186 protein-coding genes, 1 pseudogene and 1 riboswitch (2 of these 188 only partly in view) are annotated in these 230,686 nt (G+C 61.5%); of the genes and pseudogenes, 98 read left to right on the forward strand and 89 right to left on the reverse strand.

Annotated elements, in window-relative coordinates; all coding sequences use genetic code 11:
• Positions 1 to 177 carry the 5' portion of a hypothetical protein gene (locus NET03_RS07495; RefSeq protein WP_252128289.1) on the reverse strand. 1,014 nt of this gene lie to the left of the window's left edge, so only the first 177 of its 1,191 coding nucleotides appear in the window; it begins with the start codon at positions 175 to 177; the stop codon falls past the left edge of the window.
• Positions 174 to 1,181 (reverse strand): tyrosine-type recombinase/integrase, encoded by a 1,008-nt coding sequence (locus tag NET03_RS07500; RefSeq protein WP_252128290.1) that lies wholly within the window; start codon positions 1,179 to 1,181, stop codon positions 174 to 176. The genes NET03_RS07495 and NET03_RS07500 overlap by 4 nt, the downstream gene beginning before the upstream one ends.
• Before the next feature lie 173 nt (positions 1,182 to 1,354).
• Between NET03_RS07500 and NET03_RS07505 the strand changes: the two genes are divergently transcribed.
• Positions 1,355 to 2,149: a phosphatase PAP2 family protein gene (locus tag NET03_RS07505; protein WP_252128291.1), complete on the forward strand. Its 795-nt coding sequence runs from the start codon at positions 1,355 to 1,357 to the stop codon at positions 2,147 to 2,149.
• Between the two features lie 52 nt (positions 2,150 to 2,201).
• Here NET03_RS07505 and NET03_RS07510 read toward each other — a convergent pair whose 3' ends face one another.
• Positions 2,202 to 2,699, reverse strand: a complete 498-nt coding sequence (locus NET03_RS07510; RefSeq protein ID WP_252128292.1) for a response regulator — start codon at positions 2,697 to 2,699, stop codon at positions 2,202 to 2,204.
• Between the two features lie 645 nt (positions 2,700 to 3,344).
• Positions 3,345 to 3,551 carry a heavy-metal-associated domain-containing protein gene (locus NET03_RS07515; protein ID WP_252128293.1) on the reverse strand — a complete coding sequence of 69 codons (207 nt, stop codon included), beginning with the start codon at positions 3,549 to 3,551 and terminating at the stop codon, positions 3,345 to 3,347.
• A gap of 475 nt (positions 3,552 to 4,026) precedes the next feature.
• Here NET03_RS07515 and NET03_RS07520 point away from each other — a divergent pair, with 475 nt between their 5' ends.
• Entirely contained in the window at positions 4,027 to 5,337 is a 1,311-nt protein-coding gene (locus NET03_RS07520) for an ABC transporter substrate-binding protein (protein WP_252128294.1), read from the forward strand.
• A gap of 1,026 nt (positions 5,338 to 6,363) precedes the next feature.
• The gene (locus NET03_RS07525; RefSeq protein WP_252128295.1) at positions 6,364 to 7,092 is read left to right on the forward strand and encodes a M55 family metallopeptidase; all 729 of its coding nucleotides are present in this window, start codon (positions 6,364 to 6,366) and stop codon (positions 7,090 to 7,092) included.
• 1,850 nt (positions 7,093 to 8,942) lie between these two features.
• Here NET03_RS07525 and NET03_RS07530 read toward each other — a convergent pair.
• Positions 8,943 to 10,337: a DUF2851 family protein gene (locus NET03_RS07530; RefSeq protein WP_252128296.1), complete on the reverse strand. Its 1,395-nt coding sequence runs from the start codon at positions 10,335 to 10,337 to the stop codon at positions 8,943 to 8,945.
• Between the two features lie 43 nt (positions 10,338 to 10,380).
• Between NET03_RS07530 and cofG the strand changes: the two genes are divergently transcribed.
• On the forward strand, positions 10,381 to 11,595 hold the full coding sequence (gene cofG, locus NET03_RS07535) for a 7,8-didemethyl-8-hydroxy-5-deazariboflavin synthase CofG (protein WP_252128297.1): 1,215 nt from the start codon (positions 10,381 to 10,383) through the stop codon (positions 11,593 to 11,595).
• The gene (gene cofH, locus NET03_RS07540) at positions 11,595 to 12,935 is read left to right on the forward strand and encodes a 5-amino-6-(D-ribitylamino)uracil--L-tyrosine 4-hydroxyphenyl transferase CofH (RefSeq protein ID WP_252128298.1); all 1,341 of its coding nucleotides are present in this window, start codon (positions 11,595 to 11,597) and stop codon (positions 12,933 to 12,935) included. Before cofG ends, cofH begins: the two co-directional genes overlap by 1 nt.
• On the opposite strand, the gene NET03_RS07545 is transcribed toward cofH, so the two are convergent.
• Positions 12,922 to 13,779, reverse strand: a complete 858-nt coding sequence (locus NET03_RS07545) for a polysaccharide deacetylase family protein (RefSeq protein ID WP_252128299.1) — start codon at positions 13,777 to 13,779, stop codon at positions 12,922 to 12,924. The two genes, cofH and NET03_RS07545, sit on opposite strands and share 14 nt — an antisense overlap.
• Positions 13,780 to 14,341: 562 nt before the next feature.
• Here NET03_RS07545 and NET03_RS07550 point away from each other — a divergent pair.
• The gene (locus NET03_RS07550) at positions 14,342 to 15,610 is read left to right on the forward strand and encodes an MFS transporter (protein ID WP_252128300.1); all 1,269 of its coding nucleotides are present in this window, start codon (positions 14,342 to 14,344) and stop codon (positions 15,608 to 15,610) included.
• Here the strand turns inward: NET03_RS07550 and NET03_RS07555 are convergent.
• On the reverse strand, positions 15,554 to 16,441 hold the full coding sequence (locus NET03_RS07555) for a hypothetical protein (RefSeq protein WP_252128301.1): 888 nt from the start codon (positions 16,439 to 16,441) through the stop codon (positions 15,554 to 15,556). The genes NET03_RS07550 and NET03_RS07555 overlap by 57 nt on opposite strands.
• A 106-nt stretch (positions 16,442 to 16,547) precedes the next feature.
• On the opposite strand from NET03_RS07555, the gene NET03_RS07560 reads away from it, so the two are divergent.
• The gene (locus NET03_RS07560; protein ID WP_252128302.1) at positions 16,548 to 17,765 is read left to right on the forward strand and encodes an aminotransferase-like domain-containing protein; all 1,218 of its coding nucleotides are present in this window, start codon (positions 16,548 to 16,550) and stop codon (positions 17,763 to 17,765) included.
• Between the two features lie 125 nt (positions 17,766 to 17,890).
• Here the strand turns inward: NET03_RS07560 and NET03_RS07565 are convergent, their stop codons facing one another.
• Positions 17,891 to 18,418 (reverse strand): hypothetical protein, encoded by a 528-nt coding sequence (locus NET03_RS07565; RefSeq protein WP_252128303.1) that lies wholly within the window; start codon positions 18,416 to 18,418, stop codon positions 17,891 to 17,893.
• 121 nt (positions 18,419 to 18,539) lie between these two features.
• On the opposite strand from NET03_RS07565, the gene NET03_RS07570 reads away from it, so the two are divergent.
• From NET03_RS07570 to NET03_RS07580, 3 genes are all read left to right on the forward strand, one after another.
• The gene (locus NET03_RS07570) at positions 18,540 to 19,946 is read left to right on the forward strand and encodes an NAD(P)/FAD-dependent oxidoreductase (protein ID WP_252128304.1); all 1,407 of its coding nucleotides are present in this window, start codon (positions 18,540 to 18,542) and stop codon (positions 19,944 to 19,946) included.
• 465 nt (positions 19,947 to 20,411) lie between these two features.
• Complete coding sequence (locus NET03_RS07575; RefSeq protein WP_252128305.1) at positions 20,412 to 21,032, forward strand: hypothetical protein; 621 nt, start codon at positions 20,412 to 20,414, stop codon at positions 21,030 to 21,032.
• 12 nt (positions 21,033 to 21,044) lie between these two features.
• Positions 21,045 to 22,937 (forward strand): AAA family ATPase, encoded by a 1,893-nt coding sequence (locus tag NET03_RS07580; protein WP_252128306.1) that lies wholly within the window; start codon positions 21,045 to 21,047, stop codon positions 22,935 to 22,937.
• Here the strand turns inward: NET03_RS07580 and NET03_RS07585 are convergent.
• On the reverse strand, positions 22,930 to 24,060 hold the full coding sequence (locus NET03_RS07585) for an alpha/beta hydrolase (RefSeq protein ID WP_252128307.1): 1,131 nt from the start codon (positions 24,058 to 24,060) through the stop codon (positions 22,930 to 22,932). The two genes, NET03_RS07580 and NET03_RS07585, sit on opposite strands and share 8 nt — an antisense overlap.
• Before the next feature lie 818 nt (positions 24,061 to 24,878).
• Between NET03_RS07585 and NET03_RS07590 the strand changes: the two genes are divergently transcribed.
• Genes NET03_RS07590 through NET03_RS07600 form a run of 3 tightly spaced genes read left to right on the forward strand, consistent with a single transcriptional unit; the run spans position 24,879 to position 29,360 of the window.
• Positions 24,879 to 26,816, forward strand: a complete 1,938-nt coding sequence (locus tag NET03_RS07590; protein WP_252128509.1) for a PrkA family serine protein kinase — start codon at positions 24,879 to 24,881, stop codon at positions 26,814 to 26,816.
• A gap of 20 nt (positions 26,817 to 26,836) precedes the next feature.
• Positions 26,837 to 27,997: a sporulation protein YhbH gene (gene yhbH / locus NET03_RS07595; RefSeq protein ID WP_252128308.1), complete on the forward strand. Its 1,161-nt coding sequence runs from the start codon at positions 26,837 to 26,839 to the stop codon at positions 27,995 to 27,997.
• Between the two features lie 4 nt (positions 27,998 to 28,001).
• Positions 28,002 to 29,360 carry a SpoVR family protein gene (locus NET03_RS07600; RefSeq protein WP_286207313.1) on the forward strand — a complete coding sequence of 453 codons (1,359 nt, stop codon included), beginning with the start codon at positions 28,002 to 28,004 and terminating at the stop codon, positions 29,358 to 29,360.
• A gap of 840 nt (positions 29,361 to 30,200) precedes the next feature.
• Here NET03_RS07600 and NET03_RS07605 read toward each other — a convergent pair.
• The 3 genes from NET03_RS07605 to mltG form a co-directional block, all read right to left on the reverse strand.
• Positions 30,201 to 30,929, reverse strand: coding sequence for a prepilin peptidase (locus NET03_RS07605; RefSeq protein WP_252128310.1), 729 nt, complete (start codon positions 30,927 to 30,929; stop codon positions 30,201 to 30,203).
• A gap of 84 nt (positions 30,930 to 31,013) precedes the next feature.
• Positions 31,014 to 31,853: a shikimate dehydrogenase gene (gene aroE, locus NET03_RS07610; protein ID WP_252128311.1), complete on the reverse strand. Its 840-nt coding sequence runs from the start codon at positions 31,851 to 31,853 to the stop codon at positions 31,014 to 31,016.
• Positions 31,850 to 32,902, reverse strand: coding sequence for an endolytic transglycosylase MltG (mltG, locus tag NET03_RS07615; protein WP_252128312.1), 1,053 nt, complete (start codon positions 32,900 to 32,902; stop codon positions 31,850 to 31,852). Before mltG ends, aroE begins: the two co-directional genes overlap by 4 nt.
• A 75-nt stretch (positions 32,903 to 32,977) precedes the next feature.
• Here mltG and miaA point away from each other — a divergent pair, with 75 nt between their 5' ends.
• The 3 genes from miaA to NET03_RS07630 all read left to right on the forward strand — a co-directional run bounded on the left by miaA (position 32,978) and on the right by NET03_RS07630 (position 35,683).
• Positions 32,978 to 33,967, forward strand: a complete 990-nt coding sequence (miaA, locus tag NET03_RS07620; protein ID WP_252128313.1) for a tRNA (adenosine(37)-N6)-dimethylallyltransferase MiaA — start codon at positions 32,978 to 32,980, stop codon at positions 33,965 to 33,967.
• A 336-nt stretch (positions 33,968 to 34,303) separates the two neighbouring features.
• Positions 34,304 to 35,254, forward strand: a complete 951-nt coding sequence (locus NET03_RS07625; protein ID WP_252128314.1) for an iron-sulfur binding domain-containing protein — start codon at positions 34,304 to 34,306, stop codon at positions 35,252 to 35,254.
• Positions 35,255 to 35,488: 234 nt separating this feature from the next.
• Positions 35,489 to 35,683, forward strand: a complete 195-nt coding sequence (locus NET03_RS07630) for a hypothetical protein (RefSeq protein WP_252128315.1) — start codon at positions 35,489 to 35,491, stop codon at positions 35,681 to 35,683.
• 78 nt (positions 35,684 to 35,761) lie between these two features.
• Here NET03_RS07630 and NET03_RS07635 read toward each other — a convergent pair whose 3' ends face one another.
• The gene (locus NET03_RS07635) at positions 35,762 to 36,982 is read right to left on the reverse strand and encodes an argininosuccinate synthase (protein ID WP_252128316.1); all 1,221 of its coding nucleotides are present in this window, start codon (positions 36,980 to 36,982) and stop codon (positions 35,762 to 35,764) included.
• Between the two features lie 649 nt (positions 36,983 to 37,631).
• Between NET03_RS07635 and NET03_RS07640 the strand changes: the two genes are divergently transcribed.
• A complete protein-coding gene (locus NET03_RS07640; RefSeq protein ID WP_252128317.1) occupies positions 37,632 to 38,498 on the forward strand; it encodes an adhesin family cell surface protein in 867 nt (288 codons plus the stop codon).
• A gap of 1,128 nt (positions 38,499 to 39,626) precedes the next feature.
• On the opposite strand, the gene NET03_RS07645 is transcribed toward NET03_RS07640, so the two are convergent.
• From NET03_RS07645 to NET03_RS07655, 3 genes are all read right to left on the reverse strand, one after another.
• Entirely contained in the window at positions 39,627 to 39,932 is a 306-nt protein-coding gene (locus NET03_RS07645; protein WP_252128318.1) for an ABC transporter permease, read from the reverse strand.
• A 90-nt stretch (positions 39,933 to 40,022) separates the two neighbouring features.
• Positions 40,023 to 40,268: a hypothetical protein gene (locus tag NET03_RS07650; protein WP_252128319.1), complete on the reverse strand. Its 246-nt coding sequence runs from the start codon at positions 40,266 to 40,268 to the stop codon at positions 40,023 to 40,025.
• Positions 40,269 to 40,271: 3 nt separating this feature from the next.
• The gene (locus tag NET03_RS07655) at positions 40,272 to 41,195 is read right to left on the reverse strand and encodes an ABC transporter ATP-binding protein (protein WP_252128320.1); all 924 of its coding nucleotides are present in this window, start codon (positions 41,193 to 41,195) and stop codon (positions 40,272 to 40,274) included.
• Between the two features lie 1,271 nt (positions 41,196 to 42,466).
• Between NET03_RS07655 and NET03_RS07660 the strand changes: the two genes are divergently transcribed.
• The 9 genes and pseudogenes from NET03_RS07660 (at position 42,467) to NET03_RS07695 (ending at position 57,386) form a co-directional block, all read left to right on the forward strand.
• Positions 42,467 to 43,393 (forward strand): hypothetical protein, encoded by a 927-nt coding sequence (locus NET03_RS07660; protein ID WP_252128321.1) that lies wholly within the window; start codon positions 42,467 to 42,469, stop codon positions 43,391 to 43,393.
• A gap of 672 nt (positions 43,394 to 44,065) precedes the next feature.
• A complete protein-coding gene (gene mmgD / locus NET03_RS07665; RefSeq protein ID WP_252128322.1) occupies positions 44,066 to 45,187 on the forward strand; it encodes a citrate synthase in 1,122 nt (373 codons plus the stop codon).
• A gap of 59 nt (positions 45,188 to 45,246) precedes the next feature.
• Entirely contained in the window at positions 45,247 to 46,671 is a 1,425-nt protein-coding gene (locus tag NET03_RS07670; protein WP_252128323.1) for a bifunctional 2-methylcitrate dehydratase/aconitate hydratase, read from the forward strand.
• Between the two features lie 4 nt (positions 46,672 to 46,675).
• Positions 46,676 to 47,587, forward strand: a complete 912-nt coding sequence (prpB, locus tag NET03_RS07675; RefSeq protein WP_252128324.1) for a methylisocitrate lyase — start codon at positions 46,676 to 46,678, stop codon at positions 47,585 to 47,587.
• 1,562 nt (positions 47,588 to 49,149) lie between these two features.
• Positions 49,150 to 49,314: pseudogene (locus tag NET03_RS13815) on the forward strand (family 4 glycosyl hydrolase); the annotation flags it as partial.
• A gap of 195 nt (positions 49,315 to 49,509) precedes the next feature.
• Positions 49,510 to 49,671 (forward strand): hypothetical protein, encoded by a 162-nt coding sequence (locus NET03_RS07680; RefSeq protein WP_252128325.1) that lies wholly within the window; start codon positions 49,510 to 49,512, stop codon positions 49,669 to 49,671.
• A 29-nt stretch (positions 49,672 to 49,700) separates the two neighbouring features.
• On the forward strand, positions 49,701 to 50,249 hold the full coding sequence (locus NET03_RS07685; protein ID WP_252128326.1) for a family 4 glycosyl hydrolase: 549 nt from the start codon (positions 49,701 to 49,703) through the stop codon (positions 50,247 to 50,249).
• A gap of 202 nt (positions 50,250 to 50,451) precedes the next feature.
• On the forward strand, positions 50,452 to 52,899 hold the full coding sequence (locus NET03_RS07690; protein WP_252128327.1) for a hypothetical protein: 2,448 nt from the start codon (positions 50,452 to 50,454) through the stop codon (positions 52,897 to 52,899).
• Positions 52,900 to 52,910: 11 nt separating this feature from the next.
• The gene (locus NET03_RS07695; RefSeq protein WP_252128328.1) at positions 52,911 to 57,386 is read left to right on the forward strand and encodes a DEAD/DEAH box helicase; all 4,476 of its coding nucleotides are present in this window, start codon (positions 52,911 to 52,913) and stop codon (positions 57,384 to 57,386) included.
• 66 nt (positions 57,387 to 57,452) lie between these two features.
• Here the strand turns inward: NET03_RS07695 and NET03_RS07700 are convergent, their stop codons facing one another.
• Positions 57,453 to 58,148, reverse strand: coding sequence for a PRC-barrel domain-containing protein (locus tag NET03_RS07700; protein WP_252128329.1), 696 nt, complete (start codon positions 58,146 to 58,148; stop codon positions 57,453 to 57,455).
• A gap of 705 nt (positions 58,149 to 58,853) precedes the next feature.
• Between NET03_RS07700 and NET03_RS07705 the strand changes: the two genes are divergently transcribed.
• From NET03_RS07705 to NET03_RS07725, 5 genes are all read left to right on the forward strand, one after another.
• The gene (locus NET03_RS07705; RefSeq protein ID WP_252128330.1) at positions 58,854 to 59,297 is read left to right on the forward strand and encodes a Fur family transcriptional regulator; all 444 of its coding nucleotides are present in this window, start codon (positions 58,854 to 58,856) and stop codon (positions 59,295 to 59,297) included.
• Positions 59,298 to 59,729: 432 nt separating this feature from the next.
• Complete coding sequence (locus NET03_RS07710) at positions 59,730 to 60,698, forward strand: metal ABC transporter substrate-binding protein (RefSeq protein ID WP_252128331.1); 969 nt, start codon at positions 59,730 to 59,732, stop codon at positions 60,696 to 60,698.
• Complete coding sequence (locus NET03_RS07715; RefSeq protein ID WP_252128332.1) at positions 60,698 to 61,522, forward strand: metal ABC transporter ATP-binding protein; 825 nt, start codon at positions 60,698 to 60,700, stop codon at positions 61,520 to 61,522. Before NET03_RS07710 ends, NET03_RS07715 begins: the two co-directional genes overlap by 1 nt.
• On the forward strand, positions 61,506 to 62,363 hold the full coding sequence (locus tag NET03_RS07720) for a metal ABC transporter permease (RefSeq protein ID WP_252128333.1): 858 nt from the start codon (positions 61,506 to 61,508) through the stop codon (positions 62,361 to 62,363). Before NET03_RS07715 ends, NET03_RS07720 begins: the two co-directional genes overlap by 17 nt.
• 345 nt (positions 62,364 to 62,708) lie before the next feature.
• On the forward strand, positions 62,709 to 63,113 hold the full coding sequence (locus NET03_RS07725; RefSeq protein ID WP_252128334.1) for a SaoD/DsrE family protein: 405 nt from the start codon (positions 62,709 to 62,711) through the stop codon (positions 63,111 to 63,113).
• A 109-nt stretch (positions 63,114 to 63,222) separates the two neighbouring features.
• Here the strand turns inward: NET03_RS07725 and NET03_RS07730 are convergent, their stop codons facing one another.
• The 11 genes from NET03_RS07730 to cofD form a co-directional block, all read right to left on the reverse strand.
• Positions 63,223 to 63,618: a DUF6069 family protein gene (locus tag NET03_RS07730; RefSeq protein WP_252128335.1), complete on the reverse strand. Its 396-nt coding sequence runs from the start codon at positions 63,616 to 63,618 to the stop codon at positions 63,223 to 63,225.
• 619 nt (positions 63,619 to 64,237) lie between these two features.
• Positions 64,238 to 64,696 carry a nitrous oxide reductase accessory protein NosL gene (locus tag NET03_RS07735; protein ID WP_252128336.1) on the reverse strand — a complete coding sequence of 153 codons (459 nt, stop codon included), beginning with the start codon at positions 64,694 to 64,696 and terminating at the stop codon, positions 64,238 to 64,240.
• The gene (locus NET03_RS07740; RefSeq protein WP_252128337.1) at positions 64,693 to 65,520 is read right to left on the reverse strand and encodes an ABC transporter permease; all 828 of its coding nucleotides are present in this window, start codon (positions 65,518 to 65,520) and stop codon (positions 64,693 to 64,695) included. The genes NET03_RS07735 and NET03_RS07740 overlap by 4 nt, the downstream gene beginning before the upstream one ends.
• A complete protein-coding gene (gene nosD / locus NET03_RS07745) occupies positions 65,510 to 67,864 on the reverse strand; it encodes a nitrous oxide reductase family maturation protein NosD (protein ID WP_252128338.1) in 2,355 nt (784 codons plus the stop codon). Before nosD ends, NET03_RS07740 begins: the two co-directional genes overlap by 11 nt.
• A 4-nt stretch (positions 67,865 to 67,868) precedes the next feature.
• Entirely contained in the window at positions 67,869 to 68,504 is a 636-nt protein-coding gene (locus NET03_RS07750; RefSeq protein WP_252128339.1) for a cytochrome C, read from the reverse strand.
• A 91-nt stretch (positions 68,505 to 68,595) separates the two neighbouring features.
• Positions 68,596 to 70,623: a Sec-dependent nitrous-oxide reductase gene (nosZ, locus tag NET03_RS07755; protein WP_252128340.1), complete on the reverse strand. Its 2,028-nt coding sequence runs from the start codon at positions 70,621 to 70,623 to the stop codon at positions 68,596 to 68,598.
• Positions 70,624 to 71,475: 852 nt separating this feature from the next.
• On the reverse strand, positions 71,476 to 72,291 hold the full coding sequence (locus tag NET03_RS07760) for a thermonuclease family protein (protein ID WP_252128341.1): 816 nt from the start codon (positions 72,289 to 72,291) through the stop codon (positions 71,476 to 71,478).
• Positions 72,292 to 72,293: 2 nt separating this feature from the next.
• Positions 72,294 to 72,971, reverse strand: coding sequence for a nitroreductase family protein (locus tag NET03_RS07765; RefSeq protein WP_252128342.1), 678 nt, complete (start codon positions 72,969 to 72,971; stop codon positions 72,294 to 72,296).
• A 10-nt stretch (positions 72,972 to 72,981) separates the two neighbouring features.
• Positions 72,982 to 73,938, reverse strand: coding sequence for a DMT family transporter (locus NET03_RS07770; RefSeq protein WP_252128343.1), 957 nt, complete (start codon positions 73,936 to 73,938; stop codon positions 72,982 to 72,984).
• The gene (gene cofC / locus NET03_RS07775; protein ID WP_252128344.1) at positions 73,914 to 74,543 is read right to left on the reverse strand and encodes a 2-phospho-L-lactate guanylyltransferase; all 630 of its coding nucleotides are present in this window, start codon (positions 74,541 to 74,543) and stop codon (positions 73,914 to 73,916) included. Before cofC ends, NET03_RS07770 begins: the two co-directional genes overlap by 25 nt.
• Positions 74,543 to 75,496, reverse strand: coding sequence for a 2-phospho-L-lactate transferase (gene cofD / locus NET03_RS07780; RefSeq protein ID WP_353655803.1), 954 nt, complete (start codon positions 75,494 to 75,496; stop codon positions 74,543 to 74,545). The genes cofC and cofD overlap by 1 nt, the downstream gene beginning before the upstream one ends.
• 530 nt (positions 75,497 to 76,026) lie before the next feature.
• On the opposite strand from cofD, the gene NET03_RS07785 reads away from it, so the two are divergent.
• Positions 76,027 to 76,284 (forward strand): hypothetical protein, encoded by a 258-nt coding sequence (locus tag NET03_RS07785; protein WP_252128346.1) that lies wholly within the window; start codon positions 76,027 to 76,029, stop codon positions 76,282 to 76,284.
• Here NET03_RS07785 and NET03_RS07790 read toward each other — a convergent pair.
• The 4 genes from NET03_RS07790 to NET03_RS07805 all read right to left on the reverse strand — a co-directional run bounded on the left by NET03_RS07790 (position 76,257) and on the right by NET03_RS07805 (position 81,446).
• Positions 76,257 to 76,928: a hypothetical protein gene (locus NET03_RS07790; RefSeq protein WP_252128347.1), complete on the reverse strand. Its 672-nt coding sequence runs from the start codon at positions 76,926 to 76,928 to the stop codon at positions 76,257 to 76,259. The two genes, NET03_RS07785 and NET03_RS07790, sit on opposite strands and share 28 nt — an antisense overlap.
• 3 nt (positions 76,929 to 76,931) lie before the next feature.
• Positions 76,932 to 79,172, reverse strand: coding sequence for an amylo-alpha-1,6-glucosidase (locus tag NET03_RS07795; protein WP_252128348.1), 2,241 nt, complete (start codon positions 79,170 to 79,172; stop codon positions 76,932 to 76,934).
• A gap of 60 nt (positions 79,173 to 79,232) precedes the next feature.
• Positions 79,233 to 80,582: a glutamine synthetase family protein gene (locus NET03_RS07800; RefSeq protein ID WP_252128349.1), complete on the reverse strand. Its 1,350-nt coding sequence runs from the start codon at positions 80,580 to 80,582 to the stop codon at positions 79,233 to 79,235.
• A 168-nt stretch (positions 80,583 to 80,750) separates the two neighbouring features.
• Positions 80,751 to 81,446, reverse strand: coding sequence for a DedA family protein (locus NET03_RS07805; RefSeq protein ID WP_252128350.1), 696 nt, complete (start codon positions 81,444 to 81,446; stop codon positions 80,751 to 80,753).
• 387 nt (positions 81,447 to 81,833) lie between these two features.
• Here NET03_RS07805 and NET03_RS07810 point away from each other — a divergent pair, with 387 nt between their 5' ends.
• The gene (locus NET03_RS07810) at positions 81,834 to 82,292 is read left to right on the forward strand and encodes a RidA family protein (RefSeq protein WP_252128351.1); all 459 of its coding nucleotides are present in this window, start codon (positions 81,834 to 81,836) and stop codon (positions 82,290 to 82,292) included.
• Between the two features lie 7 nt (positions 82,293 to 82,299).
• Here NET03_RS07810 and NET03_RS07815 read toward each other — a convergent pair whose 3' ends face one another.
• From NET03_RS07815 to NET03_RS07825, 3 genes are read right to left on the reverse strand one after another with little or no spacing between them, the layout of a single operon-like run.
• The gene (locus NET03_RS07815) at positions 82,300 to 82,653 is read right to left on the reverse strand and encodes a hypothetical protein (RefSeq protein WP_252128352.1); all 354 of its coding nucleotides are present in this window, start codon (positions 82,651 to 82,653) and stop codon (positions 82,300 to 82,302) included.
• A 3-nt stretch (positions 82,654 to 82,656) separates the two neighbouring features.
• Entirely contained in the window at positions 82,657 to 84,465 is a 1,809-nt protein-coding gene (locus NET03_RS07820) for an aldehyde ferredoxin oxidoreductase family protein (RefSeq protein WP_252128353.1), read from the reverse strand.
• A gap of 4 nt (positions 84,466 to 84,469) precedes the next feature.
• On the reverse strand, positions 84,470 to 84,757 hold the full coding sequence (locus tag NET03_RS07825) for a MoaD/ThiS family protein (protein ID WP_252128354.1): 288 nt from the start codon (positions 84,755 to 84,757) through the stop codon (positions 84,470 to 84,472).
• Between the two features lie 799 nt (positions 84,758 to 85,556).
• Here NET03_RS07825 and NET03_RS07830 point away from each other — a divergent pair.
• A complete protein-coding gene (locus NET03_RS07830; RefSeq protein ID WP_252128355.1) occupies positions 85,557 to 86,501 on the forward strand; it encodes a DMT family transporter in 945 nt (314 codons plus the stop codon).
• On the opposite strand, the gene NET03_RS07835 is transcribed toward NET03_RS07830, so the two are convergent.
• From NET03_RS07835 to NET03_RS07855, 5 genes are all read right to left on the reverse strand, one after another.
• Positions 86,449 to 86,835, reverse strand: a complete 387-nt coding sequence (locus NET03_RS07835; protein WP_252128356.1) for a flotillin domain-containing protein — start codon at positions 86,833 to 86,835, stop codon at positions 86,449 to 86,451. The two genes, NET03_RS07830 and NET03_RS07835, sit on opposite strands and share 53 nt — an antisense overlap.
• Entirely contained in the window at positions 86,798 to 88,066 is a 1,269-nt protein-coding gene (locus NET03_RS07840; protein WP_252128357.1) for a flotillin family protein, read from the reverse strand. The genes NET03_RS07835 and NET03_RS07840 overlap by 38 nt, the downstream gene beginning before the upstream one ends.
• Positions 88,063 to 88,611: an NfeD family protein gene (locus tag NET03_RS07845; protein WP_252128358.1), complete on the reverse strand. Its 549-nt coding sequence runs from the start codon at positions 88,609 to 88,611 to the stop codon at positions 88,063 to 88,065. The genes NET03_RS07840 and NET03_RS07845 overlap by 4 nt, the downstream gene beginning before the upstream one ends.
• Positions 88,612 to 88,872: 261 nt before the next feature.
• Entirely contained in the window at positions 88,873 to 90,195 is a 1,323-nt protein-coding gene (locus NET03_RS07850) for a PQQ-dependent sugar dehydrogenase (RefSeq protein WP_252128359.1), read from the reverse strand.
• A gap of 16 nt (positions 90,196 to 90,211) precedes the next feature.
• On the reverse strand, positions 90,212 to 91,474 hold the full coding sequence (locus NET03_RS07855; protein WP_252128360.1) for a M20 metallopeptidase family protein: 1,263 nt from the start codon (positions 91,472 to 91,474) through the stop codon (positions 90,212 to 90,214).
• A 723-nt stretch (positions 91,475 to 92,197) separates the two neighbouring features.
• On the opposite strand from NET03_RS07855, the gene NET03_RS07860 reads away from it, so the two are divergent.
• The 16 genes from NET03_RS07860 (at position 92,198) to NET03_RS07940 (ending at position 110,332) form a co-directional block, all read left to right on the forward strand.
• On the forward strand, positions 92,198 to 92,548 hold the full coding sequence (locus tag NET03_RS07860; protein WP_252128361.1) for a hypothetical protein: 351 nt from the start codon (positions 92,198 to 92,200) through the stop codon (positions 92,546 to 92,548).
• Positions 92,549 to 93,734: 1,186 nt separating this feature from the next.
• Positions 93,735 to 94,190 (forward strand): flagellar basal body rod protein FlgC, encoded by a 456-nt coding sequence (gene flgC / locus NET03_RS07865; RefSeq protein ID WP_252128510.1) that lies wholly within the window; start codon positions 93,735 to 93,737, stop codon positions 94,188 to 94,190.
• 31 nt (positions 94,191 to 94,221) lie between these two features.
• Positions 94,222 to 94,527 (forward strand): flagellar hook-basal body complex protein FliE, encoded by a 306-nt coding sequence (gene fliE / locus NET03_RS07870; RefSeq protein ID WP_252128362.1) that lies wholly within the window; start codon positions 94,222 to 94,224, stop codon positions 94,525 to 94,527.
• A 25-nt stretch (positions 94,528 to 94,552) separates the two neighbouring features.
• The gene (gene fliF / locus NET03_RS07875) at positions 94,553 to 96,133 is read left to right on the forward strand and encodes a flagellar basal-body MS-ring/collar protein FliF (RefSeq protein ID WP_252128363.1); all 1,581 of its coding nucleotides are present in this window, start codon (positions 94,553 to 94,555) and stop codon (positions 96,131 to 96,133) included.
• Positions 96,134 to 96,140: 7 nt separating this feature from the next.
• Complete coding sequence (fliG, locus tag NET03_RS07880) at positions 96,141 to 97,175, forward strand: flagellar motor switch protein FliG (RefSeq protein WP_252128364.1); 1,035 nt, start codon at positions 96,141 to 96,143, stop codon at positions 97,173 to 97,175.
• On the forward strand, positions 97,168 to 97,863 hold the full coding sequence (locus NET03_RS07885) for a FliH/SctL family protein (RefSeq protein WP_252128365.1): 696 nt from the start codon (positions 97,168 to 97,170) through the stop codon (positions 97,861 to 97,863). Before fliG ends, NET03_RS07885 begins: the two co-directional genes overlap by 8 nt.
• Positions 97,853 to 99,217 (forward strand): FliI/YscN family ATPase, encoded by a 1,365-nt coding sequence (locus NET03_RS07890; protein WP_252128366.1) that lies wholly within the window; start codon positions 97,853 to 97,855, stop codon positions 99,215 to 99,217. Before NET03_RS07885 ends, NET03_RS07890 begins: the two co-directional genes overlap by 11 nt.
• Before the next feature lie 13 nt (positions 99,218 to 99,230).
• A complete protein-coding gene (fliJ, locus tag NET03_RS07895) occupies positions 99,231 to 99,707 on the forward strand; it encodes a flagellar export protein FliJ (RefSeq protein ID WP_252128367.1) in 477 nt (158 codons plus the stop codon).
• An 8-nt stretch (positions 99,708 to 99,715) separates the two neighbouring features.
• A complete protein-coding gene (locus NET03_RS13585; protein WP_286207277.1) occupies positions 99,716 to 100,699 on the forward strand; it encodes a peptidoglycan DD-metalloendopeptidase family protein in 984 nt (327 codons plus the stop codon).
• Positions 100,700 to 100,709: 10 nt separating this feature from the next.
• The gene (flgB, locus tag NET03_RS07910) at positions 100,710 to 101,126 is read left to right on the forward strand and encodes a flagellar basal body rod protein FlgB (protein WP_252128368.1); all 417 of its coding nucleotides are present in this window, start codon (positions 100,710 to 100,712) and stop codon (positions 101,124 to 101,126) included.
• A 22-nt stretch (positions 101,127 to 101,148) separates the two neighbouring features.
• Positions 101,149 to 102,555: a flagellar hook-length control protein FliK gene (locus tag NET03_RS13820; RefSeq protein ID WP_252128369.1), complete on the forward strand. Its 1,407-nt coding sequence runs from the start codon at positions 101,149 to 101,151 to the stop codon at positions 102,553 to 102,555.
• Between the two features lie 15 nt (positions 102,556 to 102,570).
• A complete protein-coding gene (locus tag NET03_RS07920; protein WP_252128370.1) occupies positions 102,571 to 103,014 on the forward strand; it encodes a flagellar hook capping FlgD N-terminal domain-containing protein in 444 nt (147 codons plus the stop codon).
• 121 nt (positions 103,015 to 103,135) lie between these two features.
• Positions 103,136 to 104,407: a flagellar hook protein FlgE gene (locus NET03_RS07925; protein ID WP_252128371.1), complete on the forward strand. Its 1,272-nt coding sequence runs from the start codon at positions 103,136 to 103,138 to the stop codon at positions 104,405 to 104,407.
• 85 nt (positions 104,408 to 104,492) lie between these two features.
• A complete protein-coding gene (locus NET03_RS07930) occupies positions 104,493 to 107,165 on the forward strand; it encodes a choice-of-anchor Q domain-containing protein (RefSeq protein WP_252128372.1) in 2,673 nt (890 codons plus the stop codon).
• Between the two features lie 18 nt (positions 107,166 to 107,183).
• Positions 107,184 to 107,870 (forward strand): class F sortase, encoded by a 687-nt coding sequence (locus NET03_RS07935; protein ID WP_252128373.1) that lies wholly within the window; start codon positions 107,184 to 107,186, stop codon positions 107,868 to 107,870.
• Positions 107,871 to 109,402: 1,532 nt separating this feature from the next.
• Complete coding sequence (locus tag NET03_RS07940) at positions 109,403 to 110,332, forward strand: NAD(P)-dependent oxidoreductase (protein ID WP_252128374.1); 930 nt, start codon at positions 109,403 to 109,405, stop codon at positions 110,330 to 110,332.
• A gap of 3 nt (positions 110,333 to 110,335) precedes the next feature.
• Here the strand turns inward: NET03_RS07940 and NET03_RS07945 are convergent, their stop codons facing one another.
• From NET03_RS07945 to NET03_RS07965, 5 genes are all read right to left on the reverse strand, one after another.
• Positions 110,336 to 111,049 carry an ABC transporter ATP-binding protein gene (locus tag NET03_RS07945; RefSeq protein WP_252128375.1) on the reverse strand — a complete coding sequence of 238 codons (714 nt, stop codon included), beginning with the start codon at positions 111,047 to 111,049 and terminating at the stop codon, positions 110,336 to 110,338.
• 3 nt (positions 111,050 to 111,052) lie between these two features.
• Positions 111,053 to 111,862, reverse strand: coding sequence for an ABC transporter ATP-binding protein (locus tag NET03_RS07950; RefSeq protein ID WP_252128376.1), 810 nt, complete (start codon positions 111,860 to 111,862; stop codon positions 111,053 to 111,055).
• Between the two features lie 12 nt (positions 111,863 to 111,874).
• Positions 111,875 to 113,548 carry a branched-chain amino acid ABC transporter permease gene (locus NET03_RS07955; RefSeq protein ID WP_252128377.1) on the reverse strand — a complete coding sequence of 558 codons (1,674 nt, stop codon included), beginning with the start codon at positions 113,546 to 113,548 and terminating at the stop codon, positions 111,875 to 111,877.
• Complete coding sequence (locus NET03_RS07960; protein ID WP_252128378.1) at positions 113,545 to 114,615, reverse strand: branched-chain amino acid ABC transporter permease; 1,071 nt, start codon at positions 114,613 to 114,615, stop codon at positions 113,545 to 113,547. The genes NET03_RS07955 and NET03_RS07960 overlap by 4 nt, the downstream gene beginning before the upstream one ends.
• Positions 114,616 to 114,700: 85 nt before the next feature.
• Positions 114,701 to 116,026, reverse strand: coding sequence for a branched-chain amino acid ABC transporter substrate-binding protein (locus NET03_RS07965; protein WP_252128379.1), 1,326 nt, complete (start codon positions 116,024 to 116,026; stop codon positions 114,701 to 114,703).
• Between the two features lie 816 nt (positions 116,027 to 116,842).
• Between NET03_RS07965 and NET03_RS07970 the strand changes: the two genes are divergently transcribed.
• From NET03_RS07970 to NET03_RS07980, 3 genes are read left to right on the forward strand one after another with little or no spacing between them, the layout of a single operon-like run.
• The gene (locus NET03_RS07970; RefSeq protein WP_252128380.1) at positions 116,843 to 117,121 is read left to right on the forward strand and encodes a metal-sensitive transcriptional regulator; all 279 of its coding nucleotides are present in this window, start codon (positions 116,843 to 116,845) and stop codon (positions 117,119 to 117,121) included.
• A gap of 15 nt (positions 117,122 to 117,136) precedes the next feature.
• Positions 117,137 to 118,672: a 4Fe-4S dicluster domain-containing protein gene (locus tag NET03_RS07975; RefSeq protein WP_252128381.1), complete on the forward strand. Its 1,536-nt coding sequence runs from the start codon at positions 117,137 to 117,139 to the stop codon at positions 118,670 to 118,672.
• 12 nt (positions 118,673 to 118,684) lie between these two features.
• Entirely contained in the window at positions 118,685 to 121,609 is a 2,925-nt protein-coding gene (locus NET03_RS07980; protein ID WP_252128382.1) for a molybdopterin dinucleotide binding domain-containing protein, read from the forward strand.
• Here the strand turns inward: NET03_RS07980 and NET03_RS07985 are convergent.
• Positions 121,586 to 123,172, reverse strand: a complete 1,587-nt coding sequence (locus NET03_RS07985) for a DUF7846 domain-containing protein (protein WP_252128383.1) — start codon at positions 123,170 to 123,172, stop codon at positions 121,586 to 121,588. The genes NET03_RS07980 and NET03_RS07985 overlap by 24 nt on opposite strands.
• A gap of 365 nt (positions 123,173 to 123,537) precedes the next feature.
• On the opposite strand from NET03_RS07985, the gene NET03_RS07990 reads away from it, so the two are divergent.
• From NET03_RS07990 to NET03_RS08000, 3 genes are read left to right on the forward strand one after another with little or no spacing between them, the layout of a single operon-like run.
• Positions 123,538 to 123,963 (forward strand): archease, encoded by a 426-nt coding sequence (locus NET03_RS07990; protein WP_252128384.1) that lies wholly within the window; start codon positions 123,538 to 123,540, stop codon positions 123,961 to 123,963.
• Between the two features lie 38 nt (positions 123,964 to 124,001).
• Complete coding sequence (locus NET03_RS07995; RefSeq protein WP_252128385.1) at positions 124,002 to 125,462, forward strand: RtcB family protein; 1,461 nt, start codon at positions 124,002 to 124,004, stop codon at positions 125,460 to 125,462.
• Positions 125,463 to 125,467: 5 nt separating this feature from the next.
• Positions 125,468 to 126,196, forward strand: coding sequence for an HAD family hydrolase (locus tag NET03_RS08000; protein ID WP_252128386.1), 729 nt, complete (start codon positions 125,468 to 125,470; stop codon positions 126,194 to 126,196).
• A gap of 682 nt (positions 126,197 to 126,878) precedes the next feature.
• On the opposite strand, the gene NET03_RS08005 is transcribed toward NET03_RS08000, so the two are convergent.
• Positions 126,879 to 127,256: a hypothetical protein gene (locus NET03_RS08005; RefSeq protein ID WP_252128387.1), complete on the reverse strand. Its 378-nt coding sequence runs from the start codon at positions 127,254 to 127,256 to the stop codon at positions 126,879 to 126,881.
• A gap of 87 nt (positions 127,257 to 127,343) precedes the next feature.
• On the opposite strand from NET03_RS08005, the gene NET03_RS08010 reads away from it, so the two are divergent.
• Positions 127,344 to 128,432: a quinone-dependent dihydroorotate dehydrogenase gene (locus NET03_RS08010; protein WP_252128388.1), complete on the forward strand. Its 1,089-nt coding sequence runs from the start codon at positions 127,344 to 127,346 to the stop codon at positions 128,430 to 128,432.
• A 12-nt stretch (positions 128,433 to 128,444) separates the two neighbouring features.
• Here NET03_RS08010 and NET03_RS08015 read toward each other — a convergent pair whose 3' ends face one another.
• The gene (locus NET03_RS08015) at positions 128,445 to 129,803 is read right to left on the reverse strand and encodes an MFS transporter (RefSeq protein WP_252128389.1); all 1,359 of its coding nucleotides are present in this window, start codon (positions 129,801 to 129,803) and stop codon (positions 128,445 to 128,447) included.
• 545 nt (positions 129,804 to 130,348) lie between these two features.
• On the opposite strand from NET03_RS08015, the gene NET03_RS08020 reads away from it, so the two are divergent.
• Complete coding sequence (locus tag NET03_RS08020; RefSeq protein WP_252128390.1) at positions 130,349 to 130,909, forward strand: O-methyltransferase; 561 nt, start codon at positions 130,349 to 130,351, stop codon at positions 130,907 to 130,909.
• A 16-nt stretch (positions 130,910 to 130,925) separates the two neighbouring features.
• Positions 130,926 to 131,246: a GYD domain-containing protein gene (locus NET03_RS08025; protein ID WP_252128391.1), complete on the forward strand. Its 321-nt coding sequence runs from the start codon at positions 130,926 to 130,928 to the stop codon at positions 131,244 to 131,246.
• 194 nt (positions 131,247 to 131,440) lie between these two features.
• On the opposite strand, the gene NET03_RS08030 is transcribed toward NET03_RS08025, so the two are convergent.
• The 4 genes from NET03_RS08030 to NET03_RS08045 all read right to left on the reverse strand — a co-directional run bounded on the left by NET03_RS08030 (position 131,441) and on the right by NET03_RS08045 (position 135,370).
• Entirely contained in the window at positions 131,441 to 132,772 is a 1,332-nt protein-coding gene (locus tag NET03_RS08030; RefSeq protein WP_252128392.1) for a pilus assembly protein TadG-related protein, read from the reverse strand.
• A gap of 10 nt (positions 132,773 to 132,782) precedes the next feature.
• Complete coding sequence (locus NET03_RS08035) at positions 132,783 to 133,196, reverse strand: TadE family protein (protein ID WP_252128393.1); 414 nt, start codon at positions 133,194 to 133,196, stop codon at positions 132,783 to 132,785.
• Positions 133,193 to 133,627 carry a TadE/TadG family type IV pilus assembly protein gene (locus NET03_RS08040; protein ID WP_252128394.1) on the reverse strand — a complete coding sequence of 145 codons (435 nt, stop codon included), beginning with the start codon at positions 133,625 to 133,627 and terminating at the stop codon, positions 133,193 to 133,195. Before NET03_RS08040 ends, NET03_RS08035 begins: the two co-directional genes overlap by 4 nt.
• Positions 133,628 to 133,738: 111 nt before the next feature.
• On the reverse strand, positions 133,739 to 135,370 hold the full coding sequence (locus NET03_RS08045) for a pilus assembly protein TadG-related protein (RefSeq protein ID WP_252128395.1): 1,632 nt from the start codon (positions 135,368 to 135,370) through the stop codon (positions 133,739 to 133,741).
• A 178-nt stretch (positions 135,371 to 135,548) separates the two neighbouring features.
• Here NET03_RS08045 and NET03_RS08050 point away from each other — a divergent pair, with 178 nt between their 5' ends.
• On the forward strand, positions 135,549 to 136,652 hold the full coding sequence (locus NET03_RS08050) for an aminopeptidase (RefSeq protein ID WP_252128396.1): 1,104 nt from the start codon (positions 135,549 to 135,551) through the stop codon (positions 136,650 to 136,652).
• Here NET03_RS08050 and NET03_RS08055 read toward each other — a convergent pair.
• The 4 genes from NET03_RS08055 to NET03_RS08070 form a co-directional block, all read right to left on the reverse strand.
• Entirely contained in the window at positions 136,649 to 137,404 is a 756-nt protein-coding gene (locus NET03_RS08055; protein ID WP_252128397.1) for an anti-sigma factor, read from the reverse strand. The genes NET03_RS08050 and NET03_RS08055 overlap by 4 nt on opposite strands.
• The gene (locus NET03_RS08060) at positions 137,397 to 138,056 is read right to left on the reverse strand and encodes an RNA polymerase sigma factor (protein WP_252128398.1); all 660 of its coding nucleotides are present in this window, start codon (positions 138,054 to 138,056) and stop codon (positions 137,397 to 137,399) included. The genes NET03_RS08055 and NET03_RS08060 overlap by 8 nt, the downstream gene beginning before the upstream one ends.
• A 44-nt stretch (positions 138,057 to 138,100) precedes the next feature.
• Complete coding sequence (locus NET03_RS08065) at positions 138,101 to 138,982, reverse strand: alpha/beta hydrolase family protein (protein WP_252128399.1); 882 nt, start codon at positions 138,980 to 138,982, stop codon at positions 138,101 to 138,103.
• A 227-nt stretch (positions 138,983 to 139,209) separates the two neighbouring features.
• Positions 139,210 to 139,983, reverse strand: coding sequence for a YceI family protein (locus NET03_RS08070; protein ID WP_252128400.1), 774 nt, complete (start codon positions 139,981 to 139,983; stop codon positions 139,210 to 139,212).
• Between the two features lie 174 nt (positions 139,984 to 140,157).
• Between NET03_RS08070 and NET03_RS08075 the strand changes: the two genes are divergently transcribed.
• The 4 genes from NET03_RS08075 to NET03_RS08090 all read left to right on the forward strand — a co-directional run bounded on the left by NET03_RS08075 (position 140,158) and on the right by NET03_RS08090 (position 144,686).
• Positions 140,158 to 140,835 (forward strand): response regulator transcription factor, encoded by a 678-nt coding sequence (locus NET03_RS08075; protein WP_252128401.1) that lies wholly within the window; start codon positions 140,158 to 140,160, stop codon positions 140,833 to 140,835.
• A gap of 3 nt (positions 140,836 to 140,838) precedes the next feature.
• A complete protein-coding gene (locus tag NET03_RS08080) occupies positions 140,839 to 142,284 on the forward strand; it encodes a sensor histidine kinase (RefSeq protein ID WP_252128402.1) in 1,446 nt (481 codons plus the stop codon).
• A 125-nt stretch (positions 142,285 to 142,409) separates the two neighbouring features.
• A complete protein-coding gene (locus tag NET03_RS08085) occupies positions 142,410 to 143,579 on the forward strand; it encodes a S1C family serine protease (RefSeq protein ID WP_252128403.1) in 1,170 nt (389 codons plus the stop codon).
• A gap of 102 nt (positions 143,580 to 143,681) precedes the next feature.
• Positions 143,682 to 144,686: a sigma-70 family RNA polymerase sigma factor gene (locus NET03_RS08090; protein ID WP_252128404.1), complete on the forward strand. Its 1,005-nt coding sequence runs from the start codon at positions 143,682 to 143,684 to the stop codon at positions 144,684 to 144,686.
• A gap of 63 nt (positions 144,687 to 144,749) precedes the next feature.
• Here the strand turns inward: NET03_RS08090 and NET03_RS08095 are convergent, their stop codons facing one another.
• From NET03_RS08095 to NET03_RS08110, 4 genes are all read right to left on the reverse strand, one after another.
• On the reverse strand, positions 144,750 to 145,574 hold the full coding sequence (locus NET03_RS08095) for an energy-coupling factor ABC transporter ATP-binding protein (protein WP_252128405.1): 825 nt from the start codon (positions 145,572 to 145,574) through the stop codon (positions 144,750 to 144,752).
• Entirely contained in the window at positions 145,571 to 146,392 is an 822-nt protein-coding gene (gene cbiQ, locus NET03_RS08100) for a cobalt ECF transporter T component CbiQ (RefSeq protein ID WP_252128406.1), read from the reverse strand. Before cbiQ ends, NET03_RS08095 begins: the two co-directional genes overlap by 4 nt.
• An 11-nt stretch (positions 146,393 to 146,403) precedes the next feature.
• On the reverse strand, positions 146,404 to 147,444 hold the full coding sequence (cbiM, locus tag NET03_RS08105) for a cobalt transporter CbiM (protein WP_252128407.1): 1,041 nt from the start codon (positions 147,442 to 147,444) through the stop codon (positions 146,404 to 146,406).
• A gap of 279 nt (positions 147,445 to 147,723) precedes the next feature.
• Complete coding sequence (locus NET03_RS08110; RefSeq protein WP_252128408.1) at positions 147,724 to 148,647, reverse strand: proline dehydrogenase family protein; 924 nt, start codon at positions 148,645 to 148,647, stop codon at positions 147,724 to 147,726.
• A gap of 74 nt (positions 148,648 to 148,721) precedes the next feature.
• Here NET03_RS08110 and NET03_RS08115 point away from each other — a divergent pair, with 74 nt between their 5' ends.
• The 5 genes from NET03_RS08115 to NET03_RS08135 all read left to right on the forward strand — a co-directional run bounded on the left by NET03_RS08115 (position 148,722) and on the right by NET03_RS08135 (position 157,772).
• On the forward strand, positions 148,722 to 150,017 hold the full coding sequence (locus NET03_RS08115) for an HD domain-containing protein (protein WP_252128409.1): 1,296 nt from the start codon (positions 148,722 to 148,724) through the stop codon (positions 150,015 to 150,017).
• A gap of 1,364 nt (positions 150,018 to 151,381) precedes the next feature.
• A complete protein-coding gene (locus NET03_RS08120) occupies positions 151,382 to 152,893 on the forward strand; it encodes a hypothetical protein (RefSeq protein ID WP_252128410.1) in 1,512 nt (503 codons plus the stop codon).
• Positions 152,894 to 153,329: 436 nt separating this feature from the next.
• Positions 153,330 to 153,740, forward strand: coding sequence for a hypothetical protein (locus NET03_RS08125; RefSeq protein WP_252128411.1), 411 nt, complete (start codon positions 153,330 to 153,332; stop codon positions 153,738 to 153,740).
• A gap of 297 nt (positions 153,741 to 154,037) precedes the next feature.
• A riboswitch (cyclic di-GMP riboswitch) is annotated at positions 154,038 to 154,123 on the forward strand.
• Between the two features lie 106 nt (positions 154,124 to 154,229).
• A complete protein-coding gene (locus NET03_RS08130; RefSeq protein ID WP_252128412.1) occupies positions 154,230 to 155,582 on the forward strand; it encodes a hypothetical protein in 1,353 nt (450 codons plus the stop codon).
• A 1,275-nt stretch (positions 155,583 to 156,857) separates the two neighbouring features.
• Complete coding sequence (locus NET03_RS08135) at positions 156,858 to 157,772, forward strand: DMT family transporter (protein WP_252128413.1); 915 nt, start codon at positions 156,858 to 156,860, stop codon at positions 157,770 to 157,772.
• Between the two features lie 3 nt (positions 157,773 to 157,775).
• Here the strand turns inward: NET03_RS08135 and map are convergent, their stop codons facing one another.
• Complete coding sequence (map, locus tag NET03_RS08140) at positions 157,776 to 158,525, reverse strand: type I methionyl aminopeptidase (protein ID WP_252128414.1); 750 nt, start codon at positions 158,523 to 158,525, stop codon at positions 157,776 to 157,778.
• Positions 158,526 to 159,184: 659 nt separating this feature from the next.
• On the opposite strand from map, the gene NET03_RS08145 reads away from it, so the two are divergent.
• From NET03_RS08145 to NET03_RS08170, 6 genes are all read left to right on the forward strand, one after another.
• Positions 159,185 to 159,709, forward strand: a complete 525-nt coding sequence (locus NET03_RS08145) for a CHRD domain-containing protein (RefSeq protein ID WP_252128415.1) — start codon at positions 159,185 to 159,187, stop codon at positions 159,707 to 159,709.
• A gap of 11 nt (positions 159,710 to 159,720) precedes the next feature.
• Positions 159,721 to 160,188, forward strand: a complete 468-nt coding sequence (locus NET03_RS08150; RefSeq protein WP_252128416.1) for a cupredoxin domain-containing protein — start codon at positions 159,721 to 159,723, stop codon at positions 160,186 to 160,188.
• Positions 160,189 to 160,339: 151 nt separating this feature from the next.
• Positions 160,340 to 160,906 carry a hypothetical protein gene (locus NET03_RS08155; RefSeq protein ID WP_252128417.1) on the forward strand — a complete coding sequence of 189 codons (567 nt, stop codon included), beginning with the start codon at positions 160,340 to 160,342 and terminating at the stop codon, positions 160,904 to 160,906.
• 32 nt (positions 160,907 to 160,938) lie between these two features.
• Positions 160,939 to 161,316: a nuclear transport factor 2 family protein gene (locus NET03_RS08160; protein ID WP_252128418.1), complete on the forward strand. Its 378-nt coding sequence runs from the start codon at positions 160,939 to 160,941 to the stop codon at positions 161,314 to 161,316.
• A gap of 531 nt (positions 161,317 to 161,847) precedes the next feature.
• Positions 161,848 to 163,818, forward strand: a complete 1,971-nt coding sequence (ftsH, locus tag NET03_RS08165) for an ATP-dependent zinc metalloprotease FtsH (protein ID WP_252128419.1) — start codon at positions 161,848 to 161,850, stop codon at positions 163,816 to 163,818.
• Between the two features lie 731 nt (positions 163,819 to 164,549).
• Positions 164,550 to 165,275, forward strand: a complete 726-nt coding sequence (locus NET03_RS08170) for a queuosine precursor transporter (protein WP_252128420.1) — start codon at positions 164,550 to 164,552, stop codon at positions 165,273 to 165,275.
• A gap of 273 nt (positions 165,276 to 165,548) precedes the next feature.
• Here NET03_RS08170 and NET03_RS08175 read toward each other — a convergent pair whose 3' ends face one another.
• Complete coding sequence (locus NET03_RS08175; protein ID WP_252128421.1) at positions 165,549 to 167,519, reverse strand: PhoX family protein; 1,971 nt, start codon at positions 167,517 to 167,519, stop codon at positions 165,549 to 165,551.
• A 432-nt stretch (positions 167,520 to 167,951) separates the two neighbouring features.
• Here NET03_RS08175 and fabD point away from each other — a divergent pair, with 432 nt between their 5' ends.
• Both fabD and fabF read left to right on the forward strand, forming a co-directional pair.
• On the forward strand, positions 167,952 to 168,902 hold the full coding sequence (fabD, locus tag NET03_RS08180) for an ACP S-malonyltransferase (RefSeq protein WP_286207280.1): 951 nt from the start codon (positions 167,952 to 167,954) through the stop codon (positions 168,900 to 168,902).
• A gap of 22 nt (positions 168,903 to 168,924) precedes the next feature.
• A complete protein-coding gene (gene fabF / locus NET03_RS08185) occupies positions 168,925 to 170,169 on the forward strand; it encodes a beta-ketoacyl-ACP synthase II (RefSeq protein WP_353655804.1) in 1,245 nt (414 codons plus the stop codon).
• A gap of 274 nt (positions 170,170 to 170,443) precedes the next feature.
• Here the strand turns inward: fabF and mutL are convergent, their stop codons facing one another.
• The 3 genes from mutL to NET03_RS08200 form a co-directional block, all read right to left on the reverse strand.
• Positions 170,444 to 172,174 carry a DNA mismatch repair endonuclease MutL gene (mutL, locus tag NET03_RS08190; protein WP_252128424.1) on the reverse strand — a complete coding sequence of 577 codons (1,731 nt, stop codon included), beginning with the start codon at positions 172,172 to 172,174 and terminating at the stop codon, positions 170,444 to 170,446.
• Positions 172,175 to 172,177: 3 nt separating this feature from the next.
• Positions 172,178 to 174,835, reverse strand: a complete 2,658-nt coding sequence (gene mutS / locus NET03_RS08195; protein WP_252128425.1) for a DNA mismatch repair protein MutS — start codon at positions 174,833 to 174,835, stop codon at positions 172,178 to 172,180.
• A 377-nt stretch (positions 174,836 to 175,212) separates the two neighbouring features.
• Positions 175,213 to 175,422 (reverse strand): hypothetical protein, encoded by a 210-nt coding sequence (locus tag NET03_RS08200; RefSeq protein ID WP_252128426.1) that lies wholly within the window; start codon positions 175,420 to 175,422, stop codon positions 175,213 to 175,215.
• 323 nt (positions 175,423 to 175,745) lie between these two features.
• On the opposite strand from NET03_RS08200, the gene NET03_RS08205 reads away from it, so the two are divergent.
• The 6 genes from NET03_RS08205 to NET03_RS08230 all read left to right on the forward strand — a co-directional run bounded on the left by NET03_RS08205 (position 175,746) and on the right by NET03_RS08230 (position 183,163).
• A complete protein-coding gene (locus tag NET03_RS08205; protein WP_286207327.1) occupies positions 175,746 to 176,885 on the forward strand; it encodes a pyridoxal phosphate-dependent aminotransferase in 1,140 nt (379 codons plus the stop codon).
• A gap of 795 nt (positions 176,886 to 177,680) precedes the next feature.
• The gene (locus NET03_RS08210; protein ID WP_252128428.1) at positions 177,681 to 178,202 is read left to right on the forward strand and encodes a cupredoxin domain-containing protein; all 522 of its coding nucleotides are present in this window, start codon (positions 177,681 to 177,683) and stop codon (positions 178,200 to 178,202) included.
• A gap of 17 nt (positions 178,203 to 178,219) precedes the next feature.
• On the forward strand, positions 178,220 to 179,704 hold the full coding sequence (locus NET03_RS08215; RefSeq protein ID WP_252128429.1) for a cbb3-type cytochrome c oxidase subunit I: 1,485 nt from the start codon (positions 178,220 to 178,222) through the stop codon (positions 179,702 to 179,704).
• 353 nt (positions 179,705 to 180,057) lie between these two features.
• A complete protein-coding gene (locus tag NET03_RS08220) occupies positions 180,058 to 180,894 on the forward strand; it encodes a formate/nitrite transporter family protein (protein ID WP_252128430.1) in 837 nt (278 codons plus the stop codon).
• A 43-nt stretch (positions 180,895 to 180,937) separates the two neighbouring features.
• Positions 180,938 to 181,798, forward strand: a complete 861-nt coding sequence (locus NET03_RS08225) for a cytochrome c oxidase assembly protein (protein WP_252128431.1) — start codon at positions 180,938 to 180,940, stop codon at positions 181,796 to 181,798.
• A gap of 45 nt (positions 181,799 to 181,843) precedes the next feature.
• On the forward strand, positions 181,844 to 183,163 hold the full coding sequence (locus tag NET03_RS08230; protein ID WP_252128432.1) for a flavin monoamine oxidase family protein: 1,320 nt from the start codon (positions 181,844 to 181,846) through the stop codon (positions 183,161 to 183,163).
• A 164-nt stretch (positions 183,164 to 183,327) separates the two neighbouring features.
• Here NET03_RS08230 and NET03_RS08235 read toward each other — a convergent pair whose 3' ends face one another.
• Both NET03_RS08235 and NET03_RS08240 read right to left on the reverse strand, forming a co-directional pair.
• On the reverse strand, positions 183,328 to 184,140 hold the full coding sequence (locus tag NET03_RS08235; RefSeq protein WP_252128433.1) for a TIGR01458 family HAD-type hydrolase: 813 nt from the start codon (positions 184,138 to 184,140) through the stop codon (positions 183,328 to 183,330).
• A 226-nt stretch (positions 184,141 to 184,366) separates the two neighbouring features.
• Complete coding sequence (locus NET03_RS08240) at positions 184,367 to 186,454, reverse strand: methyl-accepting chemotaxis protein (RefSeq protein ID WP_252128434.1); 2,088 nt, start codon at positions 186,452 to 186,454, stop codon at positions 184,367 to 184,369.
• A gap of 760 nt (positions 186,455 to 187,214) precedes the next feature.
• On the opposite strand from NET03_RS08240, the gene NET03_RS08245 reads away from it, so the two are divergent.
• The 4 genes from NET03_RS08245 to NET03_RS08260 all read left to right on the forward strand — a co-directional run bounded on the left by NET03_RS08245 (position 187,215) and on the right by NET03_RS08260 (position 190,645).
• Complete coding sequence (locus tag NET03_RS08245) at positions 187,215 to 188,345, forward strand: ABC transporter substrate-binding protein (RefSeq protein ID WP_286207330.1); 1,131 nt, start codon at positions 187,215 to 187,217, stop codon at positions 188,343 to 188,345.
• 242 nt (positions 188,346 to 188,587) lie between these two features.
• Positions 188,588 to 189,235 carry a hypothetical protein gene (locus NET03_RS08250; protein ID WP_252128436.1) on the forward strand — a complete coding sequence of 216 codons (648 nt, stop codon included), beginning with the start codon at positions 188,588 to 188,590 and terminating at the stop codon, positions 189,233 to 189,235.
• Complete coding sequence (locus NET03_RS08255; RefSeq protein ID WP_252128437.1) at positions 189,208 to 189,492, forward strand: hypothetical protein; 285 nt, start codon at positions 189,208 to 189,210, stop codon at positions 189,490 to 189,492. Before NET03_RS08250 ends, NET03_RS08255 begins: the two co-directional genes overlap by 28 nt.
• 274 nt (positions 189,493 to 189,766) lie before the next feature.
• Positions 189,767 to 190,645, forward strand: a complete 879-nt coding sequence (locus NET03_RS08260; RefSeq protein WP_252128438.1) for a 2-hydroxy-3-oxopropionate reductase — start codon at positions 189,767 to 189,769, stop codon at positions 190,643 to 190,645.
• A 354-nt stretch (positions 190,646 to 190,999) separates the two neighbouring features.
• Here the strand turns inward: NET03_RS08260 and NET03_RS08265 are convergent, their stop codons facing one another.
• The 7 genes from NET03_RS08265 to NET03_RS08295 all read right to left on the reverse strand — a co-directional run bounded on the left by NET03_RS08265 (position 191,000) and on the right by NET03_RS08295 (position 201,599).
• Complete coding sequence (locus NET03_RS08265; protein WP_252128439.1) at positions 191,000 to 191,557, reverse strand: hypothetical protein; 558 nt, start codon at positions 191,555 to 191,557, stop codon at positions 191,000 to 191,002.
• A gap of 433 nt (positions 191,558 to 191,990) precedes the next feature.
• Positions 191,991 to 196,820, reverse strand: a complete 4,830-nt coding sequence (locus NET03_RS08270) for an HAD-IC family P-type ATPase (protein WP_252128440.1) — start codon at positions 196,818 to 196,820, stop codon at positions 191,991 to 191,993.
• A gap of 30 nt (positions 196,821 to 196,850) precedes the next feature.
• On the reverse strand, positions 196,851 to 197,285 hold the full coding sequence (locus NET03_RS08275; RefSeq protein ID WP_252128441.1) for a hypothetical protein: 435 nt from the start codon (positions 197,283 to 197,285) through the stop codon (positions 196,851 to 196,853).
• Between the two features lie 31 nt (positions 197,286 to 197,316).
• Positions 197,317 to 197,547, reverse strand: coding sequence for a hypothetical protein (locus NET03_RS08280; RefSeq protein ID WP_252128442.1), 231 nt, complete (start codon positions 197,545 to 197,547; stop codon positions 197,317 to 197,319).
• A 316-nt stretch (positions 197,548 to 197,863) separates the two neighbouring features.
• Positions 197,864 to 198,667 carry an ABC transporter permease gene (locus NET03_RS08285; protein WP_252128443.1) on the reverse strand — a complete coding sequence of 268 codons (804 nt, stop codon included), beginning with the start codon at positions 198,665 to 198,667 and terminating at the stop codon, positions 197,864 to 197,866.
• A gap of 262 nt (positions 198,668 to 198,929) precedes the next feature.
• The gene (locus NET03_RS08290) at positions 198,930 to 200,414 is read right to left on the reverse strand and encodes an amidase (protein WP_252128444.1); all 1,485 of its coding nucleotides are present in this window, start codon (positions 200,412 to 200,414) and stop codon (positions 198,930 to 198,932) included.
• Positions 200,415 to 201,134: 720 nt separating this feature from the next.
• Positions 201,135 to 201,599: a hypothetical protein gene (locus NET03_RS08295; RefSeq protein ID WP_252128445.1), complete on the reverse strand. Its 465-nt coding sequence runs from the start codon at positions 201,597 to 201,599 to the stop codon at positions 201,135 to 201,137.
• A 461-nt stretch (positions 201,600 to 202,060) separates the two neighbouring features.
• Between NET03_RS08295 and NET03_RS08300 the strand changes: the two genes are divergently transcribed.
• The 4 genes from NET03_RS08300 to NET03_RS08315 are packed head-to-tail and all read left to right on the forward strand — an operon-like array spanning position 202,061 to position 206,363.
• Positions 202,061 to 203,428 carry an amidohydrolase family protein gene (locus NET03_RS08300; RefSeq protein ID WP_252128446.1) on the forward strand — a complete coding sequence of 456 codons (1,368 nt, stop codon included), beginning with the start codon at positions 202,061 to 202,063 and terminating at the stop codon, positions 203,426 to 203,428.
• Positions 203,429 to 203,442: 14 nt separating this feature from the next.
• The gene (locus NET03_RS08305; protein WP_252128447.1) at positions 203,443 to 204,480 is read left to right on the forward strand and encodes an alcohol dehydrogenase catalytic domain-containing protein; all 1,038 of its coding nucleotides are present in this window, start codon (positions 203,443 to 203,445) and stop codon (positions 204,478 to 204,480) included.
• Between the two features lie 15 nt (positions 204,481 to 204,495).
• Entirely contained in the window at positions 204,496 to 205,392 is an 897-nt protein-coding gene (locus tag NET03_RS08310) for a VOC family protein (protein ID WP_252128448.1), read from the forward strand.
• 20 nt (positions 205,393 to 205,412) lie between these two features.
• On the forward strand, positions 205,413 to 206,363 hold the full coding sequence (locus tag NET03_RS08315) for a fumarylacetoacetate hydrolase family protein (RefSeq protein WP_252128449.1): 951 nt from the start codon (positions 205,413 to 205,415) through the stop codon (positions 206,361 to 206,363).
• 177 nt (positions 206,364 to 206,540) lie between these two features.
• Here NET03_RS08315 and NET03_RS08320 read toward each other — a convergent pair whose 3' ends face one another.
• The 5 genes from NET03_RS08320 to NET03_RS08340 form a co-directional block, all read right to left on the reverse strand.
• Positions 206,541 to 207,635: a type I phosphomannose isomerase catalytic subunit gene (locus NET03_RS08320; protein WP_252128450.1), complete on the reverse strand. Its 1,095-nt coding sequence runs from the start codon at positions 207,633 to 207,635 to the stop codon at positions 206,541 to 206,543.
• A complete protein-coding gene (locus NET03_RS08325) occupies positions 207,625 to 208,191 on the reverse strand; it encodes a DUF6789 family protein (RefSeq protein WP_353655795.1) in 567 nt (188 codons plus the stop codon). Before NET03_RS08325 ends, NET03_RS08320 begins: the two co-directional genes overlap by 11 nt.
• Entirely contained in the window at positions 208,188 to 209,450 is a 1,263-nt protein-coding gene (locus NET03_RS08330; protein ID WP_252128452.1) for a cation:proton antiporter, read from the reverse strand. Before NET03_RS08330 ends, NET03_RS08325 begins: the two co-directional genes overlap by 4 nt.
• 99 nt (positions 209,451 to 209,549) lie before the next feature.
• On the reverse strand, positions 209,550 to 210,959 hold the full coding sequence (gene lpdA / locus NET03_RS08335) for a dihydrolipoyl dehydrogenase (RefSeq protein ID WP_252128453.1): 1,410 nt from the start codon (positions 210,957 to 210,959) through the stop codon (positions 209,550 to 209,552).
• Positions 210,960 to 211,423: 464 nt separating this feature from the next.
• Entirely contained in the window at positions 211,424 to 211,930 is a 507-nt protein-coding gene (locus NET03_RS08340) for a Uma2 family endonuclease (protein ID WP_353655805.1), read from the reverse strand.
• 380 nt (positions 211,931 to 212,310) lie between these two features.
• Between NET03_RS08340 and NET03_RS08345 the strand changes: the two genes are divergently transcribed.
• Positions 212,311 to 212,619: an SWIM zinc finger family protein gene (locus tag NET03_RS08345; RefSeq protein ID WP_252128455.1), complete on the forward strand. Its 309-nt coding sequence runs from the start codon at positions 212,311 to 212,313 to the stop codon at positions 212,617 to 212,619.
• Positions 212,620 to 212,630: 11 nt separating this feature from the next.
• Here NET03_RS08345 and NET03_RS08350 read toward each other — a convergent pair whose 3' ends face one another.
• From NET03_RS08350 to NET03_RS08375, 7 genes are all read right to left on the reverse strand, one after another.
• Positions 212,631 to 212,948, reverse strand: a complete 318-nt coding sequence (locus NET03_RS08350) for a hypothetical protein (RefSeq protein WP_252128456.1) — start codon at positions 212,946 to 212,948, stop codon at positions 212,631 to 212,633.
• Positions 212,949 to 213,014: 66 nt separating this feature from the next.
• Positions 213,015 to 213,764: an RNA polymerase sigma factor gene (locus NET03_RS13595; protein WP_286207281.1), complete on the reverse strand. Its 750-nt coding sequence runs from the start codon at positions 213,762 to 213,764 to the stop codon at positions 213,015 to 213,017.
• Between the two features lie 34 nt (positions 213,765 to 213,798).
• The gene (locus NET03_RS08360; RefSeq protein WP_252128458.1) at positions 213,799 to 214,386 is read right to left on the reverse strand and encodes a hypothetical protein; all 588 of its coding nucleotides are present in this window, start codon (positions 214,384 to 214,386) and stop codon (positions 213,799 to 213,801) included.
• A 632-nt stretch (positions 214,387 to 215,018) separates the two neighbouring features.
• A complete protein-coding gene (locus NET03_RS08365) occupies positions 215,019 to 216,809 on the reverse strand; it encodes a MauE/DoxX family redox-associated membrane protein (RefSeq protein ID WP_252128459.1) in 1,791 nt (596 codons plus the stop codon).
• Between the two features lie 27 nt (positions 216,810 to 216,836).
• Positions 216,837 to 217,265, reverse strand: a complete 429-nt coding sequence (locus tag NET03_RS13825) for a methylamine dehydrogenase light chain (RefSeq protein WP_353655796.1) — start codon at positions 217,263 to 217,265, stop codon at positions 216,837 to 216,839.
• Positions 217,266 to 217,590: 325 nt separating this feature from the next.
• Positions 217,591 to 218,892 (reverse strand): hypothetical protein, encoded by a 1,302-nt coding sequence (locus NET03_RS08370; RefSeq protein ID WP_252128460.1) that lies wholly within the window; start codon positions 218,890 to 218,892, stop codon positions 217,591 to 217,593.
• Positions 218,893 to 219,911: 1,019 nt separating this feature from the next.
• On the reverse strand, positions 219,912 to 221,132 hold the full coding sequence (locus tag NET03_RS08375) for a hypothetical protein (RefSeq protein ID WP_252128461.1): 1,221 nt from the start codon (positions 221,130 to 221,132) through the stop codon (positions 219,912 to 219,914).
• Between the two features lie 626 nt (positions 221,133 to 221,758).
• On the opposite strand from NET03_RS08375, the gene NET03_RS08380 reads away from it, so the two are divergent.
• The 5 genes from NET03_RS08380 (at position 221,759) to NET03_RS08400 (ending at position 227,866) form a co-directional block, all read left to right on the forward strand.
• Entirely contained in the window at positions 221,759 to 222,871 is a 1,113-nt protein-coding gene (locus NET03_RS08380) for a citrate/2-methylcitrate synthase (protein ID WP_252128462.1), read from the forward strand.
• 150 nt (positions 222,872 to 223,021) lie between these two features.
• Positions 223,022 to 223,930 (forward strand): type II secretion system protein E, encoded by a 909-nt coding sequence (locus NET03_RS08385; protein WP_252128463.1) that lies wholly within the window; start codon positions 223,022 to 223,024, stop codon positions 223,928 to 223,930.
• A 28-nt stretch (positions 223,931 to 223,958) separates the two neighbouring features.
• Positions 223,959 to 225,359 (forward strand): sigma 54-interacting transcriptional regulator, encoded by a 1,401-nt coding sequence (locus NET03_RS08390; RefSeq protein WP_252128464.1) that lies wholly within the window; start codon positions 223,959 to 223,961, stop codon positions 225,357 to 225,359.
• Positions 225,360 to 225,383: 24 nt separating this feature from the next.
• Positions 225,384 to 227,477 (forward strand): vWA domain-containing protein, encoded by a 2,094-nt coding sequence (locus NET03_RS08395; RefSeq protein WP_252128465.1) that lies wholly within the window; start codon positions 225,384 to 225,386, stop codon positions 227,475 to 227,477.
• Between the two features lie 17 nt (positions 227,478 to 227,494).
• Positions 227,495 to 227,866: a hypothetical protein gene (locus NET03_RS08400; RefSeq protein ID WP_252128466.1), complete on the forward strand. Its 372-nt coding sequence runs from the start codon at positions 227,495 to 227,497 to the stop codon at positions 227,864 to 227,866.
• Positions 227,867 to 227,869: 3 nt separating this feature from the next.
• On the opposite strand, the gene NET03_RS08405 is transcribed toward NET03_RS08400, so the two are convergent.
• Entirely contained in the window at positions 227,870 to 228,649 is a 780-nt protein-coding gene (locus NET03_RS08405; RefSeq protein WP_252128467.1) for a lipoate--protein ligase family protein, read from the reverse strand.
• Positions 228,646 to 228,930 (reverse strand): lipoate-protein ligase small subunit, encoded by a 285-nt coding sequence (gene lplB / locus NET03_RS08410; RefSeq protein ID WP_252128468.1) that lies wholly within the window; start codon positions 228,928 to 228,930, stop codon positions 228,646 to 228,648. The genes NET03_RS08405 and lplB overlap by 4 nt, the downstream gene beginning before the upstream one ends.
• Before the next feature lie 184 nt (positions 228,931 to 229,114).
• Here lplB and NET03_RS08415 point away from each other — a divergent pair, with 184 nt between their 5' ends.
• Positions 229,115 to 229,657: a YIP1 family protein gene (locus NET03_RS08415; RefSeq protein ID WP_252128469.1), complete on the forward strand. Its 543-nt coding sequence runs from the start codon at positions 229,115 to 229,117 to the stop codon at positions 229,655 to 229,657.
• Between the two features lie 11 nt (positions 229,658 to 229,668).
• Here NET03_RS08415 and NET03_RS08420 read toward each other — a convergent pair whose 3' ends face one another.
• On the reverse strand, positions 229,669 to 230,686 hold the 3' portion of the coding sequence (locus tag NET03_RS08420; protein ID WP_353655797.1) for an NAD(P)/FAD-dependent oxidoreductase. 206 nt of this gene lie beyond the right edge of the window; 1,018 of the gene's 1,224 nt are visible here — the last part of the coding sequence; its start codon lies beyond the right edge, outside the window — the gene reads right to left on this strand; its stop codon occupies positions 229,669 to 229,671.

A 230,686-nucleotide genomic window follows, 5' to 3' on the forward strand; every position in this document is an offset into this window, starting at 1 on the left:
AACAAGTTGCCCGATAATCGGCTCGGGACGATAGCGGACTTCTCCGATGTCTGGGGTTAACACAACCAGAAGCTGAGGTGTTGGGGTTGGCGAAACTGCTTGTCGTCGTGGTGCTGTTCCGCTGCAACCAATGACGAGAAGACCGATGAGCAAAAGTGGCAGATATCGCACGCTCATCGGTCAACCACCTGTCGAGGCCCGGGACGGCGATACGGCCCAAAAGCCGCTTGATACTCCTCAGCCGCCTCTTGAGCCGTCAAGTGCACATAGATTCGCGTTGTCACCGGCGAAGCGTGCCCCAGGATCGCTTGGACGGTCGATTCGCGCACGCGACGACGCACGAGTTCGGTGGCTAGACCATGTCGAAATGAGTGTGGGGTGACGGCATACTCTACACCTGCCTGCTCACAGAGACGACTGACAAGCGCCTGAACGGTCCGAGGCGAGATCGCTTTCCCGGGCTGGCCCGGACGATCACGCCCACTGAATGCGGGGTATAACCCGACCCCACGCCCACTGTCCCCGCGGGCTCTCCAGTATGCTGCCAGTGCTTCGGCAGTTTCGCTATCGAAGTGCACCGTGCGGCTCTTCCCTCCTTTTGCCCGGTAGATGCGTGCTGTTCCCGTCTCCAAATCGATGTCTTGCCGACGCAAGGCGCAGAGCTCAGAGACGCGTACGCCGGTCCGAAAAAGGAACAAAATCAACGCCCGGATCTTCAGACGACGCAGTTCTTGAGAAGGATCACTCGCTGCCGGCAAGCTCCGAACATGTGCAACAATCCGTTCCAGATCATCTGTCCGTACATCGGGCGGCGGCGGGGTGAACCGCGGGAGCACAGTTGCCGCGCGAACACGCAACTTCTCAGTCGACAAGCCTGGATGCAAGTCAAACGAGACCAAATACCCGAAGAACTTCCGTACTGCTGCAAAGGTGGTCTGTGCAGTCCGCATCTGTGAGACTTCCTCCGGGGTCCGGATGTCCTCCGGCACGAGGTCGCGTAAGAACGCAATCGCATGCTCCTCGCGGAGTTGGTCGATTGGAGCCGTTGGATCAACGCCCTGATTCTCTGTCAGGTGATGCAGGAACTTGCGCAGCGCGATTTTGTACGTTGCACGGCTCCGTGGTGACAGACGAAGATCCTCCAGAAAACGTGTGACCGCCTCTTCGATCGTCGCCTTCACGCTTCTGCCTCCCCGTCACACGGAGAGTATAGCGTACGAACGCGCTATCGTGACGACTCCTGTTCGCGCCGGACTGGACGTCCGGCCCGCGACGATGGTAAGACTAGCCGCGAACCCGTGCCCCGTCCAGTGACCGGGTTCGCGAGTTCTCCGTGAGCGCGAAGGGGGTTGCGATGCACCAGTGGCCCCAAAGCAGGTCGCTGGAAGCCGTGCAGCCTCGAATTCGAGTTGCGCTCTTGGAGTTCGGGCTCATGGCTAGCCTCTTTGGCTTGTACTATGTCACGCGGGGAATCGCCGCCGGTCGAGCCTATGACGCCTTCCAAAACGCCTTCTTGGTGATGCGGATCGAACAAGCGTTCGGCCTCGACGTCGAACAGGCAGTGCAAGCCTTCGTTCTTGCAAATCCCATCGTCACCACAGTGTTGAACACCGTCTACACGTATACGCACCTCTGGACTGTGGTTTTGTTCGGGGTTTGGACATTCTTCTTCGTGCCGGGTCGGTATCGTGAAGTCCGGGCGACGTTTCTTGCTATTCTCGGGGTCGGTCTGCTCTCGTACACATTGTTCCCTCTCGCTCCTCCCCGTTTCTTCCCGTGGCGCGGCTTCGTCGATACCCTTGCTCTCTCCCGGGGGGTCAACTATGACCATCCTGGTATTGCAACGCTCTACAACCCCTTCGCCGCCATGCCAAGTTTGCACGTCGCCTTCTCCGTCTTCGTCTGTGTCGGGCTGTTCCGGCTTTCACAGAGTTGGCTCTTGCGCTTGCTGGGGCTCGGACATGTGGTGCTGATGACCTTCGCGGTCATCGGCACCGGAAATCACTACGTGCTTGACTGCCTCGCCGGAACTGTGCTCGCTGTCTCCGCGTGGTACCTTGTCCCTCGTCTCCTCGCACGTGCTGGGGACAACCGTGTTCCTATACCTCTCCCTGCAGAAGTCCCGTCTCGTCATCGTCTCCTGGGATAGGATGCGGTCGTACTGCTCGTCTTCTCCGCTCTCACGCTCAGCTACTGCGATCCTAGCTCGCGTTCACGGTGCGCCTTGCGCTCCCCAAGAGCTTTCCATTCCCTATGAAGCGCACGGCGTCGCTCGAACCATCCGAACTTCGGCCATTGCCCCACGCTACTGGGGGTTGTGAGGCGTTCCCCGCTTCTGTGAACGCTTCCCGAATGCGTCGCTGGATGAAGAGACCGAGAACGCTCGCGGACCATTCGCGCGGCACATACACAACGGTATCGCTGCGATACGCCGGCGGGAAATCGGCGCGTCGGGAGAGGGAGCAGAAGATGATCCGCTGTCCTTCCCCTGCGATGCGGTAGAGGAGATCGATGCTGTCACCGGCACGGAGTACGGGATCAAGGATGACGGCGTGCGGTTGCCAGCTCGTGAGCAGGTTCCGCGCCGACTCGATGTCTTCAGCCACTCGCACGCTGGCCCAGTGTTCGAGCACACAGGCCATGCTGAACCGAAACGAGTGGTCGTCGTCAATGATGAGGATTCGCCATCGCTTCTCCACGTCGCACCTCGAAAAGACACCGCCCTCGCACGCAGTGACACTTCGGCACGCTTGCCCCTTTCCCGGAGATCCCTTCGTCCCGGTTCTCCTGCGACTCCTATACCTCTTCCCGTCAGGCCCCTCGCCTAGCCAAGGCTAGGATGGGGGTCCTACGACTACTGGGAAGCCCATCGCACCGGAGTTCACCAACTTTTGATGGCGACTGATGCGCAATCGACGTATTCCCAGCCCCACTGCTCGTTGCGAGGCAGCAAGGCGACCACGCTCTCCTGTTGAATCAAGGGCAACCCTGATCAACCGGTCTGATATCCGTATGCCAGACGATGATCGGCTGGAACCGCTTCCTGTCCCCATAGGATGTGTGCGTGCACACGGCTTACGGCATGGGGCCGGGAGAAAGAATCGCGCGGTGTTGGAAAAGGCAACGACGTACCCTGCTCGCTCGGGAATTGGTACGGCGGTGGGGAAAGGAGCAGAAGAGAAGCAGATGCACCACCAGAGATACCTCACAGGCCCAACTGTGACCGACACAGAGGAGTACTCGTCCTGGACGCGGCATCGATGTTGCTGTAACAGCGCCCTGCAAAGCACCTCCTCACACAGCGATCCAGCGTGCCCTGGGCCTTACCGATGCGACGGAAACGGTCACACGGCGACGGAGTAACCCGCCGCCTCAATCTCGCGACGAAGGAGCTCCTCCGGTACTCCGTCCTCGGTCACAACGCGCACTGTCTTGGTGGCGAGATCGACCTCAACCGCTTGTACGCCAGCGATCTTCCGCAACTCCTCGGTGATGGCTCGTACACAGTGTTGGCAGCTTATGTCCGGTACGGTGTAGACCCGCGTCACCATTGTGCCCCTCACTTTCCATTCCTGTAGTGTCCTAATACCCCTTAGGGGTATCCACCGAAGAAGGATACTCCGTCTTGCGGGAGGACGGCAACATCGCGGTTCGGCCCTGGCAGGTCGGTGTGCTCTGTTCGCTTGTGAGTCCGTGTATCGTGCCCATTCGGCGGCTGGCAGTGTTGGGAGTGAAGGCATGCCTGAGGGGATAGTTGACAGCTAAGGGGTATATGATTAAAGTACACGTGACATCGGGTTCGCGCCCTCCCCATCAGGCTAGACGATTCTGGTGGGGCATCGAGGCTAGCGTTCACGCAGTCCCGTTGAGAGTCGCCAGCATCAGACGAGTCTAAAAAGAACAAGAGAATGTAACGCCCCTTGCGAACTCGCTCTCTCGCCGGAGTTGGTAAGAGGTTGTCAAGTGTCTCGCTAGTGTCAGGTCGAGGATGGTCAGTCAAGTCCTTGGAGAAGGGGAGGAGAAGGTATGAATCGTCGCCGGTTCCTCGTCATTTCCGCCTCGGCAGCCGCGAGCGCGCTCTTGGCTGCCTGCGGTGGCGGTGGTGCCACGCCAACGCCGGTGCCCGCACCAACACCGACGTCGGCAGCAGCAACCTCACCAACACCAGCCCCAGCTGCCACGCCGACTCCGCAGGCCGCTGCCACGCCAACGGTTGCTCGGCCAGCAACGCCCTTTAAGATCGGGGTGGTGGTTGCGCAGACTGGCAACCTAGCGGCATCCGGTCGACGGCACATAGAGGGGATGCAACTTGCGCTAGAGGAACTCGCGAAAGGCGTGGCCGGGCGTCAGCTTCAACTCATCCCTGCAGATTCAGCAGGGAATCCGGAACAGGCGCTCACGCACGTCCGTCGTCTCGTGGAGAGTGAGAAGGTTGACGTCGTTACTGGGTTTACCATTACTCCTGAGCTGACGGCTGTCCGTGACTATCTGCACGAGCAGAAGCAGGTCACAATCGTCTCGATCGCTGGTTGGCCACCGCTTACTCGTGATCCCAAGGTCCGTAGCCCCTATATCTTCCGTTCCTCTTTCTGCCAGGGGCAATATGAATTCATCCAAGCTAAGTGGGCATATGAGAAAGGCGGCTATCGGAATGTCGCGCTCTTAGCTCCGGATTATCAGACCGGCCACACGGTTGCGGCTATATTTAAGAATTACTTCCAAAAGTCTGGGGGGCAGATTGCCGCGGAAGTCTATCCTCCACTCGACACACAGGATTTCGGTCCGTATCTCCAGCGAATTCTCCAGAGCGCTGCCAATGCTGACGCGGTCTGGGCGTGGTTTATCGGCGCCGCTGCCATCCGGTTCATGACGCAGTACCAGGAGTTTGGCCTCAAGGATCAGTTCCCGTTGCTGGGTGGCGCCGAGATCGGAGACGATCCCTACCTACCCGAGGTCGGCGAGGCAGCGCTCGGTATCGTGAGCGCTATCAATTATGCTGCCCGCTACGAGCGGCCGCAGAATCGCGAGTTCGTCCGGAAGTTTCAGCAGAAGTTTAATCGACTGCCAGGCCACCTCGAGTATTGGGGCTACATCACGATCATGATTTTGGCTCAGGCACTGGAGGCGGTGAACGGCGATACCTCGAACAAGGAGGCATTCGTCCAGGCCATTAAGAACGTCCGATTCCAAGGCCCGATGAACGAAGTCCGGTTCCATCCCGAGGCCCAGGGTGTCATCACAACAGTTCTGGTTCGACGGGTCGAAAAGCTCCCCGATGGAACGCTCGGCAATGTGGTTCTCGACGAGTATCCGAATATCGACGACCTCTCTTTCTGAGATTCGTTTCTGATAGTGATCGCTCATGTGCCCCGGGTTCTACGCCCGGGGCACATCGTTCTCTGCCTGGACAGCGCCGTTTGCCCGCCTTACTTCGTGAGTATTTACCTCCGCACGGTCGGACGCTCGTCGCGCGTCGAGGCCCTGCCCAAAACGATTTCTGTCCCTTCTGTGGCACCGGGCTCCTTCAAGCGTGCCCACTGCTGCCTTCAGTCGCTGGTTTGCTGTCCTCACTCCGGCTGTGATCCGAGCAGGTCGGCGAAAGGAGCCATCGTACCAGCACCAAATGTTGCGGTAAGTGCTTTGACTTGACATGTCCAGTTGGGCTCCAGATTTGGCACTGCAGCATGCCGGTTCTTGCCTTGCCAGGGTCTGGGTGGAGTCTCCTCGGGGGTGATCGCGACTCGCAACGGGCTCCGAGATGCCCTCTTCCTTGGACGTGGCTTGGAGTTCATCACGCAGTGCACAAATCTCGTCGCGTGTGGAGGTTGCGCGCCCGGGACGGAAAAGTGTGTTGGTACAAGTCGCGTATCTTCTTCAGCGGAAGCGCATGCGGTCACAGTTGGCCGAGTTCGTCCCTGAGGGGGCACGCGAGCACGGCTCCGCCACCTGCCGGTCCCTCGGCTGCTGCGAGTGCTTGGTCCGAGGAGCTGGCCGACCCAACAGGCGTTGTGCTGCTCGTCCTGGTGACGCAGCCGGCAGCGGTTCACGAGTAGCTGGTCGAGCGCATCGCACCGCTGCTACGCCCGTGGGGCCGACCGCTGTCCCTGTTTGGCCGGTGACGGATTGAAGTGACAAAGATTCTGTCTAGTCTCGTGATGACTTGTGAGTGTGCCGCGGCTGTTGCGGTGTTTGGGGGCTCTTGGCACTTGTGACAACTGCGGTAGTTGGTGCTCTATGACAGCCTTCACCGATCGCTGATCGTGTTCCTGGTACAGTACAGGACTTCACGTCTAAGGTCCCTATGCGTGCGGTATTCTTGTTGGGTCGGGGATCCTGGGAAGGTCGGAACACGTGGAGCTCATAGTGGTCGCGGACCTCGAGGGAATGTCGAGTATCTCTCGTTGGGAAATCTGTTTCCCGGCCCACGCAGAGTATTCGCAGGCGCTCGCAGCGTACCGCGCGGAAGTCGACGCTGTGGCGGAAGCAGCCCGAGCATGGGGCGTTGGCGCGGTGCGCATTCTTGATTGGCACCAGCGTCTCCTCCCGTTGGACCTGTTTCCTGAGGTGATGACGCCTGACGAGCTGCTGGCTGAGCAGCGGCCTCGTGTTGCGGTGCTTCTAGGTTTCCATGCCCGCGCAGGACAGCGGGAGGCGTTTGCACCCCGCACGTTGATACCTGGGCTTCAGCTGTTTTGGGAGGATCGTGAAGCAGGAGAGCTGGCGCTGGCGAGTCGCTGGCTCGGCGAACTCGGAATCCCGCTTCTTGTGGTGACGGGAGATCGGGGATTGACCTCAGAGGCCGAGGAGTGGACGGACCAGACGGCGACGGTCACAGTGAAGCGGGCGCTTACACTGGACCAGGCGGAATCACTGCCTCCTGAGCGAGCGCAGCGTGCTATTGCTGATGTACTACAGCGGGTGCTCGCCCGCCGCTCGTGGTGGTGGGTGTATCGTCCATCGTCGCCAATTCACGTACGGCTGGAGTTTCCGGACGGAAGCAGGAGTTTTTGCCAGGCGAATTCAATGCAGGAACTTTTCGGACATTTCTCGGAGATACTTCGCCCATTCGGATCTCCTGGCTTACCACAGTGACTCTGCGTGAATGGGTGTTCCCTGCTACGTGCTGTCAGGAGTGGTGGGGATCGAAGCGATGTTTCGTTGAATTCGCCGCTATGCGGCGTTCATGAACGGGCAGTGGTATCGACGCTGCGAGCGCTTGCAGCTTCCGCGAAGGAGATCGGGGGAAGCCAACCATAGTCATGAATAGCCCACCCAGTGGAGCGATGTTGACGCTCTGAGGAGTAGAGTCTCTCTGTACCCAGCTCGAAGTTCTCTGTATCTCCTCCCTACCGAGAGACAATCTGAGCCTGTTCATGGGTGCAGGTCGGACGCGAGAGTTCGCGTGTGAGGTTTTCCGTCGAACCGTCGAGTTACAAGGAGGGCTGGAAATCGCGGATGGAGTCTCTGGTGCGTGATGACTGCGCACGAGGTCGCGTGCCGAAACCGCGCACCTGGTAACGTGCATCGTGTGGGCGGGTCAACGCCATGGACACGAACTGAAAACGGCTGCCCGGCATCCAGCCTTTTCGCCACTGACTGTTGCACCTGTTGAGCTGACCCCGCTTATGGCACAGCTCCTGGCGGTTGTAGAGAGAAGGATTTGACCTTCTCTTGAGGTACTCAAGGAATTCGCTTGTGCTTCCCGACTCCGTGGGGTTTCTCAAGATTCTCGCAGAGCGTACCAGGTTGGTAGCCTGTAGTGCAGCTTGGCGAACCCGTGGGCACGGCAGTATAGACGTGAGTAGCTCAGACGAGCGTCGCTCCTGTGGACAACAGAGGGCATTCCTGGGAGCTCATCTTTGGCCGATGCTTGTGGTCCGCATTGCTCAAGCTTCGGCAGCAACCATGGTCATGCTTCACCACGCCCGCTGGGGAGCGACAGCGGGCGGAAGGCTCCGCGCTTTGTCCCTGGTTCGGTCGTGCGCCATCGCGTCATTTACCGTGTCACGCGCTGGTGCCATGTGAGCTCCAGTTCTTGAGCGTCGATCTGTCCACCGGGGTGGAGTGTGAGAGTCCGGTGACGGGTGAGGGCCCAGACATCGTTCGCCGTGTTGTCCGTTGCCGTAGGCCACTCCGCCTGCTGCAGGATTCCGGGGAGGTACGTCACGGAATCCGCTTCTGCCGAGCGGCGGGAGTATCTGTCCCCGGACGCTCCCAATCGTTAAAGAAGACTGCTGTGGAGACCCCGGTTCGGACGGCACGGTCCTCCACGCGGTTTACACGTGCAGCGAGGTGGAGGCGTGAGGGTATCGATCTCTCGAGCACCACACGGAGGTCTCCTAGGCAACCATCTTTGGTGGCGAGGCTCGAGATCCTTTCGGTCAGCTGCTAACCGTGGCATCGGTGTGCAGTTTCTGAGAAGAAGACCCCGTACCCGCCTTATGTAATGACTTCTCCGGTTCCAGATCGGTCATTACCGGATGAGTCAACCGAGCCGTGCCTTGCACGTGGAGCGCTTCGTTGGTTGCCGGGAGGCGTACACCGCAACCAGAGAGACAAACCCGCTCTGAAGAGCGGCCCAGTTCGACTTTTCGAGGTGTCGACCGTTCGGATTCCCCATCTGGCTAGGGCGTGGCGTTTCATGGTTCAGCGGCACCCTGCCTGCTCGTCCGGCGAGCTCAACGGCGGGCCTGTTTTGCTCGCGAGAGAGGAAACCGCGGTCGCGCCGTTGTGCCTTGGCCCAATTGTCGCAAGTTTGGTTTGATCGGGAGGGGAAACCGCTACTCCCGCTGTCAAAACCTTCCAGACCACGAGGCCACACAACAGCCTCCCCGGTGGGGAAGGCACAGGAACGTAAGTCTTGGCAGTCTATTGGCCTCGAATCGTGGGCGATGTGGCACGGGTTTGTGCGTTCGACCATTCCCTGGGAGGTGCAGGTCGCCTTAGGCAGAAGGGGAGGAACTCCGAGATAGGACAAGGTGGGCGACAGGGCACTCCCAGCAGCGTCGTTCGCGACAACCCCGATGGTACAGGTGCAAGAGCCCCTGCTCAGCACGCGCACTGCGAAGACGGATCGGTGTTGGCCCGCAGACCTGCTCGAGTGTTGCCCGCACGAGCTGATTGCCACGTCCGGCTGGGAGTTCGAGCCAAAGTTGGGCGGCTGCCTCGCGGATCCTGTCATCGGCGATCCAATCGGCGTAGCCCAGCGAGAAGGGAATGATGACGTTGACAATGATGTCGTGTGCCCGGTCTTGGCCAAGTGGTACAGGACCTGCCCTGAGCCATGCGAAGAGCTGCCGACGGGGTCGTGCCGTGACCAGCCGCTCGAGGACGTCAGCAAGGAGCCCGCTGTCAGTTGTGGCAAGGAGACCAGCGAGGTTCAGTAGGCGTCGTACTGGATGGTTCGTCGGGCGGACACCGCCAAGTCGCCAGAGTGTCCTTGCAGAACCAACTCGCATCTCTCGTGCATTCCAGATGGCCTCGATTTCTTGCCAGAGGCTCGTGGGAAGCTTGACAAGCTCCCGTTCAGCATCGGATAGGGGAAGGAAGCCAGCGGTGCCGAGCAAGAGCGCGGCTGCCATCGGAAAGCGCTTTTCCGGCGCAAGCGCAGAGAGTCGAACCTCCAGATGCATGAGCGGGAGTTCTTCGGCGATGGCACGCATCCCTTGACGGTTCTGGTGGTAGCCGAGGGCATCGGCGAGAAGCCAAAACAGTGTCTGCGCCGGCGACTCACCGCTGAGGCGGGCCTGAATGCGAGCGACCTTCTCGCGCAATCGGCTGTCCCCTGCGTTTTCGAAAAGATGATGGAGGAGCTCCGGATGGGCAGCTGCGATCTCAGGGGCACAGTGGGCAAAGCCGAGGGCACCCAGTGGTCGCAGAGAGACGAATGGGAGTTGGTCAAATCTCGTTGCGAGGAAACGGGCGAGCTCAAGGGTTGGAACCGTTGTACCGTCGCGGCGGCGGACGGTTTTCTGGAGATCATCGTCCCAGACTGCATGGAGCACGACGTGATCGTAGGCCGGGTCCTCGTGATGTGCGTGTGCATACCAGTCGGAGGCTCGAACGTGGAGTTCGACGTCACCTGACACCAGCTCGCCATCCAGATCCAGGAGGGCGTTAGCAAAATCGGGCCCCCGACGATGTGTCCACACACCGCGATAGATCACCCTCAGTCGACGGCCGTCAGTCGTACGGAGATCAGTGGTGAGGGCCTGTTCTTGCCAGAGGTATGCGAGTGTTGTCTCGTTGGGTGTCATCCTTCCCCCAATGACCTGCCGGTAGGATAGCGGGTTCAGAGATGCACGGGGAAGCTGGCGAGGGATGACGATCTGCGCCATACTCAGCTTCGTCCGAGAGGGGACGGAAGGGAGGCGACTCTCGGTGTCGATCGGGTTCCGCACTGCGACAACCGCCGACCCCGGGCTAGTGCGTGAGCTGGCCGATGCCGTGGACACGGGTGCCTTGGATCCGGCGGCAGCTGCGCGTCTCATTCGCGCCGATGGTACGCTCCTGCTCCACTTGCTTGAGGCAGCGAGCCTGGTGCGAGAGCGTCGGTCGGGCCGGACAGTGACCTACTCGCGAAAGGTGTTCATTCCACTCACCAACCTCTGCCGCGATCAGTGTGCGTACTGCACATTTGTGCGTCGGCCGAGCGATCCGCTGGCCCACACGATGACACCAGAAGAGGTGCTGGCGGTCGCTGAGGCCGGGAGTGCTGCCGGCTGCAAGGAGGCACTGTTCAGTCTTGGGGACAAGCCGGAGCTCCGCTATGCCGTATACCGCCGTTGGTTGGCGGAGCGGGGGTATGCGCGGACGATCGAGTACCTTCGTGACATGTGTGCACTTGTGCTGGAACGTACGGGACTGCTGCCCCATGCGAATCCTGGAGTGATGAGTGAGGAGGATATCGCCCTCCTGCGGCCGGTCACGGCGAGTATGGGATTGATGTTGGAGTCATCAAGCGAGCGTCTCCTTGAGCGCGGTGGTGCACATCGGGGTTGCCCGGACAAGGTGCCGGCTGTCCGACTGGCCACGCTGGAGGCGGCCGGGCGACTGCGTGTTCCCTTCACCACAGGGATTCTCATCGGAATCGGGGAAACGCCGGAAGAACGCGTTGATGCCCTCTATGTGATCCGCACACTGCAGGATCGGTACGGACACATCCAAGAGGTGATCGTGCAGAACTTCCGGCGTAAACCGGATATCCGGATGCGTGATTGGCCGGAACCGACGCTCTTGGAGATGTTGCGGACCATTGCGGTCGCTCGCCTCATCCTCGGGACGACGACCGCGGTGCAGGCGCCACCAAACCTCATGCCCGATGGCTATGAGGTCTATCTGCTCGCTGGACTTGACGATTGGGGCGGCATCTCACCGGTGACGCGGGATTTCATTAATCCCGAGCGGGCCTGGCCGCACCTTCGGGAAGTGAAAGAGCGGACCGCACAACTCGGTTTCCAGCTGCGGGAGCGCCTCGCGGTGTATCCGGACTACATCCTGCGTGGTGACGAGTTTCTCGATCCAGCTGTGTTGGCGCGCGTGAGAGTGCTCGTCGACCCAGGTGGATTGGTACCTCCAGAAAAGGAGTTGTGGTAATGGAAGAAGTCGCAGCGCTCCGAGACACGCTTGATCGTGTGCTCGCGCTTGCCTCGCCGGATGTGGCTCGCATCCTCGATCGTGTTCTCGCCGGGCACGAAGTCACGGTCGACGAGGGTGAGCGGTTGTTTGAGACGCACGGTCGGGATCTGTTCCTGGTTACAATCGTCGCGGACGAACTGCGACGGCGTGCCGTCGGTGATGTTGTCACCTACGTGGTAAACCGCAACATTAATTTCACGAACGTCTGCATCAAGCGCTGCGGCTTCTGCGCCTTCTCTCGTGGCCACCGCGAAGAACAGGGATACTTCCTGCCGCTGGAGGAGATCGTCCGTCGCGCCCGAGAAGCCTGGGAGCTTGGCGCAACGGAGGTCTGTATCCAAGCTGGCTTGCCCCCAAAGATGGACCCCGACCTCTATCCGACGATTTGCCGCGCCATCAAGGCGGAACTCCCTGGTATCCACATCCACGGTTTCTCGCCCGAGGAAGTCGTCTATGGTGCCCTGCGGGCTCGCTGCTCGATCGCCGAGTATCTCGAGCGTCTCAGGGAGGCAGGGGTCGGTTCTCTTCCAGGGACGTCAGCAGAGATTCTTGACGACGAGGTGCGGCGACGGATCTCGCCGGGTCGTATCTCGACCGCGCAGTGGATCGAAGTGATTACCACCGCACATCGTCTTGGTATCCCGACGACGGCCACCATCATGTATGGGCATATCGAGACGAACCGTCATCGGGCAGCGCATCTGGCGCTCATTCGGGGTATTCAGAAGGAGACGGGCGGTTTCACCGAGTTCGTCCCACTGAGTCTTGTCCACAGCGAGGCACCAATGTATCGCAAGCGTCTTTTGCCCGACCTCCGGCCTGGTGCTACTGGCGAAGAAGTTGTGAAGATGCATGCCATTGCGCGGATCATGTTGCATCCGTATATCCGGAACATCCAAGTCTCGTGGGTGAAAGAGGGACCGAAGCTGGCGCAGTGGTGCCTCCATGCGGGGGCGAATGATCTCGGTGGAACGTTGATGAACGAAAGTATTTCTACCGCTGCTGGAGCGACATACGGGCAGCTTGTACCACCGCGCGAGCTCCGCCGGTGGATCCGCGATGCTGCTCGTATCCCAGCGGAGCGGACGACGTTGTACGAGCTGCGCACGCCCCTGACCGATGATGATCCACCGCATCCGCTTGACGAGGCGGCTGCGCACCCTGAGCGGTTCGGCTCCTACTTTGAGCTGATCCGGGACGAGCGTTTCTCCTTCCGGAAGCACTATCGGATCGTGTTACAACAGGCGAGCGCAGCGTCGCGCATCGCGGAGGCAAGGCCGAGCTTCAGCGGTGAGTGAGCGGATCGTAGACGAGCCCTTGTCGCCATTCCTCTGGATTGGCGGCAATGTGTGCTGCCCAATAGTCCGCTACCTCAAGACCGGTTGCGATCCAGACGTGGGGGTATGACAGGATGTGCTCGATCAGCCGTTCCAACATGAGGATCCGCCCGGGACGGCCGATCAACTGCGGATGCATGGTCAGGTTGAAGAGCCCCCCGAAACGGTAGATGCCCTGAAACTCCTCGCCCCATGCTTGGAAGGCATGCTGGGCTGGCTGAATTGGCCGGGAGCCAGGGCCGGGCCGGAACAAGAAGAACGGTGCGTCGTCGAGCAGCCACTGCACCGGAAGCTCGATCAGGCGGGTATCTGGATGTTGCCAAGGGAGAAAATGGCTCATCAGGTTTGAGGAGTAACGGAAACCATACTGCTCGAGAAGGCGAAGTGTCCGGCCGGTCAGTTCCCAGGACGGTGACCGGTACCCGAGCGGCGTACGGCCAGTCACTCGTTGCAGCGCTTCGATGCCCCGCTCAAGCACTCGTCGTTCATCCTCCTCAGAGAGATCACTCATTGTTTCATGAAGGTACCCATGGTGACCGATTTCGTGCCCCTGGTCAACAATGGCCGCAACAATGTCAGGATGATGCTCGGCAACCCATCCTGGGACGAAGAACGTTGCCCGGAGATCGAATCGTCGCAGGACGTGGAGCACAAGTGGCACACCGACCCGCGCACCGTATGTGCCCTGCGAGAGAAGCCCGATCCGGTCGCTGTGTTGTAAGGATCCGGCCAGCCAGAGTGTCTCTGCGTCGACATCAAAGGTCAACATGACGGCACACTGCGCTCCATCCTTCCACCGCCCCATCGGTACCCCCCTTCGGATATCGGCGACCAGGGCAATCGTAGCAGGCATACCCTGAGATGTCGCTCCATCCAGGTGGATCAGCTCGGAGAGGCACTCTGCAGCACCGAGCATGCCCGTTGCGAGTGTCGAGGTCAGTGCTCTGGCAGCAGATTCGAGCCTGCAGCGTGTTCCCCGCTTGGCGAAGAGGCTGCGGCTCACCCCGCACCTGGTGTTTCGCCGCGACAACAGGCACGGCGTCCTTGTGTGGGGCCAAGCCGGGTGGAGGGATACCGGGTTGTGTTCATTCCTCGATTGGCCGCGACGCCTGCGTCCGTGTCGTTCTTCATGAAACGTGCTGGTTGTGTCTATTCCTCGGTGAGCCGCGACATGGAGCTGCCTCTCGCGGAGGTGCCTGGGACGATGGTTGTACTTGTGTGGGGTGGAGGCCCAGTCTTTCCCCGCTAACACTAGGGGTTGAGGAGCACCGCGGAGCCCATGGGATTCTGGCGCACATTCTGGCAATCACGTACAACGCCTGTTGCACATCTGGCTGCCTAGCGGTAGGGTTGCCGCGGGGGACAGGATGGGAGAGCATCAGACACCGAAGACACTCTCCCGACGGTCGGCACCGGTGATCGAGACAGCGACGGGGCCTCTTCTCGACGCTCTGCTCCGGTATCGAGCCTATCGGCTCCTCTGGACATCGAGCGTTTTGACCCAGATCGGGCAGTGGATGCTGCAGGTTGCGACCGGCTGGGCAATGCTCCAGCTGACCGACTCAGCGTTGTGGGTCGGGATGCTGGGATTCGCGGGTGGGCTCCCCTTCCTCATTGTCGCAGCACCGGCTGGGGCGCTGGCGGAGCGCTTCGACCGACGTGATGTCTTACTCGTCTGCCAGGCCGGTGCACTGCTCCTGAGCGCCGCATTGGCACTACTGGTGTTCTCGGGACTTGCCACCCCCTTCCTGTTGCTCATGGCAACGTTCCTGAACGGTTCACTCCTTGCCGCGAACAATGCGACGCGACAGGCACTCATCCCCGGTTATGTTCCGCGCTCAGCGCTCCAGAACGCCGTTGCGCTGCTCTCGGCTGGAATGAACACAACACGTATCCTTGGGCCTTCGCTTGCTGGGCCGCTCGTTGCTACTCTTGGAGCTGGGGGCACACTCCTTTTCCAGACAGGCTGCCTGGCGCTGGCACTGGCAAATACCGGACGCCTGCCCTCGGCACCGCCCGCTGCACAGCTGAATCTCCCGTTTCTTCGTCTCATGGCGGAAGGTCTGGCGTACGTCCGACGTGTCCCGATCGTTCTGGGATTAATCCTCCTGGCGAGCGTTCCCACGATTCTCGTCTTCCCCTACTTGCACCTTCTCCCCGTTTTTGCGCGCGATGTGCTGCATCTCGGGCCCGGAGGGCTTGGACTGCTCTACACTGTTGGGGGTGCGGGAGCGCTCATCGGGTCGCTGTTCGTGGCAAGTTTGCGGCGGGTACGCTACCGTGGGGCACTCATGGTGGGAATCATTGTCGTCTACGGAGGCGTGATTGCCGTCTTTTCCCTCACTCGCTGGCTTCCTTTGGCACTTGGTTGTCTGTTTATGGGCGGTTTCCTTGGGGCGGCCTACATGGCATTGAATAACGCGCTCCTTCACCTCGCCGTCGGCGACGAGGTGCGAGGGCGCGTGATGGGTCTTTATATGGTGACGTGGGGTTTTATGCCCCTCGGCGCATTGCCAATGGGGGCTCTGGGCGATCTCATTGGTGTGCCAGGTGCTGTCCTAAGCGGTGCCCTGGCAAGCTCACTTGCCGCTCTCCTGGTTGTCTGGCGTGTTCCGGCTCTCCTCCGACTGCAATGACGCGAGCTCAATAATCGGCCGTCCTGGTTCGCCGAGCTCCAGTCGCTCCTCAAGATAGTGGCGAAGCGCCGTCTCGTCTTGGGACGGGGCTTCCTCGGTGCGCCAAATTCCTGGTTCGATTTCGAAGGTAGCCAGTCGACCATCGATCCCGAGGAAGAGGATGCGCTCCCCGGCGAGATACTGGATGTAGTCATAGGTCCAACCAGTCAGCCGGGCGCCGGAGGCGGTGTAGAGGGGATGGTAGGCTCCATCGATCGGTTGGTCGTCGACGAAGAGTTCCCGCGCGACAATGAGGCCAGGGTAGTCCGCAATCAACTCGGCTGTCACTCGGTAGAGAGTCGGATAGCGCTCGGCGCGTTGGTGCGCGCACTGTGCATGCTCGCCATGGCGCAGGCGTGGGGATGGAACCGCGAAGAGCAGGCGGCGAATGGCTTCTGCCGGGTCTTCCTGGCACAACTTGCCCAGTGAGAGGCGGACGCTCTGCCCAACTGTGAAGACGGGTGCATCCTCTTCGCCGAGCCAGATCGTGCCCAGGCTATCGGCCGGCTCCGTCGCGTACAGACGACAGGTGACCCGCCGTGTCACCAGGAAACGATCCCATCCGTGCTCGGGGTGATAGACTGGCAGTACATCGATGGCCGAAGTGCGGTAACGGCTGCCAACGATTGCTGCAGCCAGTACCCAACCGACAGCGTAGGCAAGGCGGTCGGGCATCGCTAGCTCTGGCACATGTGGGTGATCGACTGGAATCGACCGTGGTTCGAGATCGCGATAGTGGGCGATCGCGCGGTGGAGAGCCATTACAAGGTGCGGATCAGCCACGACACTCATCGCCAATTCCTCCATTTCCTCGTCAGTGTTCGGGGTGCCGTCCGCTATACTGGGACGGCGGTGCGCCGCTGGGCAGCATACCACGCGCAGGGAAGGAGCCGTTGTTATGGACGAACGCTGGCATGAGAGGTGGTCGAGACGAGGACGAATCGCTGCCGCTGCTGAGCGTCCTCCTCGAGTCCCGCCGGAGGGCATGATCTCGTTTGTGTATGGAGATCCGGATTGGGACAGCCTTCCACTCGAAGATATGGCGCTGGCAGCAGAATTTCTCGCTGAGAACCAGCGGCGTGATGCACTTGGCTACCAGAACCTGATCCGACCAGATGAGCTGAACGAGGCGCTGGCACAGAAGCTAGCCCGTGACCAGGGGATGCAGGTTTCGCCGGAACAGATTTTGGTGACGCTTGGTTCGAGCAACGGGCTTGGCATCATCTGCGATGCCCTTCTGGATCCCGGCGACGTGGTGCTCATCGATGCACCAGCTTGGATGGGTGCGACGAGTATGTTCAAGCTCGCGGGAGCGCAGCTCGTCGGCATTCCCGTTGATGAGCATGGCATCGATCCTGATGCGGTGGTGGCTGCACTCGATCACTTGGAGCGTGAGGGACGGCGACCGAAGTTCCTGTATACCTTGCCGACCTTCCAGAATCCTGCGGGTGTCGAACTCTCGCTGGAGCGACGGCGAGCCCTGGCTCGGCTTGCCGACGAACGGGGACTTCTCATCATTGAGGACGACGCCTATTACGAGCTGCGCTTCCGAGGGGACTATCCGCCGACTCTCTTCAGCTTGGCTGAACCGGGGAACGTGCTGTACTGTGGGACGCTGTCGAAAACGATCGCTGCTGGGCTGCGTCTTGGCTATGTCGTTGGTCCTGCTCCGATCGTTGCGACGCTGGCTCGGGCGCGAATCGATGCGCTGCGCAACAGTTTCACTGCAGCGCTCGCTGACTGGTATCTCCGCACTGGACGCTATCATGCGCATCTTGCCGAGCTCCGGCGGATCTATCGGGAGAAGTGCGAGCGAATGCTTGCTGCCTTGGAGCGTCAGATGCCAGAGGGGGTTCGCTGGACGCGCCCGAATGGTGGCTTCTTCATCTGGCTCACGTTGCCCGAAGGGTTGAGCGCCACCGAACTCTTGGCCACGTGCCGCGAGCGGCGGGTTGATTTCATCCCCGGTCCAGCCTTCTATGGCGACGGGGGTGGCGATCGGCACCTGCGTCTCTCATACAGTGCAGTGACCTTGCAGCAGATCGACGAAGGGGTGGCACGCCTCGCTGAAGTCGTACGGCAAGCACTGGCTGGGGAACTCGCAGCGACTGGCTAGTACTGCTTGCTGCGAACAGGGAGAGAACGGACGCGAAGCGCCGCGGCGAGTCTGGTGTGTGTCCGGCACTTTCTTATGAGACACCGCGTGGCCGAGGCGATACAGAACGCTGGCAAGGAAAGCGTTCACCGTCGCGGCTGACGACGCGGAGAGCTTTTGGGTGGCGTCGTCGCGACGGCCTCGACGGCTTGCTTGAGGTAGGGCTGGATGACTTCGGCAGTGAGAGCCGGACCAAGCCGGCTCTCCAACCAGCGCACTGCGTCAGCGATCGTTCGTGCCTCGAGGGGATGCCCGGCGGCTCCAAGCGCTGCTGCGACTTCTAGGAGGACGCGATCTGGTTGTCGTTCGCCAAGGATACGGCGGACCCGTCCGAGCAGCGCCCGCTGCGCCTGAGGGTGAGCAGGCTTCCCTTCGAGTGCGAGGTAAGCACCGACCAGCCGCCAAAGATCGGCGTTCCGTCGCTGACGAGCCGAACGCTCCCCCTGTTCGAGAGCCACCACGAGCTCCGCCACTGTTTCCGGGGTGATTGGCTGATGGCGTCGCTCAAGTGCCTCCATCACTGGAGCGATCTGCCGTGGCGAGACGCGGAACCCTGCAGCCTTGCGCACTGCCTGCAGGAACGAACGGTCATTTGTCGGCTCGCCGGTGCTCATACTGAACTCCTCGCACAAGAGGCGAGTTCCGTCACCGCCAGTGTACGAGAAGCGTTCTCGCACGACCAGGCGTGTGTTCACGAACCGGGCTATACTGCCGTTGGTATGGGAGGAGGGGGTCATGGGCACATTGGCCACCAAATCGGTATATGCCCAGTACAGCTTTTGGCTGGAGACCTGCGGAGACGACTTGACGCCACGGCCGCGGCTGGAGGGGACGATCGACGTTGATGTCGCGATTCTTGGCGCTGGCTTCACCGGGCTCTGGACTGCCTATTATCTTCTCCAGCGAGAGCCGAGTGCGAAGGTCGTCATTCTTGAGCAGAAAATCGCTGGCTTCGGTGCATCGGGACGGAACGGGGGATGGTTGTATCCGGGATTTCCGGTCTCCCTTGCAGAGTTAGCAAGTCGGTACGGTGTCGAGACGGCGCGAGCAATCCACTATGCGATGCGGGCGACTGTTGACGAGGTGGAGCGGGTACTCCATGAGGAGGGGATTGACGCCCATTTCCACCGCGGGGGCGTGCTACGGCTGGCGAGGGGGATCCATCAGGTCCCGGCACTCGAGGAGACAGCACGGACTTTGGAGCGACTGGGCATCACGGACTACGCCGAGTGGCTTTCGGCAGAGGCCGTGCGTGAGCGGGTTCGAGTGACCAACGCGGTAGCAGGGCTGTACTCTTCGCATGGCGCAGTGATCCACCCGGGTCGACTGGTACGAGGGCTTGCCCGCGCTGTTGAATGTCGCGGTGCAACGATCTTCGAGGAAACGCCGGTCATCGACATCCGTGGAGGCATCCGGCCGGTGTTCCGAACGCCGTATGGGGATGTGCGGGCTCGGGTGCTCGTCCTGGCAGGAGAAGCGTATCTCTCACAGCTCCGTCAGTTCCATCGGGCGCTCATCCCGATCTACTCCCTAATCGTTCTCACAGAGCCGATTCCGGAGGAGCTCTGGAAGGAACTCGGATGGAGCAACCGTGAACTCCTTTCCTCTCAGCGGCTGACCGTGGATTACCTGCAGCGCACTGCTGACGGACGGATCATGTTTGGCGGACGCGGAGCACCGTACCGGTTCGGATCACGCATCGCCGACGCGTTCGACCGGCATGGCCCAACACATGAGATGTTGCGGCAAATGTGCTACGAATGGTTCCCAATGTTGCGCCTGTATGGGATCCATTTCACCCATGCTTGGGGAGGTCCGCTCGGTGTTCCGCGTGATTGGATGCCAACTATGCGGTACGATCCACGGACCGGCATCGCCATGGCGTGTGGCTATACTGGGCAGGGTGTTGCGACCGCGAATCTGGCAGGACGCATCGTAGCTGATCTCATCACTGGACGAGACAGCGAGCTAACTCGATTCCCAATGACACAACATCAGCTGCGACCGTGGGAACCGGAGCCGCTGCGCTGGTTAGGGGTTCGCTTCGTGCAGATCGGCTACGAGCGACTCGACCGGATTGCGGAGTCGACTGGCCGTCCACCGAGCGGGAAGAGCCTGGTGGAACGCATCGCGGCGCACTGACGAATCTCGCCGGGCTCTGCAGCTCTTCGCATGATCCCGGCCGTGGAGGTAGTAGCACTCGTGCGAAGACTGCGTCGGTGCACTGCAATGGTGAGCTTCTTGTGCTTTCTCTCCCATCGTAGGTCACAGACATGGCTCGTGGGTCCACTCAGTACAAGTAGTCTGGCGATGCACCTGGGGCGTGACAGCGAATGAACTCATGCTGTGTCATCGCGAGACATGTTCCGGCACCCCTGATGGGGCTGAAGCATTTAACGTCTTGCGGAGGCTCTGACACGTGAATTGGAGGGGATCTTCGCTCGGGAAGAATGTGGCAGCGAAGGGTGTCGAATCAGGCTTGAACCAGCCTACGGTACCGGTTGTGCAAAAATACCTCGCTCACGGCTCTCCTGCAGCCCCAGGCACGTGCTACACTCTCCAAAGAGCAAGGGTTTGGGACGAGTTCACACGGATGAGACGTTCTCCATGACTGTAACGGCCCCGGCTCCGACGGTTCCACAGCTTCCTGGGCCTGTGCACCGGCGTCGTGTGCGTCTCCTATTGTGGCCGTTCCTGGCCGTGGTGCAGGTGCTTCGGGTCATTCTCCGGAAGCTATTGTGGGTGACGATTCGCACCGTCCGGTTTGCGTGGCGGCATCTGCTGGTTGTGATCCTCGTGGCGCTGGGCGCTTTCTACGCCTCCCGTGCGCTTCTAACGGAGCAAGGAGGATCAGTGAATGAACCAGCGGTTCGCACCGCACCGGTGATCGCGCCGCCTCCGAGCGTGCGTGCTTATCTGGAGGCACAACGGGATTTCGATGCGGAGCGGATGTGGCAGACACTCAGTCCAGAGGCGAAAGCGAGACGACTGGCAAGTGGGGAGAGCTTAGCGACATTCCGCCAGTCAATTCAGCTTCTTCAAGAGCAGGGCTTTCGCTTTGAGGATAGCACTTATGTGGGCGGCTATCGACTCCCGGATGGGCAGGCTTACTACTTCTATGTCACTGAGGTGCGGAATGCCAACGACCAGCGTGGCATGGTTTACCAGATCTTCTGGGTCGATAGCGACGGACTGATCTTCCTCGTCGATACACCACAGCTTCAGTGAAGGTGGTCGGCCATGAGCGGACAAACACAGACGCTTCCAACGACACGCGAACGCCGTCGCTACTGGGACGATTTGGAGCAGCAGATTGACGACATCATTGTTGGAATTGCGGATCTCATTCGAACGCATTTTCGAGGGCTTCTGACGCTGGTAGCGCTTGGGTACGCCTTTTACATCTGGGCCTGGCCGGCGCGAGCGGCGTGGGGGCCGATTGTTTTGACGGTTCTCTTTGCTCTCTTGCAGATTGCCTTCGCAATCGTGTTCGTCATCATCCAGTTTGCTGCGATCTTCTGGTTCCTGGGTCGGGGGCGCACCTACTGGATCAAGCCGGGAGAAACGGGGGTCAGCTTCGCGGATTACAAGGGTAATCCGGAGGTGCTGGAGAGCGCGCGGCGGATCGTCACTCTGCTTAAGGGGATCAAGGAATTCAAAGAGATGGGTGGTGAGGCGATCCGTGGCCTGCTGCTGGTCGGACCACCCGGGACAGGGAAGTCGTATCTGGCGCAGTGCATCTCTACGGAGGCAAACGTGCCGTTCGGCTATGCGAGTGCGCCCTCGTTTCAGAACATGTTTTTCGGCGTGAGCAACCTGCGGATCATGATGTTGTACCGCAAAGCACGCAAGCTGGCGAAAAAGTACGGGGCTTGTATTCTGTTCATTGACGAAATCGACGCAATTGCACAAGCGCGGGGCGGGCGATACGCCGGCCAAGGATTTTTGGGGCCGCTCTTCGGGTGGGGCGCCAATGCGATGCTGAATGAGCTCCTGCTGCAGCTCGATCCGCCGCCACAGGAAGTGACGCTCATTGGTCGTCTCTTGCGACTCCTCGGCTTACGGCGGGGACGAGCAGAACTTCCACCGGTTCTGACGATTGCGGCGACGAACATGCCGGATGCGCTGGATCCGGCGCTGCTGCGGCCGGGTCGATTTGACCGGAAAATCGTGGTTGATTTGCCGAGTGCCGATGGCCGCCGAGAGATCATCGAGTACTACCTCAGTAAGGTCAAGCATGATCCCAACATTCCCATCGACTTCATGGTGCACGACACGATTGGGTATACGCCAGCGGCAATTCGCTACGTCATCAACGAGGCAGTTATCCATGCACACTTCGAGGGACGGAACTACATTACGTACGAGGATTTCACCGCCGCGCGAGAAACGCACGAACTGGGGTTGAGGCAACCGATCCGCACGATGTCAGCCGAGGAACGACGGCGGATCGCCTATCACGAAGCTGGCCACGCGCTGGCACAGTACCTGCTCCAACCCAAGGAACGGGTGGTGAAGGTTTCGATCATCCGGCGCGGCGAAGCGCTCGGGTTTTCGGCGACGAAACCGACGGAGGAGCGTTTCACGAAGACACGGGAGGAACTTCTGGCAGATATCCAGGTGGCGCTGGCCGCTCGTGCGGCAGAGGAGCTCTTCCTGGGTACGCAAATGACTGGGGCAACGAGCGATCTCGCACAAGCGACACATCTTGCGAACCTGATGGTCTCAGCATGGGGTATGGATGGATCGCTCTACAGCGGATTGACCTACAACCAGCTTGTTCCGGATCTCTATCGCAAGCAGCGTATCGAGCAACTCCTGCAACGGCAGTTCGAAAATGTGAAGCGACTCTTGCAAGCAAACCGCGAGGCGGTGGAGGCGATCGCCCAGGGATTGCTCGAGCGCGATGAGCTGAACGAACAGCAATTGCGAGAGATCTTGTCTTGTTTCCAACTAGTTGTTCCGCCGCCAGTGGAGGAACAACCGGAGTCGCTGGAGATAAGGCAGGCGCAGGAGCGGGCGATTCTGGCTGCTGGGGTTGACGGAGCGAGCGAGTCACTGGGGAGCGAACCGGTGCTCGTCGGCGAGAGTGATTCATCGGAGCGCGAGCAACAGCGATCGGATCTTACATGAGGGTAGCGGCGAGCCAGGTCGCGGCCAGTGCTGTCCACTGCTCAAGATGCGTAAACGCGACGTGATTCGCCCGCTCGTAGAAGGCAAGGTGCTTCGGCCCACCGGCAGCGCGGTAGAGCCGAATTGACTCCTGGGGTGGGACGACGAGATCGTTCCCTGCACCGACAACCAGAAGCGGTGTTTGGAGGTGGGGTGCGATACCGTCGAGCGCAAGTGCTGGCGCGAGGCGAGTCAGGTCGCCCGGGGTGACACCGGTGGCGAACGCCACGTCGCGGCGGACGAACTCGCCAAGGAGGTCAAGATACGGGCGCGGATCATAGGGCGCGGTCACCGAGACCACCGCAGCGATCTCCGGGACAGCGTGAGCGAGTTGAACGGCGTAGGCTCCCCGGAGGCTAATGCCCAGCAGGGCAATCCGCTTCGGATCAACCTCGGGGAGATGACGTGCCGTCTCGATGATTGCCCAACCGACATCTTCCTGGCCAGGTGCCGCTGGGATAAGGTCGGCGACTTCACCACTACCTGGCGTGTCGAGCGCAAGGACGGCGAGTCCACGGCGTAAGAACGGGGTGACCCAGGTCACCATTTCTTCCTTCGCTGTGCTGGCGCCATTCAAGAAGACGACGAGTGGGGAGGGGCGGTCGCCGGGCACACAGAGGTAGCCGGGGAGGGCCAAACCGCGCCAGGGGACTTCGATTGGCCGAATTGCAGGGTCCAGGTGGGGGGCAGCAGCACGGAATAAGCGGGCTGCTGCGGTGTAGAGGGCTCGGCGCCGGGCGAGATCGTCAAGTACCATGACGTGCCCGAAGTGATAACAGAGGGCGGCGACACGCTGCAGTTCGGCCGCAGCGCGCAGTTCGCCGGCAGCGGCTCGCTCGTGCGCAGCTAGGAGGTAGGAATGAGCGGCACGAACCCACGCGCGGGGCCAGTCTTGGAGCCGACGGATCCGGCGTAGCGTCGCTTTGAGCGTACGAGGATGAATGCCAGCAAGGAGGAAGCGGTGGCGTCCAGCTGGCGAGAGCAAAGCAGCGCTCGCCAAGCGGAGAGCGACATCGAAGGCGGAGAGCGGAATGCGATTGACGAGCAAGAAGCGCAGACCAACTGCACGAACGCGAGCAAGCACCTCCACCTCCTCGCGATCGTCAAGGATACCCTCTCGCTCACCATCTGACTGCGATTGTCGTGGAAGCGTGTTTCTGGGCTTCCGGGGCTGCAGCGAGTTCTCGAGACATCTTGCCGAGAGCAGCGCGAACTCATGGGTGGTTCACACCAACTCGGCTCTCCGTGGAGGTCACGAACTTCGAATCCTGTTGCGCAACAGCGGGAATAACCTGGTGTTGTCCCCCCGCAAGGGTGCTTCCGTCAGAAGACTAGCGATGAAGGTCCGCTGCATCTGTTTCCCTCCTTTTTGGTTGTTTCTTGACGAGCGCTTCAAGCACGCCTGAGGTGTACACCGGAGCCCAGTCTCGCGAACAAATCAGGTGACTCAACTGCCGCTCAGGGGCGAACCAGCGCATCGAGGGGATTGGTTGGGACGAGGGCGAGACACCGCTGCGGAATGACGGGGGAAGTAGCCAACGAGTACTGGTTGTCTCCCAGTACTCGGATCGGCGAAACCACAGCGGGCATTCTGTCGTTTACAATAGTGCAGAGGTTCCGCACGTTCGACAGTGGGGTTCCAATTGGGCGGTATCGGTTGATGCTGCGCCAGGGGACCGCCACTGTCGAATGGAGGGTTGTCAGGCTTCTGGGGCCTGACCACCGTCTCGTCCAACCGCGTGGGGCGGTGTTCTTCCACCTTTCCCAAGGTAGGTTCTCAACTGCGCTCGCGCGCTGTGTGGAGCGTGTCGCTGTCACTCAGGCACGGAAGGGGGCACAGGCGAAACGATGCATGAAGAACGCGGCCTTGCGGGATGCGAGGGGAAGGAGCGACGAGCCGTCATGGATCTTCTCGAGCGACTGGAAGCCTATCGTGCAGAGGAAGCCGAGCTTAAGTGGGAAGGGACGTTTAGTGACTACTTGGAGCTCGTAGTGAAAAATCCGCACATTGCACAACTGGCGCACGCCCGAATCTACAACATGATCATGGATGCTGGGGTGGAGCAGCTACCCGATGGACGGGTGCGGTACAACTTCTTTGCCGACGAGATCTTTGGTCTCGAGAAACCGTTGGAGCAGATTGTGGAGTACTTCCGCTCGGCTGCACAGCGCCTGGAAGTCCGCAAACGGATTTTGCTCTTGATGGGACCGGTAGGCGGAGGCAAATCGACAATTGTCGCGAAGCTGAAGCGGGGACTGGAGCGGTACACGCGGACGGCACGAGGAGCGGTGTACGCGATCAAAGGTTGTCCGATGCACGAGGAACCGCTGCACCTGGTGCCGGAACCGCTCCGCGAAGACTTCTACCGGGAATACGGTGTCTATATCGAAGGCGAACTGTGTCCGTGGTGCCGATATCATCTGGAAGAAGCACCGCGAGACCCGACACACCCCTGGAGCCGACCCGGACAGCCTTTTAGTGGGCGGCAGGAGGATGTCCCGGTTGTGCGGATCGTCTTCTCGGAGAAGCACCGAGTAGGAATCGGCACGTTCACGCCGTCTGATCCGAAGAGCCAGGACGTTGCAGAACTGGTGGGGAGTATTGATCTCTCGACCATCGGGGAAGTCGGTGCGGAATCAGATCCGCGAGCCTATCGGTTTGATGGGGAACTGAACATCGCCAATCGCGGATTGGTTGAGTTCATTGAGATGTTGAAAGTGGATGAGCGTTTCCTCTACGTGCTGTTGACGTTGACACAGGAGCAGAGCATCAAGACGGGCCGCTTCCCGATGATCTACGCGGACGAGGTGGTGATCAGTCACACCAATGAGCACGAGTACAACGCATTTGTGGGGAACAAGCGGAGTGAGGCGCTCCAGGACCGGATCATCTTAGTGAAAGTGCCGTACAACCTGCGCGTATCGGACGAGGTGAAGATCTACCAGAAGCTCTTAAAGCAGAGCGGCATTCGTGATGTTCACATTGCGCCAGGAACCCTGGAAACAGCGGCGACCTTCGCGGTGCTCTCTCGGCTGGAGGAAAGCCGTAAAGCGGGCATGACATTGATGAAGAAGCTGAAGCTCTACGATGGGCAGACGGTTGAGGGGTACACACCGCAAGATGTAAAGGAACTCCAGGAGGAAGCAACGCGGGAAGGGATGGATGGTGTCTCGCCGCGGTATGTGATCAACCGGATCTCGGCGGCGATCGTGCGTGAGGGGACGCGCTGCATCAACGCGATCGATGTCCTGCGAAGCCTGAAAGACGGGCTCGAGCAGCATACGAGCATCACGCCCAAAGAGCGTGAGCGGCTGCTCAACCTGATTGCTGAGGCGCGAAAAGAGTACGACGAGTGGGCAAAGCGAGAAGTGCAGAGGGCGTTCGTCTACTCGTTCGAGGAGTCGGCGCGGACACTCTTCAATAACTATCTCGACAATGTCGAGGCGTATGTGCATCGGACGAAGGTGATCGATCCAATCACCGAGGAGGAGCTCGAGCCAGATGAACGACTGATGCGGTCGATCGAGGAACAGATCGGGATTCCGGAGAGCCAGAAGCGGCAGTTCCGGGAGGAACTGCTGATCAAGATGTCGTCGATGGCACGAAGAGGGCAGAAGTTCGACTACACGTCGCACGACCGGTTGCGGGAGGCAATTGAGCGGAAGTTGTTCGCCGATCTCAAGGATGTGGTGAAGATCACAACGTCATCGAAGACGCCGGATCCAGAGCAGTTACGCCGGATCAACGAAGTGGTCGACCGGCTGGTGCAGCATCACGGGTACTGCCCGATTTGTGCGAACGAACTGCTGAAGTACGTTGGAGCCTTGTTAAGTCGCTGAGCCAATTGGGGGTGCAGGTCATGTTCACGCTGGCGATCCGACGTGACGACTGGTCGCTGCACCGGAAGGGAGCGATCGACCAGGCGCGGCACATGGAAAAGGTGAAGGAGGCGATTAAGCGGAACCTGGCGGACATCGTCAGCGAGCAATCGATCATTACCTCCGATGGGAAGCGACTCGTGCGGGTACCCATCCGTGTGCTGGAGGAGTATCGCTTCCGCTTTGATCCCGAGGCGGGGCGGCAGGTGGGGCAGGGCAGTGGTGGAACGCAGGTTGGAGATGTTATCGGGCGAGTTGGGAATGGCCGGGGGCCGGGAGTGGGACCGCACGCCGGCGATGAGCCAGGGATAGACTACTACGAGGCTGAACTCACAGTGGACGAGCTTGGCGAACTCATCTTCGAAGATCTGGAATTGCCCAATTTGGAAGAGAAACGGTTGCGTGAACTTGAGTCGGAGGCGGTGCGGTTCACCGACATACGCAAGCATGGGCCGTTTGCCAATCTGGATAAACGGCGGACACTGCGCGAGAACCTGCGGCGCAATGCATGGAGGGGGCGGGCGCGCATTGGTGATTTCAGCAACGAGGACCTGCGCTTCAAGACCTGGGAGCGAGACATCAAGCGTGAGTCGAACGCGGTTGTCATTGCAATGATGGATGTTTCAGGGTCAATGGGGACGTTTGAGAAGTACATCTCGCGCGCGTTCTATTACTGGATGGTGCGATTCTTACGAACGAAATATGACCGCGTAGAGATCCGATTTATTGCGCACCATGCGGAGGCGAAAGAGGTCACTGAGGAGGAGTTTTTCACTCGTGGGGAGAGTGGTGGAACGCGCGCAAGTACGGCCTACGAATTGGCATTCCAGCTGATTCGAGAGCACTATCCGCCGGATGCATGGAACATTTATCCGTTCCATTTTTCAGACGGTGACAACTGGCCTTCGGACAATGAGCGGTGCCGCGAGTTGGCGGAGGAACTTTTGCGCTGCGTGAACCTCTTCGGATACGGGGAAATCCGGCAGGGTCGCTACACCTATCACAGCACATTGATGCATACGCTGCAGCGCATCGGTAGTCCGAAGCTTGTGACGGTGACGATCAGCGAGAAAGCGGACGTCTACCAGGCATTGCGGCGGTTTTTTGGGCCAGAAGTAGGGCGGGAGGTGGCCCGTGCGTGAGGGGATGCCAAGCGCAATCGCCGAGTTGGAACGCCGTATCGGTGAGATCTGGGGGGTGGGCGAACGACTCGGGTTGCGGCCGCTTCCGGTCCACTTTGAGGTCGTGCCAGCGACAGTGATGTACGAGATTGGGGCATATGGCCTTCCAGGGCGATTCTCGCACTGGACGCACGGGAAGGCGTATCAGGTACAGAAGACGCTCTACGACTATGGGCTTAGCAAGATCTATGAACTCGTGATCAACAGTGATCCATGCTATGCCTTCCTGTTAGAGACGAACACGTTGTTGCAGAACACGCTCGTTGCAGCACACGTCATGGCACATGCGGACTTCTTCGCGAACAACGCCTATTTCGCTGAGACGCGGCGAGACATGGTCGACATTGCATCGCTTCACGCCGAGCGGATCGAGAAGTACGAATTCACCCATGGGAAAGGGGAGGTCGAGCAGCTCCTGGATGCGGTGCTCTCGATTCAGGAGCATGTCGATCCAGCTGCCTCGGAGACGTCGACGCGTCGGCGGGCTGAGCAACCACGACGGCCGTCGACGCCGTACGATGACCTTTGGAGGCTCGAGGAACGTAGCCGAGGGGATAAGAGTGGAGGGGAGGAACGGCAGGCAGCGACGACGCCAGCCGAACCGATGCGTGACCTGCTGTTGTTCATTCACGACCACTCACCGATCCTGGAGGACTGGGAGCGGGACGTGGTCGCAATCGTGCGTACGGAGATGTTGTATTTCTTGCCGCAGATCAAGACCAAGGTCCTCAATGAGGGATGGGCAACGCTGTGGCACGCCCGGATCATACGGTCGTTGGATCTCTCGCCCGAAGAACATGTCGAGTTCGCGCGGTTACACGCGAGCGTGCTACAGCCTGCAGGACGAAGGTTGAATCCCTACGCGCTGGGGTATGAGTTACTCTGCGACATTGAGCAGCGGTACGGAACAGAGCATCTCTTCCTGGTGCGGGAAGTTGAGTCGGACGTTTCACTGGTGCGGAACTACCTCACCGAGGAGTTGGTGGAACGGCTGGATCTCTATCTCTACGAGCGGCGCGGAGACGAACTCGTGGTGGTTGACAAGGACTGGAAAGCAGTTCGTGATCGGTTGGCGAATGAGCTCGGCGGAAACCATATTCCGGTGATTGTGGTTGTGGACGGCGACTATCGTGGGAACCGCGAACTCTATCTCCGGCATGTTTGGGATGGACGGAAACTCGACCTGCCGTGGGCGGAGAAGACGCTGGAAAACGTGTATCGATTGTGGGGACGACGCGTCTGGCTGGAGACCCGTTCGGACGATGGCACCGACCCCCTCATCCTGAGCTATCACCCGCGTGAAGGCCATCGGCAGCAGCGGTAAACGATGAGTGCTGTCAACGCCGGGTCATTTGGCGGTGAGGGAGGGTAGGCAGTGCTGTTTCACCGCCGTGACGGTTCCTTTTGTCGAGATCCCCTCTGCCCCTTTTCCCGCGCAGTGCGCGACAAGGTGAAATTCTGATAGGGACCCATGAGGGACGTTTGGGAGTGCTGAAGGATTCCGAACTACTGCTCCGAGTTCCCTCGAGATATGTCGTCAGTGAAGCTCGGGGGACTCTGTTTGGCAGTTTGGACACGCTGCATTGCGTTCTCCGTGGTGGGTGGGCTCGTCCGACGCAGGCGCCCAGATCGGACGGAGCGGACGTGTGATGCAACAGAGTCATTGGGGGCGTACTGGATCTTCCGCCTCTGCCCTGTGCTTCGTCTCGTGTGCTGTTGCTGAGTGAGCCTCGAGTGAGTGAGGTTTGGGTGGGCTGATCGTTGGCACGTGTGGGCCGAGAAGGACAGCTGTGAGTAGGGCCCACTGCCGACGCCTCCTCGCGACGGGATACCCAAGGACGGGTAGGGGTGCGGTTGGTTGTTGTGCACACGAGACTGGCGCGCCATCCGACATTGCCGAGCCGGGAGTAGGCCTGTGAGAGTTGTATAACGTTAGGTCGTTCGAACACACTGGGGAAAAGCACATCGTTGTACCTGGCCGGTGAGTCGGGAGAGCGGAGTGCAGCCTCAATCCCACGCGCAAGGGGAAGGGAGCAACTGCGCAACGAGCGCCTGGCCACCAGTAACTCGATCCCACGCGCAAGGGGAAGGGAGCGTAGGCGTGTGCTGCGCGGCTCCATGTGTACTGCTTCGGGCCCACGCCGTGTCGTGGGAATGCGGAGGATCAGGCAGGTCCCCAGAGGAGGAGACCGGTTACTGCACCTGCAGCGAGGAATGAACCGTACGGGAGATAGGTAAGGCGGCTGGCGCTCCGGTAGGCGAGGAGCCACAGTGCGGCGATCGCTGCAGCGGCCATACCGAGCAAAAGGGTCGGAAGGAACCGATTGATGCCGAGCATTGCGCCAATGAGTGCGGCGAGGAAGATGTCACCGCTTCCCAGGGCTGGGCGCCGATAGAGAAGCCTGCCGAGACCGTAGAAGATGAGGAAAAGCAGGGTTGCGGCCGCACTCCCAGCAAGTGACAAGAGGAGCGCACGAGGCGAGGCCAAGAGTGCAAGGATGGTGGCGAGCAGTAGGGTTGGAACGACGGTCACCAGATAGATGAGGTGGTGTGTCCAGTCGATGCGGGCGATGAGCCAGAGGAAGAGCGTGAAGAGGGAGACACGGAAGGCATCCAGCGGCGCAGAGAGGAAACGGAACCAGGCGGCAGCGAGGGTGCCAGCGGCCAACAGCTGGAGCACAAGCTGTGAGCGAGGGAAGAAACGGCAGGCGGCACAGCGGCGAGGGAAGAGCCAGCTCCAGTGGGAAGCTGGTGCGCCACAAGCTGGGCAGGCCGGTTGTCCGAGGAGGGGCTCCCCGGAGGGAAGTCGCAGAGCAGTGAGCTCGATGAGGCCGCCGAGCGCGAATCCGACAGCGGCAGCGATCGGAAGGGAAGCGACGGTCAAATCGAACATCCGGGCATTCCCTCGGCCCTGTGACCAAAACCCTCCCGTCGTCGTTTCGCAACGGAGCGTAGCAAATGGGGGCCGAAACGTCTCTCACCCGTTCGTCCCGAACCGGCGAGCGCGAGCGTCTATGGCCGCGCGCAGCATGAGGTCGTATGGGGGATCCGTCTGGAACCAGAGGCGGAATGACTCAGCTCCCTGGGCAACGAGCATTTCGAGGCCGTCGAGCGTTGCAAGGCCACGGGTGTGAGCGGCGGCAAGCAAAGGAGTCTGGCGATAGGTCAGGTCGTAGACGAGTGCATGCGAGGGCAACGCCTCGACCCACTCAGGCGGGATTGGGGAGGAGTGGCCATCCCAACCGACGCTGGTGGCATTGACGAGGAGATCGGCAGTGGCCAATTCTGGGAGCAATTCTGTCCCAAGGGGTAATGCCCGACCAAGGCCAAACTCGGCGACCAGGGCCTGGGCGCGGGTCAGAGAACGGTTTGCGATCACGAGTGAGCGGCAACGGTGATCAGCGAAAGCGACGACAACTGCGCGTGCTGCGCCGCCGGCTCCGAGCAAGACGACACGAAGATCGCCGATGGGAAAACCGCGGCGGGTGAGCGGGAAGAGAAACCCCGGGATGTCGGTGTTGTCACCATGGAGACCGTTGCTGCGCACGACGATGGTGTTGACCGCCCCGGCGCGAAGGGCGCGAGGCGCCAGAGAATCGACGAAGCGGGTGACAGCCTCCTTGTGGGGGACCGTGACGTTGGCACCAACAACGTTGGGCTCTCGGAGTGCGGCGATGCGAGTGGGCAGCTCCGCCGGTGGGGTTGGCCAGAGTTCGTAGTGGACGGGAATGCCGAGGGCATCAAGGGCAGCCTGCTGGAATGCAGGAGAGAGGCTGTGCTCAACCGGGTAGCCGATGAGTCCGAGGCGCTTCGTCATCCGCCGTGCTGCTCCCGAATATTATGAACATGCTCCTCATAGGTGCGAGCGAAGACATGGGCGCCGCTGCCGTCGCCACGCGTCACGAAGTAGAGATAGTCCGTCTGGGTTGGTGAGAGGGCTGCTTCGATCGAGGCACGACTCGGATTACAGATTGGTCCGGGCGGGAACCCTGCATAGCGATACGTGTTATAAAGACTATCAACGGTTGCCAGATCGGGGAGATTGTCGAGAGATGGCCACCAATCTTGTGGTGTACCGAGAGCATACTGCACCGTCGGATCGGCCTGGAGCGGCATGTTCTCACGCAGACGATTGTAAAAAACGGACGCGATGATCGGGCGTTCTTCGGGAATAACGGCCTCGCGTTCGACGATCGAGGCGATGATGAGCACCTGGTAGAACGTGCGGTCGAGTTCCTGGGCGCGGGCACGATCTTCCGCTGGCACACGGCGGTCGAAGTTTTGGAGGAGTGTTTCGACGATCTCTTCGGGTGTCGCATCGATGCGAAACTCATAGGTGTCAGGGAAAAGGAACCCCTCGATGGTCGCTGTGGAGGGGACGTCGGCGAGGAAGGGAAACCGTGTCTGCCAGCGGCTGGCCTGAAGAACATCAAGGAATTGCTGAGGGCTGGAGAGGATCCCCACCCGGACGAGTTCGTCGGCGTACTGTTCCGCACGCCATCCTTCCTGGAAGCGGACCCGGACAACCTGGACGCCAGGTGCGGTCGTCAACGTGCGAATGATCTGATCGACCGACATGCCGGTGTAGAGAGTGAACCGACCGGCGCGGATGCGCGTATCGGCGTTACTGAGGCGAATGCGCAGTTTGAAGTAGGCTGGTGAACGGATAAGGCCAGCCTCGTGGAGACGCTCCGCGATTGAGTCAATCGACTCATCCTGCTGAACTTGAAAGACGACGGGGGTTCCTGCCGGTTGACTCGTCGCCTCGAGCCGAGCGACGAGCGCTCGTTGTGCCGCGATGACGATAACGGCGGCAAGAACGAGTACGGCAGCGAGCTTGAGAGCCTGTACCATGACCCGGAGCACGAACCGTGGCCTCCCGTCGGCGCTGAACGTAACGGGGCGCGCGACCGGCGGTGAGTCTACCAAGGGGCGATTGGGATGGGCAAGCGGAAACCGGTGATCGCGTTGGTTGGGCCGACCTCGGTGGGGAAGACGGCGACGGCGATCCGGCTGGCGCTGGAGTTTGGCGGTGAGGTGGTCTCGGCGGATTCGCGGTACTTATACCGCGGAATGGACATTGGTACAGACAAGCCTTCTCTCGAGGAGCGCAAGGGTGTGCCACACCATCTGATCGATATCGTGGATCCGCGTGACGACTACTCGCTGGCGCTTTACCAGCGGGATGCTCGTGCGGCGATTGAGGCGATCCATGCCCGTGGCAGGTTGCCGATTGTTGCGGGTGGGACACCACTGTATCTTCGAGCCTTGCTCGAAGGGTGGCGGATTCCACCGGCACCGCCGAACCCGGAGCTCCGAGCGCACTTGGAACTCCGAGCGCGTGTTGAAGGGCCTGAGGTGTTGCACCGTGAGTTGGAACGAGTTGACCCACTGGCTGCGGCGCGGATCCCACCGGAAAACGTACGGCGGGTGATCCGCGCGCTGGAGATTTTTCACGCGACCGGGCGACGCATGACCGAACTCGAGGGGAAGGAGTCACCGCCATGGCGGGTCTTATGGCTTGGGCTGACCATGCCGCGCGAGGAGCTCTACCGGCGGATCGACGAGCGGGTAGAACGGCAGATTGCGCGTGGCCTGGTGGATGAGGTGCGGCAGCTGCTCCGGGAAGGTGTTCCGCCAGACGCGCCGGCGATGACTGCGCTGGGGTACCGCCAAATCGTGCTGTATCTTGAGGGGAAGCTCACGCTGGAAGAAGCGGTCGCACGAATCAAGTACGACACGCATCGGTACGCGCGACACCAGCTGACTTGGCTGCGACGGATGAAGCAAGTGGAGTGGTACGACGTCACACAGCCTTCGTGGTACGAGGCGATGCGGGAGCGAGTGCGAATGTTTCTGGCGGACGAAACCGATGAGGGGGATGCCGCCGTACACCAGAACGGAGGAGGAAAGAGAACGCCTCGCGCGTGAGGAGGAGGCACGGAGGGCGGCCTAACGTGGCCGCCTTCGTGTTGTCTTGGTTCAGTGGGGCTCGTCGCCGAAGGCGGCGAGCCCTGGCGGCGCGAGACCGTCCTTGCGTGAAGAGCGGGTATGTGTTGGCGCGGACACAGTGGTCAAGGGGAACTGTAAGAGAACATGCCAGTGTGTGGCGGTCGTTTGTCGTAAGAGGCTGGAAGAGGATGAGAGTTTTGACACGCTTGAACGGGTGGGTGAGCTGATGCGGGACTGAGCACAAGGAGTTAGAGCGTGGGAAGGCAGGTAGAGTTGGGGTAGGATGCTCCTGCGTGCTATGGGGGAGCAAGGGCGGTGATCGCGGAGGTTCAGGAGTGGCTCATTGAATGGTACCGCAGGGAGGCACGGGATTTGCCTTGGCGCCGAACGCACGATCCGTATCACATCTTAGTAAGCGAGGTCATGTTGCAGCAGACCCAGGTCGAGCGAGTGATCCCGTACTACGAACGTTTTCTTGCGCGCTTTCCTACGATTGAGTCGCTTGCGCAAGCGTCACCCGCAGAAGTGATTCGCCTCTGGGGTGGTCTTGGTTACAACCGCCGTGCAGTGTATCTGTGGCGAGCGGCACGCGCAGTGATGGAGCAGTATGGTGGGTCGATACCGAAGGATCGGCGGGAACTTCAGCGCCTGCCGGGAATCGGACGCTACACCGCCGGTGCGGTGCTGTGCTTTGGCTTTGGGGAACCGGTCGCGTTTTGGGACACGAACATTGCGCGTGTTCTGACGCGGATCTTCCTTGGCCCTAATGCGCGACCGACTTCCCAGGAACTGGATCAACTTGCCGAGAGAGTGTTGCCGGTCGATCGCGCGTATGAGTGGAACCAGGCGCTGATGGAGTTGGGTGCGCGGGTTTGTCTGGCGCGTCGGCCACGCTGTGGTGATTGTCCGGTGCATGAGTTGTGCCGCTCAGTTGGAACAATCGGCAAGCCTCGACGCCGGAGTGAGCAGTTCACGGGGTCGCGCCGGTACTACCGAGGGCGGATCATCGAGGCGTTGCGTGGACGATGGGGTGGCATGCGGCTTGACGAGCTTGGGTGGGCGGTCCGGGAAGACTACACGCCCGCGCATCGTGCATGGTTGGAACGTCTGGTGACGGACTTGGCCCGTGAGGGGTTGGTTGAGGCGGCGGAGGAGCGGGGTGAATATGTGGTGCGGCTGCCGGGTGGTGGGGAGACCGGTGACAGCTGCGGGGAGTGGGACGAGCGAGCAGCCGGTGGGGTTAAGGTAGGGCCTCACTCTGCGTGATACGGCGCGAGGCGGTCTCCCAAGGTGGCAGAATGGTGCCTCACGTCTGCAGGGGCAAGTTCACAGGTGGGGCACCGCGCCGGAGGCGGCAGCCGCGGGAAGGATACAGTAGTCGTCGAAGGGGACGGAAAGCGAACACGTGATTGGCTCGTGAATGGTTTCGCAAAGTCGTGGGCGCGTGGTAGGATAAGCGATGACAATTGGTCAAGCATCCTGGCACGAGAGGAGTGAAGCGTGGCCAAGGGACAGACAAGCCAAGTGGTCGAGGAGCGGGTGGAGGTCGTGGCGGCGCAGCAGCCGCTCTTCGGGTACGAATTTCGGTACGGGTGGGGATTCTTGGCATTCGTGACATTCGTTGGGCTTAACGTCCTTGGGCTGATTATCTGGATGATCATTGCCATCAACTCGCCGACGATCCATCCCTGGTGATAAGTTGAAGAAAGCGACACGGGTAAACGGGGGTGCCTTTGGCACCCCCATTTTGTCACCTCGAAGTTGAGCCGCATGTCAAGAGTTCGGGCTCCGCTGCCGGAGCAGCGCGGCGACCTTCAGCGGGAGCCCGAACAAATTGATGAAGCCTTCGGCATCGCGTTGGTCATAGATGGCATCCGCGCCAAAGGTCGCCAGCTCGATGCTATAGAGGCTCTGTGGCGAGCGACGACCGGTGGGGATGCAGTTGCCCTTGTAGAGGACAAGGCGGACCTCACCGGTGACGGGGCGTTGGGTGACGTCCACAAAAGCATCGAGCGCTTCGCGTAGCGGGGTATACCAGAGGCCGTAATACACGAGTTCGGCGTATTTTAAGGCGAGCATGTCTTTGAAGTGCATCGTCTCGCGGTCGAGGGTGAGTGACTCGAGCTCCTTATGGGCGACGGAAAGGATGGTTGCGCCGGGCTGCTCATAGACGCCACGAGACTTCATACCAACGAGGCGATTCTCGACAAGATCGATGCGGCCGATGCCATGGCGTCCGCCAATTTCGTTGAGGCGCTGCAGGAGAGAGACGGGCGGGAGTCGCTCGCCATTCAGACTGACGGGGTAGCCCTGTTCGAAGCCGAGAACGATCTCCTCGGGCTGATCAGGGGCAGCCTGAGGGCTCGCGGTGATCTGGTAGACACGCTCATTGGGGGCCTGCCAGGGATCTTCCAGTTCGCCGCCCTCGTGGGAGAGGTGCCAAAGATTCTGGTCACGGCTGTAAATGTTCTCTCTGGACTGCGAGACGGGAATGCCGCGTGAGGCGGCGTACTCGAGCAGTGCTTCGCGACCAGAGAGATCCCACTCACGCCAGGGGGCGATGACGGTGAGTTCCGGGGCGAGCGCCTTATAGGTGAGTTCGAAGCGGACTTGATCATTCCCCTTGCCGGTGCAACCGTGGGCGACGGCGTCAGCTCCCTCACGCTTGGCGATCTCGACCTGATATTTGGCGATGAGCGGTCGAGCGAAGCTCGTGCCGAGCAAGTATTTGCGCTCGTAAACGGCGCCGGAACGAAGGACGGGGAAGGCGTAGTGCGTAAGGAATTCCTCGCGGAGATCGAGGACGTAGGCCTTCGAGGCACCGGTAGCGAGGGCCTTGGCCTCGATGCCGGAGAGATCATCACCTTGGCCGACGTCGGCAGTGACAGTGATGACCTCGCAGTCGTAGGTTTCTTTCATCCATTTGAGAATGACCGAAGTATCAAGCCCGCCGGAATAGGCGAGGACGACCTTCTGAACTTTCTTCTTGGGCACGCCGTGCTCCTCTCGCACTCAAAAACCCTGATTGCTCGATCTCACGAATTGACGGAAGGAATGACTCGGCGTCACCTGGAACGACCGGGCATGCGGACGAGCACAGCGCTCCCTCCCCCACAACACATTTACCGCGGCGAGGGTAGCAGGGTGCACGATGTGCGTCAAGGGGCTACGGAAGAGGAAGACTGGCAGGAATATCCGAGGGGCAAAACATCCTTCGTTGTCTCCACCCGCTTCCGCAATGAGCAGCGGTGGAAATCGGGCGAGCTTAGCCACGGAATAACGACGTTCTGGGGATCGGCTCATGCCGAGACATAGCGAGAGAGCACACCGCGGGCCTGCCGGATCAAGAGCGAAGTCGGTGCTCGGACAGGCCCGCACATCGTGCCGCACTGGCAGCATGTAGATAACGATCGATTGTTCTTCGTGTTCAGCCGTGAAGGATCCTAAGACATCAGGGCCAAGCGGGTCGCGGGGATTTCTACGAGCTGCACCGTCGCAGTGCCGGGAAAGACGAAACCGTGGGCGGTCTTCACTGGTACAAGGGGAACCAACCTGCCTAGGAGAAATAGGCGGTGTAAAGGGGTCAGTGATGCTGCGTTGTTCAGGATGACGACAGATCGGACGCAGAGCGAAGGAGAACGCAATGTCGGAGCAGTACGGTGCTGAACATGAGCAGGTTTGGGAAGCGCTCGCTCCCTCGGTGGACCGGCTTGATGCGGATTCCTGCTCGCGACCGAGCTCGGCGTTCCCGATGGCAGGGAGGCACTCTCGCTGGCCAGGCCGTGCTTGGTTCGGCCGACGGTGGGCGGTGGCAGTGACTGCGCTCGCGTTCCTCTTCGCAGGGATGCCAGCACTCGCGGGGCCAGGTGGCCTGCGTGGCACAGTGACGGAGAGCGTACGGCATATGTTTGCCGCCGCCTCAGAGGATGATCGAGTCATTGTCCTGCAAGAAGGAACGCCGGGGCCAAGTGAAACGGTCGAGCCATCGGTGTCGGTTGAGCCTACAGAGACGGTGGAACCCACAGCGACGGTGGAGCCAACCCAGACAGTCGAGCCGTCTCCGACCGTAGAACCCACCGAGACAGTGGAGCCATCGCTAACCGTAGCGCCAACGGAAACGGTTGAACCAACGGAGACGGTTGAACCGACACCGACGTTTGAGCCGACCGAGACGGTGGAACCGACGCCGGAACCGACAGAGACGGCCGAGCCCACACCAGCTCCGGTGCGGGACGTGGCTCGCGACAATCACGGTCGTGCAGTGTCGGAGGTTGCCAAGTCAAACGATGGTGAGGGAAACCACGGCCAAGAGGTGCGCGAGGTGGCACGGGACAATCACGGTCGCGAGGTCTCCGGGGCAGCGAAGGGAAGCGACGAGAGCGAAGAATCTTCCGAAGCGGTCTCTGATGTCGCGCGTGACAACCACGGGGCACAAGTTCGCGAGGTCGCACACTCGCACGAGCATGGGAGAGGCGTTGGCGGCGGACGGCGCGGGATTGGCGGGCGATGAGAGCTGGTCGAGTAGTGTGGTTAGGCGGTGGACAGCTCCAGAGCCTGTGTGAAGGTGGGGATCATTGGGAGAACGATCGCACTACCCTGCTCCCTGATGCGTTACCGAAGCAGAAGCTGGTGAGGGTAACAGTTGGTTGGAGAAGGGGTTCTCCGCCAGGGGGTTGGAGGGGGCGTCGTTTGGATCGACAAGGCGAAATCACGTCTGGACAAGCTGGTGTTCGGCCGCGGAGTCGGTGTTCCGGGGGCGTTTCGGTGCGCCGATTGTGCCATACGGCTCGGCCGCATGCCGAACAAACGGTTTCTGGTGAGGTGCGTGATCAGCGATTGCGTGGTGGTGAGTCGGGAGTGCAAGGCGCTTTGGTTGATCGCGCGGGGTAAACCGGTTCAGGACAGGTGGAGCGCAAGGGCACCCGAGTGCTCATGCTCGACCGAAAGGCCTGCGACAACGCGGGGGAGCATTGGCGGCATTCCAGATGAAAGCAGCTATTGGAGTGGAGGGTCGAGAGGCTGTCACCCGCGGAGGTCACAGCGGCCCTCGGTACCGGTGAGTTGGCGGGGATCACATTGTAGCCCGAGTGTTGATTCGCCCGTGGCGCGGGGTTGGTGCGGAACTGCTGTCACAAGAGCTGGCGCTCTGGAGTGTTCGGCGCGTCAGGATAGGCAGGGGCGCGGTACTTCGGACATCTGGAGTGCTGTGGTCGCTCGTGGGGGTGCGTATCTGGGACCTCTTCGTGTGGGGAGGAAAGGTCACAAGCGATGGCGCAAATGCTGCAAGAGTCATTGTTCTCGCGGCTGTCCATGGCCGTCGGTCTCGCTCACCGGGGGATGATAGGTGGCTCGCGTGCGGACTCGGCCGCTCTTCGCAGTGCTCAGGTGGCTAATTCTCGGTGAGTTGCGAGAACTCCGACGCCAGAGCGGTGGCGCGGGGTCAGGCTGTCGGAGGACGTACCTTTCGGAGTCGGGCGAGGATGATTGCCCTCACCGCGGCTGACCATTCACGCGGGAGGTGCCCCGGGTTACCCCGCTGCGAGCGGAAGTGCCTGGCTGCGATGGCACCCGCGAGCGAGGACCAGAGGGCCAGGGCGAGCAGCGTCTTTCGCTCAGTGTGCTATCAGGGCTGCGCGATTCAGGCGTCGCGAAACAGGGTGACCAAGAGGCTAGGAGGCAGCTTTACAGGGGGGTCACCAAGGCGAGCGGGCAGGAGTTCACGTGGCCGCATCGTACCAGTGAGGAACAAGGTGAAATAGCTCACGACCAGTGCGATGACCAGCGCGGTGCGCGCGGTCGGGACAAGCGCAGTGATGGCGAAGCCGAGGGCGGAAAAGGGAAGGGAGGCGAGGAGTAGGGCGACCAGTGCACTGCTGAGGAAGGAGCCGGGGAAGCAGAGACCATCAAAAAGTTTTGCGAGAAGGAGGAGCGTGAGGATGTCCACGCTGACCAGGGGCCGAAGGCGACGCGTGGTACTGAGGACAGCTCCTGAGGATACCGGCGTGACCGTGAGGCGACGGAGGGCGCCGCGTGCTCAGTAGGCAGCGATAGTGATAGGCGAATTGGACAGGGCGAGCGTGGTGGTGATCAGCGTGATGTAGCTGGGAGTGGAAAGATCGATGGTGCCGAGACGGCTGGATTGAGGAGGCGCACCGTCGTCGAAGATGCTCCCGCAAATCAAAACGAGCAACGGTGGGAAAACAAGGGTAAAGAAGGCGGCGAATAGCTCACGGAGCTGCAGTAGGAATTCTCGCCAGGTGAGGCAAACCAGGCTACGCATGACTCACTGTTCCGGTCGTGACAGTGCGGACCCAGTGAGGACAAGGTAGGCATCTTCCAGTCGACCGCTCGAAACCCGAAGTTCCCGCAATGGGATGCCGTGTTGGACGAGGGCTTGGACGACAGCAGCGACGACCCGATCGTCGTCGGCGCGGACGAGGAGTGTTTGATCGAGGATCTCGACACTGCGAACGCCAGGAAGCTGGCCGAGCGGTGGCAAGGGAGTGCCGTCCGGGATACGCAGGGCGATGCGCAGGCCACCGACGACGCGGGCGATGAGGCGCGATGGAGTATCAAGGGCGACAATTCGCCCCTGGTGGACGACGGCGATGCGGTCACAGAGTTCCTCGGCCTCTTCCATAAGGTGGGTGCTGAGGAGGATAGTCTTGCCACGGGCGCGGACAAAGCGAATGAGATCCCAGACAGTGCGACGAGCGTGGGGATCGAGCCCAGTGGTGAGCTCATCAAGGAAGAGGAGACGCGGATCATGGACGAGGGCGAGGGCGAGAAAAAGGCGCTGCTTTTGACCGCCGCTAAGGGCCGCGAAGGGGGTGTGTACCTGGTCGATCAGTCCAAGCTGCGCCAGGAGCTGGTATGGATCGAGGGAATTGGGATAGAGGGCGGCAAAAAGAGAGATAGCCTCGCCCACTCGGAGCCGGTCGGGAAGTGCGCTCTCCTGCAGCTGGACACCGATGTCAGCCGCGAGGCGGCGGCGCTGCCGCCAGGGGTCCAGACCGAAGACGCGAACGGTGCCGGCATCGGGCCGACGGAGTCCCTCCAGGCACTCGATGGTGGTAGTTTTGCCGGCACCGTTGGGACCGACAATACCGAAGATTTCACCTTCCTCGACTGTGAAACTCACGTTGTCGACGGCGACAACTGAGCCATAGGTCTTGCGGAGTTCGCTGACCTCGATGATGACACTCATGCGCTCCCTCCTCTGGTATCGGTCGTGTCCTGATGGCCATTGGTCTCCGTCACCCTGTGCGCGTGGTAGAGGTTCTGGGGGAGCCACTGGCCGGAGAAGATCCATTCCGAGGCGGTGCAATGGTCGGTCATGGCAAGACGGCCAAAGGTGGTCAGCGGGACATCGGCGCGGGGTTTGCGGTCGGTGAACATCCTGCAAACCATGATGGAGCCGGTCTCCTCCAACCTTGCCCAGTCTGTGGGAAAGGTTTCTTGAGCCTGTGCGAGACGCGTGCGATGGTTGGTGAAGACGACCTCAGAACTCAGGGGAAGCACAGCGGGTGTGGCCTTACAACGCAAGCAAGTGGGTAGAGGGATGAGTCCGCTGGGCGTCATACTCTGAACTCCGCCAAAACCCAGGTCTGTTGGCGACGAGTGTACCGCCACCGCGACGACCTCTTCGGAGTGTGATGCCGTACGGGCCTCTGAGCATGTGAGGGCCCTACCGCGGTGATCGAGAGACCGATGGTTACGGGCGCTGGTGTGAGCCACATGCCCACCAGGGCATCGGTCGCCAGAAAGGCGATGACGAGGACGAAACTGGCACGGGTGAGGTCCTGCCAGGGAGCTCCAGAAGGGGACATAGCCAGCTGCAGCGACCCAGAAAAGATCAAGCCGTCGCCCAAACGGTCCGTGGACTCACTGGGGGTCGAGAAGATGGGGGCCGAAAGGCACTACTGTACTGAGCACGAGGAGTCGAAGCCACGGGGAGTGAGCAACTCTGGTTGACCCCCAGGTGTGCCGAGGAAACCGATTCGCCAAACGATCCTCCGAAATGGAGCGGAAGTGCGGGTTTCCTGCGGACGGTGGAGCAACGACTGGCGCGAGCAGTGGCGGCGATCGTGTTGAGGGAGAGAGCAACATCTTGTGGTTGCTGGTTTGTGTCTTCACTCTTCTTGTTGGTTCTTCGGACGCATACTTTATGCTCTCGGGTATGCTCCGGTCAGGTAATCGTTCCACATGGGCTTGCAGTGCGAGCCGACCAGAAAGCAACTGCCGTGGACTGGTGGAACGTGTTGCCGTGGGGCGAAGCACGCGATGCAGAGAAACTCGGAACCCAGAGAGGTGCGGTTCCTCGGTTGGAATGTGGGCGCTGCACGGTAGCGCGTTGCGGGGCGAAACAGATTTGGGAACTTGCCCGGGGGTATTCGGGGCAGGGACGAAGGCTGAAGGGACGGCTGAGTGCTTCAGCAGATGAGTATCAATGGTATTCTTGAGTGCGGAGGGGCCGGAATGCCTTTCACGATCGAGGATTTTGAGGATCTGCTACGTCTTTTGGAACTCCACCCGGAGTGGCGGGGACAGCTCCGGCGCTTGCTGCTGACAGAAGAGTTGTTGACTGTGCCTGAGCGCCTGTCTCGGCTGGAACAGTTCTTGGTGGAGCGAGCGCGTCAAGACGATGAGCGGGGGGCCCAACTCGGTGCCCTCATCGAGGCAGTGCGCGATAACTCGCGCCAGATACGGGAACTGCGGGCGACGGTTGCGGAGCACAGTCGGCAGATTCAGGAGTTGCGGGAGATTGTTGCGGCGCACACGGAGCAGATACGGGAACTGCGGGAGACGGTTGCGGAGCATAGTCGGCAGATTCATGAGCTGCGGGAAACGGTCACCGAGCACACACGGCAGCTCCGGGAGCTGACCCAGCAGGTACAGGCGCTGACGAGAACGGTCCAGATTCTGGCTGACCGATTGGACAAAGTGGCGGAACGCGGTGATCGGACATTGGGGATGGTTCTTGAACTTCGGGCTGAGCAGCGACTTAGTTCCTGGCTTGGGCGGCTGATGCGAGGATTGCGCGTGCGACCGCCCGGACAATGGGACCGTGACCTGGTGCAGGTGGTGGGACGAGATGCGTTCGACCGCTTGCTGGATGCCGACCTCATCGGGCGCGGGCGACTGAATGGTGACGAAGAAGGCCGAGTCTGGATCGTCGTCGAAGTTTCGTACGTCATCGATGATCGGGATGTTGAGCGGGCCTGGCAGTGGGCGCGACTGATGCAGGGTGCAGGGTTGAAGGTGATCCCAGTCGTGCTCGGGGCAGCAGTCGCCGCGGAGGCGCGCGAACAAGCGCTCCGTGCGGGTGTCTTGATTGTGGAGGCGGACCTCCAGACGGTGCGTACCGAAGGGTGGGAGCAGGCTCGTACCCGCTGGGTCGTGTGAGGCGCTCTTCCTCTCGGCTATGGATTTTCCCCTAAAACTGCGATGAATGAGCGAACTGGCTTGCTCCCGAATCCGGGCAGTGGTCCTTGCCGAAGACAGGAGATTGCCAAGGGGGTGACCCTCCTGGCCTACTGGACCTGGATCAGTGTTCCTGTTGAATGCAGCAGATTGCCGCGGTGGGCGTTTGGGAGTGTTTTCCCTCCATCACGCGAAGGAGTCCACAGCAGTGCTACATAGGGACGGCTGACGCCTGCGGTCGGGAATTTCGGTTGCCAAAGGGTAGGGGACCCCGACCGGGCTCAGTCGGTGTATCACGCCATGCGAGGTCGCAGGCCAACGGGGTAGGAAGTCCGCGTCTCCAGGTGGCGGGCTGGGTGCTGTTATGTAGAAACGGCAGTGCGGTTTGTGTTGGAGCCTTGTTTTTCGTGTTGCGTAGCCGCGGAACGTCTCTTGACACGAGCCGTGCCGTCGGGTTCTGCAACCGCTCATTGGTGGTTGTGCTTGACCGTATGGGATCAGTCTGTGGGGCCGTCCAGAAGTGACCAGCCGGAATAGACGGCATGGCAGGGGTTGTCTTGAGGCGAGACGGCGCGTGACGATGCTGTTCGCGTGTACGAGCGGCGTTAGAATGGGGGCAAAGGAAAGGTATGAGGCACGTAAGGGAGACACACGATGGGTGCGATAGAGTACCGCCCTGGGCTCGAGGGGATCATTGCCACTGAAACCAGTATCTCCTATCTAGATGTCGATCACGAGGAAATCGTCGTTCGCGGCTACAACCTCCTGGACCTGGCTCGTCAGCGCACGTACGTTGATGTGGTTGGTCTTTTGGTGCAGGGTGCCCTGCCGGACGAGAGGGGACGAGCTGAGCTCGAGCATCAGTTGCTGGCTGCTGCTGACGTTCCAGCGGAACTCTGGCAAATGCTCCGTCTTCTCCCGCGGCAGATGGACGCTATGGATCGGTTGCGGACGGCGATTTCTGCGCTTGGCGGCTGGGATCAGGCGGCGAACTCGGCTGATCCGGAACAGGACCGTGCCAGCGGGTTACGCGTCATTGCGCAGTCAGCGACGATTGTGGCGAACCTGATTCGAGTGGCTGAGGGGAAGGAGCCACTGCTGCCCGACCAGCGGCGCTCCTATCCGGAGAACTTCCTCTGGATGATCACTGGTCGCGAGCCAAGTGCGGCTGAGGTGCGGGCGTTTGATCAGACGCTGATTGCGTATAGCGAGCATGAGCTCCCCAACTCAACGTTTGCGGCGCGGGTTATTGCGTCGACGCTCGCTGACCTGTATGGGGCACTGACTGGGGCGGTTGCTTCACTCAAGGGGCCGTTGCACGGTGGGGCGAACGAAGCGGTGATGGAGATGTTATTGGAAGCGGGCGATGAGGAGGGTCTGGAGCGGTTGATTCGTGCCAAGCTGGCCCGCAAGGAACGGATCATGGGCTTTGGGCACCGGGTCTATATGCGGCGGATGGATCCGCGGGCGCAGCTGCTGAAAGAGACATTGGCCCAACTGGTTGCCGAGCGGGGTGATCCGGAAGGGGAGAAGTTACTCCGGATGTGCCAGCGTGGTGAAGATGTGATGCGGAGTGAGAAGGGGCTGTTCCCGAACCTTGATTACTACGCTGCCCCAGTGTACTGGGTACTCGGTATCCCGATTGATCTCTATACACCGATCTTCTTCGCCGCACGGACCGCAGGGCTGGTCGCGCATGTGATCGAGCAGCATGCGCATAATCGTCTCTTCCGGCCCCGGGTGCTCTACACCGGGCCGCGTGGACTCAAGCCATGACGGTGAGTAGTGGGACTATGTGAAGAGGAGGGGCGAGCGTGGGCCAAGGAGGTAACGGCGTGCGTCCAGCGCCGGATGCGGTTCTGGTGGAGCTGGTGCGCTATGTCGTGGAGACAGAGATTACGAGCGAGAAGGCTTACGAGACGGCGCGGCTCGCTCTGGCGGATTCGCTGGCCTGCGCTTGTGAGGCATTGACGCACCCGGACTGTACCGAACTCATCGGCCCTGTTGTAGCGGGTATGCAGGTGCCACAGGGAGTGAAGGTTCCGGGAACTGATCTGGTCCTGGATCCAGTCCAAGGGGCGTTTGCCATCAGTGCGCTCATCCGCTGGCTGGACTACAACGACACCTGGCTGGCCAAGGAGTGGGGGCACCCTTCGGATAATTTTGGCGCGATTCTTGCCGTGGCTGACTTTGTCAGCCGGCAGCGGCGGGCACGTGGCGAGGAGCCGTATCGGGTCCGTGACGTCCTGACGGCAGCGATCAAGGCCTATGAGATTCAGGGCGTTCTTGCGCTCGAGAACAGCCTGAATCGCGTTGGGTTCGACCATGTGCAGTTTGTCAAGGTGGCGTCAGCGGCAGTGGCGGCTGCGCTGTGGGGCGGTGGGTTCGACGAGGTACTCAGCGCGGTGTCGAACGCCTGGATCGATGGGCCGGCCTTGCGCACGTACCGGCATTTCCCCAACACCGGGCCGCGCAAGTCATGGGCGGCAGCTGACGCAACGAGTCGGGCGGTACGTCTGGCGTGGTTGGCGCTGCGTGGAGAGCCTGGATATCCGACGGCACTCAGTGCGCCGCAGTGGGGATTCCAGGACGTGGTGCTGCGTGGGCAGCCGGTTGTCTTAGCACGGCCGTTGGGGAGCTACGTGATGGAACACGTGCTGTTTAAGATCGCTTTCCCGGCGGAGTTCCACGGGCAAACGGCCGTCGAGGCAGCACTGCGACTCCACCCCGAGGTGCGTGAACGGTGGGAGGAGATTGAGGAAATCGTTCTTGAGACTCAGGAGTCAGCGAAGCGGATTATCGATAAGCCGGGTCCCTTTGCGAATCCGGCAGATCGCGACCACTCGCTGCAGTATATGACGGCCGTCGCGCTGCTGTATGGCGAATTGCGCTATGAGCACTATTTGGAACCGGTGGCCTCCGATCCGCGCATTCCGGCACTCATTGCCAAGATGCGCGTGGTGGAGCGCCCGGAGTTCAGTCGCGACTACTTGGATCCGGAAAAGCGGTCGATCGCCAATGCGGTACAGGTGAAATTCCGCGACGGGAGCCAAACGGAGCGGGTGGTGGTCGAGTATCCGATGGGGCATCCGCGGCGTCGGGCGGAGGGATTGCCGCTTCTGCGCCAGAAGCTTGCCCGGGCGCTGCGGCTGGTCTATCCGGAGCGACGTGCCGAGAGGCTTGAGGCTCTGCTCCTGGATGATCCGACTCTGCCAGATTGGGCGATTGACCGCTTCATGGACGTGCTGCACCGGGGGTAAAACGATGAGTTGGCTCACCGCGCAACCGCGGTCTCAGGCGGAGCAGGCGCAGACATTCCGTGCGTGCGTGGCTGCTGGGCTGGTGGTGCTCCCTGGGGTGTGGGATGGACTTTCGGCGCTGCTGGCGCGGGCCGCGGGTTTCCGGGCCGTGTATCTCTCGGGGGCGGCATACACGGCGAGTCGAGGGCTCCCCGATCTGGGAATTGTTGGTCTGGAGGAGGTGGTTGAGCGGGCGCGAGAGATTGTGCGGGTCAGCGAGCTCCCGCTGATCGTGGATATCGACACGGGGTATGGGGGTGTGCTCAATGCGGCCCGTGCTGCGCGGGAGCTGGCTGAGGCGCGGGTCGCGGGTGTGCAGATTGAGGACCAGCAGCAGCCGAAGAAGTGTGGACACCTTTCAGCGAAGCTGCTGGCACCTCCGGAGGAGCTCGAGCAAAAAGTGCGGGCGATCAAACAGGTGGCACCGGACCTGTATGTCATTGCGCGGACCGATGCGTATGAGCGGGAGGGGATTGAGGGGGTCGTGGCGCGGGCACGGCGATATCTTGCGGCTGGTGCCGATGCGATTTTCCCGGAGGCGCTGCCGAGTGAGGAGGCGTTTCGGGCGGTGGCCGCGGCGCTGCCTGGTGTGACGCTGCTCGCGAACTTAACGGAATTTGGGAAGACACCAGCCTTTTCGGCGGCAGAGGTGGGCGCGTGGGGGTACCGGATTGCGCTGTTCCCGGTTTCAGCATTGCGGGTGGCTGCCAAGGCGATGGAGCGGTTGTACCGGACCTTGGCCGCGGAGGGGACGACGCGGAGCCTGATAGGCGAGATGCAGACGCGGGCGGAGCTGTACGAGCTCCTCGGCTACTTTGCGTATGAGGAGTTTGATACCACGTTGGCGAAGTCGACGTTGCCTGAGTGGCAGGGGTAGGGTCTGCGCCGGGCTGGTCAGGATGCCGTGGGAGTTGCCCATGGCGTGGGCGTTCTGGGAGGAGCGAGGACTGGACGAGGTGGGGAGTATTGGGGGTGAGGAACTCTTTCGTGATTACCGGCCCGTGCGTATTCCGCATTGAGTTCCACGGCCCCTGCGCAACCTTCTCAGGTGCCACGATGGGACTTTGAGAAGGGAACCGAGGTGCGGCGTTTGGAAGTGGGCTATGGAAGTGCTTGGCCCGACCTGCTGGGTGAAGTCGGCAGTTGACGGATGTACTGCATGCTGTGCGGTTCCCGAGGTGAAAAGATCACTCTGGTGTTCCATGCGACCACAGGAAACAGTTCACGGCCTGGTCTGAGATTAGGACGAAAACTCTGAGTATTGCGGAGATACGGGTCATAGTCATAGCTGTGTAGCTCTCGGGGTAAAACGGTCAAGTATCGACTGGCTCGAATGGTGCAGTGACAATGAACGGGATCTTCCACGATGCCGCGGTTGTGACGTAGATCCCAAAACTGCCGGTTAGCTCCGTGTCTCATCCTGCGAAGGTCGACCGAATAGCGTCCTCCAGATTGATGCTCACCACTACGAGAATGTCGGGCACGGGATTTTGTGCTCCCGGGGTGACATGGGGGCAGACCTGACTCTGACGCTATGTTTCCCGCTTTTTGTGGCTGACGCAGTTTCCCGTCGCAGTGAAACCTATTGGTCAGTTGTGCAGGTGGTGCTGTGCAGCACGCGTTTGCTCTATTGATGCTGGTGAGTCCTTCTGTGTCCGAGCGGATGCGTTTTTCGGGGAGCTGCGTTGACTGAGCCAATTCCGTTGCCGGGTGGGAGGCGAGGGTAGATCTGTCGGTCACAGCAGCGGTTGCTATGACGGACAAGGGTTGCAGGCTCCGCGGCTACGGTGTCGCACGCGTAGTGCGGGCGATGCCGGTGGCGAGGCTGCCCGAATGGGGTCGTGCAGCGTGAGAAGGAAGAGTGCCCGTGGAGTTGGCAGAAGATAGCAGTCAGGAATGTCGAGGATTTTGGCAATATCTGCCTGCAGGGGATCCACGAACTGGCTGTGGTCCCGAGGGGTAACAGGATCATGTGTGGTGTGCTCTTCTGGTGGTTCTTAGGGATTCTGTGAAGAATCGTCGTGGAAAAGGGGTTACTTGACCGCACGTGTTTCGGGGATGAGCTGTGCACTGCCTTTCGTTGTGGACAACACGGGAGGCGAGCTAAAGACTGTCTGAGGATGGTTAACAAGAGATAGTTTGCTGAGAGCATGCCGTTATCTAATGATATGCTGAAGCTTGCAATCATTCGTGCGGGAAGTGCGGTCTGCGCGCGGGCACTTCTCGGGGATTCGTTTCTGTTCCCGGGATTTCAGTGGGATTACAGCCGCACCCGGTGGACATTGATGAAGCGCGGCTCCTTGACACGGAACGCGTCGCCTTTCGGTTGGTGGACGGTTCGGAGCGCGAGCGAGGATTGAGGATTTCAGCAGCGACTGACCGACAGCGGGCAGTCGATAGGGCTGATTCGGTACGAACGCCCCTCCACGTGGGTATCGACCAGCCGCTACTGTGGACTTCGAGATTCCCAAGCCCTATAGGCTACGGTCGACGATGAGGGACACGGTAGGGATCGGTGGGATTCTGCGCGGCTTGCGCACGGTGCCCGTCTCTCTGGAGATTGTGGGGAGATGGAGAAGCTGTGTCCGGCCGCGCTGCTTTTGAACCACAGTGAGCCTGGCGAGTCGGATCCGCATCGTTGATCTTTTCCCTAGAGTGTGCAGGGGACGACGGCGTACTTGGCGCTGCTGGGACTGGATTCTGAGGCTGGAGCCGAGCGAGATGAATTATCTGTGTACGGGAATCAATCTCGTTGCGTTTTACGTGCAGCTCAAGTGCCGGCGGGGTGATCTCTAACCAGTGTTACGAGAGCTGGTGCGCGAAGGCCGCGATCCAGTCTACGGCCGGGTGCGGTTTGCGGTGTTGGAGTTCCTCGGTTACTTTGGAATTGAATCCAGTGAGCACTTTGCGGATTATGTGCCGTGGTTCATCAAGTGCGATCGGTCGGACCTGATCGAGTAGTTTGGCATTCTCCTGGACGACTATCCGCGGTGGGCAAGGCACAGATGGCGGAATGGGCACAGATGCGCGTTGCGCTGCTCGATCCGGATGTGGCAGCACTGAAACGCTATGAAGAAGCTCGTCGGGAGAAGGAGTTGGGTCGGCTGCAGGCGCTGAGATGCGGGCGTCATGCGGACTGGCTTCGCCAGCGGGGACGAGGAGAAAAAGATAGGTCGTCCACTACACTCGGTGAATATGCGGCAATGATTCTGCATACGTGGAAGATGGGGCAGCGGCGGGTGGTCTCGAGGAATGTCATGAACAAGGGGTTGATCGAGAATCTTCCCGACGACTGTTGTATCGAGGTGCTGTGCCTGGTTGGTGGGAATGAGGTGCAGCCAGTCCGGGTCGGGTCGCCTCAGCTGGTGGCAATCATGCAGACAAAGATTAACAGGCAGCAACTGAAGGGGAAGGCGGCACTGACAGGACGGCCGGAGCATAGGTACGACGCGGCGCTCATGGATCCCCATACTGCGGCGGAGCTGGATCCGGAAGAGATTGTGAAGCTACGCGATGGCTTGTTGGCAGCGCATCACTAGTGGCTGCCAGCGAGGTGGGGATGAGGTGCTGGACGCAAGAAAGAGTTATTCTCGACAAATGAGGAGTAGAAATCGGTAACTTCCGGAGGGCCTGGAAACCCGTCTGCACCGGTTCTCTTGTCCTTCATGTAGCACCTATGTGGTAGAATCGTCCTGCATCTGATCAGGTAAGAGGCGGCACAGAAATCTGTGGGGGAACCTGGTGCGGCGGGAAAAGCCTGGGCTGGCGCTGCCCTATGCCGTTTTGGGATTGTTAGCTCTGATTGTGATGATAGCCCTTTGGGCACGCGAGTATCGGCGGCGTGAACGCCAGGTCGGGGCTGGCGAGGGGAGGAATAGAACGTTGCCGGAACCCGAGCACGCTGCTGCGAAACCAGCTCAGTCACTCCTCAGGGATAAGAGCTCTCACATGGAAATGGCAACAGTTAATGCCAAAGAGTTAAGAGTAGAGGATTCTCATTTAGACCACCATCAGAGACTCGTTCACATTGGAGATACTACTTCTTATGGTAACAGCACGGTATTTCCTCTAGTGGTCACGAATGAAGATGTCGCTCCACGTAACAGCATTTCTCAGATACGGTACGCGGCGGAAAATACCGAGGAGCAGCCGGTGGAGGCGGAGGAAAGATCGGATGACGGGGCGAGCGGAGATTTGAGCGCGGGGTTATCAGCTGGGTCAAGGAGTAGAGAGGCACTGCCTCCTGCATCTGAGGAGGAAGAGGGAACGAGTCCAGGTGGTGCCGAGCGGGTTATTGGTGGCCATCATGCACCGAATGTTCGCAGAAGAGCTCCGGAGCGTCGAGGTGGCCGTCATCATCAGGAAGTCGTGAAGGCCAGGACCCCAAAAAGGGTTTACCATTCACGGAATACGTCGTTGAGTGAGCCTTTTGTGCTCAAATGCCGACTTGAGGGTATGCGGTGGATTCTTGGTTTGGAGTCTCTCCAGGAGGGCATCGAATTCTGGCAGGGTGGAAACCGGCTAAATCCGGAGCGTGTCGTTGACACTTTCTATCCGATTCGTGTGCTGGATGATGTACTCGTGCGGTTCCCCTCGGGGCAGGAGGAGCTCTACTCGCTCGCACCGAACTCGCTTCTGCTCTTCCAGCTGCACGATTTGACGGAAGGAACGTTCACACTTCGAGCGCCTGTTAGAGGACGTCACTACCTGATCATTGCCCCTGCACACTCTCTAGCTGAAATGCAAAAAGCGTTCACTTCGGAAGTAGTGGATTTAGAGGATTGGATTGCGTATGTAGTACTCTGGGACCCGGGACAGATTCCTTCTAGTATCTGGAATAGGCTACACCTTCTGCATGGTTCTGATCGTGTGACCATACAGTTTGAGGGGGAGTGGATAAAAGGTGTTGACCACCGGTATCGGGCTCTTCGCTCGCCCCCACGGATTCGATGGGATGGGCAAACCACTGTCACCAAACTAGTGCTTCGTCTTGAGGAGCGACGTGCTGGGCGTGTGTGGACGAGGAGCTTTTCTGTCGAAGGGAACGAGGTGGAGATTCCACCCGCCATTCGGGAAGAGATGATAGACCTTGAAGTCGGAAGGTTTAGTGTTCGCTGTTATGACGCAGAGGATCAACTCCTTGGAAGCGATGACTTTCGATTGATTGTAGGTCTGCACGAAGTTCGGCGGGAACTGCTCGAGGACAATCTGGTCAGAGTGCAGTTCATCCTCGCGGATGAATATCATGTTGAACCGGATCAGCTCGAAATATGCCCCGAAGGTGGGAGTCGCGGGTCGAGTTTCATCGTGGATCCGACGCAACGACAACGCGACCCGGCGCAGTGGGATCTTCTCCAGTGGAGGGTGATTGCGCCCACTGGTGCGACACTGCCTGTCGGCGTTAACCTGGAGCGGTTCTTTTGGGTGGTCGAAGACGATTTTGGTCAGGTGCCGCCGGGCGAGCGTTGGGGCAGTCGCCCGACAGGACTTTCACGTCGGGATTTCCAGGCAACTTCATCGAAGATTCTTTGGCTGTGGATTCCGCCATCAGTGTCAAGAGAAAGGGCAGCCGTACTCGAGATAGTAGAGAAACGGGAGAAGTTGCAGAACACTTCATTGCGAGTTGGTAAAAAACCATTCATGAAGATACCTTTACGCGACTTAGGACATCTTGTTCCAGAGAGGGCGGGAGAATATGATCTCCTCTTGCGTATCGCTTCGGTATCGCTTCATATTGCAACCATTGAGATTCGTGCCACATGTCGGCGGTGTGGATATGGTGCTGCTGATGAGAAGTTATTGTGGCATCACATTCACAGAGAGCACAGCAATGAGTTCTTTAGTGAGATAGATCCTGAAGAGTATTGGTTGAGACAAGGCAAGAAGCTTCCTGAGCGTGTTTGTCAGTGCATGTACTGTGGTATGGGGTTTGCAGAGGATGGTTGTGACAATGCGAATACACTTGTCGGTCTGCATCAGAGAAAGGAATGCCGTGAGGCTCGTCGGCGATTTCGGGATGGGCCTGTGACGGAAAGCTTTCGTGTGCTCACGCGTGATCAGCCGAGAGAGATGATCCGCGCGTTGATAGGACAGAAATGGCAGTGTCGGTGTGGCGTGGTTGTTTCTCTGGAGGAGCAAAAGGAGCATCTGCAGAGGCATCATGCACCGGAACTGCTCGAATATTCTTGAAGGAGTGCCGAATGAATGAGTCACTGATACTCGTGAGTGAACGGCTTCGAGCGGTGTATCGGAATTTCCTTTTGACAGAGTTTTGGTTTCGTGAGCCGCTGCTTCGCGATTCGTTCACTGAGGCACTAGGTAGACTGGAACTTGTACGGGAACCGTATCTCGAACTTGTACCGCGTTACCGCCCAGGAGGCACTCCCCGTGAGATCCTTCGTGAGCTCCTGCGGGAGGAGCCGCTAGATGCGTTCCTGAATGCGATGCATGGCGATCGTCCGCTCTATCAACACCAGGAAGAGGCACTACGGAGAAGTTGGTTGGGAAGGAATGTCGTTGTAGCAACAGGTACTGGTAGTGGGAAGACTGAAGCATTTCTGCTTCCTATACTGTTATACCTTTACCAGGAATGGTTGCAGGGGAAGCTTGGGCCTGGAGTGCGTGCGCTTATTCTCTACCCAATGAACGCACTCGCCTTTGATCAACGTGCACGCCTAGCAGAGATCGCGCGGGTGCTGAAGGAGCAGGACTCGCCCTTCCACTTTACCTTTGGGCAATATACAGGCAATACCCCGGAAAATTGGAAGGATACGAAAAGGGGAGCAGCCGAGTGGGAAGAGTGGCGGGGAGCGCACACGATTTGCGAAGATGGTCGAGTGATGCATGGCGAACTGATTTACCGAGAAGAGATGCGCAGCGCGCCACCGCACATTTTGATCACGAACTACTCAATGCTCGAGTATCTACTGATCCGCCCAAATGATAGTCCATTTTTTGATAACGGTGCCGGGCGGTCTTGGCGCTTTTTGGTCGTGGACGAAGCACATACCTATTCTGGGATTCGGGGTCAGGAACTCGGGCTGCTACTCAGGAGACTTAAAGAACGTTTGCGACAAGGCGGCAGCGACGGGAACTTCCGTTGTATTGCGACCAGCGCGACGCTTTTCGCTGGCGACGATGCCCGAAGTCGGGCGGCTGATTTCGCGAATCGACTCTTCGGTGAGTCTTTTTCTTTAGAGGATGTCATTGTTGGTGAGCGGGGACGATTAGTTGATTCCCTTCCACCGACGGTGGAGTCAGAACTACGGGAACGGGTGACCCGCCTCGAGGAGGTTTTGCGAGATGGGCCGCGGCCTCTTGATGAGATAGCAGGGAACGTATTCCCCGACGAAGAGATGGAACAGCGGAATGAGCGGCTGCTTTCGTTGCTTGATCTGCTGAGTAAATTGGGAGATGCGCCGTTCGCTCGTCTGCGATTTCACATTTTCGTGCGTGGGCTCGACGGTGCATATATCCGGTTTTCGCCGAGCACGAAAATTGTGTTGTCAAACGAAAACGATGAAACGGGGAAGGTTTTTGAGATCGCGCTTTGTCGGGAGTGCGGACAACATTATCTTGTGGGGCAGGTAAAAGGGGATTATTTTGGGATAGCTAATCGAGACTACTCGAGTATAGATTTCCGTATAGATTACTTGCTGCCTGTGGAAAGGAGTGAGGAGGCGACACATCGCCTTTGTCCTGTTTGCGGCCGTCTTGTCTCTGTGAGTAGTTCTTGTTGTGTAGAATCCGAACGCATGATTTCTGTTCGATATGAGCGTGAGGCGCACGACTATGAAAAGGGGGAGCTACGGTATTGCGTGGTCTGTGGCTCGAGGGGTACAGATCCCGTTAGGGAAATCGTGTATGGGCCGGAATGGCCGCAGGCTGTAATTACGACGAGTCTTCTGGAGATGCTGCCACCAGACCGACAGAAATTGTTGGCCTTCGCTGATGGGCGGCAGGATGCGGCCTACTTTGCCGTGCGTCTTGATGTCTGGGCCAGAGATCTGGCAGAGCGTCGTGCTATTGTCGCTGCGCTCGAACACGCATCGGAGGAGGAGTGTCGAGACGGGTTTTCGCTGGATGATCTTCACCGGAGACTCTTGGTGGTTGCGCCGCAAATCTTTCGCGACTCGGCTGCTGCGTCCCCGGGTGAAGTCCGGCGAGCTGCTTGGGTGGCGGTGATTCGGGAGCTCACTGCGACTGAAGACAGCCGATCAATCACTTCGGCGGGACTTGGCTACTGGCGACTCGCTTGGCCGGGGCTACAGGAGATCCCGCCAGAGATTTTCGGGAACCGACTTCCTCCATCTGCGCGAGTCGGTGATGTCGTTGAGGTCCTGCTGTTAACGCTTGTACCAGTTCAGGCTGTGGCGCTTGAACGAGTTTGCTTCGACATGGAGAGATCACAACTAAAATATGTAAAAATTGGAGCACCTGCTTCGGATAGTACAGTGGTCAGTTGGGACGGTGTCGAGGGAAGGACATTGAACCGGCGCGTCGATTATTTGGTTCGCGTCTTCAAGAGTCAGAACAACAACTGTGATGAAGCAGAGTTGCGGTCTCAGGCACGGGAATGTCTACGGCGAGTTTGGGAGTGGCTCTTACGGTCGGAACAAGGGCTCCCAGAGCAGGATCGGTTATTGGTTCCGCATTCTGGGAAGGGGTTCCAGCTTAATCCGCGTTGGTTGCGGTTGATCCCATTTCGGGAGGGGCAGACGGCGCTGCAATGCACTTGCTGCGGCCGAATAAGTGTGCAACAGGGCTGTGCTTGTCCTAGGTATCGTTGCCCTGGGGTCCTGGAACCGGTGCCGGACCCCTTCAGTGGTGGTCAGTTCTATCGCGAAGTCTATCGCAATACAGGTAGCTTGCAGAGATTTCTGGTTGAAGAGCATACGGCGCAACTCACGAATATGAAAGCCTATGAGTACCAGACGAGATTTAGTAAGGGCAATCTTCATGTTCTTAGTTGTTCAACGACATTTGAGCTAGGAGTAGACCTTGGCAGTATCGATGTTGTCTTTATGCGCAATGTGCCTCCAGAGCCATTTAACTATGCGCAGCGTGCTGGGCGCGTGGGGCGCCGACAGCGAGCGGGTCTTGTCGTAACCTACTGTCGGAACCGTCCTCATGATCTATATCACTTTATGAATCCGCAGCGGTTGCTCAACGGTCATGCGCAGACCATGGTGCCTCGTGCCTGGAGTGATCGGGTCATCGAGCGACACGTGACGGCATTGGTCTTTTCCTGGTATTTCCGGTGCTACCCTACCCGGTTCGGCGATGTCGAGCAGTTAATCGGGGGCGATTGGAAGCAGCCGGCACTGCTGCAGATATTGAAAGAATTTATTCAAAAACATCGCAGCATCTTGGAAGAAGAGATTGCTGCGGTTTTGGGTGAGACAGAGGCAATTAGAGAAGATTGGCTCAATAAGATTGTAAGTAGCGATGGAGTACTGGCCCGAGCACTCGCTGAAGTAGGCGAAGATTACCTTGCTGTTCTCAGCTTTGAAGAGGTGTCGCGTAACGCTCGCCGATATTCTGACGCCGATTGGGCAAGGCGTCGTGCTGAGACGATAGCGCGAGAAGATGTCTTGTCTTTCTTATCTCGGAAAGCTGTTATTCCGAAGTATGGTTTTCCCGTTGACGTGGTCGAGTTGATGGTGCCCGACAGTTCGAAGGAGGTTGAGCTGACCCGTGACTTGAGGCTTGCCATCGCGGAATACGCGCCTGGGCAAACCGTGATCGCAAACAAGTACGAATGGCGTTCTGGCGGCCTGAAGGTAGTGGCGAGTCGTGCTCTGCCCAGGCGGCAGTATCGAGCCTGTTTTTGGCATGGTAGTTATGTTGAAGCCGAGTACAGTGGGCCGAATTTGGAATTGTCCTTACCGTGTGGCTGTCGAGGAGAGGTAGGAGAATATGTGCAGCCGCTCTTTGGTTTCTTTGTACCGAGAGGCGAGAAATGGCAAAAGCGTTCATCTTTCCGTCCACGTGTATCTTTGGCAACCTTGTACTTTGTAGACCAGGGGCATGAACGGGATCCTTTACCGTCGTTTTCTGAGTATGGACGGCCACCCTGCCTCCGCGTTTCAGCAGTAACGCGACGTACAGTGGTTGTCCTGACGAAAGGGGAACGAGGCCGTGGGTTCCTCATTTGTCTAGAGTGCGGGACGTGGTTAGAGGGTAATCAGGCCAGAAGGCACGAACATAGCGGGCGTAACGGCCGGCCATGTGGCGGACAACCAATGCGCGTTGCCTTGGGCCACTCCTTTGTGACGGATGTCGTGCGCCTCGATTTTCTGCTTCCGGTACCTGGTCGCGACGTCTTCGCCTTAAGTCATGGGTTAGTTGCGGCCATTGTTGCAGGTGTGAGCCTTGTGCTGGAAATTCCTCATACAGAGGTAGGTGGGACGCCGGTTTATGGTGATAGTTGCCCTGCAATTGTCCTGTTTGACGACGTTCCGGCTGGTGGCGGTGTCGTGGCACGGCTAGAGAAGGCGACGGTCCTGCGCAGTGTTCTGGAACAGGCACGTGACCGCCTCAATGGAAGCTGCGGATGCGGGCCCGACGGAAGCTGCTACGCGTGTCTCCGAACATACCGCAATCAGTCGCTGCATAGCGACCTGCGGCGAGGACTCGTGTACGAGTATCTCAACAGGGTCCTTGAGCACTGGTGAGCCCTGCGCCGCTGGGTATCTCCCAGTCTGTCTAGCTGAACGGGGCATTCAGGATCCGGAGAGAACTCATCGCTTCCTACGACGGGCCGTGACCGCGTCCACAGAGAGGCGGACCGCGTCCTCGGTGATCTCGGCGATCCATTGGGCTGGGATATGCAGGTGCTCACCTCCAAAGAGTCCCGGGTCAACGGCGAGGCTCACGATTTCGCCATCCTCGTTGAGGTGCACATGCTCGACCTTGCCAAGCCGTTCGCCGTCACTGGCGATGACAGCAGTTCCGCGGTCGATGCGAACAGCCTCTTGAGGAAGATTACTCTCGACCTCAACAGGTGGAGTGATTGGGGGAACCGAGCTCGGCAGAGTGCCGCCGCCAGGCTCGTAGGGCGCAGCACCGAGGTCGGGAACGACGGGTTCGCGAGCCGGGGTGCCCCACAACAGCGGGATCGGGCCAAACCCGCCCCCACTGGGCCAGACATAGGGGAGGCTGGCGGCTTCTTCCGCCGTGAGGCGCACGAACTCGGCCTCAACAAAAAGCGGGAGTTCTCCGGTTCGTTCGACATCGAGGGTAAGCCACACCGTTCCGTCTGGTGCAACTGCGTCGATCAGCGCGCGGTCGACGATCCGGTCTTCGCTGAGGAGCCAGCCGCGGTGCACGATGATCGCTTGCACCTCAAGGGAATTGGGGTCGAGCACCAGCTGGTCCACTGTGCCGATCCGTTTGCCGTCGCGACTCATCACTGGCCGCCCGAGTTCGATATGCATGGCGCGCCCCCTTGTCCGCTATCCGTCCGCTCTCGAGGATAGCGGGCTTGCTGCCGACCGGGAAGGGGGTGACGATCTGCCCTGGGTCCGTGCGAATAGGTGATCTGGCCGGTGCTGACCCTGTGGAGGTGGCGATTACCCGAGTTTCGTGCGCCAGGGGGAAGAGACTGGGGTGAGAAACAATTAACAGCTTTCGCTAGTCACCGGTGTTTTGGTTAGAAACGATACACGAGAGAAGTTGGGCAACAAACACCCAGTCATTCTTTATCTGCCTACCCGCGGACCGACGGTTTTCCATTCTGGAGGAGCTCGCTTGTTGGGAAACTGCGAGGGCGAATTTGCTCGCCCAGCTACGCGCCCGTGCCTGACCATGCCTCCTTCGTACGTGTCCGATTCGGAAGAAGACAACGATATCGATGGTGGGGGAGCGAGGGCTGATAAAGGGGACGCTTTGATTTCGATTTCAGAACGCTGAGAGAAGGAGAGTCCGGACTGCGTTCGTAGCGCCGGAGAGATAGTCGATATGCCGTACCGGCAGGAGCGGCGTACAATAACGGGCAGCGCGGAGCGGCAATATGTTTCTTGTTGCTCGTGTCGGGACACGTGGCGAGCAGTAAGCACAGTGAACCGCGTGCCGCTCGTTGACACGAGCAACGCGAGGACATGGTCGAGGGGACAGGTATACTGAAGCCGGTGAGGTCGGTCATGCGAACGGTAGAGGCGATTCTCGAGGCGATGCACGAACGTGGCTGTCGGGTGACCGGGCCGCGACGCGTGATTGTGGAGTTCGTTTTGGAACAGTGCGAACCGTTCTCGGCCGAGGACGTCTTCCGAGCGCTGCGCCGCGTGCAGCAGACGATCGGCCGGGCAACGGTGTTTCGTACGCTTGACCTTCTGGCTGAGCTGGGCGTCGTCGAGCGGGTGCATCATCCATCCGGAACACACCGGTATGTTGTGTCGAGTGATGGGCACCGCCATCATGTTGTCTGTATCCGCTGTGGCCGGGTCGCCGAATTCTCTGGGTGCAACTTGGAGCCGATCCTCGCCTCCATTGCTGATCAGACGCGTTTCCGAATCCTCGATCACTGGCTGGAACTGAGCGGTCTCTGCCAGACGTGTCAAGGAGAGACGATGGCGGTGAGCCGCTGAGCTTGTTCCCCTGCTGAGAACAGCGATGCGCAAAAAGATGAATCGCGCCACGGGGGTACTCCCCGGAGAAAGCGGGATGCTGCGTCGATCCATTTGCCTGGAAGGACCTGTAAGTGCCCTCTGGGACGCTGTCGCATGCGGGCGCTCGTGCGTTCTTGTGGGCCAGTCGGCGTGGCGGGTCGAGGTGGGTGGACGGGGCAGGAATCCAACAGGGTAAGGATGAAGAGGGGCGTGCAGGTGAGTCGACGGCCATAACTCAGCGATTTGCAGTCGCCTCTAGTGGTCCTCGGGGCAGTAGGAAACGCAGTGTCTCCACGCGATTCCGTTGCCTGATTAGTTGATACTGAGTATCATAAGGAGCGTGCAGTCGGTGTGGCAGTCGCGTCACTGATGAGTGAGACGGCGTATCATACAGCCAACAGGGAGGGGACGATGCGGCGATGGCTCGTGACGATCGTCGTGCTGGTCGGGCTCGTCATGACAGCTTGTGGGCGGGCTTCACAGCCAACGGTGCAACCGCCGGTCGGTGGAGAGACTGTGACGGGAGTGGCAGCGAGCCGCTTGGTTGTGGTGGCGAGTCTGCCGATCCTTGCCAGTATGGTCAAGGCGGTGGGCGGGGAGCTCGTCGAGGTGAGCGCGGTGATGCCGGGAGGAGCTGACCCGCATACTTACCAGCCGACACCGCGAGATGTTGCCACGCTTGCCGAGGCGCAGGTGGTGGTGTACAACGGCGGCGAACTCGATCCGTGGATGGAACGCCAACTGGAGGCAGTTAGGAGCAAGGCGAAGGTCATCGTCCTTTCTGAGGGCCTAAAGCCGCCGGAGGGCGTGGCTGTTGAGGAAGAGCGCGTGCTGGGGACACCTGAGCCGGAGCATGACGAGGAGCATGGCATTAATCCGCACTTTTGGCTTGATCCCGACTTTGCGGTGATCTATATCGATCGCATCACGGCAGGGCTTGTGGAGGCTGATCCAGCCCATGCCGAGCTTTATCGGGCCAACGCCGCACGCTACATTGACGAGATCCGGAACTTTGATACCTGGGCAAAGGAGCAGATTGCAACGATTCCGCCCGAGCGACGAAAGTTGGTGACCTTCCATAATGCCTTCCCGTACTTTGCGGCACACTATGGGCTCGAGCTCGTCGGTGTTGTCGTGCTGAGTCCGGGCCGTGAGCCCTCACCACAGGAGGTTGCGCAACTGGTGGCGCGGATTCGGGCCGAGGGGGTACCAGCGATCTTCGTCGAACCGCAGTTTAATCCGAAACTCGCGCAGACGATCGCACAGGAAGCGGGGGTGCGGGTATTGGAACTCTATAGTGATGCAGCGCCGGCCGGAATGGACTACCTTGCGATGATGCGGCAGAACGTGACCAATGTGGTCGAGGGGTTGCGTGGGTAATGCGCAGCGGAGCGGTCGCGGTTGAGCGAGCGGCGCGAGCGACGACGATGCCGGTGATCCAGGTTGAAGAGCTAACGACGGGTTACCGGCGCCGTGAGCCAGTGCTTCGGAACGTGCGTTTCACGGTCGAGCGCGGCGCACTGGTTGGGGTTCTTGGACCGAATGGCAGTGGGAAGTCAACGCTCTTCCGTGCGCTCCTCGGGCTTCTCCCTCCCTGGGAAGGGAGCGTCTTGGTTGAGGGACAGCCGGCACGGCCGAACCCCGACATCGCCTACATCCCGCAGCGGGAGACAATCGACTGGGACTTTCCCGTCACGGTGTTCGACGTCGCACTGATGGGACGCTATCCGCGGCTGGGGCTGTTCCGGCGCCCGGGCAAGGCTGATCGGGAGCTGGCGCTCTGGGCGCTGGAGCAGGTGGGATTGGTTGACCAGCGGGATCGGCTCATCGCTGAGCTTTCCGGGGGTCAGCGACAGAGGGTCTTTTTGGCGCGTGCGCTTGCGCAGGAGCCAGAGTTATTTCTGCTCGATGAACCGGTGAGTGGGGTCGATGCACCGACGCAGCACTTTGTCTTTGAGCTTCTCGAGCGCCTCTGCCGGCAAGGGAAGACGGCGCTGGTTGCCACGCATGATCTCTCGTGTGTCGCGCAACGGTTCGACCGGGTGCTGCTCCTGAACCGCGAAGTGATTGCCTATGGTCCCCCGCAGGAGGTGTTCACCGAGGCACTGCTCCACCGTACTTTCCAGTCGCACCTTTTGCTGCTGCGGTACGGTGACCGGGTTATTGTGGTTGAGGGCGAGGATGGGGATGAACGGAGCTGTTGAATTGCTTCTCGAACCGTTGCGGTATGGCTTTCTCCTCCGGGCGCTTGTCGCTGCTGTCCTGGTGGGGGCGATCTGCGCGATGGTTGGGAGCTACGTCGTGCTTAAGGGGTTGGCGTTTATTGGGGATGCGCTTGCGCATGTCGCCTTTACCGGGATCGTGGTGGCCTTTCTCGCCGGATTCAGTTTCTACGTCGGTGCGTTGGCGGCGGCGATCGCGGCGGGGCTAGGGATTGGCTGGGTAACACGCCGGGTGGGCTTGAGCACGGATACGGCGATCGGCATCGTGTTTAGTGGGGTCTTTGCCCTGGGTGTGGTGCTGATGGCGATCGGCATCCGGACATACACGGTTGATCTCTTTAGCTACGTTTTTGGCGATATTCTGGCGGTGCGCTCACGTGATCTCTGGGCGATTGCCCTGGCAGGGCTGCTTGTTGTGGGAACAATGGTGGCGCTCTACAAAGAGCTCCTCTTTGCGCACTTCGACCCTGTGGTGGCCGAGGCAGCGGGGCTTCCAGTGGGGGCACTGCAGCTGCTCTTACTGCTCTTGCTCTCGGTGACGGTCGTGGTTTCCGTGCAGGCGGTGGGGGTGGTCCTGGTGCTGGCGATGCTGGTGACGCCCGCGGCAACGGCTGCATTGGTGGCGCGGCGGCTGCCAGCGATGATGATCCTTGCAGTGCTCTTTGGGACATTGGCAGCGCTGGTGGGGTTCTATCTCAGCTACTACGCGAGTGTCCCCTCGGGAGGCGCCATCGTGCTCGTGGCGACGGCGCTGTTTGTGTTGGTGGCAGCGCTGGTCCGCGGGCGGGGCGCGTGGCGACGGCTGATGGCGGCGCGAGGGTGAGGGAGCTAGTTTACCACCAGGTGATGACAACCTGCGTGTCGCCGTCACCCGCAACTCGACCTACCCCTGCGGTGGCGAAACTCGCTCAATTGGCGCACTCTGGCTGCTGATTACACGGACGGTAGGTGCCAACGCAGGATGGGACCTCCGGGGCGATTCCTTGGTAAACCGAATACATGAGATAGAGTATCATTAGCGATAAGGTAGAAGTGGAGGGTCCACACCGGGGCATGTGGGTCTATGGTGCTTTGTTGGTGTCAGGAGAGAGAGCGAACGGAGGGTATCTGGCAGGAGAACGGTCGACGGTAACGGTTCGGGGCATGAGTGAGATGAAGGGGCGCAAGCATGAAAGTTGCGTATGTGTTTGCCACGCCGCGAGCTGCGAGCTACAAGTTGGGGCAAATGATCCTGCCGCAACTTGAGGCGGGGACGCATGGGGTTGAGGTCGTCGGCATGTTCTTTTTCGATGACAACGTCTTTGTCCTGCGGAAGGGCGACCCGATCGGCGAGCGGCTGGCGCGCATCGCGAAGGAGCAGGGAATCCTGCTCATGATGTGTGACATGTGTGCGCTGGAGCGGAACCTCGCGCAGGGGCAGCCGCGCTGGTGCGATCCGGTGACCGGGCTTGGGCGGCGAGAGCCGGCCGAAGTTCAGCCGGTGGACACGGTTGAGGGCGTACAGGTTGGCTGCTTCCCGGATCTCTACGCGGAGTTGGCGCAGAACCCGCCGGATCAGGTGATCACGCTCTGAAGAACGGGAATACACCTCTCTTTGGTGGCCAGAGCTTGGTGAGCATTGTGGATGGCGCGCGGGTCGGTGGAAGAGACGGGGGCGAGATCGTCCCCGTCTCTTCTATGGTCTATGGCCGCGCGCGCTGAAGCTCCGCGCGATATAGCCCTGCTAAGAGGGCAGCGGTTGCAACGACGTGCATCAAGATGAGCACAAAGCGCGTGCCAGCGCGCTCCGTCGCTGCAAAGGGTGGGACGAGCAGCACGGCGAAGATCAAGAGTGCAAGGATGAGGAAGATGAGGAAGGGGCGACGTGTCCAGCGCCGTAAGACTGTATAGAAGGCGGTGCCGAAAAGCAGCGGGACAACAGTCAAGAGCAGAACCTGCGGTAGGCCAATTGTTGTCTCCGGTTGGCCTGGTGGCTGCACCACGAGAGAGACTCCAACTGCCCGAGCGAGTCCCCACAACGCAGCGTTCAAGATCGCGGCGACGGCCGTCGCCAGGACACCATAGCGCCAAAACACCATACGCGTGCTCCCTTCCCCATCCCGTCACTGTCGGTGTTGCCGGAGCGAAGGTCCAGGTGTTGACGCGTTGCCTGGTCGTGGGCGAATCGCACGAGTGCGAATACCGTAGCGGCGGATGCCCAAACGAAGAGGCCACAGAAGTTCACCTTTGAGCATCCTTCCTCTGCTGACTCCCCTCGGCAATTTGCGGGGGTGGGGCGTCACTCCCGCACGACCCCGGTGAAGGATTTGGCCAGATTGTAGTATGGGTGTACAGCTGTTGCAACGCTCTGTGGTGCCAGAAGTTTCGTGAATGCCCGGTTCCCCAGTCTTCCCAAGGAAGAGGCTCGCGAGGGCTGGTGTGCGGCATTCACGGTGTGTCGAACCACCAAATATGGTTCGCGGTGGTCTCGTGCGGAGGGTGATGCGGGGGCGAGTAAACCGGAAGGACTTGTTTGGTCCTAGTGTCGCGAAGAGAGAGGCAAGCAGCGTACGGCCAGCATGCCCGTGACCTCTCGTGGAGTTTGCTGGATGCACCGTGAGTCTGACACCCTGCGACCGCTCTCCGCATCGGCCGGATCTCCCAGTAACACGCTACGGCGCGCATCGTCATGGAGGATTCTTGCCATTGGCCAATCCGTCAATGCTGTCGCGGCCGCGCTGGTGGGCGAGCAAGCAATTCGTTCCACGGCAAGAGGTCACCTCCAAGTTCCGCCTGGCGCCGCTGTGCAGCGTCTTGGCCAGCAAAGGCGGCGATGCCGTAGCCCATTGGTGAACGGATGCTGGGACTCACGAGATACCAGGCGTTCTCGGCCTGGAGCCAGGCCTGCGTGTCAAGATCATGAATCCATATGGCTGCCCAGGAGGGGCTGTGCTTCTGCCGGTAGGCGAGGAGACACCCGATATCGTCGAAGAGCACAGTCTCACCGTCGGCTGTGGTCGCTGCTGCGGCGAAGCGGGGGTCGGAAAGGATCATCCCGCACTCGGCGCAAGTATCGCGGCCGTAGCGGATCTGGGGCGGGGAAAGCTCGCGCTTCCGCTGGCAGGCGGCAAGCGGGATGGTGACGAGGAGTACAACAAGAAGCTGACGGCGCGTCATCGCAAGACCTCCCGGCGCAGAATGGCGTAGGTGGCGAAGCCACCAACAAGACTCCAGAGAAGGAGCATGCTCGCGAGGAGATGTGGCAGCGTCGCACCGAAGCGCTCGTCAGCATAGAGACCGGCAGGCCCGAGGAGTTCCAGCGTGCCAGCCAGGAGGCGTAAGGCAGCGATGCGATAAGCCTCGGTGGGATTCACGAGTGCGATTCCAAGGAGCCAAGAGGGGGGTAGGCGTACCGCGAGCGCGGTGCCCATCAGTCCGAGATTGCCGAGGAGCACAAGCACAAGCCAGAGACCGAGTGCCAAGCTGACAGCGGTACTGGTCCGACTGCAGCGACTGGAGAGGAGAAGACCGAGCGTGAGAGAAGTCCAGGCTAGCAGGATGGTCAGGCCGGTGAGGGCAAGGAAAGCAAGCGGGTCGGTTGCGCCGACGAAGAGCAAGAAAACCGCGCTCGCTCCGAAGCCGAGCGTGACTGCGGCGGCGAGTGCAAGGCCAATGCCAAGCGCCTTGCTGAGAAAGTACGCGCCGGTTCCGACCGGCTGGGCTAGCCAGAACTCAAGGGCACTGCGTTCACGGTCGCTCGCCAGCGCGAGAGCTCCGAGTGTCAGCCCCATTAGTGGGACGAGGAGGAGCATAAGGTTCACCAGGCTTGCTGCGGTACGTCCGAAGCCGCTGACCGGACTCGTGGCACCGGTGAGAAAAACCAAGAGCGAGAGCGCACTGCTCAGGACGAGGAGCGCGACGGCATCGGCCAGGAACCAGCGATTGCGCAGCGCGTCGCGGAGCTCCTTTTGGGCGAGAACGAGGACGGTGTTACCAGCCATCGGTGACCTCCAACTGGAAATCTCGAACTTGGATACCCAGCCGGGCAAGCAGGAAAAACGGCTCTGCCTTCCGCTGGGGTGGAACGAGGACGCGGAGTCGCTGGTCCTCGCGATAGACAGCGAAGCCGTGCGCAGTGAGGAGATGTGTGGCTGGCTGGAGGGCATCGGCATCGAGTTCGAGGATGAGTGATTGGTGGATGTCGTGGCGCACCGGCAGGGCTGCTGCGCGTGACTCAGCGACGACGCGGCCTGCCTCGAGTCGCAAGACGCGCGTGGCGAGACGCCAGACGTCATCGGGACGATGCGAAGCGAAGATGATCGTGCGTCCCGCCTCGCGAAGTTGTTGGAGGGCGGCCATAAGTTCCTCGCGTGCGGTCGTGTCCAGGTTCGCTGTTGGCTCGTCGAGCAGAAGTAGTGGTGGATCGCCAATTGTAGCCAAGGCGAGGGCGAGTCGCTGCTGCATGCCGCCCGAGAGTGTGCGTACTGGCTGATGCCACGTGTGCTGCAGGCCAAAGACACCAAGTCGTTCCCATGCGCGCTCGAGTGGCTCGCCACGCAGGCGCGCAACGGTCGTCAAGAGCTCACCAACTGTCAGGTCAAGAAGTGGCAGTTGCTGTGGCACATACCCGACATGCGCTCGTACAGCTGGACCGTCCTGGAGCGGTGAATGGCCGAAGACAGTGACTGTACCACTGTAGGCAGTTCGGCCAAGTAAGCAGCGGAGGATGGTGGTCTTGCCAACACCGTTTGGTCCCCAGAGGGCGACTGCCTCGCCTGGTCGAACGCTGAAGCTCACATGATCGAGAACAAGGCGGCTCCCGAAACGCTTGGTGAGCCCATATACCTGCACAACGGCTGCGTCCGTGACGGTACACACAGCGGTTGCTGCGGAGGGGGCCACAGAAGCGAGTACCACTGGCGCAGGTGGGCGGGGAGCCTTGGCCGCTTCTGCGAGCGCGAGCCGCGGCGATCTTCGGAGGGCAAAGAGGAAAGGCAAAGCGGCGGCAGGAAGCAAGGCCAGCGAGAGGAATGCGTCGGTACGGGATGGTGGAGAGACGCTCCATGGGAGCTCTGGCAACGGCGTTGGCTGAATGAGTGGAGCGGGATCGGTGAAGCGCGGTGCTGGCTGGAAGAGTGGAACAGCACGCGCAGCTAGATCGAGCGCGGAGGCGACAAGGCTGAAGCGGAAAAAGGCGAGCAACGGGGAGCGATCGGTGAGAACACTCGAAAGTGCACGGTTCTGGTACGGGAGATCGCCGATGCCGTTGCGGTCGGCATCATAGCCAGCGTAATCGCTCCAGAAGTTACCACGCCCGGAATCGGCCCAGGTGAGGTGGTCGAGCGTCCCGCCGCCTTGCGGTGCAGCTTGCTCCAGATTTTCCAGGAGTGTGTTCTCGAGGATGCGATTGGAACGGGTCGCTGGGCTGATCAGGAGGCCAACGTCGTTATAGGCGATCCAATTGCCTGTGATGTGGTTGATGACTCCCTGAGAGATCGGGGAATTATCGATGTAGAGTCCGACACGGTTGCGCAAAATGAGGTTTGCCTCAGTCACGACCCCGTCAGTTTCTTTGATGGCTAGCCCATATCCGGACGGCCCACGGTTGTGGAAAAAGACGTTGTTGCGGACGATCTGGCGGGCTCCGTACATCAAGTAGATGCCAACCGAATTGTCGCGGAGCACGTTCTGCTCGACAAGGCTGTCGCTCGAGTACATGAAGTGCAGGCCGTAACGCCCGCGCTCAACGACATTTCCTTGGAGGAGTGTTTGATCGGAGTACCAGACGATCACATCACGGCTGTCGCGTACGTGGTTATTGAGTATTTGGGCACGTGGACTATACCAGAGCTTAATGCCGTCACCACGTTGTGGTTCGGGGAGCGGCTTCCCGGCCACGAGGTTCCCTTTGACAAGTCCATCGGGGGCGTTCAGGAGCTGGATGCCGAAGAGACTGTCAAGAACCTGGTTGCCGACGATCTGGGCCCGTGGTGCGGTGACAAGGATGCCGGTGTCCTCGCGGTCGTGATTGGTGCCGCTGCCGCGGACGATGAATCCCTCGACACGGACATCGGGTGCGGCGACATGAAGGACGGTACCTTGCCCGCCGCCATCGATTGCCGGCCAGTTCTCGCCGTACAGCGTCAGTGGGCGGTCGACGACGACCGGGCCGGCATAGACGCCGCCACGGACACGGATCGTTGCGCCGACCGGTGCGGTGGCGATGGCTTGCTGGACGTCACGCAGCGGGCACTCCGGGCAGACGAGGAGTTCGTTAGCGCGGACCTGGGGCGGCGTGACGAGCAAAAGCATCGTCAGCGTTGCGGCGAGAATCAGCCGGTGCATGGCGTCACCCCCGTTCGGCGGAGCCGCGCAGACGCGCGGTGATGCCGACGAGTGCACTCAGAGCGGCGAGGATGGCGAGGTAAAGGCCGCTGCCGAAACGCGTCTCGACCACGAATTGTCCAACGCGTCCTGTACCGAGCACGGGCGGTGTAAAGGGCTTAATCGCGCTTGAGAGTGCAGCGTGTGGATCGAGGTTATGGCCGAAGTACCAGAGCCAGTACTGGAGGTCAGCGACGAAGATCATTGGGAAGAGAACAACAAGCGTGGCGAGAAGTGCAGTCCACCGTCGCCGCAGTAGCCCAGCGAGAAGAGCGAGGAGTGCCAGAGCGGCGACGCCGTAGGGGGCGATGGCGCGCTCGAAGGTCGCTGCCTCTTCGAGCTTCATCATCCCGATGTAGTGATTGAGCCCGTTCACTTCTTGCACGTCACCAGCGAGCTTCGTGAGGTAGATCACGACACGGAGCCCGCCCGGGTATTGCGGGGCAAGCAGTGTCATGTGCCAGTACGGAAGCGCCAGTGAAGCTGCAAGCATGATGGCAGCGAGGAGAAAAGGAACGCGGTCACCGATGCGAGCGAGCACTGCGGCGAGTGGCCGCATGATGCCGGATCTGGTTGGTGTTCGGACAGCGGTGGTTGCCATGGTCACAATCCTTTCTCGACTCCGAAGGTAGCCAATTCTCGGGTCGAAGGGCCGGTGAGGAGATCTCCCCACTGGCCCTTCTGCTGCGGGATCAGGTCGGCTTCACCAGGAAGTAGCCCATCATCTCGAGGTGCAGGGCGGAGCAGAATTCCGTGCAGTAGAACGGGAAGGTGCCTGGAATGTCCGCGACGAAGCGGATCGTCTGCGTTTCGCCCGGCTCGAGGCTCAAGTTGATGTTGTAGCCCCCGAGGGCGAAGCCGTGTGTTGCATCCTTGGCGCGCTCGATGTTGGTGAGGTGCCAGATGACCTCGTCGCCCTGCTCAACCTCGATGAGATCCGGGCGAATCTGGCTGCGCAGCAGGACGGCCCAGATCTCCACGGTCTTGCCACGTCGCTCAATCCGCTCCTCACCGACCTTGAGGACAGCGTTGGGATCGACACTCTGGGTATGCGGGTTCCAACCCACCTCAGGATAAATCTCCCAAGCCTTGATCCGTTCGCGCTTGATGATCTGCGCGTAGTGTGGCTCGCCGATCCCGATCGGGCTGTCATAAAGCACGCGCATCGGTTGATTGGGTGCAATGGAGATCAGCTGTGCGTTCTGCGGCAGTAGTGGTCCAAGGCTGGCATACCGGTCGACCGACCACTTGTTGTGCGCGACGAGGAAACGGCCGGCCGGCTTTGTAGTATCCCCCTCGGCAGCAGCCAGGTGGCCGATGTTGTACTGGACTGGCAGTTTCTCAACCAGCTTCCAACCGTCCTCGCGGTATGGCTTGCCGAGTGACCACTTGGCGACCGCACTATCCAGGAACAAGCTGGTGTAGGCGTAGCCCTGGTCGTCAAACTGGGTGTGCAAGGGACCCAGCCCCAGCTCGACCTGTGCCTCGACACACTGTTCAAATGGGAGTACTGGGATGCCATACTCATCGGTATCCCAGTTGCCAGCCTGGATGGCCTGCTGGATCTTGGCAAAGCTGTACACGGTCACGTGCGGGTCGAGCTTCCCTGCCACAACAATGTAGTCCCCACCGGGTGTCACATCCACACCGTGCGGGCTCTTCGGCTCTGGGATCAGGAAGAGGACCCCCTCCTTTGCTGCGACATCCATGCGGATGACCTTGAAGCCGTTGATGGTCTCATATTTGCCCGCTGCGATGAGTTCTTCGGCCTTCTTCCAATGGACGACATGGAGATAGTCCATATCGCGCTGGGTCGTGGCGATCTCCATTGCCGGTCGACCCTCTTGCAAACCAGGAATGGCGAGTTCGGTGTTGATCGAGTTCCAGAAAGCCCAGCCGTGAGATGGCCCCTTGCCCGCGTCGGCCAAGTCGTGCCAATACGGCGGTGTCTCAATGGCGAACGACTCCTCCGGGATGATGCGTCCTTTCTGGCGATCGAACTTCCAGAAGGTCAGGACGCCGCGATACTTCTCCTTGTACTCCGTGATCGGCGCGTAGACGCCGCCGAGCGGCACTGAGTACTGGTCAGCCTCGAGCACGTACTCGGTGTTGGGTGTCACGAAGCAGCCACCGTGCTCGTTGACCAGGAGGGGATTCTTGACGATTTGCTTGGTCTCGAAGTCGCGGAGGTCGATGACTGCGATGCGCCCATTGGCCTTATCGTTGATGAACAGGAACTCGCCGTCATATTCGCCATTCGTCTCGCTCAAGGCTGGGTGGTGCGTATCGCCCCACAGGATCGGCTTGCCCTGAAAGTAGCCGCCCTCGAGGACTTCGTTGGTGTAACCACCATAGCCATAGCCCTGCCACGGCTCGGGGCTGAAGACGGCGATGACCTTGAGAAGGCGCATCGACGGCAGACCATGAACTAACACCTGGCCGCCGTGGCCGGTTGAGGAGAACATGACAAACTCGTCGTATTTGCCCGATGGCACGTAGGTCATCAGGGCTGCTGTGACATCTTCGGGCGTCAGCTGGCGCTGCTTGATGATCTCGTCAGCTGTGGCACCCAGCTTTGGTGTCTCCTCTTTGCGCTGTAGGACGCTGCAGCTCGCCAACAGCGCACCAGCGGAAAGTCCAGCCGCTGCACCCAGGAGCCCCCGCCGACTCACCTTTTGCTGACTGATCTGGAACGGTGGTCGCTCACGGTTCTCGGCCATGATCCGTTCCTCCTTCTTGTCTCCTTGCGGGGCCTGCCCTATCCGTTGTCCTACTCGCAGTTTCTGTGCGAGCCGGCGTAGCGAACACGACCGATGGGGTAGTTTCGCGACTATCCGCTGGGGTGGTTTGTCGACCTACCCGCACGGGTGGGGGTACGGGGATATCATCTCCTCCCCATATGGGGAGGCGCAGCACCCCCCTGTACTGGTAGGGAGTAGGGGGAACCTTTCCTGGTGTGGGGCGTGTGGACGAGAGCGCAACACGACTCGGTGGCAGCGGAGCAAGTGAGAACCTGGTCCGGAGATCTTGGCGTCATCCGGTGTGGTTCGGGGCACTCGCGGCGATGACGACAGCCAACAGTGGCGATCCTACGGTTCCGGGTAGAGAAGATCTTCACTTGCCGCTCCGATTGCCTGTCGCTCCCGCTTGTGGCAGGAACGGGAGAACGGGGAGTCGAAGCGGCGGCAGGGGATAGGGGCACTAAATGAGCGCGGATCCGGCATGAAGCCGACGAAAGACGACTCTTGCTGAGTGGCGCTGCTACCAACCGGTGCGACCCGTCGTCGGAGACCTCCCGTGCGGTAATGGCTTTCAGGACAACTCAGTATGCGTGGGATGTTGCGATCTCTGTGCGCCAGAACGAGCCGCGAGTGCTTGGGAAAAGTACTTGTGCCGCGTGAGGGATCGGCACGCGAGCGTTCTGCCGGTTAGGGTGCCGTCGCGATGGGTGGGATGAGGCAGAGCGGACGTGTCGCTGGACTGCGGTAGGTGGATGTCGCCGCAAAAGGATCTGTTCTCGACGGTGGTGTAGGAGCTTCAAGTGTCGAGCAGAAGCTGTCACGCCGTCCGGTTTAGCCTGCTTCGCAGGCGATGCCGTCGCGGTCGGCATCGAGGCGGTGTGAGTCGGGTGGCAAGACGCGAAAGCGGCGGTAGGGGATGTCGCGGCAGTCAAGGTCCGGTGGTGGGGGTGGGAGGCAGATGTCTGGGTAGCTGGGATCGCAGTTGGATCGAGGAAAGGGAATTCGGTCGGGTGGTGCTGGTGCCGTGGGAGTGGCACTGGTGCAGGCGCCCCAGAGGCCGACCTGCGCGCGCTCGGCGTCGCGCTGTGCAACGGCGAGCCGTTCGGCATGACGGAGATCAGGAGGGTACTGGCGTGCGATCGCAGCTCCTTGGCGGACAAGCTCCTCATTCACCAAGAGCCAAGATCCTGCCCGCTCGACCCAGACGTAACGGAGCAGTCGACCGTAACGATCGGTCTCGCTGACATCGCGTTCGAGGTAAACGGTCCTACCGGGTGGTGTGAGCTGGGCCAGCGCGGCGGTTGAAGCCTCGAAGAAACACTCGGCAGGCCGATCCTGATTTCCCCGCTCAGGGGCATCGATGCCGATAAGACGGACGATCGCTTCGCCGTGCGCAGTGCGGACGGTGAGCGTATCGCCGTCAATCACATTCACGACGAGCGCCGGTTCTGCTTGGACAGGAATCTCTGGAAGCGCAGAAGGTGTGGGCAAATGCGCCGCCGGCGGTAGTGTGGTAACCGGTGGGTCAGGGGACACAATTGTTTCAGTGGGCTGGATGGGCGCACTGAACTGGTTTCCGTCAGAGGAGGGCGGAGCGACACAACCAACGGTGAGCAAGACGATGAGCAAGAGGAGCCAGCGGGTCATCGTCACTCCCAGGCAACAATTAACGTTTCCAACGGTCTTCGTGGACGCCGCTGGGGGTCGGCAGCAGCATAACCGACCGTGATGAGCGCCTGTGGTTCGAGATGGGACGGAAGATTGAGCGTCCGGCGAACGATATCCGGGCAGAAGAGTGGAGCGCACATCCAGCCGGTATCGAGACCGAGGCGATAGGCCATGAGGAGGGCGTTTTGCACGGCGGCGCCGAGACTCTGGATGGCCATTGTCCGCTCGGCGGCCTGACGGTCAGGATCGGGGTAACGATCGAGGTTGCTTGGGTCGAGGCAGACGAGGATGAGTACGGGGGCCTCAAGGAGACGTCGCTGTGATCCGGCGAGCCGCCGTGCAATCGTCTCCTCGTCCTCGCCGTCCATCGCGAGGTGATGGCGCCAGGCGTCGGCCATGGCCTCAGCGAGTGCGCGCTTGCGTTCTGGGTGGGTAAGAACAACAAAGCGCCACGGCTGCGTACCGTGTGGCGAGGGAGCCCACGCGGCAGCTTCGAGGATTGTAGTGACGAGCTCGGGTGGTACAGGGTCGGGACGCAGACGACGCACCGAGCGGCGCCCGCGGACAAGTTCTGGGAGGTCAAAAGGGCGAGCACCGGAGATTCCGGTGATATCCGGGAGAGGAGTGAGTGGTGGAGGGACAGGCGATGTCACTCGCATGGCGGGCTCCTCACGATGCCGGGGTTGCAGGACGGGTCGCAGGGACGGATGCAGGCGCCGGTATCCAGCTGAGCGTGGTGATTGCGCCCCAGAGCAGGACAAAGCCGGCGAGCTGCCAGGCGTCGATGGTTGTGCCGAGCGTCAACCAGTTGACAACGATCGCCAGAGCGGGGAAAGCGAGCTCGGCGAGCGTCGCGTAAGAGGCGCGCGTTTGCCGAAGGCCGGCATAGTACACGAGCATGGCCAGGAGGCCGGGCACAAGGGCAAGGAGGAAGAGGCGCGGTGCCTCCTGGGCGAGCCCAACCGCCCAGGTACGAGCGAAGGTGCCCTCTAGGAGAGCGAGCACGGCCAGGAAAGGTAACGCAAGGAGAAAGCGGGCCGCGGCGAGCGTCGGGAAGGGAAGAGCACCAAGCATGTAGCGGCCGAGGACCGTGGCGCTGCCCCAGAGTGCTGCAGCAGCAAGGGCGAGCAGTGCGGTGAGGATCCGTTCTTGGGGGAGGAGCCAGATCGGCTCGAACGCGGCGCGGCCGAAGGAGACAAGATAAGCTCCGGCGAGTGCGACCACAAAACAGGGCCAGTAGAGTCGAGGTAACCGTTCCCGCAGCAGGAAAGCGGCGAGAAGTACAGCGACGAGCGGCTGGACCTTTTGGAGCAGAATGACGGTGGTTGGGTTGCCGATACGGAAGGCGGTGGTGAACAGTACCGTAGCCAGGCCGGAAGCTCCCCAGGCGATAGCGACGAGTGCGAGCCAGGAGCGGAGAGAAAGCGCGGCGAAGGCACGACGCTGCCAGAGGAGGACCGGCAGTGCGTAAAGAGCCAAGAAGAGGTGCTCGGCGAGCACGATCGACGTTGCCGGGAGCGTCTCGGTGAGTGGCTTACGGATTGGCGCGTCGATAGCCCAGAGTGAAGCCCCCAATGCGACGACGAATACTCCCCACCGTGTCACAGTGGTTCGTCGGTTCGCCACTTGTCCCCCTCTCCCCCCGTCACCAGACGAACATCGGCGAGGTCGTCCGGCGTGTCGAGGTCGAACGCGAGCGGCAAAGCCCATAGCTCCCGAAGGGTACACCGAGCGCGGGCTGCTGCGAGGCGGTGGTGACGGCGACTCTCCGAGCCGAAAGCCGGCGCGATGACATTTGGGGGCGCGAGGGCAAGCAGGTTCGTACCAGTGCCGCGCCGATCGGGCGCGAGTACGATACCGCGCGGTTCGAGGAGGGCGAGCGCAGTCTGCACATGCTGGGCGGCAAGGAGGGGAAGATCCCCGAGGACAACCAACAGTGCTGCATAGCCCGCATGCAGCGCAACGCTCTGTGCGGAACAAACCGCGCGGTTGAGCCCTGGCTGGGCTTGGAGCAGGGGGCGTGCTCCCCACCTGGCAACTGCGGAGGCGACTTGGGCATCAGGTGTCACGACGAGCACCTCTGCGACCTCGGGAACGCTCCGGAGCACCTCGATGGTCCGCCGCGCCAGCTTCAAGACCAGCGACTGCCGCTTCGTGGGATTGAGGGCTGGGGCGAGACGGCTCTTGGCATGCTCGAGCTGCTGGATAGGGATCACTGCGAGCGTGCGCATTAGCGGCTGGCTCCACGGAGGTCGAGGGCAAAAGCCAGTGTCTCGCGAGCAAGGCGAGCGCGATCGGCCTCGTCGCGCATGATCGTATCGGTGACGAACGGACGGATACCAAGTTCAGCGATTGCAGGAGCGAGCTGAGTATCGGCCTGGTCGATAACTAAACCGTCGAGGAAGTCCTGGTAGAGACGGGCGATACCGAGCGGTGACACCTCGTGACCAAGACTGGCCAACATGCGATCGGCGGGCCCTTTGAGGGCACGACCGGCGACGATCGGGCTGACCGCGACAACAGGAGCGGCCAGTTGTTGCAGCAGCTGACGCATGCCAGGGAGGGACAGAATCGGACCGAGGCTCACGATCGGGTTCGACGGGGCGAGGATGACGGCATTGGCATGCAGGAGTGCTTGCTCGACTTCGGGAGAGGGGTGGGCCTGCATGATTCCCTCGAAACGAACGGCAAGGACTGTGTCCTGCTGGCGGCGCCGAACAAAGTATTCCTGGAACGGCAGAGGGCCATGGGGCGTTTCGACGATGGTGCGGACTGGTTCATCGCACATAGGGAGGATCCGTGCGGTGACGCCAAGCGCAGCGGCGAGTTCAGCGGTGACCTCGGTGAGGCGGGCACCCTGCCGGAGGCGTTCGGTGCGGAGAATGTGTGTCGCAAGGTCGCGATCGCCGAGCCAGAACCAGGTCGGGCGACCGTATCGGCCGAGCATACCGAGTGTGTGGGCGGTGTCGCCAAGAATACCCCATCCGGTCACTGGATTTGCGATGCCAGCAAGCGTGTAAAGAACCGTATCCAGGTCGGGCGAAATGGTGAGACCGTAGAGTTCGAAGTCGTCGGCGGTGTTGACAACGACGCAGAGCCGGTCGCCGAGTCCGAGGAGAGCGAGGCCGTGGGCGAGCTTGGCCCCGCCGACGCCGCCGGCAAGAACAACAACGAAGGCGGTCATCCCGGATTCCTGGGTCAAGAGGTGCTCCTCCATGTTTGTGTCTTCGCCGTGTGCCTGCCTGGAACCGCACGTGTTTCTGCGGTTCTCGCGGGCGCTGTAACGGATGCTACCGGGTAACGAGGGTGGACGACAATGGGTGCACGTGTTCGATGGTAGTGTGGCTCCAACAGAAGCGCAGCGATGTGCACGGGAGCACTGTCTTGCGCGACAGCTTGTGGGGACTGACGACGGCAGAGGATTGGTAGCTGCACTGCCCTCTCAAGACAACGCGGGTTGCTTCTCAGCGCGAGTTCTTTCCTCTTCCAATTCGAAATTGGGCTCTGGCAAAGAACGGATGAGACGGCAGATGACAAGAGAGCTCAGACGCGAACGAGGGTCTCTGAAAGAAGCTGAAGCGGCAGTCCGTGGTTGGGTGGGCGCGGCGGCGCGAGAAGATTGCGACGGGAGCCTATCGGATCGCAGTTGACGGTGTGATGCAACACTGGGAAAATAGTGCTATATCCAAAATCCTCCACCGAGGAGGTACCACGATGGACGCTCGCCAGGTCGAGCGGGTGCTCGCCCATCTTTGCAGCAAGGGGCTTTTTGGCGACGTTCGGCAGTGGTGCGAATCGCGCTACGACTGCGTGTACGTCGTGACCTGTCCGGACTGTGGCTGCTGCTTCGTCTTGAGCGAGGCTGAGTTTCAGGAACTTGTGGAACGGAGCACCGCACTGCAGGTGTGCGGCGTTCCACCGGATCGGCTCGAGGTACGCGAGCCTTATCCGCTACCACCGTTTGCCCGCTGAGAGGGTGCTGGTCCGCTGCCGTTCTCCTCTGTCGATATTCCTTGGAGGCCCTCGGCGGCCTGCAAAAGCGCAGCGATCGCGGCCTCGGCAATGGCGGCGGCAAGCCGTTCCGGAGGGCCATCAACCACAACGATACGGCGTGCCGAGGTCCGGCCGCGGTAGGTAGGGACGTTCATTGGGTGACAGATCACCGCAGTGAAGGGGGAAGGGTCGAGCCGGCGTCGGAGGGCCTCGAGTTCGGGAACGTTCGGGAGGAGATCGACGAGTATGGTGTGCAAGTGTGGACGTGTGAGCTGCCCGACCCAGTACGCGAGGTTTTCGTCGACGCCCAGCTCAACCAGCGCGAGGTCGGCGGTGGCGAGGGTGCGGCCGAGCCACTCGACGAGATCGGCGCCGATGCGATGCTCGACGGTGTGGTAGCGGAGCTCGGGCCAGGCAGTAGCCAGCTCGCGGAGGGCGGCTGCCCCGCGGCGACGCAGCGCCTGAACAGTCAGAGGATTCCCGCGTTCCTCCAGGAAGACAGCCTCCTGATCATGCAGGGCGAGAAAGCGGCCGAGGAGGCGGAAAACCTGAGCGGGTGGGTGTTCCTCAACGGCGACGAGTGAACGGACGAAGAGAACCCAGCGGAGACGGGGGAACGTCACCAATCACCTCCGAGGTTCAGCGGATGCTGCTGCGAGGACGACGGTGATATCTGGGTCGCACTCGACCTCAAGCAGATAGCGTCCGTTGTGGCGGCGAACCGCAAGGTCGATTCGCGAGCCAGCGAATGACACGCCCTCCAACTCGACTTCGTTGAGCCATTGTGGGAAGGCAGGACGCAGGGTAAGCCGGCGGTCGGCAGCGCGGGCCTCTGCGCCAAGGACGATGCGGAGGAGGAAAGGTACGGTACCGGCTGCCCACGCCTGGGGACTACAGCTGACAGGATAGGAGATGGGCACCATACACTCGGCTTCATCACGACCGAAACCGCAGAACAATTCGGGGAGCCGATAGGAGGGGAAGCTCGTTGCCACCTCGAGCAGATCGCTGACCAGCTGAAGAGCCTGACGGTCAAAGCCATAGCGGCGTAAACCGGCGACGATGAGTGCGTTGTCGTGGGGCCAGATGCTGCCATTGTGGTAGCTCATGGGATTGTAATGGGGCATCCCGCGCGCGAGGGTGCGGATACCCCAGCCCGCGTAGAGGTCGGGCTGGAATAGTCGTTCGACGAGTTGGGCGGCGCGAGCCGGACTGACGATCTCGCTCCAGAGGCAGTGGCCGGGATTCGAAGAGATAGCGGTGACCAAGCGACCACGCCCGTCGATCGCCTGCCCGTAGAAGTGCTCGGCATCGTTCCAGAAGAACCGTTCAAAACGCTCACGGAGCCGCTCCGCTTCAGCCCGCAGGCGGGCGACGAGCAGCTGGCGACTGTTCCCACCGAAGCGTTGAAGCACGGCGGCCAGCATGCGCTTGGCCTGGAAGACATAGCCCTGGACCTCAACTGCGGCGATGGGTGGGACAGGTTCGCTACCGTCGGGGAAAAGGAGCGAGTTATGGCTGTCCTTCCAGTTCTGGTGCTCGAGGCCGCGTGGAGAGACCTTCCCGTAGTCGACAAACCCGTCGCGGTTATGATCGGCAAAGTGGTCGAGCCAGCGAAGCGCCGCCTCGACGGCCGGAAAGAGTTCCTCGAAAAGCGCAGAGGTTCCGACCCAGTCCATAAGTTCGCAGAAGGTGATGAGAAAGAGTGGTGTGGCGTCGACCGTCCCGTAGTAGGGACTGTGAGGAGCTTCACCGAGCCGAACCATTTCGCCGAAACGAAGTTCGTGGAGGATCTTCCCAGGTTCTTCTTCGGTCCAGGGGTCGACCTTCTTGCCCTGGTAGCGTGCCAGAAAGCGGAGTGTTTCGAGCGCGAGCTCAGGCGAGAACAGCATCATCTGCAAGCTGACAATGAGGCTGTCGCGGCCGAACGGGGCGACAAACCATGGGATCCCGGCGGCGACCAGACGACCACCCGGAAAGGGGGTGAGCAACGCACGTAAATCATCGAGACTCCGTTGCAGTACCCGATTGAGGAATTCGTGATCGGTGCGGACGCGGGCGAAAGAGATCGCGGCGCCCTCGGCTGGTTCAGTGAGCCGCGAGACATCGGGAATGCGTACGGCAATGCGGCGTTCCAGGAGTTCGCGTGGTACGGCACGGAAAGTGAGACGCTCGCCACCGTGGGCTGGGAGCGTGAACCGGAAGAGCGCAAATGCGCGTGGAGGGTGAGCAGCCCCGGAGGCACGGATCAACTGATCGTGGCCAGGGAGGAGCATGCGGGGAATGGCCAGATCAGCGAGGTGCGTGGTGCCGGCCTCGGTGGTCACGATGTCTGGCGTGCGACTAAAAACGATTTCGGTCTCGAGCACAACATCGTCAGGGGCGCGGTAGGCGAGGCGAAGCTGTCGGTCATCATGGTACGGGAGTACCAGGTGCCCGCGCGGGCTTTGACGTGGGAAACCGCGTACCTCGAAGATGTCAAGAAAGTCGGCGGCGAAGACGAGTGCCAGTTCGAGCGAGACGGGGAAGGGGTTGTAGTTTTCGAGGACAAGTTCCTCCTCAAGTGTGCCGCGGCGAATGGTTCGGCAGCGCCGGAGGGCAATGGTGTGGGCGAGGACATCGCGGCCTGTGTGGTCGCGGAAAACGGTGTTGCCAAACTCGAAGACCGCGATATCAGTGCGCTCGGCTGACGAGTCGAAGAATTCTGGTTCCTCGCCGTTCAGGAGTAGCCAAAGCTCACTGAGGAATCGGGTATCACGCGCATAAACGCCCGCACCTGGGAAGGTACGGCGCAAGTCGCCCCGTTCGTCGCTGACGACGAAGAGTTCACCATCCTTGAGAATACGTGCATCGCGTGCCAGCCCCATCGTGCCATCCGATCCAGGCAGGGCCGTCCGACTTGGAGCAAGTGTAGCGGGACGGCGAAGCTAGATGAGCTCGCCGTACTCTTCCCATTCATAGGGATCGATACGACGTTGCCACTCCGTTGTGCCGTAGTCCGGGCAGCGGCGACGACACTTCTCTGCATCCCAACGCTTGACCGCAATGTAGGTCTCAATCAAGGGCCGTCCGAGGAGCTCGCAGAGAACGGTATCGGATTCAAGCGCGTTGAGCGCTTCCTCGAGCGACCGAGGGAGGGGAGGAAGCCCCTCAAGCCAGCCAACGTCCTTCTGGATCGGTGCAGGTGGCTGGAGGCGACGCTGGATACCGTCCCAGCCGGCGGCGAGCGAAGCAGCTAAAGCGATATAGGGATTCGCGGCTGCACCGCCCAGTCGGTTTTCGATTCGGGCTTTTGCCCCCTGTGCGTCAGCTGGAATTCGGAAGGCAGCGGAGCGATTGTCGTATCCCCAGCAGATGCAGGTCGGGGCGAAGAGGCCAGGTTGATAGCGTTTATAGTCGTTGGGGGTTGGAGAGAACAACGCGATGAGCGCATGGGCATGGTGGAAGAGGCCACCGAGGAAATGCCACGCGAGCTCCGAGAGACCAAAGCGACCATCTGGGTCAGCGAACAAATTATCACCGGTGTGTGAATCGATCAGGCTGTGGTGCAAGTGGGTTCCGGAAGCTGCTTGGTCAATGAATGGCTTGGTCATGAACGGGGCGAGATAGCCGTGTTTCCGTGAGACCTCCTTGACGGCGGTGCGAAAGGAGAAGGCCTGGTCAGCAGCGGTCAGCCCGTCGGCAGGACTGAAGGTGATCTCGAATTGCCCAGGAGCGTTCTCAACACTGAGGGTCGAGACCTCGATGCCGTGAGCCTCGAGCGCGGTGAGAAGTTCGTCGCGCCAAGCCGGATCGAAATTGTTCCGGACGGTGGAACAGATCTGCTTATCGCGAAAGACAGGCTCGCGAGTCTCGGCGTGTAAGAGGTAAAACTCGTATTCAAAGCCGCTGCGAGGGATCCAGCCATGGGAGCGGTAGAGTTCGACGATGCGGCGACAGACAACGCGGGGATCTTCGGGAGCCGGGGCGTCGTCGCGATAGAGATCACCGAGGACGCGGGCTTCGCCGGGCGCATAGGGTAGGACGACGAGCGTGTCGAGATCGGGCCGGAGCAGGTAGTCGGGGGGTGGCAGGCGTTCTTGGAGTGGGATGTCCCAGCCGGAGGCGTCCTGAAGCAGCATGCCGCCGTAGAAGTTGAGCCCTTTCTTTGCGTACAACGGGAACTTGGCGAGGGGTACGCTCTTGGAACGAGCGATGCCATGGGTATCAGCCATCTCGAAGCGGACCCAACGTACCCTAGCCGCTCGCAACAGACGCGTCACGGTCGCGATATCCATATATCCTCCCCGAGTAAGCCGAAATAGTGAGGTTTTTTGGTGGGTTTGATCACACCACTCTGTGAAGACACCGCCAGAGCCGCGATGTCCTTGTGATCTCCCAGCCGACCCATACGGCGCGAGTATACCGAGAAGAGGGGCTGGTTCGGCAAGAGAGGCCGTATCGGCTCAAGTGATGCGGCGATCTCCAGATGCTGTCGGGTCAAGCGGCGCTCGGGGCATGTGACTATTGTGGCTCTCAGACTGCTTGATGAGACTGGCAGCGGAGCGGGCGGCTCGACGCTCTTGCCAAACGTGCAGAGCGGAGGGGGCGAGTGAAAGGAGGATAACTCCCACGATGATCGGAAGAAGATAGCGATCGACTCCAGGAATGACACTGCCGAGCCAGCAGCCGGCGAGAGTGACGCCGACAGCCCAGAGTGCTGCGCCTGCGATATTGGCGAGTACGAAGTGGCGATAGCGCATGCGACCCATGCCAGCGACGATGGGTGTGCAGGTATGGACAATCGGCATGAAACGGGCAAGGGTCACCGCCTTCCCGCCGTGCCGCGCGAAGAACTGTTCTGCCCGGTAGAGGTAGCGCTTCTTGAAGAAGCGGGAATCCTCGCGCTGCAGGAGCGCACGCCCGACGCGGAAGCCGAAAGTATATCCAACCTGGTCACCAGCAACAGCGGCGAGGAAGCAAGCGGCGACCAGCCGACGGATGTCGAGGTAACCCTGAGAAGCGAGAAACCCGGCGTTGAACAGGAGCGAATCGCCGGGAAGAAAGAGACCGATGAGGAGACCACTCTCGGTGAAAACGATTGCGGCGACACCGAGGAGGCCGATAGTGCGGATGATCGTGACGAGGTCGAGGTTTGGCACACATCCTCCTTTCCTGCTGGGTGGAGTGTAGCGGATGCGTGGTGCAGAGCTGCGGACAGACAGTGGGATTGTAGGATCCCCATTCGCTTCAGGTCGGGTGGCCGACGCTCGCAGTGACTCGCTGAGAGGGTGCGCTGATCGCTTTTAAGGGGTTAGGTCACAAATGGGACGCCACCGGTGTGCTTGCGGAGTGTCACTGCGTGGCGAGGGTGTGGGCTGAATGTGATGGATCGGTATTGGAATTCAGCCGGTTCGACGAGCTGTGGCATCGAAGAGCCGCGTGAGTGCATCGAAGTAACCAAGGCGTTGACAACGAGCCATCGTTCTGCCATTCCTCACTGCGTTGTTTGCTGGAGGACTGCAAGCCGGAGGCGCAAAGGGGGCGTGATGGAGATCGAACGGAGGCTCACAGAGCTCGGGATTGAACTGCCACCAGTACCGGCGCCGGCGGGGAATTATGTGCATGCGGTGCGCACGGGGAATCTGCTGTTTCTCGCGGGAAAGGGGCCGTGGAATCCCGACGGGACGATGCCGACGGGGAAAGTAGGCCGCGACGTGACGGTGGAGGAGGCATACCAGCATGCGCGCTCGGTCGGGCTGGTACTCCTTGCGGTGCTCAAACAGGAACTTGGGGACCTGGACCGCGTGAAGCGGATCGTCAAAGTGTTGGGCATGGTCAACGCGGTGCCCGAGTTCGAGCAGCATCCGAGGGTCATCAACGGTTGCTCCGATCTGTTCGTCCAGGTCTTCGGTGAACGGGGACGCCACGCGCGATCGGCTGTGGGCATGGGATCCCTACCCCGAAACATTACCGTTGAAATTGAGGCGATTGTGGAGGTTGAGTAACTCCCAATTATGACCCTGCTTGTGACGGGGTCGAGGGCTCCTCGGCCGGCGAGCTCTCGACCTCGTCCCGTGAGGCTTGCTCTTCCACTTCCTCGAGTGTTGTTGGCTCTTCCGGTCGTTCTGGGCTCAACATCTGGCGGACGAAGAGGAGCTCGCGGCGGCGGAGGTCCCACAGCCGCTCGAGTTCCACATTGATCTCCGCAACTCGCTGCAGAGCATGCTCCCGGTCAAAGAGCATCTCGGGCAGCGCCTGCAGGAGACGACGGCGCTCCTCGGCCAGTTCCTCGATGCGCGCCAGGACTGGCGAAGGAAGCCGTACACGTTCTAGTTCGAGCCACAAGAGTTCGTCGTCGTCAAACATCGCTCACGATCCGATTGGAGCGTACACGAGCAGGGAAGCAAGTCCGAGTTCGTGCAGCCGAGTGGCTGGCACCTGTCCATCCGGTGTCCAGCCCCGTATACGGTAGTATGCCGTGATCAGCGTCTCAAGTTCCGCTCGATCGATGCCTCCAGGACCGAGCAGCCGGTCAGGGAGTGTATCGTCGGCGCGTGTCCAACCCTGTCGAAGGTTGAAGAGCTTCTTGAGCGTGACGATCCGCTCACCGGCGCGTTGGAGTTTATCAGCGTCCACTGGTAGTCCGGTCACCAGCCGTACCAACTCGGCAGCCTCAGCGAAGAAGTCATCGAAGCAATGGCGGAGAAACTTGCAGATTGGTAGAGCATCAAGGACGGCCGAGCGGTCTTCACTTCGTGCGGTTGCACATGCTAGTTGCTCGACGGGGTCACCGGCATGCTCGGAGAAGTCGACCTCGTAGGCGGAGGTTCGGTTGTGGCAGGCGCCGCGCGGTGTGACAGCGAAGCCGAGTGCCATGGCACGGAGGTTCTTGGGGTGATAGCCGGGGAGTTCAAGGCCTTTGACATGCATGGCCCATTCGTGACTTCCCTGGCCAACAATCTCGGCGGCGCGACGCGAGCCCTCGGCGAGGAGTTCCCCAAGGGGGCCCCGCCGTTCACCGATCGACTCCAGCGTGCGGAGGAGGCTTGTACCGTCGCCGAAGCGCGGCCACTCCGCGGGATCACCAGGGAGTGGGACTCCACGCTCGACACATTCCATTGCCCAGGCGATCGTACCACCGGCACTGATGGCATCCATCCCATAGTGATCGCAGAGTGCGGCCGCGCGGAGGACAACATTTGGGTCCTCAATGCCGCAGAGGGATCCGAGGGCGAAGAGCGTCTCGTACTCGAGACGGACGGTGACTTCTGGCCCCGCGTCAGTGGTGCGGAAGTGATGCTCGCAGCCGACAGTGCAAGCGGCACAGGCCTGGCGGTCGGCGCGCTGGTGAAGGGCGAGGTGTTCACCTGCGAGCGCTTCGGCAGCGGGGAAACTGCCGGTTTGGAAGTTGCGTGTCGGCAGCACACCAAGCCGGCTGAAGAAGGCAAGGTTCGCAACCGTACCCAGTTCGCGGTACTTGGCGGTCTCCGGCCCGAGGCTCCGTGCGGCAAGCCGCCGGGCGGCGGCTGCCACACCGGCTGGATCGGCAACAGGCGGGAATCGTCCCGTGCCGCGCACCGCAATTGCTTTCAGGCGCTTTGCTCCGAGGACTGCACCAGGGCCGGTTCGACCGGCGAGCCGGCCATCGTTCACCACGGCAGCGTAACGGACAAGTCGCTCACCGGCGCGGCCGATTGCGGCAACGCGGGCATCTCGCCCAAGTTCGGCGCGGAGCGCGGCAGCGGTCGCTTCGGGGTCATGACCGAGAAGGTCATCGGCCGGGCGTAGGTATGCGCGATGGTTCTCGACGACCAGAACAGACCAGCGGGGGGCCTGCCCGAGGACAACGAGCGCATCGAAGCCGGTGCGACGGAGGACGAGGGCGAGGTAGCTGGAGGTGAGGGAATCTGCGATGAAGCCGGTCTGAGGCGAGGTCGTGGCGATAGCGAGCTTGCAGGAGGTCGTGATGCCGGTGCCGATGAATGGGCCCGTGGCGATGACAAATGGGTTCTCCGGTGCCCAGGGATCAACCTGCGGAGGGGCGAAGTGAAGGAGAAGCCAGGTAGCAAGGCCGGCGCCGCCGAGAAGCAGTGAAGAGACTTCCTGCGGGATGGGAAATGGCTCCGCCTGCCCAGTTGAGAGATCGATGACCAATGCTTTCCCGTGGACAGCGTGCATGCGTTCAGCCTCCAGCTTGGGCGGCAACGAGGAGTACCTCGCTGCCGGGTGACAGCGGTGTGGTCGGTTCGCGAGTGAAACGGGCGTTCACGACGAAGACATACCCCCGTTGGAGCCATCCCAATTCGGGATCAATAACAGGGCCCGCGAGCTCTGGGCAGGCTTGGAGCAGGGCGCGCGCCAGATCACCGAGTGTCTCCACGGCAGCATCAATCTCAATGCGTCGCTTCCCTGCCAGCAGGGCAGGGAGCCCATATAGTTCGACCGCATAGCGTGTCGCTTCAACCGTCATGGGTGGAAGCCATTCAATCCGTCGAGGTAACTCCTCGCGCAAGTATGGACGACCAAGAAGCCCCTCGCAAGTCGCCTGAGTGGAGGGATGGAGACAGGCAAGATGGTTCACGCTAAAGGATTGGGTGAACGGGTTCCTTCAGTAACACGACTTCGAGCTGCGGAGAGACGCCCAGCTGTCCCTGGCAGGTGTAAGTGACTCGCACTTCCGGTTCAGCCAGCCGAATTGCAGTGCTCGATCTTGTGACCTGTTGACCGAAATCTTTGCTTTGCGATAGGGGTGTGAAGAGGGATAGGGCGGGACTCTTGCATCCTAGGGGAGACAGAGCGCCTTCGACAGGCAGGAAATGTAAGCCTGGTGGACACTGCGTTCTGAGTGCGCGGGTTTGGCAGCTTCTTTGCCAGTCGTCCTGCCAGGTTGGCCGCGGCGATGCTACCTCTGCGGGTAGCGATGGCTGTGGAGCATCGAGTGCCGTACCTTTCGATGCGACCGGGGACACACGCATTGTGCTGGGGGACTCACCGCTGGCTACTTCTGCCGGGCGCTTCATTGCCTCGGGACTGAATTTGGTTGCCCACCCGCAACACGGCCACGAGTAATGGCCCCACGCGAAGAAGCAGCGTGGTCACCGGAGCGCTTCGGCGGGAGGACGGGGAGAAAGGACGACCAGGTTGACGGACTCGTCAGGACAGTTCACTCGTCAAGCGAAGGCGGTCGCGCGAGAATGCGTGGGGAGACGGTGGCCGTACCACATCGATATGGCACGTTGGGAAGCGAGTGATGAAAAAGGAGCATGGTTATGGCGGGTCAATCAGGGCACGGGGGCTGGCGGCAGTGGATCGACGGCGAGGCGTTTCTGGCCGTGCTCATTTGGGGTGCATCGTTTCCGATCGTGAAGCACGGCGTGGACTCGTTCGGGCCACTGTCGTTTGCGGTGTGGCGTCTGATGGTGGCGATCGGCTGCCTCCTGGTGTGGCTGCGCCTGCGTGGCGAGTCGTTGCGGGTGAGGCGACAGGATCTTCCGCGACTAGCGATGGCGGGTTTTGGGGCGATGGGAATCTTCCAGATCGTGTTTCTTGTTGGCATGCGGCATACCACCTCGACGCACAGTGCGCTCTTTTTGAACACGAGTCCGTTATGGGCGCTACCGATCTCGTGGTTGATCGAGCGGCAACGGCCGCGGACCGGGGGGATGATTGGGGCGCTGCTCGGGTTTATTGGTGTGGTGCTCATGGTTGGTCAGCCGGACGCGACGGCCCGTACGACGTTACTCGGAGATCTCTTGACGCTGGGCGCGGCGATCTGTTGGGTCGGGGTGACGCTGATCCCACGGCCGCTGGTCGCGCGATACGGAGCAGTGCCAGTCACGACGTGGATGCTGATGGGGAGCCTGGTCGTGGTTGGGCTCGTCGGCGCTCGGGACGCGGTGCAGAGCGTGGGAGATCCACCAGGGTGGGGCGCGTGGGGAGCGCTGCTGTACACGGGGGTCCTGGCAATGGTGGGTGCCAACGTATTCTGGCAGCGAGCGGTGCAGCGGTTGGGAGCAGCAACAACCTTGGTCTACTACTACCTACAGCCGGGGATCGCCATGATGCTGGGCGTCGTGTTCCTCGATGAGAGCGTGCGACTCACCCAGGTAGTGGGCTTGTTGGCTGTGTTCGCTGGTGTGCTGGTCGCGCAGCGAGCGGCTATCACGCAGCCGGCGGTTCGGGTGGCGGATCCGGCGGGTCAGCGGGCGGACTGACGGTCGCTGCACCATCCGGGGTGGCGTGGCCGAGGCGTTCACGGACGGCGGTGGTGAGGTCGATGCCAGTCATGGCACTGAAGCTCTCGATAAGCTGCTGGACGATGATGGGGAGTTGGGTGGCATAGCGGCCGAGACCACTCGCGCCGTCGGGGCCGGTACCGGAGTCGAAGACAACGACGCGCTCAACCTGCGTGAGCGGGCGTGCGGCAGCTTCGACGACCTTGGGCAGTTGCTCGACGAAGGCTTGGTACATAAGGAGTTGCATTGCCACGGGGCCGTAGGCGTTGAGTGCCTCAGCAAGGGCACGCTTGCCATCTGCTTCCGCGAGCATTAGCGGCACGTTGTCCCTCCGCTTGTGCGACGAGCTCGGCCTGGAGTGCCTCGGCGAGGGCTTTCTTGGCGTCGGCTTCCGCTTGTCCAACTTGGCGGATACGGGCGGCCTCGCCGGCGCCGAGGAGTTCGCGCTCACGCGAGGCAGCTTCGGCACGGACAATCGTGGCTTGGCGATCACCTTCGGCACGCAATATAGCCGCTTGCTTTTCCCACTCCGCCCGAATAACCGTTGCCTCACGCTCGGCCTGAGCACCTTTGAGGACGGTGGCCTCAAGCTCCTTCTCGCGACGGCGTGCCTCCATCTCCTGGACAGCGATGGCTGCCTCCGTCCGAGCGAGCTCCACCTGTTGCTCGGCGACCACAACTTGACGGCGAGCCTCGGCTTCAGCGAGGGGTCCGGCCTGGGTGGCGCGGGCGCGTTCGGCTTCGATTTCGGCGGCATAGCGGGCCTTGCGGACCTCGGCTTCCTTTTGGGCCGCGGCGGTTTCTGCGTCGGCCATGGCCTCGGCAACGGCAGCTTGCTGCATCGCCTGAGCACGGCGGACGCGGGCATCCCGCTCGGCTTCAGCTCTGCCGACCTCGGCATCTCGCTTGACTTCGGCGGTTCGCCGCTGGCCAAGCGCGTCGAGGTAGCCCTGCGGGTCGCTAATTTGCTGGATGGTGAGCACGTCGATCTCGATCCCCATGCGAGAGAGGTCGGCGGCCGACTCGGCTGCCAGTCGCTGAGCGAAGGCTTGCCGATCGGCATTGATCTGCTCGACTGTCAGCGTGCCGAGTATGGAGCGGAGGTGCCCCTCAAGGGTCTGGAAGATGACGCTCCGGATTTGGTCTTGTGACATACCGAGAAAGCGTTCGATGGCGTTCATCAACATAATGTCATCGGAGCCGACCTTGACGTTGGCGACTGCGTCGACTGAAACAGGCACGCCTTCCTTGGTGTAGGCCGAGGTGATCTTCAGGGGGATGGTCATGACGTTGAGGGAAAGAAAGTCGACGCGCTCGATGATCGGGATACGGACGCTGGAGCCGCCTTTGACGAGACGATACCCGACGGTTCGCCGTTGGCCAGTCTCGGGATCGATGATGGAGCGCTTGCGTCCGGAGAAAACGGCGACCATGTTAGGTGGGACCTTAACGATATTGCGACTGACAATAGCTAAGAGCGCAGCGAGGGCGAGGAGGATGAAGAGGACAGCAGCGAGAGCAAAGAGCACCTCGAGGATGGTCATGGAATGCCTCCCTCGTGCTTGACCTCGTGAGCCGCGACTTCGGTCGGTTCGACGACGACGGTGGTTCCAACGATGTCCGTAATGCGGACAAGATGCCCGGTCGGGATAGGCGTGCTGTGGGTGCTACGGGCCAGTAGCTGGCGGCTGCCAGTGGCATCGCGGACGACGACGTAACCAAGGCCGTCAGCTGGAATGGCAACGCTGACCTCAGCCAATCGCCCACGGAGCTGCTGGAGCGAGAAGGAAGTGGTCGCCTGCTGGCGATAGAAGAAGGCGACGAGCCACCAGGCGGCGGCACCGAAGAGAAGCGCACTTGCTGCCGCGATCAGCGCGCTCGTGAGCGGTGCAGCATTGAGGTAGGTTGCGATGAGGCCAGTGGCACCAAAGGCGGTCAGCGCGACGGCGATGACCTTGCCATTGAAGGGCCCGATTCCCTCGCCTGAGTCGACGTCGAAGGCGTCAGCGATCTCCCCGACGAGGAAGGTGACGGCGAGAAAAAGGAGACCAAGGAGAGCGATAGCCAGGTAAAGGAAATAGATCAGCATGGCTCTCTCCAGAAAAGCAGCCCTGCTCCCGCCAGGCGAGCCGTCGGGCAGTACTACATCGCGTTCGGTTCGCTGACGGATGTTGCTTCGAGAGCAGTATACAGTCTCAGCGAGCGCGTTGGCTCGCGATTGTGGACAAGATTCCAGGGAATATTTGGTTCGATGAGGCGAGGCGCCCGCGGGAGGTGGCCAACTCTTCGGGCGTTACCGTGATTGCTGCGTCAAGCTGGTCTCCGCTCCGTGTCCCGCTAGACGGAGGCCTCACCCGGGAACAAGGCGGAGCAGACGATCATCACCACGCTGTGGGCTACCGCGGCCATCGCGGTTGCTGGTCAAGACGTACAGCGCGCCATCTGGACCTTCGACGACGGTGCGGAGACGACCGAACTCGCCCCGATAGAGGGGCTCAAGCTGTGTAACTGTCTGGCCGTCTGGTGCCAGGACAACTCGCCAGAGTGCCTGGCTTCGCAGTCCGGCGAAGAGCAGGTTCCCTTGCCACTGCGGGATGCGCCCAGCAGTGACAAATGTGGCACCGCTGGGTGCCCAGGTGTCGTTTCCGCTCTCGATGAGAGGTGGGACAGCATCAGGGAGCTCCTGACGCACAAGAGTGCCCACAACGAAGGGCCAGCCGTAGTTGCGGCCGGGCTCGATCAGGTTGACTTCATCGTGTGCAGCAAGGCCCAGATCGCCGGTGGGACCATGCTCAGTGGCATAGAGGCGCCCATCGGGTGACCAAGCGAGCCCCTGTGGATTTCGGTGGCCATAACTCCATACGAGTGAGCCGGGGAACGGGTTATCAGGAGGAATTGAACCGTCGGGTTCGACACGAAGGATCTTGCCAGAGAGCGACGTCCGGTCCTGAGCAGCTGGCGGATTCCGCGCGTCACCAGTCGTGATGTACAGTCTCCCATCCGGGCCAAAGGCGATACGACCGCCGTCATGGATGGAGGCGCCAGGGATGCGATCGATGATGACCTGAGGTTCGACCAGCCGCCCATTGGACTCCGTGTAGCGAACGACGCGGTTCCACAGTTGATTTCCCTCGCTGTAGGTGTAATAGAGGTAAACCCAGTGCGTCTCGGCAAAGTTTGGGTGGAGTGCCAGGCCCAGCAAGCCGCCCTCACCAACAGCGGCAACCGGAAGCGTGAGCGCTGGTTCCGCACGAAGTTCACCGTTTACTACCAGGCGCACTCGTCCAGGTCGCTCCGTCAGGAAGAGGCGGCCGTCAGGGGCAAAGGCCACCTCCCACGGTGCCTCCAGGCCGGTAAGTACCGTTTCGACTCGAATGGCAACAGGGCCGGAGGTTGGCACGGTCGGCGTTGGCACAGGGGTAGCCGGGCTGGAAGCGACAGTGGGGCTCGGTCCTGCAGTGGCAGCAGGTGTCGGTGTGATGACGGGGGCCGTCACCGTAGCTGCTGGCGATGGGCTGGGAGGTCGAGGAGGGGTTGGTGGGCCACTTTCCTGGCGGCGAATACCAATGGCACACCCTGGTAAGGCAAGTGTTGCGAGCAGGAATGAGCGGCGTGTGAGTCGCTGCTTCTTCGGCTGGCGGAGGCTTGAGGCTCGCTGCGGTCCTAAATGCATTGCTGCCGTCCCTTCGTCACGCAGCGCCGAGATAGCGCAGGGCGATTGCAGTCATGAGCCGGACGCCAACTGCTAACGCATCCTCATCAAGGTCGAAACGTGGGTGATGCGGTGGATAGATAATGCCGCGCTCCGGATTCGCCACTCCAAGACTGATCATGCAGACGGGCACACGTTGAGCCACAAAAGCGAAGTCCTCCCCTGCCATGAGCGGCTCGCGGTCATAGACGCGCTCTGGCCCCAGGAGTTCTGTTGCCACTTGGCGTGCTAAGGTCGTGAGCGTGGGATCGTTGTGCATCGCCGGATAACCACGGAGGTAGACCGTTTCGGCCTCAGCACGCATGGCTCGGGCAATGCCGGACGCCAGCTCGCCGATGCGCTGCTCGAGGTGATCACGAACGGCGGGTGAGTATGTCCGCACAGTGCCTTCCAGGATAGCGTGGTCGGGAATGATGTTGGTTGCCGTTCCGGCGTGGAGCTTGCCAACGGTGATGACTGCTGAGTCAAGCGGGTTGGTTTCTCGACTCACGAGTGTCTGGAGCGCGATGACAATCTGCGCGGCAACGACGATCGGGTCGACCGCGGTTTGGGGCTTGGCAGCGTGGCCACCGATGCCGCGCACGACGATGCGGAAGGTATCGGCCGCGGCCGTCGCGGGACCGGGTGAGATGGCGACCTCGCCGGCCCGGTGGGTACTGTCGACGTGAAGGGCGAAGGCAGCATCAACTGGAGGATCGTCGAGAATACCGTCGGCAACCATAGCGGCGGCACCACCGGGTCCCTCCTCGGCGGGCTGGAACATGAGCTTGACAGTGCCAGCAAAACGATCACTCAAGGCATGCAGGAGTTCGGCGACACCGAGCAGAATGGTGGTGTGGGCATCATGACCGCAGGCGTGCATGATGCCGGGACGGGTCGATCGATAGGGGACATCGTTCTGCTCGTCGATCGGAAGCGCGTCCATGTCAGCGCGGAGGAGAACGGTACGGCCTGGGCCTCGCTCGCCGCGGATCACGGCGAGAATCCCGTTTCCTCCCGTTGTCGGCCCCGGTTGAATCCCGGCAGCGCGGAGTGCCTCCGGGGACATAAACAATGGGCGCCCGTCACCACCGAGGCCCGTCCGGTGCTCGATCCCAAGTTCGCGCAGATGTCCGGCGACGAGGCGCGCTGTGTTGACTTCTTGTAAGGAGAGCTCCGGGTTCATGTGGAGATAGCGGCGCGTCTCGCGCAACCAGGCGTCGAGCTCCGGTGTGACTCGCACCAGTTCGTCCCACTGCATCACGCTCTCCCTCCGTCGCATGTCCCGGCTGATCGTACCATCCGAGACGGTTGATCGGGCGAATGGTCGAGGAGGCGCAAAGGGGCGTGTGGAGTCTGGACTTTCGGATCACCAAGGTGCGGCTTGGAGCACAGCATGGTGTCAAGAAGAGAGGGAAAAGCGACGCGATTGTTCGGTAGCGTGGGACAGGGGGGAGCGTGTACTCCAGTGGCCGGGGCAGGAGCGTCCGGAGGAGTCGTGACGGTATGCCATCACGAGGGGTTTGGGGGATTGGATCGCCGCTTCGTAGGGGAGCGATGCATCACGCCTGCCCGCGCGGAGGGCCGGGTTGGTGTGACACTTACCGAATGCCGCAGGTGTGCAAAAGGCCGCCGTTGACCGTTGGCCAGCCCTCGCTGCCCTCACTCCGGTGCAACCCTCACCCAGTCTCCCGGAGTCGCTCCCCTCACCCCCTGACCCCCTCTCCCGCGCGTGGCGGGAGAGGGGGAACGCTTGGGGAGCGGTGCTTACCGGAAAACAGTGGCGGTGGTGCTCGTCACGGAGCTCTGCGATCATTCTGTCAGGCACGGGAAGGCGAGTCAGAAGTTGGAGGGAGGCGGGTGATTGGCAACGGTTCCGAGCAGGGCTGTGCGGGGTGGGATGCGCCTCGGAGTATTCCGGTAGCCCAGGCGTTGGATTGGGGGCGCATGAAGGGCCATGCGACGCCTTCCCGGGTAATTGGTGATGATCGAGGGGGTTGACGCAGTGGGTACAGATGGGGGAAACGGCATGTATATCGGGCGCTTTCCGTACGGCCGATATGCGCGAGCTCCCCAGCCGGACCTCACGGTAGAGGATCTACGGCGCGTCTATGTGCTGGTACCGCGGGAGGATGGTCGCGGCGATGAGAACATCACAGTGGCCGAAATGACTGACCGGCAATTCCGGGAATGGATTGTCGCGAAGGCGGCGCTGCATGGGGTGCCGCTCATCCCGCCGTTGGGACGGATTGGTCTGGAGACCCGCGTCCACCTCTTGAACTACCTCATTCACCAAGGTGTGCGGATCTATCTCGTACCGAAGCCGGAGGCGTGAGCGGAATCGAACCGAGATGTTGGTTGTCAGCAGAGAAGCCGTGGTCATGCTCTTCCTGTAGCAGACGGGGTAACGAATTCACGGATACAGTACAGTGCTGAAATTGGGTTGCTCCCCGTTCCGGCGTCATGCGCGGGAGACGCAACAGGAAGGAGGCCGGTGAAGGTCATCATGTCGAGCACCGTCTAGCCAGGCGCTGAAGACCGTCCTCTGCTTCGAATTCTTGACTGGGCAGGGCGGGGGTGAGTGACCGTAGTTTCCACAGGAGGGCGCTCATCCTGTCACTCAGGTGGTGTGGATGTCCTGCGAGCTGTTCGAGCTGTGGTTCTGGGGGCAGGGTCAGTAGTGCTCGATCCTGCGGAATCTTGCTGTTAGCGGCAATCTCTCCGCTGGAGGCGAGGCAGACCATCTCCTTGCGTCACCGAGAGAGGATCTCTGTAGGCTGGAGGAAGACTGCGGTGTGCGCCCCCCGAGGCGGCGCCAGTTTCTGTGGTGATCGGTCGGTCTGAAACAAGCATTGCAGACCCGCGCCGGTTGGCCTGGTATCTTCTCCGACACGATAGAAAGGCCGTTTCCATCATACAGACGGGGCGAGACCGTATTTCCCGCTCTTACGCGGAAGGCGAGCAGTGTGCCAAAGGGGATCAATGGGGCTGTGCTCACGGGCGAAAGGCATGCGCAGGGTCAGCCCCTTCATTGGGGAGCGCCGAAGGCAGCGCGTGGTCCTCGGCTAGAAGGGGTCGAGGGATGGTTTTGTTGAGCAGAGTGTGAAGCAAGTCGGGACAGACCTGCTCCTCTCGTATCCTCCTCCTCGTGCTTTCCCTGTCAGATCCTCGGGGTGATGCCCCTCCCTCCGCAACAGGAGCAGCATATTGGGCGTTTCGCAGGCAGATTGTCCTGTTGCCAACCGAGCCGAGACGCACCATCGTCGATTGAGCCTATGTCCATAGGCAGGGGGCTTTGCCGCTGCGGTGCCGTGTTCCTTAGAAGGACAGCGGCCTGAGGGTCCGAGCGGTTGGGATGGAGATTGAACGTCCATGCGTGCGCGGCTCGCCACTCGGTACTGGGGCAGTGTGGACTTCCGTCCCTCCCCTGCTTCCGACCGTCAGGATATCGGCAAGTTGCCGGCTGATGCGTAGTGTTGGTCATGCAAACGAAGGGCAGGGAAGCAGGAGGGCAGGTGCCGATGGGGATCTTGGGGACGATGCGAGTCAGCCTATCGGCTCTAACGGCACAGCGAGTGCGGATGGATGTGACGGCGTCGAATTTGGCGAATGTCGACACGACGCGGACGCCGCAGGGGGGACCGTACCTGCGACGACAGGTCATCTTTGCTACAGAGCAGCCGAGTCCGTTTGCTCGTCTTCTGCAGACACGGACGGGGATCGTGCAGACACCGCCGAGTATTGCGCGCGGCGTTCACGTCGCTGGCATCGTCGTCGACCAGCGGGCAGTGCGCGAGGTTTACGATCCGAGTCATCCGGATGCTGATGCGAACGGGATTGTCCGCTACCCGGACATTGATGTGGTGAGCGAGATGACGAATCTCATCGCTGCAACCCGGGCGTATGAGGCGAACGTGACGGTATTGGAGTCATTGAAGGCGATGGCGATGCGGGCATTGAGCATCGGCCGAGCGTGAGCCTTTGTCGCACGGTGGAGAGGGGGACAAGGTGAGCATCGCGCCGGTTCTTCCGATCACGGGAGAGATTGCGCCGGTCAGCAGTGAGGCAGCATCGTCAGCGTCGCGAGCCGGTGGCCCGTCCTTCGGTGAGGTGTTAGAGAAGGCTTTTGGAGTGCTAAACGAGCAGTTGAACGAGGCTGATCGGCTGGCCCTCGCACTGGCAGCCGGAAAAGATGTTGACCTGCACCAGGTCATGGTGGCCTTGGAGACAGCGTCGATTGGGTTGCAGGCAGCACTGCAGATCCGTAACCGAGCGCTCGAGGCCTACCGTGAAGTCATGTCGATGCCGATCTAGTTGGTGAACAGGACGAGCGAGCACCATGCTGCGACGGTTTGCACCATACTGGGAGCTTCTCCGAGAGCGCTGGGACGGGCTCAGCCAGAACCGGCGGGTGGCGATTGTCGCCGTTGGTCTGACGGCAATCTTTGCCGTCGCGCTTCTGCTCCTCATTCAGCCGCCGCAGCAGTATGCGCCGCTCTACTCAGGACTTTCGGCGGACGACGCAGCAGCGATTATCGAGCAGCTCCGGCAGCAGGGAGTGCCGTACAAGCTCTCGAATGATGGGACTGCCATCAGTGTGCCGGTCGATCAGGTTGCCAAGTTGCGACTGGCCCTGGCAGCGCAGGGGTTACCAAAAAGCGGGACACTCGGCTTTGAGCTTTTCGACCGGTCCTCGTTCGGAGTGACCGACTTCCAGCAGCGGGTGAACTACCAACGGGCGTTGGAAGGGGAGTTGGCGCGGACGATCAGCCAACTCGACGGGGTGCGGTCGGCACGTGTACACCTAGTCATTCCCGAGCAGTCGCTGTTCACCGAGCAGCAGCAGCCGACGACGGCAGCAGTGGTCCTGCAGTTGAAACCGGGGAGTCGGCTCACGGACGAGCAGGTGCGCGGTGTCGTGCACCTGGTCTCGGCCGCTGTCCCGGGGCTACAGCCAGAGCACGTCACGGTGGTGGATGAGAGCGGGAATGCGCTCTGGTCAGGGGGTGGGGTAGCGGCGGCTGGTGGGATGAGCGATCACCTCAAGGCACAGCGAGCGTTCGAGACGGCGATGGCGACGCAGCTCCAGACGATCGTCGCACGAGTGGTTGGGAACAATAACGCGGCTGTGCAAGTCAGTGCGAGCTTTGACTGGGACCAGCGGCAGGTGGACAGCGAGATTTACAGTCCAAACGGTGCCCAGCCGCAGGTGCGCAGCCAACAGGAACGTGTGCAGACGACGGAAGGGACGGCGACGGGCCCGATTGGTGTGCCGGGGGTAGACAGCAACGTAGACACCTATCAAGAAGGGGCGGCTGGGCAGAACCAGCAGCGCAGCGAGCTGCGGGAGAGCACGGTGAACTTCGAACTCTCCCGACAGGTGGAGCGTGTCGTCCAAGCACCGGGGAAGATTCAGAGGCTTTCCGTGGCGGTCGTGCTGAACAGCGCGGCGGTAGATCCTGCCGTAGCCGAGCAGGTACGGGATCTAGTGGCGGCGGCTGCTGGGATCGTACCGGAGCGTGGTGATCAAGTCACGGTGAGCGTCGTCCCGTTCACAACGGCGACGGCAGAGGAAGCGGTGGCTGGCCCAGCGCTGATGGATCGCGTTCTGGAAGCGGCACGGATCGGCGCGATGGTGCTGATTCCGTTGCTCGCGCTGCTCTTTGCCTGGCGTGTGCTTGCCGCGCAGCGTGCCGCGCTGCCTCCAACGCTACGCTACGAGGTGGCCACCGAGGTGCTACCAGGGCCTGTGGCCGCTGCTGGGGCAGCTGGGGTGTCGGCCGGCCTGCCGGGGCAAGCAGAGGCGGCGCTCAAGGCACCGAGTGGGCCGCCGCCAACATTGCGAGAACTACAGGAGCTCGCGAAAAAGGATCCCGCCACAGTGGCACATGTCGTGCGAGCCTGGCTGAACGAGGAGTAGCGGCGAAATGACGGCGCAGATGTCGCTGAGGCAGGGGAACCAGCCCCAACCGCTCAAGGGGGCAGCGAAGGCGGCTGCGCTGTTGATGGCACTGGGGCCGGATTATTCGGCAAAGGTGCTCCAGCATCTGCAAGAACACGAGATTGAGGCGATCACGGTGAAGGTCGCGACGATGCCGCGTCTCAACGAGGATGAGGTGCGGCAAGTGCTCGACGAGGCCCATGAGATGGCGGTTGTGCACCGATATCTCGCGGTCGGTGGCATCGAGTACGCGCGTGAGATGCTGGCACGGGCGATGGGGCTGGAACGAGCGAATGCGTTGATAGATCGCGTCGTCACGATGAACCCCCCCGCGCCGTTCGAGTTCCTGCGCAAGTCCGATCCTCGACAGATGGCGATGTTTTTGCAGAACGAGCATCCGCAGACGATTGCCCTCATCCTCTCGCATCTGCCGCCAGTACAGGCAGCGGCAGTGATCAGTCATCTGAATGAGGATCTCCAAGCGGAGGTGGCGCGGCGCATCGCAACGATTGATCGGACACCGTCGGAGATCATCAAGCGGGTCGAGGAGATTATGCGGCGTCGCATGTCGTCGCTGTTGACCCAGGACTCGCGCACCGTTGGCGGTGTGCCGCATTTGGTTGCCATTCTGAGCAAGGTGGATCGAAGTACTGAAAAGCACATTCTGGAGCGTCTCACTGAGGTTGACCCGATGCTTGCGGAGGAAGTCCGTAAGCTGATGTTCACGTTCGACGACCTGATCCTGCTCGATGACCGGTCGCTGCAGCGGGTGCTGCGCGAGGTGGATATGCGCGACTTGGCATTGGCGCTGAAGGCGGCGCGAGACGAACTGAAGGAGAAGATCTTCCGGAACATGTCGCAGCGAGCAGCGGAGCTCCTGAGGGAAGAGATCAGTTACCTGGGACCGGTGCGGATTCGGGCGGTGGAAGAAGCACAGCAGCGAATTGTGGCGGTCGTTCGGCGACTGGAAGAGGCCGAGGAGATTGTGATCTCGCGTGGCGAGGAGGCGATCCTTGGCTAGTGCGCGCGTGGTCAAGCGGGAGGCAGCAGTGCGGGTCGGAAGCGCGGTGGTGGCCCCGCAGCCTTCCCCACACGACCGAATGGTGGCGTTGCAGCTCCTCGCAGAGGCGGAAGAGCGGGCTTCGGCAATCATCGCCGGAGCGGAGGCGGAAGCAGTGGCGATCGTGGAGGCTGCGCAGCGGGAGGTCGAGACGCTCCGGCAGCAGCTGTGGGAGGCGGCGCTGGTCGAGGCCCGGGCGCAGCTTGAGCAGGGGTTGGCGGCTGAACAGCGGGAGCTCCTGACGAGGTTACGGGAACTGCTTGAGCGGGCAGTGCTGCGCGAGGAGGACGTGCGACAGGCGTACGTGCGGCTCGTTGTCGAGTTGGCAGTACTCGTCGCAGAGGCAGTGCTGCGTCGGGAGGTTGCTCGCGATGAAGCGCTGCTCGGGCGCCTCGTACAAGTGGCGCTGGAGCAGGCACCGAGTGCGCCGGTGACGCACTTGATCGTGCATCCAGAGGACGTCGAGCGGGCGCGGGAATGGGTGCGGCTGAGTTGGAACGGCCGGCCATCGGTGGAAGTGGTGGGCGACCCACACGTAGATCGCGGAAGTTGTGTTCTGGGAACCCCCGTCGGATTCGTCGACGCGCGGCTCTCGACACAACTTGCTGAACTCCGCCTCGCACTCCTGGAGGTGGCGGATGAGTCCTGAGGCGCTCCTCGAACGCTTCCGGCAACGGGTGCGAACGGTGCAGCCGATCCGGCGCGAAGGGCGCGTGGTGCGCGGCATCGGGCTGACGGTGGAGGCGATCGGGCTCGACCTCGAGATTGGTGATTTGTGTCACATCTTTCCGACCTTCGCAGAGGAGGGGCGGCTGGCAGCTGAGGTGGTGGGATTTCATGACGAACGGCTGGTGCTGGTGCCGCTGGCCGAACTGCGCGGTGTCCGACATGGGAGCCGAGTGGTGCCGGCACCAGAGGCGCTGCACATACCGGTTGGGCCGGAGCTTTTGGGGCGCGTGGTCGACGGTCTGGGGCGGCCGATCGACGGGAAGGGGCCCTTACGCAGCCGGCGACGTGTGCGGCTGGGTGGCGCGCCACCGAGTCCGCTGCAACGGATGCCGATCCAGGAGATCCTGCCGACTGGCGTTCGGGCGATTGACGCCGCTCTGACCTGTGGCCGCGGGCAGCGGCTGGGAATCTTCGCTGGCTCGGGAGTAGGGAAGAGCACGTTGCTCGGAATGATTAGCCGCAAGGCCGTCTGCGATGTTCGGGTGATCGCGCTGATTGGTGAGCGTGGGCGCGAGGTTCAGGAATTCATTGAACGCGATCTCGGGCCGGAAGGGCTGCAGCGAGCAGTCGTCGTGGTCTCGACATCGGACCAACCGGCGTTGCTCCGGATCAAGGCGGCCTGGACGGCAACCCTGCTTGCAGAGTACTTCCGCGACCGTGGGGCGAGCGTCGTGCTCATGATGGATTCGGTAACACGCTTGGCGATGGCGCAGCGTGAAGTGGGGCTGGCGGCGGGGGAGCCGCCAGCGACCCGTGGGTATCCGCCATCGGTCTTTGCTTTGCTGCCACGGTTGCTCGAGCGAGCAGGGAACTCCGAGCGCGGAAGCATCACTGCGTTCTACACCGTGCTGGTGGAAGGGGACGATCTGAATGAGCCGATTGCCGACACGGTGCGCGGCATTCTGGACGGGCATATCGTGCTCTCGCGGGCATTGGCTGATCGGGGTCATTTCCCAGCAATCGATATCTTGGCGAGTGTGAGTCGGTTAATGCCCAACCTGGTGTCGGAGCGGCACCGGGCGCTGGCGGCGGAGGTACGCGAGCTACTGGCTGCGTACGAGAGCGCACGAGATCTCGTGGATATCGGTGCTTACGTAAGCGGAACGAATCCCGCGGTCGACCGAGCGTTGGCGCTGTTACCGGAACTCCGACGGTTTCTGCAGCAGCGGCCGGAAGAGTGCACCACGTTTGAGGAGACGCTGGCCTGGCTTGAGAAGCTCCTCACCGGCAAGCCTATGGACAGCATCCGGTCGGTGGACATGCAGGTGGCATAGGGGGTCGGCGCGTATGGTGCGGACCTTACGACAGCGGGCAGCACGGATGCAGCGGTTGCTGGAGTACCGCGAGCAGCTGGTTGAGGAGGCGCAGCGCCGCTTCGCAGAAGAGCAACGCTTCGTTGTGGCGTGCGAGACAGCGTTGGCTCAGCTCGAGGCGTCGCAGCGTGCATTAGCGGTGAGCCTCGCGACCCTGGCAGGAAAATCGGTGGATGCGACGTTGCTGAGCGGTGCTGAGGCGTACCAGGCGTGGTTGTCGCAACGGCGAGACGAGCGTGAGGCCGCGCTTGCGGAGGCGAAGCGCCGGGCGGAGGTTGCACGTGCGGCACTGGTGGCACAGCGTCGCGAGGCGAAGAAGGTGGAGCTCGTGCGGGCCCGCTGGCTGGGCGAGGTGCGGCGAGCCGAACGTGCGGCCGAGGCGAAGCTTCTTGACGAGATCGCGAACGGGCAAGCGGCACGGCGAACGCTTGGTGCGGAGCGGCTCGGATAGGGGGCTGTATGGCGGGGATCACAATCCCTTCAGAGATCTTGGCGACGATGCCGGCCCGGTTTGGCATCCGCTCACCACAGCTTGGAGGACCGACTGCGAACAACACCGAGTTCTGGGCGCTCTTGGCGCAGCGCGGCGTTGTAACGGATTCGCCGACGTCTGCTGGTCGCGATCCCTTGACCGATCTACGCGGTGTATGGCCCGTTCATGGGCCAGTGACATCGACCTTCGGGCCGCGATCGCTGCTCCCTGGCGAGCAGCTCCACACCGGCATTGACATTGGAGTTCCGGAGGGGACGCCGGTACGGGCGACGGCGAGCGGTGTCGTGCGGTTCGTCGGGAATACAGACGGGTATGGGCTGCGAGTTGAGATCGATCACGGGAACGGAGTAACCACGCTCTACGCGCACCTCAGCGAGGCGAGTGTGGTTCCCGGACAGCGGGTCGAGCGTGGCCAGACGATCGGTAAGTCGGGGAATACCGGAGCATCGACAGGGCCGCACCTCCACTATGAGATCCGGCAAAACGGACGGCCGATCGATCCGTGGTTGTCGCTGCAGGCGAGTGGACCGGCTGGTCGTGGTGGGCAGAGCGTGCTGAGTTTGCCGTTCGGGAACCTGATCGTTACGACTGCGCAGCGCTACGGGCTCGATGCAGCGCTCTTGGCTGCAATGGTGAAGGTGGAGAGTGGTTTCGATCCCCGTGCGGTGTCACCGGCAGGGGCCAAGGGGCTGCTGCAGCTGATGGATGGGACAGCAGCAGCGCTCGGGGTGCGAGATCCGTTCGACCCGGCGCAGAACCTGGATGGTGGAGCGCGCTACTTCCGGGATCTCCTGCAGCGGTTCGGCGGTGATGTGCGACTCGCGTTAGCTGCCTACAACGCAGGGCCGAATGCGGTGCGGGAGGCCGGCGGGATTCCGCCGTATCCAGAAACGCAGCGGTATGTGGAAGCGGTGATGGCGACCTGGCAGATGCTGAGCCGGGGGAGCTGAGGGGTGCGACATGGTGGGGACGGTCGATCCAATCGGCGTGCTCACGCGGGCACTTGACGCACTCGCGTTGCGGCAACAGGTGACAGCAAGCAACGTGGCTAATGCCGAAACACCGGGCTTCCGGGCACAGGCAGTGCGTTTCGAGGAGTTGCTTGAGTCGATGTTGACTGGCCGCTTCGCTCCGTTGCCGCTGGTACGGACAGACCCGCGACACATTGCGACGATGCCGGTTTCCGCAAGTGCGGTGCAGCCGCAAGTCGTCGAATTGACGGGAACGCGGTACCGCAACGACGGTAACAATGTGGATATCGAGCGGGAGATGGGGTTGCTCGCAGAGACAACGCTACGTTACAGCGCGCTGAGTGAAGTGCTGGCGCGGCGATTGGCGATGCTGCGTGCGATGGCGAGCGGTGGGCAAGGCGGCTGACGCGGGATGAGGAGGTGCGCCGGTGGTCTTTCCAGTGGTCGGCCAGGGAACCGGAGGACAGGGGGTTGCCGGCCCTCCTGGATTGCTGAGAGCAGAGGGTGCTGTAGATGCCTTCTTTGCACTGTTGGCTGCCCTTTTAAGCGAAAGTCAGTGGCCAAGTGGCGTACAGCAGGTGGTTGGCAACGAGGACTCAGCGTCCGTGCGAGCACCAGTGCAGGACAAACGTGAAGTGGAGGGGGAAACGCCCGCATTGGCAGAGGCGCTCGCGATGCTGGGGGCTGGCCAAGGATGGCCGGCTGCCGTGCCCGGGCAACACGTGGAGCCGGGAGCGGCCGTGCCTCATGATGCAGAGGGTGAAGTGGCACGCGGGGTTCCGGTCGTCGAACAAGTGACCGCTCACCAAGGTGTGATGCTGTCGGTGCCCAAGCGTGCCGATCAGCTGTCCAAGACGAGCTTGCCGGAGCCAGCAGGTGAGCAACTCCTCTCTGGGGCGTCGACTGCTGGTCATGCGGTGGTGGGCCGAGGGCAACCTCAAATGCAGGCTCAGCGAAGCCAGGCAAGTGCTCACGAGGGTCTGCTGATCAGTGACCTGACAGCGGTGCAGAGCACGCTCGCGCCTGATGCTCCAGACGCTGGCGCAGGTGTTTCGGCGGCACAGCTTGATCACGGAGGACAGGTCGGGAGCAGGGCTCCTGCCACTCGTTTCCAGGGAGTCGTACCGCGGGAAATCGATGGAGGGGTGCAAGGGGTAGCGGTTGGGCAGCAGGTTCCAACAAAAGGATTGCCATCCGCATCAGTGCGTGGTGTCGCCAACGGTGAGAGCGTGACCACAACCGAGCATGCAGGGATCGCCGTGAAGAGCACTGCACACAGGGATTACGGGCATGGCGCGGCGGAAGGGGCCGAACTCGTCGGCTCTTTGTTGCCAATGAGAGGGGGCGTGGACCAAGCGACGGTGGAGCCTGGAGGTTGGGTTGAGCCGATAGCGCAGCTCGAAGAGCAGGTGCTGCAGGCACTGGAGCGGGGCGTGCGGCAGGTACGAGTGCGCTTGGAGCCACCGGAGCTCGGCGTGGTGGATGTGCGAGTGCGCGAAATCGGCGGGCGACTGGAGGTGACACTCGCCGCGGAGCACCCGGAGGTGCGGCAGGCGCTCGAACATGGACGCAACGGACTGCGCATGGCCTTGGCGGCGGGCGGGTTCAACGTGCAGCGGCTCGAGATTCAGTCGCTCACGGGGAGCAGTAGACAAGACCTGCTCGGTGGGGCGCCAGGTGGAAACGGGTGGGGCGGGGGTCAGCAGGGGACGGCTGGTGACCCTGGTTGGGCGCGGGACAACGCGATGGCCTCCCACCTGCCACCAAGGGAGGTTGCAGAGCAGGAGCGCCGTCGGAGTTTTCAGCCGGCCAGCCTTGTTGATACCTGGGCGTGAGTGTGAGGTGCAGCGATGAGTGTCAGCGGCATTGGTGGGAGCAGCGCAGGGAGTGGGATACCGGGGCAGGCAACTGGGGTCGGGAGCACTCCGGGAGGACGGCTCGACAAGCAAGCGTTTCTGATGCTGCTGGTGGCGCAGCTGAAGAACCAAGATCCGCTCAATCCGATGCAAGACCGTGAGTTCATCGCCCAGCTGGCCCAGCTGAACGCGCTCGAGCAGTTGCAACAACTGAACGAGACAGTGGCAGCACTGGCGCAGCATGCGGCACTGGGGCAGGTGGCGGGATACCTTGGAAAAGTCGTGAGCGGTCTTGAGCGGACGAGCCGTGAGCTGGTGAGCGGCACGGTGGTGCGGGCAACGATCCTGGACGGCGCGGCGGTGCTGGAACTGGAGCGTGGAGAGCGAGTGGATGTCCGGGATGTCGTGAGTATTGCCGTGGCAGAGGAGGAGCGGTGAGGAACCAAGGATGGTGCGGATGGTGTGCTGGGGGTCACGAAGAATCTGCGCCGCCGTCCCTGCCTGGCGAAATGTGAGAGGGCGTGATGACGGGTGATAAACCGACGAAGGGGGACGAACGATGATGCGGTCGATGTTCTCAGCGATCTCGGGGTTGCGGGCTCACCAGACCTGGATGGATGTCATTGGCAACAACATCGCTAATGTGAACACGACCGGGTTCAAGGTTGGGCGAGTGCGCTTCACGGACATTCTCAGTCAGTTGGTGCGTGGGGCGAGTGGGCCAACTGAGCAGCGGGGCGGCATTAACCCGCTTCAGATCGGGCTGGGTGCAGTGGTGGGAGCTGTCGACACGATCCACACGCAGGGAGCATTGCAACTGACGGGGAAGCCGAGCGACCTTGCGATCCAGGGAGACGGGTTTTTCGTGGTGAGTGACGGGTCACAGACGCTCTACACCCGGGACGGCGCTTTTGATATCGGGTCGGACCTGCGGCTCGTGAATCCTTCGAACGGGTTCTATGTGCTGGGTTGGCCGGCGGATGCGAACGGGAATGTTGACACAGCGGGACCGGTGGGTCCGATCACCATCCCGATTGGCCAGCAGCTCGATGCCGTGCCATCGACGCAGATCACCGTGCAGGGGAACTTGGACGCCAATCAGGATACGACAGCAACGCCACCGCATTATGTAACCAAGGTGAGCATTATTGACTCGCAGGGGAAGCGACACGAGTTTTACATCCTGTTTGAAAAGACCGGGCCGAATACGTGGGATTACACCATGCAGGAGGATGATCCACGCACCGCTGCTACGGAGGACGACCCTGAATTTGCGCTGGGCGGGACGACGAGCGGAACGCTGGTCTTTGATGCAGACGGGAACCTCGATGCGGCTGCGTCCTCGATCGCGGCGGTTGACTTGGATTCCAGTGGTGGCGGGGCAAGTGTGGTCAGCGTGACCCCGGACTTCAGTCGGCTGACGCAGCTTGCTGCTGCGTCCACGGCCAATGCGGCAGCGAATGGAGCTCCGGCTGGTTCGCTGACCACGTTCACTGTGAGCCAGTCGGGTGAGGTGCTGGGAATCTACTCCAATGGGGTCACCAAGGTGATTGGTCAGGTGGCGTTGGCGCTTTTTACCAATCCCGGTGGCCTGATGAAGGTGGGCGGAAATGCCTACTCGCCTACGGTCAACTCGGGTGAACCGATTATCGGCCCGGCTGACTCCGGTGGGCGCGGGAAGATTGCGAGCGGGTACTTGGAGATGTCCAACGTGGACCTGGCCCAAGAGTTTACCAGCATGATCATGGCACAGCGCGGCTTCCAGGCGAATTCGCGGGTCATCACAGCGAGCGACGAGGTTCTCCAAGAACTGGTCAATCTGCGACGGTAAGAAGGTCGAACGAAGGATTGAGGAACCAATTTTGAGGAAAAGGACCGGAAGACGGTACGCCGCGCGCGGGGGAAGGGTGAGTGTGGTGCGGTGGCCAGGGTGGCAAGTCATCCTCCTCGTGAGTTCGCTGGCGATGGCAGCGGGCGGGGGTGCGCTGTTGTTTGCGCCAGCAACTGGGGCCGCGGAAGTGGTGATCACCGTGACCAGCTCCGCAGATGGTACCGGGTCGTGTACAGGCTCGGGCACGAGCCGCACCTGTCCGACGCTGCGGGCGGCGGTGATCGAGGCAAACGGCCTTACCGACCCGGTGACCATTCAGCTCGGAACAGGGACATACCAGCTCTCCATTCCGCCAGCACCCGACGATACCACAGAGACAGGAGATCTCGACGTGACAAAGCGGGGCGGTGTTCTGCGAGTGCACGGAGAGGGGAGCAATCAGACGATCATTGCGGGTGCCTGGCCAGGAGAAGAGTCTGACCGACTCATCGACATCGGCAGTGGAGCGACGGTGGTTCTGGAGGGGCTCACGCTCATGGGGGGAGAAGCGAGTCACGAAGACACGCGCAACTTTGACGGTGGAGCAGTATGGGTCGGTGGGGTGTTGCAGTTGAGTGATGTGCAGTTTGTGAGCAACAGTGCACAAAAGCATGGTGGGGCCGTCTTTGTGGCGCCGAGTGGGACGATCGTCCTCGCGCCGGACGCAGGGCAGATCGTTTTTCTGGGGAATCACACGGGAGCGAGTGGGGAGACGGCGGGGAACGGCGGGGCGCTGGCTGTGGCGGGGACGGTGATTCTCGACGGGACAGTGCGTCTCGTTGGGAATCAGGCCAGCGGTGTGGGCGGGGCGATCTGGGTGAAGGATGGGCGATTGGTGTTGGGGAGCCGAGTGAGCATCGGTGGTACAGGAGCAAGCGACCTCAACCAGGCAGGAGTCGATGGCGGTGGGGTGGCGGTCGAGGGTGGGCAGGTGGACCTGCAAGGGACACTGGTACAGGGGAACATCGTGGCAGGCCGTGAGGGGCGGGGCGGTGGTCTGTGGGTTGCGAAGGGACAGGTGACGCTCCGTACCGCGAGAGTGGTCGGTAACCGGGCGGGTTTGGGTGGTGGAATTGCAACTGATGAAGGGATTCTGACTCTGTTGGACACGGAAGTGCGCGAGAACGAAGCAATTCGGGATGGAGGAGGCTTGGTCATCCTCAGCCGAGGAAGCGGGCAGATTATCGGGGGGACGATTGCACGGAATACTGCGGTGGAAGGTGGTGGTGGCGGACTCTTCAATGCGGGGACGCTTGCTCTCTCGCGGACGGTAATCGAAGGGAATACCGCCGAGGCAGGGTCAGGCGGAGGGATTCTCAACAGTGGGACGCTTGACCTCAGTTCTCCGGAGACGGTGATTATCCGTGGCAACCGCGCTCGACTGGGGGGAGGCGTGGCAAGCGGTGGGACTGCGCGGTTACGGAGTCTCAGCGTGCAGAACAACGAAGCAACTCAGGATGGGGGAGGGGTCTGGAACAGCGGTGAGATGCTGTTGGATGGCGCAAGCATCGAAGGAAATCAGACCGGGAGCACTGGAGGCGGAATTTACCATACCGGAAATAAGACGTTGACGGTGCAAGGGAACAGTGTGGTGCGTGGCAATCAGGCCCCACTCGACGGTGGGGGGATTGCTGCATTTGGCAAGGTGGTCTTCACTGGTGCAACGATCGAGGGGAATCGGACAGGTGGTTCTGGTGGTGGTGTCCTCGCTGCGAATCAGGCGGAGTTCCGCAGTGTCCAGCTGATCGACAACCAGGCGGCGAACGACGGCGGCGGCATGCTCGTCGCGGAAGCCGGAAAGGTCACACTGGGCGATACGGCGATCCGTCGGAGCACGGCTGGCCAACTCGGTGGCGGGATCGCTGTGCGCAATGGGGGACAACTGGTGGCACAGGCGAGTTCGGTGACGGAGAACCAGGCGCTGTCGTACGGAGGTGGGATCGCCTCGCTCGGGTCGGTCGGCTTGACCAACGTGACGGTGAGCACCAACGTGAGCCAGCAGCGGGGCGGTGGGCTCTGGATTGGGCCGCAGGGCAGCGTGACTCTGCAGTTCGTAACGATGGCCTCCAACGCTGCAGCAGCTGGTGGTGCACTCTACAACGACGGCGGCACTGTGACGTTGCGCGGTACGTTGATCGCGGCGAGCCCCGGCGGGGGGAACTGCGGGGGGATCGCGCCGAGCTCGCAGGGCAGCAACCTGGAAGACCGTGACAGCTGTCTTCTGCGGGGAAGCGGTGACCTGGTGAATGCTGCGCCGAATCTCCAGTCATTGCAGGTGGACTCGACCTACGGCACGCTGTTCCATGCGCTTGGTTTGGGGAGTCCCGCGATCGATGCTGCGGGGACGCAGAATTGCCCAGCAGACGACCAATTGCACACGAAGCGTCCGCAGGGGACGGCCTGTGACATCGGTGCCTACGAGTACCCGGTACCCGAAGTCACTCCCGTGCCGTCAGCGGTCCCAACAGGCACACCGGGAACGACGCCGGTCGCGACGCCGCGCACAACCCCGACGGTAGGAGGGTCGCTTACCGGCCCGGCAACACCGGTTGTCGGTCGTGGTCCGACACCAACGCCGACCATCGGTTTACCGAATACCGGTACAGCGGATCGTGGCAATAGTGTTCGATTGCTTGGACTCGGCCTGATCATGCTTGGCCTTACAGGAACGCTTGCCGGCGGTGTGGGGCTTCTCCGCCCCGGTCGGCGGGAGCAGTAAGGTGTGGCGGAGTGAGTGGTGCGCTACGGGGCAAGCGTGGCGGTCCTGGTCTTGGCAGCATGGGTGCTCGGTGTGGGTGCAGGGTTTCTCGGAGCGCTCACGCTTGGTGACGACCGCGTGGTCCATCAGACGCCGTCGGTCCGTTCCGTAGAGCGCATTGCTCCAACCGTTGCACTGCCGATGGTAAGTCCGACGGCGGGACGCGAACCAACGCCTCTTCCCACACCAACGACGGTCCTCGCCTCGATCGCGCGGATTCGGATCCCGGCGATCGGGGTCGATGCGTCTGTGGTCGTCAAAGGCCTCGATGCAGCGCGACGCATGGTGGCGCCTGACTCGCCGGAAGAGGTGGCCTGGTACGACTTCACGGCGTTGCCAGGGCAGGGGAGCAACATCGTCCTGGCGGGGCACGTTGACTTTGTGGGTGTTGGCCCGGCGGTGTTCTGGGATCTCTGGCGGCTACGCGTTGGAGATGTGGTGGAACTGGAGTTAGCGGACGGGAGTGTGGCTCGTTACCGGGTGGCCGGGCTGGAGACGGTGGAAGAGGTACGAGCCCCGGTCGAGCGCATCGTGGGGCCGACTCCGGAAGAGCGGCTCACCCTGATAACGTGTGCTGGCAACTACAACCCAGCAACGGGACGGTATGACCAGCGGCTAATTGTCACGGCGGTACCCATCGGCAGACTGGGATCGACGAGAGGGTGAAGCGGCGCGTGGCAGATCATCGAACGCCGCTGTGGTCGTGGAGCGCTTGGGTGTGCGCAGCGTGAGGCGTTGTGCAGCACTGTGGCCAGGTTGGGAGAAGAAGGGGCCGGTGGATTCAGGAGCGAAGCGGTCCGCTGGTGTTGGGTGAATACCATTGCAGTAACCGAGTTCCGATGGAAACCGTGCTCGATCGAGTGACAGGGACCCGGAAGCTTTGCGGTTCGCCGCCGTGTCGAGCGGTGATGTGCGAGTGGCTGCTATTCCAGAGCGGTGTCCTGCTGTTCTACTGCGACGTGAGGAGCATCTCACGGGGTTGCGTTGCTGCCGTTGCAGGTGCAGGCGATTTCTCGGGCGGTACTATCCACGCTCCTGACAAAGCAGGTGTGGAGTGTTCCATCAGGCGGCGACGTGAGCGCTATTCGCCGTACGCACCAGTGCCGTGATCGTCCACGGTGGTGTTTGACCCCCTGGTGGTGAAGTCTGGCTGCGAGGGCTGGAGCGGAAGCGCATGCCGGTCGGAAGAGTAGGTGGCGCTTGTTGGAAGGCCAGCTGACGGCACGTGAAAGAGCAATCCGCGCATTTCGTGGTCGTACTGACTCGAGCGCACAATACCTTGTAGCATGAGCGAACTACCACAAGGAAGAGGCGGTCTCCCCCCTTATCGATATGACGACTGAGGGATGGTGAGCGTGCTCGGGTGGGGAGTACTCCGCGTCTCTCGAGGGAATATCGTTGCTGCAGACCTGGAGGAGCACCTCTGAGTCGTGTGGTGAGCGCGACGAGTTCTCCCTTGCGGGCGCCACAATCACCGCGAGCTCGAACGAGGCCACTGGTGGACACTGCACGGCTCGGGTGCGATTCACTCGTGACGTTCTACCAGTTGTGAGTCGCGGGGGCTACTTTCCCGCTTGGGTAGTACTGCGGTGCCCCTGCGAGGTATCGGAGCACTGATTGCTGGTGATGGTTCTTCAGGCGAAGTAGATGGGGTGTGTTGCGTTGTCCGCGTGGAAGTGCAGTTGGAGGATGATTGGAGTGTCACTCATCCTGCTGAGGTAGCCGTGCGACGTCGGTCGTGAAGACCCTGTACCGTGACACACAACTGGCTCCGACAAGGTACGCCTTGGCTCCGTTGCTCACGAACGTTGGTCAGGGATGTCGCGAGCCGGAGACGGATCATCGACTCCAGCGTCTGACTACTAGGCTGAGGTGGATTGCGGGGGCCTGTCGGCGCGCGACACACGCGTCTGTCGAGAGGGTGAGAGGAAACGTCGATGCTCTCATGCGTGGACCGGTGACACCTCGCTGGCGCGCAATTCGTTGGCAATCTGTCTTGGAACCGATGAAGGGATGGTGGCGCGTGAATGAGAGTGTTCCAGAGGAGAGGAGTCGGATACCCACTGGTCGGTCGCGCGACGGTCGGGGGAGTGGCAACTGCGCGGGTGGTCGCAGAGGCGAAGACTTGCAGGGGCGCTCAATGGTCCGGCATGATGAGCGGTGCACGGGGTGGAAGCGGTGAGAGGACTGGTGGAACCGTGGGAGAACTGCCGACACTTGGATTCGTTGGGCTTGGGAACATGGGGCGCCCAATGGTGCTGCGCTTGTTGGAGGCCGGGTACCGGGTGCTGGTCAGTGACCGGCGATGGGACGTTGCGCAGGCACTGGAGCTCCACGGGGCGGAAGCGGTGCCGACGCCGCTGATAGTGGCGGATGAAGCGGATGTGTTTCTGACTTGTCTTCCAGGGGATGATGAGCTACTGGAGGTCTACCTTGGCCCGGAGGGAGCGCTGGAGCATTTACGTCCCGGCGCGATGGTGATTGAACTGAGCACTGCTTCGCCCATGATGGTCCAGCGTATTGCCCAGGAGGGACGTTTACGGCAGATTGACGTAGTTGACGCCCCAGTCGGTGGTGGACCTCAAGAAGCGGCGACTGGAGCGCTGACAGTGATGGTTGGTGCCGATGCGGCAGTCTTCGAGCGCTCCTTGCCTATTCTGCAGGTTCTGGGAAGCGACATCTATCTTGTTGGTGATCCCGGTATGGGGAAAGTGGTGAAGCTTGTTAGCAATCTTCTTACTGGGGTGAGTCTAGTGCTCATTGGGGAGGCGTTGGCACTAGCGGCGAATGCCGGTGCTGACCTGGCGCGAGTCTACGAGGTGATACGGTCCAGTAGTGGGGGCTGGAAACTCTGGAGTGAAGTCGTGCCTGAGCTACTGCGTGGTCCTCAGGAAGGGTTGTTTCGACTCGAGCTCATGAAGCGAGACATGGAATTGGCCATGCGACTGGGGAACGATGTTGGGTCCCCCGTGCCTCTCGCGGCGCTGGCACACCAGTTCTACGTCGCCGCGAGGGCGCGGGGATGGGGAGGGCTCGGCGCGCATGAGGTGGCACGCCTGGTCGGGCGGTTAGCGAACGTGCAGTTCAGCGTGAGTACCGGCGGTGGGGAACTCTTGGCGGCTGAGTGACGCTCAGGCTGCACCAAGATACGCGGCCTGAACGCGCGGATCGCGGGCGAGCTCGGCGGCTGAGCCGGCAAGGACGATCTCGCCAGTCTCCAGGACGTAGCCTCGGTGGGCAATCTCGAGCGCCATACGAGCGTTCTGCTCGACAAGCAAGATGGTGGTTCCATCGCGGTTCAGGCGCTGGATGACTTCGAAGATGCTCTCGACCAGGACGGGCGCCAGGCCCATTGAGGGCTCGTCGAGGAGGAGGATGCGGGGCTGCATCATCAGGGCGCGTCCGATGGCGAGCATCTGCTGCTCGCCGCCGGAAAGTGTGCCACCCGGTTGCTTACGACGCTCGGCGAGGCGTGGAAAGAGCGTGAAGACGTACTCTTGGCGCCGGGCGATTTCAGTGCGGTCATGGACCGTAAAGGCACCCAACCGGAGATTGTCTTCGACGCTGAGACGCGGGAAAATGCGTCGCCCCTCTGGGACGTGCCCAACCCCGAGTTCGACGATCTCGTGGGGTTTGCGATGGGTGAGGTCAGTACCCTCGAGGAGGATGCGACCGGCCGACGGTCGAACGAGACCCGAGATGGCGCGAAGTGTGGAGGTCTTGCCGGCACCGTTTGCACCGAGAAGCGTGACGATCTCGCCTCGCTCGACTGTCAGGGAGATTCCCTTGAGCGCTTGGATGAGGCCGTAGTGAACATGGACACGTTGGAGTTCGAGGAGCGACATGCGTTATGCCTCCCCCGGAAGCGGTAGCGTGGAGGGGCCGAGGCCACTCGCGGCGCCACGCCCGAGATAGGCCTCGATAACCCGTGGATTGCGTCGAACTTCTTCGGGTGTTCCCTCGGCGATCTTCTCACCGAAGTCGAGAACAGTGACGACGTCGCTGATGTTCATGACGACCTTCATGTCGTGCTCGATCAACAAGATGGTGATGCCGCGCTCGTCGCGCAGTCGACGGATGAGACGGATCATCTCCTCTGTCTCGTGGGGGTTCATTCCAGCGGTCGGTTCATCGAGAAGAAGCAGCTTGGGCCGAAGGGCGAGAGCGCGTGCGATCTCGAGGCGGCGTTGATCGCCATAAGGGAGATTGACCGCTGTGAAGAATTCCTTGCCGGTGAGCCCGACGAAGGCGAGAAGTTCTCGAGCCTCACGTTCGGCTGTGCGCTCGGCGCGGCGGTAGCGAGATGTTCTGAGGATTGCATCGAGCAGCGAATAGTTGATATGCGGGTGGAGACCGATGAGAACGTTATCGAGGACGGAAAGGTGCCGGAAGAGTCGGATATTCTGGTAGGTACGAGCGATGCCGAGGCGTGCGACGAGATCCGGCCGGAGCCCGGTGATCGAGGTTCCGGAGAAGCGGATATCGCCCGCGTCGGGAACGAGGAAGCCGGTGATGCAGTTGAAGAGCGTCGTCTTCCCGGCACCGTTGGGGCCGATCACACTGTGAATGGCGCGCTCCTGCACAACGAGGTCAACGTCGCGGAGAGCGACGAGACCGCCGAAGCGCTTCGTAAGGTGGAATGTTTCCAGCAGGGCCATCGGTGCGATCTCCTATCCGCGCCCGGTGGCGATTTCAGCGGGAGCAATCTCCCGTGCCTCCTCGACGGCCTCTTCGAGCTCGCGGCGATGGATGCGCTCCGGGAGGAGGCCAGCCGGACGGAAGAGCATCATAGCGATCAGGACGATGCCATAGACTAGGAGGCGGTACTCCTGGAATTCACGCAGGAGCTCCGGAAGGCCGACGAGGGCAAGAGCACCAACGACGACACCTGGCAAGCTCCCCATACCGCCGAGGACGAGAACCGCGACAACGTTGATGCTCACGAGCAGTGAGAAGCTGGCCGGAACGACCGAGCCCACGAGGGAGGCAAAGAGAGCACCGGAGAGACCACCGAACGACGCGCCGATGGCAAACGCCGAGAGTTTTGCCGTGACACGGTTAATACCCATGGCCTGGGCGACATGCTCGTCTTCCCGAATGGCGAACCAGGAGCGTCCCAGACGGGAATCGCGGAGGCGGACTGAAAGGAACCAGGCGAAGAGACAAGAGAGAAGAACGAGAAGATAGAACTCTTGTGGGGAGTCGATACGCCAAGAGGCGATAGACGGTCGGCCGATGCGCGTAACACCCTGCGCACCACCCAGGTATGGCTTGAGCCAGTCGGAAAGGACAAGGAGCCGGACGATTTCGCCGAAGCCGAGTGTTGCGATAGCCAGGTAATCGCCACGCATGCGCAGGACAGGCAGTCCGACGAGGAGCCCTGCCAACACGGTAGTGACGATGGCGATGGGGAGTGCGATCCAGAAATCGAGCGTGAACCGCTGGCCGACTTCCGGTGACGTGAGGACGGCCATTGTGTAGGCGCCGACAGCAAAGAAGGCGACGTAGCCAAGGTCGAGAAGGCCAGCGAAACCGAGAACGAGGTTTAGGCCGAGCCCCATCAGGATGTAAAAGCCGACGAAGTCGGCAACATTGCTCAAGAAGAGTCCTGCCCAGAGCGGGACACTGGCAAGGATCAGGAGCAGGAGTGCCTGAGTGACTGGTTGCCGGAGCGTGGCTGGGACCGCGGCCGTGGCGCGGGCAGTTACAGCTTTGGCGCGTAGGGACCAGCGCAAGGTGAACAGAACAGCAGCCAGGAGGAAAGTGACAAGAGCACCGGCGAGTGAGAGTCCAGCTGTTCCATACAGGAAGGATGTGACGACCTGCGGCAAGAGTGGACCAAGGACATCCCGCAGGAGGCCAAGGAGCAGCGTCATCAGAGCAGCTGAGACGATCACGCGTCCCCACGGGCGTGGGAGCGCACTCAGTCCACCGGCGAAGAGGCCAGCGAGGAGACCGATGAGCAGAAGGCGTACAAGGCCTGCACCACTCGCACCGCCACCAAAGGTCAGGACACGAGCGAGTTCAGGGGTGGCGTTCAAGAGGATCTGGCGCAGATTAAGATGAGTGACCAAGAGGGCAAGCAGGAAGAGCATGAGACTTGAGAGGAGTGCACTAAGAATACCCCAGGGAATCCGTTGAACCGCTCCAGGATATCGTCGACCGGTGGCGTAGGCTGCCAGGGCGAGGAGCGCAACAAGCAGCGCGTAGCTAAAGGTCAGCGCGTCACCGACCAGACGTCGCTGAGCGAAGGCGGGAATGAGTCCGACTAGGCTGAGGTGCCACCCGGCGATACCAGCGACAAGGCCGATGAAGATGGCACGACGCGCTGCGTGGACGATCATACGCGTTCCTCTCCACCCAGCCGTTCGCCCAGAAGACCGGTTGGGCGAAAGATGAGGATGAGTACGAGGATCGTGAAGGCGATAACGTCCTTGAGCTGGTGCGCAGCACGAATCCCGTATCCATCGAAGAAGAGGCTTGGTCCAATCGACTCGATAACGCCAAGCACGAGGCCACCAACAGCGGCGCCGGGGAGATTGCCGATGCCGCCGAGTACCGCGGCGGTGAAGGCCTTGATTCCAGGGAGGAAGCCCATGAAGAACTGAACTTGGACGAAGACGAGCGCGTAGAGGACGCCAGCAATACCAGCCATAAAGCCGCCGACGGCGAAAGTCGTGACAATGGCGCGGTCCACGTCAACGCCCATCAGGGCTGCTGCTTCCCGATCCTCGGCGACGGCACGGATCGCGAGACCAGCACGCGTTCGCTGAAGGAAAAGCACAAGCAGAGCGAGAGTGATCAAGACGCCAACAAAGACAGCGATCTGTGTCTTTTGGAAGACCCAGAGCTTTCCCTGGAGGACAGGGATCGCCGGGTAGGCACGGACGCCCGAGCCGAAGAGGCCGCGGAAGGTGTACTGCAGGAAGAATGAGGCTCCGACTGCAGTGATGAGGGGGACGAGGCGTGGTGCGCCGCGGAGCGGCCGGTAGGCGATCCGCTCGACAAGAACCGCCACGGTCATTGAGACCAAGCCACTGAAGAGAAGCATCGCGACAAGGCTGATCCAGGGATGGGCCTTAAGGAAGCCACTGCGGTTGAGATAGTCAGCGAGAAAAAACGTGGTCATAGCACCGCTCATGAAGACTTCGCCGTGGGCGAAGTTGATCATGCGGAGAACGCCATAGACCATTGTGTACCCGAGGGCGATGAGCGCATAGATGGCACCTTGAGCGATGCCGAAGACGACAAAATCACGCCACTGGGCGGCAGTATAGTGACCGGCGCGAAGGGTGAGGATGGAACCGAGAAGCACAATGGCAAGCAGGATCCCGCCGATCGTCCAGACGATCAACTGAGAGATATCGATCCGACGACCTCCAGTAAATCGATGCGGCGCAGCGATCGTCACTGCACGCTCCTCGTCATGAGACCGTTCTCTTTAGGAAGACTGCCGGGTCGGGAGTCTCCCGACCCGGCAGTCGCGCGAAAACGGGTCATGGATAGATCTTGCGGATTGCACTGTCCGGCCAACCAGCGGTGTCCGTGCTGAAGACCTCATAGACCGCAATCTTCGGGTCGGCGCAGTCGCCATACTGGTCACAGGTGAGGTTCCCGGTCAGCCCAGAGAAGTTCTTCGTCTGGTAGAGCGCCTCACGCAATGCCTTGCGTGGGATATACAGCGTACCGTCTGGTGCTTGGACGGCGACCTTCTTGATGGCTTCCACAATCATCATGGTCGCGTCATATGCGTGAGCGTGGAAGCCAGCGACCGGCTTGGTACCGTACTTCTGCTGGTACTTCTGGACGAACTCCTGATACTTGGGGCCGAGTACTGTGAGGTCCGGGCCGCTCAGATAGAGTCCCACAGCAGCCTGGCCAGCGTTCTGAACCGTCTGTGGCTCAAGGAGACCGTCGGCACTCATGAGTTTGACATTCTCAAGGCCGCTAATCTCCTTGGCCTGGAGTGTGATGTACGAGCCTGCGGGGTTGAAGATCGGGTAGTAGATGAGTTCAGGCTGCTGCGTCGCGATGCGGGTAAGCACCGGGCGCATGTCGGTATCTTCCGGGCTCACCGCTTCCTGGGCGACCACAGTACCGCCGAGCTTCTGGACATTCTCGGCAAAGACATTGGCCAGCTGCTCAGCGTAGAGGCTCCCATCGTGGATGGTGGCCACGCGCTTGAGCCCGAGCTTATTCACCACGAACTCAGCGGCGACGCGCCCCTGGACCTTGTCATTGTGCGCGACGCGGAGGTACGCGTCGACGTGCTTTGCGGGATCGGTGAGGTCTGGAGCGGTGTTGGACGGTGAGACCATCACGAGGCCAGCCTGGTCAATGATCGGCGCACCAACGCGGGCCTCTGAGGAGCAGGACGAGCCGACGATCGCGACGATGCGTGGGTTTGCAGCCAGGCGGGTTGCCGCTGCCTGTCCGCCCTCGGGATTGCAGCCGGAGTCCTCGCCGACGAGTTCGATCTTGTGACCGAGGAGTTCACCACCAAGGTCTTCGATGGCGATCTCAATGCCCCTCTTTGAGTCCTCACCCAACTGGGCGGTGCCGCCGGACACTGTCAACATCCATGCCAGAACGATTGGTTCACCCGGCTTGATTTCGAGGACACCGATTGGGTCAGTTGGCTTTGTTACCTGGGCTTGCGGTGTCGGCTGTGCGGCCGGAGTAGGCGACGCCGCAGCTGCCGGGGTTGGACTAGGTTGTGCCGCTGGTGCCGGGGTCGGGGTCGGCTGGGCTCGCTGACAGGCGGCAAGCACGAAGGCCAACAGCAGCAGAAGCACTGTGAACGAGCGTATCGGACGTCGCATCGGTCCTCCTCCTCAAGCTGACCGAAACAACAGAAACCCGGACATGCCGGACCGGCGTCCGTGTGAGGTCATTCTCGCACAAGATCGGCGGAGCAGTCAAGACACCCCCTTGTGCACGGTGCTGTCCTGGGAGTGAGCTCTCTGGCGTACCTCGGCTGGTCGTGCTGCGCGTGGCGCGTGATGGGATTCGACTGGTCGGAGGGTAAGGCAGCGCCTCGCTTTGCAGCGTGAGGAAAGGCGCGTCCAAATCTCCTGTGACTATCGTCGTAGGAGGGAGGAGCCTGAGCCGGTCTGGTGCGCTCCCTTTGGACGAGCCTTCGGCAGGTCATCCTTGTCTCTGTCCACGTGCTCTGAGTTTGGCAGGACTCGCTTGTGCTGGGTGTGTCTTGAACTTTGAACTGCCGCCGAGCCCAAGAAATGCGGGAGCATTTTGCCTGGGAAGAGGGCCAGGCGAGAACTTGATCATCTCCAGTGTGCAAAAACCTGAGTACGGCGGCTGGTGCGCTGGAGCAGGTGGCCCGCCATGTCAGGGAGGCTCTGCAGGCAACTCGAGCGCCGGGAATACCAAATGGTAGCCATCAGCGGGGGTTCAGGTGCCACACAGATCGGACAGGTCTCCCATGGACAAGAGCCTAGACGGGCTCGCTCGAGCCTGGTGTGCGAGACGTGTTGTGGAAGCTCAGCCAGACCAGGTGGGAAGGTCGTTGAGCAGGAAAGGCTTGCTTTCCCGCAACGATGGGGGATTGACTTGGTGGCCAGGACGCAGTACAGTGTAGCTGTACCCCGGTAGAGTACGGCGCAGGGTGAGGTGCGAAGATGACTTCGGTCGCGCAGCTGGACGAAGTGACGCGGACGGAGCTGATCGAGCGCTTACGGCGGATCGAAGGGCAGGCTCGTGGAATTGCCCGGATGATTGAAGAAGGGCGAGAGTGTCTTGACGTTGTCCAGCAGCTCACGGCGATGCGGGCGGCAGCTGACAGCTTATGTGTGGAGCTCGTGCAGGCGATGCTCGAGCGATGCTTCCTAGACGGGTCGCCCCCATCACCACAACAGCTGGCTCGGGTGCTGAAGGCGGTCGTGCGCGGTGGACGGTGAAGAGGGGGTGCCGCGGTGCGGTACGGATTCCTGATTGACCAACGCAAGTGCATCGGTTGTCATGCCTGCACCGTGGCCTGTAAGTCGGAGAACTTGGTGCCGCTCGGAGTCTACCGCACGTGGGTGAAGTATGTCGAAAAAGGGACGTTCCCGTACACGCGACGGTCCTTCACGGTGCTGCGCTGCAATCACTGTGATGATGCCCCCTGCATCACCATTTGTCCGACGAAGGCACTCTTCCGTCGTCCGGATGGAATTGTGGACTTCGACCAGTCGCGCTGTATTGGCTGCAAATCCTGCATGCAGGCGTGCCCGTACGATGCGATCTACATTGATCCAATTACCCATACGGCGGCGAAGTGCAACTACTGCAGCCATCGAGTCGATCAAGGGCTGCTGCCGGCATGTGTCGTTGTGTGCCCGGAGAAGGCGATTATCGCAGGTGATCTCGATGACCCCACAAGTGAGATCCACCAGCTGGTGGCGCGGGAGCCCGTGAGTGTGCGGAAACCCGAACAAGGGACGCGACCCAAACTGTTCTATCTGGGTGCTGACGAGGGGAACCTCACGCCAGAGGTCCAAACACGGGAGAACGGGTACTTGTGGGCGGAGGTGCGCCCCGATGGCCGTCCTGGTGAGGCAGTGCGGGGAACGGAGTTCCTCCCGGGGCCTGCCGATGCGCGGGTGGCCTACGATGTGTGGCATCCCAAGCCGTGGGGGTGGAAGGTCGCGAGCTATCTCTGGACGAAGTCGGTGGCGAGCGGAGCTCTTGCAGTGGCTGGTCCACTGCTCGCTCTGGGTGCGCTCAACGAACGGCCGGTCTTCCAGCTTGGTGCACCGTTGGTCGGACTCATTTTCGTGACGCTCACAGCGCTGCTCCTGATCTGGGATCTGAAGCGACCGGAACGCTTCTGGTACCTGCTGGTGAAGCCGAACCCAACTTCATGGTTGGTCTGGGGTGGGTACATCCTGCTGTTGTTTGGAGTGCTGGCCTTTGGGTGGGCTGTAACGGCTTTGCTGGGAATGAGCACCTTTGAGAGTTTGCTACGCTGGTTTGGACTTCCAGTCGGGATCGCAGCGGCGGGTTACACTGCGTTCCTTTTTGGGCAAGCGGAGGGACGGGACTTCTGGCAGAGTCCGCTTTTGCTTCCGGTGCTCTTGGCGCAAGCGGCAGTGGCAGGTGCAGCGAGCTTGTTGTTGCTGGGTGCGTTGGGCGGTGCGTCGTTCGGGGAAGCCGGCTGGCTGGCGATCGTGCTGGTCGGAGGGATGGTGGTGCTGGTGGTATTGGTGACCAGCGAGCTACTCTCCCCACATCCCAACTTGCATGTGGCGAAGACGGTGGAACTGTTGACGCACGGACCGTACCGTCGGGAACTCCTGCTGGTTGGGTTGGGCATCGGGGTGGCGGTACCGCTGGTGGCGCTGGCGGTCGGCTGGGTGAGCGGGGCGCTTGCAGAGTGGAGCGTCCTTGCAGCAATAGCAGCGTTGATCGGGCTCTGGAGTTACGAGCGGGTTTGGGTGAGCGCTGGGCAGGACGTCCCGCTCAGTTAGGGGGTGACGGCGATGCAGCAGAAGGCGAGTGGGACGACGGTGGTGCGACCGCAGGCACGGACGGTGCGTGAGCCGTTTGTACCGGAGCGGACGAGCGGACTCGCGAGTTACCCACCACCGGAGCGTTGGGACGATTGGGAAGAACGCGGACCGGATGGCCGAACACGGCGGTACTTTCTGATTCCTACCGTCTGTTTCAACTGTGAAGCAGCCTGTGGACTTTTGGCGTACGTCGATAAAGAGACGTTGGACATCCGGAAGCTGGAGGGGCACCCCTTGCATCCGGGGAGCCGCGGGCGGAACTGTGCCAAAGGGCCGGCGACGATCAACCAAGTGAAGGATCCGGAGCGGATCCTCTATCCACTCCGCCGTGTCGGGCCGCGCGGTTCCGGGAAGTGGGAGCGAGTGAGCTGGGACGTAGTGTTGGACGACATCGCCGGGCGGATGCGCCAGGCGTTCCTGGAAGGTCGGCACAATGAGGTGATGTACCACGTGGGACGGCCTGGCGAGGATGGCTTCATGGAGCGGGTGCTGTGGTCGTGGGGAGTGGACGGGCACAACTCGCATACCAATGTCTGTTCCTCGGGTGGGCGATTCGGCTACGCGGTCTGGATGGGCGCTGACCGGCCGTCGCCGGATCATGCGAACGCGCGGTTCATCTTCCTAGTGAGCTCCCATCTCGAGAGCGGACACTACTTCAATCCCCATGCCCAGCGGATCATGGAGGGGAAGCAACGCGGGGCGAAGCTGGCGGTGATGGATCCGCGCCTCTCGAACACGGCAGCGATGGCTGACTACTGGCTGCCGGCAGCGCCGGGTACCGAGGCGTTTGTGCTGTTGGCGATCGCCAACGTGCTCATCCAGGAGGATTGGTTCGATCGGGAGTTTGTGCGGCGCTGGACAAACTGGGATGAGTATCTGCGTGTGGTACATCCAGGGTGCCCGGTGACATTTGATGAGTTTGTCGCGCGGCTTAAGGACATCTACGCGCGGTATACTCCGGAGGCCGCAGAGCAAGTCAGCGGGCTCCCGGCGGCTACCATTGTGGAGCTCGCGCGGGAGCTGGCGCGGGCAGCACCGGCGATCTCCACGCATAACTGGCGGGCGGCGGCGGCCGCACATCTCGGCGGTTGGACGGTTCCGCGGGCGCTTTTCTTTCTGAACGTGCTTACCGGGAGTGTGGGAACACCTGGTGGGACACAACCAAACATCTGGGACAAGTTTGTACCGAGACCATTCAAAGAACCGCCGCGTCAGAAGGTCTGGAACGAGTTGACATGGCCGAAAGAGTATCCGCTCGCTCATCATGAGATGAGCTTTCTGCTGCCGCACTTCCTTAAGGAGGGGCGCGGGAAGCTGGCTGTCTACTTCACGCGGGTTTACAACCCGGTCTGGACGAACCCAGACGGATTCACCTGGATCGAAGTGCTTCAGGACGAGACTTTGATCGAGCTGCATGCTGCACTGACGCCAACGTGGAGCGAGACAGCGTGGTACGCCGACTACGTGCTGCCGATGGGACACGGACCGGAACGGCACGATACGCACTCCTATGAGACGCATACGGCGTGCTGGATCGGTTTTCGTCAGCCGGTAGTACGGGTGGCTCGCGAGAAGCTTGGGCAACCGGTACAGTTCACGTATGAGGCGAACCCTGGTGAAGTCTGGGAAGAGAACGAGTTCTGGATGGAGCTCTCCTGGCGGGTCGACCCGGATGGTTCGCTGGGAATCCGGCAGTTTTATGAGTCGCCCTATCGGCCGGGGCAGAAGATCACGGTTGACGAGTACTACCAGTGGATGTTCGAGCACTCGATCCCTGGGTTACCGGAGGCGGCTGCGGCGGAGGGGTTGACGCCGATGCAGTACATGCGACGGTACGGGGCATTCGAGCTCTGGAAGCAACCCTTCCGGCAGTATGAGGATCCGGTTCCGGAGGAGGAGCTTGCGCAGTCTTGGGTCGATCCCGAGACGGGACGGATCTGGACGACCGCACCGGTACCACACAACCCGAACATGGTGCCAGTCCCAGCGGAGCCCCCTGGACCACACGGGCGCTGGGCAGGTGTGATGGTGGACGGTGAGCCGAAGCGGGGATTCCCAACGCCGTCCGGGAAGCTCGAGTTCTTCTCACGGACACTCTATGAGTGGGGCTGGCCGGAGTATGCGATTCCCTGCACGATTGAGAGTCATGTCGCTCCCTCGCAGATCGATCGATCCAAGGGGGAGATGGTTCTTCTCCCAAATTTCCGCGTGCCGACGCTCATCCATACGCGCTCAGGGAATGCAAAGTGGCTGAACGAGCTCACTCATTCTAATCCGCTTTGGCTCCATCCCAGTGATGCCGAGCGGATTGGTGTGCGAACGGGCGATCTGGTGCGCGTGGAGACGGAGATCGGTTACTTTGTCGACCGTGTCTGGGTGACTGAGGCGATTCGTCCCGGAGTTGCAGCCTGCTCCCATCATTTGGGGCGGTGGCGGCTGGCTGAGGGAACGGGGGGTGAGCGCTGGACCACGGCACTCGTGAGCATCGAGCGGCTTCCGGACGGAAGGTATCGGTTGCGACAGCAACATGGGGTGCGGCCGTTTGCGAGCGAGGATCCGGATTCGCAGCTGGTGTTCTGGAGCGATGCTGGTGTGCACCAGAATCTCACGTTCCCGGTGCAGCCAGATCCAATAAGCGGGCAGCACTGCTGGCATCAGAAGGTGCGGATTGTGAGGGCCGGGCCGGATGACCGGTATGGCGATGTGGTCGTCGACACCAGGAAGTCGATGGCAGTGTATCGGCGGTGGCTGGCGATGACACGCCCAGCTCCGGGCCCCGGGGGGCTCAGGCGCCCGCTTTGGATGCTGCGGCCGTACAAGCCGGATCCGAGTGCCTATCGGATCGATAGCCCAACCGGGCGAGGCGATGCGTCACGGGGCGCCGGTTCCAGCTGAGGGCGGGCTAGGAGCTGCGACGTACGGAACAAGCTGGCGATCGATAAGCCGGTAGATTCGGCGGTCCGGAAAGGCAGCCGCGAGTTCCGCGTTGCGCGGGCCGAGGTCGTGGGCGTAGAGGACCGGCGAGTCGAGGAGTGGGCTATTGCGGACAAAGAATGGGGCGTATTGGGTCCAGTGAGTGACTGGGAGCAGGACGAGCGCTCGGGAGGACACCTGCGCTGCGACACTCCGAGCGGGTTCAGCGTGGATGTCATACCAACCGCGATAGCTCTGCCACCAGGGGAGAGCAGTCCCGAAGATGCTCCACAGCATGAGCCCAACAAAGGCGAGGACTCCCAGGACTTCGACGGCCGCGGGGAGCTCAGACCGTAGCGTGAGGAAGCGCCAGACCCAGTGCGCCGCGGTGACAATCTGGGAGAGTCCACGAGCAGACAGCAGGACGATCGCCCCAAGTGCCTCGTAGTAGTACCGCGGGCCATACATCTGTCCAGCAGTCCAGTAGGCGATGTGAACGCTGATCAACGAGCAGACCTGAGCGGTGAGTAGCAGGTCCCAGACCGTCTCACCGAGACGGACTCGGCGTATGGGCACGAGGTGCAGCCGGTACGCGGTGAGCCGGAGGAGGGCGACGGCGATGGCAAGCAAAGCCGGGAAAAAATCGAATCGACCTGGCCACCCGAAAAGGACCTCCTCCAACAGCCGGAGGTTAAAGCGGGTGTTCAGTATGCCGCTATCGAGCGTGTGTCCTTGGCCGGGACCGGTGCCAGGACCAAAACCGACCTTGTCAAAGGGCCACCAAAGTTCGTATCCGAAGGTCAGGGAATTGCCAGTTGTGTACTGATTGTAGGCAAGCAGTGCAGCCGAGCCGAGAAGTCCACCAGCGGCAAAGAAGAGACCGACCGGGCGCCACGCTGGAACCCGCCAGAAGCGCCATGCGGCCCACAAGATAAAGGGAACGGTCACGCCGAGCGCAGTGAGTGGACGGGCCAGGACGAGCAGGCCGAGGGCGAGTGCCCCAGGGAGGGCCCGCAGTATGGTCGGTCGCTCAAGGGAGATGGCGAAGGAAAAGACAAAGAGGAGCGTCAAGGCCAGGCACACCGTGTGCGCCATGAAGGACGCTGCCTGGAGCAGGAAGAAGGGGGACACCACGAGAAGCGTCCCAGCAAGGAGACCGGTGGTTTGATCGTAGATCCGATGTGCTAGTGCGACGATGAGCAAAACGGAGAACGCCGCGGCGAGTGCGTTCACGAGCGGTGGGTAACCCACGAGCACACCAAGAGCAAGCACAAGCGGATAGCCGGGTGGGTATTTCCCGAACCACATTCCATCGCGGACGAGGACAAACGGAATCCAGAAAGCTTCTGGCAGGGGTGGTGCGGGAGCGACCAGGTAGCCACGAGCGAGTGTTGCGGCCTGGAAAAGGAAAGCGACCTCGTCCTCGGTATGTGGGAGACCTTCGAAGACAACTCGATTGAGGGTCAGCGTCACGGCAACAGCTGTGCCGGAGAGGAGAAACACCACAGGGGAAAGGGTGCCTCTAAGCGTTCCAATAAGGCGCATCGCGATCACCCCTCCCACCCGGGGACAGACGGGTGCGTTTTGGGCGAGCGCAAGTATAGTGCATGGGGTGTGCGGTCTGCGCACGGTGTCGCGGTGGTCCGGCTGAGGGGGCTGCGGGGTGTAGCAGCCTGGTCGCCCCACGGGTGCCAGGAGGCACGACTGCGGCGGGGTGGATGCACGGGAATCACATGCTGGACCGTAGAACCACCATGTGAAGGGATGAGTCATTGACGAGGCGTTTGCTTGACAGGAATGCAAGGGGCGTATACCCTGAGCCTGTCGGTGTATGGTGGGAGACCGATGCGCAGAATGCGGCGGGGGCTCAGCACCCTCGATGACTGTGGCTCGGAGTACGGGGGAGTAGGATGCCGTACGTCTATCTGGATCATGAAGCCGATATCGGGCTTGAAGCAACCGGGGAACGTTTGGAGGAGGCTCTTCGTGACGGGGTGCAAGGACTCCTCGCTCTCCTTGTCGATCCTGAGACGGTGGAGCCGCGAGAGGCGGTGCCGGTGCAGGCGAGTGGCGACGACCCTGGGGCTCTCTATGTCGCACTTCTGAACGCCGTGCTGGCCGCGGTCGACCTCCATGGGATGTTCTTCCGTGATTTCGAGCTGACTCGGCTCGACCGTGTCGATGATCACTGGGTGGCCGAAGGTACGCTCTACGGCGAGCCGATTGACCTAGAACGCCATGCGGTCGAGATCGAGGTCAAGGCAGCGACCTACGGTGGACTCCTCGCTGAGCAGACTGATACGGGCTGGCGACTCCGCTGTGTCCTGGATCTGTGACTGCGGATCGCTGGCAGCGAATACAGGGAGGGATAACAATGAGCACAGCCTTGAATGTGCGGAAGATTCACGAGTATCTCTTTGAAATTCCGCCGCACGGGAAGATGCGGGTACCAGCTCGTCTTTATCTTGACGAGCGTTCATTACGCGAGCTTCTGGAGAACCAGAGCTCCGAAGAATGGAACGCGATCCGACAACTGGAGAATGTCGCCTGCCTTCCGGGGATCGTGAAGGCAGCCCTCGCGATGGCCGATGTCCATCCCGGCTACGGGTTCCCGATTGGTGGAGTGGCGGCGTTCGATCCCAAAGCAGGTGGAGTGATCAGCGTCGCCGGCGTCGGCTTTGACATCAACTGCGGTGTGCGTTGCCTGCGGACGCATCTGACACGGAGCGACCTGGCTGGGAAAGAAGAGAAGCTGGCCGACACAATGTACGAGGTGATCCCGGCAGGGCTGGGGAGTACAGGGGAATTGAAGCTGTCCGCGAAGGAGATTGACCGAGTGCTGCGTGAAGGGGCGCGCTATGCGGTGCATCTTGGTTACGGTCGAGAAGAGGATCTCGAGTACATTGAAGAGCATGGGCAGCTGAGCGATGCCGATCCTTCGGTGGTGAGCCATACGGCAAAGCAGCGACAGATGGCACAGGTCGGGACGCTCGGTTCTGGGAACCACTATGTTGAGGTGCAAGTTGTCGACCAGATCTACAATGCACGGGCAGCTGAAGCGTTCGGGCTGGAACTTGGGCAGATCGTGATCATGCTCCATACAGGGAGCCGGGCACTTGGGCACCAGATAGGGACGGACTATTTGCCGTTCTTAGAGAAGGCGACACGGAAGTACGGGATCGAGGTGCCCGATCGCGAGCTCGTCTGCGCGCCGATCGAGAGTCCGGAGGGGCAGCAGTACTTTCGAGCCGTCATGGCTGGGGCCAACTGCGCGTTCGCTAACCGGCAGGTACTGACACACCTGGTACGCCAAGCGTTCTGGAAGGCGTTGCGGGTCGCGGAGACCGCGATCGAGACACTCTACGAGGTGGCGCACAACACGGTGAAGTGGGAAGTGCACGAGGTTGATGGGGAGCGACGTCGCCTCCTTGTGCACCGCAAGGGATCAACGCGCGCGTTCGGCCCGGGACGGCCAGAACTCCCAGAACGGTACCGGGCGGTGGGGCAGCCGGTGCTGGTTGGGGGGACAATGGGGACGGCGAGCTATATCCTGGTGGGAACCGATCAGGGAATGCGGGAGACGTTTGGGACGGCACTCCACGGGGCAGGACGCGCCAAGTCTCGTCGGCAGGCAAAGCGCCAGTACCCGGCCGAACGGATCGTGGAGCAGCTGCGCAAGCAAGGGATCATCGTGCGGGCGCACGGCAAGGCATCGATCAGCGAGGAGGCTCCCGGCGCTTATAAGGATGTGGAGCATGTGGTCGACGTGATGTGCAACGCCGGGATTGTGGCGCGTGTCGCCCGACTACGCCCGATTATCTGTTTGAAGGGGTGAGTAGGATGACGGGCGACCGCCGAATGGCGTTCCTCTTTGATCTTGATGGGACGCTGGTCGATTCGGTCTATCAGCATGTCGTCGCCTGGCGAGAGGCGCTGGAAGCGATCGGGATTGAGCTTTCGATATGGCGGATTCACCGACGGATCGGGATGAGCGGTGGCCTCTTCCTGGCTGGCCTGTTGCGTGAGACTGGGCGAGCAGTGACCCCTGAGGAAATTCGTCGAGTGCAACAGGTGCATGCTGAGACCTACGCGAGGCTGCTCGGCCAGGTGCGACCGTTGCCAGGAGCGCGGGAGCTGCTCGAGGAATTGACGCGGATGGGTATTCCGTGGGCAATTGCGACGAGCGGTCGGCTCGAGAGTGCGCGCAAGACGGTGGCGGTGCTTGGGCTCGACGCAGAGCGGATCCCCCTGGTAACGCGTGATCACGTGCGGCATGCCAAGCCGGATCCGGATCTTTTCTTGGCTGCAGCGGAGCTCCTGCGTGTTGACATTGCTGAGGCGGTGGTGGTGGGCGACAGCGTGTGGGACATGCTGGCTGCGCGCCGGGCGCGGGCGCTGAGTGTCGGCTTACTGTCCGGAGGGTACGGAGCTGGGGAGCTGCTTGAGTCGGGAGCGTATCGGGTGTATGACGATCCGGCTGACCTCTTGCGGCACTTGGATGAGGTAGGTGTGCGGGCTGGGGACTCTGACTGGACGGTAGAAGTTGAAGGGTCTCTGCCTGGGGAGTAGGTATCCTTGCGGCCTCAGAGCACGCCGGCACGTGCTTTGGCTCGCTGTGGCTCTGAAGATACCGTATCGTTTTCACGAAAAGTCCTCTGAACGGCTGCGGGTGCGTGGTACCCTCAGTGTCCGCAAAATCTGTTGTTTCTCAACAGGGTGGTCGCCCGACGGTCAGCGGAGCCAGGGAGAGGCTCGGTGCGCTGCGGGCGCTTGTACCCTGCGTGGTTTGCGCGGGCAGTGCACCTGGAGCACGCTGGAGCAAGACGGGGGCAGAGCGTGATGGCGGAGCGCAGAACGGGGTGGAAGGCGCGCACTAGGATGATAGGGATGGTGGCAGTGAGAGGGCGCTGCCGGTAAGGTGACAGTGGTGGACAGGTGTGTGGTGCATGAGCGAGTCCTGACTGCGGGGTGCGCTGGTGCATCATCTTGCGTCGACGAGAGCGATCCAGTGGTTGAGAGAACACCTGATCGACTCGATGCCCTCCGATGGTCCGGTGTTGGGTCGGCAGCGGCTGATGCAGGCAACGGAGCGAAGGGGATCCGCTGGTAGGGGGCGTGGTGATCTTTTTCATCGCCCAAGCAGCTGTGGCAGTTGCACAGCGCTCGGCACGAGTGGCATACCGCTTGCTCCAGGTGCCAGTAGCCAGCGTTAGCTCCGCGGCGATGCCCCACCGGAGCGTCGGACAAGCCTTCAAGTGGTACCAGAGGGATAAAGGAGTTCATACTCGCGCGTCCGCCGAGGGAAGGACAACGTGAGCCGAGGTGCTTCAGACCGCCAGTGAAGTTCGACTGGTACGGGCACCGAACGAACGACGCGTGGCTGCTGTGGCCCCTCCAGTTCCAGGTAAAGGGTCTTCGTGTCAAGGAGCGGTGCGAGCAGCGTGCGCAGGTCGGTTGGGAGCCGATCGAGTGGGAGTTCGAGTCCGAGGATGTGCCCTTCGTCAGCGACATCGAGGATGCCGCTGAGCACAGTGACGAGTGGACTGCTCGAGGAGCAAGACGACGGTGCATCGGGAACGTCAAGAGCAAGGACGAGGCGGTCACTGAGCGGGTCGTGGCAGAGATGCACGTGCTGTCTCCCTTTTCCGAGCAGCATTGTGCCCGGTCGCAAGGGTAGCATCATGCGAGTGGGAAGCAGGAGTGGAGAGGGGCTGTTGTGAGCTGGTACGAGCGGGCAATCCGACCGCTCCTGTTTCGGTTGGATCCCGAGTTTGCGCACGGTTTGGCGATTGAAGGGCTCGGAGTCGTCGGGCGACTTCCTGGGGGACCGGGGTTACTTCGTCGGCTGGCTGGTGCACCGGTGGATGAGCGGCTGCGGGTCGACTTTGGGCCGCTCTCGTTCCCAAACCCGCTAGGGCTAGCGGCGGGGCTGGACAAGAACGGGGTAGCGGTGGCGGGGTGGTTTGCCCTCGGATTTGGGACAGTCGAAGTGGGTACGGTGACGCCATGCCCGCAGCCCGGAAACCCGCGGCCGCGGCTCTGGCGGTTTCCTGAGCAGGAGGCGCTGGTCAATGCGTTGGGCTTTCCGAGTGCTGGAGCAGCGGCCGTGCGCGAGCGACTTCCCAGTCGACGGTTTCCCGGACCAGTCGGAATCAACGTGGGGAAGAACGCTGCAACGCCTCTGGAGCGAGCAACGGAGGACTACTGTGCAGTGCTGGCCACGCTGTGGGACGTGGCGGACTATGTGACCGTGAATGTCAGCTCGCCGAATACGCCGGGATTGCGGACATTGCAAGAGGTTGAGCGTTTGGAACCGGTGTTGGAGGCGGTTCAGGCGACAAACCGCCAGCTCGCGTCATTGCGTAGAGCGATGCTACGTCCGGTCCTGGTCAAGGTCTCGCTTGACCTCGAGCCTGCGGCACTGGTCGACCTCATCGCGCTGCTTGAGGCGTGTGGCGTGACGGGACTCATACTGGGAAATACGAGTACCGACCCATTGCTCCGTCCTCCCGGCGCGGAGCGCCTGCCTGGAGGGCTAAGCGGGAAGCCGCTGCGTCGGCGGGCGGCGGAGCTCCTGACGCGGGCGGCTGAGATCGCTGGGGAGCGCCTGTTGCTCGTGAGCGTGGGCGGAGTGATGACCGTAGAGGATGCGATCGAGCGTCTGCGGCTTGGGGCGCATCTGGTACAAGTGTGTACAGGATTGGTGTACCGTGGACCGGGGTTTCCGGGCGCCATCCTCCGTGCTTTACTGGCTTCTCTGGACGAGGACGGTCTTCCCTCGGTCAAATTCCTCCGGGGACGGTGAAGGTGCGCGCAATTATGTTCGGGTTGGGGCGGTAGTGGGGGAGAGGTGTTCCAGTGGGCGTCCACGCGTCTCTTCGCCGAGGAGCAGGACATTCCCCGCGATGACGAAGAATACTGCCATGAAGAGCGCGAACACTGCGGGTTGGGAGAGTCCACCGTTGCTCAGGAGCCACGGAGTGAGGTAGGGAGCAATGATCCCAGCGATACGACCAAAGCTCGCGGCTGCACCAGAACCAAAGCCGCGGAGCGTGGTTGGGTAGAGTTCCGGCGTATAGGTGTAGACGACCCCCCAAGCGCCGAGATTGAAAAACGAAAGGAGACAGCCCCAGAGAACGAGGATTGGGGCAGTACCGGCGTTGCCGAGCAACCAAGAGGCCAGCGCAGAACCGAGGAGATAGGCGACGAGCGTGGGCTTGCGTCCCCAGCGATCGACGAGGTAGGCGGCAGAAAAGTAGCCAGGGATCTGCGCGAGCGTGGTGATGAAGACGTAGGAGAAGCTCCGGGCCACCGTGAGACCGCGTTCGACGAGGAGCGAGGGGAGCCAAGTGAAGACGCCATAGTAGGCGAAGACGATGCCGAACCACAGGATCCAGAGCATGAGAGTCCGGCGCAGGAGCGGGCGGCTCCAGAGCAGACTGAATTGCTCCAGGAAAGAGGGGCGCTGCGGAACTGGTGTCGTGGCGACGGGGGCCGGAGTGACGCCGGCAGCGCGCTCAAACGCGCGCAGAACAGCAAGTGCCTCCTCATGACGTCCCACAATATCGAGGTACCGCGGTGACTCCGGGAGACGACGGCGGAGATACACAGCGCTGAGTGCCGGTAAGGCGCCGATCAGAAAGGCGACACGCCAACCCCAGGAAGGGAGCTGCGGAGCGACAAGGAGCCCGACAATCGCGGCGAGAATCCAACCGTAGGCCCAGAAACTCTCGAGAATGACCAGAAGACGACCACGGTGGCGGGCTGGAGCGAACTCGCTCACCAATGCCGCTGCAACCGGGAGCTCACCGCCGAGGCCGATGCCGGTGAGGAAGCGGAAGAGGAGCAGTGAGGAGAAGTCCCAGGAGAGCGCGCTAAGGAAGGTGCCCAAGCTATAGAGTAGCAAGTTGGCGAGAAAGAGGGTGCGGCGACCGTAGCGATCCGCGAGGCGTCCGGCAAAGAGGGCGCCAAGGAACATACCCAGGAATCCGGCACTCGCAACGAGACCAAGCTGGGGGCGTGAAAGATCCCAGTCCCGTCCGAGGCTCACCAGGACGAAGGCGACCAGCCCCACGTCCATCGCATCGAACATCCAACCAAGCCCACTCAGCAGGACGATCCGCCAATGTTCCCGGCTCAGCGGGAGTTCATCGAGTCGTTGGCTTAGCGTCAGCATTCGCCTGCATCCTCTACGGCCAGTAGCCTGCCTCCCGGTACCAGGGTACTCGGCAGAGGGGTCGACCGAAAGAGGCATTTGCCACCATGGTGAACAGAGGCGAACCGTTCTTTGGGGAAGCACTCGTTCGATCGGGTTGGGTGTTGTTTGCGAGTCCAAAGCGACTGTGCCGCACAGCAGTGTCGAGCGATTATGCTGGTGCCAGATGGTGGTGCGGCTAACCGCAAAGCCCTTGCCTCTCCTGCGGTCAGGCGGCTGGAGAGCGCTCTATGAACCGTGGAGGTTTCGCTCAACGAACATACCAGAGATCTGGATGTATGCAGAGCGCAATCACTGCTGGAGGAGCAGGAGTACCTTCGGAGGAGCAGGTGGTGTCCTGCGCCGCGCCGGCTGGCATGACCTATCCACCGCTGAAAGACGTTCTTGCCTCGTGTGAGGCGAGCCGGCCACTCGAGGCGTTGTGTGGTAGGGCTCGCACCATTGCGCGACGTGCGGTATGATGAGGTTGCTTTCCATCGGGGACGTGTGACTGCCAGGATAATGGGATGGGGAGTGCGAGGCAACAGGAGCTCGGGCAACTCGCTCGGGAGGCGGGGGATGGTTGGTTGCTGCTTGCGCAGCTCGCACGGGTGATTGTGCTCGCGGTGCGTGCGCAGCTCGTGCTGGAGGTCGGGATCGGGCCTGGCGTGGTCACGGCATGGATTGCCGATGCACTGGAGCGCACCGGAGGCCGCTTGGTGGCGCTCGAGTGGAAAAGTGAGACAATTGAGCGTGTCATGGAACGACTGGACGCACTCGGGCTGGCGGAGCGCGTGCAAATCCTGGAGGGGGACGCGCACCAGACGATCCGCACGGTGGCGGGTCCGATCGACGTCATGTGGTTGGCGGCGGAACGCTCTGGGTACGCGGACTACCTCAGGGCAGTGAAGGGAAAGTTGCGGCCAGGCGCAGCGGTGATCGCAGAAGGGATGGCGAGTGAGGGTACGCGTGCGTTGCGTGAAGAGCTCTGGAGGGAGGGGGAGTTTGTGACCGTCGAACTTCCGGTGCGCGGCAGCGCTTTGATTGGGATCTACTGGCCGGAACGTGTGCGGGCGCTAAGCTCGTGAAGGGAGGGTACTGCGGATGCCAATCTATGTGATGTTGAGCAGTCTGACCGACGACGGGATGGAGACGTTGCACAAGCACCCTGAACGGATCAAGGAAGTGAATGCGGAGGTTGAACGGTTCGGGGTGAAAGTGTTGCACCAGTGGGCCGTGCTCGGGCCGTACGACTTCGTCAACATTGTGGAAGCGCCGGACAACGAGACCATCGCGCGGGTCTCAGTGGAGCTCGGTGCACGGGGAACCGTCAAGCTGATGACAATGCCAGCCATCCCAATCGATGACTTCATCGCGCGATTGAGAGAGGGGCAAGAAGAAAAAGAGGAGGACGAGGAGGACTAGGTCCCTGTGTCCGCAGAATGCTGAGGGGTGACGTAGACCGGCAAAAGAAAAAGCGGACGGAGCAAGATTCGTGCTCGCTCCGTTTCGTGTTCTGGAAGGAACAACTGATCTGGCTCGGACGGTTGAGCCCGCGTAAGTCCGTGTGGCGCTGAGAATACTTTGGGGACGATGCATTGCACTCAGCCGAATTGTCCTCACTCGGAGTCTGGGGCGTTCGGCACAAGGACAACGGTGTTCCGGAAGGTATCGGTGACCTTTTGGTAGTCCACGATGAAGTTTGCTGTGCCCCTGACGATGAGATCTTTGACGATCACCTGACCTTGAACGGCGGTTCCATACGGATTGCCGTGCATGGTAACCCGAGAGCATGGAGCATAGAAAAGACCGCGGACGAAAAACTCGCCGTTGCCCTGGCTATCGAAGATCGAGCAATTAGCGATCCACACGGCAAGACCGGCGAGCCCCCCGGCGTACGGTGCGTTTTCGGGCGCTTTGAGGTGTAGCTCGCCGTTTTTCGGATCGATGATGCCGCCGGAACCAGTCACGTAGAGCATAACGCCTTGGCTTTCGAGTCGCGTATTGGTATTCCCGAGCTCGAGCCGCGTCCCATCCAGGAGTGCGACTGGGGCCGATCCCGTTGGGGTGCTCTCGCGAACAAAGCGGATAATGCGGGCTTGTGTACAAGGCCCACCACCCTGTCCGCGAGGAAGATCCCGCGGTAACTCCAAGTTGCGGTAGAGCCCGGGACCAAGCACCACGGTCTCTGCGCACAGCGGGAGTGGTCGACAGACAAGGGGTCCGGCGTAGTTCTCGCATGTTCGGCGGTACTCATAGTGGACGTCGTTCAGCGAGGGTGGACGAACGCGTCCGGCGAGGGGATCGGGGACGTAATCACCAAGTTCGGCGTTCAGACAGTCGTATTGCCAGGTGCCGTTTTGGTTGATCGTCCCTGCTGCATCGATGCAACCATCGACAATGAAGGTGACTGTACCGCGGGTGTCGATTGCCGCATTCGAGCGGACGCTGGCACCGCGACCGCTGGGACCGCGCCCCCGGACAGAGATGTCAGTGGTGCCGTTGGCATAGATGCCAGGATCGGTGATGAGATCCTCGAGTGCAAGGAGCGCGTATTCCCCGGGCGCCTGGGTGATGCGTGCGGTGGCACGAGCGCTGACACGCAAGGTATCGGTGCCAAGCACCGGGAGGAAGAAAAGCGGGACACTGCGGTCAAGACGAACGCGGACTGTGTCGGGTCGCTGGACGGATATTGCGTCCGGAGGGATCGGCCCGGGGAAGCCGTTGGCTGTTGCGTAGGTCGTAGCGACCTGTGTCACCTGGGGATCAGTTGCAGTGCGTTTTAGGAGCTCGCGGGCGCCGGCGAGTGCGGCGGCATCCACGGCGTTCTGTGTGAGGCGGCGTTGGCTATAGAGGTACGCTGCATCAGTGCCGAGCGCAGCGAAACCAAGGAGAGGGACGAGCAGGAGCGCGAGGAGTGGTAGCACTTGTGCCGGCAGCTGATGGCGCATCGGTGGCCCCCTAGTAATGGACGATCATCGTGCTGCTTGCGCGCAGAGTGATACTTCCTGCGGGGAATGCGAAGCCGACCAGGGGTCGGAAGGGATAACTGAGTTCCACTGTAACCCGCTCACCAGGTGCCAGTGAGCCCTGGAGCGTTATGGTGACACGCTCGGCGTTTGGGATAGAGAGTCGTCGCATGACGTGACCACGAACGCTGCTCGTTGTCGCCATCTGGCACGGCGGGTGTTGGGCACAAAGTTGGCCGTGGACAGCGGCGTAGCGTGCTCCTTCGCGAGCGGCATTGGTGAGTTCGCTATATACATAGAAGGCCCAGCCGGACTCCATCATGCCGAAGATGAACAAGAAGAGCACCGGCGCAACGATTGCGAACTCGACGAGATTTTGACCGGTTCGAACAACGCGGCGCATCATGGGAGTACCCTCATCTCGGCGGTTCGGCGAATGACGAGTTGGTCGGCAAGTCGTTCGCCAGTCAGTGGGAGTGGTACTGGAAGGAGCGTCCGGGTGGACAGGCTGGCGGTGACCCGGACGGCCTCTGGCTTTCCGTTCTGGTAGATCACGCTTGAGGTCACCACGGGCTGGCTACCGAAGAGGAGCGGAAGTCCGGTCGCCTGGTACTCGGCTAGGGCGGCGACCTGGATACCGGCGGTATCGGTGGCATTGGCCGTGGAGAGCGAGCCATAGTGGGCCCCCTCACGTGCCACATTCGTCAGGGCGATGCCGGCGTAGAGCAGACGCCCATAGTCAATGACTGCAGCGAGGACGAGCAACAACACCAGAAGGCCGAGGGTGAACTCGACCAGTGATTGGCCAGCTTGCCCTGGGGCGCGGTCTCGTGCCACAGCGGAAGCCCTCTCGCGCATGCCCATGCAGAGAAAAGGATCGGCTGCGTGGCGTGCGGTGGGTAGAGTCGTTCGTACCCACGTAGGTGGCCTAAGACCAGGAGCAAGAGGCTATTCGATGAGCCAGACGGCTGGGCGAGTGATCATGACATGCTCCACTCGTTCCACGCGGATGTTTGTATTCCCGTTCGTCGCAAAGCGATAGACGATCAGCTGTCCCCGAGCCCAGGTACCAGACGCGTTGCCGCTGAGTTCGAGTGTTCCGTTGGGGAGGTAAAGGATGCCGTTGACTTGTGCTCCGCTATTCCCGACCATGCGTAAGGTGTGAGAATTGCCACGGGCTTGGAAGATGACAAGGCCGGGTTGCATATTGGGATAGGGAAGTTTCGCAGGATCAGTGACGCCGCTGAGAACATATCGAGTATTTCCAACCACGTTGAAGGCTGAACCGGGACCGAAGAAGAACAGAACGTCTTGGCCGGTCACCGTCTGGTTGCCTTGGAGGCGCAAGGTTCCACCGTCAAAGTAGTAGAGGCCGGGCGGGATGACCGAATCGGTGTTGCCCGTCAGGGCGAAGTCCGAGTTGTCCAAATAGACGAGGACATCACATGGGAGGACATTCTGGAGGCCAAAGTTCCCCTGGACGGCAAAGGAACTATTCCGGAAGAGAAGACGGAACTCTTGCCCAGAGCCAGAACAGCTGGTTGGTTGTCCTTGCAAGACGAGCCGAACATTTCCGCCGATGGCGAACGAGCTACTTTCGAAGACATAGGTTCCGGGTGCCAGTGTGACTGTCGCGTTGCCACCGACCGAGAAGCCGTTGCGGAAGTAATAGAAACCAGGACCGAGTGAGACGGAGCCGTTGCCAGTGTACAAGACCTGTCGGTCGAACTGATAGGTTCCGCCGGGGAAGATGAGCGACCCGTTGCCGCTGTAGCTCACGGTGTTGCTGTAGCGTCCCGGTGGGCAGGTCATCATGTTGCCGGAGGTCGTGCAATTCGCTGCCGCCCCACCAGGAGCTGAGGGGACGGTCGGCCGCGGAGGCTCGGGCATCGTCGCGAGCGGGTCGTCGACTGGTGTAAGGCCGGAACGCACGCCCTGTCCGGCCAGGAAACGGCAGTTGCCGGTCTGTGAGAATGAAAGTGCGGCGTCGACGGTGCCATCGGCTTGGAAGGTTCCATTGCCGACACAGCGCATACCACCGTTCGACATCGCGCTTCCGCCTACGATCCGTACCCCCACGTTCCCGATGAGGTTCACCGCGTTCGGGTTGTCGTGTTCAAGGACGAGGAATGCATAGTCGGTCGGCTGTTGACCAACGCGAGCAGCGGCCTGGACAGTGGTACTCCAGGGGTTGGAGGAGAAGGCACTGAGGAAGAAGCGCTCGATATTGGCACGTGCGGTGACCCGCACCGAACGGGTCGCGGTATTCACCTCAACGCGGAATTCCGTCGGTGTGAGTCCCTCGTCTGGATCGTGATTGGCGAGGAGATTCTGTTCGAAGGCGCCTTGTGCCGCAGCGACGGCTTGGCCGTCAGTTTGGCCAGCGTAGAGTGCGCGAGCGCCGGCAAGAGCAGCCGCGTCGACGGCATTTTGGAGCAGGCGTCGCTCGGCATAGGCAAAGGCGACGTCGACTGCCAGGGCACTGAAGCCGAGCAGCACAAAGAGGGTGAGCGCCAAGAGGACAAGTGCTTGCCCAGCGCGAGCGTGTTGGCTTGGAGGTTGACGGTGATTGCACAGCATCGGGAATGCTCTCCAACGGGCCGCAATCCTCCAAGTGCACTCTACGGTTGTCACCTGCGGTGCGATAGGGTAAGAAGTACCGATTCGGCCATCAATATGCGAAGACAGGTGACGGAGGAGCGGACAGGGCGTGGATCCGGGTAGTAAGATGCAGGGCGGTGAGCGAATGGAGTGGGACATGACTGATCCGCGAATCACACAATGGGCAAAGGTGTTAGTTGACTATTCCCTTGCCGTTCAGCCAGAGCAGTTGGTGGTCATCAGTGGGACACCGTTGGCAGCGCCGCTGATCCGTGAGGTCTTTCGGCTCGTGCTGGAACGTGGTGCCTATCCAGTTGTACAAGTGACGTTGCCGGGATTGGCAGAAATTTTGTTCAAGGAAGGGAGTGACCGTCAGCTTCGCTTCATTTCTCCAGACGAGCGACTGGGGCCGGAGCAGGCGGATGCGTTGCTGCGGATCCTGAGTGAGAGCAACACCAAAGCGCTCACGGGTGTCGATCCAAGTCGGCAACAGCTGCACCAGCGAGCGCGTACGGAGCTCCGGCAAACGTATCTCGAGCGGGCAGCTGCGGGTGCGCTCAACTGGTGCGTCACGCTCTATCCCACGGAAGCCTACGCGCAGGATGCTGAGATGTCGCTGGCCGAGTATGAGGGGTTTGTGTTGCGGGCTGGTTTTCTCGATCAGGAGGATCCCGTTGCGGCCTGGCAGGAGCAGGCACGGGAACAGGCGCGGATTATCGAGTGGCTGTCGGACAAGCGGGAGGTGCACATCCGGGCGCCGGATACGGACCTACGCCTCTCCATCGCGGGGCGGCGGTTTGTGAATGCAGACGGGCGGAAGAACTTTCCCGATGGGGAGATTTTCACCGGTCCAGTCGAAGACTCGGTGGAAGGAACGATTCGCTTCACTTATCCCTCCATGGTGCAAGGTCGGCAAGTTGAGGATATCCGCTTACGCTTCGAAGGGGGACGGGTCGTTGAGGCGAGTGCAGCGCGGAACGAAGCGTTCCTTCACCGCATGCTGGAAACGGATGAGGGGGCACGCTACGTTGGCGAGTTTGCCTTCGGGCTGAACCGAGCGATCACCCGGTTTACTGGGAATATCCTCTTCGACGAGAAGATTGGCGGGACGCTCCATTTGGCGATTGGTGCGGGGTATCCCGAGACGGGGAGCCGTAACCGCTCAGCGGTGCACTGGGACATGATCTGTGACCTCCGCCGGGACAGCGAGGTGTGGATCGACGGCCAATTGTTCATGAAGGACGGGGAAGTTCTGATTTAGTCGAGTGAGGCAAGTGCGACGGGAAGGCCATTGGGGCTACTGACCTGGGGACTGTTCTCAAGGGTTATGGCGAGTGCGTCGAACGTTCGTAGCGACTCGCGGGGGGAGAGGAACAGCTCGGCGTGACCGCGCTCGTCAACCGGCAGAATGCCAGCCTGTTGGTACTCCTGGCCCCGGACTAGCCAGACAATGTAGGACTGGCCAGTGGCCGGGCGCGGAAGTCCCTCGACCGCAATCAGGGCGGTGTTGCTTGAAGGATCAAGGATGATCGCTCCATGGGCATTCCGTGCAGCTCCGTTGCCCTGGAGGCGGATCAGGAGGCCATCTCGCTGCGCAAGGAGCTGAACGACCGCACGGCGCTGAGAATCCGCCTGGAGTGCCTGCTGCGTCTGTTGGTCGGCAGTGCGGTCGCGTTCAGCAAGTTGCCAGCCGAAGAGGAGGGCAAGGATGCTTGCCGCAATGGTGAGTATCCAGGCAGGACGTCGCAACCACGCAACGAGGCTGGGGGAGCTCGTCGGGCGGATGCGCAGCAGGAGTGTGCGGCGGGTGCGAGCCGGAACGGGCTGTGGAGGAGGGAAGAAGGCAAGGAGCTGCGCCGTGCGGCGCACTTCCGTCGCGGCGGCGCGACAGCGAGCGCAGAGGACGAGGTGGCGTTCAACGAACTCGAGTTCGTCCGAGTCAAGTGCACCAATGACGTAGCCGGGTAGGAGATCTTCTGGACATTCGTCGAGCGGACGTTGGTGCTCAGCCATGGCTTGGGAACTCCGGTGCGTGATCACGGAGCAGCAGGTGAAGCTTCTGCATGCCGAGCCGTAAACGAGTCTTGATCGTGCCAATCGGCTCGCCGAGTACGGCCGCGATCTCACTGTGCGTGAGGCCAGCAAAGTAGGCGAGTTCGATTGCCTGCCGCTGTGGCTCGGGGAGCTGTGCCATCGCTTGCCGGACGCGGTCGCGGAGTTCGCTGACCTCGGCTGCTTCGTGGGCGATTGCTGCCTCGTCGGTCTCGGTCGACGGCAGGTAACCGAGTTCGACGAAGTCGGCACGCTGGGGCCGTCGGCTTCGTGACCGGAGTGCATCGACGGCAAGGTTGTGGGCGATACTCATCAGCCAGCTCCCAAACGAGCCGCGTCGTGCGTCGTACCGAGCTGCCTGCTGCCAGAGGCGTAGGAATGTTTCCTGCAGCAATTCCTCGGCTTCGGCGGGATCACCGAGCATGCGAAGCGCAAGCGAGAAAACGGGACGAGCGTAGCGATCGTAGAGCTGTTCGAGCGCTCGGGCATCGCCATCAGCGACGCGCTGGACGAGCACGTCGTCGCTGAGGAACTCCGCCTCCACGGACCCGCTCGCGCGCCGAGCGAACCCGCTGCACTGCAATATACGGCGATACGTCTGGCTTAGATGCATCGGCGTCCGCTCCTTGGTGACACTGCCAGTATACCGAAGGCGCGTCAGTCTGAGCGGAGGGTGCGGTCGTAGAATGCGGTCACGCGGTCCATGAAGAGTCGCCAGGCGGGGGGAGAGAAGGCATGTCCCTCGCCGGGATACTCGAAGTACTCGACCGACTTTCCCGCAAGTTGGAGGCTATCACGGATCGTGCGTGACCATTCTGGTGGCGTCACGGTGTCAGCAGTGCCAATGTGGATTTGGACAGGACAGGAAACGAAGTGAAAGTGGAAGAGCGGTGACGTGGCGCGAAGAAAGGTTTCATCCTCGGCGACCGCTTGGTAAAGCGAGTGAAGGGGGTCATTGGGCTGCACACCGGCACCCCACTTGCGTATGTTATCGAGATCCCAGCCGGAGACTGGAGCGTAGAGGACAGCAGCGCGGATCCGCTGGTCAATGCAAACTGCCTTGGCTACCAAGCCACCACCCATACTGTGCCCCCACAGACCAATCCGTGCGGGGTCGGCTTGTGGCAGCGAGGGGAGCGAGCTGATGAGATTCAGGGTGTCGATGACGATACCCGTCCGAAAGTAATTTGGGCCAGGATCGGACGCGCCCCAGCCACGGAGGTCGGGGGCGAGACAGAGGAACCCTCGACGGGCGAGATGGTCAGCTGCAACGATGGTGTCGGCGCCGGTCCAGTACTGCTCAGGAGGAATATAGCCATGGCAGAGGATAACAACGGGAAACGGACCGTCGCCGCGGGGGAGGTGGAGTCCACCACTGATGCGCAGCCCGTCGCTTAGATAGCGAATATAGGCAAAGGTGTAGGCCTCGGTTTCAGCGACGATGCGGATGATCTCAAGAGGGCCGCCAGGATAAGACCGGGCACGTAACCCTTCGATCGTATAGGCGGCGAGCGGATGCGGGGTTGGAGTCGGGGCCAAGGTTGGGGTGGGCGAGGAGACTGGTGTTGGGGTGGGACGAGAAGGAGTTGGCGAAGCAGTTGGAGAGGGCCGGGGTTCGGCTGTTCCCGTAGACCCCGGCCCGAGAGAGGAGGTGGGAGAGGGCAGGCTGGACGTTTGCGGAGGACTGGCTCGGCTGCGGCACGCGACCGCGAGCCCGAGGCTGGTGAGGAGGAAGTGCCGTCTCGTGAGGTGGAAGCGGCCTCTCCTCATGGCGCTGGCTCCAGAGTGAAGTCCAACTCCAGCGTGATGGTGTCTTCAAGACTCAGCACAATCGGCACGCGTGGTGGAGTCATCGCAAAGTCTTGGAAGGTCACCTGGGTTATCGCTGTCCCGGTAATGCGCGTGCCGTCAAACGATGCTTGGACGTTCCAGGTGACCGGCTTAGTCACGCCGTGGACTGTCAAATTTCCCACAAGTTGGAAGGATGCTTGGCCGTTCGTTGGCAATGGCCAAGGTAACCCCTGAACCTCGGTTGGTTGGAAGTCGGCGGTGGGATACTTCGCCACTTCTAAGGTGTTTTGTTTGATGTAGTTATCACGGCGGGTCTCGTCGCTCCGTAGCGTTGTCAAATCCACTGTAAAGCGTGAGCGCTGAGAATCGATTTTGCCGTCAGCGGTGAGAGCAATCTGGCCCTCGATGGCCTGGGTCCGGCCGACGGCATCATTCGGAAGTGAGCGTCCGAGAAGTTGCTCACGAGCCCGGTAGCGGGCCTCGCTTTGCTGAGGCACGATGTGGAAGATCTTGTGAGCTCCGGTTGGGGTGATTATAGAGGTTGGAACCACTTGCGTTGTCTCTTGGGCGACAGGAGTTGCAGTTGCCGTTGGGGTGCTCGCCAAGGAAACTGTGGGCGTCGGCATAGCCGCAGGAGTGACGCGAGGTGTTGCGGTTGGGGTGATGGTCGCACCCGCTCCACAGGCCGTGATGGTGAGTGAGGCGAGCACCAGAAGTGTGAGCTGGCTTCGGATTGTGATTGCGAGCATTCGGCTCTTCCCTCTCCCCGCCTCTTGCTCCTGGTTCTGATTCGAGCCTAACGCAGAAGGCTGAGAACGGGACAAGAGATCGGTGAGAAGTTGCTAAGAGTGACTTCCGTCAACAGAGTGACGTGGTAGGATGGCCGCAGAATCGGGTGCAAGCCTGCGCTCGGGGGCCGAGGCATGGTGCACGTCCTGGTGGTTGATGACGATACTCGGCTGGTTGAGATGCTGCGTCGGACGCTTGCTTACGAAGGCTTTACGGTGAGCGTGGCGCAGTCGGGTGATGAGGCGTTGCGTCTTGTGACGGAGCGACGGCCGGATCTCGTGGTGCTTGACTGGCTGCTGCCGGGATTGGATGGTCTCGCGGTCGTGCAGCGGTTACGGGCCGCAGGTGACGGAACACCGATTCTCATGCTGACAGCGAAGGATGCGGTGGAAGACCGGGTCTTGGGGCTTGACAGTGGTGCGGATGACTACCTGGTGAAACCGTTTGCTCCGGCGGAGTTATTGGCGCGGATTCGGGCGCTCTTGCGGCGCGTGGAGCCAGCAAGCGACGAGAAGCCGCTGGTGTTCGCAGACTTGGTGCTTGATCCGGTGACGCGAGAGACCCGTCGAGGTGAGCGGACATTCCGCTTGAGCCCGCGAGAATTCGACCTCCTGTATTACTTGATGCGACATCCGCGCCGGGTACTGACGCGGCGGCAGATTCTGCTGGCTGTGTGGGGGCACGACTTCGACGGATATGACAGTGTCTTGGACGTCTACATTGGCTACTTGCGGCAGAAGCTCGAGGCTGGCGGTGAGCCGCGGTTGATCCAAACGGTGCGTGGGGTCGGCTATGTGCTGCGGGAGCCATGAGCGATGTCGATCCGGCTGCGCCTGACTTTGCTTTACAGTGGGATCCTGGCCTGCACGCTAATCATCTTCAGTGTTGTGCTCTATGTCCTGGTGGCACGGTTTACGCTGAACTGGCAGGAGCAAGCGCTTGCTGAGGAATCGGCCCAGATCCTCACGCAAGGTGAGTTTCGCTTGACCGTCATCCGCACTCCACAGGGGAAAATTGCGATCCCACAAACCTTTGTTCAAACACGGGATCTCTCTGGTCAGGTCGTCTCACGGTCAATTAACCTCAACGGGTACGAGCTTCCGTTGAGCCCGAAAGGCTTTGCAGCACTCCGTGATGGTGAGGCGAATGGTTGGCTGGAAATTGTCCGGACGGAAAACGGGCGGTTGCTGATCTACAGCCGAGCCGTAATTTCAAATGGTCAGCCAGTTGGGATCTTACAGGTCGCGCGGTCGCTGGCGGATTTGGACCAGGCGCTGGCAACGCTCCGTCAGTACCTGATCGTCGGGACACTGGTCTCCACTATTACGGCCTTCTTTGGCGGATGGGTCTTGGCGGGAGCGAGCCTACGGCCGATTAATCGAATTACCCAGACGGCGCGAGAGATTGGCCGAGCACGCGACTTCGGGCGGCGTGTGGAGTATGAGGGGCCGAATGATGAGATTGGGGCACTGGTGACGACGCTGAACGAGATGCTGACCGAACTGCAGGCGGCGTACCAGCAGGTGGAACAGGCACTTGTGGCGCAGCGACGGTTCGTTGCGGACGCCTCGCACGAGCTGCGAACACCGCTGACGACGTTACGTGGCAACGTGGAACTCTTGCAGCGTGAGCCACCGTTACCAGAGGAGGAACGCCGAGCAATCCTTGCGGACATCACCGCGGAGTTAGACCGGATGATCCGACTGGTACGCGAGCTCCTGACGCTTGCGCGGGTGGATGCTGGGCTGCAGCCGCGGCTGGAACCGGTGGAGTTGGGAGTACTGTTGGAGGAGGCAGTACGGCAAGCGCAGCTCTTGCGCCCTCGTCCAGTGGTCCGGGCACGCGTGGAGCGGGATGCGGTGGTGCGAGCGGATCGGGATCTCTTGCGGCAGGTGCTACTCATCCTGCTTGACAATGCGCTGAAGTACACTCCTGAAAACGGCGATGTTGAAGTCACAACGGTGATCGAAGGGAAGCGGGCGGGAATTACGGTGCGTGACACAGGGGTGGGGATCGATCCGGCGATCCTGCCGCACATCTTTGAGCGCTTCTTCCGCGGTGACACCGCGCGCAGTGGAGAAGGGACAGGGCTCGGGCTCGCCATTGCGAAGTCCTTGGTCGAGGCGATGCACGGTGAGATCCGAGTGACCAGCCGGCCGGGCGTGGGAAGCGCATTCACGGTTCTCCTGCCGTTGGAGGCAGAGTTGCCGGCTGGCGACGTTGCGGAGCGAACAGTACCCGCGCTCGTTGGGCTCGAGTGAGATTCGGCGGCGTTTCTCAGCAGATTCTCAGCAAACTCTTGAGGCGCTCTGAAGGACAGCCGCTAGGCTAAGAGTCGCGACCGCAGCATCGCGGCTGCCAGAGTATCGCGACAGGAGGTGACGGCATGCAGGAAGGATCGGTCGGGCAGCGCCACGGCGGGCGTGGGTTGCTCGTCCTGTTGGTGGTGGTCGGGTTTCTGGTGGCTGGTCTGGTCGGTGGGCTTGCTGGAGCGAGCCTGGTACGGGAGGGCGAAGCTTCCGCAGCGACACCGACGATTGCCGCAAGTACAACGTCGCCGGCATCACGGGTCCAGCCGGTGGCTGAGACCGAGGCGACAACCCCGGCTGGGGAGGTGTACCAGCGTTACGGCAAAGCAGTCGTGGACGTGATCGCCCGTGCATCGGGTGGATTCTTTGACGAGCAGGGTAGTGGTTCAGGTGTGGTTGTTGATCCGAGCGGGCTGATCGTAACCGCGGCGCATGTGGTGTCGGGGGCACCGAGTGTCCAGGTGCAATTCGCGACTGGTGACCGGCTGAGCGCACGGGTGCTGGGAACGGATCAGGCGAACGATCTGGCGTTATTGAAGGTTGACCGGCTGCCTGATGGCATTCCGGTTGCGCCGCTGGGTGACTCTGACACGGTGCAAGTGGGTGATCTCGTGATCGCGATCGGTTCACCGTTCGGCCTTTCTGGGACAGTAACGCAGGGGATTGTGAGCGCGGTCAACCGAAGCTGGAACCCGCCTGGGGATCGACTGCGGACGGGGTTGATTCAGACGGACGCGCCGATTAATCCAGGAAACAGCGGGGGACCGCTCTTCAATGCAAAAGGCGAAGTAATCGGGATTGCGACGATGATCGAAAGCCCGATCCGCGGCAATGTGGGGATTGGGTTTGCGGTGCCGAGCAACACGGTGAAGCGGGTTCTCCCGCAGCTCGAAGGCGGTGCACAACTCCAACCAGCTTGGCTTGGGATCAGTGGTACTGATCTGGATGCGGCGACAGCACAGCGATTTGGCCTCAGCATCCAGCAGGGAGTGATTGTGCTGAACGTCGTATCTGGGAGCCCGGCGGAGCGTGCCGGGTTGCGTCCGGCGCAGATTCGCGGCAACGACATTGCAGCACTCGGCGACGTGATCGTGGCGTTGGACGGGCAACCGGTGCAGGGGATGCAGGATCTGGCAGGGCGGATCGGTGCGCATCAGCCGGGCGAGACCGTTGAGTTGACCGTCTTGCGCAATGGGCAACAGGAGACCGTCCGCGTCACGCTCGGCTCGTGGCCACAGCAAGGCTAAGTTGACAGCCTGATGGGTGGTGTGCTAGTATATGTAGGTTTCGAAACGACGTCGTGCGGTGTCCGTACGACGCGTCCGAACGACGGAGGTAGATGGATACCCATGACGGAGCGAGAACTGCAGGAACTGTTGGAACTGGAAGAGCTTGTCGCTGCTGAGGGGTTGGAAGAGGTCGAGGAGTTTGAGGAGATCGAGGAGACTGACGACCTCATTGACCAGGCAGCGAATGATGCGGTCTACCGGTACTTCCGGGAGGTCGGTGGCCATCGGCTCCTGACGCACCAGGAAGAGATTGAGTACTCACGGGCTGTGCGGGCAGGGCTGGCGGCACGCAAGCGGATCGAGGCGGGAGAGGACACGCCAGAGTTGCGCGAGCTGGTCCGGAAGGGGATGGAGGCGCGCGAGACCCTCATTCGGCACAATTTGCGCCTGGTGGTTTCGATCGCCAAGCGTTACCGCTCGAGTGAGCTGCCGTTGATCGACCTGATTCAGGAGGGCAACATTGGTCTTATGACGGCTGTCGAGCGGTACGATCCAGAACTGGGCTACCGTTTCAGCACGTATGCGACGTTCTGGATTCGGCAGGCAATTGGTCGAGCGGTGGCCAATTTGAGCCGGACCATTCGGGTGCCGGTGCACATGCATGACTTGATCGCCAAGATCCGGCGTGCCGAGGCGCAGATTGAGCAGCAGAAGGGTCGGCCGGCCACGAACGAGGAGTTGGCTGAGCTTCTCGGGATCGATGTGACGCGGATTGAGCAGGCGCGGACGCAGATCCCACGCACCTCCTCGCTCGACAAGCCGATCGGCGAGGACGGTGAGAGCACGATTGGTGACCTCTTGCCGGATCCGCGCAGCGAGGACGTTGTGGAGGAGGCACTGACGAACGCGATCCGCGAGCAGATTCGGCGGAGCCTGGAGCAGCTCACGGAGCGCGAGCGAACGGTGCTCGTGATGCGGTTCGGGCTCGATGGAGAACAGCCACGGACGCTGGCCGAGATTGCCGATGCGCTGAAGATCAGCCGGGAACGTGTCCGTCAGGTTGAGAAGGAGGCGCTGGCCAAGTTGCGCAACTCCGATCTCCGGCTCCTGGCGAGTGCAGCCTAAGTACCTTGCAGAGCAATCGCAGCGACCTTTGAACGGCCGGTCTCAGGAATGAGACCGGCCTTTTTAGTCGTGCTCATGCTGATGCTCAGCATCGTGCCAGTGCGGATGCGAGTGCACGATCGGTCCGTGACGATGGAGGTGCTCGTGAATGAGGTTCGCTGCGAGGAGTAAGGTGCGGTCGGTGAGAATCAGCTCGGGCGGGCCCTCGGCGATGGGACGATGCTCGTGTTCACCGAAGACAACCACACGAGTAGCGAGTGTGGCCACAAGGTCGAGTTCGTGGGTCGCGATGATGAGTGTGCGACCACGCCGGTGAAGCTCGGTGAGGAGCTCGATCAGCTGGACTCGACTGCGCGGGTCAAGGTTTGCTGTTGGTTCATCGAGGAGGATCACCTCAGGATCCATAACCAGGACGGTGGCGAGAGCGACACGTTTCTTCTCGCCGCCGCTGAGTTCAAAGGGTGCGCGGTCTGAAAGGTGGAGGATGCCGAGTTCATCGAGCGTCGTAAACACAGCCTGGCGAATGCGCTCGCTTGGCCAACCAAGCTGGAGTGGTCCAAAGGCAACGTCATCGAAGACGGTCGGGGAGAAGAGCTGGACATCCGGCTCCTGAAAGACAAGTCCCACGCGCTGGTGGAGCCAGTACCCGAGTTCTGGATCGTCGGCCGCCCTGGTGATATCACGGCCGAAGGCGAGCACGCGACCGCTTGTCGGTCGGTAGAGTCCATCAAGGATTTTGAGGAGCGTTGACTTCCCCGATCCGTTGGGACCAAGGATGACAAGAGCCTCCCCAGCGCGGATGGTAAGGTCGACGTCCCGAAGGGCGACGATCCGATTCTGGTAGGAGTAGCTGACACCGGAGAGCTCAAATACCGTGGTGTCGTTCATAGTCGTGCCAAATCCACAAGCCAGAGTGCGGCGATGACTGCACTACCGAGTGACAGGGCTAGCCAGTCGGTCTCGGCGAGAGTCGGGGTCCGGAGCGTGCGAGGTTCACCGCGATAGCCGCGTGCGACCATGGCGAGGTAAACCTGCTCGCTCGTACGCAGGCTGCGTTGGAAGAGGACACCGAGCGTGCTGGAGAGCCAGCGGCGCTGTTCGCCGTTTGGCATCGGAGTCAGGACCCGGCTACGGCGGGCCAAAAGCAGGTCTTGTAGCAGCTCGATGAGCACGAAGACATAGCGGTACGTCATGGCGAAGACGAGCACGAAGAGGAGGGGCACGCGGAAGGTCCGGAGTGCGCGCAAGAGGTCAGCCCAGCGGGTGGTGAGGACGAGGGCCGTCGCTGCCGCGATGGAGGTAGTGACACGAAGAAACAGCGTGAGGACGCTCCAGACTCCCGTGGTCGTAACACTCGCACCGAAGGGAAGGCGGACGAGTTCCGGACCGGGGACGAGGACAAGCGCTGGTGCGGCAACGAGGAGCGTGACGAGTGGCAGTCCCAAGAGAAGCTGGATCAGGACGACAATGGGGATCCGGCTTGCCAGGAGCAATGCTCCCAGCAACCCGAGGAGTGCGACCTGCGTTGGCCAGGAACGAAGGCTCGCGGCGACGAGGATGGCGAAGCTCAGCACCACAACCTTGACGCGAGGGTCGATACGTTGGAGCAGACCCGGCCGACGAGCAAGTTGCTCAGCGTACACTGTCCGTTCAATGATCTCAGCGAGATCGAGCAAGGTTCTTTCCACAAAGCCACGTCGTGACATCTGGGACGTCCTCATGGTGTTGCAGGTGGATGATCAGCAGGGGGACGTGGCCGGAGAACGAGGCGGAGTGCAAGTATAACGGTGCTCACCAGTCCGATACCAACGATGGCTGACAGGATGTAGGCAAGTGCCTGCTGGAAGAAGCCGGCGTCTGCAGGAAGCCACGGGAAGGTGTAGTCAGGTAACGGGGCAGGCCACCAACTCTCCCAGCGGGAGAGACCAGACGGGACATAGCCGACAAGGTGCTCGAGTTCCTCGGCCGACCACTCGCCCCACGCAGCGCCAGAGGCGACCAAGCCAAGTGGTGTCAACAAAACGAGGACAGCAGCAAGGAGAAGGACGATGGCTCTTGGGCGTGGCGATGTGTTGGCTGCGGATGGCAGTGAGGGGCCGACGAGCTCAGGGGAAAGGCGGCGGACGAGGGCGAGGCCTGCCATTGTCACGATGGCTTCGGCAGCGCCAGCGATGGTCAGGTGTGGGATCAGCAGAGCGGGGACCGCGACGTCTAATCCGTAGGGGCTGTACAGCGCTCGGCCATTTTCGCTCCAGAGCAGCGGTTGGATGCCGAGTGTCAGCCCAACCAGAAGGGCCGCGACGTTGATGCCAACATAGCCCGCCAGACCAGCGGCGAGCAGACGCCGACGACTCTCGAGCGGGCTGCGACCGGCAATGAGTCGAAAGACGCCGTAACCGACAAGCGGCATGGCAACAGCGAGGATGAAACAGTTGGCACCGATGGCGAGGATTCCACCATCGCCGAAAAAGAGAGCCTGAACGATGAGCGCAACCGAGGTGGCGACGACGGCAGCCCAGGGACCAAGCACAATTGCCGCCAGCACGCTCCCGACGGCATGTGCAGTAGTCCCGCCGGGGACGGGGACATTGAACATCATCACGACGAAGACGAAAGCGGAGAAGAGAGCGAGCGCGGGAACGGTGCGCCCAGCCAACTGGCTCCGAAGGCGTTGCGTGGAAATATGCCAGAAGGGCAACGTCGCACCATAGTAGGCGAGCGCTGTTGCAGGACTGATGTAGCCATCAGGAATGTGCATGGTTTAGAGCTCCTGTGTCGTCCGCAAACCTCGATCACTTTCCGACACTCGGAAGTATGCCAGCTACGTCAGTGGAAATTCGAGGTTCGGGTTCGGTATCTGGGCCGCAGAGCGCGTTCTGCGACGCCAACCACTGCTCGTTGCTGGCCGCGGTTTGGGTGTGGGGGCGATCAGGAGCGGTTCTGTAGTGCAGGTGGATCAGACGCCCCGAAATGGGTGTTTTGCGGCGTGGGTGGTAGCAATGACCCATGGCGTAGATCGAAGGGACCCTTGCTGACCTTACGCGGGCCGCAGCACCTGTCGCAACACGAAGAGTAGGTTGGCGGGCCGTTCGGCGAGGCGACGGGTGAAGTACGGGTACCAGTGTTGCCCAAAGGGGACATAAATCCGCACCGGCTCTCCTGCGCGCTGGAGTTCCTCCTGGAGGTCACGGCGTACCCCGTAGAGCATCTGGAACTCGTACTTCTCTGGGCCAACGCCGATGCGGCGGGCGAAGCCGCGGGCGACGCGCAGAATTGCCTCGTCGTGGGTGGCGATGGCGACGAACTGCCCATATTCAAGGAGCGCCTCCAGATGGCGCCGGTAGGCTGCATCGACCGCCGCCTTCGTGGGATAGGCAACCGTGGAGGGCTCAGCGTAGGCTCCTTTCACCAATCGCACGCGCCAGCCACGCTCGATGGCAGTCTCAACGTCCCGCTCACTCCGATAGAGATAGGCCTGAAGTGCGATCTGGAGGTGATCCCCATAGATCTGGTGGAGGTCGGCGAAAAGCTCAAGGGTCGGACGCGTGGTGGAGGAGTCTTCCATGTCGACCTCAACGCGGCCGCCGAGTCGTTGGGCCAGGCGGGCCAAGCGCTCAAGATTCAAGTGAGCCAGGGTGGGATCGATGCGAAGACCGAGGTGCGTCGGTTTGACAGAGATGGTCGCGTCAAGTCCGCAGCGAGCGATCGTCTGCAAGAGTTCAGCGTACGCTTCGGTGACAGCGGCTGCTTCGGTGGGGGCGGTGACGTCCTCACCGAGAAGATCAAGCGTTGTGGCAAAGCCCCGGCTGGCCAGTGCCTGCGCCAGAGCGAGTGCCTCCTCCAGGCTCTCGCCAGCGACAAAGCGAGCGACGAGCGGTGCCATCAGTGGAGACTTCCGCACGAGACGCTCGACCCACGGCTGACGCGCGACGGTCAAGACGAGCGACCGGTACAGCGACATTGTCTTCCTCCACTCCCATCCCGCGTCCGACCCGCAGCGCAGTGTAGCATCGTCCTCGAGACGAGGAGCGGAGGATGGACTGTAAGGAACGCTACGTCACGATCGTGCGTGACAGTCTGTATGACCGGATTCCGCTGACGGCGGCTGAGGTGGCGCTGATCAGCACGCCGACCTTCCAGCGGCTCGATCGCATCCAGCAGCTCGGCTTTGTGAGCAAGATCTGGCCAGGAGCGAAGCATACCCGTTACGAGCATTCGCTCGGTGTCCTGCATCTGATGCGTCAAGCTCTGGCCACACTGCGCCAGCATGGTGCGACAGTTATCGACGAGACGGCTTGGCGTACAGCGCTTGCGGCAGCGCTCCTGCACGACGTTGGGCACTATCCGTTCAGCCACGCGATCGAGGAGCTTGGGCCGCCAGTACTGCCGCATGAGGAAGCGGGGCGGCGGTTGATCGAAGGGAGTGAGCTGGCTGAAGTATTGGAGCGGGAGTGGGGAGTCGATCCAGGCCGTGTGGCGAACCTGATTGCGCCGCGCGGAGGAGGTGAGCCCGCTGACCGGCTACTGCGTGGACTCCTGAGCGGGGCACTCGACGTGGACAAGCTGGACTATCTCCCGCGCGATGCGCGGCACTGCAACGTACCATACGGTGGTGTCGATACGCCGCGGCTGCTCGATGCCCTGCGGGTCGCTGAAGTACACGGTGTGCCGCGGATCGTGGTGACGGCGAAGGGGGTAAGTCCCCTGCACTCGTTGATCAACGCGCGGCAAGAAATGTTCGACAACGTGTACTGGCATCATGCCAACCGGGCAGCGATGGCGATGTTGCAGCGGGCAGTCCAGGACGCGTTACTGGCGGGAGCGATCCAGGCCGAAGAACTCTTGCGGCATGACGACGCCTCGCTCCTGGCGCGGCTGGCCGAGCCAAGGATGCCCGAGAGTACGCGGCAGCTGGTGCAACGCCTGCGTGACCGGGTCCTGCACAAGCGGGCACTTGAGGTGAGTGCCCGGGCGCCGGACCTGTACCGATACTTGAACAGTCTGTATGGGCAGCCAGCAGCGCGGCGAGCACTGGAGTGCCGACTCGCGCAGCAGCTTGCTGACCTCCTTGGAGAGCCGGTGGCAGACTGGGAAATACTGCTGGCGATCCCAAAGCCGGAAAAATGGAGCACCGATGTGTGGGTACTGTTCGAGCGGCCACCGCTTGGCTTTCAGCAACTCATGCCGTGGCAGGACGTTGTCGGAATGACCGATGCTGACTTCGCGCGGTTCGAGGACCACCGACGCTTGATCCGGATTGTCACAACGGCACGCCTCAGGGACGCGGTGGCTGCACATTGGCCGCGGCTGCTGCTACCGTTGCTCGGGTGAGCGAGGTAGCGACGAAGGTGTGTCGTTGTGGCTGGATGGAGGCTTCCGGTGGGGCTGAGCGACGTCCAGGCACGTCATGGCAAAGATACGTTCAGTTTGGGCCCGGTGATGCGCAGAGGTCTCTGGTGCAGTGATTCGTCGTTTGACTTGGTCGTCCGTGATCGCCTCTTTGCACCCAGATGGAGGAATCATCAGGGACAGAGTGCGAGGGAGGCTGGGCGCTTGCGCGATGTGGTCGGTCCTCTTCGTTGAGCGGTAGCACGGGGCGGGAACAGGGCATTCGTCCTCGTGTGCCAGTGCGGCACTCGCTGGGCAGACCGTTGGCGAAGAGACGATGGCCGACGTCATGCTCTGAGAACAGGGCGGCGCGCAGCCGGCTGGCAGCCGCAGTGCTGCTCGGAATGCGGCTTGAAACTGAGCGTGGTATCAAGCGTGCATTCAGCCCGCCGTGGCAGGTGGGAAGGTGAGAAGGACAGGGTCAGTGACCCGGCGGAGCTGAGAGGTGCAATCCGAGCAAGAGCAGCGCACCGCCGAGCAGAGCGAGCGAGACGAGACTTGCGGCGACAGACAGGGTGCCAGCGCCCGTGCGTGGTGCGACCTGCGAGCGTTGGAGTGAGGATTCGGTGGAATCACTCGAGCGCTCGGGTGTAACGGACGCTGGTTGCTCGGTCGTGAGGGTACCGGAGGGCCATGGTGAAGACGGTGCTGAAGACGTTTGGTGGGTCTGACTCCCGTCGCCTGGTGACGGAGATGTGGCTGTGACCGGTGACGTTGTTGGCACGGGCGTGGGCGAGGCGTCGCTGGGCTGCGGCGTAGGATCATCAGGGACCGGCGTGTTGTCTGGCTCAGGGCTGCCGCCGGGGTATATTGACTGGTCGGCGGTCGACGAAGCGGTCGGAGCGAGTTCGGTGAGAGTGGCAGATGCTGTGGCGGTTGGATCGGCGATCTGTGTCGCGGGCCGATACTCTGTGATTCCAGCGTCACCGGCGACGCCTGCGGCAGCGAGCTGGAGTGCCATTGCAGCAGTCAACAGAGCGATGAACCAGCGGGCGGAGCGCACGGCGATCACTCCCTTCCTGGCTCGGACACCGCGAGGAGTGTCCGGACATGCGTACGGACGCGAGTATATTGCAGGGGGCGAAGCGAGGCAAGGGTCTGTGCGGCAGAGGCCAAGGTCCCAGGGCGGATAGGGACACCACTTGTGTGGTGGGCCACTGCTCTCGAGCTAGGACGCGTAAGATGCTTGCGTGTCTAGTGGCGTCGGAGATGCAGCATTGGGGTGGATCTTTGGCGCTCGATCGGCGGCCCGAAGGAGCGAGCCGGGCGATTTTCCACGGGTCAGCGCGCATGCTGAAGACGAGGTGATGCGCAAACACTGGTGGGAGGACGACAGACCGGCAGTGGACGATCAGCGGGATCGGCGCTGGCTTGCGGTGGTGCTGGTGGCGAGTGCCCTGGTATGGGTGCTGATCGGCGCGCGGTACCTCGTGCGGTTGCAGCCGTTGACCGGTGATGAGCCGTATTACGTGGTGACGGCGATCAGCCTGCTTGAGGATCGGGATCTCGACGAGGCGAATCAGTATGCTGAGCGGGTCTGGTTGCGCTTCTACCCGCCGGAACAGTTACCCGCTGGCTGGCAGGGCTGGCCGAGCTTTCCGTGGCAGCTGCCACCGCACGCTGCACACGCGGTGCGACCAGGCCTGTATAGCAAGCATGGGCTCGGCCTTGCGCTGCTCATTGCACTCCCTTGGGCGATCGCTGGGCGAGTGGGAGCAATGGCGGTGGTCGGGCTGTGCGGAATTCTGCTCGTCGGGCAGTTGTTCCGCCTGGCGCGGGACGTCGGTGCCGCGCCGCGGCTGGCGGCAGCGCTGGCACTGGGACTTGGTCTGACGATGCCGATCGGTCCCTATGCGCTCCTGCTCTTTCCGGAAGTGCCGGCGGCGCTCTGCTTGGTGTATGCGGTGCGACGACTTGCTGATCGGGAGAACCGCTGGTGGCAGTGGGTCTTGACTGGAGCAGCGATCGGTTTCCTTCCCTGGCTCCATCAGCGGTTCGTTTTCAGCGCGGCAGTGCTGGGGGCGGTCGCGCTTGGGCGTCTTTGGGCAGCGCGCTGGAGACGCGGGACGGGACCGGACTGGCGGGGAGCACTGGCAACGGTTGGGCTGGCGTTGGTCGGGGGAGCTGGGATCGTTGCATACAACCTTTGGCTTTACGGTCAGCCATACCAAAATACCGCTGATCACGCGGGATTCAGCGGGCTCAAAGGTACAGTGAACGGGATCGCAGGATTACTGCTGGACGCGCAGTGGGGGCTGGTGATCGCTGCGCCGGTGTATCTTGCGGCCATCGCGGCCCTACCGCTCTGGTGGACGCATGCGCGTCGCTTGTTCGCCCTTGCTGCGACTGCCGTTACACCCTACCTTTTGCTCGTGGCCGCATACCGCGTCTGGTGGGGTGAGTGGGGACCACCGGCCCGGTATCTGGTGCCGGTAGCTGGTCTGGCGGTTGTGCCACTGGCGAGCTGGCTGACAGGAGCGCGCTGGTGGGAGCGGCTGCTCGCCTGGATCCTGTGGGGCTGGGGAGCGGTTCTGAGCGTGATCGGTTACCTCGATCCGCAGCGGTTCTATCACCATCCGGACGGGATGAACAAACTGTATGCTACGCTGGACAGGTGGGTTGGCATTCCGGTTGCAGAGTTTTTAGTGCCGTTTCAGCCGTTCGCAGCGGCGCCGGTGGCGACACGGCTGTGGGCGAGTGCAGCACTGTGCCTGGCTATAGCTGGGCTGATAGCGGTGATGGCTCGGACGCGACAGTGGCGGGGGCCCGGGGGAGGCTCGGGGGTGCGAGCGGCTAAGACTACGTCGCGGCAGGAGTGATGTAACCGAGTCAGGTGGCAGTGCGTCTGCCGCGGCCGGTGAACGTGCGGGCGATTTGGGGCCGGCAGGCTGACTGTTGGCTCTTTGATGGAAATGTACCAGCAAGGACTTCGCGGAACAGGGTGTGGCCGAGTCGTCCTCGTGCCGATGTTGAGCGGCGGCAGGTGGGTGGGGGCATGGTCTTGTGCAACGGAAGCCGGGTGTGGGGACTGGTCAGGCGGTTGGCCCGAACTCTCCGTCACGGGTGCCGGTTTTCGGTCGGCAAACAGCGGTGCGGAGATTCAACGTGCTGCAACGAGAGGGGACCGGAGACAAGCGTGGAGATCATGCCTCGGCTGTAGGGTGGGTGCGTTTGTCGAGCAGTTGCGGTGCGTCCGACGTACACGCTGTATCGTGAACCAGCTAGAATCGCGGGAAAGGACAGGGACGGTGGGCGATGGTGCAGTGGTGGCGCGGAAAGTCGTTCCAACCGAAAGAGAAAGTCACTGAGGCGCGGATGCCTGGTGCGTGGATCGTGACCATACGTTCAGTGCCATTACGGTATGACGAACTGCGGCGGGTCGTGGAGTCGACTGGTGAGGCGCGGGTCTACTTCGGGGAGGCGCTGGCGTACCTCAAGGGCGAAGCGGTAGCGCTGTTGCGCATTGAGGCGACCGGTTTTGGCTGGCTTGAAGCGCTGCATGGCTGGTGGCAGCAGGCGCAAAAGCGTGATGGTATCGCTTTTGACGTGCGCTTCTACATCCGCGACCGGGAGTTTGTGGGAAGCTTCCAACGGGATCGGGTAGAGGCGCTTGTCCAGCGGTTGCGCGAGCGGGCACCACGGGTGAGTGCGTCGACTGCGGCGTGAGGTGGAGCGCGAACTGGAAGCGGCGGCGCAGCTGTGTGCCGGCTGTGGGGTGAGCCGTCGGCGTCTCTGATGGTGAGGCTGCGTTTCGAGAGGCAAAGCATACGGCTCGCGGAGCGGCTTGCAGTCTGGACAGGACACATGTGACGAAGCCAAAGCGGTGTCAAGGCTGTGTCCAGCTTGTAGTCTGGACGTAGCCAAAATCGGTACTTTCGTCCCTTGCCAATACTCACCCGAATGGTTATACTGAAGCTAAGACGAATGGGATTTTGGTCCCAGGCCATTCGTCCGACTGAGATCGGAAAGCCCGGAGGCAAAGAAGCGCTGCCCGTTGTGTGGGCGCCAGGGGCAGCGTGGAGCCAGTGGCGCACCCGGCCGGGAGTTGATCGGCCGGGTGCGTGCGTTTTGGGGCAGGAGGGGGTGAGCGTTGAGCAATCTTGCTGACAACCTGAATCGACCGAGCGAGCGACTGGTGCGGAAGGGGGGCTGGTGATGAGAGGGTCAGAGCAGCGTCCACAGTGGATGGTCTGGATTGGAACGTTCCTGAGCTTGGCACTCCTGATCGTTAGCGTGGCTATTGCACTGCAGGCGGGTGAGGTTGGAGCGAAGAGTGGGGGATCACAGACACCCACACCGACGCCTACCGGGACGAAAACGGTTCAACTAAAGAAGGACCATCAAAACACGTCGAAGAATTGCAAGAAGAATGAAGAGATTGAGTGGCATTTTGTGATCACTCAGATCGATACGCCTTCGAATGCACCAGCATCGATCACCGCACAATTTCAGAACGCTGGAACTATCAATGTGCCTTTGTCGACAGTTACCGGTGGGACTGCTCACTATTATTGGTATACGAGCAGCCCGGAGACGCTGATCAATGCATGGGTGACGATTTATAGCTCCTGGGATGGCCAGTTCAACCTAAGTCACTACGACTGTGTGGCTCGGCGCACGCCAACACCGACGCGGACGCCGACAGCAACGCCAACGGCGACACCGACTGTGGTGCCCACAGCAACCCCGACGGCCGAGACCACACCGGTTGGCACTCCGGAACCGACGCCGACGGAGACGCCGACAGCGACGCCGACGGAGACGCCGACAGCGACGCCGACGGAGACGCCGACAGCGACACCGACGGAGACGCCGACAGCGACACCGACGGAGACGCCGACAGCGACACCGACAGCCGAGACGACACCGGTGGGGACTCCGGAACCGACACCGACAGCGACGCCGACGGGGACGCCGCCGGAGACGCCGACGGAGACGCCGACGGAGACGCCGACGGAGACGCCGACGGAGACGCCGACGGAGACGCCGACGGAGACGCCGACGGAGACGCCGACGGAGACGCCGACGGAGACGCCGACGGAGACGCCGACGGAGACGCCGACGGAGACGCCGACGGAGACGCCGACGGAGACGCCGACGGAGACGCCGACCGCAACACGGACGGTAACCCCGACGGGATCACCGACGGTTACACCCACGCCGACACGGGAGACGACGCCGGTAGGCACTCCGGAACCGACAGCGACGCCCACTCGTACTCCATCGCCGACAGCGACACCGATTACGCCAGCGGCGATACCGACACCAACACCGGTCACGACCCCAGTCAGTGAGGCAGCAGGTGCGACGGCGACGCCAACCCCGGTAAGTGAGGCGTTGCCGGCGACGGCTACGCCGCCAACGACTCCGGCTGCTGCCCCACAAGTGCTGCCCAAGACCGGTGGGACCGGTGGCGGGCTGTTGATTGGTCTCCTGACGGCACTAGGCGCGCTGCTGGCAGCAATGGGTGTGGCGCTCGAACTGCGCCGACGTGCGGCGGCACGCTGAGTCGTATCACTCAATACAGAAAAGGATTGAGGGGTGGTGCCAGCCACCCCTCGATCATGTTTCCCGGCTCGATGGCAGTTGTGGTCTTCATCTTTGGCATCGAGACCCGTACCGTGCGGTCTCAGGAGGGCCGTACTCTGCTTTGAAGGCGGTCGGGTGCAGGCGCGATCCGTGGTGCCCCTCCCTTCGCCCTCTTGGTGTTGTCTTATTCGCTGCGCCTCACGTGGGTATCTGACCCCTTTGCTGGCGAATGACAGGGGCTTCAGAGGGGATCTATTGTCCTGAGACCTACCGGGAACAAAAGAACCCGTAGCGCTTCCAGTGGGCGCAGCTGGACTCGTGAAAGGGATGTTGTGTGTGGCCGCGCCTTGAGGGGGGCATTTGGTCGCGATTTGGGGATGGGCGACGCATTCGGTGACTGGGCGTACGCACTTGCATCTGCTCAAGCGGAGTGGCTGCAGCCTAAATCAGGCTTGGGAGTCTGACCGAACTGGTGACCAAGAGCGCTATCCCCTCCTCGTTGACGATACGCTGCCGTGACGTTAGACGGGGGCTCGATTGCTGGACAGGTTGTGAGGGCACTGAAGCGTCATGCTTCAGAGAGTTCGGGTGTTGCGAGTTGCACGTGCCGTGTTGTGCACGCGATTCCTCATGTGGGAGCCAAACTGTCAGCTCGGAAGAACGCAAGTGTGGGATGAGAAGTTGCACTCGATGAGCATGGGCAGCGCGCAGACGGCGGCACCTTTCACTGGACAAATCGCGTGGGGGGCGGCGGGGTGGGACACGGCGGAGAGCGGGCACGTCGGTGCCGGAGGTATTGTGGGCTGACGAGGAGGTAAGGCGCGAGCGTCTACACGCGGCGAACAACGCGGCCAACGAATGCATTCGTGTCTTGCCTGATGGCAGCTTGGCGGTCGCGACATACCATGGTGGCCCGTGGAGAGCGTGGCCGTCGCGACACGTGGGAGGTGCCTAGGTCATCGGCTGGCGTGGGAGTATTAGGAGGCCGGTATGAACTGCTGCGCGCAGACGTGTGATGCACGTGAGGCGGCTACCACGTCGGTGCAGCCGGTCAGGATCAAGGTGATCGTCCTTTGCCAGGACATGCTCGGCACATTGCGTGGACGTGGATAGGCGGTAAGGTGCGGTCAGGGGTACGCAAGCCGGTGTGCCCCTTGAAGGTCGTCCGAAGCCGACGAGGTATCGCCGTAGCGGTCTCGCCGATGCTCTTGCGGCGAAGGGCGTGGACAGGGTGGGCACATTGAGGAGCGTGGGATGAGGGTTGGACAACTCGTACAACTCGTGCTCTTAGGGACGATCTGGGGGAGCTCCTATCTGTTCATTAAGGTCGCAGTGGAGGGATTCCCACCAGTTCTCCTTGTGGAGGGGCGATTGCTGCTTGGAGCTGCTGTGCTGCTTGCGATCCGCTGGTGGACACGGCAACAGTGGCCGGCGTGTGCAGTCTGGCCGCACCTTGTCGTCATGGCGCTGGTTGGTAATGTCGTTCCTTTCCTGCTCATTGCGTGGAGCGAGCAGCATATCGATTCGGGGCTCGCGTCAGTCCTCAACGCGACGACGCCATTCTTCACCGTGCTGTTTGCCGTGTTGGCCTTCCGCGCGGAGCGGATCACGTGGGGCAAAGCTATGGGGGTAGGGCTCGGGTTTGTGGGAGTGGCCGTGCTGAGTGGTGCAGACCTGACGGCGTTCCGCTCAGCCTCGACGCAGGGACAGCTGGCGGTGCTGGTATCGAGCGCATGTTATGGGTTGGGGTTCGCCTACGCGCGACGGTTCCTGCGTGGGGCTCCGCTGGCTTTGGCGGCAGCGCAAATTGGGCTTGCAGCGCTGCTCCTCGTGCCGTTGGTACTCGCAAGTGGGATACCAGGGGACTTGCGCCCGACGCTGCCTGCTTTTCTCGCGCTCAGCGCACTGGGGGTGGTAAGCAGCGGGATGGCCTATGTGCTGTATTACCGGTTGATTGCCTCTGCCGGAGCCGTGGTCGCGTCGTTGGCAACGTATCTTATGCCACCGGTCGGTGTCACACTCGGTTGGGCAGTCTTAGGGGAACCGATCGGGTGGCGACTCCTTGTGGGAGTTGTGCTCATCCTCGCCGGGATGGCGGTCGTACAAGGTCGGAGTGGCTGGCTGGCACTGCGTCGGACGGGCCGGCTACCGGTGCCGGCAGAGGACTGAGGGTTACGGGAGAGTCAGAATTTCCGGACCGTTCTCGGTGATGGCGACGGTGTGTTCAAACTGCGCGGAGAGGCTTCCATCCATGGTGACGACTGTCCAGCGGTCGGCGAGAAGGCGCGTCTCGGGACGACCAGCGGCGATCATTGGCTCAATGGTCAGGACCATGCCAGGTTGGAGTACCGGTCCCTGGCCGGGTGGGCCGTAGTGCGGCAGCATCGGTTCCTCGTGAAGTGTCCGACCGATGCCGTGGCCATAAAGGTTGCGTACGACTGAGAAGCCGTGAGCCTCGACGTGCTGCTGGATAGCGTGGGAAATATCGGTGAGACGATTGCCGGCGCGGGCATAGGCAATGCCGATCTCAAGTGCTTCGCGGCAGACGCGGAGGAGCTTCTCCGCCTCTGGGGAAATCCGTCCAACGGGGACGGTGATGGTGGCATCACCGTGGTAACCGCGGTAGCGAGCTCCAACGTCGATACCGACAATATCGCCTTCCTGGAGGATACGCGGACCGGGGATGCCGTGGACGACCTCTTCATTGACCGAGACACAGATGGAGGCCGGGAAACCACGGTAACCCTTGAAGGAAGGCACAGCCCCGTGCTTCCGAATGATCCGCTCCGCTAGACGGTCGAGCTCAGCAGTGGTGATGCCAGGGCGAACAGCGTCAGCTAGAACGGCAAGAGTCTCGGCTACGATTTTGCCGGCTTCGCGCATCAGACGGATCTGTTCCGGCCGCTTGAGAACGATGGGCACGCGTTGATCCTCCCGATTGGCCGAGTATACGGCCAACTGGAAAGTATACCACAGGACAGAGTTGTTGGCTGACCGAAGGCGAGAGGAAGGCGGTGTTTTGGCACGCCGGTGAGGTGTTGGATCCGGCTCACAAGGTCAGAGACAGGTTCGCGAGCCATCGTTCCAGGTGCTGCCTGGGGTCTACGGTCCTTCTCGGAGTCGGAGAGTGGTACGAATGACACTTCTCGAGAGGAACATGAGGGCTGATCGGGGTGCATTCCTGTTGTGCACACGGCCGGTTCGCTGCTGGGCATCGTGAGGGCGCGGTGTCACTCGGCGACCGTGACAGGGTGCTCTTGGGTACGGAATGGAGGTTTCCTGTCGCGAGGGCGCCAAGCATTCGTGAGCCGCGAAGCGTAGGGCCACAACCACACACGTGTCCCCAACGCTGCGTGATCTCCGAGCAGGCTGCCGTAAAGGCGTCCGTGGTCGTGTCTCCCCCGCCAGAATGCCGAAGGCGAGAGCCAGGTATGCATCGTGCTGTGACAGCATGGCTTCGCACGACCGGGAATGCGAGTGCGTGCCAAGCGGGACGATCGGTCGCCGTGTGAGCTCGATCCATCTGTGGGGTTCGTGCGTATTGCTCTTAGACGGTCGGCGACGACGGACAGGAGGGAACGATGCGAACGCTCATCCGTGCACTTGTGGTCGCACTGTTGGGGCTCGTTGCGTTGGCGCTACCCGCGGCAGCGCAGGAATCGGTAACGATCACGTTGCGTGAGCAGAGCGGTTCCGGACAGTCAGGCACGGTGGTCCTGACAGCGGTTGGGAACCAGACGCGAGTGGTAGTGACTCTCTCCAACCCACCGGCGGGGGTGGCACAGCCCGCGCATATTCACGAGGGCACCTGTTTCAACCTCAACCCGCAGCCACGCTATCCGTTGCAGAGTCTGATGAATGGGCGGTCGGAGACGGTGATTGACGTGCCGCTCAGCCAGCTCCTCGCTGGGCAGTTTGCAATCAACGTGCACAAGTCGCAGCAGGAGATCAGCACGTATGTGGCCTGCGGGGAGATCCGAGCGCAGCTGGCGCCGGCGACCGGCGTAGGATCGAGCAGTCTTCCGGTGTGGGGTGTGATTACTGCGGGGCTTGCTGGCCTGTTGTTGCTCACGAGTGGCATTGCGCTGCGGCGAGTGTGGCGGTGAGGAGCGCAGTGATGCGCTGGTTTTGGGTGGTGCTCTTGCTGCTTGCCGTACTGGGACTCGCCGGATGTGGCAAGGCGAGCGAAGCGAACCCAGCTGCTGGCTCAGGTGAATACGGAGGATCGTACGGCTACGGACCTCCTGCTGCACCAACGCAGACGATGGAGAGCGAGCGTTCCGCGTACGGGCCGGCGTTGGCGGGGACACCGACCGTTGCAGCGAGGGCGGGTCCAACGACGATCGAAATGCGTGTGGTCAACTTTGGGTTCGAGCCAGCCGAACTGACAGTGGCACCTGGCACGACGGTGATCTGGCGGAATGATGCACCAACAACGCACACCGTGACGGCGAAGAATGGGGTATTCGACAGCGGCTTGCTGGAATCGGGACAGACGTTCTCGTTCACGTTCCGCGAGCCAGGGACGTACGACTATTGGTGTACGCTCCACCCGGAAATGCTTGGGCGTATCATCGTGCGCTGACGGGTGGGGTATCCTTGCTCGGCGGTCGTTTGATAGCGGCGAGGTCGGGGGTGAGGTGTACTGCCCGAGCTGCGGAGCCGAACAGCCGCCGGGCCCTGTCTGTATCGCTTGCGGACAGCCGTTCCGTCGCGGGGCAACCGGTCCTCAACAGATGCGGCGGTATCGCTACGTGCGGCGCGGTCTCGGAGGGCGCTTTTCCGGATGTGTCACGACACTGATCGCGGCACTGGTACTGGTGCTGGCGGCGGCAGCGTTTCTGACGCGCGAACCGGCGCGCGCTCCGGGCTCGTTGGGCGGCAGTGATCTGACCACCACGGCGACGCCGGTAGCGCAGGCTTCGTTCGAAGTGACCGTCGGTGGCCAGACAATCGTCGTGAGCGAAGCGGAGCTCAACCGGTGGCTCGGCGAACACGAGGCCGAGCTGCGTCCAGCGAGCGATCCGCGTGCCGAGATCAGTCCCGAGGGGATCGCTGTCCATGTGCGCGTTTATGGATTTGGCGCGACGTATCGTGCGCGACCAGCAGTGGAGGACGGGCGCTTTGTGCTGCGGGATGCGCGTGTGGAGGGGCTATTTGGCATCGGGGTCAGCGCAGAGCAGGTGACGGCACGGTTGCAAGCGGCATTGGATGAACGGCTCGCACAGGCTGGCCTACGTCCGGTTGCTGTAGAACTCGCGTCGGGAGCTCTGCGGGTCACGTTCGAACCGGTAAGAGAATGACGAGATGTGAGCAAGAACGCGAGCCAGCAAGGGTGGTGAGGGCTGTCCTCAAGGCCCTCAACCGGGGGGATATCGATGCGGCCCTTGCCTATTGTGCAGACGACATTGTGCTGTGGGCACCTGGCCCGACGCCAGACGGGACCGAGCTCCGCGGGAAGGAAGCGTTGCGGGCATTCCTGGAGGCGAGCGAGGCGGTGTGGCCGGACAGCTGGGCTGCAGTGCGCACGCTTGTCGCGGACGGTGACGAGGTGGCAGTGGAGCTCGTTGCGACGGCGACGCACGGGACCGAACGTGTGACGCAGCCGATGGCAGCATTCTTCACGGTGCGTGATGGCCTCATCGTGCGGCAAGCGTGCTATTTCGATCTCGCTGGACTATTTGCTTTGCTGCGGGAGCGTGGGCTGGCTTAAGAGCCATGTGACGAGAAAAGTGATGGCTCCTTACGCCGAGCAGGCTTTTGGTCGTGACGCAGATGGGGGTTTCCACGCAGAAGGCTCCCGATGAGGGGGAATGCGCTTCGTGTTGCCGCGGATGGCCGCCGATCTACCACAAGGCAGGGATTTGACAGGCGATATCACCCATTCTGCGTTTAGTGTGCTTTCCGACTATCGAGGTGTCTCGCTCGTGATGGGTGTGAGTGGGGCAGGGTATTGGATGTCGTTCTGAGGCCGCTGTGGCGCGTTTCAATGGAATAGCCACGATTACCCGTAGACGCCGTCCCCTCGGGTATGGCATACTGCTGAGTGCCGGGAGCAAGATCTGCCAGTCCCGGCCCCACCGTCGCACACCTGTCTCATCTCCTCCTCACGTGCGAGGCAGCCGATCATTTCGCGGCTGCCTCGTGCGTTGATCGGACAGGTCAGGTTCCAGGCGGGTACAATCAGAAAGAACCGGCTGAAGCTCACATATTCAGCCTGGCTTGACGATACGAGGGATCGACGATGGACGAACGCAATCGCACACCGCGTGAATCACGGGATCGACAGGGAAATGGAGTAGGGAGATTCTTCCGGAGTCTCCTTGGCTCGCGGTTCGGCATTCTATGGATTATTGTGGGACTGATCCTGTTCTACAACCTCTACGCAGTGTTCCGTCCGGGACAGTCCGGCCCGCAGCCTGAAGTGGCTTACTCGAGCTTCATCGAAGCGGTTCAGCGCGGGCTCATCTCGAGCGTCACGATCTCAGGGAATACGGTTGATGGGCAATTCACTCAGCCACTGCGGGTTGCGAATGGTTATGTCTATTTCCCGGATGAACCAGTGCCGGATACTGTTGATCCGGTGCAGGTGCGATCGGTCACGCGGTTCCGGACGGTGATTCCCGACAATGCACAGGTTGAAGTAGCGGACCTTTTGCGGCAGCACGGCGCATTGGTTCAAGTGCGATCGAGCGGCGGGATTTCGTTCTCCTCACTCCTGGTGAGTGTGTTGCCTTTCGTCTTCCTGATTGGCCTTCTGTTCCTGCTTGGGCGCAACCTGAGTCGCGGGCAGCAGAACGTGTTCAGCTTTGGTCGCTCGCGGGCGCGAGTCTATGACGTCGAGCGGCCTCAGGTGACGTTTGCCGATGTGGCGGGCGAGGAGGAAGCGAAGGCGGAATTGGCGCAGGTGGTGGACTTCCTCAAGAATCCGGCGAAGTACCACCGTATTGGCGCACGGCTACCGCGAGGAGTTCTGCTGGTTGGTCCACCAGGCACTGGGAAGACACTGTTGGCTCGCGCTGTGGCCGGGGAAGCGGGGGTACCGTTCTTTAGTGTCAGCGCCTCGGAGTTCGTCGAGATGTTTGTTGGCGTCGGTGCCAGCCGGGTGCGTGATCTCTTCGAGCGGGCGAAGGCGCAGGCACCAGCCATTGTCTTTATCGATGAGCTCGACGCAGTCGGGCGACAGCGTTTTGCTGGGTTGGGAGTGGGCAACGACGAGCGAGAGCAGACGCTCAACCAGTTGCTGGTCGAAATGGACGGCTTTGAGGCGCACACCGACGTGGTCGTGATTGCGGCGACGAACCGACCGGATGTCCTGGACCCGGCGCTGCTGCGGCCCGGACGATTCGACCGGCAAGTCATGGTGGGGTTACCTGACAAGCGGGGGCGAGCAGCCATTCTGAGGATCCACACGCGTGGCATTCCCATTGCACCGGATGTTGATCTCGATGGGTTGGCAGCGGCGACGCCTGGATTTTCCGGAGCGGATCTGGCCAACCTGGTGAACGAAGCGGCACTGGTGGCAGCGCGCCGGGGTAAGCAAGTGGTCGACCAGTCAGACTTTGAAGAGGCGCTCGACAAGGTACTCCTTGGAACGACGCGGTCGCTCCTGATGAGCGAAGAGGAGCGGCGACTCGTGGCGTACCATGAAGCAGGACATGCGGTGGTGGCCTACTTCACCCCAGGATCTGACCCGCTGCGCAAGATCAGCATTGTGCCACGCGGCCGGGCTCTCGGGGTGACGGTGCAAGCGCCGGAGGAGGACCGTTTCAACTACACGCGGAGCCAACTCCTCGGCCGGCTAGCAGTACTGCTGGGCGGCCGAGCGGCCGAACAGCTGGTCTTCCACGAGGTCTCGACCGGTGCCCAGAACGACTTGAAGGAGGCCACCCAGTTGGCACGGCGGATGGTCGGCCTGTGGGGGATGAGCGAGGAACTCGGGCCGGTCTATCTGGGGCTTGGCGAACAGCATGTCTTCCTTGGGCGCGAGATTGTGCAAGACCACAGCATCGGGACGAGTACGCTCGACCGGGCCGACCAGGCGGTGCGGCGATTGCTTGATGAGGCGATGGAGCGAGCTGAACGGGTCTTGCGCGAGCACCGTGCGGAGTTGGACCGGCTGGCAGAGCTCCTGATTGCCGAGGAGACGGTCGGACCGGAGAAGATTCGGGAAGTATTGGGTGAGCAGCCGGTGGCGGCGACCGAGGAACGTTGAGCCGGACGGACATGCGAATCAGCACCGTGTCGGCACCTGGTGGACAACCCGTCGTTGATTGCTGGTCCTGGAACGGTTGATGTGTAGGTCGAGGAGACACCGGTTCGCACGGGAGTTCCCGCACGAACGGTCTTCTCTGCGCTCCTTAGTTGTGCAGCGCTGCGGGGCTCCTAGGTGCCTCAGACCAAGCACGAAAAATGAGCTCGAAGAGGATTACACGGGTTTGGGAAGCGCTGTTGCCTTCTCCTGCTGTACCCGGGGAGGAGTCGCTTCTACTCGCCAGGCACGCTTAGCGTGTGGCGGGAGCAGGCGATGTCCGGTGCGTTGAGGCGGACTCAACTGGGAGCACGCTGCACGCAGCGGTGCACAGTTACCGTTCGACTGTGCTATCTGCCAGCTGTGAGACTGTTCCCCTTGTGGTCATTTCCTGTCAGGGGCGATCTCAGCATCGTGGCTGGGGCCACGTCCCGCCGTGTGGGGTGACGGCTAGCGCTGGCTTCGCTGCGCCGACGCCAACGATGGGGCGTCGGGAAGCTATCGCCTCCCTCTAACCGCGCCGTGAGGCGGTGGGGCTTGACTAACTCGGAGAAATGACCAGCCTCGTACTATGAGCGAGGCGGGCACAGCTCGGGAGTGCACTGTACGCGATGAGTTATCCTCGGCTGGCGAGAAGAGCGGAGAGCTCTGCGAAGGGAGAGAGTCGGACGTTCGGGAGGAGTGCGCGACAGGTGATGGAGAGGAAAACGAAGCACCAAGCGCGGCACATACCGGTGGAGCTTGGACCGGGACAGTATAGCCGCTGGTTCGTTGCGATCACCGCGCTGTTCGTCACCACGCTGATCACCTCGAATATCGTCGCGGTGAAAATCGTTGATGTGTGGGGGCTGTACGTTCCGGCTGGAACGGTAACCGTCTTTCCACTGGCCTACATCTTCGGCGATGTGCTGACCGAAGTGTATGGGTACCGCCGTGCTCGGCTGGTGATTTGGCTTGGATTTGCCTGCAACCTGCTAGCGGTGGCCGCCTTCACGGCGACGCAGTACCTTCCAGCGGCTCCGTTTTGGGACGGCCAGGCGGCCTATGAGCGCATCCTCGGCTACACGCCGCGCTTGTTGGCGGCGTCGTTCCTGGCATATCTGATCGGGGAGTTTGCCAATGCGGCGGTGCTCTCGCGGCTGAAGCTCGTGACGCGAGGCCGGTTTCTCTGGATACGGACGATCGGCTCGACACTGGTGGGGCAGGGGCTCGACTCACTGGTGTTCGTGACGGTGGCGTTTTTGGGCACGATGGCGGGACAAGACCTAGTGCGGACGATCGTGACTGCCTGGCTGGTGAAGTCGGCGTATGAAGCCGTGGCCACCCCGCTCACGTATGTGATCGTGAACGCTTTGAAGCGCGTTGAGGGGATTGACACGTTCGATTACGGGGTGAGTCTCTCGCCATTCCAATTGGATTAAGCGGTGAAATAGCGGTGACTGTGAAGATGAATGCTGCGCGCGGGGAACAGGCGGGTGAGCCGACCGATGCTGCGGGAGATGAAGGGAGGCCGCTTCGTCTGACGTGGAGAGCTGCACCGCGTGTCGACGCCGCGTAATACCGGGTCCAGCAGGCTAGGAGGCCTGTGGTGAGGGACGAGCAGGTGCACCGACACCGAAAACGAAAACGGGTCTCGGAGGCTCCGACGCGGGGAGCCTCCCAGACCAGCGGTGTTGGGAGACGGGCGATCGAGGTCAACCCCCAATGCGGGGATCGCCGGTGGTCTTCCAGGTTGCGATGACGCTCGGCCGCGGGACCGTGCCGTCTGGCCAGCTGGAGATCGGCTGGGCAAAGGTGCCGCCCTCACCGGGATGCTGGATGGCGCAGAAAAGTGTCTGGAAGTCAGGGGCAAACTCCGGGCCACAGATTTCGCAGCCGCGTGGGCCGCTCAAGAACATGCGCACGTAGCCGCGCTCACTACCGGAGGTGGGAACGGCGTAGATGCCGTCGTTACGGCGGAAGGTGCCAGATTGGCCGTCAGTTGCGATCCACATATTTCCCCAGGCATCAAAGGTGATATTGTCTGGGCAAGAGATGGGGCTAATTTGGCTTGGATCGAAGCCGGCTGCGAAAACCAGATCGTCCGGGTTTGCTGGGTCGCCACACAAGAGGAAGATCTCCCAGGTGAAACGCGTGGCGGTGTAATCACCGTCGGCTTCGATGAGTTCGATGATGTGTCCATGGCGGTTGTTACCGCGCGGATTGGCCGGATCGATCTGGTTCCAGTTGCGACGGGTATTGTTGGTGCAGACCACGTAGACCCGGCCGTTGACTGGATTCGTCTCGATGTCCTCCGGTCGATCCATTTTCGTGGCGCCCAAAAGGTCAGCGGCTCGGCGGGTGTTGATAAGGACATCGGCCTGAGAGGTGAAGCCGTTGGCTTCAGTGAGCGGACCTTCGCCGTAGACGAGTGGAAGCCAGTCACCAGTGCCGTCTGGGTTAAAGCGCGCGACGTAGAGCGTACCGCGGTCAAGGAGCGTGAGGTTGGCCTGGCGATTGTTGGGATTGAAGCGGCCGTCACTGACAAACTTGTAGACGTATTCGAAGCGTTCATCGTCACCGGAATACACGACGACGCGACCATCGCGGTTGATGACGACGGTCGCGGCCTCGTGCTTAAAGCGACCGAGTGCAGTCCGTTTCTTGGGGACGAAGGTGGGATCGTAGGGATCGATCTCGACGACCCAGCCGAAGCGGAAGGGTTCATTGGGCTCGCGGGTAACGTCAAAGCGGCGGTCGAAGCGCTCCCAAACGCGCTCGGACTTGCCGGCGGGGATGCCGTAGCGCTTGTGCACTGCAACTCGCGGATCGGTGGAGTCGAGTGCGTCGAGGTTGCCGAAGTATTGGTGGAAGTTCTCCTCGCACGTGAGGAGTGTTCCCCATGGAGTCTTGCCGCCGGCGCAGTTGTTGAGCGTCCCGAGGACGACGGTCCCGGTAGGGTCAGCGCTCGTCTTGAGCCAGTCTGAACCAGCAGCGGGGCCAGTCAGCTCGCAGCGGGTCGTCGCCGTAATGCGCCGGTTGTAACGGGAACCGCGCAGATAGACCCAGTTGCCCCGACCGCGTTGCGTGATCTCGACAATGGTCACGCCGTGCGCTTCCAGTTCGACGGCGACCTGCCAGGGCTCTGGATCCCCTTGGCGATAGTTCGGAAACATCAATTCAGGGTTCGTGTACTCGTGATTGACAGCAAGCAGACCTCGGTTGGGGTTGTTGGTGAGGAGGGGGAGCGGGAAAAGACCAACGAAGTCTGCGTTGTAGCCGAACTGATGCGCTTGGGCCTCTGGTGACTGGGCATCGACCCGGAACTCCGGACCCCAACTTTCCAAGGGGTCTCCCCAGCGGATGACCACGGTCGTGCCATATCCCTCGGGTACGGTGACGCGGTCGTCGGAATTCAGTCGGATGGGCCGGAAAGTCAGGCGGCCACGGCTGCTTGCCTCGGTGTGACTGAGACTGGCCTGACCAAGAGCCAGAACGAGCGCAACGCCGGCGACACCGCGGAGCGCTGTGCGGCGGCTGACTCGCTGGGCGAGGATGGCCTCGAAGGTTGGGTTCTCACTGTGGTTACAGCTTTCGGTGAAGCACTTTTCTCCGCAAGCCCACCGGCACTTTTGGAGCCAAGCGGTGACAGCCGGAGAGAGTGGGAGTGTTCGCCGAGGGGACATTCCAACCTCCTTTCACGCTGACTCAATTCCTACGGTCGTTCATAGCAAGGCCAGAGTGATGGTCGATGAAGGAAACGTGGCCCCGGGGTGAAGAAATGGTGAACCCAAGGGCAACCCAGAGAGGGCGCGGCAGCGAGCAAAGTGGTGCTTTGCCAGCTCTCCTCGTTAGTGCATGCAACCGCTGGTCGGGTGGTAGTCTGGTATCGCGTCGGCGGGTGGTTTCGCCCGCTGCTGCCGCCTTGCAGGTGTTCGATCATCAGACATGTCCTCACGGTCGGGATGACGCGATCGAGGTGGAACAGGTAAAGGTGTGCTGGTGGCTACCAGTAGTTGGAGCTTATCCCGGGAAGGTTGTGGCAGAGCGGATTTCTCCGGACTGTGCTAGGATATGAAAACAGTTGGCAACGAGGTGGGAGAGGGCGAGGTGCGTCGATGGACTTAGGGGGGTTATTGCAGAGGCGGCTTGCGCTGCTCTTTCCGGGACAGGGTAGTCAACACGTAGGAATGGGAGAACGGGTGCATCAGATCTCGGAGGCGGCGCGTCGAATCTTTGCTCAGGCTGAAGAGGTTCTCGGTATGCCGTTGCGGCGCCTGTGCTTTGAGGGTCCGGCAGAGGAACTGGCGGACACCGCGAATGCGCAACCGGCCATTCTGACAGTCAGCTTGGCGTATCTGGAGGCGTTGCGCGAGCGTCTGCGGGAGCTGGGCGCGTCACTGCAACCGACGATCGTTGCTGGCCACAGTTTGGGCGAATTTACGGCGCTGGTGGCCGTCAATGCTCTGCGGTTCGAGGACGCTCTACGCTTAGTGCGCGAGCGTGGCCGACTGATGAGGGAGGCGAGTCTCGAGCGCCCAGGCGGGATGGCGGCGGTCATTGGCCTCGCCCGGGAGGCGCTGGAAGACATCTGCCGGCAGGCAAGTGATATGGGGCTCGTTGTTGTGGCCAATGACAACTCCCCGGGGCAACTGGTAATCTCGGGTGAAGAGCGTGCGTTGCAACGTGCGATGGAGTTGGCGCAAGAACGTGGTGCGAAACGCGTGGTGCGACTTGGGGTCACGGTGGCGTCGCACTCGCCGCTGATGGAGCGGGTGGCCCAAGCGCTGGCGGAGCTCCTTGCCCGTATTCCGCTGCGGGAGCCGGACATTCCGATTGTAGCCAACATGACAGGGAAGATTTTGTCGACGGTCGAGGAGATTCGCCGTGAACTCGCGTGTCAGGTGGCGCAGCCAGTACAGTGGACCTCCAGTGTGCGGGAGATGGCGAATCGCGGAGTGACGACGTTCCTTGAGGTTGGGCCGGGACAGGTCTTAACCGGACTCGTGCGGAAGATCCAACGTGATGTCGAAGCCTATTCGATGCGCGATTTGGGATTTGAACCGTGAGAAAGTGGACGAGGGGGCGACTGTGCACCGTGTTGTGGTGACCGGACTCGGGGCGATCACGCCACTTGGGCTGGACGTCCCGACGCTCTGGCGCCGGCTTTTGGCTGGCGAGTCGGGGATCGACCGAATCCAGAGCTTTGATCCGAGCAATCTTGAGGTCCAGATCGCAGCTGAAGTAAAGGGTTTTGATCCTCGAGAGTTCATGGACTTCAAAGCAGCTCGCCGGATGGATCGTTTCTCGCAGTTTGCGGTTGCTGCTGCCGGAGAAGCGATCCGCGATGCCGGGCTCCAGATCACGCGCGAGAATGCTGACCGAATCGGTGTCATGCTGAACACCGGAGGCGGCGGCATCCAGACGATGGAGCGCGAGGTCGTGACCTTCTACCAGCGCGGTCCCAATCGCGTGAGCCCTTTTTTCGTTCCGATGTTCGCGCCGAACATGGCTGCTTGCCAGATTTCAATCGTCTACGGGATCACAGGGCCGATCATGGCCTCGGTTGCGGCATGTGCCGCGGGCGCGCAGGCCTTTGTCGACGCGCTGCGTCTGCTCCGGCTGGGTGAGGTCGATGTCATGATTGCTGGAGGCACAGAGGCCGGGATTACGCCGGTTGCGGTGACGGCCTTTGCGAACATGGGTGCGCTCTCGCGCCGGAACGAGGAGCCCCAGAAGGCGAGTCGACCGTTCGATCGTGATCGTGACGGGTTCGTGTTCGGCGAAGGGTGCGCGGTGATGGTGCTCGAGACTGAGGAACACGCGCGGCGACGCGGCGCGCGGATCTATTGCGAGCTCGCTGGTGGGGCAGTGACCGGCGATGCGTACCACATCAGCGCCCCAGATCCCGATGGCCTCGGTGCCGCACGAGCGATGCGCCTGGCATTGCGGGACGCCCAGATCCAGCCCGAAGACGTCGACTACATCTGCGCTCACGGAACGTCGACGCCGCTCAATGACGTCACGGAGACCAAAGCCATCAAGGCAGTATTCGGTGAGTATGCCTATCGCGTGGCAATTAGTTCGCCGAAGAGTATGATAGGGCACCTGGTCGGGGCAGCCGGTGCGGTATCAGGGGCTGTCTGCGTGCTGGCGATCCGTGACGGGGTGGTTCCTCCAACGATGAACTTGGACAATCCCGATCCGGAATGTGACCTTGATTATGTCCCAAACGTGGCGCGGCCGATGCCAGTGCGAGTGGCCATGGCGAACGCCTTTGGCTTCGGAGGGCAGAACGCCGTCGCGATTTTCCGAGCGTACGACGAGACGGCGTGATGCTTCCCCTTTCTTCCACATGATCGGGTCGACCAACACTTGCAATGTTTTGGGCTGCGTTCACCGAGGGTACAGGCTGGTTGTTGTCCCGGGGCTGAGGCGCTGTTGACACCGGATTCAGTGACGGACGAACGTCGCAGCGCACCTTCGAAGTGTCGCTCTGGATCCGTCTGTCTTTCACCGCGGAGTGGTTTGCTCCTGTGCTGTGGTCGTGTGCCTGCTGCGTTCAGCAGGGGCGTCTGTTGCGTTCCTTGGCCCGGCGGGGCTTGTTGAGTCACCAGCGGAATTGAGAGGCGAGGGCATCAGCCTCGATGCGCAGGACGATTGGTGAGCCATGCGGGCATACTGCCGGTGCGCTGGTCTGCCCAAGAGCTTCGACGAGGGCACGCAAGGTCACACGGGGGAGCGGTCTGCCACGGCGAACAGCGGTGCGGCAGGCGAGCTGAACAAGAAAGCGGTCGCGCCAGTCCTCGTTCGTGTCGGACTCATCGAGAAGCGTGAGCAAGCTGGGCCCAAGTTCCTTGGGTTCACCGATACCGAAAAGCGGGTCGGAGCCGGCCACGACGCCAGGAAGTGCCGGGATTGCGCGAAGGAGGAAGGAGCGAGGGCCGAACGGTTCGCAGTGGAAGCCAAGCGTGGTCAGACGGTCGAGCCAACTGGCAAACCGTTCGACGTCGGCCGGCCGGACGTCGATCAGAATCGGCTCGGGAAGGAGAGCAGGGTCGGGTTGCGTGGCCTGGGCGTCACGCAGTCGTTCATAAAGGATTCGCTCGTGGGCTCGGTGCTGATCGACGAGATAGAGTGCGTCTGGCCCCTCCAGGAGGATCAATCGCTTCTGGAGTTGTCCGAGAAGGTGCATGGGCGGAAATGCCGGAGTAATGATTGGCGCGTCCGGGGACTCTTCGTCATATCGCGTGTCTGGTTCGTTCACGGTAGGGGTGCTGCGGAGGGGATCAAGGAGCTGGGTCGGCGGAGTGAACACGAAACAGCGAGGAGTACGGGCGAGGACGCTGCGCAGGAGTTCGCTGGCGGCTTGCCCGATCTCCCGCTCGGCGTGCAGCCTCACTTCCAGTTTGGCCGGGTGGATGTTGACATCGACGGCACACGGATCAACGTTGATGACCAGTGCAAGGATGGGATGCCGCCCGCGTGGGAGAAGCGGACGGTAGGCTGCCTCGAGGGAAGTGAGGAGCGTTCTTGGCTGTGTCCAACGGCCGTTGACGATAATGTGAAGGTGATTGCGATTGGAGCGTGTCAGGTCAGGGCGAGAGACGAGACCTGTCACCCGTGCGCCGGCAATCTCGAGCGGCCCAAGCGAGCGGAGCGCGTCCGTTAGGATAGGGCCATAAAGCTCGATGAGCGTCGTCGAAAGCTCGCCAGTACCAGTTGTCTGGAGCGCAAGCCGGTCTTCGAGCCAGAGAGCAAAGCGTACCGCTGGCGCTGCGATGGCAAGACGGCGTACGACGCGGACGATCTCGGCGACCTCGGCGCGTTCGTTACGGGTAGCGGCAAGGCGTGCGGGGACATTCTCAAAGAGCCGACGGACGATGACGGTGGTGCCTGGAGGGTGGGCGACCGGCTCATCAGCGACGATCTCTCCGTTGTAGAGCGTGAGGCGGCGACCAAAAGGTGTATCGACTGTTGCGCTGGCGATCGCGAGCTCAGCCACTGCTGCGATGCTCGGTAACGCCTCACCGCGGAAGCCGAGTGTCTCGATCCGTTCAAGGTCGTCGTCAGGGAGCTTGCTCGTGGCGTGTCGCTGGACGGCAAGTGGCAGCTCGTCGGGCGGGATGCCGTAGCCGTCGTCGGTGACGCGGATCTCAAGCAAGCCGGCACCGCGGATGTGAATGCGAATGTGAGAAGCAGCGGCATCAAGCGCGTTCTCCACAAGTTCTTTGACGACGGAGGCAGGGCGTTCGATCACCTCACCGGCCGCGATGCGGGCGGCGATTGCCGGGGGAAGGATGCGGATTGATCGGCGAGGGGCGACAGGGCGCAATACCATCCCTCACTCCTGCGAATTGGTGACGCTGCGGAGACGCGTCTGTTGCTGAAAGAGCCAGTCGAGCGCTTGCCGAGGCGAGAGCTGAGTCAAGTCAAGCGCGAGGAGTTCGCGAGCAAGAGCCTGCGCAGCGGCTGATCCGTCGGGGAAGCCGGGCAACGGGAGCTGCCGGGGACCTTGGGGCTCCGCGACACAGGGTTGTTCACTCTCTTTCTGCGCAATGGTGACCGCACTGGGTGGAGCGCTGAGGAATGCCTCAGCGCGGTCTGCGACCCAGGATGGGAGACCTGCCAAACGGGCCACATGGATGCCGTATGCGCGGTCAGCGGGGCCAGGGAGGACACGGTAGAGGAAGACAACGTGGCCGTCGCGCTCGATTGCGGCGACGTGGACGTTTGCGACCCGCGGGAGTTCGGCGGTCAGAGCGGTCAGTTCGAGAAAGTGGGTTGCAAAGAGGGTGCGGGCAGCGACGCGATTGTGGAGATCTTCAAGCACAGCGCGAGCAATCGCGAGGCCGTCCTGGGTTGCGGTGCCACGTCCAACTTCGTCAAGGATCACCAGACTGCGTCGGGTGGCCTGGCGGAGGATGGTTGCCGTCTCGATCATCTCGACCAGAAACGTGCTCTGGCCTCCGGGGAGATCGTCATGGGCGCCGATGCGGCTGAAGATACGGTCGACAAGACCGATCCGCGCGCGTTGGGCGGGGACGAAGGAACCGATTTGCGCAAGAAGCACGATCAATGCCACCTGACGTAGATATGTACTCTTGCCACCCATGTTGGGACCGGTGACCAGGAGTATTTGTGGCCCCTCTCCGCCGAGCTGGCAATCGTTGGGAACGAAGGGGCGGTCGTCGAGTGTTGCTTCGACGACCGGGTGGCGACCGCCTCTGATCTCAAGCGTGTCGCTCTCCTCCAATTCTGGGCGTACCCAGCCGTACCGTGCTGCCACTTCCGCGAGAGCGCGAAAAGCATCCAGTTGCGCGATCCAACGAGCAAGATGCAACACCGCTCCACTCCGGTAGGTAACCTCGCGCGTCAGTCGCTCGAGCGCGGAACGCTCGAGTGCGGTGATCCGCGCTTCGGCTGCGAGAAGTCGCGCTTCTGCGTCCTTCAGTTCCGGAGTGATGAAGCGCTCACCGGTAGCGACTGTCTGTTTCCGCACGTACTCGGGCGGAATCCGGTGGAGGTGGGGACGCGTGACCTCAAGGTAGTAACCAAACACTTTATTGTATCCGACCTTGAGTGAGCGGATACCGGTGCGTTCGCGTTCGCGCTGCTCGAGCGTTGCAAGGAAGCGGCGTGTCTCCTGGATGGCAGCGAGTTCGGCATCGAGTTCGGGACAGAAGCCGGGACGGATTCGCGCACCCTCTTCATCTTCGACGATCGCTCGTTCCAGCAGTGTGGCCAAGTCGTTACAGGAACCAGCCATCTCGGCGAAGACCCGGAGCGGCTCGTGTGAGGTAGCCCGGAGCGTACCCACGAGCGCCTCAGCGGTCGCGAGTGCCTGGCGTAGGGTGAGGAAGTCGCGGAGGGAGCCGGTACCCTGCACAATCCGGCTCATCAGCCGTTCCAAATCGCCAGCACCGAGCAGGATCTGAGCGAGCCGATGACGAAGTTCGGGGTTTGCGACGAGTATGGCGACGAAGTCCTGGCGGCGACGGAGTTCGACAAGGTCACGGATCGGCTCGCTGACAAGACGGCGGAGCGCGCGAGCTCCCATCGGCGTGCAGGTGAGGTCAAGGACCCCAAGCAGACTGCCGCGTGTTCCACCGGTGCGCAAGCCCCTGGTGAGTTCCAAGTTGCGGCGCGTTGCGGCGTCTAGTCCGACGCGGTACGCGGGGAGCTCTGTGCGCAGGCTGGTAAGCAGGGACACAAGGGAGGGATTCGTTCGTTCGAGATAGGCGACAATCGCACCAGCGGCTGCGAGGGCAGCGGGAGCATGCTCGCAGCCGAAGGGTGCAAGCGATTGGACGCCAAAGAGCGTGCGGAGGCGTTGTGCGGCACGGTCGGGGTCGAAGTGCCACGGTTCGAGGCGAGTGAGACGGCCTGCAGGTGGAAGCGATCCCTCAAAGGTCTCGGCAACAAGGCACTCGGCTGGTGCGAGGCGAGCGAACTCTTCGGCAAGGAGTTCCATGCGGTCTCGGCCGGCGAGTTCCATGGTCGCGAACTCGCCGGTACTGACATCGACCCACGCTAGGCCGATGCGATCTCCGTGGAAAGCAACAGCAGCGAGATAGCAATTCTCAGTAGCGGGGAGAAGGGCAGCTTCGGCGACCGTCCCCGGTGTAAGGACGCGCGTGACGGCACGCTCGACGAGTCCACGCCCCGGCTCGCTCAGCTGCTCGGCAATGGCGACGGTGTGACCGGCGGCGAGTAGTCTCCCGAGATAGTGGTGAAGCGCGTGGTGGGGGATTCCAGCCATCGGGACACGGCCGTTGCGCCCGAAAGAACGTGACGTCAGCGTGATGCGAGCATCACGGGCGACAATTTCAGCATCCTGATCGAAGGCTTCATAGAAATCGCCGAGTCGATAGAGAAGGATGGCATTGGGATATTGGGCCTTGAGGCGAAGGTACTGTCGACGTGAGGGGACGAGTTCCTCTGCCTCACGCATGCGCGATCGACGGGTCCGCGACTCGGTGGATGGTGCGCTGTTGGTCATGGGCAGCTGTCCTTTCCCTCCCCCGTTGTTCGGTCCGCGTCGTCAGCGTCAAGGATACGAAGCTGAAGGGGAGAGTGACTGGCTGGCAACGGTAACTACGGCGGTTCGGGGACGGACTGGGAGGAGAGACGTGAACGTGCTGCGCCGCATCGCCGGGATCAGTCCAGGAATGATCGGGAACTACCTTGTCATTCTGGCACTCTCGTCCCGGGGCAGCGTGGCCTCAGTGATCGATGAAACGTGAACAAGGATCTTCTACCGTTTGAGTTTTAGTGGGAGGCTGCCGGAGAAAGAGAGCATAGGCCCCGAGGGGTAGTGCCCGGGGCGACTCTCGATGAGAGTGACGGCCGAGGTTGGGGCGAGTTGGGGGACAAGACTCAGCGTGTCGTCGATGGTCGGCGGGAGAGTAGCCAGGCGAGCAGTGTAAAGGCGATCATGATCACCGTGCCGACGAAGACTGGTGGCCAGCGGTCGTGCGTCATCTCGCGGACAAAGAGGAGCGTCTCGCCAATTGCAACAATGATAGCGACCGCGATGGCGACCGAAAGGATCGGCACGACGAGGGCGAGGACCAGGTCACGGCGCATTCTGTCTGCCTCCTCCACTCCACCAAGCGGGCTGGTTGCGGCCAGCCGCCACAGACGCTCGTGTGGAGTATGCGTGACGGTGGCCGTCGTGGCAAGCTGGCACTCCTGAGAACACAAAACGGAGCAAAGGTTTCACCCTGGTGTCTGGACCAGTAGAGGAAGCGAGGGGCATGTTTGCCCTGCTCAGGTGTCCTGCAAGGCTCGCTGAAGACGCACGAGCATGCGATGATGGCATGCTGAGGAGTCTTGGGATCGTCGGAGCGCAGCGGGGTGGCCGGGAAAGGAGGACACCAGTGGAACTTCGGGAATTACTCGCAGAACGCATGAGCAGGCTAGGGACAGAGAGCGCGTTTGAAGTGCTAGCCCGGGCTCGGGCACTCGAGGCCCAAGGGCGTTCGATCATCCATTTGGAGATTGGAGAACCGGATTTCGACACGCCGCCGCACATCGTCGAGGCGGCGGTAGAGGCACTGCGGGCGGGGGACACGCACTATACGCCGGCGGCTGGGCTGCCGGAATTGCGCGCGGCGATTGCGGAGGAGGTGAGGAGGACGCGTGGGATCCCGGTCGATCCGGAGCAGGTGGTTGTGACCCCCGGCGGGAAACCGATTATGTTCTTCACCATCCTTGCGCTGGCGGAAAGTGGTGCCGAGGTGATTTATCCAGATCCGGGATTTCCGATCTATGAGTCGGTCATTCGTTTTGCTGGTGCTACACCGGTGCCACTTCCGCTGCGTGAGGAGTTCGGGTTCGCGTTTGATCCGGCGGAGCTCCGCCGCCTGGTAACGAAGCGGACGCGACTGGTGATCGTGAACTCGCCGCATAATCCGACGGGAGCGGTGGTCGGTCGGGAGGCACTCGAGGAGCTAGCGCGCCTGGCGCAGGAATTCGACTTCATGGTGCTTTCCGATGAGATCTATCGGCGGATCGTTTACGAGGGTGAGGTACTGAGCATTGCCAGCCTACCGGGGATGGCGGAACGGACGGTGATCCTTGATGGGTTCTCAAAGACGTACGCGATGACTGGTTGGCGACTTGGGTATGGAGTCGCACCACGCTGGCTGGCTGAGCATCTGGTGCGGCTGGCGGTGAACTGCCACTCCTGCGTGCCGGGATTCACACAACGGGCTGGGCTCGCGGCACTCCGAGGGCCGCAGGAGCCGGTTGAGCGGATGGTCGCAGAATTCCGGCGGCGTCGGGACGCTGTGGTGGAGGGGCTAAACAGCCTTCCCGGCGTCCGCTGCATGTTGCCGGCCGGAGCGTTCTATGTCTTTCCCAACATCACTGGTACGGGGCGATCGGCGGAGACGTTGGCCCGGGAGTTCCTCGAGCAGGCAGGCGTTGCCGCGCTGGCGGGGACGGCGTTTGGGCGGTTCGGTGAGGGATATTTACGTCTCTCCTTTGCCAACTCGATGGAGAACTTGCTTGAGGCGATTGAGCGGATGCGGCGGTATCTGCTGTAGTCGAACGGAAAATGGGTCCAGACCTCCACTCGCGATCTGACACATGGCGCGAGTCGGAGCAGTTGTCTGGTGTGGCGGTTCTGTTCGCAGTCTCTGGTGCAGTTCCGGGGTAACAGGAGTTCGTAGCGACTTTCTGGTCTTTGTTCCTTCCGAGTCGTCCGGGACGCTGCGCTGTCTCAGCGGGTGCATACGGGTGCTCAGTCCCTGCGGCAACCTGCTGCCATGCACCCCGGATCAGCAGCGGTAACGCTTTGGGTCCGGTCGAGGGGGCGAGTGCGGAGCACGAGTGGGTGATCCGGGTCAACTGTTTGGTTGCTAAGCTGGCGATGCTCGGGACCTCGCACGATTCCGGTTCGGACGTGTGATGGCGACCGGTCATCCACAAGAGGGTGTTCACAGTCAGGATCGTTGCGAAGGATCTTGGACAGGTGAGAGGTGGGAAGAGAGATCGCACTCTAGCCACCTCCCCGTGGTCGTTCCGATGCTTCCCCGCCGGTTCGGAACTTCCTGACCGTTCGTCACTGCTCACTTTTCCTGTGACACGGAGAAGGAATGCAGCCTGCGCTGCGTTCTGGAGTCGGAAGGCTCGACCGCCGGAGCGTTGGAGCGCAAGGTGAGGCACCTGTTGCGTTGGGGGGACGCGCCCGTGGGGGTGAGGGTGTTGCGTCACTCAGCCCAAGAGGTCTTGCGGCGGTGGGCAGCTTGCACTATCATTGTAGTAATACTACAGAGTATCAAAACGACATACTGTCAGGCGTTGTCTTGCGGGTACGCCGGGCGGCGGAAGGGGGTGTTATGCAGGTCGGCGTCGGGGTTGTGTTTTTCATCTTTGTCGTCCTGTGGACAGGGGCATTGTGGTGGATTGCGACGCGAGCGGCGCTAACAGCTCCCTACGAGCGCGTCAGTGCAGTGGTCTCTCGGTTACGGCGATGGGGCGCGCTGATTGTGGTGGTCGTGCTTGGGGCGGCCTTCATTCTTTCGTTACCATTTCTGCCCTATCCGACGAGTCGAGCCGCGCGACTTGGATCCCCTCAGGTCACAGTTGAGGTGACTGGACGGATGTGGGCCTGGGAGCTGAGTCAGAAGACGATTCCGCGAGGCCAGACCGTGGAGTTTGTCGTGAGGGCGCTTGATGTCAACCATGGGTTTGGCATCTACGCGCCAGATGGGCGAATTGTGACGCAGGTGCAGGCTATGCCGGGCTACACGAACCGACTTCTCTACCGGTTCGATGAACCAGGGACCTACACGATTCGCTGCCTGGAGTTCTGTGCCACTGGTCATCATCTCATGGTGGCTGAGTTCACCGTGGAGTGAAAGGTGCGAGGGAGGCCATGGCAGGACGAGTTGGCAACGGGAACAGTGCCCGAGCGCAGCAGTCGGTCGAGCAGGCTACGCTGGTGTACATGCTGGTCGGTTTCGCCGTGTTTCTCCTCATGGGCGTCCTGGGGCTCCTGATGCGCTTGCAGCACGCTGGCTGGATCGATCTTGGGCCGCGTTGGTTTTACCGCATCATGACGCTGCATGGATCGGGGATGGTTGCCGGTGTCCTGTTGGCATCACTCGGGGGAGTGGCGCGGGTCATCGCGCCGCGCATTGGGTTAAGTCCGCGGCTCCTCTGGACCGCCTTTGTCGTCTACTTTCTTGGCTCGGGGCTGGTCATTTTGGCAACACTGGTGGGTGGCTTCGCCGCGGGATGGACAACAACCTACCCCTTGCCCGTGCGTGGCGACTGGCCAATGAGTGCGACCTGGGGGTTTCTCCTCGGTTACACACTTGTCGCCGTGGCCTTTTTGCTGTGGTGTCTGGCCGTGCTGGTCGGGGCATTGAGGACCTTTGGTGGTTTCGGGAACACACTTGCCTGGCCGGTGCTGTTTGGTCGCAAGACAGAGCGTCCGGTCCCGACTGGTCCGGAGCTCGCCGCCACAGTGGTGGCGATCGATGGGATCATTGCGGTTGGGGCGGGTGTGGTGTATCTGGTACCGATTTTCGCGGAAATGCTGGGGTTGGTCAGCGGCTTTGATGTCCTTTTTGCGAAAAACATGTTGTTCCTGTTTGGGCATACGCTGGTGAACCTGAACATCTACCTCGCTGTCGCCCTTGTCTATGCCACACTAGGCGCCTATACCGGACGGACGTTCAAAATGGGCTTTCCCGTAGCCCTGGCCTTTAATTTGGTTATCATTCTTGTGCTCTTGCCCTATTTCCACCACCTGTATCAGGACTTTGTGCAGCCTTGGCCGCTGCACCTCATTGGACAGTTTGGTTCCTATGCGGTGGGAGTTCCGGCCTTCTTTGTGACCATTATTGGAAGCCTTGGTCTTCTGTACGGGTCACGGGTGCGATGGTCTGCGCCGGTCATCTTCATTCTCGCTGGGCTGTGGGGTTGGGTTGTCGGGGGCTTTGCCGCGATACTTGACGGAACGATTGCGATCAACAACGTCATGCATAACACGCTTTGGGTGCCAGCGCACTTTCACTCTTATTATCTCTTTGGTGCTGCTGGTTTTACCTGGGCCTATCTGTTCCACACGCTGGGAGGCGTTGAGGGTTGGGTGACAAGCCCGGCGGCGCGTTGGCTCGGATGGCTGTACGCAATTGGCGCCGGAGGATTCGTCCTCGCATTCTTCTTGTCCGGACTGCAGAGTGTACCGCGCCGATACGCTGAGCACATTGCTGCCTGGCAAGTGCTCGGGCAGGTGGCAGTGCCATTTGTGCTCCTGCTGGGTATCGCCTTCCTTGGTCTCCTCATCCTTGGGCTCCGTGCCGTACCGGCTGCGTGGCGAGCCCCTGCTCCGGCACCCGGATCGAATGATTAGCATGTGAAGTCAGGTCGGCGTCGTGGGGTTGCAACACGAGCGGTCGAGTTCTGATCGTGAAGGTGGTTCGACGCAGCGTCTCAGCTCACCGTCTCTTCCGATGATCTTCCAACGTTGGGGACGATCGGGTGAACGGGAAGGACAACGCACGGCGTTCCGGAGGGTATCGTTCCCGTACCGGTAAACGATCGTATGACATGGACAGTGTTGCTCAGCTCGATTGTCTGGTGGCCGGGTGGGGGTCAGGATTTGTATGTCAGCCGGGTTGTCTCTCACCAGAACCTGCAACTGATTGCGCAGATGACGCTTGCGGAACGCTTCCAGAGGGCTGTTCGTTGAACTGAGGGGTGCTGATGCGAGACCAGAGTGCTTTGCGATTCGAAGCAGCGGCCGCGGAAAAGATCGGGGATGCGGTTAGTCCAGTTGAACTTGTGGCAGCGGCAGTTGAAGCGAGTGAGCGGAAGGCGAGACTTGCTGTTGTTCCGATGATCCTCCGCGGAGCGCTCAGCGGTGCGTTGCTGGGCGCAGCGACCCTCCTTGCTGTGACGGCCTGGGCACAGGGGTTGCCGCGGCTGGTCGGTGCACTGGTCTTCCCGGTTGGTTTTTGTATGCTGGTCCTCTTGGGTCTGGAGCTGGCCACCGGAAATTTTGCGCTGCTTCCTGCTGGCTGGTATGCCGGACGCGTCAGTCTTGGGGCAGTCGCGCGGAACTGGTGGTGGGTCTATGGTGGAAATCTCCTCGGCGGTATCGGTTTTGCAGTCCTGGCGGTGGCTTCTCTGACCGGGTGGTGGAGCCATGATGCTGGTGCGGTTGGGGAGCAGCTGCGGCAAGTGGCCGTGAGCAAGACCATAGCTTACGCCGAGGAAGGATGGCGCGGCTGGATGACGGTACTGACGAAAGCGGTGCTCGCCAACTGGCTGGTTACGGTGGGAACGATGCTCAGCTATAGCTCACGGTCCACCGTGGGCAAAGTTGTTGTCATGTGGCTGCCCATACTGACCTTCTTTGGACTTGCCTACGAACATTCCATTGTGAATATGTTTGTTATTCCTGCTGGCATACTTGCTGGAGCACCGATTGGTTTCAGTGCCTGGTGGCTTTGGAATCAGGTACCGGCGACTCTGGGAAATATTGTGGGGGGAGCTCTCCTGACCGGCCTTGCTCTTACGTGGTCATTTGGACGGCGGTGAAGAACGTTGTTTCTGCCATGGCGACTCAGGGTGAGGTGGTCGTGTGGCAGAGCCGTTGATCTGGCTTCCAGTTGGGGCGTGGTTTGATCCAGGGTATTGGACCTGGCGTCTTCCGGTTTTGTTCGTCCTTGGTGGGATGCTACTTTCCTACAGTATTGGAGTGAGCAAGCTTTTCTTGAAACGCAGGAGCGGTTGGCTTGTACGCCGGACGATCTGGTGGTTGCTGGGCTTTGCGCTTCTCCTGCTGGCACTTCTCTCTCCACTCGATGAGCTTGGTGGGCTCTTCTTCTCCTGGCACATGGTGCAGCATCTCGCGTTGCTCTATGCAGCGCCATTGCTCTTGGCGGGCTGGCCGCTGACGGTGGCCGTGTGGTCGTTGCCGAGGAGTGGTCGGCAATTGATGCGGCGGCTGCTGCGCAGAGGGGGTGTTGGCGCTCAGCTCTTGAATCAGGCGACGCGGCCGTCGGTTGCGCTTGTGGCGGGGATTGTCACGTTGTGGTTGTGGCATTACCCGCCACTGTATGACGCGGTGCTTACCCGGCGCTGGCTGCATGATCTTGAGCACGTCACCTTCTTCCTTGGAGCGCTTCTGTACTGGTGGCCGATTGTCGAGGCGCCGCCGGTGCGACGGCGCTTTCGCAGTGATGCGGGGCGAGCATTCTACCTCATCCTTGGTGGGACCCAGGCCGGGATTCTCGGGGCATTGGTAACGTTTTGGCCAGACGTTCTCTATCACCGCTATCTCTTGCACATCACGGAGCATAGTCGCTTGATGGCTGACCAGGTCTTCGGCGGGTTAGTGATGTGGCTCAGTGGGCCGCTGGTGGTCGGCATACTGGCACTGGCGACCCTGGGACGAGAAGCGCAGCAGGTTGCCGAAACGCGCGTAGTCGCACCACACTGAGAAGCTACGGTATGACGCACGACGGGTGCGCGAAGGAGGAGTGTGGTGAGTGAGCAGACGAGTACAGATCGGGTGCTGGTTCTTGGGGGAGGAATTGCAGGGCTTGCTGCCGCGTGGCGACTGCAGCAAGCGGGCGTAGAGATAGAACTGCTGGAAGCACGCGACCGGGTTGGTGGGCGACTGTGGACGAGCTTTGAGTATGGTCCGTTTCCGGTGGAACTGGGGGCTGAGTTCATCCACGGGGACCGGGTGATTACCTGGCAGTTCCTTGAGCGCTACGGGCTTCGCGCGCTTGACGACCCGAGCCAAGACCGACGGTACGTGGGGATCAATGGTCGTGTGATGCCCTCCGTGGACCTCTCGCGCCCGGTTGGGGAGGGGATCTTCGCACCACTCGGTCAGGCTGCGGAGGCATGGTACGCGACCGGGCGACCTGACACGAACCTCGCCGCGGCACTCCGCTGGTGGGCTGATCAGGTGGGTATGTCACTCACACCGGAACTCTGGGAGCTTTGGCAGACGTTGGCGGCGATTGGGTGGTCAGCCGATCTGGAGGAGATCGGGGTTTACGGAGAGGTCGAGGCGACCTACGAAGGTGACGGGTTGCGGAACTGGCGAATTGCCGACGGGCAGCAGACACTTGCGGAGCGGATCGCAGCGGAACTCGGTGCAGCTGTCCGACTCAACTGTGTTGTGGAGCGAGTGGAGTGGAACCGGAGCGGAGTGCGGGTCATCGCGTCGGACGGCGAACACCACGGGCGGTGGGCGGTCGTCGCGCTCCCCCTCGGCGTGCTGCGGGGAGGTATGGTGAAGTTTGTCCCGGCACTGCCCGAGCATCTGCGTGAGGCGCTGGATGGGCTCAACCCTGGGGTGTCCATCAAGGTGGTCGTGGAGTTATCCAATGATCCGTGGGGTTCGAGGATCGGTTGTCTCTTCGTCACTGAGCCGCATGGAATCTGGGAGCGTCCGGGGCTTGCTTTGGGGAGACAAGAGCCGGTCTTCAGCCTGCTCATCGGTGGAAGCGAGGCGCGACGGCTTGCTGCGCTGCCCCGGGATTTGGCGATTCGGGAGGTGACTCGCTCCCTGGGCAATGTCCTTGGGATTGATGTGAGCGGCTGGGTGCGACGGGGTGTGGTGGTCGACTGGATAAACGATCCCTGGTGCCGAGGTGGGTACTCGCTAGTTCCACCGGGTGGGGCGGGGTTACGAGCGCGCTTTGGTTCTGTCGTGGACGGGTGCCTCGTCTTTGCTGGTGAGTACACGAGTGTCATACGTCCGTCAACGGTGCACGGGGCGATCGAGAGTGGGCTGCGTGCTGCGGAGGCGATCTTATCCCTCCAGGCGAAAGCCGCGGTGAGTCCCTGACAAGGTATTGCCGGAGTGGCCGCCGAGGAAGTGTGCTGGCTCGTGCTCCAGTCGTTTGGCGAGTTCCCTGCGGGAGATGGTCACCCACATGAGCCTTCCTGGTACCGCAGAGTGGTTGGTCGTGCGCGGAGGATCCGGGAGGGTAGCGACAAAGTGACTGCCGGTCACTGCACGCTCGTGAGCCAGGTGGGGAGCTCGGCGAATGACGAGAGGAGGACGTCAGGTTGGCCGGTCTCCAAGTCGCTTGGGCGGAAGCGCCCAGTTTGGACGAGGATACCGGTCATGCCGAGTCCTTGGGCCGGTGCAATATCGGCGGTCAGGCTATCGCCGACCATGGCGACGTGCTCCGGTGGGAGTCCAAGGCGAGCGAGCCCAGCTTGGAAAAAGTCGGGGGAAGGTTTACCGACAAGGTGAGCCTGGCGACCGGTGGCGGCTTCGAGTCCCATCAGGAAGGCGCCGGTATCAAGGGCGAGGCCATCGCGGCGCTCCCAGACGAGGTTGCGGTGCATGGCGACGAAATGCGCGCCGCGCAGAAGCAGGCGGAAGGCCAAGTTCAAGCGGTCGTAGGTGTAGACACTGCCTGCGCCGCCGAGCACGACGACGGTGGCACTGTCGTTCTCGACCAGATGAATGTCGGCAAATTCTTCGCGGACGTCACCTTCCACGAGGAGGAAGCACGGCTGATCGGGATAGTGGGTGCGAAGGTAGGTCGCTGTGGCTGCACCGGCGGTCACGAGCTGGTCGTCGCTCACGGGAAAACCGAGTGAGCGGAGGAGTTCCCCAAGTTGGCGGCGGGTACGGATGGTGGTGTTGGTGAGGAGTACGTAGGGGATACCAAGGGCGTTGAGGCGCTGCAGCGCCTCGGCCGCGCCGGGGATGGGGTCTCCATCAACGTGGAGGACACCGTCGACGTCGATGAGGAGGCCCTGGATCAATCGTGCTGGCTCGATAGGCACCATAGGGAGTCCAGTCTCCATTCCTCAGCACATCCCCATCGAAAGTGTAGCCGCTCGCAGTCTAAGCGGATCGATAGGAGGTCGATTGGATGGATTGGCAGCATTGCGGCGAGGGGACTTCAAAATGCCCTCTGAAAGCATTTGCTTGTCCCACGACTGATCCTGGCGTGTGGGACGATTCCTCGGTGGAGTACAGGAGTCGTGGCCGCGCGAACTTGCGCGGCCACGACTGCAGTGAGCGGGCTTCTCACGACACGGGCGTAAGTTCAGCAGTCTGAACGCGATGGAGAGACCATAGTGGCAACGACGCAGCGAGTTGCAAAGCTGACTTGTCAAAGTGCATCGACGTTTGTTCGGTCTGACCGAGTTGGAACCGAGCAAGGGAGTCTGTTAGGCCGGCCGCGAGCTGAACAAGATGTTCTGCAGCAGTGGCGACATCGCGCACGCGTGCTTGCATCTGCTCAGCGGCACTCGAGACTTCCTCTGCGGCAGCAGCGTGCTGCTCGGCAATCGCTGAGACCTGCTGGATTGCACTGCGGACGCGCTCTGCGCTACCACTCAGCTGAGCAGCAGCTGCGGCGTTCTCTTCGGCGATAGCAGCAGTGTTTTCGAGGGCCTCGCGCAGCTGAGCGCTGTACTGGGTACTGGTGACGAGCGACCGTTGGAGCTCCTGGTTTGCAGCGGCGATCGCTACTGCACCCTGATGAATGCGCTGGAAGGCAGCCACCACTGCCCGAGCCTTCGAGGCGAGTTCCTCGACAGCGGAAGCACTCTCCGTCATGGCCGTGACCGTGTCAGCGACAGTACGTTGAATATCGGTAACCATGCGGCTGATCTCGCCGGTGGACTGAGAGGAACGCTCGGCCAGCTTGCGAACTTCTTCTGCCACGACAGCGAAGCCCTTGCCCGCTTCCCCGGCGCGGGCGGCCTCGATGGCTGCGTTGAGCGCTAAGAGGTTCGTCTGCTCGGTGATTTCCTGGATGACGCGTACAATCTCGCCGATCTGCTGCGAACGGTCGCCTAAGGAGCTGACAGTACGCGCTGTCTGTTCTACTTGTGCACGTACCTGTTCCATGGCGGTGAGTGCTTCGTTAACCGTGCGATCACCGTCGGTTGCTTGAGCGGCGTTGTCGTCAGCACGGGCACTGACGCTGCGAGCGTGCTCCTCGACCTCGCGCATGTGCAGGGCGACTGCACGAGCAAGCTCGGCAGCCTCGAGCAGCGCACGTCCCTGTTCCTGAGCGGCACGAGCGACGGTGGAGACGGTGCGTTGCATTTCCTCGATGATCGTGCTGGCTCCGGTAATTTCTTCTGCTTGCTGGGCAGAACCGCGAGCGACTTCAGAAATTGCTGATGTCACTGAACGGATGCCGGTGTCAAGTTGTACGGCGAGCTGTCGAACCTCATCCCCGGCGTGATGGACACGAACACTGCCTTGCTGCACGTCCCCGACGAGTTGTTCTAAGCCGATACGAGCCCGTGAGAATGCCTCAGCGACCTGGTGGAGTCGGTCGAGCACACGATTGAACGCCCGAGCAGTGCGCGCGAGTTCATCGTGACCTCTCACGGAAAGCCTCTGAGCTTCGACTGTCACGTTCGCCGTGAGATCACCGTCGGCCATGCGATTCAAGGCGGAAGCGAGGATGACGAGTTCATGATCGGCCAGACGCTCACTGGCTGAGGCCAGTGCACTGATGGTGCGCAGAATCGGTTGAACCATGAGCGTACCGAGGAAAACAGCGATGAGCGCGATCAGTGTCGCTATGGCCACGACCCACTGAATTCCAGCAAGACCAGCGGTGGACTCGCTGGCGAACTGCTCGGTCTCACTCTGGATACTCTGCTCAAGTTGTCTGATGGTGTTTAGCAGAGTCGTGTACCGAGGTTCAGCTTCCTGCGTCAACTGCTGTTGCGCATTGACGATGGCGCGTTGGCGGCTGAGCTGCAGCGCCTGACTCGCTGCCGTCCAGTAGTCCTCCCAGGCCTGCCGTAGTTGGGCGACCGATTGTTGCTGTTCCGAGGAGAGGCGTGACTGTTGGAGCGTATCCAGGTTGGCTACGATGGCTTGCGTCGTCGATAGGATCTTATTTTCAAGCTCGTGTTTGGTTCCGTCATCGAGTGCAGCGGCGACATGAGAGACAACATCGGCGCGGAGCTGCACCATGGCTCGTGAAGCGTCGGAGATCACTGCGAGTGTCGCGAGCTCTTGCTGTAGGAGTCGCGTTCTTTCCTGAGCTTGCAGTGCAGCGAACCAGCTGAAACCACCGGCCGTGAGAACGATCACCGCGAGACCAAGCAGGAGTCCAGTGATCCGCTGACGAATCGTCAACGTCATGATCCCTCCCTCAGTCATCGCTTCATGCCTGCTACAGCAGGCGTTACCCTTCCCGACTGCATCTACGGCGTCCCGACTGACTGTACTTCTAGCCGTTCTTGGCTAGTTGATCAGGAAGGTTGACACTGCATGTTCGTTGCTCGTGTGTGGATTGGACAAGGTAGTAGCGCGGCAGATCGCGGAGAGCGGACGAGACACGTGGGTACGGATCCGCGGAGGCCTCGATGCGGATGTGAAGCGGAGAGTGCATCGGACGGATCTGGGGGGCGTTCAGTGGTGAATGGCCCTCAGTGCGCGCCGACGCTGAGGGCGTCGGCTAATGGTTGAGGAGCCGAACAAGAATCGTCGGGCACTGCTCGCGACACTTGACGGATCGAGAAGCGCGTCGTAAATTCATGAGTAAATCCTCTTCTCTGGTCTCAAGTTGAGGGAAGTTGCGGGCTGCGAGCTGTAAGCGGCTCAAGGGGAATCTGGTGAAGACCGGGGGCTGCTCAAGTGGAGTCCAGCGGGGCTGTCTTGGGGAGCGACCATGCTGCTGTTCGATGGCAGCGGAGTCAGCTAAAGAGAAGGGGGAGCAATGGGAACGACGCGGAGGAGGTTGTTTGGTTTCGCGCTGGTTGCAACGGGGGCACTCCTTGTGAGTTGTCGAGGAGGTGGAGGATCATCGTCCCCAGTACCGGCTTCGCCAACTGCAGCAGGGATACCGAGTCCTACGCCGGCAGCGAATCTCGGCCCCACGCCGTCGCCTACTCTTGGTCCGATGACACCCACTGGAGTGAGAAGACCAATCAAGGTTGGGCTCCTGGTGCAGTTGACAGGAGTCTATGCGGCGCTGGGGCAGGAACACGTGCGGGCTACCACGTTGTTGGTCGAGTCGCGGGGTGGCCAGTTGGGTTCATTCCCGATCGAGCTCCTCGTCGAAGACGAGGGACAGTCAGTTGATGACGGTCTTAATAAAGCGCTGAAGCTTGTCCAACGAGATCGAGTTGACCTTTTGGCCGGCATTCTGAAGTCGACGGTTCTGTATGCCGTACGGGATCTCGTGCACGAGGCTGGCGTGCCGCTGATCGGCACCACAGCCGGCCCGCATCGGCTCATTTTTGATCCTCAACTGAAGAGCCCCTTTATCTGGCGGACCTCGTACGCGAACGGACAGCTGAACTATCCGATGGGTGACTACGCATATTCGACGCTGGGGTATCGACGTGTCGCTGTGTTGGCAACCGACCATGCAGGAGGGCGAGAGCACGCATCCGGATTCATCAATCGCTTTCGTGAACTGGGAGGGGAGATCGTTGGAGAGATCTATGTTCCGCTTGACACGGTCGACTTCGCTCCGTACCTGCAACAGGTGAGCGGCTTTGGAGCTGACGCTGTGTGGGCCTGGTTTGCGGGGGCCGATGCACTGCGCTTTGTGACACAGTGGGAAGATTTTGGCCTGAAAGGACAAGTGCCGCTGATCGGGTCGGGATGGCTGACAGACGAGCCGGTCTTACCCGAACAGGGGGAAGCGGCAGAGGGAATTATTACTTCGTTCCATTACTCACCGTATGTGCAGACAGTGGAGATGCAGAACTTCGTCTCGAGGTTCCGACAGCGATACGGGGTTTTCCCTGGTGTCACGGCCTACAACGGGTACATCTTCGCACGAGTGTTGGAAGAGGCGTTCACGAAGCTTCCGGGGGATTTTTCTCGTGAAGCATTCCTGGCGGCACTTGGTTCACTGGACTTTGAAGGACCAACGGGACGCTATCGTATTGATCCGGAAACGCAAGGACCGGTATTGACCGTCTTCATCCGCAGGGTCGATCGCGTGCAGCAGGAATTTGGGAACGTTGTTCTTGCCTCCTTCCCGGACGTGCCTGACCGCGTGGCGCGTCCGGGATCATAGCGCCGGGAAGCTCCAACCGCTGTTCGAATCGCTGATTCGCACCCAGGCGAGCGGCAGCACGGGCGGGAGTGATCAAAGAGTGGTTTCGCTTGTGGTTCACCAGACCTCTCGCAGTGCTGTTTGTACGAGTGTGTCCTTGGTGGATGCCAGGGCTACAGGCAGGTGAGAACAGTGCTTTCTTCGATACCGATCTGCCTATAGCATATGCTGTAGGCATGGTATGAGACGAGGAGAGCGTCATCATGGATCTGGAGGTACTCGCGAGGACGATCGCAGAGTTACGAGAGCGGGCAAAGCAGTATCAGTCGCTCATGGCACAGAACGAAGCACAGACACGGATCTCGCTGATCGATCCCCTGCTCCGGGCGCTTGGCTGGCCGCTCGAAGACCCGGCAAGGGTTCTCGTGGAGGTGCGGATAGGTAACAGTCGTGTCGACTATGTTCTCGGGGCGGGAGAGCAGCCGCTGCTGGTGCTGGAGGCGAAGTCACTCGGATCGACGCTGAACATCGCACAGTCAGCCGCCGTGAGCTACGCCTGGGAGTTGGTGCGGCAGGGACAGCAACCGAGGTGGGTGGGAGTCACTGATGGGTTGCGGTGGGCAATCTACGACCCGCACAATCTGAAGAGTGCGATCATCGACATCGATGTGGGTGACACGAAGCGATCAGCTGAGAGCCAGGCGTTGGCACTTGCGCAGGTGCTGTGGCAGCGTCTTTTCGCTGGAGTCAGTTCGCGCCCAGTGGAGTCGAATGCGTGGGTCCCGTTGAGCAAGCTCTCCCCAAGGCCTGGTGCAAAGCCGCCGGTTGAGGTTCGGTTCCCTGATAACCGGTGGAGGTTCTTGATGGGAGAACCTGGAAGGCGTTGCTGGTTGCGGTCGCGGAGTGGCTAATCGAAAAAGGGAAGCTGACAGCCAGTGCCTGTCCAATCCCAATCGGTGAGAAGACGTACCTCGTCCACACAGAGCCCATCTATCCGACGGGGAAGCGTTTTCGGGTTCCCTACCGTTTGTCCAACGGGCTGATGTTGGACGGTCACTACTGGGCACCAGAGGCCGCGCGACACAGCCGACGACTGCTCCAGCGCTTTGGAGTCGATCCTGCGGGGGTTCTCGTCGCAATTGATCGATCCGAGCTTTCTCCTGCGTGAGGCGGACTGTTGACATCGACTTTCTCTGATGGGGGCAAAGATGCTGCGTCGGACCGCTAGGCAGTAACCGTTGGATGTCAGCCGGGGTGCCTGTCCTGTGCGGGTGGTGGTCGAGTGTCGGGCAGGGTGTACTTGTCCTGCCGTCTGTTGAAGGTGCTCCGTGAACGCCTCCGTGAACTGCTCTTGCGCACCGGTGAGTTCTGCGGTAGCAAGAGGCTAGGTTGTTTTCGAGGCCGCGTCGGCAGCGCTCATCGCGGGATGACAGGGGGCAACGATGGAGCGTGTCGGATTCATTGGGCTGGGGATTATGGGGCAGCCGATGGCGCGCAATCTTCTGCGCGCTGGTTTTCCGTTGACCGTCTACACGCGTGACCGGCGGAAGGTCGAGGCGTTCGTCGAGCAAGGTGCACAGGGGGCGAGCTCGCCACAAGAAGTGGCGGAAGTCAGTACGGTCGTCATCACGATGCTCCCGGACTCGCCTGAGGTGGAGGAGGTGGCGTTGGGTCCAAATGGGGTGATCGAAGGGATCCAGCCCGGAAGCCTCTTCATCGACATGTCGACGATTGACCCGTCAGTTGCGCGGAAGCTGCACGCTGCCTTTTCGGAGCGTGGGGTGGAAGCGCTCGATGCTCCTGTCTCCGGCGGGCAGATTGGAGCCGAACAAGCGACGCTCTCGATCATGGTCGGTGGCTCAGAAGCAGCATTCCAACGTGCGTTACCCATTTTCCAGGCGATGGGGAAGAACATCGTCCATGTCGGTGGTCCTGGCGCTGGGCAGGTGACGAAAGCCTGCAATCAGGTGGTGGTGGCGTTGACTATCCAAGCCGTGGCGGAAGCTTTGCTCCTGGCCGAGAAGGCGGGGGTCGACCCAGCACGGGTGCGGCAAGCGCTCCTTGGAGGATTTGCCCATAGCCGAGTGCTTGAAGTGCATGGCCAACGGATGTTGGAGGGTGCTTTTGCGCCAGGGTTCCGGGCTCGGTTGCACCGTAAAGACTTGCGGATTGCCCAGAACCTGGCGCGGGAGCAGTCGGTGCCTCTCCTGGCAACGCAGCAGGTGGCGGCACTCTTCGACAGTATGTTGGCGCGTGGACTTGGCGAGCACGATCACTCGGCGCTGGCACTGGTCTATCGAGCACTCGCGGGCGATGCCTGAGTGCCGTCTTGAACGCGCTGGCTTTCAGTCAGCCGAAGATGCGCGTAGCGGAGTGCCTCTGAGGTCTTGATGCGCCCATCAGCAGCGGTATGAGGGATAAAGCGGTTTTCCTGAGCTTTTCTGTACTGTCCCGGAGGTGGTGCCCGGCGTCACTGGCGCAACGCTGGGGGTTGATCAGCTGGCGGTAAGGTTGGGAGGCCTGTCTCTTGACCGCCCGAGAGATAGTACGCCTACCCTATCGGGTGGAATCTCACCCCAACACGTGTGGTGCTACTCTGACTGGGGCCGAGCGTCACTGGCCGTGCGCAATTGGACATTGTGCAGTCGTGTCCCCCTGCAGTGGCTTGGTGACGGTCATTCGCTGAGTGCTGCCTGCACAACAGCGGCGGCTGAAAGCAGGAGTTCGGCGGCGAGTGCACCAACGAGTGTAACGAGGAGCAGCTCCACGGCGATTGTCGCCAGACCCGCGAGATGGCGGAGCACATCGTCGAGTGTGACCGGTGACCCCAGCGCAGCAAGCGCGAGTAGCGAAGTCACCGCAAGCACCAGCTCAGCCAGAAGACTGTGGCGCAGAAGTCTCGTCGCCAGACGCTTCGTCAAGGGCAGTGAACAGGCACAGAGGACAGCACGGCGAAGTGCCTCACGGTCGAAAACAACTTGAGGCCGTGGAGGCTGATACGGGCGCAGGAGGCGCGGGTGGACTGGAACGGTGCGGTCCGCGCTCGCACCGTGCGGGTGCAGGGTCACGGTCTCTGCGAGCGTGGGATGACGTGACGGGACGAGGCCGAACCGAGCACAAACTGTCCCGACTGCGTGCCCAATACGGAAGCCGCAGGTGTAGAGTGAATCACCTGTCGGACGCTCGGTGGGGAGCGTCGGCTGAAACTCGAGGACTCGCAACGTTACAGCCATCGACATTGTCCGTTCCGTCCGCAAGCGCTCCTTTTCTCCTGTCTCGACGATAGCCAAACCAGGATGAGGAGTTGTAAACAAGTGATGAATCTCAGGCGCGCTTGGTGCCGTCTCAGCTGCGTAGGGAGACTAGAAAAGTTTGGTATCGCAGGGAGTTTTACGAGGGAAGTCAGTTGCAACGAATTTTGGGGAGCGAGGACCTGTTGTTCCTCACGGGAGACGTGCAACGTCCCAGAATCTTTTCGACAGACATGGAGAGGCAAGGCTGTCCTCGTTGGAGGGTCGGGCGATTCCCTCGGGTGATGCATCGATTTGCCGTTGGGTCCAGTTGCGTCGTACCGTCCTGCATGCCCGTGAAAGCTCGGGTGGTCTCGGCGGCGTGGTGGGATTCTGCCCCGCCGCCGTGGCGACGTACGCTCGGCGGCGGAGCTGACTACGCCGGGCGCGGACTGAGAACGGCAGAGGGGCGGGGAGCGGGAAGAGCAGGGAGATCACGGATGAGGGTCGTCGAAAGACGGCTGCTGAGGACTGTGGCAGCCACTGCAACCGCGGTGGCGGCGAGTCCGGTGGGACTGAGCGGTGCTAAGCCGAGTAGTGCCCGTGCAGGTGGAATGGTCAGGGAGGCCGCAAGGACAAGGGTCGAGGCAGCGACCCCGGTGAGCAGGCTTGGGGTCAGACCGCTTCCGGTGATCCCAAGTTCCAAAGCCTGGGCGAGCTGTGCGGCAACAAGGGAGGCAAAACCGATGGTGCTGGCCTCGGCTGGCAGTGCCCGGTACGCCCAGAGCGTGACAAGTCCAGCGGGAATCGCAGTAGTCGCCGCGCGACGGAGAACATCGATGCGCACGGTGTGGTCAAGCGCCTGCTCACCCTCACGGGCCAGGTCAGTAAGTCGACGATACCGAGGTTGCTGGAGGGCGATGGCGAGTGCCGGTGGGACGTCGGTGATCATGTTGACCATCAGAACCTGTCGGGTGTTGAGCGGCGGCGTGACAGTGAACAACGTTGGAATAGCAATCATCCCAAGTTCACCAAGGTTGCCGCCGAGCAGGAGGGCAACAGAGCGCCGCATATTGCGCCAGAAGCTGCGTCCTTGAACGAGTGCATCGACGATTGCCTCGAAGTCATCACGTGTCAATACGAGGTCAGCAGCCTCGCGGGCGACTGCTGTGCCCCAGCCCATCGCGATGCCCACATCGGCGAGTCGGAGGGCGGGGGCGTCATTCACCCCGTCGCCGGTCATAGCCACCACATCGCCATGCGCTCGCAGCAGCTGCACAATTCGCAGCTTGTCGAGCGGTGTGGCTCGAGCGACGACACTGGCCTGTGCGAGGCGTTCGACGAGGGTATGGTCCTCCAGCTCACGCAAGAGTGAGGCATTGAGGATCCGTTCCGGACCGACCGGGAGACCGGCCTCCCGGGCGATCGCCTCAGCGGTTGCCGGATGATCACCGGTGATCATTAAGACGCGAACGCCGGCCTCGTGACAACGACGAACTGCATCAGGAACACGAGGGCGCAGGGCATCAGCGATGCCGATGAGTCCAAGGACGACAAGGTCGCGCGGGTCGTCGAGCGGTATTGTGGCTGGTCCCTCGACCACGAGGAGTACCCGAAGACCATCTTGGGCTAGGCGTAAAGCTGCCTCGTGCAGTGACTGGAGGCGACCGGGATCGCATGGGGAGTCAGAACCATCGGCGAGACGCACCGCGACGCAGCGCGGCAGAAGATATTCATGACTTCCCTTAATGACCACGCGCTCGCGCATGCGGACGGCGTGGTAGGGTCGCAACGAGTCGAAGGGGAGCTCCTCTAGACGCTCGTCTCCGCCGTTGACCCCCGGGAGCTCAAGCAGGCGGGCTGCCTCGATGATCGCCGCGTCGGTGGCATGAGCCAATGCGTCTTTCCGGTCGAGTGCCGGGCTGGCAAGGAGAGCGGCGGCGATCACCTGCCGTGCTCCTGGCGAGCAGGTTGGAGACAGTTCTTCATCGGATCCATCGCTGACAATTCGCCGGACACTCATGCGACCATAGGTCAGCGTGCCGGTCTTGTCGACGCAGACGACATTGACACGGCCCAGGGCTTCGACTGCTGACAACTGGCGGACCAGGATTCCCCGTTGGGCGAGACGACGTGCGGTCGCTGCCTCGCTGAGGCGGCTGAGGAGCGGGAGACCCTCCGGAACAGCAGCGATGGCGAGACTTGCCCCCAAGGCGAGCTGGCTAGCGACCGGTGCGCCGCGGAGGATGCCGGCGAGTGTGACGAGTGCCCCGGCACCTAACGAGATGGGGAGGCTCAGGCGAGTGTACTGGGCCAGGCGCTTGGCCAAGTGTTCGCCGGTCATGTCCGACTTGTGGAGCGCACGTTGCGCAGCGCCGAGACGTGTCGCTTCGCCAGTCGCGATGACAACTGCAGTGGCGTTGCCACTCAGGATATCGGTGCCGGCGAGGACGACTGCCCGTTCGTCGGTGGCCGTGGCATCTTTGATGACCGGAAGCGACTCCCCAGTCAATGCAGATTCATCGACGAGTAGGTTGTCAGCCATCAGGAGTCGTGCATCGGCAGGAACGCGATCGCCGAACGCAAGGCGGATCACGTCGCCGGGGACGAGTTCGGTGGCTGGCAGGGTAACTTCCTGACCATCGCGCAGGACACGCGCTGGGGGCGCGGAGAGTTCGGCGAGCTGAACAGCGGCGCGTGAGACACGCTGCTCCTGCCAAGCTCCGACCGCCACATTGAAAATGAGTGTTCCAGTGATGATGGCGACATCGAGTGATGCGCCAACGGCAAGTGAAAGGCCAGCACCCGCCGCCATGATCGCGAGAAGCGGAGAACTAAGCTGGCTGATCAAGGCACGGATCCACGGTCCTTCAGTCGACTCGAAGGAGGGGGCACTGCGACGTTGCCGCACCTCAGCGCTCGTGAGGCCCTCAGGCCGGCTATTGAGGAGGGTAAGCGTTTCACTGGGAGACTGCGCGCCCCAACGCTCCGGCTCCGGGTCTATGAAGGGAAGTGCCGTCTGGCGCTCTCCGCCCCAGAGGCGGGCCCAGCCAGTGAGGAGTGCAAGGAATGCGCCGCCACCGACGACGAGACCGACGAGGATTGGAGATGGTGTCGCACCAAGCCCGACGCCGAGAGCGAGGGCATTAGCGGCCAGGGAGAAGACGACGCTGTCGCGAACGGCAGCATCCCGTCGCTGTCCCGTCTCAAGCAGGTTCGCCAAAGCGCCCAGATCCGGGATCAGGACATCCACCGGAATGTCCACTGGGTGGCGGGACGACGTGAGCAGCGCGGAGTAGTGTGCGGCAGCGAAGGCGCGACCAGCAGTACCGTGGTCAGCGACGTAGAGGACAATCTCGCCACGGGTCCGGAGCGTGGTTACTAGCCCAACCGGGTCATTATTCTGGATGATGGCGAGGCCAGTTGTCTCCAGCCACGGAGGAACTTCACCATCTGATATGCGGACGAATAGTTGAGTGCCGACGCGTTTGGCGGTCTCGTGCAACGTGGCAAGATGTCGGCGCAGCTTGGGGCGTAATGGCAAGAGGGCAACTAGATGGTCATCGTGTCCCTCGAACAGGCCAAGGACAAGCGGTGCGTCCCGGAGCGCTGCCAAGACCTCTGGGGGGAGGCTGTGAAATTTGTCCAGATTGATGACAGCAAGACGAAAACGGTCGGGGTCCAAACCGTTGAGGTGACCATGAGATACGGGAAGGGCGGTCCGCCATGGCGTGTCAGTGGCCAAACGCGTGGCGAGAGTCAAGACACTCCCAACTGTGAGCTGGTCAGTGAGGAGCAGGCAGCGGTCGAGTTCCAGCCCCTCGATGAGCAAGCCTGGATGGTCGAAGAGAAGGACGGTCGGGCGTGTCAGGCGACGATGGGGCCGTAAGGCGGTAACGAGAGCCCCACCACGGAGGGCGCGAGCGACGGCGCCGAGGTCAGCTGCTTCAGCCCCGATGAGTGCCGTGCGAGCGTTGACAAGGACCAGCGCACGCGCAGCTGCCGTGAGGGAGCGTGTCACGAGCCCAGCGAAACCGGCGTACGCGAAGGCGACAGGGGTAATAAAACGGAGGTACCAGCGGAGAAGAGGGGGATGGGGCTCGCTCGTCGAAAATGGTTCTGTTGGCGGTGGGGCGAGTAGGAGGCCGGTCAGCTCGCCACCAAGCACGAGGGAACCGGCAGGGAGACGGCGAAGTGGGCGGACATGCTCGATGTGACCGTCCGGGTATAGGACTTCGCCGCTACCGCGTTCGATCCGGCAGTCGAAGGGGCTTCGGTCACCCGGACGCAGTGTGATGCGCACTGTTGGTCGAGCGACGCGGGACCGCAGGAGCTCCGACTCGTAGCGCTGCCAGGCGCGGCGCCAGGGGAGGAGAGCGGAGAGGAGCCGCAACGACTCCGTGAGGCTGACGAGGAGTCCGAGCTGTTGATTGTTCGCTGTCTGAGCCAGGATACTGACGGAGCTTGTGGAGACGTCCGCGGCTACTGGACCAAGGACGCGCCGCAGCCCTTCCCGGAAAGCGGGAAAGCCGCGGAGGACGGTGACGGTGTCTGCAGCAAGCCCGGGGAGCGGGCTCGTGGTAAGTGGCCCAATGCCGAGAAGTTGGCGCGCGGCAAGAAACGCGAGAGCACCGGCCGTTGCGGCCGTGCGCCAGGCCGCGTAGAGCAGTGGTCCGCAGTCAGTGGGGACAACTGTGCGGCGCACGGTTGGTGGTTCTTCAGGCAGCGAAATCCCGCTGATCGTTTCGAGGATCGAATCAAGGTCGACCGTTTCGATTTCGTGCTCCACCAGGAGGCGACCGGTGGTAACGCTGGCGCGGGCCACCCGGACGCCGGCTTGTTCGAGGGTCTCTTCAATCTGACGAGCGAGTGCATCGTTGCCTTCAAGCCCGGGGATACGGAGTCGAAGGCGCTGCCAATGGTGGCCCTGACTGTCAACGCGGAGTGTGCGATGCTCGATCGACGCGCGCTGGGCGTTCGAGGGAGCTAGCTCGAGGGACGTGGCGCTCGCTGGACTTGCGGCATCGGTGAGGGCGTGTTCGATGGCCTGCTGAATTTCCCCGTCCGATGTGCTCTGCGGGTCGAAGCGGACGAGGACACTTCCCGTGAGAGGATCTGTCCGAACCTCGAGGATCCCCGGTTGGCGGAGTCTCTGCGGCAGACCGCTGAGTCTGCCCCGCTGGTCGATCGCAATGCGAAATCGCACACGGCCAGGCAACCGGTGGGCAACACGGACCACCGGCACACCCACAGTGGTGTCACTCATCTCTGACGAACCCCCGGATGGCTTCGCGTCCTAGCGCTGCGCGCCGGACCGCCGCCGTACCTCGCCGCGCCACTGGCTCCGGACTGCCTCGGCCTCGGCGACGAGATCTTCTACTTCCTCACGGGCGCGAGCGACAAGCTTGCGGACACGCTGCGCCAGTACGGTACCGAAGGCTGCGCCCCACACGAGCGCCTCGTCGAGCATCTGCTCTGCCCGAAGCACAGCCACCGGTGGGGCTGTCGGCGTGCCGCCATCACTCGGCGATGATGACGACGACGTCCCCGTTTCCGAAGTGGACTCGGATAACTCCGCAGCGCGTGTTTCTGTCACACTGGCTTCTCCGCTCGCGCGTGCCGCGCGGCGGGCACTCCTGGGTGGCGTCGTGTCGGCTTGCGCAGCACTGGCCGCGCCCTCAGCTGCGGCATGCCCGTTTTGCTCGGGTGGTGTCTCTCCTTCTGGCTGCATGGTGTACTCACCCTGCACGGTGACCCCCAAGTCAGTTGAGGTTGATCTGTGAAGCAGGACGCGCTCGAGTCACTGCTGCGGTAAAGCCCGCGCGTGTTCCCTGGAGAAGCGAGCGTCCGGCCTCGACTGCAGTGAGAATCCCGGCAAGGCCGTAGACGACACCACGCCGAACGACGCGGCGTGCACGCGGTGAGAGAATCAACGCGGTTGCCGCAATCGCCACCGCGGTTTCGGTCTCGACGTAGTCCTCAAGGTCGAACATCAGATCCCCCTTCCGAAACGCAGCCCCATGCACTGATCTGAGAGAAGGACAACAACTCCCTACTCCTCCACGGGAGCTAGCCTTCGTCGCTTGAGCCTCAACAGTATGGTCAGAGCGGCGCAGCAAATTGTTAAAAATTTGTGAATACCACGCGCCGCATGTCCGTGTGGTCAACAGTATATGGCAACTCCTCTCACTTAACAAGAGGTATCGGCGGTACACGCTCGGGATCACACAGGACAGCGCTGCCTGCTGTGCCTGTCACCAGCCGATGCAGCGGGAATGAACATGCGTTGGCAGTCAGAGCAGCTGACACTCAGGCCTGGCGACTGCGGAGTGCGGCGATGAGCGCACTTATGGCGACAAGTCCGAGAAGAGGGATCACCTCGCTGCTGTGGGCAGTCACCGTGTCACCAGCCCAGGTAGCGCGGAGGAGCCGAACTGCGGGATCGAGTGGTAGGAAGCGCGCAATCTCGTGGACGCGCTCCGGGAGGAGTTCGCGCGGCATTGCCGCGCCGGTGAGGAAAATCATCGGGTAGAGGAGCACCATGCCGACGATCTGGGCAGAAGCTGAAGTCGGGAGGAACATCCCGAGCGCGAAGCCGAGGGAGAAGAGCGCGGCTGCACTCAGGAGAAACGCGAGTGCGACGCTCACCGCGTCACCACCAAAGCGTAGTCCGTAGACAAGGCGTGCGACGATGAGGAGCAGCGTCATGCCAAGCAGTGTGAGCACGAGCGTTGTGACGAGTTCGGCCAGAAGGAGTTGGAGCCAGCTGACGGGGGTGATGGAGAGCCGTCGCAGAATACCTCGTTCACGCAAACTGGCGAGGTGCACCGGCAGGGAGACGAGGCCAATCGTCGCAAGAATCATGGCGGTGTATGCGGGTACGGAGACGTCGACCGTCCCGTAGCCCCCGTAGCGTGCTTTCGGCTCGTTCCCGTAGATTGTGCCGAAGATGAGGATGAGGACAGTTGGTAGAAGTAGCGCAAAGAACGCCGTGTACGGATCACGAATGTACAGCCGTGCCTCCAAGACGACGAGCGTCCGGAGAGCGCGGAACCAGGTGCCGGCAGTGCCGCTGGATCTTCGGCGTGGTTCAGCGATCGAGGAGTGAGCCATCAGCGTCAGTCTCGGCAGCGACGTCCTGTCAGTGCAGAGAGGGGCGGATGACGCCAGCCGGTGTTCTTGGATGTGTTTCTTCCTTGCAGGGTTCAGAAGTCACCGCGGCGTCCGTTCCACTGATCCCTCACGGTCAACGACATTATACGGTTGCGAGTGGAGGCGGTTTCCCCTCGGTGTGGCAGCGGTGCGTTGTTTCCAACTCTCGGGGTAGGCGGTCCGAGGGCATCATGCGCTGCTCGTCTGAGTAGCCAGCAGACTCTCAGAGCGGACGGGTAGCGCACCGCTGGTAGGTGGCCTGCCAGGGGCGCAGCCGTTCGAAGACGGCGCTGGCCGCGAGCACGTCGGCGTCGGCATAGCGGCGGCCAACAAGCTGCATACCGATTGGAAGTCCGCCTGTACTGAGGCCAGCCGGAATGGATGCTGCGGGATGGCCAGTGAAGTTGATGGGATAGGTCAGGCACCAACCAATGAGCGGATCGACTGGTTGACCGGCGACGACATTGGGGCCGAGCGTGTTTCCGTCGTTTGCGTTCTCCACAGGGAGACATGACAGTGTTGGAGTTACCAGGAGATCGTAGTGGGCAAAGAGGTGCTGGAGCGCGTCATAGATTTCAGTTCGCACGCATTGGTCACGATAGAAGTCGAGGGCTGTCATCGCGCGTGTCCGATCCAACCACTCGAGATACTGAGGCGGGAAATCGTGTCGGTGTTGGCCGAGCAGGTCGAAGCCCTGCTCGCGGAAGTGTTCGAGGGCCAAATGGTTAGCTGGCATAATGAGGCGGCACCAGAGATCGCTGAGCTCCTGCTGGGGCCGAGTAATGCCGATGCGGACCTCTTCGACGATGGCGCCGGCCTCTTCGAAGGCGCGGACGGCCTGGCCAACGGTCTCCTGCACCTCTGGTTCGACGGGAAAGATGTCAAGGTTCGGGCTGTACGCGATGCGCCAGCCGCGGATGGAGCGGCGGGTTGCGGCGACGAAGTCGATTCGCTCCTCGAGGGCAAAGGGATCAAGCGGGTGGTAGCCAGCAAGAGCGGTGAGAACGAGAGCGGCGTCTTCGACGGTGCGGGTGATCGGTCCCTCGTGTCGAAAGGGAGAGATGCCAGCGAAGGCATTCGGGCGTGAGACGAAGGGCAAACGGCCAGCAGAGGGCTTATACCCGTATACGCCGCACCAGGCTGCCGGGATGCGGATGGATCCACCGCCGTCCGTGCCCTCCGCAAAGGGAACGAGCCCATCAGCGACGGCAGCAGCCGCGCCTCCAGACGAGCCCCCGGCGTTGAAACGGAGGTCGAAGGGGTTGCGGGTCGGTCCAAACAAGTAGTTATCGGTCGTTCCCCGGAAACCCATGGTTGGACTATTGGTGCGGCCGAGGATGATGGCACCGGCGCGCTCGATGCGCTCGGTGAAGGGGCAAGCGGTATGTGCCACGTAGTGCCGAAGAGCGCGAATGCCTCCGAAGGTGCTCGGCCATCCAGGCTTGAAGTCGAAAAGATCCTTGATGGCGGTCGGAACGCCATGCAGCGGGCCAAGTTCCTCACCACGCATGAGCGCCTGCTCGGCCTCACGAGCGCGCTGGCGTGCCTCGTCGAACGCGACATAGACGAACGCGTTGAGGCTCGGGTTCCGGTGCTCGATCCGCTCGATGAAAGCGTCGACAACCTCAACGGGGGAGAGGTCGCGGCGACGGATCCGGAAAGCGAGTTCGCTTGCGCTTCGATAGGCAAGTTCGTCACGAAGCGACATAGCGCACCTCCCCGAGCAGTCACCAATCGGATAGTCATTGCCATGATTTGAGTCAGCCAGTGGACAAGGTCGAGACTTGGATGTACCGGTGCGGTGGATTGTCGCAGAGCCATAGCTGTCGAGTCAATGAGCTGAGGGGAGAACGCGCGGTCGGCATCGTTACGAGAGAGATGACGTTCCAGTGGTGTGTGCTGTCTTGCCCACGAGGGAGACGCATGGTCGCACCGGGGACGTGAGTGGTCCAGGCGATCGGGAAGACAGAGAGCGATCCAGAGAGGTTGCCTGATACGAAGCCGCGGGCAGTGACTGTGTTCGCAGCGCAAGGGGATTCACGATGTTTCGGCTGCGTGACCGAGGCTCGGACCAGTCTTGCTGCACCGAGTGTAATGGGAAGACCGCAGGAGGTGAGTGGGATGGAAGGTGAGCCCCCGGCAACGGCTTACTGGATGCGCTGCAGTACGTTCGTGAGCTGGTCACCAGGCCCAGAAGATGCTTGTGGGTACGGCACACAGATCGTTTTACGGGAACTGAGCGAGAGCACCACTGGTCGCTGCGGTGGGGGGCGTGGTCCTCGTCGACTCCGCCGGCGCATGGAGCAAAGATGGCGTCCTCGTGCAGGGCAAGCCTAGGCTGGAGAAAACGGGCAGTCAGGCATGGAGGTGGGCTCCTGCAGGAGGCCCATGTCCGGCTTCAAAGTAGGAAGGGGCAGGGCAGTGGCTCTCATATCGCGTCGGTGAGCATTAAGAGGACGGTCGTCCCGTATTCGTTACCCTTGACGACAACGGTGAGTGCGGCACCTTCACGCTTTGCAGCCAGCGCGCCCGCTGGAGCAGGTTGGAGCGTCCAGCCCAAGCTGGGGAGCGTGGTGCGGTAGAAGTCGAGCACTTTCTCAGCCGAGTCGGAGACAGCGAAACTCAGGGTGCCGCCGTTCTCAACCTGCGTCGCGAGGGGCTGGAGCTGACCTGGCTCCGAGCCAGGATACTTCGGGACCTGGTGCTTTTCCCAGACGGGGATGAACTCCACATTGGGAGGAGGACTAGCGTTGCCCTGCCCGGTGGCAGAACCATACGGATCGGTGGAACTTGTGTCACCGGTGGCAGTAGTGGTGCCCCCTTGCCCTGAGCGGCGGCAGGCAAGGGCGGCCAGGCTCATCCCAAGGAAACCTAGAAAGGTTCGTCGCTGCATACCCCACCCCGTCGGTCCTCCGGCCGAGCCCCATACCGTATCCTACTCCGAGCTGCTCGGAACTGCACATGGGTTTGTCTATGCGGGACCGCGGGAAGCCCTGACCTGGCTATCCCAGGACGCGTGAAGGTCATGGTTCCGGACGCTATGCGAGGTCTCTGGAGAGCTGAGTGGGACATCCTCGTGCGTACCGATGCAGGGGCGACTCGAGGTTTCCCGAAAGGGGCGGGCTGCTTGGGCGCTTGCGTGCGCGGGCAGTGTCGGTGTCGAGAGAGGTTGAGTCCACCCACCCCATGGTCCGCGCGTCTAGCGATTCGCGCCGGACTTCAGTTTAGCGCTTGACATTTTTCCATTTCTCTCCTACGCTGGTAGCAAATCCCGCGAACGAGAGCCCGATCCCCGGTCGGCGGGTTCTTTTGGGCTGCATTGCTCGAGGCTTCCAGGGACGAGGAGGTGCTGCGATGGCAGACCGCGTGCTGATCCGCAACGGCTATGTGCTCACGATGGACGACCAGCTTGGTGATATCCCCAACGGTGATGTGCTCATTGAAGGGGACACAATCGTCCAGGTCGGTCGGGGACTCGCTGCCACGGATGCCGAGGTGATCGATGCAACCGGGAAGATCGTGCTTCCTGGCTTCATCGATACGCACCGGCACACGTGGGAAACAGCGATCCGTGGATGCGCGCCGGACGCGACGCTGGAGGATTACTTCATCGAGGTTCTGGATACGTTCGCCCCGCTCTACCGCCCGGAGGATGTTTACGCGAGTAACCTCGCGGGAGCCCTGGAGTGCTTGAATGCCGGTATCACGACACTGGTGGATTGGTCGCATATCAACAACACGCCGGAGCACCCGGATGCCGCGATCCAAGGGTTGAAGGACGCTGGTATCCGTGCTGTCTATGCCTACGGTCCACCGAATACGTCGTTGCAGGCCTGTTGGTTCAGCAGCACGATTGTGACACCGCGTGAAGACGTCGAGCGCGTACGGAAGACGTACTTCAACAGCGATCAGGGACTGCTGACGATGGCGCTGGCGACACGCGGGCCGGGCTTTTGTACGGACGAGGTCGTCCGGGCCGAGTGGGAGATGGCGCGCGACCTTGCCCTGCCGATCACGATCCACGTCGGGATGGGGCGTCTCGCCGGACGTTGGCAGATGGTCGCCTGGTTGAACCGGCTCGGTCTGCTGTACCCGGACACGACGTATATTCACTGCTGTCACTTCACCGATGAGGAATGGCAGCTGGTGGCACAGAGCCAGGGCAAGATCTCGATCGCTCCGCAGGTGGAGATGCAGATGGGCCACGGTTGGCCGCCGTTCCTCAAGGCGATGCAGTACGGTCTACGGCCCAGCTTGAGTATCGACGTGGTGACGACGGTTCCCGGTGACATGTTCACCGAGATGCGCTGCGCCTTCGCGTGCGAGCGGGCCCGTCTGCACGAGGCAGCATGGGATGAGCCGAACCCGGTCAGTAAGGATGTGCTGACGGCGCGTGACATTCTCAAGATGGCGACGATCAACGGAGCGCATGTCGTCCTGCAGGAGGATCGGATCGGCTCGCTAACGCCGGGGAAGAAGGCAGATGTGATCGTGATCGATGCGGGGTCAGTGAATCTGGCACCGATGATCGACGCGGTTGCGGCAGTGGTGCTGGGTGCAGATGTGTCGAATGTCGAGACGGTCCTGGTGAACGGGCGGTTCGTGAAGCGGGACGGGAAGCTCTTGGCTGATTGGGAGCGGGCACGGAGGCTCGTCGAGGCGTCTCGCGATTACCTGCTGGAGGCACGCGAGCGGAAGCGGGCGGAGCAGGTGCAGGCATGAGGGGCGGTGCGCCGATGCGTGCGATGGTGTTCCGCTCCTTTGGCGGGCCGGAGGTCCTGGAACTCGCTGAGGTGCCGACGCCGGAGCCCGGTGCCGGGGAGGTCTTGGTCCGCGTCCGCGCCGCCTCGATCAATCGGTTGGACATCGAGTTCCGTCAGACGGGGTTCGGCTTCGCCGGCCCGGACTTCCCGTTCCCCCACGTCGGCGGGGCGGATGCGGCCGGCGTCGTGGAAGAGGTCGGCGAGGGGGTGACGAGTGTCCGCCCCGGAGACCGTGTCGTCGTCTTCACGTTTGTGACGTGTGGACAGTGCCCCGCCTGCTTGGCGCGTCGACCCGAGAACATGTGCCAAAACTACCAACTGCTCGGTATCCATCGCTGGGGTGGTTACGCGGAGTATGTGTGCGTCCCGGAACGGAACGTTGTTCCGCTCCCGGACGAGGTGGGATTCGAGGCGGCAAGCTGTTTGCCGGTGTCCTATGTCACCGCGTGGCATGGACTGGTGAACCGTGCTGACGTCGGGCCGGGCGATCGTGTGGTTGTCATGGGAGCGACAAGCTCCACCGGGATTGCGGCGGTACAGATCGCGGCGCTCCGGGGAGCTCGCGTGGTCGGGGTGGGGCGGAGTGGTGGCAAGCTTGCTCGTCTGAGTGAGGTGGGAGCGGAGGGAGCGGTATCGCTTCTCGAGGAGCGATGGCCGCAGCGGGTGTGCGAGATCCTCGGGGGTCGCGCGACGGTGCTCTTTGACACGCTGGGCACGACGACCTGGGCTCATGTCTCAGCGCTCTTGGACCGTGGGGCGCGCGTCGCAGTCTGTGGGCGGAGTAGCGGCACGGAGCTCTCCACCAATCTGCTGTGGTTGTACCGGAACGTGACCACCGTGTTCTTCTACCTGTCCGGACAGCGCCGAGACCTGGAAGCACTAGTGGCCGCGACGAGTCGTGGGTCGTTGCGACCGGTGGTCCATCGGGTGTACCCGCTCGAGGAGCTTCCTGCGGCCCAACGGGCTGTCGATGGGGGAGAGCCGTTCGGGAAAGTTGTGGTGCGTGTGTGATGCTGGAGGTGTTCGATGAGCCTTATGGCATTCGATCATGCGGTCATCCGAGTGCAGGATCTCGATGCCGCGCGACGGTGGTACTGTGATTGGTTGGGGCTGATCGAGTTAGCACAGGACGGGGACATCGTCTACCTCGGCTGCGGGGGGGACGAGCACTTCGACCTGGGGTTGCGGGCAGGCAGCGTCGGGCTGGATCACATGGCTTTCGCCGTGGCCGGGGTGCCGGAACTCGAGGAACTCCATCGGCAGTACAGTGAACGTGGGATCGCCTGCACGGCGATCGAGCGTGCACCGGAGCCTGGTATCGCCGCGGCATTTCGGCTCACGGTTCCCACCGGTCAGATCTTCGAGGTGATGGCCCGAGATGGGCGAACGAGCTACCCTCACACGACGAAGTGGAATCCGGCGGCCGCGCACGCTCCGCTCGATATCAATCACATCACCTTCTTGGCCGACGACGTGGAGCTGCCGACGCGGTTCTACTGCGAGCAGCTCGGTTTTGCATTCTCTGACTTGCTTCTCCCCCCGGATGCCGACAACCCGTGGCTTTTCTCTTTCATCCGTGTTGGGGAGAACCACCATGATATCGCGATCGTGAAAGGTTCGGTGGGGAACAAGCTGCATCACGTGGCGTTTCTGGTCAACGGAGTGAGCGAGGTTGTTCGCTTTGCCGACCGACTTGGACGCTTTGGCTGGCGTATTGAGGCGGGAGTCGGTCGGCATGGCCCTGGCGGGAACTCGTTCCTGTATGTGCGCGATCCTTCCGGGAACCGGATCGAGATCACAGCGGACGTCGCACGGCTGCCGAATCGGTTTGAGTCGCCACGCATCTGGCGCGGGGAACTCTCCGCGGTTTTTAATGTGTGGACGGAAGCGCCGCCACCGGCGAGCTTCGGCGACGGGACCTGAGTTTGCGGAAGGGGAGGGCCATGCGACTGGTCACCTACATTGCGCGTGGTCGGACAAGTGTTGGGGTGGTTGAGGGGGAATGGATCCTCGATATCTCCCGTGGATGGGTGGAGCTTCTGCGGCAGCGTGGCGTTGTTGATGCGGAGGGTCGAGCGCAGGCAGAGTGCCCGCCAGATCTCGTGCTCTTACTGGCGCGTGATGGACTGGGACGAGCCGCGGAGGTTGCCGCCTGGGTGCGCGAGGAGTTCGCGCGGGATGGAGAGGGGGCGGTAGCACGCGGGCTGGCGGTGCGAATGAGCGACCCCGCTGTACGGCTGCGTGCCCCGCTGCTGCGACCGGGGAAGATTATCTGCCTGGGCCTCAATTATGCCGACCACGCGCGGGAGACCAACTCGCCGGTTCCACAGTATCCGGAGCTGTTCAATAAGTTCGCCAACGCCCTGATCGGTCCGGGAGAGCCGATCGTCTTGCCGCGGGTCAGCCAGCAGGTGGACTACGAGGCGGAGCTCGCAGTGGTGATCGGTCGGGCTGGGCGTTACATTGACGAGTCGCGGGCTCTCGAGCACGTTGCAGGCTACACGATCCTCAACGACGTCTCCATGCGCGACTTTCAGTTCCGAGGTCGGCAGTGGATGCAAGGGAAAACGTTCGACCGTTCGACGCCGCTTGGTCCGTGGGTGGTGACGGCCGATGAGATTCCAGATCCGCAAGGACTGGAGATCTCCTGCGAGGTCAGTGGTGAGGTGCTGCAGCGCTCGAACACACGGGAGATGATCTTTCACGTGGCGCACGTCGTTGCCTACATCTCGCAGATCATGACGCTCGAGCCGGGGGACGTGATTGCAACTGGGACACCGGCCGGTGTGGGCTTTGCTCGTGAGCCCAAGCGACTCCTTCGGCCGGGTGACGTGGTGCGGGTGACCGTGGAGAAGATCGGGACGCTCGAGAATCCAGTGGTGGCGGAGGAGTAGAGACGCGCGGTGTGAAGGTTGAGGGCCTGCACTGGTCTCGGTCGCTTCGGCCGGGGTCAGTGTGGCTTTTCATGTCGAATAGCGTTTTTGCATCTTCGGCGACACGGTCTTTCGCCGAGATGTCTTTCGAGCTGGCCTGGGACATCCGTGCGCCGTTGGCGTTGTTTCCTAGATCCTTCAAGGGTGTACCAACGTACGTGCGGTAGCAAGATCTTCGGTCTCCCCTCCGAGTTGCAGGATGCTGGGATCGGCGTAACCGGCGGCGCGCAACGGAGCGATCACGTCACGCTGGAGATCGGGGATGCTGGCGACGAGAAGCGTTCCAGATCCTTCCACGGTAATCTGAGGCGAGTTCGCGGGGATGAGCGCGGTTTGGCCGAGAGAAAGTGGAAGGGGCGGCCCCTCGTCAGTCGCGATGGTCAGTGCACCGCTAATACAGCTCGCCAGCCGAAAGGTCTCGTCGGGGACAAAGGAGAGACGGTGGCGAGTGTGAACGTCCCAACGCTCGAGGAGAAAGTAACGGCAAGCAGCGAGGATCATCCGCCAGGGCTCGAGCGCGAGCGGCTGGATGTGCTGCGCGCGGCGCTCCGGCCGTAGCACGGCGAGTCCTTCCTCGATATGCAGCGGGCGGGGGTGTCCCGCTGCGTCGACACGATCCCAGTCGTAGAGGCGATAGGTGATATCTGATTGCTCCTGGATCTCGTACAACAGGATTCCGGCTCCAATGGCGTGCAGGGTACCAGCCGGTACGAAAACGGTGTCACCGGCTCGGACGGGAAGGCGTTGAAGGTGATTCGCGAGTTTGCGTTGAGCTACGAGGTCGCGCAGCGTGGCTGACGTGAGTGGTTCGCGCAGTCCGACAATAAGTTCGGCGTTCGGCTCGGCGGCGAGGATGTGCCAGGCCTCGGTCTTCCCCCGTTGGCCGAGTGGCCGTGCCTGATCGTCGTCAGGATGGACTTGGACTGAGAGGACGTCGTTCGCATCGATGAACTTGATGAGGAGCGGGAAATCGCCGAAGGGCACGCTCACCGCGAGGCCGCGACGACCGAGAATCGTCTCGCCAAAGCTCTCGACGAGTTCGCGGAGTGTGCGACCGGCGAGTGGTCCGGAAGCAATGCGTGCCTCGTTAGCCGTTTCCCACGACTCACCGATAGGGCGATCCAGCGGGGCTGGCTTCCCGAGGAGGCGCGCGAGCCGCTGATTACCCCAGGGACGTTCGACGAGGAGTGGTTGAAGCAGGAGCGGAGCTGCGGGCAGCGTCTTAGTCTTCATTGGTCACATCCGGTAAGGAATCAGCCGAGGCCCTACTCGGGGACGGCGCGAAGCTCGATTGTGAGAGGCTATCGTATACCCAGCCGAGCGTGACACCGTAGGCAACGTGGCGCCAGACCTCTTGGAGGAATGGCACTGGCCGGTTGAACGGCTCTAGACGTCCTGCGCGAACCTCTGGGTGAATCCGGTCGAGGACCAGCAAGACCGGCCAGAGAATGAGATTTTCAGCGACGGCGAAGAGGAGGCCTCCCTTCCAGCCGGGATGAGGGAGGCGCTTGCGCAGGCTGCCGTACAGCATGCCGAGCGCAGCACCGTTTACACAATGCATGAGTAGGCCGAGCCAGGGCCAGTGAGGAGCACCGCCTGGCAGAAGTCCAGCGAGTAGACGTAAGTCATTTGTCTTGCGGCGGGTCAACGCAAGGTCCAGTGCCATCGCGGCAAGAAAGGCGAGTGCACCGAAGATACCAGCCACGAGCCCTGCGGGAACCACCGGGGAGGGCAGAACGGAGGGGGGTTGCGAGGCTGAGTTCCGGACTGTGCCAAGCCACATGGTCATTCTCCGGCCGGTACGCGCCCGGCGAACTCGCGCTGCCGTTGGGCGATAAGCGGGCGCAGCAGCCAAACCAGGATGGGCGGAGTGAAGAGCGTGGTAAGCATCGACATGACGACGGCGACGGAGAAGAGGGGGCGTTCAACAACACCGAGCGACAGGCCGATCGAGGCGATGATGAGGCCCACTTCGCCGCGGGGGACCATACCGAAGCCGACGATAGCCATCGAGCGGGGAGCAAAGCCGATCGTTCCGAGCGCGGCACCGGCTGCCTTGGTAAAGACGGCGACTCCCGTGACCGCGAGAGCGAGCCACAGTGTCTCGGTTTGGAGGAAGAGGCGTGGATCAACCCGGGCCCCGGTCACGACGAAGAAGAAGGGAACGAGGAAGGCGTAAATCGGGAGCGCTTGCTCGTGAAGATGGTAACGCTCGGCGACTTCGGCTAACGCCATTCCCGCTAGGAACGCGCCGACGATCGGTGCCAGTCCGATGGCAGAAGCGACTGAGGCGAGTGTCAGCATGAGCGCGAGCGCGACGACCAGCGGTGCGTGCTCGATTTGGAGGCGATCGACGATAAGGGGGAAGAAACGGCGTATTGCGAGTGCACCAAGGCCGCCGACGACGGCGGTGAAACCGAGAGCCAGCGCGGTGATCCAGAGGACGTGTCCGACTTGCAACTTGCCCTCAACCGCAATTCCAGAGACGATTGTGAGCATCAAGAGCCCAAGGATATCGTCGAAAACGGCAGCACCGAGGATGATGCGGGCCTCGCGGGAGTCGAGCGCCCCGACATCGCGGAGAACACGTGCAGTGATGCCGACGCTCGTCGCAACGAGCACGGTACCGACGAAGATCGATTCCATAGAAGGGTAGCCGAGTGCGAGCATCAGCGCTGTGCCGCCGACAAATGGACCAACCACACCGAGCACGGCGACAAGGAGAGAGCGAATACCGACGCGCAAAAGGTCGGCAAGGCGTGTCTCCAACCCGACAAAGAAGAGGAGGACGATCACACCGAGCTCGGCGATCGATTCGAGGACGAGTGAGAGCCCCTCGCGTGCGGCGGCTTGGTCGTCATGGAAGAAGTCGAGGAGTTCTTGACCCGGGACACCAATAAGACCGAGCGCGAAGGGGCCGATGAAGATACCAGCGAGGATTTCACCAATGACAGCGGGCTGACGCAGTCGCAGGAAGAGCTCACCACCGACCTTTGCGGCAAGAAAGATCACGAGCAGTTCACCAAGCACCTCGACAATCGCCGTCATTGGCTCATCCCCTCGGTAGAGACCTACTGTGCCGCACGGCAACGCCTCGTGATGAACGCATTATCACGGTGGGCAGCGGCGTTGGGGAGCCCTCGCGTTTCAGATATGGATCGCCAGGTTGTCGACCGCCAAAGCGGCCTCGCCGATCACCTCAGAGACTGTTGGGTGCGGGTGGACCGACAAGCCGATCTCCCACGGCGTGGCCTCCAGCAGTTTGGCGAGCGCAACTTCCGCGATCAGTTCAGTGGCGTGATTGCCGATGATATGGACACCGAGGATATCGTTGCTCTCGGCGTCGGCGATGACCTTCACGAAACCATCGCTCTCACCCTCGATAAGTGATTTTCCGTTGGCGCGGAAGGGGAACTTGCCGACCTTGATCGCGCGACCCTGCTCCTTCGCTTCCCGCTCGGTGAGGCCCAAGCTGGCGATTTCTGGATGGCAGTATGTGACCACAGGAACACGCTGGTAGTCAAGCGGCAACGGCTTCTCGCCGGCGATGTGCTCCACTGCAATGATCCCCTGGTGCATGGCAGTGTGGGCGAGCTGCTGGATGCCAAGCACATCGCCGATGGCGTACACGCCTTCCACGTTCGTGCGGAAGTATTCGTCGGTCACAAGAAAGCCGTCCTTGGTACGGATGCTGAGCTCCTCGAGCCCGATGTCCTCAATATTTCCCTCGCGTCCCAGCGCGACGAAGAGCGCATCGGCCTCGATGATCTCCTCAGGAGCCCCACTCTTGCGTACCCGCATGCGCACCCCGCCCTCGGTAATGTCGAAGTCTTCGGCGGTTGGCCTGTAGTCGGGGATGATACGGATACCCTTGCGGGTAAAGGCACGGATCAGCTGTTGCTGGACCTCTTCGTCTTCGTTCGGCACGATGCGGCCTACGAGCGTCACCTCAGCCCCGAAGGAACGGTAGATTGTGGCATGCTCGACACCGGTTGCGCCGCCACCACGTATGATCACGCGCTTGGGATACCAGTCGAGCTCCGCGGTCGTGTGGTCGCTGTTGAGGACGCGAACGCCGTCAAAGGGGATACCGGGAATGGGGCGGGGACGGGAGCCGGTGTCGATGACAATGGCGCGGCCACGCAGCTCCTGATGCTGGCCATCTGCGCTATTGACGAGGACAGTCCGGTTGGCGGTCAGCCGCCCGACACCTTGGATCAGGGTGATTCCGTGCTTTCGGAAGAGGAAGTGGATCCCCTTGTGGAGCTGTTCGACGACTTGCTGGCTGCGCCGGAACGCTGTTGCGTAATCGCCCTGCACCTCGCCGACAAGAACCCCGAACTCCCGGGCGCGGCGTGCCTGCTCAAGGAGTTCGGCGCTCTTGAGGAGTGCCTTGCTGGGGATGCAGCCACGGTGGAGGCAGGTACCGCCGACCTTGTCCTTCTCGACGACGGCAACCTTCAGGCCGAGCTGTGCGGCGCGGATTGCCGCGACATAGCCGCCGGTGCCACCGCCGAGGAAGACGACGTCATAGTCCTGGCGCTGCTCGACCGCCATGGTGACCTCCTCGTCTGGCCCTCGCTGTCGAATTACCGCTCCGGAGCGAGCCCGGAGCCCTCTCCTGGGCAGTATAGCAGGGTGGGGATCAATCTCCATCCACCCTGCCGTGGAGGGTCGCTCAGGTGTTGGTTGACTCAGTATTCACCTCGGGATGATTTGGTTGATCCGCTGCTCGGGGACACGTGTGCAGAATGTGTCAGGGCATACTGAACGATGCGGCGATGCTTCTGCGGTGACAGGGCGTTGGCACACGACAGCGCAAAGTAGTGGTCTTGCAGGCGTGGGAAGTTTCATATGAGGGTGTGATAGACATGGGTACCGCTGTGTACCTCGTCAGGAATGGGAGGTCGGTGCGAGGGTACTGTAAGTGATGCTCGTGCTGAAGTAAAGTGGTGCTGTACGGTTGCTCTTGGCAGGTCAGCGGATGCCTGGGGCTTACACGCCGTCACGTGGCCAAGCCTTCAGATGGGGCGGAAACGCGTGTGGAACAGCGCATTTCCGCTGTCGCCATTCAGGGAACCGGTTATGGGGCCAGCGTGTTGGTGATGGGGAGAGAGATCAAGGAAAGCACCTGGGGATACCACATTCCCCGATCCCATTTGGTCTTGGTCCTGACACTCTTCGGCATGGGGAGCTCGGAAGAGCACAACTCGTTGAGCAGTGATATCCACGAGCCAGGCCTCGGGAATACCAGCGTGACCCCATAACTGCAGGTTGGTGTATCGGTCATCGGCGGAAGAGGTATCGCCCACCGCGATGATTGGGAGGACATTGGCTGGGCCCGGTTCCGCATTCGTATCAGAGGCTGAGTGTGCTCGAAGCGAAGCGGAATAAGGGCACGTAAGGACATACTCGCTCAAGCGGATCGGTCCTTCAGTACGGACGATCGCCAGCCGACCGACGTGGCGAACATACAGTTCGGCCAAGCGGTCGACACACGCCTGGTGAGGCCAGCGAATGGACCATATCGATGGGCTTTTCCTCGAGAAGGTTCACGTGGTCTTCTCGTCGCAGGATGCCGGCGGTAACCATCTGCCCAAGGTCGTCAATCGGAAAACGGTGCAGTGTTGGCAGCAGCTGTGTCACGGTGAGGAGCTCACTCTCGGCTCGGTACGCTCTTGCCGCAGCTACCACCAACGGTGAGAGACCGGCTAGAGAGAAGTCGTGGCCTCACGGACCATGCTACCGAGAGATGGTGCTGGCCACGAGTGGTGTTGTCCAATTTTTGTGTCCGTCTCTGTTTGGACAACTTGCGGAATCACTGTGCAGCTGTCGTGCTGCGAGCGCGTTGTGCGACGGCCATCGCGGCGACAGCAACTGGTATACTTGCGGGCGGGAACTAGACAGAATGTTGGAGCGTTCAGTGGCAGCGATGCCGCACTCGTCGTGGAGGGAGATTGATCTGGCCATTTGGCAGCGGATGGCGGAGCGGGCGCGCCGCGAAGGAGTTCGGGCGTATCGTCTGAATGGTGACCCGCGGCACTGGGCGGTGACGAGCGCGAGTCAGTCTGGCGTGGCGTACGAGGTGACGTTCCTCGATGGGGATCTTCTCTGCTCATGTCCGGGGAGTGCGTACTACCGCTACTGCAAGCATCGAGCACTCGTGCTTGCCGAACTCGGATTGCTCGAGCCGGAATTCGGGTCTGAAGCGGCCTGAGGGACGGTCTCTCACGCTGAGTGGTCCCCTTGGAGGGTCGGATCTTCGCCAAGCTGCTGGTGCGCTGCGGCGCGCTCACCGGTGAACACCGGCTGCGGCCAGCGCAGCGCCGTCTGCGGAGATACCCCAGAACCGAAGAGAACTGAGAGGTACGTAAGACCGAAGATCGGGAAATAACCGAGCAGTTCGACGGGTGGCAAGAGCGGCACGGTGAGGTGTAATGTGCCGGACAGCAGCGGACAGCTTGAACGGCCGGTGATCTGGGAGACCGGAGTGCCGCAGCTGCGACTGATGACGTGCGTCGCGAGGAGAAGAGCCTGGCGGGCCAATTACAAGGGCTGATGAGGTGTGAGATATCGCCCTCGCGGGCGTTGCACGGCATGGGCGTTGCTGATTCACGATCTCGGCTGGTGCCGCAACCGTGTGAACGTTTCACGCAAACGAGAGAGTGCGCGATGAGCTCGTCGCTGGGCTACTGTCGGTGAGATGCCGAGCAGGGAGGCGAGTTCCTCAACGGAACGATCTCCTTCCCAGCGGAGGAGCAAGATCTCGCGATCGGCTGGTCGCAGTGTGTCGAACGCCCGGAGAAGGAGATCGACTTCCTCGTCGGAAGGGTCGGGTGTCCTGGGGTCACGGAGGTGGTCACGTAACCAGCGCTCGAGAGCCCGTTGTTCGGCGTGACGGGAGCGCAACCAGTCGATCCAGCAATGCCGAGTGATGGTCAACAACCAATGGGAGAATGCTTTGGCCTCGCGAAGCTGAGCTCGGGCAGACCATGCTTTGGTCAATGCTTCTTGAACCAGGTCCTCGTGCTCCGTTTGGGGTACTCCAAGCCGAGCCAGGTACGCCTGGACGGCGCCAGTATAACGCTCCACGAGTGCTCCGAACGCTTGCGAATCGCCGGCGATTGCTTGCTCAATGAGTGCGCATTCCGACAGGTCGTCTTGCTCGCTGTGCTCCCCTTTGCGGCGACGTTTGGTGGCGTTTCTGGGTTGGCAGGGATTCGCTTGCGTTGGTGGGGGATGCCGGTGGCAAGACGAAGAGGGCTGGCAGTCGGGTGAGGATTCAGGCACGGCGGAGGGGGTCAGAAGAAGAGCAAGACAGAAAGCCGCAGAAACCCAGAGGGTTGCCTTCGCGTGTCGCATGGCCTACATGATCCCCGTTTCATGGGCCGTTGCCTCAAGTGTAGACAAAGAAAGCAATGCAACCGAGGGCAGCGAGGGAAGGGAGGAGACGTACGCGGCGCTGACTCGCTACCAGCCAGCTGGCTCCCGGCGATGCTTGCCTGCCCCAGAGCAGCCAGGCTCCGGTGATGGTGGCGAGGCCACGCGTCAACCCAAAGCTGCCGAAAAGAAGAGCGCTGCCGAGCAGGCTACCGCTCAGGAGCGACAGGGCTGCAAGCCCAAGAAGTTGGAAAGAAGGCCAGCGGGAGGTCAAGCCAATCCCGAGGTCGAGGCCCCACGCGAAGCTGGCACATGCTGCACCCCTGAGAAACAGACGAGGCGGAACCTGACGGTAAACGAGGCTCGGTGTTCTCCATCTTCCGATTGTCAGGTCCGCGAGGAGGCCGAGGACGAGCACCACGACGGTCAGCCAGGTATGAGCGGTCCTCTCAAGCTCGAAGGGAAGCAGCACCTGGCCAAACCAACCCAACAGAAGGCCACCAAAGAAACCGCCCAGTACTGTACCCCCACAGTGGAGGAGCGCCAGCTGGATGCGGCGCCACCGCGTTGAGTGTCGGATCGTCGGGCCGAGCACGTTGACCATGGAGTAGCCTCAAGGCGACCAGAGTGCTGCAAGTCCACAGGTTGCGGCAAGTGGCAGGAGCGCCGGAATCATCGTGGGGCCGTCCTTCCATGGGTTGGAGAGAGACCGATCAAGACGATTGAGATGATCTCAAGGAGATCCTCAGGGGATCGGAGAGGTGCGCGGCTACGGAGCATTCCTTCACGATCAATGAGAAGGGCTGACGGAAACTGCGTGAGCCCAAGTGCGGAAAGGGCGCTATCTCCTGTGAGGAATGCGTACCCGGCTGGCCACTCGTCTGGCGGTTCACCAGTCGGTAGGGCGAGCACTGGAAACACGCCGTGTTCGCGAAGCCAAACAAGGAGTGTTGTCAGTTGGTCGCGGAAAGGCTGACATGGCGGACAGCGGCCGCTGAGCGCCATGACCACAGCGGGGGCTACGGGGGATTGACCGTGGATGAGCTGGTGTCCCTCGCTGGTCGTGAGTGCAAGCGGCGGTACGGGTTCGCCGATGCCCTGACCTCTTGCTCGTGCCGTCGGGCGTGTATCTCGAGCTGCTCGAGTCGAGCGACTCGTTGGGTCAGTTGGACAGTCATGCGAACGGCGGCTGTCAGCACGATCCAGGTGACCACGAGTAGAGTCAACAGAAGCCAATCAGGCACCGTGATCGAAAGTTGCTCCCCTCTGTGCAGTGCGAATGACCGTAACCGCTGCTGCGAGGCGGCTGACGTTGAGTACAACGAGCACAATCAAGAGGCCAAGAAGGGTCAGTGTGAGTGTCGGCGCCCGCGGTTCTGTCCACGCCAGAAGCAAGATGCCGAGGAGAAAGAGATTCCGGAGGGTGGTGGTGCGGCCGCTTGTGTGTGGTGCCAGTGGGCCGAAGCAGGGGCACGGTTGCCGCGGTGCCCGTCGGACAGCGAAGAGAGAGACACCCAGAAAGAGGAGGAGAAGGCCTGTTGCGCTGGCCAGACCAACACGAGGTGAGAACGGCAAGAGTAACAGCACTGCGGTCCCTGTCTCAGCGGCGACCAGTCCCGCCAGGATCACGTTGGTTCGACGGTGTAGCGCTGGGAGAACAGTGCCGAGCTGTTGGACGCTTGTACGCCAGGTGAGAGTTTTGCCGAGAGCCGCAAGGGCAAACGTCGCTGCGAGGACAGCGGTAGCCAAAGAGGAAAGGTTCTCCATCCACGATGTTGTCGCGGGCACGGATGCTGGCTGGGCCACTCCTGGGGCGTAAACAGGCCAGCCGTAATAGAAGCGCCACTCGAAGCTGAGATTCAAGTTGCACGCCACTGGCTGGGAGAGGGTGGCGGTGGAGAGATCAATACTGCGGAGGCATCCATCGTCCATGCTTCCGATATAGACCGAGGAACGAGCTGCGTCATAGCCGACGAGTGTCCATGACTCAACGCTGGAGGGAAGCATCGTCTGCGTCCTGATCTGCCAACGCTGGTTATCAATGAAGAGCAGTGCGTTGGGGCGTGCCAGGACAATCACCTGCTCCGGGGTAGAGACTGCCTGGACAGCAGACAGTTCATCGGTGAGAGCCGGGTCGACCCGGAGCTGAGCGAGTGTTCGGGCATCCATGGTGATGCGCTTCAGGTCCTCGGTCAGGATGCGGAGGTGATCCCTGTCTTGCGTCACGGAAATGACTCCGGGTAGGGCGCTTGGGGAAGCTTGCCCGGGGGCGGGGAGCATGGGTGAGAGCACTGGAAGTCGCTGTTCGGCTTTCACGTTTCCTGTGGTGGGATCGATGACATGGACAGAAGCCCGGTATCCGGAACGCTCCGGCAACATTGCTGAGGCCACCACCACCAGCTGAGTCTCCGTTAGGAAGAGCCAGGCGTAATTTGTTCCCGGAACAGTAAGAGCCCAGTCAGCCCAACGAGGGGTGGATAGATCCAGGGCCGTGACCACCAAAATCGGCCAATCGCGGCCGGTGAAGAAGGCCACGGCAGCCCGATTTCCGTCGGAAGATAGAGAGGCGCTAAACAGGCTTGGATCGACGGCTGCCTCGGGTGCCTGCGCTGCGAGGCGTTGTAGTGGTGGAATGCTCGAATCGAGATCGAATTCGGCAAGAAGCGACCAAGTAGGAAGCCCGCGCAGCTCGAGACGTGAGTGCAGCCTGCCTTGTTGCTCTTCCACCCGGTAAGCCAGCGCCCGATCGCCGCGAGGAGACAAGAATATCTGCCGAACTGCAGCCGAAGGATTTGCGATTCGGTTGAGTACGGTGCCGGACCGAGGATCCAAAACAAGAATCTCGTCTGCGTCTGTGCCGGCGAGCGAGAGAAGAACTGGGTTGGCCGTAGCGCTTCTCACCGCGCTTGAGGCGAATGAGGTGAATACTAGGACAGCAAGCACCAGAGCAATCAGTACCAGGGCAACGTGAGAGGCCGTCGGGCGGCGGCTTGCTCGAGTCATGTGATATGACCAGCTGGCAGGCATTGCGCGGCTCCTCTCTTCCTTCATCCCTTAACAGACTCCGACGAGGACTGCGCGAGTGCAGACCACAGAGCGACTGTCGCCGCACCAGTTCGGCTGCGGCTGGCCACGGGAACACAGGCAACTCGATGGACAGGGCGACGGCTGGCTTGACTGGCAGCAATCGATGTAGCGCACGATAAACGCGCGATTCCGTACCGGATCGTAGCAGCACGCATACCAAGACTTTGTGCCACTGCTCGTTCCTGGGGGGCAGGAAGAATCGCTGCCACCGCGGCAGGAACAAAGACAACCTTGCTGGTTACAACGGAACCATTCGGTGCAGCTTTGCGCGGAGACGGGCATTGGTGCTTTGAAGAACGTTGTCATCCCGATGAGACTCGCCGTTATCCTGCGGATCCAAGAACGCCGGGTGACCCGGGGCGCACGTTGACCGGGAGAGACGTCAGACCTGTCCATCTGATGCCTCCTGATTTCCAATGTTCCCTTATTTCTGACGCTTAAAGGTTGACAAATCAGACAGGCAAGGAGGATAGGCACGAAGTAAGGCTGTCCCGAGGAGATCGACTGCCAGAGTACCTGGAGAGCACACGTGGCGACAGGGTCGGCCCGACGCGTTCTCCTACGACGTCAGAAGAGACTCAATGCACAGTCCGCTGATGGCGGAGGCGAACCGAACGCTCCCCGATAGGTGAGTGCGCCCAGTCGAACGAGGCTGTGCTTGACCCCGGCGACCCGCGGCGCGGTGATATGTATAAGGCAGTGTCGCGACCGGGCACGCGGTTCACGGCTCGCCCGTCATGAACGCTGGCCAGCCGAAGAGCGGCGCCGGGTAATCGAGCGCGAGGTTGCAGTGCAACGACCCGCTGAAGGTTCCGCTGCTGAGGTCGAGGTTCCGCAAGCAACCTTCCTTCGTGTTAATGAGGAAGGCCGTGCGTTGCTCAGTGTCTACGCCAACGAGCAGCCAGTTCCCTTCCGGAATGGTTGGTAACGGAAAAGTGGTCATCACGTGCCAGTTGCTGACGTCGAGAACCCAGAGCGACTTGCCCACAAGAACGAGGAGGTCTCCAATCAGGTACGGGCGACCGCTGACAACGAGGCGATCGGCGAGCGGTGGGCGGTGTTCTACCAGTCTCAGGTTCCTGGGATCGATGATAAAGAGTTCGAGGTCATCGGTGACAATCAGTATGCGATTGTTCCAGAGTTGAGGCGTGAGGGCAGTGGAGAAGGTATTATGAGGACTCGAGGGGTTTTCGCCGAGCGGCTTGGCCTGCACAGACCAGCTTTCCAGCGGCAGCTCAGCCAGGACCGTCCCGTTTCTGGGATCAAGGGAAACAAGATTGGCAACTGTGTGGTGCGTGGTAGTGCGTAGGCTGTGGGCTAGCACAAGGATACGGTCGATTAGCGCGAGAAGCGAAACCGTTTGGCTTGAGGGAAGTGCATAGGCCCATGGTGCCCATTCTCCTGTTTGGAGGTCGAGCGCAGTAACCCACACCAGTTGGCTGTGGGTGCCGTCAGGGTAGGGGGTGGCCATGGACCAAAAGGCGATGGCAGCCCAGCGTCCGGTCGGCTCGCTGACCACCTCAAGGACAGTGGGGGTCTGACCCGCTGTTGCGGGATGCTGGGCAGCGAGAACGCGCGCGGGTGGAATGTCAGGGGTGATAGGGACGCTGCGCGCAACGGCCCAATCGGTCACGCGCCGGAGTTCAAGACTCGGGTACGTGGTCGCGTTCGATTCCAGCGGTGCGCGGTAGAGAAGTGCCTGTTGCCCTCCTGGGAGGAGATAGCCGCGGATGACCTCATTGGGCTCGGAGAAGGTGAAACGGTTGCGGACGGTGCCGGCCCGGGCATCGAGGAGTACGAGTCCAGTGTGTTGCACGGCAAGAGTGGAACTTGGTGCTTCTCCAACTGGCGCGAGGAGGAGCGGCGTACCCGCTTCGAGTGATCCGCTCGAAGCTCGATGGGTGGTCGAGAGCGGACGTAGGAAGAGCAGTGCTGCGAGAGCCAGCAGCAACACGATCACCACTGCGAGAACTCCTCGTGCACGTAGCCACAGAGACGGAGTGAGTGTGACGACTGCTTTCATCGAGTGCCTCCCGTCATGTCTTTCCTTGCTCTCACACGGCGCTAACACTGTGACCAGACCTGGGCGCGGGTGCAGTACGCTGCGTTGCTTTCTGAGTTCGGGCACCAGTTTTGGTTGGCCGGTGGCTGGCCACACCGCTGGTTGCAGTAACAGCCGGATGGACAGGTTGGTCGTGCGTTCCTCGCACCACAGCAGTCGAGGTAACGGATGAGCTACCAACGGCCACTCGCGTAACAGCAGACCCACTATGCGCCGCCTGGCGATGTTCCTGGTGGGCAGGCGGTATCGCTCCCGCCAAGGCAAGAGCACACAAGCAGCCACACATACCGCACCGGTGCCACTGGCCGCAGTTCGCCTGGGCAGAGAGGGGCAGATGATCGCTGAAGGTCGCCCCCATGGCCAGCAACACCACAGCCAGGCGCTGCACCCAGCTGCGCCGTGTGGAACGCTTTTCGGGGCTGGTGCCGATCGGAGCATGCCGGTGCGACATCGGAAAAGTTCTCCCTAGCCCTGTCTGGTATGACGTCCGTGAGCTTGCGCAGCAGACAATGCCGGTTGCTCTCAGTGCTTCGCGACCGAACCTAGTGGGGAAAAAGAGGTTCTTTCCAGTGGAGTTCGACGGAACTGCACGGGTGAGGTTGACGGGTGTCGTTCGTCGTGCCTGATCAACAGGTTGCCCAAATCTGGGTCTGGGTACAGACGGCACAGTAGCCGGTTGGACACCAGTGTGGTTGGGGGCAACCGTTTCGGCAGACACAAGAGAAGGGGTAGCCGCTCAGGGGATCCGGGCAGGACGTCTCGCCTGGCTGCCTGGGACGACAGCAATCACGATACCGGATGAGCCAGAAGCGGCCTTGCGTGTCGCGGCAGCAGACGTACCACGCGCCTCTGGGCGAGCTTCCCGGCGGACAAGCTGTGTCACCACCGCCCCGGCAAGAGCAGCGACAGCCGCAGGTTGACAAGTGCAGTGGCGAGGGCGCTCAAGGTACCGAGCAGGGTAGTGCGCCGGCTCAATCTTGTCATCCGATCCCTCCGGCCACAGCGAACCGGCGCTCGTAGAGATTCGTGTCGAGACCACAGAGGAGCTGCTCGATCTCTCCCTGGAACGGAACACGGACCAGGCAGCCGGGAAGGCCATTGGAGAGGAGCAACAGCGCAACGTGCTCGTCAGGCAGGAAGGTGACGAGCTCGGCTGTCCAGTCTGTTGGGAGGGAACGGCGGGCGACAATTTGCCCGCTGACGAGGTCGGCTTGGATCAACTCAGAGGTCTGCGTGAGCGCGACGAGACGCTCGGTCGTCAACCACACGTTTGCTCCCTGAGCCAGGATGGTCGGACTGAGCGGAAGAACTTGACGAGTCACCTCGAGTGTCTCTGGATCGACGACGAACACTGCCAGCTGCTCAGTGGCGACCAGCAGCTGGTCACCGAAGGAACGGACTGCGGCGATGCGCGGGTGACGTCCCCCTTCAGCGGCAGAGAAATGCGCTGGCGAAACGGCAGGAAGTGCCAACTGGCCCTGCACCTGGCCGGTCGTTGGATCGAGCGCGAGGAGCGTCCCAGGAGAGAGCGGTTGGGGCGTGGCGGCAATGGGGCTACCGGCCAGGAACAGCTTTTCGGGAGTCGGAACGATGTAGACCCAGTCGGTGCCAGGAAGGGGGTGAATCCAAGGCAACCAAGTGCCTTGCTGCAGGTCGATGGCAGTGACCCAGAGGATCCAAGGGGGAGTGTCCAGAAAGGCTGGATCAGGGTGCTCGCCCATGGAGACGAAACCGACAGCGGCATAGCGTCCAGTGGGATCAACTTCCAAGGTGACCGGTCGTGGCTTAGCCCGTGGCACATCAGGGTGGTAGGTCGCAAGTTGGTGCAGGTTCGGGAGTTGGTTATCGAGAGGCAAACGATAGGCGACTACCCAGTCGGCGAGCCGGTAGACAATGAGTGCATCGTCGGTCGCAGTGACCACCTGTTGGCCATTGGCACTAGCAGCTAAGAGGGCGGCGCTCCCTGGATGTTGGGATACGACGGTCCCGGTGTACGGATCGATGGCAATGAATGTGGAGTTCGTCTGGGCCAGGACTATGGGCTTCGTTGTTTTTGGCTGCTCGGTCCAGCTGCCAAGCGTCCATTGCTCACCACGGTTCGTGAGCCAGAGAAGGGTTGTGAGGAACGCCAGGACACTGAGCCCGAGCGTGACCAGGCGAAGGTGGCGCGGTTGACGCATGGTATCCACGACAAGGCTCATCAGGACTGCTCCTTTGAGACTGCCTGTCGCCTAACCTTTCACTCTTTCTGACGTCTTTCGTGGCCTTGAGCAGACAGGTCACCAGGTTGTTTTTCCTGAGGCGCGTGTGGCGCATCTTGTCGAGCTCAGGTGCATGCTGATTGATTGTTGCTCGGTGTCACGTGCAGACCCATCATGGGATTCCCATAGCAAGAATGGAACGACGGTACGTGGAATACAAGGGTGGACGCCTCGACAAGAGTAGTGACTGGTGTTGCTTTCATGGCATGCCGGGGTGCAGTGGCAATCGAGCGCTGATATTAAGGAGAGGTCGGCGTTCCCTGCGGGCGTTCACTCCGGTCGAAAGCGGAAGACCCTGTGATGGAAGAGCGATATTTGGGAAAGGAACAGCTCGTTGTGCGTGCTTGCGTCCAACGGGCTGCTGACGCTGGTGATGCAGCCAGCCTCTCTGGTGGGATGGAGAGGCGGGGGAACGCTGGTGCTTGCAGGGGCCTGACCGCGTCATTGCTGACCTTGTTGAAGAGCTTTACACCGGAGTGATCATGCGGTAAAGGTAGCGTTGGGCGTTCCAGCTTCGTCAAGGAACGTCCAGCTTCGTCAAGTGATGTGGGTGGAGGAGGACGGCAATGGTGGCTCGCGGTCTGGAAGGGGTCGTGGCAGGAACCACACGGCTCAGCTCGATCATCGATGGCACATTGGCCTATGGGGGGATTGAGATCGACGAGCTGGCTGCCGAGGCGTCCTACGAAGAGGTAGTCTACCTGCTGTACTACGGGGAACTTCCGACGCGTGCGCAGTTAGCGGGGCTCCAGCAGCAACTCGCGGCGCAACGTGCGTTGCCGGACGGTGTTGTTCAACTGTTGGCTCGGGCGCCACGGGCGGTGCCGATGGATCTTTTGAGGACGGCAGTGTCGGCACTTGCCTGGTACGAGGAGGATCCGGATACCGTCGCGCGGGAGGCTGCTGTTGCTAAGGGGCTGCGTTTGGTGGCGCAGGTGCCAACGATTGTGGCCACGATTGCTCGTCTGCGTCGCGGCCTCGAGCCGGTGGTGCCGCCAGTTGACGAACTGAGCACCGCTCGGGCGTTCTTACGCACGTTGCATGACCGTGAGCCGAGCGAGCTCGAAGTGGAGGCAATGAACAAGATTCTGGTGCTCCACGCAGACCACGAGTTCAACGCTTCAACCTTCACCGCACGCGTGGTCGCAGCAACACTGGCGGATATGCATGCGGCGGTCACGGCGGCGATCGCGGCGTTGAAGGGACCGTTGCATGGTGGTGCCAATGCGGCGGTCATGCAGATGTTGGAAGAGATAGGGACACTTGACCAGGTGGAGCCCTACATTAAGGAAAAGCTGGCGCGGAAAGAACGGATCATGGGCTTTGGGCACCGCGTGTATAAGGGCGAGGATCCGCGGGCGAAGTGGCTACGCGATCTCTCGCGACGGCTTGGTGCGGCACGGGGTGACGTGCGCTGGTATGAGCTTTCGATTGCCATTGCCGACGTGATGGCACGGGAGAAGGGGTTGTTCCCCAACGTTGATTTCTATGCGGCGTCGGTTTACCACTATCTCGGGATCGAGAAGGAGCTCATGACGCCGGTCTTCGCCGCAAGCCGCATTAGCGGGTGGACAGCGCACATTTTGGAACAGCAGGCAGACAACCGTCTGATTCGACCGCGTGCGGAGTATGTGGGGCCGACCAATCGGCATTTTGTGCCGATCGATCAGCGTGGATAGGAGACGTCTTGCGATCCATGCCGGTGAGGAGGGCTAACCCGCCTCACCGGCAGAGAAGCTGTCTGCAGCGCGAGTCCTGCTTGTCCTGCGCGCCCGCGCGTTTCCCCGGCATCCTTCTACGCCTCGTCCCGAGGCGGTATAGTTGGGGGCGTGGAACGACGGTGGCGCTTTCGCGAAGATGATGTTGCGCCTTTCCCCTCAACCGACTGGTGGGGAAGGTTTGGTGTTGGCTCTGGGAGTGACTTGTCCCTGGTCGATCTGGTCCGACTCGGGAGTCTTGATGCCGCGACCGCTGCCTTCCTCTGGATGACGCTCGAGCAGCGGGCGACGGTTCTCGTTGCCGCACGCGAACACGGAGCGGGGAAGACAACACTCCTGAGTGCGCTGGTGGAGTTACTTCCGCCCGAGACGAAGCGGTATTACCTGCGTGGCTGGTACGAGCGCTTTGACTTTGTCACAACCCACAATCCTGGCACGACGTACCTCCTCGTCAATGAGATTAGTGACCACTTACCGATCTATCTCTGGGGGAGAGGGGTACGACGGGTTTTTGCCCTCGTGGCCGAGGGTTGGCGTCTGGGAGCGACCGTGCATGCGCAAGGCGCGGAAGAGGTGTTCTCGTTGTTGCAAGGCTTTCCTCTGGAGGTGCCTCCTGAACACCTACGCGCCATCGATGTGGTCGTGACGCTTGGGATGGGTATCGGGAATGAAGGCTTACTTCGTCGCGTTGTTTGCGTCGAGGCTGTCCGAGTGCGTGGAGCCGAACTTGCGACGCATGTACTGGCCAGACGTGAAACCCTGCGGTCATCCTTGGCAGTCTATCCGGCTGCGTTCCTGGCGACGCTGACAGAACGTTTTGGTCTGTCCCTTGAAGAGGCGAGCCGTCAGCTGGCCTGGCGGCAGCGGCAACTGGCCCGATGGGTGACCGAGGGGATTCGGGGATTGGACGCCTTCCGGGCGGTGCTCGCAGAACTTCGTGCCCGTAAGTTAACAGAAGAAGTTGACGGGGCCTACGAGGAGAGTAGGATTGAGGGGACACCAGAGGCGAACCAGAGATGAAACAAGCGCACGGAGGTCGAGGGTTAGGATGGACAAGCCACGAACGCTGGGCGAGCTACGCGAGAGCGGTTACCGTGTCCTTCCCGTACGGGAGGAGATGCGGAAGAACCTGATTGCCAAGATCCAGACGGGGGAACCGATCTTCGAGGGGATTATCGGCTACGAGGAGACGGTCATCCCGCAGGTAGAGAACGCGATTCTGGCTGGGCAGGACATTATCTTTCTGGGCGAGCGTGGCCAGGCCAAGACGCGGATGGCTCGGCTCCTGGTGAATCTCCTTGATGAAGAAATTCCGATCGTTGCCGGAAGCGAAGTGAACGATAACCCGTTTGCGCCGATTTCCAAATATGCGCGTGATCTGATTGCCAAAATGGGTGATGAAACGCCCATTGTGTGGATCGGGCGTGAGGACCGTTATGCCGAGAAGTTGGCCACGCCAGATACCACGATTGCTGATCTCATAGGTGAGATTGACCCAATCAAAGTGGCAGAGGGGCGATATCTTTCGGATGAATTGACTATTCACTATGGACTTATCCCACGGACGAATCGCGGCATTTTCGTCATCAATGAGCTCCCGGATCTTGCGGAGCGGATCCAGGTCGGATTGCTCAACATCATGGAGGAGCGTGACGTCCAGATCCGCGGATATCGGGTACGCCTGCCGCTGGACGTTTTCGTGGTGGCGAGCGCTAATCCGGAGGACTACACGAACCGCGGTCGGATCATCACACCGCTCAAGGATCGCTTTGGAGCGCAAATCCGAACGCATTATCCACGGACGATTGAGCACGAGATTGAGATCATGGAGCAAGAGCGAACGCCGGTGGAGGTTCCGGGAATCACGGTGACGGTGCCACAGTACATGCGCGAGATTGTTGCCGAGATCACGCACCTCGCGCGGCGCAGCCCGGACATCAGTCAGCGGTCAGGCGTCAGTGCCCGGATGTCAGTGGCGAACTATGAAACACTGGTGAGTAATGCAGTGAAGCGAGCGATCCGGCTTGGTGAGAAGCATGCCGTACCCCGGATTAGCGACTTGCCTGCCCTCATTGCCTCGACGCTTGGGAAACTTGAGTTCGAGACGTTGGGCGAGGTGCAGGAAGAGCGGATCATCGAAAAATTGATCAATGGGGCCGTAGCGGCGACCTTCAATCGCTACTTCTCGGTTCGTGACTTCGATGATCTTCTCCTCGCCTTTGAGAATGGACTGACGGTCGAGGCTTCTGACCTGCAGCCGGCGATGCGGTATGTGCACCAGGTCTCGCACATTGAGAGCCTCCGGCGGGCGGCGCAACGGCTGGGGGCGACTGGTGATCCGGCTCTGGTCGCGGCAGCGGTCGAGTTTGTCCTTGAGGGCCTCCATCTGAACCGGCGCCTGAACAAAGATCGTGCAGCCGGTCGCGGGCCAGCGCGCTACCGCAGTTGAGGGATCCTCGCCAGGAGGTGTGTCATGGAGACCACGCCATACCGATTTCGCTACTCTCGCTGGGACGGAACGCAGAACATTGACGCATTCACCGCTGACGAACTCCTGGAGGCGATGGCGGACGACCTCCTGGCGGAAGGGGACGTCAATCGGGCTCTGCAGCGCCTCTTCCGGTGGGGCATCGATCGGCCGGATGCCCGCATGCCGGGGTTCCGGGAACTCCTCGAGCGGCTCCGAGAGCAGCGACGCCAGTTGCTGCAGCGCTATGACCCGGGGTCGGTGCTTGAGGATCTGACTCGCCGACTGGAGGATGTCATCCAGACCGAACGGGCGGGAATTGAGCGGCGCGTGCAAGAGGGGCGCGAACGGCTGGCTCGCGCCCGGGAGCAGCAGACGCACGGTGCACACGAAGGAGAGGAGGAGAGCGCGGGTGAGGTGGGGGCGGAGGAGATGAGTCCGCCTGATCCAGCGCTGCAGCGGCTGCTCGAGCGAATGGCACAGCAGAAGCTCTCCTTCTTGGATCAGCTGCCGCCAGATCCGGCTGGGCGGATCCGGGCGCTCACTGAGTACGAGTTCATGGACCCAGAAGCACGGCGCAAATTCCAGGAACTCCTTGCTGCGCTGCAGCGACAGGTCCTGGAACAGACGTTCCAGGGGCTCCAACAGGCGATTCAGAACCTGACGCCGGAAGCGATTGGCGAGCTCCGGCAGATGCTGCGCGACCTCAATGAGCTTTTGCAAGAGCATGCGCGTGGTGGGCAGCCAGATCTCGAACGGTTCAAGCATCGCTGGGGTCACTATTTTGGCCGTGACTTCAACAGTGTGGAGGAGCTCCTGGATCACCTGGCGCGACAGATGGCGGCGATGCAGAGCCTCTTGGACTCACTTCCGGCGGAGATGCGCCAGCAGTTGGAAGAGGCTCTCGATGCGGCGCTCCGCGATCCCGAGCTTCAGCGTGAGCTCCGGCAGCTGGGTCGGCTGTTGGGGCAGCTGATGCCAGACAACCCGTATCGGCAGGCTCAGTCGTTTAGCGGGAGTGAGGAACTCACGCTGGGACAGGCCCTGCGCCTCATGGAGCAGCTGCGGGCCATGCAAGAGCTCGAGGAGCAGCTTGAGGGGGTGCGCGACTGGCGCGATCTGGGGCGAGTCGATCTGGAGCGGCTACGTGAGCTGTACGGCGACGAGCTCGCCGCCCAGCTCGATGCACTGCGGCAGATCACGCGACTGCTCGAGGAGGCTGGGTACATCCAGCGGACACGGCGCGGGTACGAACTGACGCCGCGAGCAATCCGGAAGATTGGGCAGAAGGCGCTGCGGGAGATCTTCCAACACCTGAAGCGTGACCGGTTTGGACAACATCAGATCGAGCGGAGTGGACGTGGCGGGGAGCCGATCGAAGAGACGAAGTCTTACGAATTTGGTGACCCGTTCTTGCTGCACCTTCCGCGAACAGTTATGAATGCCGTGCAGCGAGAAGGACCGGGGACGCCGGTGCGGTTGCAGCCGGCTGACTTTGAGGTCTTCCGTACGGAGTCGACCAGTCGTGCGGCAACCGTGCTGATGGTGGACATGAGCCGGTCGATGCTCTACAACGGCTGCTTCCTAGCGGCAAAAAAGGTGGCGTTGGCGCTGGACAGTCTGATCCGGACGCAATTTCCGCGCGACACACTGTACATCATCGGCTTCTCCTACCTGGCTTCGGTACTCACGCCGGAGGAGTTGCCGCATATCACCTGGGACGAATACAACTATGGGACAAACATGCAGCATGGATTCATGCTGGCGCGGCAATTGCTCTCGCGACATCGCGGGGGGACGCGTCAGATCATCTTGATCACGGATGGGGAACCGACTGCGTATTTCGATGGTGAGCAAGTGCGCTTCTCCTACCCGCCGACGTACCAGACCTTCCAGGAGACTTTGAAGGAGGTCGCTCGCTGTACACGTGAGGAGATTGTGATCAATACCTTTATGCTGGAGCGGAGCCCCTATTTGGCAAGCTTTGTGAATGAGATGACACGGATCAACAAAGGACGCGCCTTCTTTGCGACGCCTGATCATCTTGGTGAGTACATTGTCATGGACTATGTGGTGAACAAGCGGTTTCGTCTACGGTAAGGTGGCAAGGAGGGCTTATGCTGCGGCGGCTGACTGGCCAAGGTGCAGCAGCGCGCGCCGAGGAAAGAGAACGGGCCGGCACACCGGCGAATGATCGGACGTCCTCGGTCGATCAGGAAAGCGTGGCGGGAGCGAGTGGCGAGCTCCTGGTGTATCGGTACGAGGACATCCTGCGGGCGGTCGGGCGTTTCATCGACGAAGAGCAGCTGCAGGACGTGCTGATCCTCCAGACCGAGCAAGGGGTTCTTGTGCGCGGGATGCAGCGGCCACGACCCGGAGCGCGTCTGGTGCCGACGTTTTGCGAGCGCTTGTTCACAAAAGCAGAAATTGCGGCGATCCTGGAAGAGGGACGTCGCCGACGCGGAACGGGCTCGAAGCTTTTCCGGTGATTGTCAGGGCAGGATCGCCGTCCATTCCCAGGTACCGAACTTTGTGCGAACAAGCTCACGCGCTTCGTCGATCTCGTCGGGACGAAGAGTGCCCTCTTCAAGCCCATGCCGTTCAGCGAACGTGCGGATGAGAAACTCCTGGATCGTCTCGCGCGGGAGGTTCGTTTGCTGGCGAAGCGGTGCAACTCGGCGCTCTGCGCTACGAACGCCCTTATCACTCAGCTTTTCGCGACCGATGCGAATAACACGAGGTACCTTTTCCGGATCGATGTCGTAGGCCATGGTGGTGTGGTGGAGGACCGCACCGTGGCGGCGCGCTTGAGCGGCGCCACCGATCTTGCCGTTGGCTGAGGTGATGTCGTTGATGGGCTGGTACCAAGCGTCGATACCCAGGACTCGCAGTGCCTCAACGACCCAGGCGTCGAGGAAGGCATACGACTCCTGGAAGGACATTCCGGCGACAAGTTCGGGTGGAGCATAGATAGAATAGGTGATGACGCGGCCGGGCTCGGTCAACATAGCCCCACCACCGGTGATGCGGCGAACGACGGTGATGCCGTGCCGGTTTGCTTCCTCGAGGTCGACTTCGTTGCGGAGCGACTGAAAACGACCGATGACGACTGCGGGCGCGGTCCACTCCCAAAACCGCACGGTGGGTGGGCGCTCACCTCTTCCCACACGGTAGGTTAAGACTTCATCGAGCGCCATCTGCATCGCCGGGTCGAATGCCTCACCGGAAATCAACTGCCAGCGATACTTCCGCCAGCGTGCTAGTTCGCTCACGAGAGTGCCCTCCGTGCTGCTCGTGCAACGGCCTCAGGGGAAAAACCGAGAAGCTCGACGCGTCCGGGGAATCCTGCGAGTGCCCGTGCAATTCTGTGGGCGAGTTCCTCTTCACTCGCGTCGGCCGGAGCACCCTCGAGTGCTCCAGCGATAACATCGAGCGCCTCGGGGGGCTCAAGGAAGAAGTCTCCCGTCACGCGGACGTTGCGCAAGTGTCCTTCGACGACGTCGAGATCGATCTGGACAAGTTTTCCGCCTGGCGTCTTGTATTCACCGTGCATGCGCTTCCTCCGGGAAGCGTGGTGACAAAGACCTGTTTCGACTCAAGTGTAGCGTCTTGTGTTCCGGGCGGAGAGATGGGGTTGCAGCCGTTTCACAAGAATGTGCCGAATCCCTATTGACACACAAGCTTCTCTTCTTGAAACTGAAAAGGTCCGGCCTGAGTGAGAGGCGAAGGGGGCAGGAATGGCGTCGGCGAGCGCAATTGAGCGGGCAATCGGTGTGGCGCGATTTGACCCGCAAGCCTACGAGGCAGTAGAGCATGACGAAGCAGCGACTGGGACTGCACTGGCGATTGTGGTGCTGGCGAGCATTGCCAACGGAATAGGCAGTCTCCGAGATACTGGCATTTTGGGTGCGATTGTCGGTGTCATCTTCGCGGTGATCGGGTTCGTACTGTACGCTGGGATTGCGTATCTCATCGGTGCGAAGGTCTTTGCGACGGAGGAGACGCGGGCGACCTGGGGACAACTGCTACGCACGCTGGGTTTTGCTCAAGCGCCGGGTGTTCTCCGGGTTCTCGGTATCGTGCCGGTGATCGGTGGCGTGGTGAACTTTGTTGTGGCGATTTGGATCTTGGTGGCGAGCATCGTCGCAATCCGGCAGGCATGCGATTTCTCGACGGGTCGTGCGATCCTGACGGCTATTGTCTCCTGGATCGTGTATTTCATCTTTGTTGTGGTCCCAATGGCAGTCATGGGTGCCCTGTTCGGTGCTGTGGGCGGTTGAGCCGAGCCGCTCTAGAAGCGGTTAGGGCGGAAGGGGGCCAGCAGTGGATCGACTCTCCGGCTCAGGATCTCTTCTGCAAGGAGGTCCCCGAGGACCGGACCAAGGGTGATGCCACTGTGGGTAATGGCCTCGAAATAACCGTCGAGTTCTGGAACCTGGCCGACGCGTGGGTAGCCATCGGCAGGGATCGGACGAATGCCGATGGCAGCACGAGGGGAGGTGGCTGCAACGAGTGCAGGGAAGAGCCGCTGTGCGCGTTCGCGGAGTTCGCGGCACGGTGGTGCGTCAGGCGCGAGGTCGAGCTCGTCACCCAGCGTTCGGTCCACTGATTGGTGGTGTAGGAGGAGGTGACCCTCACCGTCAGGCCGGAGATTGATCTCCGGGGTGTGTACGATGCAAGGCAACTCCATACTGTCAACAGCGAGCGACAGGAGCAGTCCGGGTTCTGGACGGAGCGGGAGCTGTCGACCAACCATTTGAGCGATTCGATGAGCATCAGGGCCAGCAGCATTGACGACGGCATCGGCCGCGAGCCATTGGTCGTCGGTGAGCGTAACGCCAGTGACGCGGCTGCCCTGTTGCGTGATGGCGTTGACCTGGCTCGCCGTGCGGATGGTGCCACCGTGCTGAACGATGGTGGTCGTCAAGATTTGAGCGAGGAGGGGAACGTCGACCCAGGCTTCGCGAGGAAACCAGGCGACGGGGTAGTCTGGGTCAAGCGGTAGGGGGAGGTTCAGTTCGGCGTTGAGGGTGGCAGCGGGGACCAGCTGTGCGTCATATCCCATTGCGCTTGCATAGTCGACGCGCGCTGCAAGCACCGGCAAGGAATCGGGAGACACCCACTCCACATTACCGACCCGGTGGAGCCAGGCGTCATTGCCAAGCTCCTCAGCAAGCCGCTCGTGTGCTTGCAAACCGGCCCAGTTGAGGAGAAAATATGCCTTGTTGTCTGTCTTGGCACTCGCGTTGACCCAGGCAAAGCTCGCGCCACTTGTCCCAGCTGCGACAGTCTTCCTCCGTTCCAGAACG

The sequence above is a fragment of the Thermomicrobium sp. CFH 73360 genome, assembly GCF_023806465.1.
GTDB lineage: Bacteria > Chloroflexota > Chloroflexia > Thermomicrobiales > Thermomicrobiaceae > Thermomicrobium.

Coding starts and splice junctions, on each gene's coding strand:
- NET03_RS08235 (WP_252128433.1), bottom strand. CDS start 184,140: ATGGAGACTGGACTCCCTATGGTGCCTATCGAGCCAGCACGATTGATC.
- ftsH (WP_252128419.1), top strand. CDS start 161,848: ATGGACGAACGCAATCGCACACCGCGTGAATCACGGGATCGACAGGGA.
- NET03_RS08275 (WP_252128441.1), bottom strand. CDS start 197,285: ATGCAGCCAGAAGGAGAGACACCACCCGAGCAAAACGGGCATGCCGCA.
- NET03_RS07565 (WP_252128303.1), bottom strand. CDS start 18,418: ATGAGCACCGGCGAGCCGACAAATGACCGTTCGTTCCTGCAGGCAGTG.
- NET03_RS07750 (WP_252128339.1), bottom strand. CDS start 68,504: ATGGCAACCACCGCTGTCCGAACACCAACCAGATCCGGCATCATGCGG.
- NET03_RS08125 (WP_252128411.1), top strand. CDS start 153,330: ATGGTGCAGTGGTGGCGCGGAAAGTCGTTCCAACCGAAAGAGAAAGTC.
- NET03_RS08240 (WP_252128434.1), bottom strand. CDS start 186,454: ATGACGTTGACGATTCGTCAGCGGATCACTGGACTCCTGCTTGGTCTC.
- NET03_RS08035 (WP_252128393.1), bottom strand. CDS start 133,196: ATGATGCGCCGCGTTGTTCGAACCGGTCAAAATCTCGTCGAGTTCGCA.
- NET03_RS07580 (WP_252128306.1), top strand. CDS start 21,045: ATGAGCGGACAAACACAGACGCTTCCAACGACACGCGAACGCCGTCGC.
- NET03_RS08390 (WP_252128464.1), top strand. CDS start 223,959: ATGGACAAGCCACGAACGCTGGGCGAGCTACGCGAGAGCGGTTACCGT.
- NET03_RS08290 (WP_252128444.1), bottom strand. CDS start 200,414: ATGTCGCTTCGTGACGAACTTGCCTATCGAAGCGCAAGCGAACTCGCT.
- NET03_RS08215 (WP_252128429.1), top strand. CDS start 178,220: ATGGCAGGACGAGTTGGCAACGGGAACAGTGCCCGAGCGCAGCAGTCG.
- NET03_RS07740 (WP_252128337.1), bottom strand. CDS start 65,520: ATGGCTGGTAACACCGTCCTCGTTCTCGCCCAAAAGGAGCTCCGCGAC.
- NET03_RS08075 (WP_252128401.1), top strand. CDS start 140,158: ATGGTGCACGTCCTGGTGGTTGATGACGATACTCGGCTGGTTGAGATG.
- NET03_RS07605 (WP_252128310.1), bottom strand. CDS start 30,929: ATGTTCGATTTGACCGTCGCTTCCCTTCCGATCGCTGCCGCTGTCGGA.
- NET03_RS08080 (WP_252128402.1), top strand. CDS start 140,839: ATGTCGATCCGGCTGCGCCTGACTTTGCTTTACAGTGGGATCCTGGCC.
- NET03_RS08270 (WP_252128440.1), bottom strand. CDS start 196,820: ATGAGTGACACCACTGTGGGTGTGCCGGTGGTCCGTGTTGCCCACCGG.
- NET03_RS08380 (WP_252128462.1), top strand. CDS start 221,759: ATGGTGGCTCGCGGTCTGGAAGGGGTCGTGGCAGGAACCACACGGCTC.
- NET03_RS07815 (WP_252128352.1), bottom strand. CDS start 82,653: ATGTTTGACGACGACGAACTCTTGTGGCTCGAACTAGAACGTGTACGG.
- lpdA (WP_252128453.1), bottom strand. CDS start 210,959: ATGGCGGTCGAGCAGCGCCAGGACTATGACGTCGTCTTCCTCGGCGGT.
- NET03_RS07715 (WP_252128332.1), top strand. CDS start 60,698: ATGCGCAGCGGAGCGGTCGCGGTTGAGCGAGCGGCGCGAGCGACGACG.
- NET03_RS08025 (WP_252128391.1), top strand. CDS start 130,926: ATGCCAATCTATGTGATGTTGAGCAGTCTGACCGACGACGGGATGGAG.
- mutL (WP_252128424.1), bottom strand. CDS start 172,174: ATGGTATTGCGCCCTGTCGCCCCTCGCCGATCAATCCGCATCCTTCCC.
- cofH (WP_252128298.1), top strand. CDS start 11,595: ATGGAAGAAGTCGCAGCGCTCCGAGACACGCTTGATCGTGTGCTCGCG.
- NET03_RS07840 (WP_252128357.1), bottom strand. CDS start 88,066: ATGACCATCCTCGAGGTGCTCTTTGCTCTCGCTGCTGTCCTCTTCATC.
- yhbH (WP_252128308.1), top strand. CDS start 26,837: ATGTTCACGCTGGCGATCCGACGTGACGACTGGTCGCTGCACCGGAAG.
- NET03_RS08360 (WP_252128458.1), bottom strand. CDS start 214,386: ATGGTCAACGTGCTCGGCCCGACGATCCGACACTCAACGCGGTGGCGC.
- NET03_RS07505 (WP_252128291.1), top strand. CDS start 1,355: ATGCACCAGTGGCCCCAAAGCAGGTCGCTGGAAGCCGTGCAGCCTCGA.
- NET03_RS08175 (WP_252128421.1), bottom strand. CDS start 167,519: ATGTCCCCTCGGCGAACACTCCCACTCTCTCCGGCTGTCACCGCTTGG.
- NET03_RS08295 (WP_252128445.1), bottom strand. CDS start 201,599: ATGCAGCGACGAACCTTTCTAGGTTTCCTTGGGATGAGCCTGGCCGCC.
- NET03_RS07855 (WP_252128360.1), bottom strand. CDS start 91,474: ATGCAGTGGGACGAACTGGTGCGAGTCACACCGGAGCTCGACGCCTGG.
- NET03_RS08030 (WP_252128392.1), bottom strand. CDS start 132,772: ATGCGCCATCAGCTGCCGGCACAAGTGCTACCACTCCTCGCGCTCCTG.
- NET03_RS08095 (WP_252128405.1), bottom strand. CDS start 145,574: ATGAACGACACCACGGTATTTGAGCTCTCCGGTGTCAGCTACTCCTAC.
- NET03_RS08205 (WP_286207327.1), top strand. CDS start 175,746: ATGAGCAGGCTAGGGACAGAGAGCGCGTTTGAAGTGCTAGCCCGGGCT.
- NET03_RS07735 (WP_252128336.1), bottom strand. CDS start 64,696: ATGACGCGCCGTCAGCTTCTTGTTGTACTCCTCGTCACCATCCCGCTT.
- NET03_RS07845 (WP_252128358.1), bottom strand. CDS start 88,611: ATGCTGATCTATTTCCTTTACCTGGCTATCGCTCTCCTTGGTCTCCTT.
- NET03_RS07600 (WP_286207313.1), top strand. CDS start 28,002: ATGCCAAGCGCAATCGCCGAGTTGGAACGCCGTATCGGTGAGATCTGG.
- NET03_RS13825 (WP_353655796.1), bottom strand. CDS start 217,265: ATGGACAGGTCTGACGTCTCTCCCGGTCAACGTGCGCCCCGGGTCACC.
- flgC (WP_252128510.1), top strand. CDS start 93,735: ATGGGGATCTTGGGGACGATGCGAGTCAGCCTATCGGCTCTAACGGCA.
- NET03_RS07955 (WP_252128377.1), bottom strand. CDS start 113,548: ATGATCGTCCACGCAGCGCGTCGTGCCATCTTCATCGGCCTTGTCGCT.
- NET03_RS08365 (WP_252128459.1), bottom strand. CDS start 216,809: ATGCCTGCCAGCTGGTCATATCACATGACTCGAGCAAGCCGCCGCCCG.
- mutS (WP_252128425.1), bottom strand. CDS start 174,835: ATGACCAACAGCGCACCATCCACCGAGTCGCGGACCCGTCGATCGCGC.
- NET03_RS08245 (WP_286207330.1), top strand. CDS start 187,215: ATGACACCCACTGGAGTGAGAAGACCAATCAAGGTTGGGCTCCTGGTG.
- NET03_RS07550 (WP_252128300.1), top strand. CDS start 14,342: ATGGGAGAGCATCAGACACCGAAGACACTCTCCCGACGGTCGGCACCG.
- NET03_RS07555 (WP_252128301.1), bottom strand. CDS start 16,441: ATGAGTGTCGTGGCTGATCCGCACCTTGTAATGGCTCTCCACCGCGCG.
- aroE (WP_252128311.1), bottom strand. CDS start 31,853: ATGACGAAGCGCCTCGGACTCATCGGCTACCCGGTTGAGCACAGCCTC.
- NET03_RS08300 (WP_252128446.1), top strand. CDS start 202,061: ATGGCAGACCGCGTGCTGATCCGCAACGGCTATGTGCTCACGATGGAC.
- NET03_RS08070 (WP_252128400.1), bottom strand. CDS start 139,983: ATGCTCGCAATCACAATCCGAAGCCAGCTCACACTTCTGGTGCTCGCC.
- NET03_RS13585 (WP_286207277.1), top strand. CDS start 99,716: ATGGCGGGGATCACAATCCCTTCAGAGATCTTGGCGACGATGCCGGCC.
- NET03_RS08395 (WP_252128465.1), top strand. CDS start 225,384: ATGGAGACCACGCCATACCGATTTCGCTACTCTCGCTGGGACGGAACG.
- NET03_RS08200 (WP_252128426.1), bottom strand. CDS start 175,422: ATGCGCCGTGACCTGGTCCTCGCCCTCGTCGTGCCGATCCTTTCGGTC.
- NET03_RS07655 (WP_252128320.1), bottom strand. CDS start 41,195: ATGAGTGTCATCATCGAGGTCAGCGAACTCCGCAAGACCTATGGCTCA.
- NET03_RS08210 (WP_252128428.1), top strand. CDS start 177,681: ATGCAGGTCGGCGTCGGGGTTGTGTTTTTCATCTTTGTCGTCCTGTGG.
- NET03_RS08110 (WP_252128408.1), bottom strand. CDS start 148,647: ATGTCGCTGTACCGGTCGCTCGTCTTGACCGTCGCGCGTCAGCCGTGG.
- NET03_RS08415 (WP_252128469.1), top strand. CDS start 229,115: ATGGCGTCGGCGAGCGCAATTGAGCGGGCAATCGGTGTGGCGCGATTT.
- NET03_RS07980 (WP_252128382.1), top strand. CDS start 118,685: ATGCAGCAGAAGGCGAGTGGGACGACGGTGGTGCGACCGCAGGCACGG.
- NET03_RS07860 (WP_252128361.1), top strand. CDS start 92,198: ATGATCGAGGGGGTTGACGCAGTGGGTACAGATGGGGGAAACGGCATG.
- fliJ (WP_252128367.1), top strand. CDS start 99,231: ATGGTGCGGACCTTACGACAGCGGGCAGCACGGATGCAGCGGTTGCTG.
- NET03_RS07765 (WP_252128342.1), bottom strand. CDS start 72,971: ATGCGAGTGACATCGCCTGTCCCTCCACCACTCACTCCTCTCCCGGAT.
- NET03_RS07920 (WP_252128370.1), top strand. CDS start 102,571: ATGAGTGTCAGCGGCATTGGTGGGAGCAGCGCAGGGAGTGGGATACCG.
- NET03_RS07995 (WP_252128385.1), top strand. CDS start 124,002: ATGAGCACAGCCTTGAATGTGCGGAAGATTCACGAGTATCTCTTTGAA.
- NET03_RS07810 (WP_252128351.1), top strand. CDS start 81,834: ATGGAGATCGAACGGAGGCTCACAGAGCTCGGGATTGAACTGCCACCA.
- NET03_RS08220 (WP_252128430.1), top strand. CDS start 180,058: ATGCGAGACCAGAGTGCTTTGCGATTCGAAGCAGCGGCCGCGGAAAAG.
- NET03_RS07590 (WP_252128509.1), top strand. CDS start 24,879: ATGGATCTTCTCGAGCGACTGGAAGCCTATCGTGCAGAGGAAGCCGAG.
- NET03_RS08135 (WP_252128413.1), top strand. CDS start 156,858: ATGAGGGTTGGACAACTCGTACAACTCGTGCTCTTAGGGACGATCTGG.
- NET03_RS07545 (WP_252128299.1), bottom strand. CDS start 13,779: ATGGGGCGGTGGAAGGATGGAGCGCAGTGTGCCGTCATGTTGACCTTT.
- fliF (WP_252128363.1), top strand. CDS start 94,553: ATGCTGCGACGGTTTGCACCATACTGGGAGCTTCTCCGAGAGCGCTGG.
- NET03_RS08370 (WP_252128460.1), bottom strand. CDS start 218,892: ATGAAAGCAGTCGTCACACTCACTCCGTCTCTGTGGCTACGTGCACGA.
- fabD (WP_286207280.1), top strand. CDS start 167,952: ATGGACTTAGGGGGGTTATTGCAGAGGCGGCTTGCGCTGCTCTTTCCG.
- NET03_RS08060 (WP_252128398.1), bottom strand. CDS start 138,056: ATGCATCTAAGCCAGACGTATCGCCGTATATTGCAGTGCAGCGGGTTC.
- NET03_RS08090 (WP_252128404.1), top strand. CDS start 143,682: ATGACGGAGCGAGAACTGCAGGAACTGTTGGAACTGGAAGAGCTTGTC.
- NET03_RS08265 (WP_252128439.1), bottom strand. CDS start 191,557: ATGGCTGTAACGTTGCGAGTCCTCGAGTTTCAGCCGACGCTCCCCACC.
- NET03_RS07700 (WP_252128329.1), bottom strand. CDS start 58,148: ATGCATATCGAACTCGGGCGGCCAGTGATGAGTCGCGACGGCAAACGG.
- NET03_RS08250 (WP_252128436.1), top strand. CDS start 188,588: ATGGATCTGGAGGTACTCGCGAGGACGATCGCAGAGTTACGAGAGCGG.
- NET03_RS08055 (WP_252128397.1), bottom strand. CDS start 137,404: ATGGCTGAGCACCAACGTCCGCTCGACGAATGTCCAGAAGATCTCCTA.
- NET03_RS07650 (WP_252128319.1), bottom strand. CDS start 40,268: ATGCGTAGCCTGGTTTGCCTCACCTGGCGAGAATTCCTACTGCAGCTC.
- NET03_RS08130 (WP_252128412.1), top strand. CDS start 154,230: ATGAGAGGGTCAGAGCAGCGTCCACAGTGGATGGTCTGGATTGGAACG.
- NET03_RS08120 (WP_252128410.1), top strand. CDS start 151,382: ATGCGCAAACACTGGTGGGAGGACGACAGACCGGCAGTGGACGATCAG.
- NET03_RS08145 (WP_252128415.1), top strand. CDS start 159,185: ATGCGAACGCTCATCCGTGCACTTGTGGTCGCACTGTTGGGGCTCGTT.
- NET03_RS07890 (WP_252128366.1), top strand. CDS start 97,853: ATGAGTCCTGAGGCGCTCCTCGAACGCTTCCGGCAACGGGTGCGAACG.
- NET03_RS07730 (WP_252128335.1), bottom strand. CDS start 63,618: ATGGTGTTTTGGCGCTATGGTGTCCTGGCGACGGCCGTCGCCGCGATC.
- NET03_RS07570 (WP_252128304.1), top strand. CDS start 18,540: ATGGGCACATTGGCCACCAAATCGGTATATGCCCAGTACAGCTTTTGG.
- NET03_RS07830 (WP_252128355.1), top strand. CDS start 85,557: ATGGCGGGTCAATCAGGGCACGGGGGCTGGCGGCAGTGGATCGACGGC.
- NET03_RS08375 (WP_252128461.1), bottom strand. CDS start 221,132: ATGAGCCTTGTCGTGGATACCATGCGTCAACCGCGCCACCTTCGCCTG.
- NET03_RS07760 (WP_252128341.1), bottom strand. CDS start 72,291: ATGACCCGCTGGCTCCTCTTGCTCATCGTCTTGCTCACCGTTGGTTGT.
- cbiM (WP_252128407.1), bottom strand. CDS start 147,444: ATGCACATTCCTGATGGCTACATCAGTCCTGCAACAGCGCTCGCCTAC.
- NET03_RS07965 (WP_252128379.1), bottom strand. CDS start 116,026: ATGCGACGTCCGATACGCTCGTTCACAGTGCTTCTGCTGCTGTTGGCC.
- NET03_RS07850 (WP_252128359.1), bottom strand. CDS start 90,195: ATGCATTTAGGACCGCAGCGAGCCTCAAGCCTCCGCCAGCCGAAGAAG.
- NET03_RS07660 (WP_252128321.1), top strand. CDS start 42,467: ATGCCTTTCACGATCGAGGATTTTGAGGATCTGCTACGTCTTTTGGAA.
- NET03_RS08285 (WP_252128443.1), bottom strand. CDS start 198,667: ATGGCTCACTCCTCGATCGCTGAACCACGCCGAAGATCCAGCGGCACT.
- fliG (WP_252128364.1), top strand. CDS start 96,141: ATGACGGCGCAGATGTCGCTGAGGCAGGGGAACCAGCCCCAACCGCTC.
- NET03_RS08330 (WP_252128452.1), bottom strand. CDS start 209,450: ATGACGGCGATTGTCGAGGTGCTTGGTGAACTGCTCGTGATCTTTCTT.
- NET03_RS07985 (WP_252128383.1), bottom strand. CDS start 123,172: ATGCGCCTTATTGGAACGCTTAGAGGCACCCTTTCCCCTGTGGTGTTT.
- NET03_RS07795 (WP_252128348.1), bottom strand. CDS start 79,172: ATGGGGCTGGCACGCGATGCACGTATTCTCAAGGATGGTGAACTCTTC.
- NET03_RS08305 (WP_252128447.1), top strand. CDS start 203,443: ATGCGTGCGATGGTGTTCCGCTCCTTTGGCGGGCCGGAGGTCCTGGAA.
- NET03_RS08315 (WP_252128449.1), top strand. CDS start 205,413: ATGCGACTGGTCACCTACATTGCGCGTGGTCGGACAAGTGTTGGGGTG.
- NET03_RS08085 (WP_252128403.1), top strand. CDS start 142,410: ATGCAGGAAGGATCGGTCGGGCAGCGCCACGGCGGGCGTGGGTTGCTC.
- NET03_RS07950 (WP_252128376.1), bottom strand. CDS start 111,862: ATGGCCCTGCTGGAAACATTCCACCTTACGAAGCGCTTCGGCGGTCTC.
- NET03_RS07575 (WP_252128305.1), top strand. CDS start 20,412: ATGACTGTAACGGCCCCGGCTCCGACGGTTCCACAGCTTCCTGGGCCT.
- NET03_RS07710 (WP_252128331.1), top strand. CDS start 59,730: ATGCGGCGATGGCTCGTGACGATCGTCGTGCTGGTCGGGCTCGTCATG.
- prpB (WP_252128324.1), top strand. CDS start 46,676: ATGAGTTGGCTCACCGCGCAACCGCGGTCTCAGGCGGAGCAGGCGCAG.
- NET03_RS07835 (WP_252128356.1), bottom strand. CDS start 86,835: ATGCTCGCGGAAGCAGATGGCAAGCGTGCCCTTGCTGAGGCACTCAAC.
- NET03_RS08155 (WP_252128417.1), top strand. CDS start 160,340: ATGCGGCGGTATCGCTACGTGCGGCGCGGTCTCGGAGGGCGCTTTTCC.
- NET03_RS07990 (WP_252128384.1), top strand. CDS start 123,538: ATGCCGTACGTCTATCTGGATCATGAAGCCGATATCGGGCTTGAAGCA.
- cofD (WP_353655803.1), bottom strand. CDS start 75,496: ATGACCGCCTTCGTTGTTGTTCTTGCCGGCGGCGTCGGCGGGGCCAAG.
- NET03_RS07820 (WP_252128353.1), bottom strand. CDS start 84,465: ATGCACGCTGTCCACGGGAAAGCATTGGTCATCGATCTCTCAACTGGG.
- NET03_RS08310 (WP_252128448.1), top strand. CDS start 204,496: ATGAGCCTTATGGCATTCGATCATGCGGTCATCCGAGTGCAGGATCTC.
- lplB (WP_252128468.1), bottom strand. CDS start 228,930: ATGCACGGTGAATACAAGACGCCAGGCGGAAAACTTGTCCAGATCGAT.
- NET03_RS08280 (WP_252128442.1), bottom strand. CDS start 197,547: ATGTTCGACCTTGAGGACTACGTCGAGACCGAAACCGCGGTGGCGATT.
- flgB (WP_252128368.1), top strand. CDS start 100,710: ATGGTGGGGACGGTCGATCCAATCGGCGTGCTCACGCGGGCACTTGAC.
- mmgD (WP_252128322.1), top strand. CDS start 44,066: ATGGGTGCGATAGAGTACCGCCCTGGGCTCGAGGGGATCATTGCCACT.
- cofC (WP_252128344.1), bottom strand. CDS start 74,543: ATGCGCACGCTCGCAGTGATCCCTATCCAGCAGCTCGAGCATGCCAAG.
- NET03_RS08320 (WP_252128450.1), bottom strand. CDS start 207,635: ATGAAGACTAAGACGCTGCCCGCAGCTCCGCTCCTGCTTCAACCACTC.
- nosZ (WP_252128340.1), bottom strand. CDS start 70,623: ATGGCCGAGAACCGTGAGCGACCACCGTTCCAGATCAGTCAGCAAAAG.
- NET03_RS07695 (WP_252128328.1), top strand. CDS start 52,911: ATGAATGAGTCACTGATACTCGTGAGTGAACGGCTTCGAGCGGTGTAT.
- NET03_RS08150 (WP_252128416.1), top strand. CDS start 159,721: ATGCGCTGGTTTTGGGTGGTGCTCTTGCTGCTTGCCGTACTGGGACTC.
- NET03_RS08015 (WP_252128389.1), bottom strand. CDS start 129,803: ATGCTGACGCTAAGCCAACGACTCGATGAACTCCCGCTGAGCCGGGAA.
- NET03_RS07705 (WP_252128330.1), top strand. CDS start 58,854: ATGCGAACGGTAGAGGCGATTCTCGAGGCGATGCACGAACGTGGCTGT.
- NET03_RS07970 (WP_252128380.1), top strand. CDS start 116,843: ATGACTTCGGTCGCGCAGCTGGACGAAGTGACGCGGACGGAGCTGATC.
- NET03_RS08325 (WP_353655795.1), bottom strand. CDS start 208,191: ATGACCATGTGGCTTGGCACAGTCCGGAACTCAGCCTCGCAACCCCCC.
- NET03_RS08000 (WP_252128386.1), top strand. CDS start 125,468: ATGACGGGCGACCGCCGAATGGCGTTCCTCTTTGATCTTGATGGGACG.
- NET03_RS08260 (WP_252128438.1), top strand. CDS start 189,767: ATGGAGCGTGTCGGATTCATTGGGCTGGGGATTATGGGGCAGCCGATG.
- NET03_RS08020 (WP_252128390.1), top strand. CDS start 130,349: ATGGGGAGTGCGAGGCAACAGGAGCTCGGGCAACTCGCTCGGGAGGCG.
- miaA (WP_252128313.1), top strand. CDS start 32,978: ATGGGCAAGCGGAAACCGGTGATCGCGTTGGTTGGGCCGACCTCGGTG.
- NET03_RS07560 (WP_252128302.1), top strand. CDS start 16,548: ATGGACGAACGCTGGCATGAGAGGTGGTCGAGACGAGGACGAATCGCT.
- NET03_RS08400 (WP_252128466.1), top strand. CDS start 227,495: ATGCTGCGGCGGCTGACTGGCCAAGGTGCAGCAGCGCGCGCCGAGGAA.
- NET03_RS07720 (WP_252128333.1), top strand. CDS start 61,506: ATGAACGGAGCTGTTGAATTGCTTCTCGAACCGTTGCGGTATGGCTTT.
- NET03_RS08045 (WP_252128395.1), bottom strand. CDS start 135,370: ATGCTGTGCAATCACCGTCAACCTCCAAGCCAACACGCTCGCGCTGGG.
- NET03_RS07925 (WP_252128371.1), top strand. CDS start 103,136: ATGATGCGGTCGATGTTCTCAGCGATCTCGGGGTTGCGGGCTCACCAG.
- NET03_RS07725 (WP_252128334.1), top strand. CDS start 62,709: ATGAAAGTTGCGTATGTGTTTGCCACGCCGCGAGCTGCGAGCTACAAG.
- NET03_RS07800 (WP_252128349.1), bottom strand. CDS start 80,582: ATGGATATCGCGACCGTGACGCGTCTGTTGCGAGCGGCTAGGGTACGT.
- NET03_RS07785 (WP_252128346.1), top strand. CDS start 76,027: ATGGACGCTCGCCAGGTCGAGCGGGTGCTCGCCCATCTTTGCAGCAAG.
- NET03_RS07640 (WP_252128317.1), top strand. CDS start 37,632: ATGTCGGAGCAGTACGGTGCTGAACATGAGCAGGTTTGGGAAGCGCTC.
- nosD (WP_252128338.1), bottom strand. CDS start 67,864: ATGCACCGGCTGATTCTCGCCGCAACGCTGACGATGCTTTTGCTCGTC.
- cbiQ (WP_252128406.1), bottom strand. CDS start 146,392: ATGTCACGACGTGGCTTTGTGGAAAGAACCTTGCTCGATCTCGCTGAG.
- NET03_RS08050 (WP_252128396.1), top strand. CDS start 135,549: ATGACTGATCCGCGAATCACACAATGGGCAAAGGTGTTAGTTGACTAT.
- NET03_RS08345 (WP_252128455.1), top strand. CDS start 212,311: ATGTTGGAGCGTTCAGTGGCAGCGATGCCGCACTCGTCGTGGAGGGAG.
- NET03_RS07515 (WP_252128293.1), bottom strand. CDS start 3,551: ATGGTGACGCGGGTCTACACCGTACCGGACATAAGCTGCCAACACTGT.
- NET03_RS13595 (WP_286207281.1), bottom strand. CDS start 213,764: ATGCGACACGCGAAGGCAACCCTCTGGGTTTCTGCGGCTTTCTGTCTT.
- NET03_RS08115 (WP_252128409.1), top strand. CDS start 148,722: ATGGACTGTAAGGAACGCTACGTCACGATCGTGCGTGACAGTCTGTAT.
- NET03_RS08170 (WP_252128420.1), top strand. CDS start 164,550: ATGGAGAGGAAAACGAAGCACCAAGCGCGGCACATACCGGTGGAGCTT.
- NET03_RS07520 (WP_252128294.1), top strand. CDS start 4,027: ATGAATCGTCGCCGGTTCCTCGTCATTTCCGCCTCGGCAGCCGCGAGC.
- NET03_RS07825 (WP_252128354.1), bottom strand. CDS start 84,757: ATGACGGTTGAAGCGACACGCTATGCGGTCGAACTATATGGGCTCCCT.
- NET03_RS07530 (WP_252128296.1), bottom strand. CDS start 10,337: ATGGCGCAGATCGTCATCCCTCGCCAGCTTCCCCGTGCATCTCTGAAC.
- NET03_RS07945 (WP_252128375.1), bottom strand. CDS start 111,049: ATGTCGCTCCTCGAACTCCAACGTGTCCATGTTCACTACGGCCTCATC.